This window comes from Mycobacterium sp. HM-7 (genome assembly GCF_053852335.1).
On sequence record NZ_CM132657.1, the window covers coordinates 5,837,415 to 6,064,834 of the forward strand.

At 66.4% G+C, this 227,420-nt stretch carries 216 protein-coding genes and 1 pseudogene (1 of these 217 only partly in view); 112 read left to right on the forward strand and 105 right to left on the reverse strand.

Annotated elements, in window-relative coordinates; all coding sequences use genetic code 11:
* Positions 1-128: 128 nt before the first annotated feature.
* The 4 genes from ACWW1C_RS28050 to ACWW1C_RS28065 all read left to right on the forward strand — a co-directional run bounded on the left by ACWW1C_RS28050 (position 129) and on the right by ACWW1C_RS28065 (position 3,711).
* A complete protein-coding gene (locus ACWW1C_RS28050) occupies positions 129-1,511 on the forward strand; it encodes an EspA/EspE family type VII secretion system effector (RefSeq protein ID WP_455981295.1) in 1,383 nt (460 codons plus the stop codon).
* On the forward strand, positions 1,501-1,827 hold the full coding sequence (locus ACWW1C_RS28055; RefSeq protein WP_455981296.1) for a type VII secretion target: 327 nt from the start codon (positions 1,501-1,503) through the stop codon (positions 1,825-1,827). Before ACWW1C_RS28050 ends, ACWW1C_RS28055 begins: the two co-directional genes overlap by 11 nt.
* Positions 1,824-2,318, forward strand: a complete 495-nt coding sequence (locus ACWW1C_RS28060; protein ID WP_455981297.1) for a hypothetical protein — start codon at positions 1,824-1,826, stop codon at positions 2,316-2,318. The genes ACWW1C_RS28055 and ACWW1C_RS28060 overlap by 4 nt, the downstream gene beginning before the upstream one ends.
* 232 nt (positions 2,319-2,550) lie before the next feature.
* The gene (locus ACWW1C_RS28065) at positions 2,551-3,711 is read left to right on the forward strand and encodes a hypothetical protein (protein ID WP_455981298.1); all 1,161 of its coding nucleotides are present in this window, start codon (positions 2,551-2,553) and stop codon (positions 3,709-3,711) included.
* 277 nt (positions 3,712-3,988) lie between these two features.
* Here ACWW1C_RS28065 and ACWW1C_RS28070 read toward each other — a convergent pair.
* The 3 genes and pseudogenes from ACWW1C_RS28070 to ACWW1C_RS28080 all read right to left on the reverse strand — a co-directional run.
* Positions 3,989-4,834: pseudogene (locus ACWW1C_RS28070) on the reverse strand (nitrilase-related carbon-nitrogen hydrolase); the annotation flags it as partial.
* Complete coding sequence (locus tag ACWW1C_RS28075; protein WP_455981299.1) at positions 4,824-6,260, reverse strand: amidase; 1,437 nt, start codon at positions 6,258-6,260, stop codon at positions 4,824-4,826. The gene ACWW1C_RS28075 and the pseudogene ACWW1C_RS28070, both read right to left, overlap by 11 nt.
* A complete protein-coding gene (locus tag ACWW1C_RS28080; protein ID WP_455981300.1) occupies positions 6,257-7,963 on the reverse strand; it encodes an amidohydrolase in 1,707 nt (568 codons plus the stop codon). Before ACWW1C_RS28080 ends, ACWW1C_RS28075 begins: the two co-directional genes overlap by 4 nt.
* A 79-nt stretch (positions 7,964-8,042) precedes the next feature.
* Here ACWW1C_RS28080 and ACWW1C_RS28085 point away from each other — a divergent pair, with 79 nt between their 5' ends.
* Entirely contained in the window at positions 8,043-8,747 is a 705-nt protein-coding gene (locus tag ACWW1C_RS28085; protein ID WP_455981301.1) for a response regulator transcription factor, read from the forward strand.
* 87 nt (positions 8,748-8,834) lie between these two features.
* On the opposite strand, the gene ACWW1C_RS28090 is transcribed toward ACWW1C_RS28085, so the two are convergent.
* From ACWW1C_RS28090 to gltB, 3 genes are all read right to left on the reverse strand, one after another.
* Entirely contained in the window at positions 8,835-10,163 is a 1,329-nt protein-coding gene (locus tag ACWW1C_RS28090; RefSeq protein WP_455981302.1) for a glycosyltransferase family 87 protein, read from the reverse strand.
* Between the two features lie 102 nt (positions 10,164-10,265).
* Positions 10,266-11,732: a glutamate synthase subunit beta gene (locus tag ACWW1C_RS28095; protein ID WP_455981303.1), complete on the reverse strand. Its 1,467-nt coding sequence runs from the start codon at positions 11,730-11,732 to the stop codon at positions 10,266-10,268.
* A complete protein-coding gene (gltB, locus tag ACWW1C_RS28100) occupies positions 11,725-16,332 on the reverse strand; it encodes a glutamate synthase large subunit (protein WP_455981304.1) in 4,608 nt (1,535 codons plus the stop codon). Before gltB ends, ACWW1C_RS28095 begins: the two co-directional genes overlap by 8 nt.
* A gap of 550 nt (positions 16,333-16,882) precedes the next feature.
* Between gltB and aqpZ the strand changes: the two genes are divergently transcribed.
* Positions 16,883-17,617: an aquaporin Z gene (aqpZ, locus tag ACWW1C_RS28105; RefSeq protein ID WP_455981305.1), complete on the forward strand. Its 735-nt coding sequence runs from the start codon at positions 16,883-16,885 to the stop codon at positions 17,615-17,617.
* On the opposite strand, the gene ACWW1C_RS28110 is transcribed toward aqpZ, so the two are convergent.
* The 3 genes from ACWW1C_RS28110 to ACWW1C_RS28120 form a co-directional block, all read right to left on the reverse strand.
* Positions 17,614-18,510: a DNA-3-methyladenine glycosylase family protein gene (locus ACWW1C_RS28110; protein WP_455981306.1), complete on the reverse strand. Its 897-nt coding sequence runs from the start codon at positions 18,508-18,510 to the stop codon at positions 17,614-17,616. The two genes, aqpZ and ACWW1C_RS28110, sit on opposite strands and share 4 nt — an antisense overlap.
* 9 nt (positions 18,511-18,519) lie before the next feature.
* Positions 18,520-18,885, reverse strand: coding sequence for a DUF427 domain-containing protein (locus ACWW1C_RS28115; RefSeq protein ID WP_455981307.1), 366 nt, complete (start codon positions 18,883-18,885; stop codon positions 18,520-18,522).
* 99 nt (positions 18,886-18,984) lie between these two features.
* A complete protein-coding gene (locus tag ACWW1C_RS28120; protein WP_455981308.1) occupies positions 18,985-19,455 on the reverse strand; it encodes a chitin-binding protein in 471 nt (156 codons plus the stop codon).
* A 261-nt stretch (positions 19,456-19,716) separates the two neighbouring features.
* On the opposite strand from ACWW1C_RS28120, the gene ACWW1C_RS28125 reads away from it, so the two are divergent.
* Entirely contained in the window at positions 19,717-20,187 is a 471-nt protein-coding gene (locus ACWW1C_RS28125) for an SRPBCC family protein (protein ID WP_455981309.1), read from the forward strand.
* A gap of 7 nt (positions 20,188-20,194) precedes the next feature.
* Here ACWW1C_RS28125 and ACWW1C_RS28130 read toward each other — a convergent pair whose 3' ends face one another.
* From ACWW1C_RS28130 to ACWW1C_RS28140, 3 genes are all read right to left on the reverse strand, one after another.
* Positions 20,195-21,016 (reverse strand): class I SAM-dependent methyltransferase, encoded by an 822-nt coding sequence (locus tag ACWW1C_RS28130; RefSeq protein ID WP_455981310.1) that lies wholly within the window; start codon positions 21,014-21,016, stop codon positions 20,195-20,197.
* Between the two features lie 63 nt (positions 21,017-21,079).
* Positions 21,080-22,132: an NAD-dependent epimerase/dehydratase family protein gene (locus tag ACWW1C_RS28135; protein ID WP_455981311.1), complete on the reverse strand. Its 1,053-nt coding sequence runs from the start codon at positions 22,130-22,132 to the stop codon at positions 21,080-21,082.
* Positions 22,096-22,608 (reverse strand): nuclear transport factor 2 family protein, encoded by a 513-nt coding sequence (locus ACWW1C_RS28140; RefSeq protein WP_455981312.1) that lies wholly within the window; start codon positions 22,606-22,608, stop codon positions 22,096-22,098. The genes ACWW1C_RS28135 and ACWW1C_RS28140 overlap by 37 nt, the downstream gene beginning before the upstream one ends.
* A 92-nt stretch (positions 22,609-22,700) precedes the next feature.
* On the opposite strand from ACWW1C_RS28140, the gene msrA reads away from it, so the two are divergent.
* Positions 22,701-23,204, forward strand: coding sequence for a peptide-methionine (S)-S-oxide reductase MsrA (msrA, locus tag ACWW1C_RS28145; RefSeq protein ID WP_455981313.1), 504 nt, complete (start codon positions 22,701-22,703; stop codon positions 23,202-23,204).
* A gap of 45 nt (positions 23,205-23,249) precedes the next feature.
* Here the strand turns inward: msrA and ACWW1C_RS28150 are convergent, their stop codons facing one another.
* Together ACWW1C_RS28150 and ACWW1C_RS28155 are read right to left on the reverse strand one after the other, a co-directional pair.
* Positions 23,250-24,068, reverse strand: coding sequence for an alpha/beta fold hydrolase (locus tag ACWW1C_RS28150; RefSeq protein ID WP_455981314.1), 819 nt, complete (start codon positions 24,066-24,068; stop codon positions 23,250-23,252).
* A gap of 9 nt (positions 24,069-24,077) precedes the next feature.
* Positions 24,078-25,421, reverse strand: a complete 1,344-nt coding sequence (locus ACWW1C_RS28155) for a cytochrome P450 (protein WP_455981315.1) — start codon at positions 25,419-25,421, stop codon at positions 24,078-24,080.
* A 101-nt stretch (positions 25,422-25,522) separates the two neighbouring features.
* Between ACWW1C_RS28155 and ACWW1C_RS28160 the strand changes: the two genes are divergently transcribed.
* Positions 25,523-26,149 (forward strand): TetR/AcrR family transcriptional regulator, encoded by a 627-nt coding sequence (locus ACWW1C_RS28160; RefSeq protein ID WP_455981316.1) that lies wholly within the window; start codon positions 25,523-25,525, stop codon positions 26,147-26,149.
* On the opposite strand, the gene ACWW1C_RS28165 is transcribed toward ACWW1C_RS28160, so the two are convergent.
* Positions 26,126-26,695, reverse strand: a complete 570-nt coding sequence (locus tag ACWW1C_RS28165; RefSeq protein ID WP_455981317.1) for a TetR/AcrR family transcriptional regulator — start codon at positions 26,693-26,695, stop codon at positions 26,126-26,128. The genes ACWW1C_RS28160 and ACWW1C_RS28165 overlap by 24 nt on opposite strands.
* Before the next feature lie 55 nt (positions 26,696-26,750).
* Here ACWW1C_RS28165 and ACWW1C_RS28170 point away from each other — a divergent pair, with 55 nt between their 5' ends.
* Positions 26,751-27,299 carry an isochorismatase family protein gene (locus ACWW1C_RS28170; protein WP_455981318.1) on the forward strand — a complete coding sequence of 183 codons (549 nt, stop codon included), beginning with the start codon at positions 26,751-26,753 and terminating at the stop codon, positions 27,297-27,299.
* On the opposite strand, the gene ACWW1C_RS28175 is transcribed toward ACWW1C_RS28170, so the two are convergent.
* The gene (locus ACWW1C_RS28175) at positions 27,296-28,096 is read right to left on the reverse strand and encodes an enoyl-CoA hydratase/isomerase family protein (RefSeq protein ID WP_455981319.1); all 801 of its coding nucleotides are present in this window, start codon (positions 28,094-28,096) and stop codon (positions 27,296-27,298) included. The two genes, ACWW1C_RS28170 and ACWW1C_RS28175, sit on opposite strands and share 4 nt — an antisense overlap.
* 55 nt (positions 28,097-28,151) lie before the next feature.
* On the opposite strand from ACWW1C_RS28175, the gene ACWW1C_RS28180 reads away from it, so the two are divergent.
* Genes ACWW1C_RS28180 through ACWW1C_RS28190 form a run of 3 tightly spaced genes read left to right on the forward strand, consistent with a single transcriptional unit; the run spans position 28,152 to position 30,215 of the window.
* Entirely contained in the window at positions 28,152-28,610 is a 459-nt protein-coding gene (locus ACWW1C_RS28180; protein WP_455981320.1) for a MarR family winged helix-turn-helix transcriptional regulator, read from the forward strand.
* Positions 28,607-29,416 (forward strand): ATP-binding cassette domain-containing protein, encoded by an 810-nt coding sequence (locus tag ACWW1C_RS28185; protein WP_455981321.1) that lies wholly within the window; start codon positions 28,607-28,609, stop codon positions 29,414-29,416. The genes ACWW1C_RS28180 and ACWW1C_RS28185 overlap by 4 nt, the downstream gene beginning before the upstream one ends.
* A gap of 58 nt (positions 29,417-29,474) precedes the next feature.
* Positions 29,475-30,215 carry an ABC transporter permease gene (locus tag ACWW1C_RS28190; RefSeq protein ID WP_455984471.1) on the forward strand — a complete coding sequence of 247 codons (741 nt, stop codon included), beginning with the start codon at positions 29,475-29,477 and terminating at the stop codon, positions 30,213-30,215.
* 14 nt (positions 30,216-30,229) lie between these two features.
* Here the strand turns inward: ACWW1C_RS28190 and ACWW1C_RS28195 are convergent, their stop codons facing one another.
* Together ACWW1C_RS28195 and ACWW1C_RS28200 are read right to left on the reverse strand one after the other, a co-directional pair.
* Positions 30,230-31,603, reverse strand: coding sequence for a cytochrome P450 (locus tag ACWW1C_RS28195; protein WP_455981322.1), 1,374 nt, complete (start codon positions 31,601-31,603; stop codon positions 30,230-30,232).
* Between the two features lie 3 nt (positions 31,604-31,606).
* Positions 31,607-32,458 (reverse strand): hypothetical protein, encoded by an 852-nt coding sequence (locus ACWW1C_RS28200; protein ID WP_455981323.1) that lies wholly within the window; start codon positions 32,456-32,458, stop codon positions 31,607-31,609.
* A gap of 100 nt (positions 32,459-32,558) precedes the next feature.
* Between ACWW1C_RS28200 and ACWW1C_RS28205 the strand changes: the two genes are divergently transcribed.
* Entirely contained in the window at positions 32,559-33,227 is a 669-nt protein-coding gene (locus ACWW1C_RS28205) for a TetR/AcrR family transcriptional regulator (RefSeq protein WP_455981324.1), read from the forward strand.
* Between the two features lie 111 nt (positions 33,228-33,338).
* Positions 33,339-34,412: a cellulase family glycosylhydrolase gene (locus tag ACWW1C_RS28210; RefSeq protein WP_455981325.1), complete on the forward strand. Its 1,074-nt coding sequence runs from the start codon at positions 33,339-33,341 to the stop codon at positions 34,410-34,412.
* 25 nt (positions 34,413-34,437) lie between these two features.
* Here the strand turns inward: ACWW1C_RS28210 and ACWW1C_RS28215 are convergent, their stop codons facing one another.
* Positions 34,438-35,703: a maltokinase N-terminal cap-like domain-containing protein gene (locus ACWW1C_RS28215; RefSeq protein WP_455981326.1), complete on the reverse strand. Its 1,266-nt coding sequence runs from the start codon at positions 35,701-35,703 to the stop codon at positions 34,438-34,440.
* Positions 35,703-37,439 carry a maltose alpha-D-glucosyltransferase gene (treS, locus tag ACWW1C_RS28220; protein ID WP_455981327.1) on the reverse strand — a complete coding sequence of 579 codons (1,737 nt, stop codon included), beginning with the start codon at positions 37,437-37,439 and terminating at the stop codon, positions 35,703-35,705. Before treS ends, ACWW1C_RS28215 begins: the two co-directional genes overlap by 1 nt.
* Positions 37,440-37,477: 38 nt before the next feature.
* Here treS and ACWW1C_RS28225 point away from each other — a divergent pair, with 38 nt between their 5' ends.
* The 7 genes from ACWW1C_RS28225 to ACWW1C_RS28255 all read left to right on the forward strand — a co-directional run bounded on the left by ACWW1C_RS28225 (position 37,478) and on the right by ACWW1C_RS28255 (position 45,250).
* On the forward strand, positions 37,478-38,278 hold the full coding sequence (locus ACWW1C_RS28225; protein WP_455981328.1) for a HugZ family pyridoxamine 5'-phosphate oxidase: 801 nt from the start codon (positions 37,478-37,480) through the stop codon (positions 38,276-38,278).
* 10 nt (positions 38,279-38,288) lie between these two features.
* On the forward strand, positions 38,289-38,858 hold the full coding sequence (locus ACWW1C_RS28230) for an orotate phosphoribosyltransferase (RefSeq protein WP_455981329.1): 570 nt from the start codon (positions 38,289-38,291) through the stop codon (positions 38,856-38,858).
* A 60-nt stretch (positions 38,859-38,918) separates the two neighbouring features.
* Positions 38,919-39,515 carry a hypothetical protein gene (locus ACWW1C_RS28235; RefSeq protein ID WP_455981330.1) on the forward strand — a complete coding sequence of 199 codons (597 nt, stop codon included), beginning with the start codon at positions 38,919-38,921 and terminating at the stop codon, positions 39,513-39,515.
* Entirely contained in the window at positions 39,515-39,919 is a 405-nt protein-coding gene (locus ACWW1C_RS28240) for a TIGR03668 family PPOX class F420-dependent oxidoreductase (protein ID WP_455981331.1), read from the forward strand. The genes ACWW1C_RS28235 and ACWW1C_RS28240 overlap by 1 nt, the downstream gene beginning before the upstream one ends.
* Positions 39,920-39,980: 61 nt before the next feature.
* On the forward strand, positions 39,981-42,029 hold the full coding sequence (locus ACWW1C_RS28245; RefSeq protein WP_455981332.1) for an elongation factor G: 2,049 nt from the start codon (positions 39,981-39,983) through the stop codon (positions 42,027-42,029).
* A gap of 120 nt (positions 42,030-42,149) precedes the next feature.
* A complete protein-coding gene (locus ACWW1C_RS28250; RefSeq protein WP_455981333.1) occupies positions 42,150-43,922 on the forward strand; it encodes a hypothetical protein in 1,773 nt (590 codons plus the stop codon).
* A 131-nt stretch (positions 43,923-44,053) separates the two neighbouring features.
* Positions 44,054-45,250 carry an integrase core domain-containing protein gene (locus ACWW1C_RS28255; RefSeq protein WP_455984156.1) on the forward strand — a complete coding sequence of 399 codons (1,197 nt, stop codon included), beginning with the start codon at positions 44,054-44,056 and terminating at the stop codon, positions 45,248-45,250.
* 91 nt (positions 45,251-45,341) lie between these two features.
* Here ACWW1C_RS28255 and car (ACWW1C_RS28260) read toward each other — a convergent pair whose 3' ends face one another.
* From car (ACWW1C_RS28260) to ACWW1C_RS28270, 3 genes are all read right to left on the reverse strand, one after another.
* Positions 45,342-48,860 (reverse strand): carboxylic acid reductase, encoded by a 3,519-nt coding sequence (car, locus tag ACWW1C_RS28260; protein WP_455981334.1) that lies wholly within the window; start codon positions 48,858-48,860, stop codon positions 45,342-45,344.
* Positions 48,861-49,031: 171 nt separating this feature from the next.
* The gene (car, locus tag ACWW1C_RS28265; RefSeq protein ID WP_455981335.1) at positions 49,032-52,580 is read right to left on the reverse strand and encodes a carboxylic acid reductase; all 3,549 of its coding nucleotides are present in this window, start codon (positions 52,578-52,580) and stop codon (positions 49,032-49,034) included.
* Positions 52,581-52,678: 98 nt separating this feature from the next.
* On the reverse strand, positions 52,679-53,602 hold the full coding sequence (locus tag ACWW1C_RS28270; RefSeq protein ID WP_455981336.1) for a DMT family transporter: 924 nt from the start codon (positions 53,600-53,602) through the stop codon (positions 52,679-52,681).
* A 288-nt stretch (positions 53,603-53,890) separates the two neighbouring features.
* Here ACWW1C_RS28270 and ACWW1C_RS28275 point away from each other — a divergent pair, with 288 nt between their 5' ends.
* On the forward strand, positions 53,891-54,625 hold the full coding sequence (locus ACWW1C_RS28275) for an SDR family oxidoreductase (protein WP_455981337.1): 735 nt from the start codon (positions 53,891-53,893) through the stop codon (positions 54,623-54,625).
* On the opposite strand, the gene ACWW1C_RS28280 is transcribed toward ACWW1C_RS28275, so the two are convergent.
* From ACWW1C_RS28280 to mrf, 3 genes are all read right to left on the reverse strand, one after another.
* A complete protein-coding gene (locus tag ACWW1C_RS28280; protein ID WP_455981338.1) occupies positions 54,626-55,675 on the reverse strand; it encodes a zinc-dependent alcohol dehydrogenase family protein in 1,050 nt (349 codons plus the stop codon). It abuts the gene before it with no gap.
* Between the two features lie 51 nt (positions 55,676-55,726).
* On the reverse strand, positions 55,727-56,839 hold the full coding sequence (locus tag ACWW1C_RS28285) for an esterase family protein (RefSeq protein ID WP_455984472.1): 1,113 nt from the start codon (positions 56,837-56,839) through the stop codon (positions 55,727-55,729).
* A gap of 184 nt (positions 56,840-57,023) precedes the next feature.
* Positions 57,024-58,211: a ribosome hibernation factor-recruiting GTPase MRF gene (gene mrf, locus ACWW1C_RS28290; RefSeq protein WP_455981339.1), complete on the reverse strand. Its 1,188-nt coding sequence runs from the start codon at positions 58,209-58,211 to the stop codon at positions 57,024-57,026.
* A 103-nt stretch (positions 58,212-58,314) separates the two neighbouring features.
* Here mrf and rpmB point away from each other — a divergent pair, with 103 nt between their 5' ends.
* Genes rpmB through rpsR (ACWW1C_RS28310) form a run of 4 tightly spaced genes read left to right on the forward strand, consistent with a single transcriptional unit; the run spans position 58,315 to position 59,275 of the window.
* Positions 58,315-58,551, forward strand: coding sequence for a 50S ribosomal protein L28 (rpmB, locus tag ACWW1C_RS28295; RefSeq protein WP_455981340.1), 237 nt, complete (start codon positions 58,315-58,317; stop codon positions 58,549-58,551).
* Positions 58,552-58,716 (forward strand): 50S ribosomal protein L33, encoded by a 165-nt coding sequence (gene rpmG / locus ACWW1C_RS28300; RefSeq protein ID WP_020099644.1) that lies wholly within the window; start codon positions 58,552-58,554, stop codon positions 58,714-58,716.
* Between the two features lie 2 nt (positions 58,717-58,718).
* The gene (gene rpsN / locus ACWW1C_RS28305) at positions 58,719-59,024 is read left to right on the forward strand and encodes a 30S ribosomal protein S14 (protein ID WP_455981341.1); all 306 of its coding nucleotides are present in this window, start codon (positions 58,719-58,721) and stop codon (positions 59,022-59,024) included.
* Positions 59,024-59,275, forward strand: coding sequence for a 30S ribosomal protein S18 (gene rpsR, locus ACWW1C_RS28310; RefSeq protein ID WP_455981342.1), 252 nt, complete (start codon positions 59,024-59,026; stop codon positions 59,273-59,275). The genes rpsN and rpsR (ACWW1C_RS28310) overlap by 1 nt, the downstream gene beginning before the upstream one ends.
* Here the strand turns inward: rpsR (ACWW1C_RS28310) and ACWW1C_RS28315 are convergent.
* Positions 59,268-60,104 carry a rhomboid family intramembrane serine protease gene (locus tag ACWW1C_RS28315; RefSeq protein WP_455981343.1) on the reverse strand — a complete coding sequence of 279 codons (837 nt, stop codon included), beginning with the start codon at positions 60,102-60,104 and terminating at the stop codon, positions 59,268-59,270. The two genes, rpsR (ACWW1C_RS28310) and ACWW1C_RS28315, sit on opposite strands and share 8 nt — an antisense overlap.
* Before the next feature lie 16 nt (positions 60,105-60,120).
* Positions 60,121-60,909, reverse strand: a complete 789-nt coding sequence (locus ACWW1C_RS28320) for an acyl-CoA thioesterase (protein ID WP_455981344.1) — start codon at positions 60,907-60,909, stop codon at positions 60,121-60,123.
* Positions 60,910-60,965: 56 nt separating this feature from the next.
* On the opposite strand from ACWW1C_RS28320, the gene ACWW1C_RS28325 reads away from it, so the two are divergent.
* The 3 genes from ACWW1C_RS28325 to lipE are packed head-to-tail and all read left to right on the forward strand — an operon-like array spanning position 60,966 to position 63,334.
* Positions 60,966-61,592, forward strand: coding sequence for a class I SAM-dependent methyltransferase (locus ACWW1C_RS28325; protein ID WP_455981345.1), 627 nt, complete (start codon positions 60,966-60,968; stop codon positions 61,590-61,592).
* 6 nt (positions 61,593-61,598) lie between these two features.
* Positions 61,599-62,081, forward strand: a complete 483-nt coding sequence (locus tag ACWW1C_RS28330; protein ID WP_455981346.1) for a peroxynitrite isomerase — start codon at positions 61,599-61,601, stop codon at positions 62,079-62,081.
* Complete coding sequence (gene lipE, locus ACWW1C_RS28335) at positions 62,078-63,334, forward strand: lipase LipE (protein WP_455981347.1); 1,257 nt, start codon at positions 62,078-62,080, stop codon at positions 63,332-63,334. Before ACWW1C_RS28330 ends, lipE begins: the two co-directional genes overlap by 4 nt.
* Before the next feature lies 1 nt (position 63,335).
* Here the strand turns inward: lipE and ACWW1C_RS28340 are convergent, their stop codons facing one another.
* Complete coding sequence (locus tag ACWW1C_RS28340; protein ID WP_455981348.1) at positions 63,336-63,755, reverse strand: SRPBCC family protein; 420 nt, start codon at positions 63,753-63,755, stop codon at positions 63,336-63,338.
* 61 nt (positions 63,756-63,816) lie between these two features.
* Between ACWW1C_RS28340 and ACWW1C_RS28345 the strand changes: the two genes are divergently transcribed.
* The gene (locus tag ACWW1C_RS28345; RefSeq protein ID WP_455984473.1) at positions 63,817-65,361 is read left to right on the forward strand and encodes an acyl-CoA carboxylase subunit beta; all 1,545 of its coding nucleotides are present in this window, start codon (positions 63,817-63,819) and stop codon (positions 65,359-65,361) included.
* A 72-nt stretch (positions 65,362-65,433) separates the two neighbouring features.
* On the opposite strand, the gene ACWW1C_RS28350 is transcribed toward ACWW1C_RS28345, so the two are convergent.
* Together ACWW1C_RS28350 and ACWW1C_RS28355 are read right to left on the reverse strand one after the other, a co-directional pair.
* Positions 65,434-66,534, reverse strand: a complete 1,101-nt coding sequence (locus tag ACWW1C_RS28350) for an NAD(P)/FAD-dependent oxidoreductase (RefSeq protein WP_455981349.1) — start codon at positions 66,532-66,534, stop codon at positions 65,434-65,436.
* A gap of 1 nt (position 66,535) precedes the next feature.
* On the reverse strand, positions 66,536-67,327 hold the full coding sequence (locus ACWW1C_RS28355) for an SDR family NAD(P)-dependent oxidoreductase (protein ID WP_455981350.1): 792 nt from the start codon (positions 67,325-67,327) through the stop codon (positions 66,536-66,538).
* Positions 67,328-67,390: 63 nt separating this feature from the next.
* On the opposite strand from ACWW1C_RS28355, the gene ACWW1C_RS28360 reads away from it, so the two are divergent.
* Positions 67,391-68,284 (forward strand): hypothetical protein, encoded by an 894-nt coding sequence (locus ACWW1C_RS28360; protein WP_455981351.1) that lies wholly within the window; start codon positions 67,391-67,393, stop codon positions 68,282-68,284.
* A gap of 3 nt (positions 68,285-68,287) precedes the next feature.
* On the opposite strand, the gene ACWW1C_RS28365 is transcribed toward ACWW1C_RS28360, so the two are convergent.
* A complete protein-coding gene (locus ACWW1C_RS28365; RefSeq protein ID WP_455981352.1) occupies positions 68,288-69,013 on the reverse strand; it encodes an Rv3717 family N-acetylmuramoyl-L-alanine amidase in 726 nt (241 codons plus the stop codon).
* A gap of 342 nt (positions 69,014-69,355) precedes the next feature.
* Between ACWW1C_RS28365 and ACWW1C_RS28370 the strand changes: the two genes are divergently transcribed.
* Positions 69,356-71,125, forward strand: a complete 1,770-nt coding sequence (locus ACWW1C_RS28370; protein ID WP_455984474.1) for a CocE/NonD family hydrolase — start codon at positions 69,356-69,358, stop codon at positions 71,123-71,125.
* On the opposite strand, the gene ACWW1C_RS28375 is transcribed toward ACWW1C_RS28370, so the two are convergent.
* Positions 71,122-72,285 (reverse strand): sulfotransferase family protein, encoded by a 1,164-nt coding sequence (locus tag ACWW1C_RS28375; RefSeq protein ID WP_455984475.1) that lies wholly within the window; start codon positions 72,283-72,285, stop codon positions 71,122-71,124. The two genes, ACWW1C_RS28370 and ACWW1C_RS28375, sit on opposite strands and share 4 nt — an antisense overlap.
* A gap of 108 nt (positions 72,286-72,393) precedes the next feature.
* On the opposite strand from ACWW1C_RS28375, the gene ACWW1C_RS28380 reads away from it, so the two are divergent.
* Positions 72,394-72,969 carry a TetR/AcrR family transcriptional regulator gene (locus tag ACWW1C_RS28380; RefSeq protein WP_455981353.1) on the forward strand — a complete coding sequence of 192 codons (576 nt, stop codon included), beginning with the start codon at positions 72,394-72,396 and terminating at the stop codon, positions 72,967-72,969.
* Positions 72,966-74,063: a DUF1214 domain-containing protein gene (locus tag ACWW1C_RS28385; protein ID WP_455981354.1), complete on the forward strand. Its 1,098-nt coding sequence runs from the start codon at positions 72,966-72,968 to the stop codon at positions 74,061-74,063. The genes ACWW1C_RS28380 and ACWW1C_RS28385 overlap by 4 nt, the downstream gene beginning before the upstream one ends.
* Before the next feature lie 86 nt (positions 74,064-74,149).
* On the opposite strand, the gene ACWW1C_RS28390 is transcribed toward ACWW1C_RS28385, so the two are convergent.
* Positions 74,150-75,346, reverse strand: a complete 1,197-nt coding sequence (locus ACWW1C_RS28390; RefSeq protein WP_455984156.1) for an integrase core domain-containing protein — start codon at positions 75,344-75,346, stop codon at positions 74,150-74,152.
* A gap of 113 nt (positions 75,347-75,459) precedes the next feature.
* The gene (gene hrpA, locus ACWW1C_RS28395) at positions 75,460-79,356 is read right to left on the reverse strand and encodes an ATP-dependent RNA helicase HrpA (protein WP_455981355.1); all 3,897 of its coding nucleotides are present in this window, start codon (positions 79,354-79,356) and stop codon (positions 75,460-75,462) included.
* Positions 79,357-79,452: 96 nt separating this feature from the next.
* Here hrpA and ACWW1C_RS28400 point away from each other — a divergent pair, with 96 nt between their 5' ends.
* The gene (locus ACWW1C_RS28400) at positions 79,453-80,286 is read left to right on the forward strand and encodes a helix-turn-helix domain-containing protein (protein WP_455981356.1); all 834 of its coding nucleotides are present in this window, start codon (positions 79,453-79,455) and stop codon (positions 80,284-80,286) included.
* A 74-nt stretch (positions 80,287-80,360) separates the two neighbouring features.
* Entirely contained in the window at positions 80,361-80,741 is a 381-nt protein-coding gene (locus ACWW1C_RS28405; protein ID WP_455981357.1) for a VOC family protein, read from the forward strand.
* Here ACWW1C_RS28405 and ACWW1C_RS28410 read toward each other — a convergent pair whose 3' ends face one another.
* On the reverse strand, positions 80,742-81,359 hold the full coding sequence (locus tag ACWW1C_RS28410; protein WP_455981358.1) for a TetR/AcrR family transcriptional regulator: 618 nt from the start codon (positions 81,357-81,359) through the stop codon (positions 80,742-80,744).
* Between the two features lie 83 nt (positions 81,360-81,442).
* On the opposite strand from ACWW1C_RS28410, the gene ACWW1C_RS28415 reads away from it, so the two are divergent.
* Complete coding sequence (locus ACWW1C_RS28415) at positions 81,443-82,672, forward strand: acyl-CoA dehydrogenase family protein (protein ID WP_455981359.1); 1,230 nt, start codon at positions 81,443-81,445, stop codon at positions 82,670-82,672.
* A 4-nt stretch (positions 82,673-82,676) separates the two neighbouring features.
* Here ACWW1C_RS28415 and ACWW1C_RS28420 read toward each other — a convergent pair whose 3' ends face one another.
* Entirely contained in the window at positions 82,677-83,165 is a 489-nt protein-coding gene (locus ACWW1C_RS28420; protein WP_455981360.1) for a MarR family winged helix-turn-helix transcriptional regulator, read from the reverse strand.
* 124 nt (positions 83,166-83,289) lie between these two features.
* On the opposite strand from ACWW1C_RS28420, the gene ACWW1C_RS28425 reads away from it, so the two are divergent.
* Entirely contained in the window at positions 83,290-83,742 is a 453-nt protein-coding gene (locus ACWW1C_RS28425; RefSeq protein WP_455981361.1) for a hypothetical protein, read from the forward strand.
* Between the two features lie 15 nt (positions 83,743-83,757).
* On the opposite strand, the gene ACWW1C_RS28430 is transcribed toward ACWW1C_RS28425, so the two are convergent.
* Complete coding sequence (locus tag ACWW1C_RS28430; RefSeq protein WP_455981362.1) at positions 83,758-84,651, reverse strand: mycobacterial-type methylenetetrahydrofolate reductase; 894 nt, start codon at positions 84,649-84,651, stop codon at positions 83,758-83,760.
* A gap of 155 nt (positions 84,652-84,806) precedes the next feature.
* Here ACWW1C_RS28430 and ACWW1C_RS28435 point away from each other — a divergent pair, with 155 nt between their 5' ends.
* The gene (locus ACWW1C_RS28435) at positions 84,807-85,583 is read left to right on the forward strand and encodes an alpha/beta hydrolase family protein (RefSeq protein WP_455981363.1); all 777 of its coding nucleotides are present in this window, start codon (positions 84,807-84,809) and stop codon (positions 85,581-85,583) included.
* Positions 85,584-85,599: 16 nt separating this feature from the next.
* Here ACWW1C_RS28435 and ACWW1C_RS28440 read toward each other — a convergent pair whose 3' ends face one another.
* Positions 85,600-87,270: an alpha-keto acid decarboxylase family protein gene (locus ACWW1C_RS28440; RefSeq protein WP_455981364.1), complete on the reverse strand. Its 1,671-nt coding sequence runs from the start codon at positions 87,268-87,270 to the stop codon at positions 85,600-85,602.
* Between the two features lie 147 nt (positions 87,271-87,417).
* Here ACWW1C_RS28440 and ACWW1C_RS28445 point away from each other — a divergent pair, with 147 nt between their 5' ends.
* The 3 genes from ACWW1C_RS28445 to ACWW1C_RS28455 all read left to right on the forward strand — a co-directional run bounded on the left by ACWW1C_RS28445 (position 87,418) and on the right by ACWW1C_RS28455 (position 90,255).
* A complete protein-coding gene (locus tag ACWW1C_RS28445; protein WP_455981365.1) occupies positions 87,418-88,029 on the forward strand; it encodes a TetR/AcrR family transcriptional regulator in 612 nt (203 codons plus the stop codon).
* Positions 88,030-88,110: 81 nt separating this feature from the next.
* Positions 88,111-89,667 (forward strand): FAD-dependent monooxygenase, encoded by a 1,557-nt coding sequence (locus ACWW1C_RS28450; protein WP_455981366.1) that lies wholly within the window; start codon positions 88,111-88,113, stop codon positions 89,665-89,667.
* A 66-nt stretch (positions 89,668-89,733) separates the two neighbouring features.
* The gene (locus ACWW1C_RS28455) at positions 89,734-90,255 is read left to right on the forward strand and encodes a hypothetical protein (protein WP_455981367.1); all 522 of its coding nucleotides are present in this window, start codon (positions 89,734-89,736) and stop codon (positions 90,253-90,255) included.
* Here ACWW1C_RS28455 and ACWW1C_RS28460 read toward each other — a convergent pair.
* The 4 genes from ACWW1C_RS28460 to ACWW1C_RS28475 are packed head-to-tail and all read right to left on the reverse strand — an operon-like array spanning position 90,245 to position 93,449.
* Positions 90,245-91,456, reverse strand: coding sequence for a DUF7373 family lipoprotein (locus ACWW1C_RS28460; RefSeq protein WP_455981368.1), 1,212 nt, complete (start codon positions 91,454-91,456; stop codon positions 90,245-90,247). The genes ACWW1C_RS28455 and ACWW1C_RS28460 overlap by 11 nt on opposite strands.
* 40 nt (positions 91,457-91,496) lie before the next feature.
* Complete coding sequence (locus ACWW1C_RS28465) at positions 91,497-92,117, reverse strand: class I SAM-dependent methyltransferase (RefSeq protein ID WP_455981369.1); 621 nt, start codon at positions 92,115-92,117, stop codon at positions 91,497-91,499.
* A 4-nt stretch (positions 92,118-92,121) separates the two neighbouring features.
* On the reverse strand, positions 92,122-92,880 hold the full coding sequence (locus ACWW1C_RS28470; RefSeq protein ID WP_455981370.1) for a helix-turn-helix domain-containing protein: 759 nt from the start codon (positions 92,878-92,880) through the stop codon (positions 92,122-92,124).
* Between the two features lie 8 nt (positions 92,881-92,888).
* Complete coding sequence (locus ACWW1C_RS28475; RefSeq protein ID WP_455981371.1) at positions 92,889-93,449, reverse strand: PadR family transcriptional regulator; 561 nt, start codon at positions 93,447-93,449, stop codon at positions 92,889-92,891.
* A 110-nt stretch (positions 93,450-93,559) separates the two neighbouring features.
* On the opposite strand from ACWW1C_RS28475, the gene ACWW1C_RS28480 reads away from it, so the two are divergent.
* Positions 93,560-93,985, forward strand: a complete 426-nt coding sequence (locus ACWW1C_RS28480) for a nuclear transport factor 2 family protein (RefSeq protein WP_455981372.1) — start codon at positions 93,560-93,562, stop codon at positions 93,983-93,985.
* Positions 93,982-95,019, forward strand: a complete 1,038-nt coding sequence (locus ACWW1C_RS28485) for an LLM class F420-dependent oxidoreductase (RefSeq protein ID WP_455981373.1) — start codon at positions 93,982-93,984, stop codon at positions 95,017-95,019. Before ACWW1C_RS28480 ends, ACWW1C_RS28485 begins: the two co-directional genes overlap by 4 nt.
* Before the next feature lie 140 nt (positions 95,020-95,159).
* Here ACWW1C_RS28485 and ACWW1C_RS28490 read toward each other — a convergent pair whose 3' ends face one another.
* The 13 genes from ACWW1C_RS28490 to ACWW1C_RS28550 all read right to left on the reverse strand — a co-directional run bounded on the left by ACWW1C_RS28490 (position 95,160) and on the right by ACWW1C_RS28550 (position 108,880).
* Complete coding sequence (locus ACWW1C_RS28490) at positions 95,160-95,669, reverse strand: CAP domain-containing protein (protein ID WP_455981374.1); 510 nt, start codon at positions 95,667-95,669, stop codon at positions 95,160-95,162.
* Positions 95,639-96,223, reverse strand: coding sequence for a hypothetical protein (locus ACWW1C_RS28495; protein WP_455981375.1), 585 nt, complete (start codon positions 96,221-96,223; stop codon positions 95,639-95,641). The genes ACWW1C_RS28490 and ACWW1C_RS28495 overlap by 31 nt, the downstream gene beginning before the upstream one ends.
* A gap of 37 nt (positions 96,224-96,260) precedes the next feature.
* Positions 96,261-96,836 (reverse strand): mammalian cell entry protein, encoded by a 576-nt coding sequence (locus ACWW1C_RS28500; protein WP_455981376.1) that lies wholly within the window; start codon positions 96,834-96,836, stop codon positions 96,261-96,263.
* Positions 96,806-98,302: an MCE family protein gene (locus ACWW1C_RS28505; RefSeq protein WP_455981377.1), complete on the reverse strand. Its 1,497-nt coding sequence runs from the start codon at positions 98,300-98,302 to the stop codon at positions 96,806-96,808. Before ACWW1C_RS28505 ends, ACWW1C_RS28500 begins: the two co-directional genes overlap by 31 nt.
* Position 98,303: 1 nt before the next feature.
* Entirely contained in the window at positions 98,304-99,425 is a 1,122-nt protein-coding gene (locus tag ACWW1C_RS28510) for an MCE family protein (RefSeq protein ID WP_455981378.1), read from the reverse strand.
* Entirely contained in the window at positions 99,422-100,777 is a 1,356-nt protein-coding gene (locus ACWW1C_RS28515; RefSeq protein WP_455981379.1) for an MCE family protein, read from the reverse strand. Before ACWW1C_RS28515 ends, ACWW1C_RS28510 begins: the two co-directional genes overlap by 4 nt.
* A gap of 2 nt (positions 100,778-100,779) precedes the next feature.
* The gene (locus ACWW1C_RS28520) at positions 100,780-102,141 is read right to left on the reverse strand and encodes an MCE family protein (protein WP_455981380.1); all 1,362 of its coding nucleotides are present in this window, start codon (positions 102,139-102,141) and stop codon (positions 100,780-100,782) included.
* Complete coding sequence (locus ACWW1C_RS28525; protein WP_455984476.1) at positions 102,138-103,100, reverse strand: MCE family protein; 963 nt, start codon at positions 103,098-103,100, stop codon at positions 102,138-102,140. The genes ACWW1C_RS28520 and ACWW1C_RS28525 overlap by 4 nt, the downstream gene beginning before the upstream one ends.
* A gap of 62 nt (positions 103,101-103,162) precedes the next feature.
* Positions 103,163-104,473, reverse strand: a complete 1,311-nt coding sequence (locus ACWW1C_RS28530) for an MCE family protein (protein ID WP_455981381.1) — start codon at positions 104,471-104,473, stop codon at positions 103,163-103,165.
* A 5-nt stretch (positions 104,474-104,478) separates the two neighbouring features.
* Positions 104,479-105,333, reverse strand: coding sequence for an ABC transporter permease (locus ACWW1C_RS28535; protein ID WP_455981382.1), 855 nt, complete (start codon positions 105,331-105,333; stop codon positions 104,479-104,481).
* The gene (locus ACWW1C_RS28540; protein ID WP_455984477.1) at positions 105,330-106,016 is read right to left on the reverse strand and encodes an MlaE family ABC transporter permease; all 687 of its coding nucleotides are present in this window, start codon (positions 106,014-106,016) and stop codon (positions 105,330-105,332) included. The genes ACWW1C_RS28535 and ACWW1C_RS28540 overlap by 4 nt, the downstream gene beginning before the upstream one ends.
* A 545-nt stretch (positions 106,017-106,561) precedes the next feature.
* Positions 106,562-106,786 carry a hypothetical protein gene (locus ACWW1C_RS28545; protein WP_455981383.1) on the reverse strand — a complete coding sequence of 75 codons (225 nt, stop codon included), beginning with the start codon at positions 106,784-106,786 and terminating at the stop codon, positions 106,562-106,564.
* Between the two features lie 93 nt (positions 106,787-106,879).
* Positions 106,880-108,880 carry a hypothetical protein gene (locus tag ACWW1C_RS28550; protein WP_455981384.1) on the reverse strand — a complete coding sequence of 667 codons (2,001 nt, stop codon included), beginning with the start codon at positions 108,878-108,880 and terminating at the stop codon, positions 106,880-106,882.
* 358 nt (positions 108,881-109,238) lie between these two features.
* On the opposite strand from ACWW1C_RS28550, the gene ACWW1C_RS28555 reads away from it, so the two are divergent.
* Together ACWW1C_RS28555 and ACWW1C_RS28560 are read left to right on the forward strand one after the other, a co-directional pair.
* The gene (locus ACWW1C_RS28555) at positions 109,239-111,305 is read left to right on the forward strand and encodes a PecA family PE domain-processing aspartic protease (protein WP_455981385.1); all 2,067 of its coding nucleotides are present in this window, start codon (positions 109,239-109,241) and stop codon (positions 111,303-111,305) included.
* A gap of 214 nt (positions 111,306-111,519) precedes the next feature.
* Positions 111,520-112,770, forward strand: coding sequence for a DUF445 domain-containing protein (locus ACWW1C_RS28560; RefSeq protein ID WP_455981386.1), 1,251 nt, complete (start codon positions 111,520-111,522; stop codon positions 112,768-112,770).
* Positions 112,771-112,776: 6 nt separating this feature from the next.
* Here ACWW1C_RS28560 and ACWW1C_RS28565 read toward each other — a convergent pair whose 3' ends face one another.
* Both ACWW1C_RS28565 and ACWW1C_RS28570 read right to left on the reverse strand, forming a co-directional pair.
* A complete protein-coding gene (locus tag ACWW1C_RS28565; RefSeq protein WP_455981387.1) occupies positions 112,777-113,922 on the reverse strand; it encodes a cellulase family glycosylhydrolase in 1,146 nt (381 codons plus the stop codon).
* 92 nt (positions 113,923-114,014) lie between these two features.
* On the reverse strand, positions 114,015-114,599 hold the full coding sequence (locus ACWW1C_RS28570) for a TetR/AcrR family transcriptional regulator (RefSeq protein ID WP_455981388.1): 585 nt from the start codon (positions 114,597-114,599) through the stop codon (positions 114,015-114,017).
* 94 nt (positions 114,600-114,693) lie between these two features.
* Between ACWW1C_RS28570 and ACWW1C_RS28575 the strand changes: the two genes are divergently transcribed.
* A complete protein-coding gene (locus tag ACWW1C_RS28575; protein WP_455981389.1) occupies positions 114,694-115,836 on the forward strand; it encodes an acyl-CoA dehydrogenase family protein in 1,143 nt (380 codons plus the stop codon).
* Positions 115,837-115,839: 3 nt separating this feature from the next.
* On the opposite strand, the gene ACWW1C_RS28580 is transcribed toward ACWW1C_RS28575, so the two are convergent.
* From ACWW1C_RS28580 to ACWW1C_RS28590, 3 genes are all read right to left on the reverse strand, one after another.
* The gene (locus ACWW1C_RS28580; RefSeq protein WP_455981390.1) at positions 115,840-116,493 is read right to left on the reverse strand and encodes a hypothetical protein; all 654 of its coding nucleotides are present in this window, start codon (positions 116,491-116,493) and stop codon (positions 115,840-115,842) included.
* 54 nt (positions 116,494-116,547) lie between these two features.
* Positions 116,548-117,549 carry an alpha/beta fold hydrolase gene (locus ACWW1C_RS28585; RefSeq protein ID WP_455984478.1) on the reverse strand — a complete coding sequence of 334 codons (1,002 nt, stop codon included), beginning with the start codon at positions 117,547-117,549 and terminating at the stop codon, positions 116,548-116,550.
* A 188-nt stretch (positions 117,550-117,737) separates the two neighbouring features.
* Positions 117,738-118,502, reverse strand: a complete 765-nt coding sequence (locus ACWW1C_RS28590) for an SDR family NAD(P)-dependent oxidoreductase (protein WP_455981391.1) — start codon at positions 118,500-118,502, stop codon at positions 117,738-117,740.
* A 25-nt stretch (positions 118,503-118,527) separates the two neighbouring features.
* Between ACWW1C_RS28590 and ACWW1C_RS28595 the strand changes: the two genes are divergently transcribed.
* From ACWW1C_RS28595 to ACWW1C_RS28605, 3 genes are all read left to right on the forward strand, one after another.
* The gene (locus tag ACWW1C_RS28595) at positions 118,528-119,130 is read left to right on the forward strand and encodes a TetR/AcrR family transcriptional regulator (RefSeq protein ID WP_455981392.1); all 603 of its coding nucleotides are present in this window, start codon (positions 118,528-118,530) and stop codon (positions 119,128-119,130) included.
* Positions 119,131-119,251: 121 nt separating this feature from the next.
* Positions 119,252-119,467 (forward strand): three-helix bundle dimerization domain-containing protein, encoded by a 216-nt coding sequence (locus tag ACWW1C_RS28600; protein ID WP_455981393.1) that lies wholly within the window; start codon positions 119,252-119,254, stop codon positions 119,465-119,467.
* A gap of 317 nt (positions 119,468-119,784) precedes the next feature.
* The gene (locus ACWW1C_RS28605) at positions 119,785-120,207 is read left to right on the forward strand and encodes a hypothetical protein (RefSeq protein WP_455981394.1); all 423 of its coding nucleotides are present in this window, start codon (positions 119,785-119,787) and stop codon (positions 120,205-120,207) included.
* A 412-nt stretch (positions 120,208-120,619) separates the two neighbouring features.
* Here ACWW1C_RS28605 and ACWW1C_RS28610 read toward each other — a convergent pair whose 3' ends face one another.
* Positions 120,620-121,417 (reverse strand): L,D-transpeptidase, encoded by a 798-nt coding sequence (locus ACWW1C_RS28610; protein WP_455981395.1) that lies wholly within the window; start codon positions 121,415-121,417, stop codon positions 120,620-120,622.
* A gap of 223 nt (positions 121,418-121,640) precedes the next feature.
* On the opposite strand from ACWW1C_RS28610, the gene ACWW1C_RS28615 reads away from it, so the two are divergent.
* The 6 genes from ACWW1C_RS28615 (at position 121,641) to ACWW1C_RS28640 (ending at position 129,041) form a co-directional block, all read left to right on the forward strand.
* Positions 121,641-123,113, forward strand: a complete 1,473-nt coding sequence (locus ACWW1C_RS28615; protein ID WP_455981396.1) for an APC family permease — start codon at positions 121,641-121,643, stop codon at positions 123,111-123,113.
* 41 nt (positions 123,114-123,154) lie between these two features.
* On the forward strand, positions 123,155-124,495 hold the full coding sequence (locus ACWW1C_RS28620; protein WP_455981397.1) for an FAD-binding oxidoreductase: 1,341 nt from the start codon (positions 123,155-123,157) through the stop codon (positions 124,493-124,495).
* Positions 124,496-124,701: 206 nt separating this feature from the next.
* Positions 124,702-126,153, forward strand: coding sequence for a WS/DGAT/MGAT family O-acyltransferase (locus ACWW1C_RS28625; protein WP_455981398.1), 1,452 nt, complete (start codon positions 124,702-124,704; stop codon positions 126,151-126,153).
* Positions 126,154-126,228: 75 nt separating this feature from the next.
* Entirely contained in the window at positions 126,229-127,002 is a 774-nt protein-coding gene (locus ACWW1C_RS28630) for a glucose 1-dehydrogenase (RefSeq protein ID WP_455981399.1), read from the forward strand.
* A 7-nt stretch (positions 127,003-127,009) separates the two neighbouring features.
* Positions 127,010-128,125 carry an alpha/beta hydrolase gene (locus ACWW1C_RS28635; RefSeq protein ID WP_455981400.1) on the forward strand — a complete coding sequence of 372 codons (1,116 nt, stop codon included), beginning with the start codon at positions 127,010-127,012 and terminating at the stop codon, positions 128,123-128,125.
* A 64-nt stretch (positions 128,126-128,189) separates the two neighbouring features.
* Complete coding sequence (locus ACWW1C_RS28640) at positions 128,190-129,041, forward strand: hypothetical protein (RefSeq protein ID WP_455981401.1); 852 nt, start codon at positions 128,190-128,192, stop codon at positions 129,039-129,041.
* On the opposite strand, the gene ACWW1C_RS28645 is transcribed toward ACWW1C_RS28640, so the two are convergent.
* The 9 genes from ACWW1C_RS28645 to ACWW1C_RS28685 all read right to left on the reverse strand — a co-directional run bounded on the left by ACWW1C_RS28645 (position 129,038) and on the right by ACWW1C_RS28685 (position 139,029).
* The gene (locus tag ACWW1C_RS28645) at positions 129,038-130,018 is read right to left on the reverse strand and encodes an amidohydrolase family protein (RefSeq protein ID WP_455981402.1); all 981 of its coding nucleotides are present in this window, start codon (positions 130,016-130,018) and stop codon (positions 129,038-129,040) included. The genes ACWW1C_RS28640 and ACWW1C_RS28645 overlap by 4 nt on opposite strands.
* Before the next feature lie 14 nt (positions 130,019-130,032).
* Positions 130,033-131,136, reverse strand: coding sequence for an MBL fold metallo-hydrolase (locus tag ACWW1C_RS28650; protein WP_455981403.1), 1,104 nt, complete (start codon positions 131,134-131,136; stop codon positions 130,033-130,035).
* Positions 131,137-131,187: 51 nt separating this feature from the next.
* Positions 131,188-132,204, reverse strand: a complete 1,017-nt coding sequence (locus ACWW1C_RS28655) for a glycoside hydrolase family 6 protein (RefSeq protein WP_455981404.1) — start codon at positions 132,202-132,204, stop codon at positions 131,188-131,190.
* A gap of 102 nt (positions 132,205-132,306) precedes the next feature.
* Positions 132,307-132,576, reverse strand: a complete 270-nt coding sequence (locus ACWW1C_RS28660; RefSeq protein ID WP_455981405.1) for a hypothetical protein — start codon at positions 132,574-132,576, stop codon at positions 132,307-132,309.
* An 82-nt stretch (positions 132,577-132,658) separates the two neighbouring features.
* Positions 132,659-133,084, reverse strand: coding sequence for a DUF4189 domain-containing protein (locus ACWW1C_RS28665; protein ID WP_455981406.1), 426 nt, complete (start codon positions 133,082-133,084; stop codon positions 132,659-132,661).
* 110 nt (positions 133,085-133,194) lie between these two features.
* A complete protein-coding gene (locus tag ACWW1C_RS28670) occupies positions 133,195-135,150 on the reverse strand; it encodes an acyl-CoA dehydrogenase family protein (RefSeq protein ID WP_455981407.1) in 1,956 nt (651 codons plus the stop codon).
* A 47-nt stretch (positions 135,151-135,197) separates the two neighbouring features.
* Positions 135,198-136,508 (reverse strand): cytochrome P450, encoded by a 1,311-nt coding sequence (locus ACWW1C_RS28675; RefSeq protein WP_455981408.1) that lies wholly within the window; start codon positions 136,506-136,508, stop codon positions 135,198-135,200.
* Positions 136,509-136,514: 6 nt separating this feature from the next.
* Positions 136,515-138,323, reverse strand: a complete 1,809-nt coding sequence (locus ACWW1C_RS28680; RefSeq protein ID WP_455981409.1) for a peroxidase family protein — start codon at positions 138,321-138,323, stop codon at positions 136,515-136,517.
* A gap of 55 nt (positions 138,324-138,378) precedes the next feature.
* A complete protein-coding gene (locus ACWW1C_RS28685; RefSeq protein ID WP_455981410.1) occupies positions 138,379-139,029 on the reverse strand; it encodes a hypothetical protein in 651 nt (216 codons plus the stop codon).
* A 180-nt stretch (positions 139,030-139,209) separates the two neighbouring features.
* Between ACWW1C_RS28685 and ACWW1C_RS28690 the strand changes: the two genes are divergently transcribed.
* From ACWW1C_RS28690 to ACWW1C_RS28715, 6 genes are all read left to right on the forward strand, one after another.
* Positions 139,210-139,848, forward strand: a complete 639-nt coding sequence (locus ACWW1C_RS28690) for a TetR/AcrR family transcriptional regulator (protein WP_455981411.1) — start codon at positions 139,210-139,212, stop codon at positions 139,846-139,848.
* 123 nt (positions 139,849-139,971) lie between these two features.
* On the forward strand, positions 139,972-140,181 hold the full coding sequence (locus tag ACWW1C_RS28695; RefSeq protein WP_455981412.1) for a hypothetical protein: 210 nt from the start codon (positions 139,972-139,974) through the stop codon (positions 140,179-140,181).
* A gap of 174 nt (positions 140,182-140,355) precedes the next feature.
* A complete protein-coding gene (locus ACWW1C_RS28700) occupies positions 140,356-141,201 on the forward strand; it encodes an ABC transporter permease (RefSeq protein WP_455981413.1) in 846 nt (281 codons plus the stop codon).
* 10 nt (positions 141,202-141,211) lie between these two features.
* Complete coding sequence (locus tag ACWW1C_RS28705; protein WP_455981414.1) at positions 141,212-141,964, forward strand: ABC transporter ATP-binding protein; 753 nt, start codon at positions 141,212-141,214, stop codon at positions 141,962-141,964.
* Positions 141,965-141,976: 12 nt separating this feature from the next.
* Entirely contained in the window at positions 141,977-143,002 is a 1,026-nt protein-coding gene (locus ACWW1C_RS28710) for an ABC transporter substrate-binding protein (protein ID WP_455981415.1), read from the forward strand.
* A 10-nt stretch (positions 143,003-143,012) separates the two neighbouring features.
* A complete protein-coding gene (locus ACWW1C_RS28715) occupies positions 143,013-144,110 on the forward strand; it encodes an LLM class flavin-dependent oxidoreductase (RefSeq protein WP_455981416.1) in 1,098 nt (365 codons plus the stop codon).
* Here ACWW1C_RS28715 and ACWW1C_RS28720 read toward each other — a convergent pair.
* Positions 144,107-144,994, reverse strand: coding sequence for an SCO6745 family protein (locus ACWW1C_RS28720; RefSeq protein ID WP_455981417.1), 888 nt, complete (start codon positions 144,992-144,994; stop codon positions 144,107-144,109). The two genes, ACWW1C_RS28715 and ACWW1C_RS28720, sit on opposite strands and share 4 nt — an antisense overlap.
* Positions 144,995-145,187: 193 nt before the next feature.
* Here ACWW1C_RS28720 and ACWW1C_RS28725 point away from each other — a divergent pair, with 193 nt between their 5' ends.
* The gene (locus tag ACWW1C_RS28725; RefSeq protein ID WP_455981418.1) at positions 145,188-146,210 is read left to right on the forward strand and encodes a fused (3R)-hydroxyacyl-ACP dehydratase subunits HadA/HadB; all 1,023 of its coding nucleotides are present in this window, start codon (positions 145,188-145,190) and stop codon (positions 146,208-146,210) included.
* Between the two features lie 15 nt (positions 146,211-146,225).
* Here the strand turns inward: ACWW1C_RS28725 and ACWW1C_RS28730 are convergent, their stop codons facing one another.
* Complete coding sequence (locus ACWW1C_RS28730; protein WP_455981419.1) at positions 146,226-146,687, reverse strand: nuclear transport factor 2 family protein; 462 nt, start codon at positions 146,685-146,687, stop codon at positions 146,226-146,228.
* Between the two features lie 161 nt (positions 146,688-146,848).
* Here ACWW1C_RS28730 and ACWW1C_RS28735 point away from each other — a divergent pair, with 161 nt between their 5' ends.
* Positions 146,849-147,949 (forward strand): oxygenase MpaB family protein, encoded by a 1,101-nt coding sequence (locus ACWW1C_RS28735; protein ID WP_455981420.1) that lies wholly within the window; start codon positions 146,849-146,851, stop codon positions 147,947-147,949.
* Positions 147,946-148,509 carry a peroxiredoxin-like family protein gene (locus tag ACWW1C_RS28740; RefSeq protein ID WP_455981421.1) on the forward strand — a complete coding sequence of 188 codons (564 nt, stop codon included), beginning with the start codon at positions 147,946-147,948 and terminating at the stop codon, positions 148,507-148,509. Before ACWW1C_RS28735 ends, ACWW1C_RS28740 begins: the two co-directional genes overlap by 4 nt.
* A gap of 1 nt (position 148,510) precedes the next feature.
* On the opposite strand, the gene ACWW1C_RS28745 is transcribed toward ACWW1C_RS28740, so the two are convergent.
* Positions 148,511-149,254, reverse strand: coding sequence for a TetR/AcrR family transcriptional regulator (locus ACWW1C_RS28745; RefSeq protein ID WP_455981422.1), 744 nt, complete (start codon positions 149,252-149,254; stop codon positions 148,511-148,513).
* 22 nt (positions 149,255-149,276) lie between these two features.
* On the opposite strand from ACWW1C_RS28745, the gene ACWW1C_RS28750 reads away from it, so the two are divergent.
* From ACWW1C_RS28750 to ACWW1C_RS28760, 3 genes are read left to right on the forward strand one after another with little or no spacing between them, the layout of a single operon-like run.
* Positions 149,277-149,507, forward strand: a complete 231-nt coding sequence (locus ACWW1C_RS28750) for a hypothetical protein (RefSeq protein ID WP_455981423.1) — start codon at positions 149,277-149,279, stop codon at positions 149,505-149,507.
* Between the two features lie 7 nt (positions 149,508-149,514).
* Positions 149,515-150,411, forward strand: a complete 897-nt coding sequence (locus ACWW1C_RS28755; RefSeq protein ID WP_455981424.1) for a hypothetical protein — start codon at positions 149,515-149,517, stop codon at positions 150,409-150,411.
* Between the two features lie 50 nt (positions 150,412-150,461).
* Positions 150,462-151,826 (forward strand): ABC1 kinase family protein, encoded by a 1,365-nt coding sequence (locus ACWW1C_RS28760; RefSeq protein WP_455981425.1) that lies wholly within the window; start codon positions 150,462-150,464, stop codon positions 151,824-151,826.
* Here the strand turns inward: ACWW1C_RS28760 and ACWW1C_RS28765 are convergent.
* The 3 genes from ACWW1C_RS28765 to ACWW1C_RS28775 all read right to left on the reverse strand — a co-directional run bounded on the left by ACWW1C_RS28765 (position 151,823) and on the right by ACWW1C_RS28775 (position 154,265).
* Positions 151,823-153,193, reverse strand: coding sequence for a flavin monoamine oxidase family protein (locus ACWW1C_RS28765; protein ID WP_455981426.1), 1,371 nt, complete (start codon positions 153,191-153,193; stop codon positions 151,823-151,825). The two genes, ACWW1C_RS28760 and ACWW1C_RS28765, sit on opposite strands and share 4 nt — an antisense overlap.
* Positions 153,194-153,303: 110 nt before the next feature.
* Complete coding sequence (locus tag ACWW1C_RS28770; RefSeq protein WP_455981427.1) at positions 153,304-153,555, reverse strand: hypothetical protein; 252 nt, start codon at positions 153,553-153,555, stop codon at positions 153,304-153,306.
* Positions 153,556-153,662: 107 nt separating this feature from the next.
* Entirely contained in the window at positions 153,663-154,265 is a 603-nt protein-coding gene (locus tag ACWW1C_RS28775; protein WP_455981428.1) for a TetR/AcrR family transcriptional regulator, read from the reverse strand.
* 97 nt (positions 154,266-154,362) lie between these two features.
* On the opposite strand from ACWW1C_RS28775, the gene ACWW1C_RS28780 reads away from it, so the two are divergent.
* Complete coding sequence (locus ACWW1C_RS28780) at positions 154,363-154,830, forward strand: SRPBCC family protein (protein WP_455981429.1); 468 nt, start codon at positions 154,363-154,365, stop codon at positions 154,828-154,830.
* Here ACWW1C_RS28780 and ACWW1C_RS28785 read toward each other — a convergent pair whose 3' ends face one another.
* On the reverse strand, positions 154,831-155,361 hold the full coding sequence (locus ACWW1C_RS28785; protein ID WP_455981430.1) for a DinB family protein: 531 nt from the start codon (positions 155,359-155,361) through the stop codon (positions 154,831-154,833).
* Between the two features lie 101 nt (positions 155,362-155,462).
* On the opposite strand from ACWW1C_RS28785, the gene ACWW1C_RS28790 reads away from it, so the two are divergent.
* From ACWW1C_RS28790 to ACWW1C_RS28820, 7 genes are all read left to right on the forward strand, one after another.
* Positions 155,463-156,845: an amino acid permease gene (locus tag ACWW1C_RS28790; RefSeq protein WP_455981431.1), complete on the forward strand. Its 1,383-nt coding sequence runs from the start codon at positions 155,463-155,465 to the stop codon at positions 156,843-156,845.
* A 10-nt stretch (positions 156,846-156,855) separates the two neighbouring features.
* Positions 156,856-158,358, forward strand: a complete 1,503-nt coding sequence (locus ACWW1C_RS28795; protein ID WP_455981432.1) for a serine hydrolase domain-containing protein — start codon at positions 156,856-156,858, stop codon at positions 158,356-158,358.
* Positions 158,359-158,399: 41 nt separating this feature from the next.
* Positions 158,400-159,041, forward strand: a complete 642-nt coding sequence (locus tag ACWW1C_RS28800) for a DUF1345 domain-containing protein (protein WP_455981433.1) — start codon at positions 158,400-158,402, stop codon at positions 159,039-159,041.
* Positions 159,042-159,098: 57 nt separating this feature from the next.
* Positions 159,099-160,190, forward strand: coding sequence for a type III PLP-dependent enzyme (locus tag ACWW1C_RS28805; protein WP_455981434.1), 1,092 nt, complete (start codon positions 159,099-159,101; stop codon positions 160,188-160,190).
* Entirely contained in the window at positions 160,171-161,406 is a 1,236-nt protein-coding gene (speD, locus tag ACWW1C_RS28810) for an adenosylmethionine decarboxylase (protein WP_455981435.1), read from the forward strand. The genes ACWW1C_RS28805 and speD overlap by 20 nt, the downstream gene beginning before the upstream one ends.
* An 11-nt stretch (positions 161,407-161,417) precedes the next feature.
* Entirely contained in the window at positions 161,418-161,900 is a 483-nt protein-coding gene (locus ACWW1C_RS28815; protein WP_455981436.1) for a M15 family metallopeptidase, read from the forward strand.
* A gap of 164 nt (positions 161,901-162,064) precedes the next feature.
* Positions 162,065-162,862, forward strand: a complete 798-nt coding sequence (locus tag ACWW1C_RS28820; protein ID WP_455981437.1) for a DUF1906 domain-containing protein — start codon at positions 162,065-162,067, stop codon at positions 162,860-162,862.
* A gap of 60 nt (positions 162,863-162,922) precedes the next feature.
* Here the strand turns inward: ACWW1C_RS28820 and ACWW1C_RS28825 are convergent, their stop codons facing one another.
* From ACWW1C_RS28825 to ACWW1C_RS28835, 3 genes are read right to left on the reverse strand one after another with little or no spacing between them, the layout of a single operon-like run.
* Positions 162,923-163,360, reverse strand: coding sequence for a hypothetical protein (locus ACWW1C_RS28825; RefSeq protein ID WP_455981438.1), 438 nt, complete (start codon positions 163,358-163,360; stop codon positions 162,923-162,925).
* Positions 163,361-163,418: 58 nt separating this feature from the next.
* The gene (locus ACWW1C_RS28830) at positions 163,419-164,576 is read right to left on the reverse strand and encodes a fatty acid desaturase family protein (protein ID WP_455981439.1); all 1,158 of its coding nucleotides are present in this window, start codon (positions 164,574-164,576) and stop codon (positions 163,419-163,421) included.
* Between the two features lie 24 nt (positions 164,577-164,600).
* On the reverse strand, positions 164,601-165,686 hold the full coding sequence (locus ACWW1C_RS28835) for a ferredoxin reductase (protein WP_455981440.1): 1,086 nt from the start codon (positions 165,684-165,686) through the stop codon (positions 164,601-164,603).
* An 84-nt stretch (positions 165,687-165,770) separates the two neighbouring features.
* Between ACWW1C_RS28835 and ACWW1C_RS28840 the strand changes: the two genes are divergently transcribed.
* Positions 165,771-166,976 (forward strand): PucR family transcriptional regulator, encoded by a 1,206-nt coding sequence (locus tag ACWW1C_RS28840; protein WP_455981441.1) that lies wholly within the window; start codon positions 165,771-165,773, stop codon positions 166,974-166,976.
* Between the two features lie 65 nt (positions 166,977-167,041).
* On the opposite strand, the gene ACWW1C_RS28845 is transcribed toward ACWW1C_RS28840, so the two are convergent.
* Positions 167,042-167,935 (reverse strand): helix-turn-helix transcriptional regulator, encoded by an 894-nt coding sequence (locus ACWW1C_RS28845; protein WP_455981442.1) that lies wholly within the window; start codon positions 167,933-167,935, stop codon positions 167,042-167,044.
* Positions 167,936-168,089: 154 nt separating this feature from the next.
* Here ACWW1C_RS28845 and ACWW1C_RS28850 point away from each other — a divergent pair, with 154 nt between their 5' ends.
* Positions 168,090-169,079: an aldo/keto reductase gene (locus ACWW1C_RS28850; protein WP_455981443.1), complete on the forward strand. Its 990-nt coding sequence runs from the start codon at positions 168,090-168,092 to the stop codon at positions 169,077-169,079.
* 45 nt (positions 169,080-169,124) lie between these two features.
* On the opposite strand, the gene abc-f is transcribed toward ACWW1C_RS28850, so the two are convergent.
* Entirely contained in the window at positions 169,125-170,771 is a 1,647-nt protein-coding gene (gene abc-f, locus ACWW1C_RS28855) for a ribosomal protection-like ABC-F family protein (RefSeq protein WP_455981444.1), read from the reverse strand.
* A gap of 150 nt (positions 170,772-170,921) precedes the next feature.
* Positions 170,922-171,287, reverse strand: coding sequence for a MerR family transcriptional regulator (locus ACWW1C_RS28860; RefSeq protein WP_455981445.1), 366 nt, complete (start codon positions 171,285-171,287; stop codon positions 170,922-170,924).
* A gap of 107 nt (positions 171,288-171,394) precedes the next feature.
* On the opposite strand from ACWW1C_RS28860, the gene ACWW1C_RS28865 reads away from it, so the two are divergent.
* Both ACWW1C_RS28865 and ACWW1C_RS28870 read left to right on the forward strand, forming a co-directional pair.
* Entirely contained in the window at positions 171,395-171,886 is a 492-nt protein-coding gene (locus ACWW1C_RS28865) for an Hsp20/alpha crystallin family protein (RefSeq protein WP_455984479.1), read from the forward strand.
* 301 nt (positions 171,887-172,187) lie between these two features.
* Entirely contained in the window at positions 172,188-172,514 is a 327-nt protein-coding gene (locus ACWW1C_RS28870) for a hypothetical protein (RefSeq protein ID WP_455981446.1), read from the forward strand.
* A gap of 521 nt (positions 172,515-173,035) precedes the next feature.
* Here ACWW1C_RS28870 and ACWW1C_RS28875 read toward each other — a convergent pair.
* A complete protein-coding gene (locus ACWW1C_RS28875; protein ID WP_455981447.1) occupies positions 173,036-173,665 on the reverse strand; it encodes a hypothetical protein in 630 nt (209 codons plus the stop codon).
* 238 nt (positions 173,666-173,903) lie between these two features.
* Between ACWW1C_RS28875 and ACWW1C_RS28880 the strand changes: the two genes are divergently transcribed.
* Complete coding sequence (locus tag ACWW1C_RS28880) at positions 173,904-174,416, forward strand: hypothetical protein (protein ID WP_455981448.1); 513 nt, start codon at positions 173,904-173,906, stop codon at positions 174,414-174,416.
* Here ACWW1C_RS28880 and ACWW1C_RS28885 read toward each other — a convergent pair.
* The gene (locus tag ACWW1C_RS28885) at positions 174,376-175,578 is read right to left on the reverse strand and encodes an ROK family protein (protein WP_455981449.1); all 1,203 of its coding nucleotides are present in this window, start codon (positions 175,576-175,578) and stop codon (positions 174,376-174,378) included. The genes ACWW1C_RS28880 and ACWW1C_RS28885 overlap by 41 nt on opposite strands.
* Before the next feature lie 247 nt (positions 175,579-175,825).
* On the opposite strand from ACWW1C_RS28885, the gene gap reads away from it, so the two are divergent.
* The 4 genes from gap to ACWW1C_RS28905 all read left to right on the forward strand — a co-directional run bounded on the left by gap (position 175,826) and on the right by ACWW1C_RS28905 (position 180,306).
* A complete protein-coding gene (gene gap / locus ACWW1C_RS28890) occupies positions 175,826-176,848 on the forward strand; it encodes a type I glyceraldehyde-3-phosphate dehydrogenase (RefSeq protein ID WP_455981450.1) in 1,023 nt (340 codons plus the stop codon).
* A gap of 86 nt (positions 176,849-176,934) precedes the next feature.
* Complete coding sequence (locus ACWW1C_RS28895) at positions 176,935-177,798, forward strand: arylamine N-acetyltransferase family protein (protein ID WP_455981451.1); 864 nt, start codon at positions 176,935-176,937, stop codon at positions 177,796-177,798.
* 149 nt (positions 177,799-177,947) lie between these two features.
* Entirely contained in the window at positions 177,948-179,300 is a 1,353-nt protein-coding gene (locus ACWW1C_RS28900) for a hypothetical protein (protein ID WP_455981452.1), read from the forward strand.
* A gap of 31 nt (positions 179,301-179,331) precedes the next feature.
* On the forward strand, positions 179,332-180,306 hold the full coding sequence (locus ACWW1C_RS28905; RefSeq protein ID WP_455981453.1) for an Abi-alpha family protein: 975 nt from the start codon (positions 179,332-179,334) through the stop codon (positions 180,304-180,306).
* Between the two features lie 60 nt (positions 180,307-180,366).
* Here the strand turns inward: ACWW1C_RS28905 and ACWW1C_RS28910 are convergent, their stop codons facing one another.
* The 4 genes from ACWW1C_RS28910 to ACWW1C_RS28925 all read right to left on the reverse strand — a co-directional run bounded on the left by ACWW1C_RS28910 (position 180,367) and on the right by ACWW1C_RS28925 (position 183,542).
* Positions 180,367-181,143 carry an SDR family oxidoreductase gene (locus ACWW1C_RS28910; protein WP_455981454.1) on the reverse strand — a complete coding sequence of 259 codons (777 nt, stop codon included), beginning with the start codon at positions 181,141-181,143 and terminating at the stop codon, positions 180,367-180,369.
* Entirely contained in the window at positions 181,140-181,922 is a 783-nt protein-coding gene (locus ACWW1C_RS28915; RefSeq protein WP_455981455.1) for a MerR family transcriptional regulator, read from the reverse strand. Before ACWW1C_RS28915 ends, ACWW1C_RS28910 begins: the two co-directional genes overlap by 4 nt.
* A gap of 94 nt (positions 181,923-182,016) precedes the next feature.
* On the reverse strand, positions 182,017-182,973 hold the full coding sequence (locus ACWW1C_RS28920; protein ID WP_455981456.1) for an MBL fold metallo-hydrolase: 957 nt from the start codon (positions 182,971-182,973) through the stop codon (positions 182,017-182,019).
* Positions 182,970-183,542, reverse strand: a complete 573-nt coding sequence (locus ACWW1C_RS28925; RefSeq protein ID WP_455981457.1) for a carboxymuconolactone decarboxylase family protein — start codon at positions 183,540-183,542, stop codon at positions 182,970-182,972. The genes ACWW1C_RS28920 and ACWW1C_RS28925 overlap by 4 nt, the downstream gene beginning before the upstream one ends.
* A gap of 160 nt (positions 183,543-183,702) precedes the next feature.
* Here ACWW1C_RS28925 and ACWW1C_RS28930 point away from each other — a divergent pair, with 160 nt between their 5' ends.
* Positions 183,703-184,254, forward strand: a complete 552-nt coding sequence (locus tag ACWW1C_RS28930; RefSeq protein ID WP_455984480.1) for a TetR/AcrR family transcriptional regulator — start codon at positions 183,703-183,705, stop codon at positions 184,252-184,254.
* A 24-nt stretch (positions 184,255-184,278) separates the two neighbouring features.
* Here the strand turns inward: ACWW1C_RS28930 and ACWW1C_RS28935 are convergent, their stop codons facing one another.
* A complete protein-coding gene (locus ACWW1C_RS28935; protein WP_455981458.1) occupies positions 184,279-185,556 on the reverse strand; it encodes an MCE family protein in 1,278 nt (425 codons plus the stop codon).
* A 236-nt stretch (positions 185,557-185,792) separates the two neighbouring features.
* On the opposite strand from ACWW1C_RS28935, the gene ACWW1C_RS28940 reads away from it, so the two are divergent.
* Positions 185,793-186,623, forward strand: a complete 831-nt coding sequence (locus ACWW1C_RS28940; RefSeq protein WP_455981459.1) for an ABC transporter permease — start codon at positions 185,793-185,795, stop codon at positions 186,621-186,623.
* On the opposite strand, the gene ACWW1C_RS28945 is transcribed toward ACWW1C_RS28940, so the two are convergent.
* Positions 186,584-187,471 carry an alpha/beta hydrolase gene (locus ACWW1C_RS28945; RefSeq protein ID WP_455981460.1) on the reverse strand — a complete coding sequence of 296 codons (888 nt, stop codon included), beginning with the start codon at positions 187,469-187,471 and terminating at the stop codon, positions 186,584-186,586. The two genes, ACWW1C_RS28940 and ACWW1C_RS28945, sit on opposite strands and share 40 nt — an antisense overlap.
* A 92-nt stretch (positions 187,472-187,563) precedes the next feature.
* Here ACWW1C_RS28945 and ACWW1C_RS28950 point away from each other — a divergent pair, with 92 nt between their 5' ends.
* Both ACWW1C_RS28950 and ACWW1C_RS28955 read left to right on the forward strand, forming a co-directional pair.
* Positions 187,564-188,166, forward strand: coding sequence for a TetR/AcrR family transcriptional regulator (locus ACWW1C_RS28950; protein WP_455981461.1), 603 nt, complete (start codon positions 187,564-187,566; stop codon positions 188,164-188,166).
* 127 nt (positions 188,167-188,293) lie between these two features.
* Positions 188,294-188,716 carry an MmyB family transcriptional regulator gene (locus tag ACWW1C_RS28955; RefSeq protein WP_455981462.1) on the forward strand — a complete coding sequence of 141 codons (423 nt, stop codon included), beginning with the start codon at positions 188,294-188,296 and terminating at the stop codon, positions 188,714-188,716.
* 265 nt (positions 188,717-188,981) lie between these two features.
* Here ACWW1C_RS28955 and ACWW1C_RS28960 read toward each other — a convergent pair whose 3' ends face one another.
* Entirely contained in the window at positions 188,982-189,554 is a 573-nt protein-coding gene (locus tag ACWW1C_RS28960; protein WP_455981463.1) for a TetR/AcrR family transcriptional regulator, read from the reverse strand.
* 167 nt (positions 189,555-189,721) lie between these two features.
* On the opposite strand from ACWW1C_RS28960, the gene ACWW1C_RS28965 reads away from it, so the two are divergent.
* From ACWW1C_RS28965 to ACWW1C_RS28985, 5 genes are all read left to right on the forward strand, one after another.
* Positions 189,722-190,534: an oxidoreductase gene (locus ACWW1C_RS28965; protein ID WP_455981464.1), complete on the forward strand. Its 813-nt coding sequence runs from the start codon at positions 189,722-189,724 to the stop codon at positions 190,532-190,534.
* Positions 190,535-190,586: 52 nt separating this feature from the next.
* A complete protein-coding gene (locus ACWW1C_RS28970) occupies positions 190,587-191,033 on the forward strand; it encodes an MmpS family transport accessory protein (RefSeq protein ID WP_455981465.1) in 447 nt (148 codons plus the stop codon).
* Complete coding sequence (locus tag ACWW1C_RS28975) at positions 191,030-193,957, forward strand: MMPL/RND family transporter (protein WP_455981466.1); 2,928 nt, start codon at positions 191,030-191,032, stop codon at positions 193,955-193,957. Before ACWW1C_RS28970 ends, ACWW1C_RS28975 begins: the two co-directional genes overlap by 4 nt.
* Before the next feature lie 3 nt (positions 193,958-193,960).
* The gene (locus tag ACWW1C_RS28980; protein WP_455981467.1) at positions 193,961-194,899 is read left to right on the forward strand and encodes an NAD(P)/FAD-dependent oxidoreductase; all 939 of its coding nucleotides are present in this window, start codon (positions 193,961-193,963) and stop codon (positions 194,897-194,899) included.
* A gap of 81 nt (positions 194,900-194,980) precedes the next feature.
* Entirely contained in the window at positions 194,981-195,826 is an 846-nt protein-coding gene (locus ACWW1C_RS28985; protein ID WP_455981468.1) for a class I SAM-dependent methyltransferase, read from the forward strand.
* A gap of 15 nt (positions 195,827-195,841) precedes the next feature.
* On the opposite strand, the gene dnaB is transcribed toward ACWW1C_RS28985, so the two are convergent.
* From dnaB to rpsF, 5 genes are all read right to left on the reverse strand, one after another.
* Entirely contained in the window at positions 195,842-197,632 is a 1,791-nt protein-coding gene (gene dnaB, locus ACWW1C_RS28990; protein WP_455981469.1) for a replicative DNA helicase, read from the reverse strand.
* A gap of 509 nt (positions 197,633-198,141) precedes the next feature.
* Positions 198,142-198,597: a 50S ribosomal protein L9 gene (gene rplI / locus ACWW1C_RS28995; protein WP_455981470.1), complete on the reverse strand. Its 456-nt coding sequence runs from the start codon at positions 198,595-198,597 to the stop codon at positions 198,142-198,144.
* A 16-nt stretch (positions 198,598-198,613) separates the two neighbouring features.
* Positions 198,614-198,868, reverse strand: coding sequence for a 30S ribosomal protein S18 (gene rpsR / locus ACWW1C_RS29000; protein WP_043391572.1), 255 nt, complete (start codon positions 198,866-198,868; stop codon positions 198,614-198,616).
* 47 nt (positions 198,869-198,915) lie between these two features.
* On the reverse strand, positions 198,916-199,428 hold the full coding sequence (locus ACWW1C_RS29005; RefSeq protein WP_455981471.1) for a single-stranded DNA-binding protein: 513 nt from the start codon (positions 199,426-199,428) through the stop codon (positions 198,916-198,918).
* 81 nt (positions 199,429-199,509) lie between these two features.
* A complete protein-coding gene (gene rpsF / locus ACWW1C_RS29010; protein ID WP_073695044.1) occupies positions 199,510-199,800 on the reverse strand; it encodes a 30S ribosomal protein S6 in 291 nt (96 codons plus the stop codon).
* Between the two features lie 192 nt (positions 199,801-199,992).
* Between rpsF and ACWW1C_RS29015 the strand changes: the two genes are divergently transcribed.
* From ACWW1C_RS29015 to ACWW1C_RS29025, 3 genes are all read left to right on the forward strand, one after another.
* Positions 199,993-200,616 (forward strand): hypothetical protein, encoded by a 624-nt coding sequence (locus ACWW1C_RS29015; RefSeq protein ID WP_455981472.1) that lies wholly within the window; start codon positions 199,993-199,995, stop codon positions 200,614-200,616.
* A gap of 293 nt (positions 200,617-200,909) precedes the next feature.
* Positions 200,910-201,419, forward strand: coding sequence for a hypothetical protein (locus ACWW1C_RS29020; RefSeq protein ID WP_455981473.1), 510 nt, complete (start codon positions 200,910-200,912; stop codon positions 201,417-201,419).
* A 29-nt stretch (positions 201,420-201,448) separates the two neighbouring features.
* Positions 201,449-202,039 (forward strand): hypothetical protein, encoded by a 591-nt coding sequence (locus ACWW1C_RS29025; protein ID WP_455981474.1) that lies wholly within the window; start codon positions 201,449-201,451, stop codon positions 202,037-202,039.
* 246 nt (positions 202,040-202,285) lie between these two features.
* On the opposite strand, the gene ACWW1C_RS29030 is transcribed toward ACWW1C_RS29025, so the two are convergent.
* From ACWW1C_RS29030 to ACWW1C_RS29045, 4 genes are all read right to left on the reverse strand, one after another.
* A complete protein-coding gene (locus ACWW1C_RS29030; protein ID WP_455981475.1) occupies positions 202,286-202,750 on the reverse strand; it encodes an SRPBCC family protein in 465 nt (154 codons plus the stop codon).
* Between the two features lie 40 nt (positions 202,751-202,790).
* Entirely contained in the window at positions 202,791-204,449 is a 1,659-nt protein-coding gene (locus ACWW1C_RS29035) for a glycosyltransferase family 87 protein (RefSeq protein WP_455981476.1), read from the reverse strand.
* Positions 204,446-206,818 carry a transglycosylase domain-containing protein gene (locus ACWW1C_RS29040; RefSeq protein WP_455981477.1) on the reverse strand — a complete coding sequence of 791 codons (2,373 nt, stop codon included), beginning with the start codon at positions 206,816-206,818 and terminating at the stop codon, positions 204,446-204,448. The genes ACWW1C_RS29035 and ACWW1C_RS29040 overlap by 4 nt, the downstream gene beginning before the upstream one ends.
* An 88-nt stretch (positions 206,819-206,906) precedes the next feature.
* A complete protein-coding gene (locus ACWW1C_RS29045; protein ID WP_455981478.1) occupies positions 206,907-207,338 on the reverse strand; it encodes a DUF5318 domain-containing protein in 432 nt (143 codons plus the stop codon).
* A 144-nt stretch (positions 207,339-207,482) separates the two neighbouring features.
* Between ACWW1C_RS29045 and ACWW1C_RS29050 the strand changes: the two genes are divergently transcribed.
* From ACWW1C_RS29050 to ACWW1C_RS29100, 11 genes are all read left to right on the forward strand, one after another.
* On the forward strand, positions 207,483-208,337 hold the full coding sequence (locus ACWW1C_RS29050) for a DUF1707 SHOCT-like domain-containing protein (protein ID WP_455981479.1): 855 nt from the start codon (positions 207,483-207,485) through the stop codon (positions 208,335-208,337).
* Between the two features lie 177 nt (positions 208,338-208,514).
* Positions 208,515-209,087: a PadR family transcriptional regulator gene (locus tag ACWW1C_RS29055; protein WP_020099852.1), complete on the forward strand. Its 573-nt coding sequence runs from the start codon at positions 208,515-208,517 to the stop codon at positions 209,085-209,087.
* A 53-nt stretch (positions 209,088-209,140) separates the two neighbouring features.
* Entirely contained in the window at positions 209,141-210,229 is a 1,089-nt protein-coding gene (locus tag ACWW1C_RS29060; RefSeq protein WP_455981480.1) for an inositol-3-phosphate synthase, read from the forward strand.
* A 187-nt stretch (positions 210,230-210,416) separates the two neighbouring features.
* Entirely contained in the window at positions 210,417-210,980 is a 564-nt protein-coding gene (gene ahpC / locus ACWW1C_RS29065) for an alkyl hydroperoxide reductase subunit C (RefSeq protein WP_455981481.1), read from the forward strand.
* A 120-nt stretch (positions 210,981-211,100) separates the two neighbouring features.
* Complete coding sequence (gene ahpF / locus ACWW1C_RS29070) at positions 211,101-212,672, forward strand: alkyl hydroperoxide reductase subunit F (RefSeq protein WP_455981482.1); 1,572 nt, start codon at positions 211,101-211,103, stop codon at positions 212,670-212,672.
* A 39-nt stretch (positions 212,673-212,711) separates the two neighbouring features.
* Positions 212,712-213,608 (forward strand): alpha/beta fold hydrolase, encoded by an 897-nt coding sequence (locus tag ACWW1C_RS29075; protein ID WP_455984481.1) that lies wholly within the window; start codon positions 212,712-212,714, stop codon positions 213,606-213,608.
* A 47-nt stretch (positions 213,609-213,655) separates the two neighbouring features.
* Positions 213,656-215,695, forward strand: coding sequence for a DUF4132 domain-containing protein (locus tag ACWW1C_RS29080; RefSeq protein ID WP_455984482.1), 2,040 nt, complete (start codon positions 213,656-213,658; stop codon positions 215,693-215,695).
* Positions 215,696-215,726: 31 nt separating this feature from the next.
* The gene (locus ACWW1C_RS29085) at positions 215,727-216,500 is read left to right on the forward strand and encodes an LLM class F420-dependent oxidoreductase (protein WP_455981483.1); all 774 of its coding nucleotides are present in this window, start codon (positions 215,727-215,729) and stop codon (positions 216,498-216,500) included.
* Between the two features lie 78 nt (positions 216,501-216,578).
* Positions 216,579-218,339, forward strand: coding sequence for an ABC transporter substrate-binding protein/permease (locus tag ACWW1C_RS29090; RefSeq protein ID WP_455981484.1), 1,761 nt, complete (start codon positions 216,579-216,581; stop codon positions 218,337-218,339).
* Entirely contained in the window at positions 218,336-219,073 is a 738-nt protein-coding gene (locus ACWW1C_RS29095; protein ID WP_455981485.1) for an amino acid ABC transporter ATP-binding protein, read from the forward strand. Before ACWW1C_RS29090 ends, ACWW1C_RS29095 begins: the two co-directional genes overlap by 4 nt.
* Positions 219,074-219,113: 40 nt before the next feature.
* Entirely contained in the window at positions 219,114-219,578 is a 465-nt protein-coding gene (locus tag ACWW1C_RS29100; protein ID WP_061006194.1) for a MarR family winged helix-turn-helix transcriptional regulator, read from the forward strand.
* On the opposite strand, the gene ggh is transcribed toward ACWW1C_RS29100, so the two are convergent.
* Positions 219,575-220,915: a glucosylglycerate hydrolase gene (gene ggh / locus ACWW1C_RS29105; protein WP_455981486.1), complete on the reverse strand. Its 1,341-nt coding sequence runs from the start codon at positions 220,913-220,915 to the stop codon at positions 219,575-219,577. The genes ACWW1C_RS29100 and ggh overlap by 4 nt on opposite strands.
* Before the next feature lie 54 nt (positions 220,916-220,969).
* Here ggh and ACWW1C_RS29110 point away from each other — a divergent pair, with 54 nt between their 5' ends.
* The gene (locus tag ACWW1C_RS29110; RefSeq protein WP_455981487.1) at positions 220,970-221,635 is read left to right on the forward strand and encodes an SDR family oxidoreductase; all 666 of its coding nucleotides are present in this window, start codon (positions 220,970-220,972) and stop codon (positions 221,633-221,635) included.
* A 92-nt stretch (positions 221,636-221,727) separates the two neighbouring features.
* Here the strand turns inward: ACWW1C_RS29110 and ACWW1C_RS29115 are convergent, their stop codons facing one another.
* Together ACWW1C_RS29115 and leuS are read right to left on the reverse strand one after the other, a co-directional pair.
* Positions 221,728-222,924, reverse strand: a complete 1,197-nt coding sequence (locus tag ACWW1C_RS29115; protein ID WP_455984156.1) for an integrase core domain-containing protein — start codon at positions 222,922-222,924, stop codon at positions 221,728-221,730.
* 120 nt (positions 222,925-223,044) lie between these two features.
* A complete protein-coding gene (gene leuS / locus ACWW1C_RS29120) occupies positions 223,045-225,927 on the reverse strand; it encodes a leucine--tRNA ligase (RefSeq protein ID WP_455981488.1) in 2,883 nt (960 codons plus the stop codon).
* Positions 225,928-226,122: 195 nt separating this feature from the next.
* Here leuS and ACWW1C_RS29125 point away from each other — a divergent pair, with 195 nt between their 5' ends.
* Complete coding sequence (locus ACWW1C_RS29125; RefSeq protein ID WP_455981489.1) at positions 226,123-227,154, forward strand: LpqN/LpqT family lipoprotein; 1,032 nt, start codon at positions 226,123-226,125, stop codon at positions 227,152-227,154.
* A gap of 49 nt (positions 227,155-227,203) precedes the next feature.
* Positions 227,204-227,420 carry the 5' portion of a hypothetical protein gene (locus ACWW1C_RS29130; RefSeq protein ID WP_455981490.1) on the forward strand. It continues 140 nt past the right edge of the window, so the window shows 217 of its 357 coding nt (coding positions 1-217); its start codon is at positions 227,204-227,206; its stop codon lies off the right edge, out of view.

Here is a 227,420-nt window from a genome sequence, read left to right on the forward strand (position 1 = left end):
CGAGTCGTTATCAACGCCATCCGTGGTCACACCCAGTGGACACATAAGTTCCGTCAGATGGACCGCTCATCGCAGTTACGCTGGACCTGGGGAAATGCCGAGGGGGGCGTGTGGGGCTTTTCGAAAAAGTGACCGAGATCGTCGAGGCACCGTTCAAGATCGCGAGCGGTGTCGTCAATGGCGTTATCGATACCACTCACTTGGTGGGTGACATCAGCCATGGCGACTACACCACCGCGGGACGCGACCTGGCCGCCGTGGGAGGCGACCTGGTCAAGGTGATGGCCGATGCCGCCGACCTTGCCGAGGCGCTGGGAACATTGGGCGGTTCGGTCACCTCCGTACCGAAGCCATTCAAGGCTGCCCAGCTGACCGATCCCGCCTCGAAAATCATCTGGGCAGCTATCAAGACCATCGAAGGCATGGAGAAGGCCACCGGGACCGGGACACCTTACGACGGCAGCGATTTCCGCAAGTCGAGCAAGCAGCTGAATTCGGTGATCATGACGCTCGACCACGCACAGCCCCAGGCGGACCAGTGGGACGGCACAGCCTCGCAGGTGTACGCGGCCACCAACGCCTCACATCGTCGGGTCGTATCCAGCGTGATGGACGCCGACGACAAGGTCGCCGGAATTCTCGACACCGAAGCCGGTCAGGTCACGCGCACGCGACAATCGCTGAGCGATGACAAAGAATTTCTGGATCAATATGACCGCGTGACCAAGTGGGCCAACTATGGCCCCGCTCCTGCCCGAGCCCTCAAGATCGCGATGGACACTGCGGTGGCTACCGCGACACTCGCTACCGCAGGCACCACGCTGACGATTCTCGTAAAGAACAGTCTGGAGAATGCCAACCGAATTCGGGGGCATCTCGATGACTACGGAAAAGCTCTGAAGGACAAGTCCGGCATGCCGTTGGGGGCGGAGCCGTTTCCCGTCCCAGACGAGAAACACACGCCGCCGCGACTCGATGAGAAGGAACAACCCAACGGTCCGAAAATGCCGGCCGAAGGCACTCCAGTAGCGAAGCCAAAGCGCACGAAGGCCGACCAGCCGTACACACCGCCCAGCCCGGAAGAGCCGATCCCAACTGGTCCCCCGGCGACGCCGTACGGCATGCCTGCTGGGCCGTCCGCTCTACCCGCTCCGGCTTCTCCCGCGCCGGCCCCATCCAGCCCACCCGCACAGCCCGCGGCGCCGACAACCGGACCCGCACCTGCGACACCGCTTGCGCCGGCAGCATTCGCGCCACGCCAACCAGCAGTAGCCGCACCTGCCGCCAGCGGCGCGCCGCGTCCTCCGCAGCCAACTGTCACGACTCCAGCCGCCGCGACTCCGCTCGGTCCGCATAGTGCGACGCCGCCGCAAATCAAGGCGCCGTCGGAAATCCGCGCTGCGCACCCGGGCCCTCGAGCACCTGTTCTCGCCCCTGAGGACGGCGCGAACGCATCCCGGCCAACCGCCGAAACCACACAGACGACGAACGGATCACCCGATGACAACTGACCAGGAAAAGAATCTCAAGGTTTTAACCGATCACCTTCTCAAGCTGGCGGAGAGGCAGCGGACCGCAGCGGTCGACATCGCCGGCGCGACGACCGCCGTTCAGAGCGCCGCAGGTCTGGTATCTGCGACTCACGGAATTGTCTGTGAAGCCACTCATTTGGCAGTTGCAGCGGCCTACACCGCGCGTGCTGCCGGAGGCAGGCAAATGCAGAAGACGTCCGAGGAACTCGACCTCAAACTCAACGATGCCTCCGTGTATTACGAGAAGGGTGACGACATCGGCAAGCAGATGATCACGCATGCGATGCCCCGGTGAACAGCGGCGACAATACCGGCGCCTGGGACGCTGATGAGGAAGAGGCCGACGCGCCCTTTCTCGACGCCCTCTACGGACGAGAATCAGCGGATCTCGACAATGAGGGCTCGCAAACCAGCGCGATGGTGTCGGAATCCGACGACGCCGACGAAGTGGAATCGCTGATCTTCACGGTGACGAATCCGAATGGCACCGTCTCAGTAACTGCGTTACCGAACGGCGCGCCGTACCGTGTGGAACTGTCCCCTCGGGCCGCGATCATGACTGAAAGTGAATTGGCCGAAGAGATTTCGGTGATCGCCCGACTCGCGCAACAGAATGCACTCGCCGGCCAGAATCTCATCATCTCGGCAATGCTGGCCAACGTCGGAGTCAACCGCGCCTACGCAACAAGCTACTTGCATCGGGAACTCGGCCTACCGACTGTCGAGGCCGCCCTCGCCGACAAGGCCGAGGTCTTCGCCACGCGCTACGAACACGAACAGGACTGAAGGCGTGTACATTTCGCCCGAGGCCCCACCTGCTCCGACTGTTCGACGACGCCGCTGGCCACTGATCGTCGCTGCTTTCGCCACCGTGTTGACAATGGTCTCCGGAGGCGGAATCTGGTGGTGGTTTCTCGGCGGCGCTGAGTCGTGGGCTCGATCGCAATGGACGCCGCCCAGACAGGCGCTGCTGCCGCCGCTACTGCGGCAACCCGTACCGGGATGGCGGACCGGCGTCGTGGACCTCGGGTTATCTGCTGACGCCCGGATCAACGCCGGCAAATCCTCATGGGAATACCCCATCATCAAGACCACCTCGAGTCGGACCTACCTGCTGGCCAGCACAGCAGGCCCGCCGCAACAGTGGTGGCTCGCGGGGATCGACGGCACCAGCGGGCGTCCCTTGTTTCCGGCGGTGCCCATGGGCACCAGACGGGAAGAACCGAGATGTTTTCCCAATGGAGCCGATGTGGTCTGTATATCGGACCCCATCGTCGAACCGTCCACCGCCTGGGTCATTGACGGACATAGTGGCGCCCTGATCTACACCGGACCGACCGAGCTTCGATTGCACTACGGAGCCCAGCCCAGCGTGGACCAGACGCCGAACTACTTGGTGGCGATGGAGAAGGGCCTCGGCGCATACGGGGTTGGCAGGCGCGCAGAAAAGACCTGGTACGTACCCGGTTTCGGTGACGGTCTTGGTTCGACCGCCGACGACATCGCTTTTGGCGGCAAAGGTCAAGGCAGCGTCCTGATGTTCTCCGTCAAAGATGGCCGGCAATGGTCGCCTCGGTTGCCCTCCGACGCAGTCTTCACCAACGCCGATTTTTTCGAGGGCGGCTTCGCCGGCGAGTTCGACTCCGGGTCCAGCCACAGATTCGTCCAGCTCTTTGATAGCAAGGGAAATCCGATCAATGACAGTCGAATCAAGGGGTGGTTGGCCGGTGTAGCGGGGAACCTGGTGAAAGTTCTGGACTCCGACATGCTCTCGATATATGACACCCACGGACGCAAGGTGCTGGAGATGCCCAGCGACAGCCCCCGCAACGCATACCTGATCGGCACCAGGCTGTGGATCAGCGACGACAAGACCAACACCTTGCATTACGTATACCGCGCTCACGACATATCTTCCGGTGCAATAGGAAAACCCTGCCCGCTGGATTTCTCCGACTACCTCGGCACCGACGGAGCCGTGATAGTGCGAGCACCTAGGGGCAGCGAGAAGGCGGCGTCCGGACAGCCACTGGCCCAGGCCTACAACCTCACCACTTGCGAACTGGCGTGGACGATTCCGCGACCGCCCGGTTCCCTCAGCACGGTCGAGAGGCTGGGCGACACATTGGTTCGGTTATCCGACGACGGCACCGAGCTGTTCTCCCTCGTCAACCGGTAGGCGCGATACCCGCGCCCGGGAAACAATGGGCCGGCGGCGCGTACGCCCCCCGCTCGATGAGCCGCGCGATGTTCGCCCGGTAGATTTCGTCGGCCTCGGCGTGCAGCCCGGGCTCTTGGTCGAGCCAGAGATTCTTCGGGTGGATCGGGTCGTCGTACATGTCGCGGAAGAGCTCGGTGCGCAGATCCTTGAGCCAGTTGGAGTTCAGGTTCATCACCCGGAACTGGCGCAGCGCCTCGATGTCGATCACGCCCGCGACGACCGAGTTGAAACCGGAGACGGTGTGGCCGAGCACGGCCCCGTTGTAGTCGACGATGTGCGAGTTGCCGCCCGCGATGTCGAACGGATGCGCCGAGTCCTGCGTCGCATAGACGGGACCGGTGTTCGGGCACACCATGTAAAGGCTGTTGAAGTGCGCATGTGCACGGTTCTGCAGCAGCCATGTGCCGCCGGGGTCGGGACCGGCCTGTGTCATGGGCACCGCCTCGCTCGGCCGGTACACCACCTCAGCGCCCTGAAATGCCAACGCCCGTAACGCTTCCGGATACTCGCCATCGCTGCAGCAGATGGTCCCGATCGTCCCGATGTCCGGTGTGCGCAGCACGGGATAGAACGCATCGAGCCCGTCGCCGAACAGTTCGACCCAGCGGTCGTACACGTCGTGCGGCGTGCAGGACCGTTCGCGGCACCAGACGTGATTCTTCGTCGCGCGGTGCACGACCTCACCTGCCGGCGAGATGATGACCATCGAGTTGAAGTACCGGTCCGGCATCACCTCGGGCCACCGCGCCTTGCATTGCGCGATGAGGTAGACGCCGTGTGCCCGGGCGAGGGCGCCGAGGCGCCCGGTCTCGGGACCCGGAATGTCGATGAACATGTCCCGCGTCGCCTGCACGTGCGGAATGTCGAAGGCTTCGTCGCCGAAGCCGGTCAGTGCGCCCTCCGCGAGGGCGACCAGCTTGACCGGCATGTTGATCGAAACCGTCGATACCGCAGCATGAATCGTCTCCTCGATGACGTCGAGGTTCGCCTGGATCTGCGCGCGTCGTTCGATGTTGCGGACGACAGTGGACAGCCCCACTGCCAGATAGGGCGCGATCGGCTTCGCACCATCAGCAGCCACCGGCGTTCACCCCCGGCATCCGGTCAGCCCACGGCATGGCCGATTCCAGTTGGGACGCAACGGCAATCAGCGCTCCTTCGTCGCACATGGGAGCGGCGAGCTGAACACCGATGGGCAGGCCGGACCTGGTCCGGCCGAGCGGCAGGCTGATGGCCGGCCCTCCGGTGACGTTGAACAGCGGGGTGAACGAACACACGCCGAACAGCTTGTGTGCCCATTGCTGCGGAGTCAGCGACGCATCGTTGGCGTTCAGCTCCCCCAACGGCTGCGGCGGCGCACTCAGGGTCGGCGTGAGCAGCAGGTCGTACCCGGCGAAGAAGGTCCCGACGGCGCGCGACACCTGATTGAAGACGGCAAGCGCTCCCCCGAGTTCCGTGGCGGTCACACGGCGCCCGTACTCCGCACAGGCCAGGGTTGTCGCCTCGAGGTTGTCCGGACCGGGCGTGGCGCCGAAAGCCCCAGCGAGGGCGCCGATTCCCTCGGCGAGCGACACGCTCCACACCGGAAGGTTGGCGTCGATGAACTGCTCCCAGTCGAACACCGGGGTGTCCGGGACGACATGGTGGCCCAGGCCTTCCAGGACCGCCCCAACCGCGGTAACCGCCGCGGCGACCTCCGCATCGACAGGTCCACCCGACCAGGACTCCGGATGTATCGCGATGCGCAGTCGCCCGGGATCCCGATCGAGCTCTTCGATGTACGGCCGCGCCGGATCTCGGATCACGTACTTGTCGCCGGCGGCCGGCCCACTCACCGCGTCCAGCAGTGCCGCGCAGTCACGCACCGAGCGCGTCAGCCCGAACTCGACGCCGAGTCCGGACAGCGGCTCGCTCTCGCCCGGCCCGGGCGAGACCCGGCCCCGACTCGGCTTCAAGCCGACCAATCCGTTGGCCGAAGCCGGAATTCGGATCGAGCCGCCGCCGTCGGTGGCATGCGCGATCGGTAGCGCGCGCGCCGCGACGAGCGCCGCCGACCCGCCACTGGAGCCGCCGGCACTACGCGTCGGATCCCACGGGTTGCAGGTCGACCCGTGCGCCACCGGCTCGGTATTTCCGTTGAACGCGAATTCCGGTGTGGTGGTGAGCGCCATGGTGGCCAGACCCGCCGCACGGAACCGTGTCATCAGCTCGGTGTCGTGCGGGAACACGACGCCCTCCCCCGCAAGCCTGCTGCCGAAACAGGTCGGCACCCCGGCAGCGTGGATCGCGAAATCCTTGAGCGCGAACGGAATCCCCGCGAACGGCCCCGCGGGGTCGTACTCGAGCGGCGACTCCCACGGTCCCGCGACAACGGCGTTGAGAGTCTCATCGACGGCCTCGAGCGCAGCGCGGGCCGCGTCGTGTACTTCAGCCGCCGGTACTTCGCCATCCCGGATGAGGGCAGCAAGTCCGGTTGCGTCGTATTCCACGTATTCGCTGAGTTTCATCCGAGCACACCGTCATCGTGAACGACGTTGCCCGCCAGCAGCGTCCGGTGGACACGCGTGTCCTTCAAGTCCTCGGTCTCGCAGGTGAGTGGATCGCGGTCGACGATGATCAGATCGGCGTGGTTGCCCGGCCGGATGGACCCGATTCCGTTCCAGGCCAGGACCTTTGCGGCAGCCGTCGTCCACATGGCCAGCGCTTCCGCACGGGTGATGACCTGATCTGGCCCGTCGTTCCGGAGCCGAGTGCCGGCAATCTCGTGCGTCTGGGCCAAGGCGATCTGCTCCCACGGGCTCTTTGGCCCCCAGTCCGAGCCGCCGCACACGTCGAGACCCGCATCGAGCATCCGCCGCAGCGGCACCATGTCGCGCCAGATGTGCCGGCCGATGCGCTCGTCGTACATCGCGCCCTTGCCCCACGCGAACCCGACGGACGTCGTGACCTGAAACCCGAGGGCCTTGTAACGGCGCACCTGATCGGGACTGATCGTGATCGCGTGCTGCAGAATCCACGCCTTGTCCCGGAAGTCGTACTCCCGCACCACCCGTTCGGCGATCTCGAGGAAGTCGTCATGCTCTCGGTAAGAGCCGACACAGATGTTGGCCCGGATGCCGTGCTGTGCGCAGAACCGGACGAACGACTCTTCCTTCTCCAGCGAGACGAAGCGATTTCCCTTGGTCGGCCGCCCGAACGGATCCGAATACGACTCGTGCATCGCGAAATGGCCTGCGAAGCACGGCCCGCCGGGACTGATGGTCATGCCGGTGATGCGGAACATGTCATCAGAGAGGTCCAACGACTGCGGCGCAAGGAAACTCAGCCGCTCCTCGAAATCCGCAAGCGACAACGGATCGAAGGGGTAAAAGATCGCCGACTCCACGTCGTGCGTCGCCTGCACCCGCATGGTGAGCAGCCCAGCCGCGCGGAGCTGCTGATAACCCTCCAGATGAACCGGTTCCATAGCGTGCCCCTCGTACAGGGTCGTCACACCGTCGGCGGAGAAGCGCGCCATTTCCTCGACGACACCGGGTATCGCGTGGGCCGGATTCAGCGGCGGGAGCTTGAGCAGAATCTGGCCCCAGAAGGGGTCGTATGTGTAGTAGTTGTTGACGGGTCCGCGCAGGATGCCGGTCAGCCGGCCGTCTTCGTCCTTGTCGATCTCGACATCGCACACCTGATCCGCGATGAAGTCCGTCAGACCGACGGCGCGCAGGCCGGCGCTGTTGAACGCCACGATGTTCGGCGTCCGCGGCGCCCACGCCTGGATGAGCAACGGATGCGCACTCGTCGCGCGGTCGAGGACATGGCGGTCAGGCAGGCGACGTTCGGCAAGATCACGCCACGATCGGCGGATGAAGTAATGGGCTTCGCCGACGGGCGTACAGAAGATCCACTCACCGGCCGGTGTCTCGGCGGCGCGGGCACGGATCCGTTCGACGATGTCCTCGTGGTCGACAGCGTCGCTCAGATCGACCAGGCCACCGCGCAATGCCCCGAAATGCATGACGTGCGGATGGGTATCGATCAGACCCGGCATGACCACCGCGTCACCGGCGTCCATGATCTGGACGTCGCCCTGAGCCAGCTCTGCGAAGGTTCCGACCTCGCGGATCACGCCGTCCTCGATGAGGACGGCTTCCGCGACGGGCACGGTCTCGTCGAACGTCAGAATCTTCGACGACCGGATCAGTGTTGTTCTGCTCACACGCGAAACTCTATGAGCGGCCTACGCTGGGGAGAATCATCCCAAAGGATGAAGTCGGACGGGTATCGAGGGGTGCGAGATGTCGGTGCTGGCGGCGGATTTCACCGATCAGCCGACCCAGCGCACCATCCAGTTCAAGCGCAACACCATGGGATTCCTGTCCCGATTCGTCCGTGTCTCAGGCATGGTCTTCTACTCGGTGGACCACGCCATGAACGCCGGCGACCACGTGTTCGACCGGATCCATCCCGAGGAGAACGGCCGCTACAACGGCTACTTCCACGAGCTCGACCCGTTCCATCCCCGCCGGTTCGCCGCGACCGGCGCCGACCTCGCGACTTCGAACGACCTTTCACAGCGGCTGGACCGCACCGACTACTACGCAGAGTTCTTCCGCCCCATGGGTTACCGGTACGAAGCCGAGCTGTACCTCCGCCATGCCGGCCGCATCGTGGCCGGGGTCTCGCTACTGAAGAGCGCGACGGACGGCGACTTCTCCAAGGAAGAGATCCAGTTCCTGCAGAAGTCCCACTCGTTCGTCGAACAGTCCTACTGCATGCTCGGTGACATGCCGAGTGCGCCGAATCCTTCTGCGGTTCCGGCACATTGGGGTCTATCGGCCCGCGAGCGGGACGTCGTCGAACTCCTGGCGCAGGGAGCGAGCAACGGCGACATCTCCCGCACACTGTTCATCAGTGTGCCGACGGTGAAGAGCCATCTGCAGCACATCTACCGGAAGTCGAATGTGCGCTCACGAACGGAGTTGGTCACCCGGCTCAAATAGCAGTTCGCCGGCCCCAGAAAACCCGGAACTGGCGAACAATGCTCTTCAACCGCATCACCAGATGCCGAGGCGCGGCCCTCGACCGCTCTACGCGCGCGCAACCGCCTCGTCGTCAAGGAATTCCGGCGGGTAGTCCCCGAGATCGTCGGCAGTCATGGCGGTCGCGTCCACACGCGGCTCCGACGTACTCAACCGCAACCAACCGACCGCACCGATCAGGAAGCACAGATACACCAGCGGATACCATCCGCTCATCAATTGGCCGACCCAGAAGGGCCGCAGGTCGAGGAAATTCCAGTACATGCCGCTGAAGTACATCGTGGTGTGGTTTCGGCCGGGTTTGTGCAGCGTCCACATGAATACCATCGCGAACAGGCCGGCAGCACGGTACATCCAGCCCCGAGCCCAAACACCCTGCGTCGTACAGGCTTTCCCGACAAGCCAGAAGATCGCCGGTGCAAACCAGACCCAGTGCGCCGCCCAGCTGAACGGCGAGACAGCACAACCGGTCAGGCCCACCACCACCAGCGCCAGGGCCTGTTCGGCGCGGCGTTGGGCCCAGAACGCCACCGCCAGTCCGGCGGCAAAGACCGAGAGGCTCAAGATGATCCACAACCACTCAGGCCGCGGAAGGGGTGCGTAGAAACGAGCGAGGAAGCCATTGATCGACTGGTTCGCCAGGTGATCGATATGTGCGATGTGTGTGGTATCGCCAAGATGACTCCAGAACCAGCCACTGTCCCTCGAAAGGAACGGCCAGGTGCCTACCACCGTCGCCACAAAAGTCCCGGTGGCAACGGCAAAAGCACGCCATTGCCGGGTGAGCAACAGGTACGGCAGGAACACCAGCGGAGTCAGCTTGATACCCGCCGCCAGGCCCAACCCGACACCTCGCCAACGGGAGTCCTTGGGCCGCAAAAGATCCAGCAGCACCATCGCCATGAGCACGACATTGATCTGCCCCCACCAGAGCGTGGCCTGCACCGGCTCGACATCCATGACCGTCACACCGAGTGCGGCGCTGACCGTCGCCAGTCTCCAGTCAGAACGAACGCCTGCCAATCGCATGATGCGCCAGGCCAACAGCGCCAAAAGCCCTACCGACAGGATCAGCAGCGACCACTTCGCGACTTCAAAACTGGCCCACGCGAAAGGTAAAAGAAGCACCGTCGCGAACGGCGGATAGACGAACCACGCCTCCTTCAACGCCGGCGTCTCGTACAACGGCTTACCGTCCAAAAGCCCATCTACGGCAGCGCGGTACGTCGACAGGTCGAAGTCGTTCTCCAGCAATCCGAAGAACTTCACGTCGAACGGCACCAGTTGGTTGTGCACCACCAGCGCCAGAACTGCGACAGCGACCGCACCCAGCACCACAAGACGCGGCAGCCGCGTCTGCACTCCCCCGCTGTTCACCGACCGATTTTACCGAGCGGCGCGCGCGGCGCCCGTCACCAATCTCGCAAAAACCGAGGCCCGGCGGTGCATCGCACCACCGGGCCTCGGTTGATTGTCAGATCATCGCTGAGGAGCAGCCGTCGGCTTGATCGGCTTCGGCAGCGCCGACTCGCCCATCAGGAAGCGGTCCACCCCGGCGGCCGCGGCGCGGCCCTCGGCGATGGCCCACACGATCAGCGACTGGCCGCGGCCCATGTCACCGGCGACGAAGACGCCGGGCACGGTGGTCTGGAAGTCGTTGTCCCGGGCCACGTTTCCGCGGTCGGTCAGCTCGACGCCCAGCTCGGTCAGCAGGCCTTCACGCTCCGGTCCGACGAAGCCCATGGCCAGGAAGACGATGTCCGCCGCTAGTTCGAAGTCCGAACCCTCGACCTTCTCGAACTTGCCGGCCTTCATGACGACCTCGTGCACCTTGAGTGCGGAGAGCTTGCCATCGGTGCCGACGAACTCCTCGGTGTTGACCGAGAAGACGCGCTCGCCACCCTCTTCGTGTGCCGAGGACACGCGGAACATCAGCGGGTAGGTCGGCCACGGGGTCGACTCGGCGCGCTCCTCCGGCGGACGCGGCATGATCTCGAACTGGTGGATGCTCTCGGCACCCTGCCGGTGGGCGGTGCCCAGGCAGTCGGCGCCGGTGTCACCGCCACCGATGATGACGACCCTCTTGCCCTTCGCCGTGATAGGCGGCTGGCCGTCGGCGTCGACGACGTCGTCGCCGAGCTGCACGCGGTTACCCCAGGGCAGGTACTCCATGGCCTGGTAGATGCCCTCGAGCTCACGCCCCGGGATCGGCAGGTCGCGCCATGCGGTCGCGCCGCCGGCCAGCACCACCGCGTCGAAGTCCTCCTGCAGCTGCTCGACGGTGATGTCAACGCCGACGTTGACGCCGGCGCGGAACTGCGTGCCCTCGGCCGCCATCTGCTCCAGACGACGGTCGATGTGCCGCTTCTCCATCTTGAATTCCGGGATGCCGTAGCGCAGCAGACCACCGATGCGGTCCGCCCGCTCGAACACGGTCACGTCGTGTCCGGCACGGGTCAGCTGCTGGGCGGCGGCCAGACCGGCCGGTCCGGAACCGACGACGGCGACCGTCTTGCCCGTCTTCACGTCCGGAACCATCGGCTTGACCCAGCCCTGGTCGAAGGCGTTGTCGATCAGCTCGACCTCGACCTGCTTGATGGTCACCGGGTCCTGGTTGATGCCCAGGACGCACGACGCCTCACACGGCGCCGGGCACAGCCGCCCGGTGAATTCCGGGAAGTTGTTGGTGGCGTGCAGGCGCTCGATGCCGTCGCGCCAGCGGTCCCGGTACACCAGGTCGTTCCACTCGGGGATCAGGTTCCCCAGCGGACAACCGTTGTGGCAGAAGGGGATACCGCAGTCCATGCAGCGCGAGGCCTGGACCTGCAGAGTCTCCTTCGAGAACTCCTCGTAGACCTCTTTCCAGTCCTTGAGGCGCAGGTCGACCGGCCGGCGGACCGGGGTCTGACGGTGGGTGTGCTTGAGGAAGCCGTTCGGATCAGCCACGAGCGGCCGCCATGATCGCGTCGCTGACGTTCTCGCCGGCGGCCTCGGCCCCCGCGATCGCCTCCAGTACCCGCTTGTAGTCGCGCGGCATCACCTTGATGAACTGCTCCTTCTGATTCTGCCAATCCGCCAGAATCCGCTGTCCCACAGCCGATTCGGTCCCATCGACGTGGGCGGTGATCATCTCGTGCAGCCACAGTTCATCAGTGGCGTCCAGCACATCGAGATCGACCATCTCGCCGTTGATGTTGCCCGGCAACGCGCCCTGCGGGTCGTAGACGTAAGCCATACCGCCAGACATACCCGCGGCGAAGTTACGGCCGGTCTCCCCGAGGATGACCACCTTGCCACCGGTCATGTACTCACAGCCGTGATCGCCGACGCCTTCGACGACCGCCTGCGCACCCGAGTTACGCACCGCGAACCGCTCGCCCACGACGCCGCGCAGGAAGGCCTGCCCGCTGGTGGCACCGAACAGGATCACGTTGCCGCCGATGATGTTCTCCTCGGCCACGTAACCGGCTGGCGCGTTCTTCGACGGACGCACCACGATGCGTCCACCCGAAAGACCCTTGCCGACATAGTCGTTGGCGTCGCCGTTCACGCGGAGGGTGATGCCCTTCGGCAGGAACGCACCGAAGCTGTTACCCGCCGAGCCGTCGAACGTGATGTCGATGGTGCCGTCCGGAAGGCCTTGGCCGCCATGGACCTTGGTGACCTCGTGGCCCAGCATGGTGCCGACGGTGCGGTTCACGTTGGTGATCTTCATGGCCAGGCTCACCGGCACCTTGGACTCGATGGCGTCCCGACACTCGGCGATCAGCTGCTGGTCGAGCGCCTTGTCCAGACCGTGGTCCTGGCTCGACGTGCAGTACAGATCCTGCTTCATGAAGGCCGACTCCGGTTCGTAAAGCACCGGGGTCAGGTCCAGCTTCTGTGCCCGCCAGTGCTCGACGGCCTTGCTGGTGTCCAGCGCGCCGACCTGGCCGACCATCTCGTTGATGGTGCGGAAGCCCAACTGCGCCATCAGTTCCCGGACCTCTTCGGCGATGAACAGGAAGAAGTTCTCGACGAATTCCGGCTTGCCGGTGAAGCGCTCGCGCAGCACCGGGTTCTGAGTGGCCACACCCACCGGGCAGGTGTCGAGGTGGCAGACGCGCATCATGATGCAGCCCGAAACCACCAGCGGCGCGGTGGCGAAGCCGTACTCCTCGGCGCCGAGCAGCGCGGCGATGACGACGTCGCGGCCCGTCTTGAGCTGGCCGTCCACCTGCACGACGATGCGGTCGCGCAGACCGTTGAGCAGCAGGGTCTGCTGTGTCTCGGCCAGGCCCAGCTCCCACGGCGCACCTGCGTGCTTCTGCGAGGTGAGCGGGGTCGCACCGGTGCCGCCGTCGTGCCCGGAGATGAGCACCACGTCGGCGTGCGCCTTGGAGACACCGGCGGCGACCGTGCCGACGCCGTTCTCCGACACCAGCTTCACGTGGATGCGGGCCTCGGGGTTGGCGTTCTTCAAGTCGTGGATCAGCTGCGCCAGATCCTCGATCGAGTAGATGTCATGGTGCGGCGGCGGCGAGATCAGGCCGACACCCGGGGTCGAGTGCCGTACCTCGGCCACCCACGGGTACACCTTGTGTCCCGGAAGCTGACCGCCCTCACCGGGCTTGGCGCCCTGGGCCATCTTGATCTGGATGTCGGTGCAGTTGGTCAGGTAGTGCGACGTGACACCGAAGCGGCCCGACGCGACCTGCTTGATGGAGCTGCGTCGCCAGTCGCCGTTGGCGTCCCGGTCGAACCGCTCGACGTTCTCGCCGCCCTCACCCGAGTTCGACCGTCCGCCAAGGCGGTTCATCGCGATGGCCAGGGTCTCGTGCACCTCGGCCGAGATGGAGCCGTAGCTCATCGCACCCGTGGAGAAGCGCTTGACGATCTCGCTGGCGGGCTCCACCTCGTCGATCGAAATGGGTTCGCGCACACCATCTTTGAACGTGAACAGGCCACGCAGGGAGGCCATGCGCTCGCTCTGGTCGTCGACCAGCTTGGTGTACTCCTTGAACACCGAGTACTGCCCGGTGCGCGTGGAGTGCTGCAGCTTGAACACCGTGTCCGGGTTGAACAGGTGGTACTCGCCCTCGCGGCGCCACTGGTACTCGCCACCGACCTCGAGCTCACGGTGCGCCCACTCGTCGGGCCGGTCCAGGTAGGCGAGGCTGTGCCGCGTCGCGACGTCGGCCGCGATGTCGTCGAGGTCGATGCCACCGGTCGGACAGGAGATGCCGGTGAAGTACTCGTCGAGCACGCGCTGGTTGATGCCGACGGCCTGGAACAGCTGGGCGCCGGTGTAGGAGGCCAGCGTCGAGATGCCCATCTTGGACATCACCTTCAGCACGCCCTTGCCGGCGGCCTTGACGTAGTTGGCCTTGGCCTTGTCGCTCGTCATACCGGTGATGACGCCGCGGTCGACCATGTCTTCGATGGTCTCGAAGGCCATGTACGGGTTGATGGCGGCGGCGCCGACACCCACCAGCATGGCCATGTGGTGCACCTCACGGGCGTCACCGGACTCGACCACCAGGCCGACCTGGGTACGGGTGCGTTCCCGGACGAGGTGGTGGTGGACGGCCGCCGTCGACAGCAGCGACGGGATCGGCGCCAGCCATTCGTTGGACTCCCGGTCCGACAGCACGATGATGCGGGCACCGTTGCGGATGGCCTGCGACACCTTGGTGCGAACATCCTCCAGGGCGCGACGCAGACCGTCTCCACCGTCGGCGACGGGGTACAGGCAGCTGACGACCGCGGCGCGCATGCCGTGCTTGCGGCCCCGGATCTCGTGGTCGGGGTCGACACAGATGAGCTTGGACAGGTCGCCGTTGCGCAGGATCGGCTGCGGTACGACGATCTGCCGGCACGAGTTCTCGTCCGGGTTCAGCAGGTCGCCCTCGGGGCCGATGACGCCCGAGAGGCTGGTCACGACCTCTTCCCGGATGGCGTCCAGCGGCGGGTTGGTGACCTGCGCGAAGAGCTGCTGGAAGTAGTCGTAGAGCATCCGCGGCCGCTGCGACAGCACAGCGATCGGGGTGTCGGTACCCATGGAGCCCAGCGCCTCGGCGCCGGTGCGCGCCATCGGCACGATCAGCTGGGTGACCTCTTCGTTCGTGTAGCCGAACGCCTGCTGACGCAGGACCACGCGGTGGTGCGGCATCTTGACGTAGTCGCCCGGAGGCAGGTCGTCGATGTGGAACAGACCGTTGTCGAGCCACTCCTGGTAGGGGTGCTCGGCGGCCAGCTTGTCCTTGATCTCCTCGTCGTCGACGATCCGGCCCTCGGCCATGTCCACGAGGAACATGCGGCCGGGCTGCAGGCGCATCTTCTTGACGACGGTCGACGGGTCCAGGTCCAGGACGCCGGCCTCGGAGGCCATGACCACCAGGCCGTCATCGGTGACCCAGATGCGCGACGGACGCAGGCCGTTGCGGTCCAGAACCGCGCCGACGATGGTGCCGTCGGTGAAGCACACCGACGCCGGGCCGTCCCACGGCTCCATGAGCGACGAGTGGTACTGGTAGAACGCCCGCCGGGCGGGGTCCATGGTCTCGCTGCGTTCCCACGCCTCGGGGATCATCATCAGCACCGCGTGGTGCAGCGGACGTCCACCCAGGTGCAGGAGTTCGAGCGCCTCGTCGAACCGTGCGGTGTCCGAGGCGCCCGGCGTACAGACCGGGAAAATCTTGTTCAGGTCGTTGTGGAACCCGAACACGTCGGTGTGGATGAGCGCCTCACGGGCCCGCATCCAGTTCTCGTTGCCGTTGACGGTGTTGATCTCACCGTTGTGGGCGACCCGGCGGAACGGGTGCGCCAGCGGCCACGACGGGAACGTGTTGGTCGAGAACCGCGAGTGCACGATGCCCAGCGCGCTCTTCATGCGCTCGTCCTGGAGGTCCAGGTAGAACGCCTTGAGCTGCGGGGTGGTGAGCATGCCCTTGTAGACGATGGTCTTGCCGGACAGGCTCGGGAAGTACACGGTCTCGCGACCGGGGCCGTCCTGGCCCGGGCCCTTGGTGCCCAGCTCGTGCTCGGCGCGCTTACGGATCACGTAGGCGCGGCGCTCGAGCTGCATGCCGTCGGCGCCGGCGATGAAGATCTGACGCAACGTCGGCATGGCGTCACGCGCCAGGGCGCCCAGCGACGACTCGTCGAACGGCACGTCGCGCCAGCCCAGGACCTGCAGGCCCTCGGCTTCGACGATCTTCTCGACGGCCTCGCACGCCAGCTTGGCGTCGCGGGCCGACTGCGGCAGGAAGGCGATGCCCGTGGCATAGCTGCCCTCGACGGGCAGCTCGAAGCCTTCTTCCGCGCAGACCGCGCGGAGGAACTCGTCGGGAACCTGCAGCAGGATGCCTGCGCCGTCGCCGGTGTTCGGCTCGGCACCTGCGGCACCGCGGTGCTCCAGGTTCAACAGTGCCGTGATCGCCTTGTCGACGATGTCACGGCTCCGACGTCCGTGGATGTCCGCGACCATGGCGACGCCGCAGGCGTCGTGCTCATGCGCGGGGTTGTACAGCCCGACCTTGCTGGGTCCGCCGTGCTGCAGCGCCATTCCCACCTAACCCTTCACCATCTTCTTTACGAAGCATCGCTTGACCGCCGCTTTGTAGCGGCGCCAGCGGACTGAGCGACGGTATGCCAGCGTGCAGCACTGAACGACGGGCCGTCCCGCTCGCCTCGATTGAGACAAAACGATATGACAAACCCGGCCTGACATGCCAACTTAGGCAGACCTAATGAGGTTGCTGCGACTGTGTTCCAGAGCACTCAAAAGCTACCGGTCGGTAGCGCCAATTCTATTGGAGCCCTTGCGGTTTCGCCAATCAATTCCAGCCACACCCGCGCAGGGCCCACCCGCACCACCGGTCGCAACCGCCGGTTTGGATTTGCTGTAAATCACATTTTCGCAGGCTGTTACCGAATATTTATTTGCTGTAAAGATTGCTCAGATTCTTAGATTCGGGGCCCGCCGCCGGGCAACCTGCGGTCACCTTTGGGCGGCTGTTCAGCAACGAGTGGCGGCGCGGGCACCTACCGGTGGGACGCTCGAACTGCTGTTTGCTGACCCGGCTTTTTCGACTGGAATTGGAGGGTTCGACCAAATGAGTGCTCCCACGATGACACAGAAGTTGGCGGCGGAGGCCGTCGGCACCTTCTGGCTGGTGCTCGGTGGCTGCGGCGCCGCAGTGTTCGCCGCCAACCCGAGCGAACACACCTCAATCGGCATCGGATTCCTCGGTGTCGCAATCGCTTTCGGCCTCACGGTGCTCACGGGCGTCTATGCCTTCGGCAGCATCTCCGGTGGCCATTTCAATCCGGCGGTCACGCTCGGCGCGGCTCTGGCCCGCCGGATCGAGTGGAAGGCGCTGCCGGTGTACTGGATCGCCCAGGTCATCGGTGGGCTCATCGCCGGCGGGGTCATCTACTGGATCGGCAGCGGCCAGCAGGGGTGGTCGGCAACCGGAAACATGGCGGCGAACGGTTTCGGTGACCACTCACCGGAACATTTCGGCCTGGCGTCGGTGCTCATCACCGAAATCGTCCTGACCGCGATGTTCTTGTTCGTGATCCTTGGCTCCACCGACGCCAGGGCGCCCAAGGGGTTCGCCGGATTGTCCATCGGTCTGTCCCTGACCCTGATCCATTTGATCTCGATCCCGATCTCCAACACCTCGGTCAACCCCGCCCGCTCGACCGCCGTGGCGTTCTTCAACGGCAACGGCGCACCGACGCAACTGTGGGTGTTCTGGTTGGCACCATTGGTCGGGGCCGCGGTCGCGGGCGTCGCCTACCCGCTGTTGTTCGGCAAGGACGACCCGGTCGAGGTCGAGGACTAAATTTCTTTGAGGCTGGGAATCGCTTGGCGCGCACCGAATCTCGGATTGCGCGCCAGGCCGCTGACCTCCAGCAGCCGCACGGCCCGATGGCGGTGCGGCCGCAGGGGTTCCAATAGTTCGACCATCTCGTCGTCGTCGATCGGGTGGCCCAGCAGCGTCCAGCCGACCATCTTGGCCAGGTGGTAGTCGCCGACCGAGAGGGCGTCGGCGTCGCCGAACGCCTTCTGCACCGTCTCGGCGGCCGTCCACAGCCCGACGCCCGGCAACGACATCAGGGCTGCTGTGGCCGTCTCGGCCGTCAACCGCTCCAGCGCGTCGGCCCGCTGGGCACAGCCGACCAGGGTGCGGGCCCGGCCGGGGTCCACGTTGGCCCGGTGAAATTCCCAGGACGGGATGCGGCGCCATGCCTCGGCGGTCGGCGGCAGACGCATGCCTGCCGGCGCCGGGCCGGGCGGGGGCGCGCCATAACGCATGGTCAGCTTGCGGAACGCAGTCCACGCATCCATGCCTTGCACCCGTTGCTCGAGGATCGCCGGGATCAGTACCTCCAGTACCCGGCCGGTGCGGCACAGCCGCAGATGCGGGACGCGCCGCCAGGCTTCGGCAATGGTCGGTTCGGCGGGCGCGAATCCCGTGACGTCGTCCTCGGCCCCGACCAGCCCGGGTAACCGGTCCAGAAATTCGGCTGCGCCGTCGCCCCACGCCTCGCACTCGACGGTCTTGAGTTCCGGCGAACTGAGCCGCGCCGTCACCCCGCCGGTGCGCATCAGGCTGGTGCGCCAGATGACGCCGTCTACGGTCCGGAAGGTCGGGTCGGTCCCGCCGCGGCGCAGCGGCGACAACGTCAGGCCGAGGCCGGCCGGGCCGTCCAGGACCAGGCTGGCGGTGGGCACTGATTCAGGTTAGGCGGGATGCACCACGATGTCGGCCTTGTCCGGATAGAACGCCACCCGGCCGGCGATTTCCGCGACCGCAGGGTAGGGCTGTTCGTAGGTCCAGATGACGTCCTCGACGTCACCGACGTGGTAGTACCCGGCATCACCCTTGTACGGGCAGTAGCTGGTGGTCGTGCTTCGGGTGAGCGCCGCCCGGTCGACAGCTGCAAGCGGAACATATTGCACCGCTGGATAATTCGACTCCTGCAGGGTGAGCGCGTCAGTGGTGTCGGCAACCACCCGACCGTTGACCGTGACGGTGACGCGTCCGGCGGTCGGCGTGATCGTGATGGGGTGGGCTGCATTGGGCTGCAGCACGGGACGCTCGGTCATGTTCAGTGCAACGCCTTCCTCGGCAGTCCCGATTCCCGATATGACGCTGGGCCTGTCGGCAACGACAGGCCCAGTCATCAGACGGCAACTATTGACGGATTACAGCGCAATCCAGATGCCGAAGAACCAGAAACCCCACGCCATGAAGCCTGGATCCCACACCGGGTACACGGTGTAGCCCCAGTAGTCGAACGGCGGAGGCGGCGGGCCCCACGGCGGCGGCGCCACCCAGATGATCTGCGGCCGCGGCGGCGGTCCCCAGCCCCACGGCCCCGGGCCATGGCCCCACGGCGGCGGGCCGCCGCGCCAGTGCCAGTCACCCGGTCCCGGGTCACCCGGCCGCGGATGCCAGTTCCCCTGGTCCCCGGGATGCCAATTGCCTTGGTCACCCGGGTGCCAGTCATCGTGATTACCCGGGTCACCCGGCGGTGGCCCACCAGGCCCAGGCCCGCCGGGCCCACCCGGATTTCCGGGCGGACCACCCGGATTTCCGGGCGGACCACCGGGGTTCCCGGGCGGACTGCCGCCACCCGGGCCGTGCCCGTTACCCGGACCGTTGCATACCTGCATCGGCGGGCACGGTGCAGGCTTCGCCTGCGCGATATTGACTCCTAATCCCATAATTGCCGCGCTCACACCACTGGTGAGCGCGGTGGCTACCACGAACGATTTTTTGCTCATATCAACCCAACTCCTTCGTTGGAAGGTGCCGTCACGCGGTATATCGCCGGGATACCCCGAAACGGTTACCTGAAAAATCGAGCATTCTTGTTGCGTCGCCGACAATTACCGCTTGCCTTACCTGCGGACGGTCTGTCTACGATCAGCCCCATGACCGCACAGGGACCCGCCACCGTCACCGCTGCCATCGAGATCGCCGCCAGCCCGTCGGCGGTGTACGCGTTGCTGACCGATCTGCCCACCTTGGCCTCGCTCGCCGAGGAGGCCCACACCATGGAATGGCGGAAGGGTTCGTCGGCGGCACCGGGTTCGGTGTTCAAGGGACACAACCGCAACGGATCGAAGACCTGGACCACCAGCTGCACCATCACCGAAGCGGAGCCGGGCAAGACGTTCGGGTTCGCGGTGAAGTCCTCGATCGTGCCCATCGCACACTGGCGCTACGACATCACCGAGACGCCGAACGGCTGCCGGGTCGCCGAGTCCACCTGGGACAACCGGCCGGGCCTGCTGAAGATGTTCGCCGCCTCGCTCACCGGCGTCGCCGACCGCGATGCGGCCAACGCCGAGAACATCCGGCTGACGCTCGAGCGCCTGAAGGCTCGCGCCGAAGCCGCCTGACCAACGGTCAGCCCCACGAATACCGTTGGTACTGCGACATATAACGCATGCCGGGCACGGCGCGCATGACGGCGGCCATCACCCGGAGCCCCGTCGGCAGCAAGTCGTAGCCATCGGTGTCGAACGCCGATATCCACGACAGCAGCCGCAATCGCGGCACCGCTGACAGGACGTCGTCCGGGCCGTCGATGGCCCACTGCAACGTCGCACCCGAACGGCGGACGACCCCGTTGGTCCATTGCAGCTTCACGCCCAGCCGGCTGAAGGCATCGAATTGCAGTTCCCCGGAAGGGAAGCGCTCGACGATGCGGCGCAGCAGGGCCTGCCCATCAGCCTCGCTCAGGTACATCGTGAGACCCTCGGCGATCATCAGCACCGGGCGGTTCGTGGGGATGTCGGCGAGCCACGCCGGGTCCGTCACCGATGCGGACACGATGTGGCAGTGCTCGCGGGCCGGGTAGAGCCGGCGGCGCAGCTCGGCGACCTCCGGATAGTCGATGTCGTACCAGTCGACGCCGGGTCCCGGGTCCAGCCGGTAGTACCGGCTGTCCAGTCCGCAACCCAGGTGCAGCACAACGGCATCCGGGTGCACGGCCAGGAACTGCCGGGCCGTCTTGTCGAAATAGGCGGACCGCAGAGTCACTCCCGGTGAGTTGGCCGCCGTGATCGTGGTCTGCGACCAGTCGTAGTCGATGCGGGCGACGATGTCTCGGGCGTAGGTGTCGTGCAGCACCGACTTCGGCAGGTCGGCATCGAGCGCCTTGCCGTACAGCGTGGCCAGCATCGTCTGTGGCGCCCCGCTCAGGTCCACCTGCAATTTGTCCGTCATGGCTTCGACGCTAACCGCGACCGGCGCCGCCGCGCCATGACTTAACGCCGTACGGCGCGTTGTTCAGCCGCCTGATTTCTGAGCTTGCCGGGCCTTTCGCAAGCCCACCCAGAACCGCGCCGCGTCGCGCACCGCGTCTTCCACCGGCCTTGGCTCCCAACCTAATTCGGTCCTGGCCTTGGTGCAGTCGACGGGCGCCTCGGCGCGCATCAGCCGCAGCGAAGCCAGCGACATGTGTTCGTCGGTGCCTTTGAGCCGGCCCTTGATCGTGCCCATGGTGGCGAGCGCGTACGTCACCGGCAGCGACAGCGACTTGGCCGGAGCCGGTACGCCCGCGGCGGCCGCGGCGATCCGCGCCACCTCAGCATTGCTGATCATCTTGTCCGAGATCAGGTATCGCTCGCCGGGCCGGCCCTTGTCTGCCGCCAAGATCAGCGCGCGGGCGGCGTCATTGACATCGACCGCTTCCAGTTCGACGCCACGCATCACGAACGGCAGCTTCCCGAATGCCGCGCCGGCGATGATGGCACCGTGCGGGGTGCGGCCCCAGTCCGTGCCGCCGTACGTGGTCGAGACGCACATCGCGACGGCCGGCAGCCCGCGCGCACGGGCGTATTCGAGCACCAGCTTCTCGGCCTGCACGCGCGAACGCACGTACGGCGGCAACGTGCGCTCGTCGGCGACGTCGTCCTCGGTGGAGACGAAGCCGCGCCTGCGTCCCACCGTGGCGTAACTGCTGGTGAAGACGAATTTCTTGAGGCCCGAGGCGATTTCGGGTTCGACCGCGACGTTCAGCACGTTGCGGGTGCCCTCGACGTTGGTGCGGAACAACGGCGCGGGGTCCTGCAACCAGCCGCGGGTGTCGACGACGCAGTAGTAGACGACGTCGGCTCCGGTCATCGCGGCACGCAGGGTGTCGTCGTCCCAGATGTCGCCTTCGTACCGGGTGACCTCGAGGTCGTCGATGCCGATGGTGTTGGCACCGGCCCGCACCATGACCCGGACGTCTTCCCCGGCTGCCACCAGTTGCCGGGTGACGTGCGAGCCGAGGTAGCCGTTGGCCCCGATGACGAGCGACGTCACCGGCGTCCCCGGCCGCCGAACTGGCGCATCCATTCCTCGGCGACCTCGGGAAGCGTGCCGAGCGCTTCGGCCTTCTTGCACCACGCCATGGTGGTCTCGAGGAACTTCATGGGGTTGTAGATGTCTTCCTGCTTGCTCCACAGGCCGTCGCCCGCGTAGGTCATGATCGAGATGTTGGTGGCGCCCATGATGGTGCCGTCACCGGGATCGCGCATGGGGTTGTCGAGCTCGCAGATGACGCGGCCGGTCGCCTCGTCGTACACCTTCCACAGCGACGGGAACGACGTCATGTAACTGCCGGGGAAGTTCTCCATGGTGTTCCAGATCCAGGGCCGCACTTCCTCGCGCCCGTGCATGGTGCCCATGGCGTGCTCGATGTACAGCACATCCTCGGTGTAATGGTCGGTCCACGGATCCCAGTCGCGCGTCTGGGCGGCGCGGTCCACGGTCTGCTCGAAGACGTCGAATGCCGCGATGAGTTCCTCGCGGCTGAAGGTGTTGCCCGTCACAGGAAAACTAGAACACGTTCTAGTGGCGTTTGTCGAGCACTTGCGCAGTCGCCGGGAGTTCGGTTCTCTGGAGTCAAAGCGAGGAGGCGTACATGACCGAGACTGCGACCGCGATTCTGGCGGGCGGCTGCTTCTGGGGGATGCAGGACCTGATCCGAAAGCAGCCGGGCGTGCTGACCACGCGGGTCGGCTACACCGGTGGGACCAACGATCACCCCACCTACCGCAACCACCCCGGTCACGCCGAGGCCGTCGAAATCGTCTACGACCCCAGCCAAACCGACTTCCGGACGCTCCTCGAGTTCTTCTTCCAGATCCACGACCCGTCGACGGTCAACCGGCAAGGCAACGACGTCGGCACCAGCTACCGCTCGGCGATCTTCTACACCGACGACGAGCAGAAGCGCGTCGCCGAGGACACCATCGCCGACGTCGACGCCTCGGGCCTGTGGCCCGGCAAGGTCGTCACCGAGGTGACGCCGGCAGTGCCGTTCTGGGAGGCCGAGCCCGAGCATCAGGACTATCTGGAGCGCATCCCCAACGGCTACACCTGCCACTTCCCGCGGCCGGGCTGGAAACTGCCCAAACGCCAGTGACGTGTGCACGATTTTCCGCGGCAGCCGCGGATTTTCGTGCACAGATCACGCAGTGGCGGCGCGTTCGGTGACCAGACGGGCGATCAGCTCGGGGTGGGTGTCGGGTAGCCAGTGGTTGGCGCCCTCGACGATCTCGAACTTGTACGGCGCGTGGACGAACTGCTCGGTGAGCAGGGCGCCCTTGCGGCCCAGCGCGATGTCGCCGTCGCTCCAGATGTACGTGGTGGGACGAGTCACCGGGGTGAACGCCGATTTCGGGTTCACGAACGGCATGGCGCGGTACCAGTTGAGCGCGGGGGTCAGCGCCCCGCTGTCGAAGACCTCAGCCCGCGTGACAGCCAGCGCATCGTCCGTCATGCCGCTGCGCGGCATGGCCAGTTGCGCGAATCGTTCTCCGAGCCAAGGTAACTGGAAGATCACCATGTAGTAGGAGTGCAGCGCCTGCGTCCCGACGGCCATCGCCTTCAGGAAGGCGCCGGTGTGGGGCACCGACACCGCGGTGAGCGTGCGCACCAGTTCCGGTTTCGTCGCCGTCAGTGCCCACGCGATGGCGGCACCCCAGTCGTGGCCGACCACGTGCACCGGTCCGCCAGCCAGTTCGATCAGCGCGGCGACGTCGTCGGTCAGTTTGGGGATCGTGTACTGCCGACGGCCCTTCGGCCGGGCGCCGGGCGAATAACCGCGCTGATTCGGAGCAAGAGTGCGGAAACCATTGGCATGCAACAGCTCCGACACCGCTGTCCACGACCCGGCAGTCTGCGGGAAACCGTGCAACAACACCACGACGTCGCCGTCGATAGGACCGGAGTCGACCACATCGAAGGTCAGTCCGGCATTGCGGTACTGCGTAATTCGTTCGGTCACAGCATGAACCTACAGCGGGGTGACCCGGCGGCGCAGCGTCACTCGGCCACCGTCTTTCGGGGTGTATGCCACGCCGCGCGAGAAGACCCGCTCCCCCGGCGCACTGTTGGCCTGAATGGCGAAGTGGCGCAGCACTGTCCGAAGGACGACGTCCATCTCGACCTGCGCGAACACCGCTCCGACACAGCGCCGGGTACCCCCACCGAACGGCAGGAACGCCAGCGGCGGCCGGCGCCCGACGAAGCGCTCCGGGTCGAACCGCTCCGGATCGGCGAATTCCTTTGCGTCCTCGTGCATGTGGTCGATGGCGACGATGACCGAGAAGCCGCGGGGTATCACCCATTCCCCGAGCTGGAACGACGGCGCGTACACGTGCCGGCCGGCGAAGTCGATGATGGTGCGGATGCGCTGCACTTCAAGGAGGACGGCCTGCCGATATTCGTCGGTCTCACCCGTGGCGACCTCCGCTTCGAGCCGCCGCAGCACCTCGGGATGCCGGGAGATCCGCTCGAAGACCCACGCCATGGTGGCCGCCGTGGTTTCATGGCCCGCCGCCAGCAGCGTCAGCAGTTCATCGGCAATGTCGCTGCGGGACATCGCCGTTCCGTCTTCGTAGGTGCTGCGCAGCAGCAGCGCGAGGACGTCGTCGCGGCTTTCGAGATCAGGGTCGGCGGCGACCGCGTCGATCAACCGGCCGACCACTTCGTCGTACTGCCGCCGGTACTCGGCGAGCCGACCCCACGGTGTGAGGCGGCCGTAGGTCCGCGCCGGCATGGGTAGCACCGCCAGGCGCGACCCCAGGGTCACCCACGGCGGGATGATCCGTCGCAGTTCGTCGAGGTGGTGACCGTCGGCGCCGAACACCGCGCGCAGGATGGCGTTGAGGGTGATGTGCATCATCGGTTCGAGCGTGGGGAACGATTTCCCCTCCGGCCATGCTGCCGCCGCGCGCAGCGTCTCCTCTTCGAAGATGCGCTCGTAGTTCTTGATGCTCTTGCCGTGGAACGGCGGCGTCAGCAGTTTGCGGCGCAGCCGGTGCTCGGGGCCGTCGAGCGCGAACACCGATCCGCTGCCCAGCACGCGCGACAGGTTGGGCTGGATGTTGCCGACGTCGGCCGGGTTCGCCGCGAACAACTGCTTGGCCAGCTGCGGGTCGGTCACCATGACCGCGCGTCCGAAAACCGTTGCGTCACAGGTGAATACCGGCCCGAGTCGCGGCACCATGCGGTTGACGAACCGGCGCCGATTGGTCGCGAACGCGACGCCTTGGAGAATCTTGGGGATTCCGGTCGCCGGCGGCAGGTGGATCGCCGGGGCACACTCGGTGAGTTCAGCGGTGACAGTTTCGGTCATGGCACGCTCCAAGCCACTGATTACGCGGTACCACGGTGTACCACGAGGTTATGAGGTACGGTACCGGCTGGTACCACAGCTAGGCAAGGGTTCTGGGAGAGATGGCAGACGGCGAGGTCAACTCGGCACAATCAGCAGCGCAGCCCTTCCGCGGGCGGCTGCTCGACGGGCTCGCCACCTCGCTGGCCACCCGCGGATATCGCGACACCACCGTCGCCGACATCGTCCGCAACGCCAAAACCTCCAAGCGCACCTTCTACGACCAGTTCGCCAGCAAGGAACAGTGCTTCATCGAGTTGCTGCGCACCAACAACGAGGACCTCATCGCCCGGATCCGCGCCGCCATCGATCCCGACGCCGACTGGGAGCGACAGGTGCGCAGCGCGGTCGACGCGTACGTCGCGCACATCGCCTCGCGGCCCGCGATCACCCTGAGCTGGATCCGGGAGGCCCCGGCCCTCGGTGACGCCGCCCTGCCGCTGAATCGCCATGCGATGGAACAACTCACCGACATGGTCGTCGACCTCAGCAGCGGCGCGGGATTTCTGCGCGCCGGCCTGTCCCCGGTCAGCCGGCCGGTGGCCCTGATTCTGCTCGGCGGTCTTCGCGAGCTGACCGCACTGCTCGTGGAGGACGGCCGCGACGTCGCCGAGCTCACCGAGCCGGCCCTCACCGCCGCGCTCGCGATCCTGGGCGTCAGATCGTCAGCGCAGCATCAGCCGAGCTGACTTCTCCAGTCTCTCGGCGATCTCGTCGTAGGACGTGAACCCCATCCCCGCCCGGACCAGCGCGCCCGAGTACAGCATCTCCAGCGATTCGATGACGTCGTTGTCCACATCGGGGCCGAGCGCCGCCGCCAGCCGGGAGCGGATATCCACGGCGATGCGCTGTCGGAGTACCTCGACATCCGGATCGCGCCCGAGCAGTGCGTTGGTCACCGCCCCGGCGAACTCCGGCTCGTCGATCACCAGTAGCGCGATGTGCCGCAGCACTTCGGTGACCCGGGTGGCAGGATCGTCGGAGTCGTGGGCCGCGGGCGGCGAGGAAGCCAACCGGCGCCAGAACACCTCCGCGACGAGGTGCTCCTTCGACGAGAAGTAGGTGTAGGCCGTCGCCGCGCCGACACCGGCGTCGGCCGCGACCCGGCGGACCGTCAGGCCCGCGAAGCCCTCGCGGCGCAGCAGATCGAGGGCGGCACGACTCAGCCGGTCGACCGTATCGGCCTGTTTGGCCGTCAACCGGCGCCGGGTGGGCTCAAGCGCCTGTTCGGACACGTGTCCGGACGCTACGGCAACAGGCGAGGCGCAGCAACCGGTCTACCGTGGACACATGCGGGCGTTGATCGTCGTCGACGTGCAGAACGACTTCTGTGAGGGCGGTTCCCTCGCGGTGTCCGGGGGCGGCGAAGTGGCCCGCGCGATCACCGGCCTCCTGGCCCGCCGGGAGTATGGGCACGTCGTGGCCACCGCCGATCATCACATCGACCCGGGTGCGCATTTCTCCGACCAGCCCGACTATCTGACGTCGTGGCCGCCGCACTGCGTCGCCGGGACGCCGGGTGAGCAGTTCCACCCCGAGTTGGATCTCTCTGCCATCGAAGCGGTGTTCCGCAAAGGCCGGTACTCCGCGGCGTACAGCGGATTCGAAGGCGCCGACGGCACCGGCACCGGCCTTACGGACTGGCTGCGCACCCGCGGTGTCGACGAGGTGGACGTGGTCGGCATCGCCACCGACTACTGCGTCAAGGCAACAGCGGCCGACGCCGCCAAGGCCGGGTTCCGCACCCGGGTGCTGCTGGCCTATACCGCCGGCGTGTCGGCCGAGGGTACCGCCAATGCCGTTGCCGCCCTGAAGGATTCCGACGTTTCGGTAATCTAGCGCGTCGGATCCACCGGCTTACCCGACCACCTCGGCGGGCGGCCGTCCTGCAGCGCCCTGACCCCTTCCTTGGCGTCGTCGTGCGCCATCAGCGCACGGTGAATCTCGGTCTCCCGCTGCCCCACCTCGTCGCGCGACAGTTCAAAGGAGTCCCAGAGCAGTCGCTTGCTGGCCGCCACCGACATCGGCGCGGTGTTGTCCGCGATGTCATGTGCCACCTCCAGCGCCGCCGGCAGCACCTCATCAGCGGGCAGTACCCGACTCGCGATACCCAGCTCCACCGCGCGGCGACCGTCGAAAGTTGCTCCCGTCAAGAGGATTTCAGCGGCCCGCGCGGTACCGACCAACCGCGGCAGCGCCCAGTGCGAATACGCGTCCCCGACCACGCCACGGCGCACCTGCACGACGCCGTATCGTGCGTCGGCGGCGAAAATCCGGATATCGCACTGCAGTGTCAGCGTCAGCCCCAACCCGATCGCGTGTCCGTTGACCGCCGCGATCACCGGTTTGCTCAACGACCATGCCGGAACAGGGATGCCCGCGGCACTGAACTCCGGGCCCGGCGCCGCGAACGTCTGGTCACCCGCGGCCAGGTCAGCGCCAGCGCAGAATGCCGGTGGCGCGCCGGTCAGCACGACGGCGCGGACGTCGTCGGCTTCGTCGCACCGGGTGTAGGCGTCGGCGAGTTCCTCCCGCATGCCGTCGCCAAAAGCGTTGCGCCGCTCGGGCCGGTTCAGCGTCAACGTCACCACACCGCCGTCGAACGCGGTCAGCAGCGTGCGGTAGTCGGGAAACACCGCCCGAGTAAACCACGGCTCCGCAATAGCTCTGCAACAGAGGTATTATCGAAACGTGCCCGCTCGCTCAGGCCTCACCGCCGAACTCACCACCGACCTGTTCCACACCGTCGGCCGATTCCGCCGGCAGTTGCGCCGGACTGCCGGGGGGAGCTTCGCGGGCGTCACGCAATCACAGGCCGAGCTGCTCAGACTGGTCGGGCGCCGCCCCGGCATCTCCGTGCGCGAAGCCGCCGAGGAACTCGGCCTGGCCGCCAACACCGCGTCGACCCTGGTGTCCAAGCTGACCGCAGACCAACTGCTCGTCCGCAGCGTCGACCCCGACGATCGCCGCATCGGCCGCCTGCGGCTCACCGAACCCGCCCAACAACTCGCCGATCAGACGAGAGCTTCCCGCCGGGCCGCCCTCGACGTCGTACTCAAGCAGCTCGATGACGAGCAAATCCGCGATCTGACAAAGGGTTTGAACGTCCTGGCCGAGATGACCCGGATGCTCCAGGAGAACCAGCCATGAGTAACCCCGCCATCGAATGCGACCACGTCACCCACCGGTACGGCGACTTCACCGCGGTCGACGACCTCAGCCTCACCGTCGACGTGGGCGAGACCATGGGATTGCTGGGCCCGAACGGCGCCGGGAAGACCACCCTGGTGCGACTGCTCACCACCCTGACCCCCGTCCAGCACGGGCAGGTGCGCATCTTCGGCCTCGACTCGGGGCGTCGCACCATGGACATCCGGCAGAACCTCGGGTATGTGCCACAACAGCTTTCGATCGAGTCCGCGCTCACGGGCCGCCAGAACGTCGACCTGTTCGCCCGCCTGTACGACGTGCCGCGGCGTGAACGGCGGGCACGGGTCGACGACGCACTCGAGGCCATGCAGCTGCTCGACGTCGCCGACCGTCCCGCCAAGACGTACTCCGGCGGCATGGTCCGCCGCCTCGAGCTGGCCCAGGCCCTGGTGAACCGGCCGTCGCTGTTGATCCTCGACGAGCCCACTGTCGGCCTCGATCCCATTGCCCGCGACAGTGTTTGGACCCAGGTGGCATACATGCAGCAGGAGTTCGGCATGACGGTCCTGCTGACCACCCACTACATGGAGGAGGCCGATGCCCTGTGTGACCGAGTCGCCCTCATGCACCGCGGCACCCTGCAGACCGTCGGCTCCCCCACGGATCTGAAGGCCGCACGCGGCCCGTCGGCCACGCTCGAGGATGTCTTTCGGCACTACGCGGGGTCCGACCTGTCCGACGATGACGACCGTCAGTCTCTGCAGGACGTCCGCGCCGGAAGGAGGACGGCCCGCCGTGTCAGTTGACGTCGAACTGGTCGCCGCGCCCCGCGGCGCCAAACGCATCGGCGGCCTCGCCCGCCGGATGGGCGCGTTCGCGCTCGTCGAACTGCAGAAGCTGCGCCACGACCGCACCGAGCTGATCACCCGGACGATTCAGCCCGCGTTGTGGCTGTTGATCTTCGGCCAGACCTTCTCGCGGCTGCACGTGATCAACACCGGCAACGTGCCGTATCTGTCGTTCCTGGCGCCCGGCATCATCGCCCAGTCGGCGCTTTTCATCTCGATCTTCTACGGCATCCAGATCGTCTGGGACCGGGACGCCGGCATCCTCGCCAAACTGATGGTCACGCCGTCGCCGGCGTCGGCGCTGATCACGGGCAAGGCCTTCGCCGCGGGCGTCCGGTCGATCGCCCAGGTCATCGGTGTCCTCGTGATCGCCCTGCTGATGGGCATCCACCTGAGTTTCAACCCGCTGCACGTCCTGGCCGCCATGGCGGTGGTGATGCTCGGGTCGGCGTTCTTCTCCTGTCTGTCAATGACTTTGGCGGGTCTGGTCCGAAACCGCGACCGCTTGATGGGCATCGGCCAGGCCATCACCATGCCCCTGTTCTTCGCTTCCAACGCGCTGTACCCGGTGGACATCATGCCGGGCTGGCTGCACGCGCTCTCGACTGTGAATCCGCTGTCGTACGAGGTGAACGCGCTGCGCTCACTGTTGCTGGGCACCCCGGGCAACACCCTGCTCGATGTCGCGGTTCTCGCGGTCGCGGCAGTGCTCGGCATCGCCGCGGCATCGGCCCTACTGCGCCGCCTGGTGCGCTGACCGGCGGTGAGGCATCACCGTGGCACGACTGTCATCGGCACCCCGCCCTTGAGCCCCATCGACATCCGGTACTGGCGCCGTAACCGGTATCCCGGTTCGAGGGTCAGCCGGTACCGCCGATAGGCCGTCGCGATTGTCAGCACCCCTTCGATGTAGGCCATGTTCTTGCCCAGACACATTCGCTGCCCGCGGCCGAAGGGGACAAATGCGCGCACATCGTTGTTGGCGGTGTCCTTGAACCGGTCCGGGTTGAATCGGTGCGGCTCCGACCAGAATCTGGGGTCATGCTGCATTGCCAGCGAGGAGTACAAAACTGTTGTGCCACTTTCGATGTGGCATCCACCGATCTCATCGTCGACTACCGCGGTCTTGGGATTGATCACGAGCCCGCCCTGCATACGTTGCGCTTCATCGAAGCAGGCGCGCACGAACGGCAGCTTGCTCATGTCGTCGACCGTCACGCGACCGGAACCGAGCGCATCGACCTCGGCGATCACGCGCTCCTCGAGCTCTGGATGCTGAGCCAGGAGCGCGAACGTCCACGCCAGCGCTGCCGCCGTCGTCTCGTGACCACCGACGATCATGCCCATCATCTCGGCGGCGATCTTTTCGTTCTCCAGCGGCGTGCCGTCGTCATAGGTGGCGTTCACCAACAGGCTGAGGATGTCGGCGCGTCCCGTGGGGTGCCGCCGGCGCGTCTCGATCACATGGTCGGCGGCAGCCAATCCGGCGTTGAGCATCTCCGCAGCCTTGCGTTGGAACGGCCGCGGCACCCAACCCGGCAGTGCGGACATCGCCACGCGCACTGTGGTGGCGAGCATGACCGGAATGGCAATGCCGCTGGACAATCCCAGTAGTCGCGGTGATAGATACTCGTCGAACATCGCGTTGAACAGTGCCGCCAAGGCCAGTTCACGGGTCTTTTCTTCGATGTCGACGACACCGGCATGGTCTGCCGCGTCGGCCCAGCCACCGACTTGCTCGCTGATCGATTCGGTGAAGAGGTCACCGAGCGCAGCGAGGTTCTTGTGGGTGAAACTCGGGCGATACAACGACCGGCCCCGCTGCCATTCGGCGTCGTCCGCGAAGGCGAAGAAGTTGTGGCCCAGTTCCGGCGGCACCATCTGCGCGGCGACCATATCCGAACGTCGATATTCATCAGCGTGTTTGACCAGAATGTGGTCAATGTGATCCGGATGGCTGATGTACACGACCTTGGCGAACGGCGCGGGAACGGTGACGACGTCACCGAATTGCTTGGTCAGTTCCAGCGGGTAGAACCACGGGTCGCGAAGCAGGCGCGCGAGAGACGTGTACTTTCCGATCCCTACCGGACCCGGCGGCGCAACATTGCGTCCAGATGCCTTCGGCGGCAACACAACCGACATATCTCAGACCCCGCTCACCGACAAGGCGGGGTGGCGACCGCCTACGCGTTCATCGCGAAGCCGGCTCAGTTCCGGTATTTGCAGGAGCGCATACGTGGCACCGATTGAAGTCGCGATCACCATGGCCGCGGCGGCCCACACGACCGGCGCCGGCGCGGAGGACTGCACTGCCTGGTAGGCAGGCCAGCTGACCCCGACGATGTATCCGATGGTGGTCGCCGGGATGAACAGCACCAGCCACCAAATCCGGGCGCCCGTAAGGTATTTCGCGGCAAAGTAGATCACCACGCCGTACACCGGCAAGAGCGTGGTGTTCTGCACGATCGAGTACAGGGGAATGCCGAGGACCCGCGTCGGATTATCGCCGTAGTAAGCGATGATCCCGAAGTGGTGCCAAGCCATTTCGAGCACCACCTCGGGTATCCCCACGTACACCGCGGACAGCACGAAGATGTCCCGCAGGGACCTGCCGTTCTGCAGATACCGATACGCCAGGTAGCCGCCGAACGCCACATAGGTCGATGCGCCAACCAGAATGAACGCCGGCATGCGGTGCCCCATGACCGTGTAGCCGAACCATGGGATGTCGTTGGCATAGACGATCGCGCCGACGAAATCGCCGAGCGGTTCGATATTCGCTGCGATGGCGCCGGCGATCACCAGCACCAACGGTAGGACCTCACGCCGCCGCGCAAGGCGCCAGCATGCCCAGCCCAACGCAGCGGCGAAGCCTCCGTACGCGGCGAAGTGACTGAGCCATGCCATCGCCTGATTGGCGTGCAGCACCGGCGCGACCGGCACTCCGCCCTCACCCGGTGGCAACACTCCGGCCAGTTTGACTACATCGGTTGTCATCATGAACATGTCCCTAGAGTCACTCAATGAGGGACATTAGTCAACACCCAGCCGAGCGCGTCCGAGAACCGACGGCATGCGCCGTGACATCATCGGTCGCATGCGCGCTGACGAGTCATCCGGCGGACCGGAGGCGCTGATCGCCCTGGCCTTGTCAGGTGACACCCACGCCGCCGAGCCCGAACTGACGGCGTCGGACGTAAAGATCCTCGACGCCACGATGTACGTGTTGGGGACGCACGGGGAGCAGGCACTGACCGTCGATCTGGTCGCGAAGCGTGCACAGATGTCCCGGAAAACGGTGTTCCGGCGCTTCGGAAGCAAACAGAACCTGCTGAACGCCGCCAATCGGCGTGGCGTCGCCACGGTCCTGCGTGACGTGGCGCAAAAGGCCCGAGCGGCAACCAATGCGCTGGAATGCGCAACGGCTGTGGGCGCCAGCCTGATCACCCATTCGACGAAAATGCCTGCGGTGCTTCGCTTCGTCCAGGTGGAACCCGAGACCGTCATCAACCTCTGGCGCGACGGCGACCGCCCGGGGCAGACGCTGGGACGAGTTTTCCTCTCGCACCTGTTGCAGGATCAGCATCTCGAAGACCCGCTATCCGCACGCAATGCCGATTTCGTCGCCGATGCGGTGATACGTCTGGTCATGTCGCTGGTCCTGGTACCGGACGCCGGATATCTTGCCGCCTTCGGCGGGCACGAGCGCTACCTCGAAGCCATCATCGGCCCACTCGTCGAACGCGGTTGGGTCGCATCGACATGACCATCGACGCCGGATCGCTCAGTCCTCCTGGCAACGGCCTGACTAGCTGTTAGGTTCAACCCATTCGGCGGGGGTCGAGACCAACAGCAGTGCCACAGATTGGAGTAAACGTTGCGCAACGTCACCAAGATCGCTGCGGCCCTCGTCACCGTCGCGGCGGTGTCCGCCGCCGCCACCGAAACCCTGGCCAACAGTCCGGCCACGATTCCGTTCATCCCCACGGGCATCAGCCAGTCGGCCAGCAGCGTCGGCTTCGCTGATTCCGACGTCTACGGCATGAACGCCGACGACATCAACCACACCTTCGACCTGATGTCGGCGACCGGTGTGCGCACCGTCCGCATCATCATTCCGTGGGCCGGCATCGAGGGCACCCAGGGCAGCTTCAACTGGGGCCAGGTAGACACCGTCGTCGGTGCGGCCAACGCCCGCCACATGTCGGTGGTCGGCGCGATCGTCGCGACGCCGGCCTGGGCCGTGGCGCCGGGCGCCATCCCGATCAGCAGCCCGCCCGCCTCCCCCGCGGTGTACGGCGACTTCGCCGGCGCGGTGGCAGCCCACTACAAGGGCCGCGTGGACGCCTACGAAATCTGGAACGAGCCCAACGCCGTGATGTCCTGGACCTCCGGCCCGCAGGGTCCGGAGCCCGCCGTCTACGCGGAGATGCTCAAGGCCTCGTACCCGAAGATCAAGGCCGCCGATCGTGGCGCCGTGGTCATCGGCGGTGTGGTCGGCGCGGTCGTGTCCTTCGGTTCGCTGACCCTGGACCCGGTGACGTTCGTACAGCGGATGTACGCCGCCGGTGCGGCCGGCTCGCTGGACGCGGTGTCGTTCCACCCGTACCACTACAACCTGAAGTTCTCGGCCGGCGCCGGCGTGCCCAATTCGCCGCTGAGCCAGACCGACGGCATCCATGCCGCCATGGCCGCCAACGGTGACGGCGGCAAGAAGATCTGGGCCACCGAGTACGGCGAGCCCAACTCGGCCGTCGACGAGGCCACCCAGGCCGACTACATCCGGGACTTCCTGGCCAAGTGGCGCACCCTGCCGTACGCCGGGCCGTCGTACATCTACACCACGCGCGACCGCGTCACCGGCAGCTCGAACCCCGAGGAATCCATCGGCGTCTACCACTCCGACTGGACCCCGAAGCCCGCTCAGGGCGTCGTCAAGTCGATGGCCTGACGATCATCGTCAGCGGTTAGTGCACCTAACCGCTGACGATGTTCGCGATCGCTCCCAGCGGCAGGTCGAGCCAGTGCGGCCGGTGCCGGGCCTCGTACCCGGCTTCGTAGACCGCCTTGTCGAGCTCGTAGGCGGCGAGTAGTTCGGCATCGGGCTCGGTACCGCCGGCCTCGGCATAGCCCGTGCAGAACGCCGCCCGGTTCCGGTCGGCCCATTCGCGGGCGCGGGCCGCGAGCTGCTTGCGGCGCTGTTCGTTGCCGCCACCCTCGGTCAGCCGCTGGAACGCCGCGTACTGATAGGACCGCAGGATGCCGGCGACGTCGCGTAGCGGGGAGTCCGGCGCTCGCCGGTGATCCAGCGACTGCCCGGGCTCGCCTTCGAAGTCGATCAGCAGCCACGTCTCGGGGGTGCGCAGCACCTGGCCCAGATGCAGATCGCCGTGTATCCGCTGCACCGTGATCGGCTGTCCCTCGAGCGCGCGGTAGCGACTCTCGATGGCCGCGGCGTACTCACCGACCTGCGGCACCGACGCGGTCACCGCTGCCAGCCGCTCCAGCATCGTGTCGACCGGAAACAGCGCCGTGGCGGCGCCGAGCTCCGCGGCCAGCGTGGCGTGCACGGCCGCGACGGCCTGCCCCAGCCGTTCGGACTCGCCGGCGAAGTCGCCGCCCACCTCGTTGGCGTACAGGTCACCCTCGGCGTACAGGTCACGGGTGCTGGCCACCGCCATGTCCCAGCCCTCGGCGGCGTTGTTGGCGAAGCGCGCCAGCATGCCCAACGCGGTCTCGGGGCCACCATCCAACGACATCGAACCCAGCAGCGGAGCCACGTGCGGGCTGCCGGCCCGGCTCAGCACCCGGGTGAGCTCGATGTCGGGATTCACGCCGGGCAGGACGCGCCGGAACAGCTTGAGGATCGCAGCCTCGTCGAACACGACACTGGTATTGCTCTGTTCGGCGCCCATCACCCGCGCCGTCTCCCCCGCGGGCAGCTCGGCGTCGGGTTCCGCGGCAAAAGAGACCGGACCAATCGTCGCCGAGTCGGCGATCATGGCGAGAAGCAGGTTCGCGACCTCGGGGTCGCCCAGCGCATCCCCGACCTCGCCATCGCCTTGACGTAGCACCAGCTGATACCGCTCACCCGGGCCGTCGTCATAGCTCACATCGAGCAGCACCAGATCGATGTCGTCGCGCAGCGCCACCACCAGCGCCGGTTCGGCGTCGGTCAGCTTGCGGTTGCGACCGGCGTACCAGCGTTGCTGGGTCAGGTATTCGATCAATTCTGAATCCATCACGGCTCCTCACCGACAGGCGCACGCAACGAGAACCAGTAGAAACCATGCCCGGGCAGCGTCAACAGGTACGGCAGCTCCCCGATGCGGGGGAACTCAACCCGGCCGGTCAGCTCAACCGGGGTGTAGCCGTTCCAATGCTGCAGGTTCAGTTCGATCGGTTGGGGAAAACGGGAGAGATTGTTGACGCAGAGCACAGTGTCCACTTCGCCGTCCCCCTCGAGCTCGCGCACGTACGTCAGGGCCGACGGGTTGGACCCGCCGAGTTCCCGGAAGGAGCCGACCGCGAACGCGTCGTGCCGGCGTCGGACCGCGAGCATGGTGCGGGTCCAGTTGAGCAGGGAATTCGTGGTGTCGCGCTGGGCCTCGACGTTCACCGCTTGATAGCCGTACACGGGATCCTGGCTCGGTGGCACATACAGCCGGCCCGGGTTCGCGGTCGAGAAACCCGCGTTGCGATCGGCCGACCATTGCATCGGGGTCCGCACACCGTCGCGGTCGCCGAGCCAGATGATGTCACCCATCCCGATTTCGTCGCCGTAGTACAGGACCGGCGACCCGGGCAGCGACAACAGCAGGGCGGTGAACAGCTCGGTCTGGTTGCGGTCGTTCTCCAGCAGCGGGGCCAGCCGCCGGCGGATGCCGACGTTGGCCTTCATCCGCGGGTCCTTGGCGTACTCGGAATACATGTAGTCGCGCTCTTCGTCGGTGACCATCTCCAACGTGAGCTCGTCGTGGTTGCGCAGGAAGATGCCCCACTGCGCGAGGTCCGGTATCTCCGGGGTCTGCGCCAGAATCTCCGAGATCGGGAACCGGGATTCCCGGCGGACCGCCATGAAGATCCGTGGCATCAGCGGGAAATGGAACGCCATGTGGCATTCGTCGCCGCCGGTCTCCGGATCACCGAAATACGCGACGACATCCGCCGGCCACTGATTGGCCTCCGCCAGCAGGACCCGGCCCGGGAATTCATCGTCGATCACCTTGCGGCAGCGCTTGAGGAAGGCATGTGTCTCGGGCAGGTTCTCGCAGTTGGTGCCCTCGCGCTCGAACAGGTACGGCACCGCGTCCAGCCGGAATCCGTCGATGCCCAGGTCGAGCCAGAAGCGCAGCACGTCGATCATCGCTTCCTGCACGGCCGGGTTGTCGTAGTTCAGGTCAGGCTGGTGGGAGAAGAAGCGGTGCCAGTAGAACTGTTTGCGCACCGCGTCGAAGGTCCAGTTGGACTCCTCGGTGTCGACGAAGATGACGCGCGCGTCCTGGTACTTCTCGCTGGTGTCGCTCCAGACGTAGTAGTCGCCGTAGGGCCCCGTCGGGTCGCGGCGGGACTCCTGGAACCACGCGTGGGCATCCGAGGTGTGGTTCATCACCAGGTCGGTGATGACGCGGATGCCCCGCCGGTGCGCCGCGTCCAGCAAGGCGACGAAGTCCTCGACGGTGCCGAATTCCGGCAGCACCTTGTAGAAGTCGCGGATGTCGTAGCCGCCGTCGCGCAGCGGCGAGTCATAGAAGGGTGGCAACCAAATGCAGTCGACACCAAGCCATTTCAAGTAGTCGAGTCGCTCAGTGAGACCCCGGAGGTCACCTGAGCCGTCAGCGTCTGAGTCGTAGAAGGCGCGGACCAACACCTCATAGAAAACCGCGCGCTTGAACCAGGTGCGGTCCTCAGGGAGGACCCGCGCATGTCCGAAGTCCGCGGCGCTTGGATGTTCCACGCCACCGTTGGAGGCGTCCATCGATCACTAACGTACCCGCGACTGAGTAGGGTGCAAACGTGGCGACGCGCGATCATGGTGACCCAGGTGATGCCCCGACGATCCCGCCGCCGCTGGCTGAAATCGTCAACGCGACCCGGCCGTCGGCCGCTGAAGAGGCCCGCACCATCGCGGCCTCGACCAACACCGGAACTCTCGCGACCTTGACCGCGGACGGTGATCCGTGGGCGTCGATGGTGACGTACGGCCTGCTGGGCGGTTCGCCGGTGCTGTGCGTCTCGAATCTGGCCGAGCACGGCCGCAACCTCGCCGGCGATCAGCGGGCCAGCATCTCGATCATCGCGGCCAGCACCGACAAGGACCCCTTGGCCGGTGGCCGGGTGACGCTGGCAGGACGGGTGTCACGACCGGAAGGCCCCGAGCGCGACGCCGCCCGGGATGCCCACGTGGCTGCGGTCCCCGCCGCGAAGTACTACATCGACTACACCGACTTCGCCCTGTGGGTGCTGCATGTCGACCGGGTCCGGTGGGTCGGCGGTTACGGCCGCATGGACTCGACAACGGGCGCGGATTATGCAGCGGCTCAGCCGGATCCGGTGACGCCGTCGGCCGCCGGGGCCATCGCACATCTGAACGCCGACCACGCCGACTCGCTGGCGGCCATGGCCCAGGTCCTGGGCGGTTACCCGGACACCGAGTCGGCGACGTGCACCGGCGCCGACCGCTACGGCCTGGATCTCCGGGTCGACACCGCCCGCGGCATGGCCTACACCCGGGTCGGATACCCGCAGCCCCTCCAGTCCATCGACGAATTACGTTCCGCGACAGTCGAATTGGCTCGACTGTCCCGCCAGGTTTAGGATTCGCACCATGTCTGATCGCCCCGCAAGCTGGGAAGCCGCATTCGACCTGATCCGCACCCGCGGCTACGAGCGCCGTGAGGAGCCGTTCCGGCTGGCGAGCGGGCAGCTCAGCCACGACTACATCGACGGCAAGTTCGCCATCGACAACGGCGTGAGTATGACGATCGTGAGCAAAGCCGTGGCCGAACTGGCCGCGTTGCGCGGCATCGAGTTCGACGCCGTCGGTGGCCTGACCATGGGCGCCGACCCGCTGGCGCACGGCGTCGCGATGGTCACCGGCAAGCGGTGGTTCTCCGTCCGCAAGGAGCAGAAGGCGCGCGGCCGCGAGCAGTGGATCGAGGGCACCCGCATCGAGCCGGGCATCCGCGTCCTCCTGGTCGACGACGTGATCAGCACCGGCGGCTCGACGGAGATCGCCTACGAGCGGGTTGCGTCGCTCGGCGCCGTCGTCACCGGTGTCATCCCGATGGTCGACCGCGGCGACATCGCCACCGAGCGTTTCGCCAAGCGCGGCGTGCCGTTTGCCGCGCTGGTCAGCTACCGCGATCTCGGCATCGAACCGGTCAAGGACGTCTAAAGCGCGGACACGCGCGCCGATACCGAGCAATTGGCGCGAGCCACCCCTAGCATCTGGGAGGTGGCTGACAGCGACGACGCAGAGCGCGATCCATCGCCGGGCGGCGTGCTGGAATCATCCGCCGAGGCGGCCGGCGACGACCCGGACACCGATCCGTTCCGCGCCGTCGACCCGGGCCCCCACGGCACCGGACCATTTGCCGGCCCGACGACCGGCTCGTTCGTCATCCCCGAACCGGAGCCGACGGGCGACACCTTCGACGCGTTCAACACCGACACCTGGCGATTCCGTGAGACGCCACCGCCTTGGTACCGCAGGAAAGATGCCCGCCTGCTGCTGATCGTGGTGGCGGTCGCGGTGGTCGCCCTCGTCGTCTCACTGGTGGTGCTGGCCACCCGCAGGGACTCCGGGTCCGAGCAGGCGCCCGTGGAACCCGCACCCACGACGACCACCACCACGACGACGACGCCCGTGCCGACGTCCACGTCGACCCCCAGCCCGCTGCCGCCTCCCCCACCGCCGGCCGAACCGCCGCCCGTCGAGCACGCACCGGCCGCGCCCGCCCCGGCCGGGCCTCCCACCCCGACGGCCCGAGGCCCGGAGATCAACGTGACCCGGATGCCCATGAGCGTCGCCCCGACTCCTCGGCATCGCTGATGTCCGACCCCGCCGCCGCCCTGTTCTCCGCCGCCCCGGTCGCGGTATTGGCCACCGTGTCCGGCGAAGGTCAGCCGCATGTGGTCCCCGTCGTCTTCGCCGTCAGTGGGGACCGGCTCTATACGGCGGTGGACGCCAAGCGGAAGTCGACGCAGCATCTGCGACGGCTGGACAACATCGCGGCCAATCCGCGCGTGAGCCTGCTGGCCGAGGAGTACAACGACGACTGGTCGCATCTGTGGTGGGCCCGCGCCGACGGCATCGCCACCGTGCACCCCAGCGGCGACGAGATGGCGATCGGCTACTCGCTGCTGCGGGCCAAGTACCACCAGTACGACCGGGTGGCGCTGGACGGCCCGGTGATCCGGGTCGCGATCAGCCGATGGAGTTCCTGGCACGCCTGAGTCTTGTGCCGACAGTCGCGACAGGAGCATGGTGGACGTGAGTCGTCGATAGGGGCACGCCATGGCCGACAAGTCGAATAGCTCATCCGGCGCCGCGCCCAGTGCGGACAGTCCGGCCTCGATCCGAAATGTGGTTCTGGTCGGGCCATCTGGGTCCGGCAAGACCACCCTCGTCGAGGCGCTGCTGCTCCATGCCGGCGTGCTCACGCGAGCGGGGACGGTGCTGGACGGCACCACGGTCTGCGATCACGAACCCGCCGAAGTCGAGCAGCAACGGTCGGTCGGGTTGGCCCTGGCCTCGCTGCAGCACGGACCGGTGAAGGTGAATCTGCTCGACACTCCGGGCTACGCCGATTTCGTCGGTGAACTGCGGGCCGGGCTCCGGGCCGCCGATTGCGCGTTGTTCGTGATGGCCGCCAACGACGTGGTCGACGCTGCCACCAAGGCGTTGTGGCGGGAATGCGCTGACGTCGGGATGCCCCGTGCCGTGGTGGTGACCAAGCTGGACCACGCCCGCGCAACATTCGCCGGCGCGGTGCAGTCGGCGCAGGAGTCATTCGGGGACAAGGTGATTCCGCTGTATCTGCCCGACGGGGACGGGCTCGTCTCGCTGCTCGCAGACGACGCCACCCTCATCGAGGCCATCATCGAAGAGTCCGAGGACGAAACGTTGATGGAGCGCTACCTGGGCGGCGAACAGATCGACAACGCGGTGCTGGTTGCCGACCTCGAGCGCGCGGTGGCCCGCGGCTCCTTCTTCCCGGTGATCCCGGTGTGCAGCACCACGGGTACCGGGGCCGCCGAACTGCTCGACGTCATCACCCGCGGATTCCCCTCTCCCCCAGAGCATGTGCCGCCGCAGGTGTTCACCCCGGCCGGGATGGCGCAGCCCGCGCCCGCCTGTGATCCCGCGGCCCCGCTGCTGGCAGAGGTGGTGAAGACGACGTCGGACCCGTACGTCGGCAAGGTCAGTCTGGTCCGGGTGTTTTCCGGCACCATCAGGCCCGACACGACGGTTCACGTGTCGGGCCATTTCAATTCGTTCGCCGAACCCGGCGCGGGATGCGCCGAGCACGAGGACCACGATGACGACGAGCGCGTCGGGGCACTGTCGTTTCCGTTGGGCCGCAAGCAACGCCCGGCCGCGGAGGTGATCGCCGGGGACATCTGTGCCATCGCGCGGCTGACCTGCGCCGAGACCGGGGATACCTTGTCGGACAAGGCTTCCCCGCTGGTGTGCCGGCCGTGGACCATGCCGGCGCCGCTGCTCCCCATGGCGATCGTGCCGCACGCCAAGACGGACGAGGACAAGCTGTCGGTGGGGCTGGCCCGGCTGTCCGCCGAGGATCCGACGCTGCGCGTCGAGCAGAACCCGCAGACCCACCAGATTGTGTTGTGGTGCATGGGCGAAGCCCACTCCGCGGTGGTTCTCGATGCGCTGTCGCGGCGGTTCGGGGTCGCGGTCGACACCACCGAACTGCGCGTGCCCCTTCGAGAGACGTTCGGCGGCAACGCGAAAGGACACGGCCGGCACGTCAAGCAGTCCGGTGGGCACGGGCAGTTCGCGGTGTGTGACATCACGGTCGAGCCGCTTCCGGAAGGAGCCGGTTTCGAGTTCGTCGACAAGGTCGTGGGCGGCGCGGTGCCGCGGCAGTTCATCCCGAGCGTGGAGAAAGGCGTTCGCGCCCAGATGGATCGGGGCATCTGCGGCTATCCGATGGTCGACATCCGGGTGACGCTGCTGGACGGCAAAGCCCACAGCGTGGACTCGTCGGACTATGCCTTCCAGCTCGCGGGCGGGCTGGCGCTGCGCGAGGCCGCCGCCGCCGCATCGGTGAATCTCCTCGAACCCATCGACAGCGTGCACATCGTGGTGCCCGATGAAATGGTCGGCGCGGTGATGAGCGATCTGTCGGGGCGGCGCGGCCGCGTGCTGGGCACCGATACCGCCGGCGATTCGTGCACCGGCATCGACGCCGAGATTCCGGAGATCGAACTGACCCGGTATCCGATCGAGCTGCGGTCGTTGTCCCACGGAGCCGGGTCGTTCAGCCGCTCCTTCGCCCGGTATGAACCGATGCCGGAGGCGGTGGCAGCGCGCGTGCGCTGACCCCGGCACAGTGATCCAGGGATTTGGCAAACCTGATCGTGACTGACATCACCTGATGTCATAGTGTCGTCAGATTCGTGCGCGTTACAGCGGGCACCGGGGATGTCAAAGGGGACACCTGTGGGGACACAGTCGGGGATCAGTCGGGACAAATCCAGCCGGTACCGCCTGGCGGTGCTGGCCGCCGCCATGGGTATCGCGGCGGCGACCAGTCAGAACGTCGCCTGGGCCGAAACCGGGGCGCCCGATTCGCCGGGCGCCTCGACCAGCCAGGCCGGACCACCGAAGCCCGGACCCACCAAGCCCAAGCCGGCGAGCACAGACAAGAAGGACAAGAAGAAGCCCGGTAAGAAAGCCGGCAAGTCCGACACCGCGCCGGGCGCGGCCACCGATACCGACACCGACAGCCCCGCCACAGATCCCAAGTCAGGCGCGGATCCAGATGCCAAGCCGGACCCCACGCCCGCGGCAAAGCCCGATCCCAAGCCGGCCGCCAAACCGGCGAAGAAGGGCTCGGATTCGGTCAAGCCCACCGCCGACGGCAAGAAGGCACCGAAGCTCAAGCCCGCCACGGCGAGCACTCCCGCCAAGGACGCGACGGTCAGCTCGCCCGCGGCGACCGCCCCCACCGCACCGTCTGCGGCCGCCGGCAGCAGCGCCTCCGTGCCGGCCACGACACCCGCACTGACCACCCGGCCGGCGGCCCTGTCCGCCACCAACAACACCGTCGGCACCCTGACGACGCCGACGCCACCGCAGCCGCTGAACCCGATCGCGAAGATCATCCAGCTGCCCGGACGCCTCATCAACACCGTCCTGCAGGTGCTGGACCTGACGGTCTCGCAGAGTGGCCCGAAGAGCCCGTTCAACTGGTCCCCGATTTCCGAGGCGCTGTTCGCCGGATTCCGGCGCATCGAGGACATGCTCGGCCTGAGCAAGACACCGACCGCAGCGCCCGTCGTGCCGGAGCTGACCTACACCGGACCCACCAGCGGCGACACCCCGACGGTGGAGCAGTTCCTGAACGCCTCGGCCAACGCCTACGTGCTCGGCGCCCAGCCGGGTGACCTGAAGCCGTTCACCGTCAACGGCTTTCAGATGCAGACCTTCAACCCGCTGTCCGGTGCCGTCGGCAAGGCGTGGGTGACGCCCGAGGGTCAGGTCATCATCGCCTACCAAGGGACGACGGGCGGCACCAATCTGCTGTTCCATCCGCTGATCGCGCTGTCGCAGATCTTCACGGACATGCAGATCATCTTCACGCACACCACACCACAGGCGTTCTGGGATTCGTTGGCCTTCGAGCGGAAGGTCGAAGCCGCGGCTCTCGAGCAGGGCTACACGACCGATGACATCTTCGTCACCGGTCACTCGCTGGGTGGGTGGGAGGCCCAGTTCGTCGCGCAGAAGACGGGCCTCGGCGGCATCGGCTTCGAAGGTCCGGGCCTGAATACTTCGGTGCCCGGCAACAACAGCGCGGCGCAGAACTTCGTCAACATCGAGACCTACGGCGACACCGCGGCGTACTTCTCCACCGATCTGCCGGGGCTGCAGCCGTTCATGCCGGCCTACGACCCGACCGGCGGCAGCAAGCCGCACTACGGCAACATCGTGATGATCGGTGACCCGGACGCGGTGAACCCGCTGCTCAACGCATCCGCGCTGTGGGGCCCGAACCCGATCAACGACATCGTCTTCGCCGTCGACATCCTCGGCAATTTCTTCGAGCACCACCTGCCCGGCATGCAGGCCTACAACCTCGGCGTCGCACCGGATCCCGGCGTGGTGCCCTGGCTGGGTTCCTACACCGGAGCGATCAACGACTGGGGCGCCCTGGACATCTTCGAGTTGCAGCAGGCCGCATCCGACGCCGGCGTCCTGATCGCCCCGTAGCCGTCCGCCCTTGAGCGATTTGTGCACGATTTTCCGCGGTAGCCGCGGTGTCTTGTTTCGGGACATCGCTGACACATGTATGTCTCGGGACATCGCTGACACCTGAGTGAGGTGTGGACCCATCGTGGTTCATGGCCCAGAAGGTGACGGCGATGGATATTCGTGCTGCGACGGCGTTGGCCGGGCAGGTCGAGAATGTGGCGGCGTTCTGCCGGGATCAGCAGATCAGTCGACAGACGTTCTATAAGTGGCGCAAGCGGTTCGGGCAGCTAGGGCTGACCGGACTCGAAGAGCTATCACGACGGCCGGTGTCGTGTCCCGGGCAGACCGCGGCCGCGGTCGAGGAGCTGGTGCTGCGCCGCCGCAAGGAGCTATTGGAAGCCGGCCGCGACCACGGCGCACACTCGATCCACTGGGCGCTACGGCGTGAGGGCCATGTTGGTGTGCCCGCACCGGCCACGATCTGGCGGATCTTGACGCGCCACGGTGCGATCACCCCGCAGCCGCGTAAACGGCCCAAGTCAGCGACCAAACGGTTTGTCTTCGATCGCCCGAACGGTTGCTGGCAATCAGACTGGACCGAATGGGCACTGGCGGACGGCACGGCGGTGGCCATTGCGGGCTGTCTGGATGATCATTCCCGCTACCTGGTCGGGTTGGCCGCCGCAGCCGGGCCGGGCACCGGCGAGTTGGTGTGGTCGGTGATGCTGGCCGGTATCAGCGAGTGCGGGATTCCGTCAATATCGTTGTCGGACAACGGCCTGATGTACACCGGGCGGCGGCTCGGGTTTGAAACGACGTTCGAGGCGAACCTGCGGGCCCTGGGAGTGAAAACGATCAACTCGACCCCCTATCACCCGCAGACGTGCGGCAAGATCGAGCGGTTCTGGCAGACCCTCAAAAAGTGGCTCCACGCGCACCCCACCCCGGACACTGTCGCTGACCTCGACGATCTGCTCGCGGTGTTCCGACACTGCTACAACCACCAACGACCACATCGAGCGCTCGGCGGAGCCACTCCGGCAGAGGTTTTCGCGGCCACCGAACGCGCCCGCCCCGCAGACCGGCCCTTGCCGGCCCCGGTGTTTGTCACCACCGGCACCGTTAACGACACGACCGGTCGGGTGTTCGTGCCGCCCTACGTCATCAACGTCGGCCGGTATTGGGCTGGGCACCAATGCGACTGCATCCGCGACGGCGACCACATCGCCATCTTCAGCGGCACCACCTTGATCCGCGAACTCACCGCCGACCCAACCCGCCGCTATCAGCCCGGCGACAAAACCACGCGAACATACCGCACCCGCGCACCCAAACCCGCACACTGACTGTCAGCGATGTCCCGAGACATAAGTGTCAGCGATGTCCCGAGACACCACACCGCGGTAGCCGCGGAAAATCGTGCACAAATCCCTGGGGTCAGAGCAGGCCGAGCAGCTGCAGGTCGGTGATGTACTTGACGATCACCGGCGCAGTGACGTGCGGAATGTCCTTGTCCGGACCGAGCTTTGCCTCCTGCACCGCCTCGCGGAACACCACGACCGGCGCAATGGAGCCGTTGTGCGGGTGCTCCGGCTTCTGGTAGTTGTGCAGCAGCGGCAGCAGTGAGGCCTGGCGCTGCCGGTCCGGCAGGGCCCGCAGCGTCGTCTCGAAGCGGGCCAGCCATTCCGCGTAATCATCAACGCGGGCAATCGAATACCCGGCTTCGGTGAGCCAGTCGACGAACTCGTCCATACCCAGGCCGTCGGAATGCGGGTTCATCACGTGGTAGGTGACGAACTCGCCGGCGGGCCGCACGCCCAGCGTGTCGATGGCCTCGGCGATGAACTCGACGGGCAGGCCGTCGTAGTGCGCGGCTTGCCGCTTGCCCTCGGCGTCACGCTCGTAGAACGAGTATGGGGCGATACCGGTGGCCACCAGCGAGAACATCATGCGGGTGAACATGTCGGGCAGGTTGAGCTGCCCGGCGTAGCTGGTGTCGGCCAGGATCATGTCGCAGCGGAACACCGAAACCGGCAGGCCGCAAAGATCATTGGCCTCACGCAGCAGCACCTCACCGGCCCACTTACTGTTGCCGTAACCGTTGGCATAGCCGTCGTGCACGGCACGCACCGGGCTCATCACCCGCACGTCGGCCTCTTCGGTGAACGTGCCGGGTGCCAGCTGGTCACCGACACCGATGGTCGAGACGTAGATGTACGGCTTCTGCCGGGTGGTCAGCGCGATGCGAATCAGCTCGGCGGTGCCCAGGGCATTGGGACCGAACAGTTCGCTGTACGGCAGCACGTGGTTCACCAGGGCGGCGGGGTCGACGATGACGTCGACCTCGTCGGCCAGTCGCTGCCAAATCTCCTGCGGCAGACCGAGGTTCTCGTCGCCCTTGTCGCCGGCGATCACTTCGAGGTGGTCCGCGGCGAGCGCCTGGTAGTGCGCCAGCAGCTTCGGATCACCGGAGTCGAAGGTCGCATCGAGCCGGGCGCGGGCCTCGTCGTCGGACTTGGCGCGCACCAGGGCGATCACCTTGCCGTCGACCAGGTCCATCCGCTCCAGCCACTCCAGCGCCAGGTAGCGGCCCAGGAATCCGGTTGCGCCGGTGAGCAATACGGTACGAGTCTCCGCAGCGGGCCCGGGCAGTGACGGCGCCGCAGCCAATGTCGCGGCGTCGATGAACTTGTCCAGGGTCAGGTCCGCGGCACGCACCTCGACGGCGTTCTTGCCATGAACCGAGCTGAAGCTGGGCCGCTTGGCGCCACCGCTGCGCTCGTTCTCGATGTAGGCGGCCAGCGCGGCCAGATCGTTGGCGGGGCTCACGATGATGCCGACCTGCACCTCGACGCCGAAGATCTCCTCGAGCAGATTGCCGAAGGTCAACGCGGACAACGAGTCTCCACCGAGGTCGGTGAAGTGGGCGTCGGCCGACACCTCGCCGGACGCGCCGAGCAGCGCACCGGCCGCGCGGATGACGGTCGGCAGGGCCGGACCGTCCGCACCGTGCTGGCGCAGCGCACGGAGTTCATCGGCCTGCCCCGCAGCAAGACTCACGTACAGGTCTTCCAGCGCCGGGCCGTAATGCGCCTTGAGCTTCGGCCAGGCCAGCTTGCGGATGCCGGTCAGCAGCCCGTTCTCCAGCGAGAACGGTTCGGTCTCCACGATGAAGTCGCGGGGGATCTCGTAGGACTGCAGTTCGGCTGCCTTGGCGACCTCCTGCAGTGAATCGCTGATCCGCTGCTTCAGTTCGGCGGAGTCCCAACGGGCCAAGGCGTCTTCGGTCGGGACGACCACTGCCAGCAGGTACGGCTGGGCGCTGTTGCCGTAGACGTAGATCTGCCGGACCAGCGGGCTGTTGTTGCTGAACGCCGCCTCCAGCTTGGCCAGCGTGACGAATTCGCCCTGCGCCAGCTTGAGCACGTTGTTGCGGCGGTCGACGTACTGGATCTGATCCGGGCCGATCTCGGCGACCACGTCGCCGGTGCGGTAGAAACCGTCCTCGTCGAAGACGCTCGCGGTGACCTCGGGCCGCTTGTAGTAGCCCGGGAACAGGTACTGGGTCTTCACCAGCAGCTCACCGCGCGGGTACGGCTGGTCGGTCAGGTAGTAGCCCAGGTCGGGCACGTCGACCAGCTTGTAGTCCAGCGTCGGCGGACGCTGGATGACGCCGTCGAAGAAGACCATGCCCGCCTCGGTGGAGCCGTAGCCCTCCAGCACGTGGATACCGAGGAACTTCTCGACCCAGGCCTTGAGTTCGTCGGTGATGGGCGCCGAACCCGTCATCGCCTTGATGTATCGGCCACCGATCAGGTTCTGCCGCATGTCGGCCATCACCTGCTGCTCGATGTCGTCGCGCTCGGCCTCGCCTGCGCCGACCGGGACCAGCTTGTCGACGCGGCTCTGGAACTCCAGGTACAGCATCTCCCAGACGCGGGGCACGAGATTCAGCTCGGTGGGCCGCGCCAGCGCGAAATCCTCGAGGAGAGTGGACAAGTCACTCTTGGCGGCGAAGTAGACGATGCCGCCGTTGGCCAGGCTGGAGTACAAGATGCCGCGGCCCATGACGTGGCTCATCGGCATGAACGCCAGGTTGATCGAGGCCTCGCTCGGTCCGAACCACGCCGTGCTGGCCCGCCGCCAGAAGCTCGTCATGTTGCTCTCGGGGTACATCGCGCCCTTGGGGGCGCCGGTCGAACCCGAGGTGTAGATCAAGAGGGACAGCGGGTCGGCCTCGTCGGAGACCGGGGCGGGGGCGGACGGGAGGTCGCGGCCACGACCGAGTACGTCGGCGAAGGTCTCGACCGTGACGTTCAGACCGGCCAGCGCTTCCCGCGCCTGGTCGATGGCCTCACGCTCGTCGTCGACCTCGGCGTGGTGGTCGAAGACCACGAACCGGGCCGGGGCGGGGCCACCGACCGCGAGCTCGACGGCGTCGGCGACGTAGCCCGCGCTCACGGCGATCAGCACCGGTTCGGTCTCGGCGACGATCGGCAGTAGCGACGAAGCCGCGGAGCTGGTCTGCAGCGGCACCGACACGGCACCGATCTGGCCGAGCGCGGTGTCGATGACGGTGTAGTCGGTGCTGGTGAAGCCGAGAATGGCGACGCGGTCGCCGGCCTTGACGCCGTCCGCGTGCAGGGCGGCGGCGACGGCGCGGACGCGCTCCCACAGTTCGCCGTACGTGATGGTGTCGTACTTCGGCAGCAACCGCGCCACGGTGCGGCCGTTCTCGGTGACGAACTCGACGGCGCGCTGCCCGAGGGCGGTCCGGTCGGCGTAGCCCTCGAGGACGGTCTTCACGATCTCGGGCAGTCGCATGCCGGGCTTCTCAACGGACTGCGCCACCGACAGCAGCGGTACAGCCGCGGCGAACTGCGGATCATTGGCGGACAATTCGGCGATCCGGCGGGCGAGCCCGTCGACGCTGCTCTCGGCATGGTCAATCGACATGAATAAACCTCACGAAAAATCGAAATCTCGAATGGGTACGCCCCGTTGCATCCCCACTAATTGAATGACGCTGGCGCGGTCGCCGTTGTTCCGGCGATTTCCTGCCAGTTCCCTGTGATTTGTGCACGTTTTTCCGCGGTGGCCGCGGAAAAACGTGCACAAGTCACCAAGTCAGAGCAGGCCGAGCAACTGCAGATCGGTGATGTACTTCACGATCACCGGCGCGCCGATGTGCGGAATGTCCTTGTCCGCACCGATTTTGGCGTTCTGGACCGCGGCCCGGAACCGCTCCACCGGTGCGATGGACCCTGCCACCGGATAGCTCGGCTGCTGGTAGTTGTGCAGCAGCGGCAGCAGTGAGGCCTGGCGCTGCCGGTCCGGCAGCCCGCGCAGGCCGGTCTCGAACCGGGTCAGCCAGTCGGCGTAATCATCAACGCGGGCAATGGAATACCCCGCCTCGATCAGCCAGTCGACGAACTCGTCCATGCCGATGCCGTCGTCGTACGGGTTCATCACGTGGTACGTCTCGAACGTCGAGTCGGACTCACCGGCGGCCACCTGCACCGCCAGCGTCGAGATGGACTCGGAGACGAATTCGACCGGCAGCCCGTCGTAGTGGGCACGCTGCCGCTTGCCGTCGGAATCCAACTCGTAGAACGAGTACGGCGCGATGCCGGTGGCCACCAACGAGAACATCATGCGGGTGAACATGTCGGGCAGGTTCAGCTGCCCCGCGTACGACGTGTCAGCCAGGATCATGTCGCAGCGGAACACCGAAACCGGCAGGCCACAAAGATCATTCGCTTCACGAAGCAGGACCTCGCCGGCCCACTTGCTGTTGCCGTAACCGTTGGCATAACTGTCGTCGACCGAGCGCACCGCGCTCATCACGCGCACATCAGCGGCCTCGACGAACTCGCCGGGCGCCACCCCGCCGCCGACCGCGATGGTCGAGACGTAGGCGAACGGCTTGATCCGCGTGGTCAGGGCGATCCGGATCAGTTCGGCGGTGCCCAGCGCGTTCGGGCCGAACAGCTCGCTGTAGGGGAGCACGTGGTTCACCAGCGCGGCCGGATCGACGATGAAGTCGACGGTGTCGGCCAACCGCTGCCAAACCTCCTGCGGCAGGCCGAGGTTCGCCTCACCCTTGTCGCCGGCGATGACCTCGAGATGGTCGGACAGGGACCGGTAGTGCGCCAACAGCTTCGGATCGCCGCTGTCGAACGTCGCGTCGAGGCGGGCACGGGCGTCGGCGTCGGACTTGCCGCGGACCAGGCAGATGACCTTCCCATCAACCAGGTCCATCCGTTCCAGCCACTCCAACGCCAGGTAGCGACCGAGGAATCCGGTTGCGCCCGTGAGCAATACGGTCCGAACCTCGGACACCGGGCCCGGCAGCGACGGCGCTGCGGCCAGCGTCGCGGCGTCGATGAACTTGTCCAGCGTCAGGTCTGCGGCGCGCGCCTCGGTGGCGCCGCGGCCGTGCACCGTGGAGAACGTCGGCCGCTTGCTGCCCGGCGCGCGTTCCCCTTCGATGTAGGTCGCAACCCCGGCCAGGTCGGTGGCCGGGCTGACGATCACGCCGACCGGCACCTCGACCTCGAAGATCTCCTCCAGCAGATTGCCGAAGGTCAACGCCGACAACGAATCTCCACCCAGGTCGGTGAAATGGGCGTCACCCGCGACATCGGAGCCGGCCGCGCCGAGCGTGGCACTCACCGCACGCAGCACGGTCTCCAGCACCGGCGCGTCGGACGCACGTAGGGCGCGCAGCGCTCGAAGTTCCATGGCCTGGCCCTCGGCCAGTTCCGCGTACAGCTGCTCCAATTCGGCGCCGTACCGGGCCTTCAGCTTCGGCCAGGCCAGCTTGCGCACCCCGGTCAGCAGTCCGTTCTCCAGCGAGAACGGTTCGGTCTCGATGATGAAGTCGCGCGGAATCTCGTACGACTGCAGCCCGGATTCGCGGGCCACCGCCTGCAGCGCGTCGGCAAGTTCGGGACGCAGCGCCTCCGGACCGCCGGCGCCACTGAGGGCCTCGACGGTAGGCACGATCACGGCGAGCAGATAGGAGCGAGAACTGTTGCCGTACACGTAAATCTGACGGATCAGCGGGCTGGTGCCGAAGGCGGCCTCCAGCTTGGACACCGTCACGAACTCGCCCTGCGCCAGCTTCAGCACGTTGTTGCGGCGATCGAGGTACTGCAGGTGATCGGGACCGAGCTCGGCGACGATGTCACCGGTGCGGTAGAAACCGTCCTCGTCAAAGACGTCAGCGGTGACGTCGGGTCGCTTGTAATAGCCGGGGATCAAATCCGTTGACTTCAACAGCAATTCACCACGCGGGTGCGGGCGGTCGGTCGACAGGTAGCCGAGCTCGGGTACGTCTACGAGCTTGTAGTCGAGCACCGGCGGGCGGCTCAGGTGGCCGCTGATCATGACGCCGCCGGCTTCAGTCGAACCGTAGGCCTCCATCAGCTCCAGCCCGAGGAACTTCTGCACCCAGGCCTTGAGCTCCGGCGAGATCGGAGCCGATCCCGTCATCGCGACGAGCTGCCGCCCGCCGATCAGGCTGGCGCTCCGTTCGTCGAGCACCTGCTGTTCGGCGACGCCGTCGAGCGCCCTGCGGTCGACCTCGCTCTGTACCTCCTGGTGGATCATCTCCCACACCCGGGGCACGAAGGTCATCTGCGTCGGCCGGACCAGAGCGATGTCCTCCAAGAGGGTGGACAGGTCGCTCTTGGCCGCGAAGTAGACGGTGCCACCGTGCGCAAGGGTGCGGTAGACGGTGCCGCGGCCCATCATGTGGCTCATCGGCAGGAAGCTCAGGACGATCGACGGCAGCGCAGGCTGCTGGTGCGTCAGGCCGGTGCGCCACGCGTTGGTGACCAGCCGCTCGGGGTACATGGCGCCCTTGGGGGTTCCGGTGCTGCCGGAGGTGTAGATCAGCACCAGCAGCGGGTCCGGCTCGGCGGGGACAGCCGGTTCGACGGCCGGCAGTGCGGCACCGCGGGCGACCAGGTCCGCAAGAGTCTCGACCACGACACCGCGCTCGGCCAGACGCGCAGTGGCCCGTTCGACGGCCTCGCGCTCGTCGTCGACCTGGGCGTGGTGGTCGAACACCACCACACGCGTCAGCGCGGCGCCGGCACCCAGCACCAGGTCGACAGCGTCGTCGAGGAACTTCACGTCCGCGAACAGCGCGCGCGGTTCGGTCTCGTCGAGGATCGGACGCAGCTGCTCGGCGGGTGCGCTGGTCTGCAGCGGGACGGCGACGACGCCGGCACGCGCGAGGGCGGTGTCGATGATCGTGAATTCGGCGCTCGTGAAGCCGAGCATCGCGACCCTGTCGCCGGCGGCGACGATCGGCTGACCGCCGCCGGGGGCGTTGCCGTCTGTGCCGGTCAGCAGGACGTTGTCGAGGGCCTGGATCTGGTGCCACGCCTCGCCGTAGGTGATGGTGTCGTACCGCGGCAGGAGCCGGGCGACGGTCCGGCCGGCGGCGTCGGTGACGTATTCGACGGCACGCTGACCGAGAGCGGGGCGGTCCGCGTAGGCGGCCATGACCGTGTGAATGATTTCGGGGAGCCGGATGCCGGGCTCGTCGAGGGCGGCGCCGACCCCAGGAAGGGGCCGCGCGGCGGCAAGTTGGGGATCGGCAGCGCAGAGGTCAGCGATGCGCTGCGTCAGCTCGTCGGTAAGTACGGTTTCTTCGTTCGACATAACAACCTCATCAATTGGTTCACCAGCGTCACCAATTACAACGTTAGCAAAACTAACGATATGCCCGTAGTTGCTGTGTGACAAACCACACCGATCGGTCAGCGCTCGGAGGTCGGTTGCACCTGTGGCGGCGCAAGCGGCACCGCCACCTTGGTACCTGCCTGCGTTTCGTACGCGCCTTCGTCCCGGCCGAGGGCGATGGTCGCCGCCGCCATGGCGGCGATGGACGCCACGAGCGCCACGGCCTCCACCCCGGTCGTGTCGAACCCCTCGCCGAGCACCAGCGCAGCGAGGACGACGGCCACCACCGGCTCCAGCACCAGCATGGTGGGTACCGACGTCTGGAGCGCGCCGGCGTGGAACGCCGACTGCTGCAGCACGGTCGCCACCGCGCCCAGGATGACGAGCAGGTACGGCGCGGGCGTCGTCAGCAGACCCAGCCAGCCGCGGTCCTGCAGGATCGCCATGAAGATCTTCGTCACCACCGCGACGACACCGAACAGCACGCCGACACCGACCGCCAGCAAGACCGCGCGCTGCCAACCGCTGCACCGCACGGCTACCAGGACACAGCCGATGATCACCACGGCACACACCGCGGCGACGAGCACGATAACCCCTGGTGAAGCCAGGTGCTCGTCACGTTCAGGCCGGGCCAGCACGACGAATCCCGCCAGCCCGATGGTCAGCAGTCCCGCCCACAGCCACTCACCGCGGGTCACCCGGCGGTGCGCCTGATGCGCACTCAGCGGCAGCGCGAACAGCAGCGCCGAGACCAGCAGCGGCTGCACCAACAGCAGAGATCCGTTCGCCAACGCGAGCGCCTGGAAGACGTAGCCCGCGACGGCAGCGCCGGTGCCGGCCCACCACAGGCGCCGGCTCAGCAGCGTCGACAGCATGACGACGCTGACGCCGTGTTCCTGCGGAACGTCGACGGTCGCGCGCTGGCGCACCACGATGCCGACGGCCGCGCACACGGCGGCACAGAGGGCGAACAGCACCACCAGCCCGTGTTGGATCAACGGAGGCGTCCGATCAGCGTGGCCGCGCACGGCGCCACAGGCCTCACCGGAAACATCACGCCCAAAGGGTAGTCGAGCGGGACTATCTGTCCCACTTTCGAGCCGCGCGGCCAACCGACGTGAGCGGCGGTGCCCTCCGTCGAGCGTGAGTCTCGGCGCGACCCGGGTCGGCGTGTCGCCTCGTCAGGCCGCACGCTCGGCAACAGCACCGCCGGCGACGTGCCGGTCAGACTTACTAAAACCTTAGATCTCTCTTATTTTTCTTAAGTTTGAGGTACGGTCGGTGCCATGCACACCAGGATCGCTCTCGTCACCGGCGCTTCCCGCGGCATCGGAGCCGCCGTGGCCCAGCAGCTGGCCGGGCCGGACACCCACGTCTTGGTCAACTACCGCGAGAAGGCCAAGCGCGCCAACACCGTCGTCGACAGCATCCGGGCCGCCGGCGGGCAGGCTTCCGCGATCGGCGCCGACGTGTCCGACGCCGCCGCGGCCAAAGCCATGATGGACCGGATCGACAGCCGGTTCGGGCGGCTGGACACGCTGGTGCTCAACGCCTCCGGCGGCCTGGAGTTCGGCGCCGCACCCGACTACGCGATGCGCCTGAACCGCGACGCCCAGCTACGGCTCGTCGACCTGGCGCTGCCACTGATGCCCGCCGGTGCGCAGATCGTGTTCGTCACCAGCCACGAAGCCCACTGCTACCCGCACCTGCCGGTGCCCGACGCGTACGCCCCGATCGCCGCCAGCAAGCGCGCCGGCGAAGACGCGCTGCGGGCCCTGCGGCCCGAATTCGACCGGTGCCGAATCGGATTCACCATCGTCTCGGGCGACATGATCGAAGGCACGATCATCGCCCGACTGTACGAACGCCGCGATCCCGAAGCGGTCGGAGCGCGCCGCAGCCAAGGACCGCTGCCGACCATCGAGCAGTTCGCCTCCGCCATCACCATCGCCGCCACCGGCCGCGACCTGCGTGACACCGTGTACGTCGGCGGCGAGGACCACCTGGTCCGGCCGGCGTGATCAGGGCTCGAGCAGCACTTTGATGGCCGTGCGCTGATCCATCGCCGTGTAGGCGTCCGCCACCTCAGCGAGCGGCAGTGCCAGGTCGAAGACCCGGCCCGGCTCGATGGCCCCGGACAGCACGTCGGGCAGCAACTCGTCGAGGTATGGGCGAACGGTGGCCATCCCGCCCGCGACGTGGATGTTGGTGTTGAACAGCTGCCGCATCGGCAGTTCGGGGGCACCGGCCGGTACCCCGACGAATCCCAGATGGCCGCCGGGGCGAACCGCCCCGAGTGCCTGGCGCATCGAATCCTTCGTGCCGACGCACTCCAGCACAGAGTCGGCCCCGACACCGCCGAGGAGTTCCTCGATGGCCGCGATCCCCTCATCACCGCGTTCGGCGACGATGTCCGTGGCGCCGAAGGCCCGGGCCAGATTCTGCCGGTCTTCGTGCCGCGACATCGCGATGATCCGTTCCGCGCCAAGACGTTTCGAGGCCAGCACCCCACACAGCCCGACGGCACCGTCGCCGACGACCACCACGGTGGCGCCCGGGTGCACGTCCGCGGACCGGGCGGCGTGGTGCCCGGTTGACATGACGTCGGCAAGAGTCAACAGATGCGGGAAGAGTTCTGCGTCAGGTGACTCCGGCACCTTGAACAGCGTGCCGTCGGCGAAGGGCACCCGGAGATACTCCCCTTGCGCCCCGTCGAGCGGCTCGCCGGTTCTGGTGGTGCCGCCCCAGACCCCGAAGTTCACGCACGAGGTGGTGATCCCGTTGCGACAGTGCACGCAGGTGCCGTCACTGTCGGTGAACGGCGAGATGACGAAATCCCCGACGCGCACGTCTTTGACGTCGGCGCCGACGGCTTCCACGATCCCGATGAATTCATGCCCGATGGGGTGCGGTGCGTGCGTCGGCGCGACCCCGCGGTAGGGCCACAGGTCCGAGCCGCACACACAACTGCGCACCACCCGCACCACGGCGTCGCCCGCCGACTGAATCTGCGGATCGGGCCGCTCCTCGAATCGAATGTCGCCCGGTCCGTGGATGATCGTGGTCTGCACAGCTGTTCCGCCTTTCAGGAGTCGAACGAGGGCTCCTGAAGTCTTGCCCATCTAGCCCGTCGGCGCGAGGACCAACCCACCCGTGACGGGCGCCGCCGCAGCGGGCGCCGGAGCCACCGCAGCCGGAACCGCAGCGGGAACGGCAGCGGGCGCCGCCGCCGGAACGGCAGCGGGGACCGCGGCGGCCACTGGAGCGGGTGCCGCGACCGGAGCCGCAACCGGAGCCACGGCAGGAGCAGGCGCCGGCGCAGGAGCCGGCGGCGGCACCGGAGCGCCCACACCGAGCACCCGCAGCAGGTCAGGCTTCATGGCCTGCAGCTGCTGGCCCCAGTAGCCCCAGCTGTGGGTACCGTCTTGCGGGAAGTTGAAGACCGCGTTGCGGCCACCGGCCTGCTGGTAGCGCTTCTGGAAGTCCCGGTTGGAGCTGATCGTGAGGTTCTCCAGGAACTGGGCGCTGTAGAGGATGCCCATGTCACCCGGCGTATCAAGGTCGGACGGCATGCCGTTGCCGCAGTACACCCAGACGGCGGTGTTGTTCGCCACCAGCTGCTGGACGTTGACGGTCGGGTCGTTGCGCCGCCAGGCCGGATCGCTGGCGATGCCCCACATCTGAGTCGGGTTGTACCCGCCGGCGTCCTTCATGGCGAAGCCGATCAGCGTGGGCCAGAGGCCTTGCGAAGGGTTGAGGAAGCCCGACAGCGAGCCCGCGAAGATGAACTGCGACGGGTGCCAGATCGCGAGCGTCAGCGCGGAACCACCCGACATCGACAGGCCGACGACGGCGTTGCCGGTGGGCTGCACGCCCCGGTTCGCGGCCAGCCAGGCCGGCAGCTCCTGGGTCAGGAACGTCTCCCATTTGTAGGTGACGACGCCGCCCGAGTTGGTGGCCGGCTGGTACCAGTCGCTGTAGAAGCTGGACTGTCCGCCGACGGGCATCACCATCGAGACGCCGGACTGGTAGTACCACTCGAACGCGGCGGTGTTGATGTCCCAGCCGCTGGCGTCGTCCTGGGCGCGCAATCCGTCGAGCAGGTAGACCGCGTGCGGTCCGCCGCCCTGGAACTCGATCTTGATGTCGCGTCCCATCGCGGGTGACGGAATGTTCAGCACCTCAACCGCTTTCGCGGCCGCATGCGCCTGCGGAGCGACCGCGGGAATCGCCATTCCGGGGACCGTCAGGGCAGCCACCGCCGCCGCCGCGAGCCGCCGTAGTTTCGCGCCGTAATTCTTGCCAACCAGAGTCGCCAACACGAGTGAAAACTAACGCCGGACCGCGCCGGGCCGTCCGACCAACGCGCGGCGTGATCGCCTCGTTACCAAGGCGTTTGGCTATCGAGTCCAGAACGCATCACGCCGTGCCGTGATCAGTGCCGTCGCTGACGACCGTCACATCGTCGCGGCTGCACGGTTCCTGGTGCCAGTCGCCGAACGGATCCGGGTAGCCGAACCACGTGCCGCGCGCCGCGAATTCCTCGTCGGTGAGCAGGGCATCGTTCAGGGCAGCGGTCACGTCCTCGGGACGCGCGCCGCACACCAGGATCGTCATCGCGGTGTGTCGGTCACCGAATTCGTTGTCCCACATCAGGTCTGCCATGGCGCGCCGCTCACGGTCCAGGTAGGCCGCGTCACTGACGGTCATCGCGGCGATCCACCGGCCGGCGTTACTGACGCGCAGGCCGCCGCCGGCCGATTCCAGCCACATGACATGGTCGGCCCGATTCGCCAGCCACATCCGGCCACGGGTCCGGATCACCCCGTCCAAGAGGTGGTCGATGGCGTCGTGCAGCCGCTCCGGGTGGAACGGCCGCCGCGCGTTGAACTCGACGAGCTGAACGGGCCCTTCCGGTTTCAGGCTGGGCTGCCCGGCGAGCAGCGGTCCGTGCGGCTCGTCGCCGCGACCCCGCCGAGCGTCGGGCCCCAAGGTGCGCAGCGCGTCGTCGACCATGGCGGGCTCGGTGACGAGGTGCGCCCGCGGCGCCAGTCGGCGGCACACCGCCAGCAGCACGGGCTCGGCGTGGGTCACCACGAGGACGTCGGCGAAGTCGGCCTGCCCCACCGCCACCTGCGCGACTGTCCGGCCGTCGCGCAGTTCGTCGTCGCCCAGCGCGTCGGTGAGCCAGTCGGCCGCTTCGATGCACGTCACCACGCCCGCGATCGCCACGTCGCGGGCCGCCGGCCCGTCGATGTACCCCGGACCGACGTGGACCCGAACGTGGTTGACGGCCCAGCAGATCGGCTCGGGCTCCATCCACGGCTCCAGGTGCACGACGATGCGGTGGACGTCGTCACGGCGGTGCAACAGACGCAGATAGATCAGCAGGTCGTTGCGGACGGTGCAGGACACGCAGCCGTGGGCCAGTTCCAGCGCCGCCTCGGTCTCGCTGACGATGCCGTGCGGCGCCGTGACGGTACGACGACGCACGACGTGACCGTCGAACTGATGCTCCACGAGCACCGTGCCCGGCGCCTTCAGTAGTTCCTCGGTCACGTATCCGGTCGGTCCCTGACCAGCTACGACGATCACCGGCGTCCTCATCGTCACCCCTTATCGACAATCATTTTCAATTCCGTCGAGGTCACGCTACAGTGGCGGCCGGCACTTGTCGAAAACGATTTTCAATAACGATAGGGCGAAGGACATGTCAGCGCACTGCCAGGTCACCGGGCGCAAGCCCGGCTTCGGCAACACGGTTTCGCACTCGAATCGGCGCACCTCGCGCCGGTGGAACCCCAACATCCAGAGCAAGACGTACTACCTGCCCTCGGAAGGCCGGAGCATCCGGCTCCAGGTCAGCGCGAAGGGCATCAAAGTGATCGACCGGGACGGCATCGAGGCCGTCGTGGCGCGACTGCGCCGGGACGGAGTTCGAATCTAGATGTCCCGCACCGATATCCGTCCCGTGGTGAAGCTGAAATCCACCGCGGGCACCGGCTACACGTACGTCACCCGCAAGAACCGGCGCAACGATCCCGATCGCATGGTGCTGCGCAAGTACGACCCGATCATCCGCAAGCACGTCGACTTCCGAGAGGAGCGCTGAGCATGGCCAAGAAATCCAAGATCGCCAAGAACGAGCAGCGCCGGCTGATCGTCGCCCGCCATTCCGAGCGCCGCGCCGAGCTCAAGGCCGTCATCAAATCCCCGTCGAGCACCGCCGACGAACAGGCCGCCGCGATGCGGGAACTGGCCCGCCAGCCGCGCGATGCCAGCGCGGTGCGGGTGCGCAACCGCGACGCCGTAGACGGCCGTCCGCGCGGTCATCTGCGCAAATTCGGCCTGTCCCGGGTCCGGGTGCGTGAACTGGCCCACGACGGACAGCTGCCCGGCATCCGGAAAGCGAGCTGGTGATGGCTCAGCGCAAACCCACCCGACGCCCCGCCGCAGAGAACAAGCGGCCGGTCAAGAACATGCTGACCAAGCTCGGCGTCGACCACCTCGACTACAAGGACACGAACAACCTGCGGTTGTTCATCTCCGAGCGCGGCAAGATCCGGTCCCGGCGCGTGACGGGCCTGACGGTCCAGCAGCAGCGACAGGTCGCCACCGCGATCAAGAACGCCCGCGAGATGGCGCTGCTCCCCTACCCCGGGATCAGCTGAACATCGTCAGCAGGGACTGGGTGCGCCACATCGTCAGCCCGGCGAACAGCACAAGCAGCACGGCGGTCACCGAGATCAGGGCCAGGAGTCGTTGCCGCGCAGGCACATACGCGAAGACCGCCGCCACCACCGTGCCGGTGATCAACCCGCCGACGTGCCCCTGCCAGCTGATGGCCTGTGAGCTGACCGCGGGCAGTACGAACGTGATCACCAGGTTGATGACGATCAGGCCGACGATGCCGCGGACGTCGAGCTGCAGCCGACGGAACAACACGAACGTCGCGCCGAAGAGGCCGAAGATCGCGCCCGAGGCACCTGCCGTCGCCGAGTTCAGCGGCGACAGCAGGTACACCAGCACCGAGCCGCCCAGTCCGCTGAGGCCGTACAGCACGCCGAAACGCAGGCGGCCCAGCCACTGCTCCAGCTGCGGACCGACGGCCCACAGCGCCCACATGTTGAACACGATGTGCGCCAGGCCGTAGTGCAGGAAGGCCGACGATGCCAGGCGGTAGTACTGACCGTCGGCCACCGCAGGCGGCCACAGCACCAAGTCTTGCTGGAGCTGCACCGAGGTGTGCTGCAGCACGAACATCACGATGTTGACCGCGATCAGGGTGTAGGTCACCAGCGAGCCCTTGGAAATCCGGCCGCCGAAGTGGGTCCGGGCCTGCCGCACCGACCGCTTGCCCTCGTTGACGCATTCCGGGCACTGCTGGCCGACGGCCGCGGCGGTCATGCAGTCCGGGCAGATGGGGCGGCCACACCGGCTGCAGCTCACGTACGTCGGGCGGCTGGGATGCCGATAGCAGGTCGGCGGCGGGACGGTCATTGAGTGATCTTCCGGGCTACAGCCGCCACAGGGCTTCCTGGCTGGTGCTGGCGATCAGCACCCCACCAGTGTCGTACAGGGCTCCGGTGACCAGCCCGCGGGAGTCCGTGTTGTTCAGCCGGGTGACCTCGTACCGGTGCCAGTCGTGCGGCACGAAGGGCCGGTGGAACCACACGGCGTGATCCAGGCTGGCGGCGAACCCCTGGTGCAAATCCGTGCCGTCGGGCCGCGCGACGGGTACCGGCCCGAAGTCGGACATGAAGGTCAGCGTGCAGGCGCGGATCAGCAGGTCGTCCTCGATGTCATCCTTCGTGCGAATCCAGAACGGGGGCACGGCGAACGCGCCGACGTCTTCGGGCCGCACCCTGATGTCGAAGAAGTCGGCAGCGGTGAGGCTCGTCGGCTTGGGTACCGAGGCGTCGAACTCGAGGCCCCGGACTTCGGGCCGTTGCCAGTCGGCACCCGGCTCCGGTACATGGAACGACGCGATCATCTCCAGGATCGTCTTGCCGTTCTGCTTCGCGGTGACGCGCCGCGTGTCGAAGGACCGGCCGTCCCTGGTTCGTTCCACGTGAAACTCCACGTCGACGCCGTACTGGCCGCCTCGGACGAAGTAGAGATGCAGCGACTGCGGCAGCTTGTCGCGCTCGACGGTGTGGCCGGCCGCACCGAGCGCCTGCGCGGCGATCAGTCCGCCGAACAGCGACCGTCCCGGCCCCTCGGTCGGTTGCGGTGCGATGAAGGTGTCCCCGTCACGCGCGAAGTCCAGGAGCTGGGCAATCCAGCTGGGCGCAGTAGAACTCATAAGGCCGCAGCGTATCCATCTGCTTCCGATCAGCGCCGCCGCCTAGGCTGAAGGTCATGGTCCAACGCCGGGGATTCAATGACACCGTCACCCGATTCTGGGGCTTCGCCGCTCCCGCTTACGACGCCCAGGTACTCCAGCGCGTCGTCTACCAACCCGCCCAGGACGAGGTGCTGGCTCAGCTACGTGCCCATGGCGCCCTGACCGTCGCCGACATCGGCTGCGGCACCGGCATTTTCGCCGACCGGATCGAACGCGAGCTGAATGCCGTCGTGACCGGGGTGGACATGTCCGAGGGCATGCTGGCCCAGGCCAGGGCCCGCTCGTCGAAGGTCACCTGGCTCACCGCACCCGCCGAGCAACTGCCGTTCAACGACGGTGCGCTGGACGCGGTGGTGACGACGTCGGCGTTCCACTGGTTCGACCAGCCCGCCGCCCTGCGCGAGTTCCACCGGGTCCTCAAGCCCGGCGGTATCGCGGCCGTCACGACCATCAGCCCGCGGCAGGTGCTGCCGCTGCACGCGCTGTCGTCGCACATCCTCAACCCCGCCCACAATCCGTCGCCCGCGGAGATGAAAGAACTCTTCGAAGGCGCCGGTTTCACGGTCTCCGAGCAGCACCGGGTGAAGCGCCCGGTGTGGTCGCTCATCGTGTCCGACCTGCTGACCGTCGGAACGAAGTAGCCGGCCATGCCCGATCTGCATCCCGACGTCGCGGTCCTGGCCCCGCTGCTGGGGACCTGGGCCGGCACCGGCTCCGGCGAATACCCGACCATCACCTCGTTCGATTACCTCGAAGAGGTCACGTTCGGCCACGTCGGCAAGCCGTTCCTCGCGTACAGCCAGAAGACCCGGGCCGCCGATGACGGGAGGCCGCTGCACGCCGAAACCGGGTACCTACGGGTGCCCGCTCCCGGCAGGATCGAATGGGTGCTGGCACACCCCACCGGCATCACCGAAGTCCTGCAGGGCACCCTCAGCACGGACGGCGAGTTCGTGCTGGATGTGGCCACCACCGACATCGGCCGCACCGACTCCGCGAAAGAGGTTGACGCCCTTCGTCGTTGGTACCGGCTCGACGGAGACACCTTGAGTTACAACGTCCGCATGGCCGCCGTGGGCGTCCCGCTGCGCCACCACCTCGCGGCCGTTCTGCATCGGAAGGACGCATGACAGCACCACAGACAACACCTCAGACCGGCCGCATTCGCGTCCCCGCCGACCTGGACTCGGTCACGGCCACCGGGGCGGAAGACCACACCGGCATCGATTCCCGAGCGGTGGAACGGATTTGGCAGGCCACCCGGCACTGGTACGCAGCCGGCATGCACCCGGCCATCCAGGTCTGCCTGCGCCAGAACGGCCGGGTGGTGCTCAACCGGGCGATCGGTCACGGCTGGGGCAACGGACCCGACGATCCGGTGGACGCCGAACAGATCCCCGTCGGCGTCGACACGCCGTTCTGCGTGTATTCGGCCGCCAAGGCGATCAGCACGACGGTCGTGCACATGCTCGTCGAGCGCGGCGAACTCGATCTGGACGCCCGGGTCTGCGACTACCTGCCGACGTACACCAGCCATGGCAAGGACCGCACCACCGTGCGGCACGTCGTCACCCACAGCGCCGGGGTTCCGCTGGCCACGGGCCCGCGGCCGGATCTCAAGCGCATGAACGACAGTGCGTACGCCCGCGAGATGCTGGGGAACCTCCGGCCGATCTACCGGCCGGGCCTCATGCACATGTACCACGGCCTCACCTGGGGCCCGCTGATCCGCGAAATCGTCTCGGCCGCCACCGGTCGCAACATCAGGGACATCCTGGCCACCGAAATCCTCGAACCGCTGGGCTTCCGCTGGACCAATTACGGCGTTGCACCGGAAGATGTTCCGCTCGTCGCGCCGAGCCACGTCACCGGCAAGCCACTACCGGCGCCGATGGCGGCGGCGTTCAAGAAAGCGGTCGGCGGCACCCCGAACCAGATCATTCCGTTCAGCAACACGCCGGATTTCCTGACCAGCGTGGTGCCGTCGTCGAGCACCGTGTCGAATGCCGTGGAGCTGTCGCGCTTCGCCGAGATGCTGTGCCGTGGAGGCGAACTCGACGGCGTTCGGGTGTTGCGGCCGGAAACGCTGCGGGCCGCGACCGCGCCGTGCCGGCGCCTGCGGCCGGACATCGCCGTGGGACTCCAGCCGATGCGCTGGGGCACCGGATACATGTTGGGCTCCAAGCGATTCGGGCCGTTCGGCCGCAATGCGCCCGACGCTTTCGGCCACACCGGACTGACCAACATCGCGGTGTGGGCCGATCCGGCCCGGGGCCTTGCCGCTGCCGTCGTCAGCAGCGGCAAGCCCGGTGGTCATCCCGAGGCCAACCGGTACCCGGCGTTGCTCGACGCGATCGCCAGGGAGATCCCGGCTACCTCGTAGTTCAGGCCTTGGCTGCGGCCTTCGCGAACAGGCGCAGCAGCACCTGGTTGATGGCCACCAACCCCAGCTTCACCGGCGGGAAGGACGCCGTCGAGCTCAGCGAGTAGTCGATGCGGGTGCCCGAGCCCTCGGGGGTCAGCCGCACCTCACCCGCATAGCCCGGGAACGGCACGCCGGAGCGGGCCTTGTAGCCGAACACGTTGGGGGCGTCGAACGTCACGACCTCTTCGACGATCGCCGGCGCCGGGCCGGGGGCCGAGATACGCCGGACCGCGCCGAGGCCGTTCGGCGCGGGGGTGCCCGGCTGATCGATGGTCACGCTGATGCCGGGACCCCAGTTGGCCATGCCTTCGTGGTCGATCAGGGTCGCCCAGACAACGTCGATCGGGCGGGCCACGGTGGTGGTTGCGGTCGTTTGCATGGACCGATCATGCCGCACCCCCAATCAGGCCGCCTGGCAGGCTGTCCCCATGCCCGGCCCAATGCCCGAAGTACCGTTCCGCGACGACCACACCGAGCTGCTGCGCCGGCGCGCACTCACCGAGGACGCCGCCCGGCCGGACGCCGTCCAACGGCGGCATGACGCCGGCGGACGCACGGCCCGCGAGAACATCCTCGACCTGGTCGATACCGGCAGTTTCGTCGAATACGGCCGGCTCGCGATCGCCGCGCAGCGGGCCCGCCGGGACCTCGACGACCTGATCGCGCGCACCCCGGCCGACGGCCTGGTCGCCGGCACCGCCCACGTCGACGGCCACCCGTGCGCGGTGCTGTCCTACGACTACACCGTGTTGGCCGGCACGCAGGGCGCCCTCGGGCACCTCAAGAAGGATCGGCTGTTCGAGCTGATCGACAGAATGAAGCTGCCCACGGTGTTCTTCGCCGAGGGCGGCGGTGGGCGGCCCGGCGACACCGACCATCCGACGGTCTCGTCACTGGACGTCCGGGCCTTCGCGCTGTGGGCCGGACTGTCCGGGGTGGTGCCGCGGATCGCGGTGGTCAAGGGCCGCTGCTTCGCGGGTAACGCGGTGATCGCCGGCTGTTCGGATCTGATCGTCGCGACCGAGGACACGTCGATCGGCATGGGCGGCCCGGCGATGATCGCCGGCGGCGGGCTCGGCGACATCGCACCGGACGACGTCGGCCCGATCTCGGTGCAGGCGCCGAACGGCGTCGTCGACGTGGCGGTACCCGACGAGGCGGCGGCGGTCTCGACAACCCGGCAATTGCTCGGCTACTTCCGTGGGCCCACCGCACCCGGGACCGCGCCGGACCAAACCGCTTTGCGGACAGTCGTTCCCGAGCGCGCCCGCCGCGCCTACCAGGTCGCGCCGATCATCGAGACCCTCGCCGACGAAGGCTCTGTCACCTTTCTGCGGCAGAAGTTCGCACCCGAATTGGTGACCGCATTGGCCCGTATCGACGGCAGACCGGTTGGCGTGCTGGCCAACAACACCATGGTCATGGCAGGTGCCATCACCGCGGCGGCGTCCGACAAAGCGGCCCGTTTCCTGCAGCTCTGCGACGCGTTCGGTATTCCCGTCGTGTCACTAGTCGACTGTCCGGGCTTCATGGTGGGCCCGGCCGCCGAGGCCGAAGCACTGGTCCGGCGCGGGTCGCGGCTGCTGGTCGCGGGGGCGGCGCTGCGGGTCCCGCTGATCGCGGTGATCCTGCGCCGCGGTTATGGCCTTGGGGCACAGGCGATGTGCGGCGGCAGCCTGCACGAGCCGCTGCTGACGGTGGCCTGGCCGGGCGCCCACCTCGGACCGATGGGGCTGGAGGGCGCGGTGCGGCTCGGGCTGCGCAAGGAACTCGAAGCCATCACCGACGACGACGCCCGCGAGCAGGCGGTACGCGATGCCACCGCGGCCGCGCAGGCCAACGCCGCCGCGCTCAACTCGGCCTCGATGTTCGAGATCGACGACGTCATCGACCCCGCCGAGACCCGGTCGCTGATCGCCGCGACGCTGGCGACGGCCGAGCCCGCAGGCCTGACCCCGCGGCGAAGTTTCGTCGACACCTGGTGAGTTTCGTTGACCCTGAACTGAGGGCGCGAAAGTGCGAGTAGTGGGCGCCCTGGTTACAGGATCAACTGCCGATCAGTCGCGCACGCCGCGGTACAGCTGCCGGCGCACGACGAACCGTTGCAACACCCGGTCGACGGTCCACGCCGGGAACCGGACCGCCTGCCCCCACGGGGTGAACACCTCCAGCCCGTCGGGCTGCGGGCCGAGCACCGAACCCCACCGCACGCCCGGTGGCCGATAGCGGTGCAACTTCCGAGAGTTCGACCGGGCCAGGATGTTTCGGGCCACCAGCGCACCACCGCCGTTGCGCGCCGACGTCCGCAGCGGATCGGTGGCCGCGACATCGCCGACCGCGAAGACATCCGGATATCCGGGCACCGTCAGCTCCGGGGTGACGCGGACGAAGCCGTCGTCGTCGAGAATCTGCGGCGGCAGCCACGCGGTATTGGGTCGCACCCGTCCGACCGCCCACAGCACGGCATCGGCTTCCCCGTCCGGTTGCCCGGTGGTGAATTGGATTGGCCCGGCGGTGATTTCATCGCGGTCCGGGGGCAGGACCGCGCGATGCCCGAGGTGCAGCCGGACACCCAGATCCGCCAACCGCTGCGCGACACGCACCTGGGTTCCGGAGTGATAGCCCGGAAGTATCTGCGCGCCAGGGAAATACAGGTCGACGACTTTGTCCGGCCAGCTACGCGCCAGGTTCCCGGCACTGCTCACCGCGGTGGCACCGCCGCCCACCACGGCGATGCGCTGCGCCCGCGCCAGTCGTTCATGGGTGTCGTGCAGGTCTGCCGCGACGTCGTCGGCTGTCTGCAGTGTCGGCAGACGCCAGAAGCCGTTGGTGGTTCCGGTGGAGATCACCAGCACGTCGAACGGCTCGATGGTCTCGGTGCCGTCGGCTGCCACGACCGTGACCGTGCGGGCATCCAGGTCGGCACCGGTCAGGGCGGCGTGCACGATCCGCACCGAATCCAGGCCGCGGAACCGCCGGAAACCGATGAAGTAGTCGCGTGCCCAGGCGTCCGGCCGCGCGACGCGCATGCCGAGTTCCTGCCCACTGACCAGGCCGTCTTTGACCGAGATGCCGACGACGTCGGCGTGCGGGGCCAGGCGGACGGCGGCGAGGATGCCGCTGTCCCCCAGCCCGGCGATGACGATCCGCTTGCGCACGTCAGGGCAGGATCGAGTCGACGTAACCGCCGTCGGCGCGCACCGCGGCTCCGGTGGTCGCCGACGATTGCTCCGAGCTGAGGTAGACCACCATGTTGGCGATCTCTTCGGGTTCGATCAGCCTGCGCAGCAACGATTGTGGCCGGTATTTGATCATGAACTCGCGCTGCGCCTCGTCCCACGGGAGGCTCTTGTCGACCAGCTCATAGACGAAGTCCTCGACACCGCCGGTGTGCGTCGGGCCCGCGATCACCGAGTTCACCGTCACTCCGGTACCGGCCGCGTCTTTGGCGAATCCGCGGGTCACCGCCAGCAGTGCGGTCTTGGACATGCCGTAGTGGATCATCTCTTCCGGGATGACGATCGCCGAGTCGCTGGCGATCTGGATCATGCGTCCCCAGCCGCGGTCCGTCATCCCGGGCAGGTAGGTGCGGATGAGCCGCGCCGCGGACAGCACGTTCACCTCGAAGTATCTGCGCCACTCGTCGTCCGTGATCTCCCGCGCCGGGGTCGACCCGAAGATGCCGAGGTTGTTGACGAGGATGTCGACATCCGGAAGTTGTTGTGTGAGTTGAGCTACGCCGTCGTCGGTGGTGACGTCCGCGGCGACGCCGACGACGTTCGTGAGTCCCTTGCCTGCGAGTTCGGCGACAGTCGCCTCGACTCGTTCGGTGCTACGTCCGTTCACCGCGACGCGGGCTCCGCTGCCGGCCAGCCCTTCGGCGATGGCCAGCCCGATGCCCTGCGTGGAACCGGTTACCAGGGCGGTTTTGCCGGTCAGATCAATGTGCACAATCAGCCTCCAATGAATGCTCCGGTCACACAACGCTAGCGACCCCGCTGAATAATCCGGGGCATGACCGAACTATTGGTGCTGCACATCGCCAAGCGCGAGATCGTGGCCGTGTCCCTCGACGGTTCGCGGGTCCGGACGCTGGTCGCCGATGTCGATGAGACGCCCGACGGGATCGTCGTCGACCAGGCGCGGGGTCACATCTACTGGACCAACATGGGCACCCCTGACGAGGGTTCGGGCCGCGGGGCGCATTCGACGTTCTTCACCCGCAACGGGTCCATCGAACGGGTCAATCTGGACGGTTCGGGCCGGCGGACCATCGTGCCACGGGGTGCGTTCACCACCGGCAAGCAGCTGACGGCTGATTTCGACGCCGGACTGCTGTACTGGTGCGACCGCGAAGGCAGGCGGGTGCTGCGTTGCCGGCTGGACGGTTCCGAACTGGAGACGCTGGTGGCGGCGGGTACCGATGCGCAGGATCCGCGCAATCACTGCGTGGGCATCGCCGTCGACCCGGTGAACCGCCTGGTCTACTGGACCCAGAAAGGTGCACCCGACGCGGGTCAGGGCCGAATCTTCCGGTGTGGCACCGAGATTCCGGCAGGGCAGACGGCCGCTGACCGCGACGACGTCGAGCTGCTGTGGCGGGACCTGCCCGAGCCCATCGACCTGGATCTGGACGGCTCGGGGCACCTGGTCTGGACCGACCGCGGCGCCGAACCGGACGGCAACACGCTCAATCGCGGTCAGGTTCAGCCTGCGGCCGGGGCCTACGCCATCGTGTCCCGCGGCTATCAGGAGGCGATCGGTCTGACCACCGCCGACTGCACGACCTACTACGTGAGCGAGCTGCGCTCCGGCGGTATCCGCGTGGTGAATCTCGCCGACGGAACCGACCGCGAGCTGACCCGATTGGGCCCCGGTATCACCGGGATCGCGCTGGCCGAGCTCTGATCGCTAGCCGGCCTGGATGAACGCGGCGATGCCCTGGCAGATGGCGTTCGCGTAGGTCTGCCATCCCTGCATGGTGGCCATCGCCGCGCCCTCCTGGGGGTTCTTCATATTGCCGCACTCGACGAGGATCGACGGGTACTGCGCGAGGTTCAGGCCGGTCAGGTCGGCGCGGCCGTACAGCCCGTTGCTGCCGATGTAGGTCGCCGGTGTCAGCCCCGCTGCCACCATCTTGTCCCGCATGATCTGGGCGAATCGCACGGACGGCCCGGCCTGCACCTGGTTCAGCGGCGGCGCCGAGTAGTTGACGTGGAAACCGTGGCCGCCGGCGGGGCCGCCGTCGGCGTGGACCGAGACGACCGCATTGGGCCGCAGCGCATTCGCCATCTCCGCACGCTGATCGACACATGGCCCCAGGGCGTTGTCGTTGTTGCGGGACAGGTGGACCTGGACACCGGCGTTCGCCAGTTGCTGCTGCATCAGCAGCACCACGTTCCAGGTGAACGAATGTTCGGGGAACCCGGCCGTCGTCGACGTTCCGCTGGTCTGGCAGTCCTTGGTGCCGCCGCGGCCGGTGGGCACCTGCTTGGAGATCGACGAGTCGTTGGCCCCGTTGTGCCCCGGATCGAGGAACACGACGGCACCGGCGAGACCAGCCGCTTTGGCCACGGGCGCGGTGAGCGACGACGCGATGGCAGGCATACCGACCAGAACCGGCGCCGCGGCAGCCATTCTCAACATGCGTCGGCGCGAGATGCAGCCGACGCCCTTACCTGCGTCGTCTCTTTCACACGGACTACTGGTCACTGATTGGATGCTACGGACCGACCCTGGGAACGCCGCCGAGCGCCCTGACACGGTTCCGTCACGAAGCAATAACTTCTTTCGGGTTCGGCGTACGGTCGAGGTGTGGAGACGAATGTCGAGACACCAGGGGTGGGCGCACGGATCAAGGCCATGGCCGGTTGGGCCGCCACACGTACCCGGAAGACCAGCCCATCACCACTGTTGCCACCGTGGGACGCGCCACCCGCGCGGTACGGCGTCGGTGTCCAGCACAACGTGGCGGTGCCGATGAGCGACGGCATTTCACTGCGGGTGGATATCCACTACCCGACCGACCCGGCGACGGGCGAGCCCGCTTCCGGCCCGTTCCCCGTGCTGCTCTCGATGACGCCGTATGGCAAGAAGGCACCCCCTCCCGCTGCCCAGATCGGTGGTGGCGCAACGCCGTATCTGATCCGTCGCGGCTACATCGAGGTGATGGCCGACGTGCGGGGCACCGGCGTGTCGGGCGGCTCTTTCGAGATGCTCGGACCCGAGCAGGTGCAGGACGGCGTCGATCTGGTGAATTGGACTGCGTCCCTGCCTAATTCGAATGGCCGCGTCGGCATGTTCGGCATCTCGTATCTGGCCATCAACCAACTCATGACGGCGGCCGCCGTAGGCCCCGGCTCGCCGCTGAAGGCGATCTTCCCGGCGATGGCCGCCAACGATTTCTACCGCGACGTCGTCACCATGGGCGGCGTCCCGCACATGCGTACGGTCCGCGCCTACGGCGCCACGTATTCGCTGCTGAATGTGGTCAACCCGGTGCTGGAGTTCGCGCATCGCGGCGATCACGAAAGGCCCAGGGCCGGTGGCATTTCCGCAGTGCGCCAGCGGGGCCGCGATCAGCGCAGCTACTTCAAGAGCCTCATCAAGGACGCGATCGCCGGCGGCGACACCGCGTTCGACGGAGCCTTCTGGGACACCATGCGGCCGGCGGATGTGCTGCCGAAGATCGTCGAGAACGGTGTCGCGGTGTTCTTGGTGGCGGGATGGCACGACGCGTTCCAACGCGGCGCGCCGCTGAACTACGCCGCGCTGCAGAACACCTTCGCCGGCCGTCCCGCCGGCGCGGCCATGACTGCCGACCAGGCCGTGTCCGACAAGTTCCAGCTGATGGCCGGCCCGTGGTACCACGTCTCGGATCTCGACGGGCAGCACCTGCAGGCCTTGCAGCTGCGCTGGTTCGACCACTGGCTCAAAGACGACGACACCGCGGCCGTCACCGGTGCGCCGGTGCGCTTCCAGGCGATCGGTAGTTCAAAGTGGTTCCGCACCAACGCTTATCCGTTCCCCGAGGCCACTCCGACCCGGCTGTACCTCGGCTTGGGCGGCGGTCTGCATGCCACGCCGTCGGTTGACGAGTCCACGGCCACATTGCAATACCTCTCGCGCGGGCCGGTTTCCGGGCGCAGCCTGGAGCAGTGGAGTCTCGGCATGGGCAGCTTCATGGTGTCGCAGGCCGGACGTAGTGTCAGGTACGACCAGGACAACAGCCGGCTGCAGCGCGACGCGCTGACGTACACCAGCGACGCGTTCGACACCGAACAGCTGCTGGCCGGGCCGGTCGGGCTGACGATCTTCGCCACCGCCGACCGCACCGAAACCCTGTGGGTGGCGCACCTCGATGATCTCTCGCCCGACGGCATCAGCCGGCCGCTGACGCAAGGGGCGCTCCTCGGTTCGCACCGCGCTCTCGACCCCGACACCAGCTGGGTGCTGCCCGACGGGGCGGTGCTGCGACCGCAGCACATCAGCACCAAGCCGGCGGCCGAGCCCGTCGTCCCCGGTGAGTTGACGCGCTATGACATCGAGGTGTTCCCCACCGCCGCGATCATCGCGCCCGGTCACCGTTTGCGGCTCACCGTCACGACCTACGACTTCCCGCACCTGGTGCCGACCCGTCCGCAGCGGGCCGCGCTCACGGGCGGCGCCTACCGGATTTCCCAAGGGGGCGCCCACGCGTCGCACCTCGTGGTGCCCCTGGCCGACCCGGCCACGATGGAGCAGCTCTAGCTGAGGAAGCGCTGAGTGTAGGGCGCGAAGCGGGCCTTCAGGTCATCCGGGTCGAGGCCGAACATCCCGCACGACGTCTCGACGCGGCCCAACCGGCCGCGTTGATGGCCGGCCAGGTAGCTCGCCATCGCGTTGCGCTCCGCATCTGAAAGTTCTTCCTCCGCAAGGGCGAAGACGCTCTCCGCGGTGCCGAGATCGTCGGCCATGAAGTCGTCGAAGCGGATGTCGATGGACCGATTCCGCCCGATGACCTCCCGATCCCGGACCAGTCCGGCGAGCATGTGCTCGAGCCGCTGCACCCAGTACGCCGCGATGTGTTCGACAGGAACCGGGCTGCGGTGCATACGCGCGGAGTAGGTGATCATCGCGATCATCGACAGCACCACCGGCACCGGGTCGCGGTGCGTGAAAACGCCGACCACACCGGGTAACTCGGCATTGAGTACCCGCAGTTGTTCGAGATGCTGCGGCGACTTGAGCAGCCAGCGCCGGCCACCACGCAGGAACTGCAGGGCCTTGAGCTGGGTCACCATGTGCCGGTAGTGCGGCGCCTGGTCGTGGGATTCGTAGTAGTCGCGCCAGGCGGGGACATCCGCCAAGGTCTCGAAATACATCGTGGAAAAATCGTTGGCCAGCAACTGGATTTCCTCGTGCACGTGGTCCGTGGTCATCTCGTGCATCAGCGGGAAATGCGGCATGACGATGTTCATCACGTTGATCGCGACGTCCATCCGCGTGTGCCGCGGATCCGGCTCGATCCCCGCTTCGGACGCCAGCGGGAACGGCTCCATCGACTCCCAGTACGGCAGGGTCCGGAAGGTGCCGGCGGCGGCCAGGAGGTTGTGCAGGTGCGTGGTCCCTGTGCGCGGCAATCCGACGATCGCGACCGGGGGCAACAGCTCGATGTCGTGAATCTCGGGATGCCTCTTCAACAAATCGGTCAGCAGCAACCGATTCTTCAAGAGCTGCAGCAATTGGCCGTAGAAGTTGACCACGCCAGGGCCGTTGAAGCCGTCGATCTGCCCGAGTGCACCGAGCAGGACATCGAGTCGCTCGCGGTAGTCGGTCGGGCCGAAGTCGTCGAGGCCGGTGTCGGCACTCGCTCTGGCGTGGAGCGCGGCCGCATCGAGCGGACATTCCGCCGCCATCATCGTCATCATGTCGCGGAACTGCTGCGCCTCGGCCGTGAAGGTGGGATTGGCCAGGTCATCGAGCCGGACAACATCTGTGGTGTCAGTCACAAGACTTATGTTACTATGAGTTTCGTAATGACGAAAGCACTTGGACGACCCCGTGATTCACGCATCGACAATGCGGTGCTCGCCGCGACCGCCCAACTGCTCGGCGAAGTCGGCTACTCGGCGTTGTCGGTGGATGCCATTGCCAAGCAGGCCGGCACCAGTAAGCCGACGATCTACCGACGCTGGCCCAGCAAGGCTCATCTGGTCCACGAGGCCGTCTTCCCCGCCGGCATCGCCACGGAACTGCCGGACACCGGGTCCCTGGCCGGGGACGTCCGCGCGATGGTCCGGGGCACCGTGGCGGTGCTCAGCACGCCGGCAGCGCGCGCCGCACTGCCCGGGTTGCTCGGCGAGATGACCGCCGACGCCAGCCTGCACAGCGCCCTCCTGGACCGCTTCGCCGACGCACTCGGCCCCGGGTTGCATGCCCGCCTGGCTGCCGCCACCGCACGCGGCGAACTCCGCGCCGACGTCACCGCCACAGACCTGACCGAGGTCATCACCGGTATCGCGCTACTCGCTGCCCTCACCCGGAGCACCGCCCCCGATGACGACTGGATAGACCGCAACACCACACTGATCCTGAAAGGTATTGGCGCATGACCGAATCCGCTGCCGCATGGCGGGAACTGCTCGACACCCTCCGCGAACTCGACACCTCCTTCCTGGAGGGCCCGCGCGCCGTCACCGACGACCGCCAGATCGCCGACGGCTACCGCATGCTCGCGACCGGACTCGGCGTCGCCCTCGACTGCTACCTGTTTCCCGAGCCCGGCCGGCCACAGTTCGTCACCGTCAACACACCCACCCGGCACGACCGCCGCTGGGGCGGCGACAACACCGACGCCTACTACCACATGTGCCCGGTCGACCCGGAACGCAAATACCGGATCAGCGGCAACAAGGGCGACAGCGTCTACCTGTCCCTGACGGCGTACAACGAGCCATCTCCCGGCGCGTGGTCCAACCGCGTCGTCGCGATAATCCGGGACACCGACATCGAATTCGACGCCGACGGCAACTTCTCCTTCGAGCTCGGACCGCTGCCCGAAGCGGCTGTGTTCCTGACCCGCGACTACCAGGCCGATCCGACGACGGGGCGTCCGGTCACGTGGCACATCGAGGCGCTCGATGCCCCGGATCCGTTCCGGCACAGTGACTCCGCGACCGCCGCCTCATTCCGCTCCGCTGCCACCTGGATCCGGACACTGTTCGCGATCATGCCGATGCCGGTCGGCACCCGGCCCGACGAAAGCTCACTCGGCCACTCGATTGCCCACGTAGCCAACGAATTCGCCGCCCCATACCAAGTCCCGGACGCCAACTTCGGCTGGTCGGCCCGGGACGCGTGCTACTCCTACGGCAGCTTCGTGCTGGCCGACGACGAGGCGCTCGTCATCACCCACCGGCCACCGCCATGCCGCTTCTGGAACCTGGTGGTGTGGAACCAGTTCATGGCCACCCCCGGTGCCGGTGACGCCCGCAGTTCACTCAACGGGTACAGCGCCGTCCCCAACTCCGACGGAACCGTGACCGTGGTGCTGTCCAAAGAGCCTGCTGCCCATCCGAATTCACTGTCCACCCTGGACTACCCGCAGGGCATCCTGGCCTTCCGCTGGTTCCTCACCGACGAGGTGCCCGACCGCCCCGAGGTCCAGCTGGTCAAGGTCGCCGACGCCCCGACCGCACCGTCCTGAGTGATTTGTGCACGGTTTTCCGCGGTGAGCGCGGTGTGGTGTCTCGGGACATCGCTGACACTTATGTCTCGGGACATCGCTGACAGTCAGTGTGCGGGTTTGGGTGCGCGGGTGCGGTATGTTCGCGTGGTTTTGTCGCCGGGCTGATAGCGGCGGGTTGGGTCGGCGGTGAGTTCGCGGATCAAGGTGGTGCCGCTGAAGATGGCGATGTGGTCGCCGTCGCGGATGCAGTCGCATTGGTGCCCAGCCCAATACCGGCCGACGTTGATGACGTAGGGCGGCACGAACACCCGACCGGTCGTGTCGTTAACGGTGCCGGTGGTGACAAACACCGGGGCCGGCAAGGGCCGGTCTGCGGGGCGGGCGCGTTCGGTGGCCGCGAAAACCTCTGCCGGAGTGGCTCCGCCGAGCGCTCGATGTGGTCGTTGGTGGTTGTAGCAGTGTCGGAACACCGCGAGCAGATCGTCGAGGTCAGCGACAGTGTCCGGGGTGGGGTGCGCGTGGAGCCACTTTTTGAGGGTCTGCCAGAACCGCTCGATCTTGCCGCACGTCTGCGGGTGATAGGGGGTCGAGTTGATCGTTTTCACTCCCAGGGCCCGCAGGTTCGCCTCGAACGTCGTTTCAAACCCGAGCCGCCGCCCGGTGTACATCAGGCCGTTGTCCGACAACGATATTGACGGAATCCCGCACTCGCTGATACCGGCCAGCATCACCGACCACACCAACTCGCCGGTGCCCGGCCCGGCTGCGGCGGCCAACCCGACCAGGTAGCGGGAATGATCATCCAGACAGCCCGCAATGGCCACCGCCGTGCCGTCCGCCAGTGCCCATTCGGTCCAGTCTGATTGCCAGCAACCGTTCGGGCGATCGAAGACAAACCGTTTGGTCGCTGACTTGGGCCGTTTACGCGGCTGCGGGGTGATCGCACCGTGGCGCGTCAAGATCCGCCAGATCGTGGCCGGTGCGGGCACACCAACATGGCCCTCACGCCGTAGCGCCCAGTGGATCGAGTGTGCGCCGTGGTCGCGGCCGGCTTCCAATAGCTCCTTGCGGCGGCGCAGCACCAGCTCCTCGACCGCGGCCGCGGTCTGCCCGGGACACGACACCGGCCGTCGTGATAGCTCTTCGAGTCCGGTCAGCCCTAGCTGCCCGAACCGCTTGCGCCACTTATAGAACGTCTGTCGACTGATCTGCTGATCCCGGCAGAACGCCGCCACATTCTCGACCTGCCCGGCCAACGCCGTCGCAGCACGAATATCCATCGCCGTCACCTTCTGGGCCATGAACCACGATGGGTCCACACCTCACTCAGGTGTCAGCGATGTCCCGAGACATACATGTGTCAGCGATGTCCCGAAACAAGACACCGCGGTGAGCGCGGAAAATCGTGCACAAATCACGGGATGACCGCTTGTATTGCCTTATAGATCCGCTGCTCGCTGACCGGCCGTGGGGTGCCCAACTGCTGGGCCCACAGGCTGACGCGCAGTTCTTCGATCTGCCGCGCGATGTCGCGCACATCCTCCCCTTGGCAGCGCAGCGGCGAAAGCGCCTGCCGTAGTTCGTCGTACGCGTCCTGGACGGCGTAAATCCGGTCCATGCGCTCGCGGTCCGCGGCCGGCGCCTGCGGCAAGCGCTCCAGCCGTCGGCCGATAGCCGTCAGGTAGCGGGTCAGGTCGGCGAGGTGAGTGACGCCGGTCGCCGCGACAAACCCCACCGGCAACAGCCGGGCCAACTGCGCGCGAATATCGGCGACCGCGTCGGCCTGGAGGGCAGATGGCTTGTCGGGCAACGCAACCTGCGCCGCGTGCGCGGCGGTCAACACGCGCTCGACGCGGCCGACGACGTCGAGCGTCGTCGGGACCAACTTGGCTGCCACGGTGTCGCGCAGCACCCCGAATTCCGCGGCGGTCCACACCGGATTGGGCGCCAACACCCGTACCGCGGCGTCAGCGCAGTCCTCGAGCAGGGCCGCGAGACTGCCATCCGGATTGCTCGAAAGTGCCAGGCGCGTGCGGGGGTTGAGCCCGCGCTCAGCCGCCTTGACGGGCGAGGGCGCGGCGAGCCGCAGCAACCGTCGTAGCCCTGGGCCCATGGCCGCCGCCTGTTCCGCCACCGTCGGGAACACCCGGATATCGACCGCGGCACCGGTATCCACGAATGCCGGGAACCCGCGCACGGTGTGACCGCCGGCCGAACTCTCCACGCTGCGGGGCAGCTCGTCGAGGTCGTCCGGCCACGCCCGCAGGCCCGTCCGCTGCAGATCACCCGCGACGGCGCCGGCAACCGCCTGTCGGACCGACCCGGCCAGGCGATCGTGGAGCGCGTCCAGGTTCTTACTCCGCGCCACCTCGGTCCCGTCTTTCTCGACCGCGAAGGTGACCCGCAGGTGGTCCGGAATCTTACTCAGGTCGAATGCGTCGATCGGCACCAGAACGCCACTGCGCCTGCGTAGTTCACGCTGCAGCTCCGTCAGCAACGAGCCGTCGCCGGGATCGAGGTCCGGCAGCACCGCCCGCGCGGTGTCCGGCGCGGGCACGAAGTTGCGCCGCAGGTCCTTGGGCAGCGACTTGATCAACGCCGTGACCAGCTCTTCGCGCAGCGCCGGCACCTGCCACGCGAAGCCATCGCCGCCGAGCCGGGCCAGCACCTCGACCGGAACATGCACCGTCACACCGTCATCGGCAGCGCCGGGCTCGAATCGGTAGCTCAGCGGCAGCGCCAAGTCGCCCGTCTGCCAGGTGTCGGGCTGATCGGCATCGGTGTCCGTGCGCAACAGGTCGTCGCGTGTCATGGTCAGCAGGTCCGGCGTAAGGTGCCGCTGTTTCTTCCACCATGCATCGAAATGCCGTGCCGACACCGCACTCTCGGGCACGCGCTGGTCGTAGAAGGCGTAGACCTCGTCGTCGCCCGCCAGCAGATCACGCCGGCGGGCGCGCTCTTCCAGCTCCTCGAGTTCGGCCCGCAGCCGGGTGTTGTCCCGGAAGAAGTGGTGGCGGGTCTGCCAGTCCCCCTCGACCAAGGCGTGCCGGATGAACAGCTCGCGCGCGACCACCGGGTCCACCTGTGCGTAGCCCACTCGACGGCGCGGCACCAGCGGCAGGCCGTACAACGTCACGCGTTCGAAGGCCATGACGGCGCCCCGGCGCGCGTCCCAGTGTGGCTCACTGAAGGTGCGCTGCAACAGATCTCCGGCGACCCGCTCGACGGTCTCGGGCTCGATGCGGGCGGCGATGCGGCCGAACAGCCGACTGGTCTCCACCAGATCCGCCACGACGATCCAGCGCGGCGGCTTCTTCGTCAGTACCGAACCCGGCGCCAGCACGAAACGGGAGTTGCGGGCGCCCTGGTAATCCCGCGTCTCCCCTTCGCGCAGCCCGATGTGCGACAGCAGACCCGCGGTCAGCGCGGTGTGGATACGCAATGCGTCGGCGTCGTCTCCCGACTCCCGGATGCCCAGGTCGCCGGCGATGCTGCGCAGTTGGCCGACCAGGTCCTGCCATTCCCGGATCCGCAGATAGTGCAGGAACTCGTCACGGCACATCCGGCGGAATGCACTGCCCGACAGCTGGTTCCGTTGCTCGCGCAGATAGTTCCACAGGTTCAGATAGGAAATGAAGTCCGAATGCTCGTCAGCGAACCGGGCGTGCTTCTGCCGCGCGGCCTCTTCCCGGTCGGACGGCCGTTCCCGCGGGTCCGGGATCGACAGCGCGGCAGCCAGGATCAGCACCTCGCGGACGCACCCTTCGGTGTCGGCCTGCAGGATCATCCGGCCGACCCGCGGGTCCAGCGGCAGCCGAGCCAGCCGGCGTCCCACGTCGGTGATGGCGCCCTTGGCATCGAAAGCGCCCAATTCCTGGAGCAATTGGATGCCATCACGGATGCTTCGCGCATCCGGCGGGTCGAGGAACGGGAACGCCTCGATGTCCCCCAGCCCCAACGCCGCCATCTGCAGGATGACCGCGCCCAGGTTGGTACGCAGGATCTCCGGGTCGGTGTAGCGGGGCCGGCTCTCGAAGTCAGCTTCCGAGTACAACCGGATGCAGACGCCTGGCGCGGTACGCCCCGACCGGCCGGACCGCTGCGCCGCGGATGCCTGCGAGATGGATTCGATCGGCAGCCGCTGCACCTTGGTCCGCCGGCTGTACCGCGAGATGCGCGCCGTGCCCGGGTCGACGACGTACCGGATGCCCGGCACCGTCAGGGACGTCTCGGCGACGTTGGTGGCCAACACGATCCGGCGCGGACCGCCCGGCTTGGCGTTGAAGACCTTCTGCTGGTCCGCGGTGGGCAGCCGGGCGTACAGCGGCAATATCTCCGTCGGGAACACGTCGCCGGAGAGCGCGTCACGCAAAGCCTCTGCGGTGTCCCGGATCTCACGCTCGCCGGACAGGAACACCAGCACGTCGCCGGCCGGCTCGGATTCCAGTTCCCGTACCGCGTCGACGATCGCCTCGGTCTGGTCCCTGGTCTCGGTGCGGACGATCTCGTGGTCGGGATCGTCGGGGTCGTCGCTCTCGTCTGCCGCGACGGGGACTTCCAATGGCCGGTAACGGATTTCAACCGGGTACGTGCGTCCCGACACCTCGACGATCGGCGCGTCGAAGAAGTGCTTGGCGAACCGGTCCGGCTCGATCGTCGCCGACGTCACGATCACCTTGAGATCGGGGCGCCGCGGCAGCAGTTCGCGCAGATACCCGAGCAGGAAGTCGATGTTGAGGCTGCGTTCGTGGGCCTCGTCGAGGATCAGCGTGTCGTACCGAAGCAGCCGCCGGTCCCTCTGAATCTCGGCGAGCAGAATGCCGTCGGTCATCAGCTTGACGAGGGTCGAGTCGCTGGCCTGGTCGGTGAACCGCACGGTGTATCCGATGGCGCCGCCCAATGCGGTGCCGGTTTCGTCGGCGATCCGCTGCGCCACCGTCCGGGCAGCCAACCGGCGTGGCTGGGTGTGGCCGATGGTGCCACGAATGCCGCGGCCGAGTTCCAGGCAGATCTTGGGCAGCTGCGTGGTCTTGCCCGATCCGGTTTCGCCGGCGACGATCACCACCTGGTTATCGGTGATGGCCTTGGCGATCTCGGCCCGCCGATCGGTGACCGGCAGATCGGGGTAGGTGATGGTGGGCACGGCCGCGAGGCGACCGGCGATCACGCCTTCCGCGGCCGCGATCTGCTCGGCGATCTTCTCGGGGCTGTCGCCCCGCAGGTTCTTCAGCCGACGGTCCAGCCGCGCGGCGTCGCGGATGGTCAGACCATCCAGACGATCACGCAGTTCGCGCTGCTGTTGGTCGGACACTGGTCCCAGGATAGGCGGTCACCTGCGCCGCAGTCGGTGTCGGTGCCGAGCGTCGTACCCCAGCCGCGAGCCGACCCGGGTGGCACTGTGGTGGCTGTGGACCTGCACACCTCTCGCGGAGACGGCTGGGAGCTTGCCTGGCGCGCGCCGCGGTCGGCCGCTGCCCGGTACTACGCCGGTTTCGCCGAAAAGCTGGCCCAGCCTCGTCAGAGCGTGGAGTGGGCGACGCCGGCCGCTCGATTGGTGATGGTCTTCGACACAACCATGGGGGTGACGACGCCGGCACTGGGCGCTGCCGTTCAGGTCGGGACTTTCGTGGCCGGTCCGCGCTCCACACCGGTGTTCGTCGATCAGCAGGGCTCGTTCCGCGGCGTGGAGATCGGTCTCACGGTGAAGGGCGCTGCGAGCTTCCTCGGGACCGACTTGGGTGATCTCGGTGCGCGAGTCGCGCCCCTCGCGGACGTGATCGGCCGGCGAGCCTCCGAGATCCATGACCGTCTGGCGATGACACCCGAATGGGGCGACGTCTTCGACATCATCGACGGATACCTGCAGCCGAGCGACGCTGCACCGTTGGACCCGCGGCTCTACTGGGCGTGGGACACGATCGAGCATGCTCATGGTCGGCTTCGCATCGATTCGATCGCCGAGGAGCTCGGGTGGAGCCGGCGCCACTTTGCGGCGCGGTTCCGCCGCGCATTCGGCGTGACACCCAAGGTCGCGGCCCGGCTCTTTCGTTTCGATTGCGCCACAAGGCTTCTCCGCAACGGGCTGGCACCGGGCCGGGTCGCCGCTGACTGCGGCTACTTCGATCAGGCGCACATGCACCGCGATTTCGCGAGCTTCGCCCGATGCGCGCCGGGTGTGGCGTCGGCCGCCTACGGAACTGGCGGTAGGCTCGGTTCCGCCTGGCCGCCGGCCGGCACGTAGGTAACTTTTTTCCAATTCGACCGGGTGCCGGTTTCGTAGCCTCTGACGCAGGCGATGCAGAAAGGGGCAGTCCGATGACTGGCGAAGTGACCCATATCGAGATTGGCGCGGCGGACGCGAAGAAGGCTCAGGTGTTTTTCGGCGCGCTCTTGGGGTGGGCCTTCGAGAGCTTCGGCAGCGGGGACCAGGCCGTCATCCAGACGCCCACCGTCCGTGGCGGTTTGCACAGCGGTGCGGCGCCGAGCAGCCTGACGGCGTACTTCGCGGTCGACGACATCGACACCGCGGTTACCAGGGTGCGCAAGCTCGGCGGGTGTGCCACAGACCCCTCACCAGAAGAACCGGGCTTCGGCCGCTTCGCCAACTGCACCGACGATCAGGGGGTGCCGTTCGGTTTGCACCAGCCTGCGGCGCTGACCGGCAGCCACGCACACGCCATCACCACACAACCTTGATCACCCAGTGGTAGAACCGGATTCGAGCAACCCGGTCTCCGCGAGCGCGACCCAGTCGGCGAGGTGGGGGTCATTCAGGGCGTTCCGACGATCGAAGGCATAGGTGAGCGCCACCCCGCGCATGCTGGTGTTGAGTGTTTCGCGAATCCGGGCGTAGTCGGGATGCTGGTTCAGCGGTTCGCCGAACATGGCATCGGTCACCGTGCGGACCTGCCGGTAGAGGACACGTTCCTGTTGTTCGAGGCCGGCGCGTAGTTCGGCGTTATACCTTGCGGCAAGCCATAATTCGGTCGCCGCCCAGAAGTAGTCCTGCTGGTAGGTCGACCACATCGCCATGACGGCGGCCCGAATCCGCGTCCGGGGATCGGCCGGCCACGCGGTCCGCGTGCTCAGTTCGTTGAACCGTGCTTCGGCGAGGTGCTGTACCGCGGCGACCAGCAGGGCATCACGCGATGGGAATTGGTGTAGCAGGCTTCCCCGACTGACTTCGGCCATCTGCTGGATGCGCAGCGTCGACGTGCCGGCGTACCCGTGCTCGACGAGGGCCCGGACCGCGGCGTCCAGGATGCGCTCCTGCACCGCAATGCCACGGCGTTGTGCGCGTCGAGGTTGCGTCATCTCCGAATCATAAACTAGTCAGGGTTGACTAGTTTACTCGGATTTGCCTACGCTCTGCCGCAACAACTCGCAGGAGGATGCGCATGGACACCGAATCCATCACCCGGACCGCCGACCGCATGTGGCACGACGTGTTCCTGCCCGACGACGTGCAGCACGTCCGCGCACTGGCCCGCGACGCCGTCGCGACGCACCTGGCGCCGGTGGCGCGCGAGATCGCGCAGCGCGAGGAGTCCGTCGACTCGTTCCCGTGGAGCGCATTCAAAGGCCTTGCCGGCGCCGGTTGTTTCGCCGTGCCGTTCGAGCAGCCGTTCGGCGCGGGCCTGCAGCACCCCATGCTGGCAACCTGCATCGTCACCGAGGAAATCGCCTACGAGAGTTCGAGTTTGGCCGGCGTGTACGACGGTCAGTGCATCCTCAATGCCCGGGCGCTGTCCTTCGCCCGTGACCACATCCGCGAGCAGGTACTCCCTGGCCTCATCAGCGGCGACGCCGTGTTCGCCTTCGCCACCACCGAACCCGACGCGTCGAGCGATCTCACCCCGACCGCGTTGAAGACCGTCGCCACCCGAACCCCGAACGGATTCACGGTCAACGGCCGGAAGCGCTGGATCACCAATGCCGTTGTCGCCGATTGGGTTTGCATTCTGTGCCGCGACGGCGACACCGACAACGCCACCATGCTCCTCATCGGCATGCACAGCCCCGGCGTCCACGTCGGCACACCGGATCTGAAGATGGGCCACCGCGGCCAGATCACCGCCGACATCGTTTTCGACAACGTCGCGGTACCCGAAGACCACGCACTCGGCGTACCCGGCCGCGGCCTGGCCACGGCACTGGCGTCCCTGGCCGCCGGGCGTCTCGGCATCGCCGCGGCCGGTGTCGGCGTCGCGCAGATCGCCCTCGACCTGGCCGTCGCCCGGCTGCGGAGCCGAGAACTGTTCGGCCGCAAGCTCGGTGAGATGCAGTACTGGCAGTACAAGTTGGCGGAGCGGGCCACTGAGCTCGAAGCCGCCCGCTCGATGTACCAGAAGGCAGCCGTCCGACTCGACCGCGGCGATCGGTCCGGTGAGCCAGAAGCGTCGATGGCCAAGTCCTACGCCACGCGCCTGGCCAACGACCTCGCCCGCGACGCCCTCCAAATCCATGGTGGCTACGGGTTCGCCCGGCGGGTCTCGGCGACCGGCGAAAGCTACCGGCTCGAGGAGATCTACCGCGACGCCAAGATCCTGGAGATCTTCGAAGGGGCCAACGAAGTTCTGCAGTGGGTCATCGCCCGCCGCCTGATCGGCCGCGACATCACCGGGTGATGAGTCACTCCACCGCCGCGCGGGCGAGGCGGCATTCGAGGCCCTGCACGACGCGCAGCACGGTTTCCCGCTCCTGATCGCTCAGGCCACCGACGGTCATTTCCTCGATCTGATTCCAGACGCCCTCGATCTGCTGCTGCAGACCTCGACTCGCCGGCGTCGCCTCGACCAGATGGGCCCGTTTGTCCTCAGGGCTCGGTAACCGGCGCACGAAACCGGCATGCTCCAAACGCTGGACCATGCGTGTCATGGTGGGGGCATCGGAGCTGGTCAGCTGAACCAGATCGGTCTGACGCAGCGGGCCGAGATCCCAGAGATACATCATCACCAGTTCCTGGCCGGGATACAGGCCGAGCGGCCGCAGCAGCGTCGCGACGACCGTTCTCGTCACCCGCGTCAGCTGGAAGACCGCATGGCTGACGGGCCCGCTGCGGGCCGCCGTCGGCAGGGTCGTCGGCTCGCCTACGACCGGTCCAGATTTTTCCTCCGCCATGCCAGCGCCTCAGTTCCGATTAGTTGTCCAACCATGATAACTCACGCTTAGACAGGCATAGCGGCAGTTGGAATAGCTTTCTCAAGATACTTGTTCGAGCAAGTATCAAGAGAAAGGTGGCGTCATGAACACCACAACCGGCCACAGCCGCCAGCACCAGGTAGCCCGGGCGGTGACGGCGACTGCCCTCGGACTGTCAGCGCTGTCCATCGCATTGGCCGCGCCGGCGGCGGCAAAAGGTCCCCACCCGGGCCCGGTGATCGACCGCCCCGAACCGACCAGTTCCGTCAGCGCGCAGACCAATGACGGCCGCACGTCGACCGCTCCGACAAACCCCGCTGGGCGGATGGCCCCCGGCGCCATCCCGCGGTCTCAACCGGCGGTTTCAATCAGCGCGCAGCAATACAGCGCAAGCCCCGCCGATACAACGTCACATCAGGTCCGTAAGACGTCGGACTCCACCGACGATCCAGGCGACACCGCCCGCCGCGCCGAGGTCCGCATGCCGACCATGCCGGGCGGACTGACGGCCGCCGACGCCGGCCGCCTGTTCGGCGGTATGGCCGGAGCCTCGTAGTCGAGACGCGGGAAGCTAGCCCTTGTCGGGCGCCCAGTAGGCCAGCATTTCGGCGAAGGTCTCGAACGCCGGCTTGGACACTCCGTATGCGGCTTCGAGGTGGATGCTGATCGGGAAGCCGAGCTCGCCGACGCCGTCGATGACGCGCTTGTACAGGTCGAGCATCAGCGCCCGCTTGGCCGCAGGCTCCTCGCCCGCCAGCCGTGCGACGAACTCCTGCTCGGCGGCGACCAGAGGATTGCCCGGATCCTGGATGAGCCAATCGATCAGACCGACCTTCGACTCCATCTTCGGGACGAACCCGAACGACAGCAGAATCTCGGGGCGGTGCTCGGTGGTCGCGGCGAACTCCTTCAAGAAGCCCACGATCGTGTCCGAATACAGCAACTGGGTCATACCGTAGGTGGCGCCCTGATTGATCTTGAAGTTGAAGCGACCCTGCTCGCCGTCGCGCGTCGGAATCAGGATGACGCCGCGGTTCGGCACCTGATCGCGGTAGATCGTCAATGCATCGGTCGGGGCCACACCCGCGCCCTCGCCGTCGCTCATGGTGCGCGGGACGCCGACGAAAGCGATGCCGTCGAAGTCCGCCTCCTGCAGCACACTCAGTCGCTTCGAGAGCGCATCCTCGTCGAGGAACGACGTCACCTGGGTGCACAGTCCACGGATTCCGGGCAGCTCGGGCTTCATCAACTGCCAGAAGTCGAGGACGTCCATCTTCGGCTTCATCTCGATGGGCCGATCGCCGTCTTCCTCGATCATCCCGGGGATCATCACGTGCCGGATACGGCCCTCGAGGCCGACTGCCGCGGCGTTGAGCAGCACCTTGTGCGCCTCGTCGACCGCAAACTGGGGACCGCGCTCAATATTGGGCGGGACCAGTTCGAAGGCGATGGTGTTCAGGGTCACGACTCTGCTCCGGATCTCAGGACTACATACGGGGCGCAGGCGTCACTGACCGCTACGACCCGCAGGTCGTGTTTCCCGTGAAACCTCCACCCTACCGATGGCCTCCAGCAAAGAATCGGCCACGTCCGGCTTGCCAGCCGTGATAAACCCGTCCCGTGGCTGAACGCGTCAAGTTCCAGAGTTCCACCGGCCCCATGCTCGCCGGGATCATCGACCTTCCCGAAGGCACCCCGCGCGGCTGGGGCGTCTTCTCGCACGGCTTCACGCTCGGCAAGGACTCCCCCGCTGCGGCGCGCATCTGCAAACAGCTGGCCGCCGACGGCATCGGGATGCTCCGCTTCGACGCCATCGGGCTGGGCGACTCGGACGGCCACTGGGGCGATGGGTCCTTCACCCACAAGACCAATGACGTCATCGAGGCGTGCAAGTTCATGACCGAGCGCGGCACGCCGTCGGCATTGTTGGTGGGTCACTCGTTCGGCGGTGCGTCGGTCCTGGCCGCGGCACGGCAGGCGCCCGGGGTCCGCGCCGTCGTGACGGTCGGTGCGCCCATCGATCCGTCGCACGTCGAGAACCAGTACGACGACATCCTCGACTGCGTGCTCGCGAACGGCAGCGCGCAGTGGATGGTCGGTGGGCGCGAGTTGACCCTCAAGCGCGACTTCGTCGAGGACGTCCGCGCAGCCAAGCTGCACGCCAAGATCAAGGAACTGCACCTGCCGCTGCTGATCCTGCACTCCCCCACCGACAACACCGTGGGCATCGAGAACGCCAGCGAGATCTTCCGGACTGCCCGCCACCCACGCAGCTTCGTGTCACTGGAGGGCACCGAACACCTGCTCACCGGACCGGGGCAGGCCAAACGCGCGGGACGGATCATCGGCGCCTGGGCCGACGCCTACCTGGGTCCGGACAAGGCGCGTCCGCGGTAACGGGACAACCCGCGCTTCAGTTGCCGGCCGCCTTGTTGGCCTTCGCAATGGCCGCGGCGAGTTCCTCCAACAGCGGCGGCACGTCCAGTTCGGTCACCACGGCTTCGATGAAGACCAGGTCGTCCGGGTGGGCTGCCGCGTCGGCCAGTGCCGCGTCCAACTCGCCGCACGTTGTCGCCCGGTGGGACAACGGGTTTCGGATGCCGAGGGCCGCCGGGATGTCGCGCCACTGCCAGCCCACGATGTCGTTGTACGGCGCGGCGGGACCGTGTATCGCGCGTTCGACGGTGTAGCCGTCGTTGTTCACCAGGATCACCACCGCGGGTACCCCCTCGCGGCCGAACTGGCCGAGTTCCTGGATGGTGAGCTGCGCGGCTCCGTCGCCGATCAGCAACACCGGACGACGGTCCCGCTCCGCCAGCCCCGCACCGAGGGCGGCGGGCAGCGTGTAGCCGATCGATGCCCACAGCGGCTGGCCGATGAATGCCACCCCGCTGGGCAGCCGGTGCCGGGCCATGCCGTAGTACGACGTTCCCTGCTCGGCAAGGACCACGTTGCCCGGGGTGAGGGCGCCACAGACCTTGTCCCACAGCGCTTTCTGGGTGAGCGGCTGGTCCGGTTCGAGCGCCGGGTCAGGGGTCTCGGGAACAGGCTGGGGCACCGCGGGTGACGTGGTGGGCCGAGCCTTGAGAATGCCGGTGATCGCCTCGAGCGCCGCCGACATGTCCAGTGGCGCAAAGACTTCGCCGGCCACCGTGCTCTGGTTGGGTCCGATGTCGATGGTCCGGGCGGGATCGATCTGCTGCGTGAACGAGGCACTGACCATGTCCGTGAACTGCACCCCGGCGGTCACCAGCACCGGTGCCTCCTCGATGGCCCGGCGAACCGACTCCTGGCTGGAGGTGCCGGCGTAGATGCCGAGGAACTCCGGCGCGGATTCGTCGACCAGGCTCTTGCCCCACATCAGCGTGGCATACGGCACGACGTCGGCCGCCAGCAGTGCCTCCAGCTGTGGGACGGCTTCCAGTCGGTGCACCAGCAGGTCGGCCAGCACCGTCAGCTGGTGCTCGCCGATGAGGCGCGCGGCGGCCGCGGTGAACAGCGACAGGGCCCGCGGACTCGTGCCACTCGTGTACCGCGGCAGGGGCCCGTTCGGCGGTTCGACCGGGAACCGGGCGACGTCGGTGGCCAGCATCAGGTAGCCGGGCAGCTTGCGCTCGTGCACCTCGGACAGGACTCGGTCGATCTCGCGGGTGGCCGTGGCCGGCACGAGCTTGGCTTGTGCGCAGGTGATTTCGCGGGCGATCCGCAGGAAGTGGTCGAAGTCGCCGTCGCCGAGTGAGTGGTGGATAACCCGCCGGGAACCCTGGACGTCGATCGAGGGTGTGCCGACGATGTGCACCACCGGGACATGCTCGGCGTAACTGCCCGCGATCGCGTTGGCCGCCGACAGCTCCCCGACCCCGAATGTGGTGATCAGCGCCGCCATACCGCGCAGTCGGCCGTAGCCGTCGGCGGCGTACCCGGCATTGAGTTCGTTGGCGCTGCCGACCCACCGGACTTTCCGGTGTGCGATCACATGGTCGAGCAGTTCCAGGTTGAAATCACCTGGCACACCGAATATCTCGGTGACGCCGAGTTCGGCGAGCCGGTCCAGCAGGTAATCACCGACGGTGTAATCAGGCATACCGGCCCCCTCGATCGCTGGTATGGCGATGGTATCGGCGATGGCCGCCGATGTCGGCCCGACAAGGCATCGAGAGATCACTGACAGAGCGGACTACGCGATCTACAGTTGCGGAACCAGCTGGTTCCACTCAAGCAAGGAGCACCCATGCCGGCCAGTCGAACGCCCAAGCGTGCCGCCGGGCGCTGGAATCCGACTCTTGAGGGCACCATTCTCGACGCGACGCTGGCAGCAGTCACGGAACTGGGCTACGACCGGATGACGATGGACGATGTCGCCGCCCGTGCCGGCGTCGGCAAGGCGGCTATCTACCGGCGCTGGTCGTCGAAAGGTGAGGTAGTCGCGCAAGCCATCGCGCACTGGCGTCGGTCACTCGGCCCGGCACCGGCTCCCGATACCGGCACGTTGCGCGGCGACCTGGACGCGCTGGTAGCAGCGGTTCCGGACTACAACGCCGCAGATATCGACATGTTTCGCGTGGTAATCGGCGTGGCGACGGCGGCGATGCACGACCCTGTCCTGTCGGCGGCTATCGACGATCTGGTGCTCAGCGTGCCACGCCAAGTGCTGCGTTCAATCCTGGACCACGCCGCAGCCCGCGGTGAGATATCAGCCACGAACGATCTGACGCTGCTGCCGGACGCCGTCCTCGGTCTCAACATTCTGCGAATGATCTCCGGGCGTCCCGTCGACCGTATCTACGTGCGCCGAGTGCTCGACGACGTGGTGTTGCCTCTGGCAGCCGCTTCGCCCGCCTGACAATCAAGGGCTTGCGCGCCACAGCGAATCGTGCCACGGTTGAATGGAACTTATTAGTTCCATTCAACCCCGGGAGGTCGGATGACGACCCAACACACGCCCGTACTGATCGTCGGCGCCGGGGCGGCTGGGTTGGCCACCGCCGCATTGCTGGCCAAACACGGTGCCGAATCTCTAGTCGTCGAGAAGCGCCGGGAAGTCTTCCGATATCCGAAAGCGCGGAACCTGAGTTTCCGCACTTTGGAGGTATTGCGTGGACTCGGCCTGACCGACGAGGTCCACGCCGTCGGCGCCGCCACCCCGGACATGGTGGTCAAACCGGCGCTGAACAGCACCGAGGAGTTGCCTGCCATCGATATCGCCGCCATCTTCGCCGGACTTGAAGGACTGAGCCCGGAACCCGTCATTCAGTACTGCCCACAGAGTCGGCTGGAACCAATTCTCCTGCGCTACATCAGGAGTCATCGCAACGAGGTACGGTACGGAACCGAGTTGGCAGCAGTCGACCAAGACGCATCCGGCGTCAGCTCGGTGTTGCGCGACATCGACTCCGGGGAAACGACCTCGATCCGAAGTGACTACCTCGTCGCCGCCGACGGTGTGCACAGCCACCTTCGCGATGTCCTCGGGATCAGCGCATCAGGGCGCGGCGCACTGCCCATCTACGTGGTGTTCATCTACTTCCGCGGCCCCTGGCAACGGTTCGTCCCCCACCTCGGTGACGGCGCAAGTGTCCAGGTCAAGAACACTGATGTCGACGGCATCTTCGTACCAGCGGACGCCGACCTGTGCGTCTTCATCACCACCTACTTCCCAGACCGCGGGCAGACGGCTGGCGAGTTCACCGAACAGCGCTGCCGGCATCTGATTCTGTCGGCGGTCGGAGAGCCGATCGAGATCGAGATCATCGACATCGCACCCTGGCAGCCATACCAACGGGTTGCTGATTCCTTCGCGTGCGGGCGCGCTTTCTTGGTCGGCGATGCCGCCCACGCGATGCCGCCCTTCCGGGCCGGCGGGGCGAATGTCGCAGTCCAAAGCGCCGACAACCTAGCCTGGAAACTGGCTGCGGTGCTACACGACCAGGCCGGTCCCGAACTGCTCACCACCTATCACGACGAGCGTCATCCCGTCGGGGCCTTCAGCAGCCGACAATCCTTGACCGGGCCGGTGCTCAAACTCCTCGGCATCGACGCTGAGCTAGACGCCGACGAGGAAGAGCCGATGTTTGCGCTGCTGGCGGGCCATCAATACCGGTCCGCTGCCGTCATCTCCGACACCGCACCCACCGGTGCACCACTAGATCTGGTCACCGACTTGCGGGGCCAGCCTGGCACGCGGGCACCGCACGTGTGGCTGCAAGAAGGGCAGGTCTCCACCCTCGATCTCGTCGGTACCGGATTCACGCTGCTGACGGCTGAGAACCGTGGTACGTGGGCTTCGGCTGCTTCAGAACACATTGCTGTGCAGACCATCTCGGATGAAGATAGGGAGGCATGGCTCTGCTCCACCGGCCTGCGCCCATCAGGTGCACTGCTCGTCAGACCAGACTCATTCGTAGCGTGGCGAGCCGAATCCCTCCCGCCTGATCCCGCGGCCGAGCTGTCCCGAGCGTTACACACCATCATGGCTTCCTGAACGCCGCGGCAGCGAACACGTTGAACATCAACGTGATTGCCGCCCCGAAGCACTACCATGACCGCCATGACCGTTCGCCCACGCCGGATCGTGTGGCAGGTCGCGGCAATGTCGCTGCTCGCGGCCTGTGGTTCGAATACGTCCGCGACGCCGTCGTCGAACACATCGAGCGCGCCGTCGCCCACGACAACGGCAGCCCAGCTCCCCTCACCGGTGCCGATCGTGCCCATGAAACCGAATGCGCGGCAGGCCAAGTGGGTGGACCTGCAGGTCGGCGACTGCCTGAGCACACCGCCGCCCACCGACCCGAGCGTGGTCGAGGTGACCCTGGTCGACTGTGCCGCACCGCATATCGCCGAGGTCTTCCTCCGCGCCAGCGTGGCCGTCAACGACGCCGTCGCCGGTGTCGCCGATCAGCGGTGCGCGGCAGGTCTGGCGCAGTACACCGGCCAGAACAGCCGGTACACCTCGACCTACCTGATCGACTCGAACATGGACCGCACCGGACACACGCCGCTGCCCAGCACCGTCATCTGCCTGCTGCAGTCGGCCACCGGCGGCTCGCTGGACGGCTCCGCTAAGGCTTAGCCGTCAACAGGATGTATTGGGCGGCAACCTGTTCGTGCACATCCTTCAATTCCGCGCCACGCGCCTCGATGGTGTAGTTACCGGCCGGCGCGACGCAGTAGAACTGCTTCGGATTGGCCAACAAGATGCAGCGGCTGAGCGTCAGCGCCGGCACCGGATCGGCAGTCTCGGTGCCGTCGACCGACACCTCTTTGCCGAAGGTGTTCGCCACGTTCACCGCTGACGACGGATCCTTCGCCTGGTACACGCTGGTCTTTCCCCGGGCGAACCCTGTTACGCCGTTGTCCTGGAACACCTTGGCCGAGGAGACCGGATTGCTCTGGAAGTGCAAGGCCCCGGTACCGGAGTAGACGGCGTTCTGGGAGTTGCGCGGCGAGTCGGTCAGCAACGTCAACGCCAGCAACCCCGTGGGATCGACCGGCACCGACGCCAGCTCGGCTGCCGGTTTGAACGGTTCGAGCGCAGCGGCCTGCGCACCGATCGCCTTGGCGATCAGTGCCAAGGCCGGATCGGGGCCGGTCGTCGCTTGGGCCAGTTGAATCAGGACATACGGGCCGCGCGCGGTGAACGACCGGGCGGTGGTCAACTTCGTGCCGCGGGAATCGACGTCGTAGGTCGACGCCAACGCGTCCGGATGATCAGGAACGGCAACTGTTTTCGGCTCCGCGCCGCGGATCTTGAGCTGAAGGGCCGCCGCGTTCATCTCGCCGGCCGCGGCACTGGCATCGGCGGGCGAGGCGAAGCGCAGCACGCCATTGATCAAAACGGACTTGCTCGCCGATTCCCGGGCCGAGGCAAATCCGTCGATGAAGTTGTGGCGACCGGCTGCGGAGGCGATGCTCTCGGGCCCGAACTGTGCCAGCACACCCGGCTCGTCGATCACGAAATATGTTGACAGATAAGGCTCGGTGAGCGTGCCGTCGACCTGCCAGGGTCCCACCACGTAGCCGGCCAACTGTTGTGCCTCGACCCTTGCCCCGGCCGCCGGGGCACCGGCGGTGCCGAAGGGTTCATGCGCCTTGGTCGGGTAGGCCCCCGGTTTCAACTGCGCCGGGGCCACGATCACCGGCGGAGGTGGTGTGGTGGAGGTCGCGGTCTTCGCGGATGACGTGGCCGGGCTCGACTGCGTCGACCCGCCACCACAGCCCGCGGCCAGCACCGCTACCGCGACCACCGCCCCACAGCTGACCAGACCCCGCATATGTCCCTCCCCTGCCGACTGCAGACCAACCTACCCAGTGTCAGGTCTTCGCGGCACTGAACCGCATCACATGCCCAAACACCTTGGTATTCGTATCGATACGGAGCCCATTGCGCTGCCCTTCGGCAACCAGCTCGTCGGGGTTCAACAATCGGAACGGTGACCGGTCCACTCGGTGCACCGCTGTCGCCACCGGTGTCCGCGTCAGGTCGTAGCCGACGAACACACCCCCGGGCTTCAGCACGCGGGCGATCTCGGCGACCGCGGCTTCCCATTCGATGACGTGGTGCATCATCAGGCAACTGACCACCGAGTCGAACGCGCCGTCGTCGAACGGCAGGCTGGTCGCATCGGCGCTCTGCACGACGACGTCCGGGTTGTCCTTCAGCCGCCTCGTCGCGGCATCGACCATCACCGGATCGAGATCGGTGGCAGTGATCTGCAGCCCGGGACGCGCCGAAGACAGCCCTTCCGCGATTGCCCCACCGCCTGAACCGATTTCGAGCAGCTGTTCGCCCAGCCGGTCGGTGGGCAGGATGTCGAGGACGGCACGGGTCGTGGTTCTCCACATGGCGCCGCAGCAGAACGCCCGCTCGACTCTGGACATCACCGGCATCGCGGTCTCCTCCTCGTAGTGTCCTTCGAGTATGGAGCCGCCCACGGCGTCACGGCTTGGATGGATCCGTCGAATCCCGCAGGGCCCGTGCGATCGCCGACGGTGCCGCTCCGGTCATCTCACGGCACACCCGGTTGGCGTGGGAACCGTCGGCGAATCCGGCCAGATGCGCGGCGTCGGTGACGTGCTCACCGTCGGCGAGATGCTTCAGGCCGGAGAGCAGTCTGGCCCAGCGGGTGGCCGCCGAGAAGGACACGCCGGTCTGCTGCCGGCACAGCCGGCCGAGGTAGTCGGGCGACACCGCGACCTCGTGGGCGATGGACGCCAGGTCCACGGATTCGGTTGTCCCGCTGTAGATCAGATCCATCGCCTGCCTCAGCTGCGGATGCAGCCCCGGTTGCTCTCGCGGGTCGCCACACAGGCGGTCGATCAGCACCGCGGCGGCCAGTTCGGGGTCGGCGTCGAGCGCGTCCGCCACTGCCCGGACGAGCGCCTGATGGTCGGCCGGAATCCAGATGCCGTCGCCGGATTCACTCAGGCTCAGCGCGTGCAGCGCCGCCCCGGGCCACGTGTGCGGCGCCAGATAGAGCGCCAATGTCAGATCGTCGGGCTCGGACCGTACCGCGTGGCCGGCGCCGCTGGCGATGACGACGACGCGTCCGCTGCGGGCGGCATCGCTGTCCGTTCGGACGGTCAACGGGCCGGTCATCCCGACGCCGACCTGCACCGCGGGGTGGTGGTGTATGTCCAGGTCGCCGAAGGTGCCGACGACCATCATCTGCGCCGGACCCAGCTCCCAAACGGGCATACCCGATGTTAACGCCGAGATTGTCGCCGCTCGATGACCTCCAGCGTCTCTTGCGCCCACCGCAGGTTCTCCTGCTCGAACGAGATGCCGCGCAGCAATGTCAGATAGGGCCCCACCCGTTCCGCCTCGGCGAAGAACACCGCTTCGGTGCGCCCGGCGAGCAAGCGGTCACGGATCCGTTCGTAGCGTTCGAGTTTGGCGGCGACCCCGGCGATTCGATCTCGCAGACCGGCGCAGACCGCCGCGGCGTTACCGCTGTCGACCGCGGCCACCTGCACCAGCAGGTCGTCCCGCATGGCCAGCGGCTTGGGTGCGGCCTCGGTGAATTCGCGTACCGCGGCGCGACCCGCGTCGGTCAGCGTGAACATCCGCTTGTTGGGCCGCCGCTCCTGTTCGACGACGCGAGCCTCGATCAACCCGTCGGCCGCGAGACGGTCGAGTTCGCGGTACAGCTGCTGCGGGGTGGCCATCCAGAAGTTGGCGATGGACGCGTCGAAGCCCTTGGCCAGGTCATATCCCGAGGCCTCGCTGTCGATCAGGGCCGCCAGGACGACGTCACGCAGAGCCATGGCCGCGAGTCTAGTAGTCAACAAAGTGATTAGTCACATATAGACATGCCAGGCTGGTCCAGCTAGCGTCACCGATACCTAATCAACAAATTGACTATGCGAGGTTTGCGATGCAGGCATTCCGCAAGGCCGTCGAGGCCCACGACCCGGCGGCGATGGTGTCGTGTCTGGCCGACGATGTGGTGTTCACCAGCCCCGTGGCCTTCAAGCCGTACCCCGGGAAACCGATCACCTCCGCGATCCTTCGTGGCGTGATGAGGGTTTTCGAGGACTTCCGCTACGTCCGTGAGATCAACGACCCCGAAACCGACAGCCATGCACTGGTTTTCGAGGCCACCGTGGGTGGCAAGACGGTCAACGGGTGCGACTTCATCCACGTCAACGACGAAGGCCTGATCGACGATTTCATGGTCATGATCCGGCCGCTGTCCGGTGCCATGGCGCTCTCCGAAGCGATGGGCGCCCAGTTCCCCCAGATCCAAGCCGAGGCCGCTGAAGAGATCGCGGCTCTGGCAGCGAAGGAGCAGTCAGCGTGAAGATCGGACTCGGCATCAACTACGCGGGCGGCTTCAAGGAAGTCGTTTCCGAGGTCGCCGACCTCGAAAAAGCCGGCCTGGATGTCGTTTTCGTCCCCGAGGCATATTCGTTCGACGCCATCAGCGCGCTCGGGTATCTGGCCGCGGCGACCGAGCGGGTGCAACTGGCCTCCGGCATTCTGCAGCTCTACACGCGCACCCCGACCCTGACGGCCATGACCGCCGCCGGTCTCGACTACGTGTCCGACGGTCGCTACATCTTGGGCCTCGGCGCGTCCGGCCCGCAGGTGATCGAAGGCTTCCACGGCGTCCCGTATGACAACCCGATCGGCCGCACTCGCGAGGTCGTCGAGATCTGCCGTCAGGTGTGGCGTCGTGAGCGACTCCAGTACCAGGGCAAGCACTACACCATCCCGCTGCCGGAGGGCCAGGGCACCGGCCTCGGCAAATCACTCAAGCTGATCAACCACCCTGTGCGCGAACGCATCCCGGTACTGCTCGCGGCCCTCGGCCCGAAGAACGTCGAGCTGGCAGCCGAGATCGCCGAGGGCTGGCAGCCCATCTTCTACCTGCCGGAGAAGGCCAAGGACGTCTGGGGCGATGCCCTCGATGCCGGACACGCCAAGCGGGATGCCGCACTGGGACCCATGGACATCTACGCCGGCCCGGCGCTCGCCATCGGCGACAACGTCGAGGGGATGCGCGAGTTCATCAAGCCGCACATCGCGCTGTACATCGGCGGCATGGGCGCGAAGGGCAAGAACTTCTATCACAACGTGGCCACCAAGTACGGCTACGGCGCCGAGGCCGACCGGATTCAGGAGTTGTACCTGGCCGGCGACAAGGACGGTGCGGCGAAGGTCGTTCCCGACGAACTGGTTCGCGATATTTCGCTGATCGGCAGCCGGGAGTTCGTGAAGGAACGCGTGGCCGCGTTCCGCGAGTCCGGCGTGACGGTGCTCAATGTGGTGCCGATGGGCGCGACCACTGCCGACCGCGTCAAGCTGATCGAAGAGCTGCGCGAGCTGGTGTAACTCCGCAGCGGGGTGATCGGCCCGCGTGTCGTCTCTCCCCGCGACATGTGCGGCCGGACCCGTCAACGCGCGCTGACAATGTCAGCCTCGGCTGACAGCTCCGGGCGCGACATGATGTGCAGAGAGTTCCGGCCGGCTGATCAGGTGGACGCGCCCGGCTGCCCGTACACCGCGACGACGACCGAGCGGTCGGGGCTGTTCTCCGACCACACGCCCATGACGGTGTTGGCGCAGTTGGCCATGATCGCGTAGGTCGGCGGGTCGTAGTACCACTGGTTCAGCACATCGAGGTTGTTGATGGCGATCGACTGGTTGATCGCCACCGTCTGAAACACCTTGCCCCGGAAACCCGCTGCCTGGGCCCGCGTCTGCGGCGTCGATCCATCCGAACCCAGGTCCCCGTCCATCTGCCGGTTGCCCAGCACGTCGTTGGCGTGCCACTGCGCGGCAAGCCGCAGCTGCGGGCTGACCGCGACGTCGTTGGTGCATCCGGCCTGATGCTGAATGGTGTAGACGTTGGCGATCACGCTGTTGTTCAGGCGGGTGTTGTCGGCGTGGGCCGACGGCACTACCCATCCGAGTCCGGCCGACGCGGCGAACGCCATCAGCAGCCCCCGCGTCACACCGGATCGAACTGCGAGATCAGCCATCGATCGTGCACCTTGTCGAGAGTCACCCGCACCGTCGAGGTCGAGCCGGTGGGCGCGTCCGTACCGATTGTCGTGGTCTGGTTCACGAAAACCAATACCACGGCGTGGTTTTCGGTGGCCGACACCGAAGCGACATCAGGCACCGTCGCCACTGCCGAAATGTGCTTCTGCTTGGCCCCGGGCGCCACGACGGTGTCCACCAACTTGGTGTACTCACCGCGGAAACTGCCGGTGAGCCGGTCGGCGGCCGACTTGAGCTCGGTGTCAACCGTTTCCGGCCGGTAGGACAGCATGGCGACAGTGCCGTCGCTGGCCGCCCGCACCGACTCGGTGGCCGCGGCCTGCGCTAGCCGCACCGAATCATCCCGCCATTTGAAGTACCCCGCGGCGACTGCGAGGAGCATCGCAGCGACCCCCAGCGCCACACCCGTCCACCGCGCCCACGGCTTGCGTGAATCACGCTGCACCACCACGGGTTCGACCTCGACGACCGCTGTCTCGACGGCCTCGTCCTCGTCGAGGGCGACGGGGCGTTCTTCGACTTCCACTGTCATGATCTGTCCTTCATGTTGCCTTGACCGTCCGATCTGCTCATGACACGAACTGCACGTCGGAAATCCGGGCGCCCGCGCCGTCTTTCGCGACACTGATCCGCATGCGCCAGTTTCGTGGTGGACCCGCCGGCGCCTCGGCCAGCGACGTCCGCACCGACACCGCGAGAAGCACCTGCGCCCCATCACCGGTCACCGACTCGAGTCCGCCTTCGGTGACGGTGCCCTCGGATTTCGATCGGGCCTGCTTCACCACCGCGACGAACGGCTCGGACCGGTGTTGGAAGTCCTCGCGGAACGCGCCGGTCGAGGAATCGAGTATCCGCCGGATATCGGTGTCCGCCTCGGTATAGCTGATGGTGGTCAGGTTCAGTGCCGCCTGGCGCGCGGTCTGCACGTACAGGCTCCGAAGCGCCTGCCCCTGTTCGGCCTGGTGTGCACGAAAACCCAGCCAGCCTGCCAGGGCACCGCCGGCGACGACCAGCGCCAGTCCGGCCGCGACCACCGGCGAGATGCGCGACAACCGTTGCCTGAGCATTGGTTTCGGTGCCGCTACGGCACGTTCGTCGCCCTCGCCGGCGGTGTCTAGCCGCTCGGAGTCAGCATGCTCTGCCATGTCTTGCCTTTCGTGGTGGCGGCCAGGTCGGAGTCGGTGTACGGCTTGCCGTCGGGACCCACGTAGCCGCCGGTCGCGGGGTCGTAGGGCACCAAGGCCACCGGAGGCGCCGGGGGCGCGGGTCCGGGTGCCGCACCAGGGCGCTGTCGCGGATCGGTGCCCGGCGCGTACTGCGGGACGCCCTGACCCGTCAGCGTGGCGTTGGGGTCGCCTTTCCAGACGTATCCGTCGTTGAGTGGCACGTACTGCTCATTGCTTTCGCATAGTTCCACGGTCGGTGAGCGTTTGGCCGGGTTGTTCTCGCACGGAATGTTGCGTACACCACGAACATTCAGATCGGAATCCTGCGGAACTCGGCAGTACAGTTCACCGGCGGGCCGCTCGGGATAATCCACCTCGGAGGGTATCCGCTGCTGTTTGATCGGCAGGAAGCCGGTGTTGCACGGTGGCGGTAGGTTCATGTTCAGTTTGAAGTCCAGATAGATCCCCCGATACGGGGTCTTGAGATCCGAGTCGGCGACCGCGATCGCCGACATCAACGCGGTGCCCTGTGGGAACAGCACCAGCAGTTGTTCGATGTCGTGCCGATAGACGACCGCGATTTCACCCAGGCTCACCATGTTGGCCAGCAGCACCGGCAATGCGGGGGCAAACCTGTCGAACAGCGCACGGCCCTCGTTCATGGTGGGCTGTCCGAGTTTCAACAGCTCGGCGAATGCCGCGTCCTGGGCCTTGAACTGGCCCGTGATGGACGCGAGCCGCTGCGCCCACGTCGCGATCGAATCCGCAGTCTGCACTTGGGAGTTCAGCACCGCGGGGCTCTGATCGATCAGCTGCGCGATCGGGTCGACGGTCTTGCCGGCCTCGATGGCCAACGACGTGGATCCGTTGACGATCCGGGACAATTCGGGCCCGAGTCCGCTCACCGCTTTGTCTGCTTCGTCGACGACGGTGCGCAGATTGTCCTGCGGGATGGCTACGAGCGCCCGATTGGTGGCATCGAGCAGGTTGCCGATGTCCGGTGGAATCCGCACCTTGGCCACCGGGATGGTCGCGCCGCCGCGCAGGGTCGGCGCAGTATCGGATTGTGGCGCGGTATCGGATTGTGCTGCCGCAGGAACCAATTCGATGAACTGTTCACCGACAGCCGAGCGGCTGTGGACCGCGGCCGATACGTCAGCGGGCACCTTGATCGACGAGTCGAGGTTCAGCTCGGCACGGACGCCGCCCGGGGTGACGTCGACCGCGCTGACCCGCCCGATCTCGGTACCGCGGTAGGTGACCACCGAGGTCGGGTACAGCCCGCCGGATTCGGGTAGCTCGACGGTCACGGTGTAGCGGCCGTACCCGAGCAGGGTCGGCACGTGCACGAAGCCGAATGCCATGACGCTGCACGCGATCACGGTGACGGCGCCGAGGATCGCCAGCTGGATCCAGACCGTGCGGGACAAACGCAGACGCCGCACGTCAGTACCCCCCGAAATGGTAGGGGGCGATCAGTGGGTTGCCCGCGGTGTACGGGCTCGGCATCTGACCGATCGTGCGACCCCATTGCATCTCCAGCTCGGTGAGGTTGCCCTCCCACCGGGTTCCGGTGAACAGACTGCTGTCGAGCCGGCTCAGCGTCAGGTCGATCACCATCGTGATATTGGCGAAGTCGCCCCGAAACCAGTTGCCGAGATTGCTTTTCACCCAGGGGTAGGTCGAAAGGAAGTCCAGGCCTTTGGTCAGTGCCGGCCCGGAATCGGCCAGCGACCGCAGCACGGGAACCATGCTCCGCAGGTTCGCGACGAGGCTCTCCTTGGTCTGCTTGACCGTCGACGACGCGACGGCGCTGAACCGTCCGACGGCATCGATCGCATCGGCCAGCTTCGCCCGCTGTTCGGCCAGCACGGCCAGGGCCTGCGGGATGGTGGTCAGTGCCTTGTCGACGATGCGCTGGTTTGCCGCGACCTGCCCGACGAGAGAGTTCAAATGCTCTGTGGCGGAGATGATGTCGTCGGTCTGGGCGTTGAGCCGGGAGACGAACGTGTCGAGCTGGGTCAGCAGACTGCGCATGTCGTTCTCGCGCCCGGCCAACGCCTTCGCGAAGGTCTGATTGATCTCCTGCAGCTGGGCCAGCCCGCCACCGTTGAGCAGGATCGACGCCGACGCGAGGGCCTGTTCGGTGGTGGGATACGTTGCGGCCCTGGACAGCGGGATCACCGCGCCGCCCGTCAACTGTCCCTGCGGCGCTTCGGTTGTCGGCGGGCTGAGCTCGATGTGCATCGACCCCAGCAGACTCGTCTGCCCGACCTTGGCGGTGCTGTTGGCCGGCAGGTGGACGTCGCCGTTGATCCGCATCGTGACCAGCGCATGCCAGTCCTGCACCTCGATCTTCGTGACGTTGCCGACGTTGACGTCGCCGACGCGTACCCGGGTGTTCTGCTGAATCACCACGACGTCGGGCAGCTGCACCTGAATCGTGAACGAGCCCGGGCCGTCGCCGACCGTGCCGGGCAGGGTCAGCGAATTCAGGCCCCGCCATTGGCATCCCGGCAGCGCCAGCACGCTGACGAAGATGAGCGTCGCGGTCACGAGACGCTTCATGGCTGCGTCCCTTGCTGCGAAGTCCCTTGCTGCGGAGTCCCTTGCTGCGGAACCATGAGCCCGGCCAGTCCCTGGCCCGGATCGGTCGGGGTCGCCGCGGGTGCTTCCGCCGACAGCGGGCCCGGCGCCGGAGAGTCCTGCGCCGGCGCGCTGCCGCCCGGCCGCAGTCGCGGCTCGCTGTAGGTGACCTCGTTCGGCCGGGCCGTGGCGCCGACGAACGGGTTGCCACCGATCGGCAGGAAGTTGTACTGCCGGTTCTTGATGATCGGAGCGAGGTACTGCACGCACAACTTGGCAGACTGCTCGAAGCCTTGCCGCGCCGCGGACTGGATTGCGCCGCAGAGGAATTGCACGGTGTCTGCGAAGTTGACCGGCGCCAAAATGCCGGTGATCGCGCTCTGCGCGGGGTCGTAGATGTTGGTGAAGTTCTGGAACACCGTCGGCGTGATGTGCAGTACCTGTTTGAGGTCCGTGCGGCTGTCGTTGAGCGCTGTGGTGATCGCGTTGAGATGGTCGAACGTCGTACCGAGGCCTTCGCGATTCTCGGCGATGAAGCCACGCAGATCCTTGACCGCGGTGTCCAAGTTGCGCGTCGCGTCGGCGATGTTGTTCGGCGTGCTCGACAGGGCGGTGGTGATGGACGCCATGTTGGTGTTGAACGACGCGAGCAGGTCGCTGCTCGACGACAGCGCAGACACGAGCACCTGCAGGTTTCGGACGGTACTGAAGATGTCGGTGCTGTGGTCGCCCAGCGCCGACATCGCGCGGGACAGCTTGATCACCGTGTCGCGCGCGGTGTCGCCCTGCCCGCGCAGGTTGTCCGCGGCACTGTTGATGAATTCGCCCACGGCACTGGGGCCGCCGGGACTGGCGGGCTGCAGCGAGTCGGTCAGTTTCTCGAGTTGCCGGCGGAAGTCGTCCCACTCCACCGGCACCACGGTGCGGTCCAGGCCGATGGTGGAGCCCGCGGCCAGCTTGGGGCCGGTCGTGTAGGCGGGCACCAACTGGATTGCTCGCGCACTGACCAGTGACGGCGACAAGACGGCGGCACGGACGTCGGCGGGCAGCGCGTATTGCGAGTCCACGGAGAAGGTCACCTTGGCGGCGTGCGGCTGCGGTTCGATCTTCTCGACCGTCCCGACGGTGACGCCGAGAATCCTGATGTCGTCGCCGGTGTACAGACCGTTGGTGTTCGCGAAGTACGCGACGTAGGTGCTCCGTGCGGCGGCGATCCACCAGGATCGGGCCAGCCCGGTGACCGCCACGGTCAGGGTGATCGCGAGGCTCGCCGCGATGACGATCCGCCAAATCCTCCGGTGGCCAGAATCTTTCGTGCCGAGATCGAATGCCATGGTCACCTCCCTCCCACAGGCGAAACGGGATCGGACACCACGCCCGGCGAACCGCTGGGTGAGTTGTTCGGCGGCGGCAGCGGCGTCGGATGCGGGACCGTGGGTGGCGGCACCTCGCCAGGAGCGGGGGCCAGCGCCGGCGGACCGGGCGCCGGACCACCAGGCGGCGGTGCGGGCAGTGGCTCGCGATAGGGATAGCGCGGGTCTCCGGGATTGCCGGTGATCGCATCGGGCAGCGTGAGGTTCGGCGGTCCGCCCTGGCCCGTCCGGGGGTACGGCGACGGTAGCGGCGGGGTACCGGGTTGCCCGGCACCGGGCTCGGTCAGCTGCGATGGCAGCAGGACATTCGGGTCCAGTCCCAGATCGGAGAACGCCGCGTCGACGAACGGCTGATCGAACTGCCCGGGGAAGAGGTTGACCAGGGACGCTTTGAAGAACGGGCCGGCGCCCAGCACTTCGCCGAACGACATGGCGTACCGGCGCAGCAGGTACAGCGTGCGCTGCAGCTCCTTTTTCCGGTTGTCGAGGATGCCCAGTACGCCGTTGAGCTTGTCGACGGCCGGTTTGAGTTGCGTCCGGTTGTCGTTGACCAGGCCCGAAAGCTGCACAGTCGCGGCGCTGACATTGGCCATCAGCGTTTCGACCGAATTGCGTTGCGACAGAATCTCGCCCAGCAGCGCATCGGTGTTGACCACCAACTGTGCGATCTGGTCGCTGCGTTTGGCGAGCACCGAGGTCACCTTGTTCGCATCGGCGAGCAGTTGCCGCAGCTTGGCGTCACGGGTGCCGAGAGTGTCGGAGAATCGCGCCACGCTCTCCAGCGCCAGCTTCAGGTCGGGCGGGGTGTTCTGGAATGTCTGCGCCAGCGTCTTGAGCGACGACGACAGCTGCGTGGTGTCCAGTCCGCTGATGGTGGTCGTCAGGTCACCCAGCGCCGCCGGCAGATCGTACGGTGACGTGGTGCGCTCAATCGGGATGGGACCGGCCAGGTTTCGGTCACCACGCGGTGTCAGCTCCAACACCTTGGTACCCAGCACAGTCTCGGTCTTGATCGCCGCTTCGGTGCGGTCGCCCAGTTCGACGCCGTCACGCACCGTGAAATCCACCCGAACCTTGGCGCCCTCCAGATGAATTCCCGAGACCCGGCCGACGCCCAACCCCGACACTCGCACGTCGCTGCCAGTCTTGATGCCGCCGGCATCGGCGAAGTACGCCTGGTAGTCGGATGTCCCCTTGACGAACGGGATCTTGTCGTAGCTGAATGCGGCAACGACGATCGCGACGATCAGCGCGATACCGGTCGCGCCGACCGCCAACCGGTTACGGTCGGCCAGCGGCTTGACGTTCAACCTGATGCGCGTCATTTCGGCGTGCACCGCCCCGAGTCCTGGCCGGCCACTTTGACGTACACCGGTTGGCCGTCTTTGCCATTGAGCTTGAGCAGGGCGTCGCAGAGATAGAAGCCGAAGTAGTCGCCGTAGAGTCCGTTGCGCGAGAGGATCTGGTACGCGTCGGGCAGCGTCCGCACCAGTTCGTCGACGTAGTCGTGATCCGCCATGATCTGTCCGGCGAACCGATCCGTCTGCTGCACGGTCTGTTTGATCGGTTCGCGAGCCACGGCGAGCAGGTCGGCGACCGACCGCGCCGCGGTGTTGATGTTCGCCACCCCGGTGGCGATGTCGGCTTTGCGGTCGGCCAGCCCCTGTACGAGTTGCGACAGCTTGTCCAACCCGTCGGCGAACTGCGTGTCACGGGCCGCGAACGTCCCCAGCACGGTGTTCAGGTTGGTGATGACCTCACCGATGAGCTGATCGCGACCCGCCAGCGTCGTCGTGAGTGCGGAGGTCTGGGCCAGCACCGACGAGATGGTGCCGCCCTGGCCCTGGAACACCCGAAGCAGCTCACCGCTCAACGCGTTGACCTGGTCTGGATCGAGCGCGCGGAACAGTGGCCGGAAGCCGCCGATGAGCGCGTCGACGTCGAGGGCGGGTGAGGTCCTGGACAACGGGATCGTCTGGCCCGGAAGGAGTTTGCGGACCGACCCGGGACCTTCCTCGAGCGCCAGGTAGCGGTCGCCGATCAGGTTCTCGTAGCGGATCGTCGCCGTCGTGCCTTCCGTCAGGGTCAGCTGCCGGTCGACGGCGAAGTCGATGGTGACGGTGCCGTCCTTGTGCAGGGCCAGGCTTTTGACCTTTCCGACCTCGACGCCGGCGATGCGAACGAAGTTCCCACCCTTCAACCCCGACACGTTGGTGAACACCGCCTGGTAGGAAGCCCGCGAATCGAACCGGAACTGTCCGAACACCGTCAGCAGCCCGAACATGAAGAGCAGGCTGACCACGGTGAAAATCACGACGCGGGTGGCGGTCCCGCGGATCCGGCTTCTCACGGTGTCCCCGGAGCGGGTTGGGGCTCACCCATCTCGACCCCCGGCAGCCCGGGAGCCGGACCACCCGGGTATCGGATTCGCGGCGGTTCCGGTTGCGGCTTGGTCACCGGGAAGTAGTTGGCGAACCCGGGGAAACCGATGCCCGGGTTGGGCCGCATGTCCAGTCCGTCACCGAAACCGGTGTCGGTGACCAGATATTTGACCGGAAAGTTCTTGCTGACGTCGGGCAGCGACCCGCAACTCGGTTTGCCACCGGGTCCGCCGCTGGCGTTGACGACGGGCAGGTTGTCGGGGAAGCGATAGGGATCGGCGCCGGCCAGCAGCGCAGCGTCCATGATCACCGATTTCCCGTTGCCGCCCATGGCATATCGGCCGCCGTGTTCGAGGAACCACTGCGCACCCTGGAACAGGCAGGTATACGTCGGCGAATACGTGTCGAGCAGCGCGGTGGTCGGTCTCAACACCTCCATCGCCCGCACCAGGGCGGCCTGGTTGGTTCCGATGGTGTCGATGCCCGCCTGGGAGAAGCCGACGGCAGACAACAACAGGCCATCGAGTTCCTTCGACTGACCGGAGATGGTGGTTGCGGTGGTCGAGAACGAGTCCAGGCTGGACACGATGTCGGGTGCCGCGGTCGAATACGCCTGCGCCGTCTGGTCGAACAACTGCCAGTCCGTCCGCACGGTGTCCATGCGCGGATTCACTTCCAGCAGAACGCGGTTCGCATCGCTGATGGCCTGCCCGATGACGTCACCCTTGCCGCGCAACGATTCGGCCACCGCCGACAGCACCGAGTTGAGCTTCGTCGGGTCGATCACCTGGACCACCGACTGCAGGTTCTCGAACACGGTGTTGACCTCGACCGTCACATTGCGCGACTGCAGCACCGCGCCCGACCGGAGGTGGCCGCCACCCGGACCGGTCGAGGGCACATCGAGTTCGACGTACTTGGCGCCGAACGCGGTGCTGGATCTGATCTGCGCTTCGACGTTGGCGGGCAACTGCGCGAAGGGCCCGGGATACATCCGCAGTTTCAGCGTCGACAGGACGTGTCCCGCGGTGTCGGTGCGGCTGCCGATCGATTCCACTTCGCCGATCTGCACACCCCGGAGTTTCACCTTCGCGCCGTCTTCCATCACCAGACCGGCACGGTCGGACACCAGGGTCAGGGGCACGGATCCCCGCAGCGATCCGGAAAAGAACAGCCACGTCATCGCGGTCATGGCGACGACAGCCAGCACCAGCACCGGCGCCCACCAGATCGGGTCGATCTGCTCACGCCGAATTCCGTTCGCTCCCTTCGCCATCGGGTTCAGCCGGCCAGGTGGAAGTTGCCGGACTGGCCGTAGACGGACAGCGTGATGGTGAGCAGGATGAACACGCCGGCAGTGATCGACGTGCGCACCGCGCGGCCGACGGCCTCACCGACGCCGGCCGGTCCGCCGGACGCGGTGAAGCCGTAGTAGGTGTGCACCGCCATCACCGCCGCGGCCATGGCCAACGCCTCGAAGAACGACCAGGCGAGGTCGTTGGGATGCAGGAACGTCGTGAAGTAGTGGTCGTACACGCCCCGCGACTGACCGTAGATCATTGTCGTCCCGAACCGGGTGGCCAGAAAGGACATCAACACCGCGACGGTATAGATCGGGACGACGGCCACCACACCGGCGACGATCCGGGTCGCCGCGAGGTACGTGACGACGCGGATACCCATCACTTCCAGCGCGTCGATCTCCTCGTTGATGCGCATCGCACCGAGTTGTGCGGTCGCCCCGGCGCCGATGGTGGCGGCGAGTGCCACCCCGGCGGTGGCCGGGGCGATGAAGCGCACGTTGAGGAAGGCCCCCAGAAAGCCCGTCAGGGCTTCGATGCCGACGTTGGACAGGGTGTTGTAGCCCTGGACCGCGATGAGGGCGCCAGTGGACAGCGTGAGGAACCCGACGATGACGACGGTGCCGCCGATGACCGCGAGCGCGCCGGTGCCCATGCCCATGACCGCGATCAGCCGCAGCACCTCGCCCGGATAGCGCCGGACGGCATCCGCGGTCGCGGCCAGCGCGCTGCCGTAGAAGGCCGTCTGCTCCCCCAATCGGCGGGTCGCCGCAACCGCCTGGTCCGCCAGTTCGCTGAGCTGCGACGGGCGTTCGACATCCACATCGGTTGTCATGGCGCCACTTTCACGCCGAACGCCGTCGCCAGGATGTTGATCAGGAACAGCGCCATGAACGAGAACACGACGGTCTCGTTCACCGCGTTGCCGACGGCCGTCGGGCCGCCGCCCACCGAAAGTCCCTTGTAGCAGGCGATCAGTCCGGCCGACAGTCCGAACAACAGCGCCTTGACCAGGGAGACGATCACCTGCGGCAGACCGGTCAACAGGGTCATGCCCGCGATGAACGCCCCGGGGGTCACGTGCTGGATGTAGACGACGAAGAAGTAGCTGCCGGCCAGGCCGACGACGGCCACCATGGAATAGAGCATCGCCGCGACGAACGTCGCGGCGATGACGCGCGGCACGACCAGTGCCGGAATCGGGTTGACACCAATGACTTTCATGGCGTCGATTTCTTCTCTGATGGTCCGTGCGCCGAGATCGGCACACATCGCCGTCGAGCCGGCACCGGCCACGACGATCGCGGTGACCACCGGCCCCACCTGCGTCACCGAGGCCAGCGCCGCACCGGCACCGGACAGGTCACCGGCGCCGACCTCGATCAGCACGATGTTGAGCGTGAAGACGATCAGCACCGTGTACGGAATCGACAGCACGACGGTGGGTACGACGGAGACCCGCGCAACGAACCAGATCTGCTCGACCAGTTCCCGCCAGGCATACGGCGGACGCAGCATCGCGGCGAACGTCTCGCCGGTCAGGACGATGAAATCGCCGACCGCCACAGCAGGTCGCGCCCAGGCCGCGGAGGTGCGCGGAGACGACTGAAGCGTTTGCGCCACAAGCTGCCTCCCAGTGCTGTTCCGTCATCGAGCTTGGCCCGGACGTTAGGAAGGCGCGAGTTTGCTGTCAACGCAACAGAATTGGGTACAGCAACGTCAATTACCGAAGATGCAGGTCGACTCAACGCAATTGCTTCGGTTCACCCAGATTGAATCGCGATGAGCCGAAACCTACCGGCAAGTGCCCTGGTTACGGCGTCACGATGTTGAACCAGAGCTGGAAGGTGTCGAGCAGTCGCGTGTCGCCATTATCTGCACTTCGTATTTCTCCCCACGGGTCTGGCTACGTCGTCCCGCGGTCGCTACCCTTCAAATTTACGAACGTGAATCAATTTCTACGAAGGAGAAGGAAGACCGCGGATGGCATCTGGATATTTACTTATCAATGAATAAAAGAAGGCCGCTCCGCCAATAGCGAAGCGGCCATCGTCAGACCCGATCTAGTGCATCCATTTGCCTGGTTTGTCCCAGTGCCCCGGAGGCGGGACGAACGGCAGCTGACCGATCTGACCTGGTGGAATACCGAATAGCTGGCCGACCTGGCCCGGCGACGGAGTGGGTACCCACCACCAGGTATTGTCAGCGTTCGCCTGACCCGTGCCGAACCCGATGGCAGCAAAACTCAAGGCGCCTGCGGTAACAATTGCGAGTTTCTTGATAGACATGTCCAGCTCCTTATCAGCCCATCAGATGTCACACATTCCAGTGTGCCACCGTGTGCTGACGACCGCTAATAGGGAATGCTGGCAAATATGCGTTCAATCGTCGCGTGAGGCACCCTGCGCTGACGGCTCCGCCGCAGCGGCGTTCCTCGCCGGCTTCGACTTCGGCACCGCACCGCGCGGCGACTTTCCCTTCGGACTGTCGTCGGCTGCCGTGCCGGCCGCCGGCTTGCCGCCGCCGGCCGGGTGCTGCCCGGCCTTCTTACCCTTACCGCGCTTCGGCGTATCCGCCTGTTTCGGCGTGTCGGTCTCCGACTGATCCGTCTTCGACCCCGCCGGGTCCTTCTGACTCGTAGGCTTCTTGTCGTCGGGCTCCGCCTTGGCAGCGTCCTTCACCTCAGGTGTCTTCGCCTCGGGCGTCTTCACGTCAGGCTCGGCGCTCGCGGGATTCTTGGGCTCCGTGGACTTCTCGTCCACCGGCTTCACCTCGGGCTCCTTCGCGGGCTCCTTGGCCGGTTCCTTCACAGCACCCTGCCCGTCGACGCCCTTGACGCCAGTCTCCTTGACCGGGGCATCCTTCACGCCCGCTGTGGGCTCCTGTTTCGTCGCGGCAGTCGCCTTCGGCGAATTCAGCTCCGCCGCAGCTTCTTTCATCGTGGCCACCGCCTTCAGCGCGGCCGTCGGGTTCACCGCGGCGACCGATGCCGGCGGCCGGATGATGTCGCCGATCTTCTGGATGACATTCGAGATACCCGCGACCACGGCCTTGGTCACGTCGACCGCCGTGTTGGCCACCCATTTCACGCCTTGCACCACCGCGTTGGTCACCCATTTGACCGTGTTGACCACGGCCTGCGTCACCGCCTTGGTGACGTCGACGAACGCATTCCACGCCGCATCAGCGACTTTCACGACGGCTTGCCCGATCTTGACGACGGTGTCCACGACCGCTCCGATGGCCAGCCGCACCGCGGCCAGGATCCGGGCCGCGATGCCCTCGACACCGCCAACACCGTTGAGCCGCAGGATTTCCTGTGCGATGACGAACGCCGCTTCCTTGGGGATCCAGTCCGCGTAGAAGACGCCGAACTTGCCACTGCCGGGTTGGTCGTCGCGCGTGGTGTAGATGAACAGCGGTCCACCGAAGGACATCGACTGCCAGCTGTCGATGAGGTTCTGGATGAATTCGGCTTGCGTGTGCTCGCTGACGTTGTTGGTGGGCACCCCGTACTCGGTGATCCAGATTTTGAGGGCGCCGTCGCCGTTGGCCACCATCAGGTCGTAGATCTTCTGGATCTGCGTGAGCGGCGAGAGCGGTACGCCCTCACCGTCAGAGAACTTCAGCGTCTCCTGATACGGATGGAAGGCCAGCGCGTCGAAGTAGCCCTTGGCGCCGGCGGCGTACATCCCGTTGACGTAGTCCACGGGGTTCATCGTGACGCCGCCGAAGGTGAAGACACTGCCCAGGCCTGCCGCGATGACCGTCGCGGTCGGGTCGGCCGCTTTGATCGCCGGATAGGCGGCCTTCAGCAGCTCGGTGTAGCTCGACGGCGAGATCGGGTCGTAGAAGCAGACGCAGTTGACTTCGTTCCAGACTTCGTAGGCCGAGATGGTCTTCCCGTAGCGGGTCGCGACCTGGGTCATGAAGTTGGCGTAGGCGACCGGATCGGGTGTCTTGGCGCCGGGGAAGTTCCCGTCGGTGCCGGCCCAGACCGGGGTGCTGTTGACCATTGCGAGGACGCCCATGTTGCGGGCCTTCGCCGCATTCATGATGTCGTCGATCGGCGCCCAGTTGTACTGGTTGGGCAGCGGCTGCGTGTACACCCACGGGATGTAGACCCGGACGTCCTGGACGCCCATGGCCTGCAGCATGTCCAGCGTCGTGTCGATATCCTGTTGCGACATGCCGTACAGGCTGGAGTCGGCCATACCGATGGTCGACGGCGCCGAGACGATTTCGGCGGTCGGCGTCACCGCGGTGTGGGTCACCGGCTGTACCAGCTGCGCGGCATATGCGCAGACCACGGCCAGCGGAATCAGCACGGTCAGCACCCGTTGCACTGCCCTGCAGCCGAGTCGGCCGATCCATCCAGCCACCGAGGCCCCCTTTGAAAGTGCGGTCACCGCAAGGCGCAATCACCGCGCCAGGCAAATTTACGTCCGGGGATGGTAACCCGTGGGTGATTTGCCGGAGTCGCCTCACCCACCGCACGTCAAAGGCGTGAGGCGGTGCCACCTACCGGCGTCGGATCGTCATTGTTCGCCGCGCTGCGGTTATTGACGACGCTGGCACAATTCTTTGCCAGAAGCGCTGCGGTAGTCGTTCACAACTGTTAATTTTCTGTCTGTACTGCGGCACGACACCCGTCTGCCAGACTGCAGGGCGGTAATGCCGCAACAGCGGTTGGCGTGCCGGGGTCCGATGGCCGTGCGGCGTGACTATGGAGGACCCGAAATGGCTGGTGCACACCGTCGCCCACAACGCCGGAAGTTGGCGGTATCGACGTGGCTGGGCACCGGAGTGGCCGCCGTCGGCGTCAGCGCCGCACTGCTCGGTAGTGCGGCAGTAGCGAGTGCGGCCCCGTCGACCGACTCGGAGTCGGCGTCGTCTTCTGCGCCGGCGCAGCCCAAGAAGGCGCCTGCGCAGAAGAACACCAAGAACAAGAAAAAGGACACCGCCGCTTCCGCGGATGCGTCGGACACCAAGGCGACGCCGGACACCAAGTCAGACACCAAGGCGGACACCAAGCCCACAGCGGCAACCGACGCTTCCGCCGACGCCTCCACCGGCACCGACAACGACGCGAAGCCCACGCGCAATCGCCGCGCGAAGGCCGACAGCACCGGGCGGTCGGCGAGCGCACCGAACGCCGGGACCGTTGCGAAGCTGCCGTCGGCCGCCGCCCAGGCGGTGACCAACAACCCGTCGACGAAGAATCCACTGAAAGCCGCCGCCGCGGTCAAGCCGGCCACGGACACCGCGGCCCAAGACACGCCGAGCTCGCCGTCGTCCGCAACGCCGGCCGCCGCATCGGCGCCGGCACCGGCAGCGGCCGGCACCCCCCAGGTCGCCGTCGCCGCAGCCGAGACATCCACGGCCGCAATCACTTCGATTCCGAACACCACAGTGAAGACGTTGAGCAGCGTCGCCGCGCCGACCGCTCCCGCCAGCATCTCCGGACTACTGTCGGTGCTGGCCGCCGTCGGTCAGGCAGTCGGGGCCGCCACCCTGGCCACGGAGGAATCCCTGGCTGGTGCCGTGGTCGGGACGACCAAAACCGTGAGCAAGCTGCTGGGCATCACGCCCGCACCGGCCACGACCACCGAAAAGACCAGTGCCGCAGCAACTCTCACTCCGGCGCCCACCGAGACGTGGCAGCCGGGCCAGACCGTCACCGCGGACGAGTACATCAACACGGCGCAGGCGGAGATCGCGCAGGCGCGCACCCTCCTCGGCACCAGTTGGGTCAACGGGTACTCCCGGTACGAGCTGCGGATGGCGGCCACCTATCTCACGACGTACCAGGCGAACCAGCAAAACCTCATGGACGCCTACGCGGCGGACCCCACCAATGCGACAGCCCTGAAAGCGCTCAAGGCCAACGAGGCGCTGATCGGCAAGGCTGTCACCGCGCTGAAGACGGCGCGTTACTGGGCGGCGAATCGCGACATCAAGGCCGTCATCGTCGACGCCACCACGAACGCCCGCATCTACGCCTCGGTCCCGCTGTCCATGTACGCGGGCGTGGAACCGATCGTCACCATCTCGGTGAACGGCGGGCCGAGCATCAAGGTGCTGGTGGACACCGGATCGTCCGGGCTGGTGGTCAATGCCAAGAACGTCGGCCAGACCGGCCTGGGCAATGCGGTCGGTAGTGGTACCGGCGCCTACAGCGGCGGGCTGACCTACAACTACAACACCTACAACACGACCGTGAACTTCGGCAGCGGCATCGTCACCGCGCCCGTCTCGGTCGACGTCATCACCGACCCGGCGCAGCAGGCCGCGTTCGCCACGTTCCTGCAGAACAACGGCGTCGCGGGTGTCCTCGGTGTCGGTACCAACGCCGTCGGCCCCGGCCCCGGCCTGGTCACCACCGGCTTGCCGGGCGCCCTGAAGAACGGCATCTACATCGACGAAGCCGGCCGGACGCTGACCTTCGGCCCCAACCCGCTGCCGGCGCGCGTCACCACGTCGGGTTCGCCGAACGTGATCGGTTCCGTCAGCATCAACAACGGGTCGAAGACGCCGATCAACCTGCTGATCGATTCCGGCGGCGTCACGGGCACCCTGCCGTCGACCATCATGGGTAGCACCGTGCCCGTCGGCACCGTCATCTCGGTGTACGACAGCAACGGCACGCTGCTCTACACGTACACGACCACGTCGTCGTACACACCGGTGGTGACTTCCGACGCCTACAACGCCGAATTGATGAACACCGGCGCAATGCCGTTCCTGCACAACCGGATCTACATCGACTACTCCACCGCAAACGGATCGACCGTCTTCGACCTGTAGCCGCCACCCGAAATCTTCCGCTGTCTCGCCGCGCTCCACGGCGGGACATCGGGCGGCTGCGGCATGAAATTTCCGCGTGCAATACCCAATCATCAGGCGGTTCGAGCGGGGTTAACAAAATACGCGATCCCGCGTTGCGGATCTGACGTGCCCGTTAGTCTTCTCGCACGTGGTCGCCGGTTAACGTAGTCCAGCTATTCACTGGACGCGACTGATGGGAGACAGCCAGGTGGAGAACCTCATGGCGAATGCGTTCGCCTACCCCTGGTGGGTCTACATCACCATCCCGTTGGGCGCCGCGTTCGTCGGCTGGGTCACCAAGATCATGGCCCTGAAGATGATGTTCTACCCCGTCGAGTTCAAGGGCATTCCGCCGTACCTCGGCTGGCAGGGCCAGATCCCGAAGCGTGCGCCGAAAATGGCTGCGGTAGCAGTGGATTCACTGACGTCGGAGATCCTCAAACCCGAGGAGATGTTCGACAAGATCGATCCCAACGAACTGGTCAAAGAGCTCGCCGAACCACTGCGGCAGACCTCGGCGGGAATGGTCGACACCATCATGATGTCGTTCCAGCCGCAGGTCTGGCGCGCCACCCCGGACCAGCTCAAAGACGTCGTCGTCAAGAACGTCGAGAAACGCATCCCGACGGCCATGGCCGCGATGTTCGACAAGCTGCGCGGCCAGGTCGACCAGATCTTCGACATCAAACACATGGTCGTCACCAACCTGGTGCGCGACAAGGTCACGCTCAACACGGTCTTCCAGGACATCGGCAAGCCGGCGTTCAAGTTCCTCATCATGTCCGGCCTGCTCTTCGGCTTCCTGATCGGCCTGGTGCAGGCCGTGGTGTTCGGTATCACCAACTGGCACTGGTCGCTGCCACTGTTCGGCCTGCTGACCGGTGGCCTCACCGACTACGTTGCGCTGCAGATGATCTTCCGTCCGCTGGAGCGCAAGAACGTCTTCCTCGGCATCACGTGGCAGGGCGTCTTCCAACGCGAGCGCAAGCAGGTCGTCGAGGGTTACGCGGCGCTCATGGCCCGCGAGATCTTCACGCCCCAGGCCATCATGGAGAGCATGCTCAACGGCCCGTCGTCGGACCGATTCTTCGACATGATCTCCACCGAGATCAGCGCGACCATCGACAAGCAGATGGGTTTCACCGGCAAGATCATCAAGTCCGTCGGCGGCCGTCAGTACGTGGACATGAAGAAGCAGATCACCGATTCGATCATCGAGAAGCTGCCCGAAACCTCCACTTACATCGAGGGATACATGCGGGACCGCCTCGATCTGGAGAACGTCATGGTCACGAAGATGATGCTGCTGGACTCATTGTCGTTCGAGAACCTGCTGCGCCCGGCGTTCAAGGATGACGAATGGATCGTCGTCGTGCTCGGTGCCGCCCTCGGTTTCCTCTTCGGTGAGCTGCAGGCGCAGCTGATCCTGCTGCTCGCGCACTGACGCCGGCTAGGTCTGACCCGGCGTTCCCGTCAACTTGCGGACGGTGAGCACCTCACTGTCCCGGAAGGCCCGCCCGTTGGGGTAGAGCAGATCACTGAACCAGACCTTCGGCTCCGTGGGGTTCGGGTGGTCCCAGGAATCCCAGGGGAAATACGTCTGGGTTTTGCCGGCCACGAGCCCCCAGCTGTACGCACCCACGTTGCGCTGCTTGGCAACTGGCAGAATGCCTTCGACCGTACTGCCCTGGTTGCGGGCGAGGTACTCCGTGCAGATGATGGGCCGGCCGAGCGGGGCAAGCTCATCGATCCGGGCCGAGAAGCCGGCCGGCTCGGCGTAGCTGTGGAACGAGATGATGTCCGAGTTGTCCAGCTGGATCGACGCGATGGCGCTGCGCCGGGCTGGATCGGCCCAACTTCCTTGCCACACACCACTTGTCAGCGGCTGTGTGGGGTCGACGGAACGCGCCCACGCGAACACCTGCGGGAGCAGGTCGGCGACGAGTTTCATCTTGTCGCCCCGCTCGACCTTGCGATAGACCGCGGCCGGGTTGTCGGGCTCATTCCACAGATCCCAGCCGAGCACGCGATTGTCGTTGCGGAACAGACTCAGCACTCCGGTGACGTACTTCTGCAGCACGCCCCGGTAGTTCGGGTCGGCGATCCGGTCCGCGCCCGGGCTCTGCACCCAGCCCGAGTTGTGCACACCCGGCGTCGGGGCTCGCTGCACACCGAGCTTGGGATGCGGGTCCCAGCACGAGTCGAAGAAGACGAACAGCGGTTTGATGCCGTGGCTCGATGCGATGCTGACGAACTGGGTCAGGCGCTGTGAGAAGCCCTGCGGGTCCTGCGCCCACAGCAGGTCATGCAGGAACACGCGGACGGTGTTGAACCCGAACCAGCGCGCGGCGCCCAGTTCGGCGCTGATCCGGCCGGGGTCGTAGGTGCCGTTCTGGAACATCTCGAGCTGATTGACCGCGGTGGAGGTGATGTAGTTTCCCCCGACCAACCAGCCCTGCCCCTGGTACCAACTGTTGGCCCGTTCGGGTGTCCAGCGCGCCCCGGCCGCAGACACCGGGGCGGGTCCGGAGAGCCCGGCCATGGCGGAACCCGCTGCCAGTAGCAGCGGCACCTTGAGAGCGGTTCTGCGGTCCACCGCACGAGGCTACTGATCTTGATGGGGAGATTGGGACGTCCTTATCGAGTTGCAACAAACACGATGTCGGGGGGAGACGTCAGGCCACCGGCTCAGGCGTTGATGCCGGCCGTGAGAATCGCCGCGAGCTCGCGATATGCACTGGCGTCGTCGAGTCCGGTACTCTCGCGGACCCGGCGCTGCTGGATGCGCACCATCATGGTCGACGCCAGGTCAGCGGCGAAAGCCGCATGGACGTCACGGAATTCGCCACTGTCGACTCCGTCGGCGATCATCTCCTGGACCCGGCGCGCCGCGATCTGGGTGTTCTTCTCGTAGACGCTGCGGGCGGGGACGAAGGCGTCCAGGTCCACCATGAACTGGTCCGACGCGGCATCGAGCACCGTCCCCACCGCCGACAGATAGGCGGTGATCCGGGCGCGTGCGCCATCGACCCCGGCTACGAGGCGCTCCACCTCGTCGGTCGCCTGGCGAAAGAACTGGACGGTCGCGGCGCGGACCAACTGCTCCTTGCTGCCGGCCAGGGTGTACAGCGTCGACTTCGAGCACCGCAACCGCCCGGCGATGTCGTCGAGTGTGAGGTGCGCGAATCCCTCGTCGAGGAACAACGTGATCAGGGCGTCGAACAGCTCGGTGCGCCGGCGGGTGCCGAACGCCGGGGACGTGCGCGTGCTCACATGCGCATAGTACTGCGGACCCTTTACTCAGTACTACCCAAACAGTACTGTGTCAGGTAACTTAGTACTGTCCGACGTATTAGTGGAGTATCCGGTGCCTGTTGATCGCCTCTTGCCCAACGACGAAGCCCACGCGCTCATCGAACTCACCCGCGATATCGCGGACAAGGTGTTGGACCCCATCGTCGACCAGCACGAGAAGGACGAGACGTACCCCGACGGGGTCTTCCCCACGCTGGGCGAAGCCGGGCTGCTGAGCCTGCCGTACCCCGAAGAGTGGGGCGGCGGCGGCCAGCCGTACGAGGTCTACCTCCAGGTGCTCGAAGAGCTCGCCGCCCGGTGGGCCTCGGTGGCCATCGCGGTCAGCGTGCACAGCCTGTCGTGCCATCCACTGATGACGTTCGGCACCGACGAGCAGCGGCAGCGCTGGCTACCGGAGATGCTCAGCGGCAACCTGGTCGGTGCCTATAGCCTGTCCGAACCGCAGGCCGGTTCCGACGCCGCAGCCCTGGCCTGCAAGGCCGTTGCGTCCGACGACGGCTACCGCATCACCGGTTCGAAGGCGTGGATCACGCACGGCGGACTCGCCGACTTCTACACCCTATTCGCGCGCACCGGCGAAGGGTCACAAGGCATCTCGTGTTTCCTGGTGTCGAAGGACACTCCGGGGCTGTCCTTCGGCCGGCCCGAGGAGAAGATGGGCCTGCACGCCGTGCCCACCACGTCGGCACACTACGACGGCGCATTCCTGCCCGCAGAGCGTCTCATCGGCGCCGAAGGCCAGGGCCTGCCGATCGCCTTCAGCGCACTCGACGCCGGACGCCTCGGTGTCGCGGCGGTCGCCGTCGGCCTCGCCCAATCGGCGCTGGATCAAGCGGTCGCCTATGCCCAGGAGCGAACGACGTTCGGCCGCAAGATCATCGACCACCAGGGGCTCGGCTTCCTGCTCGCCGACATGGCGGCCGCCGTCGACTCGGCGCGGGCCACCTACCTGGACGCCGCCCGCCGACGCGACGCCGGGCTGCCGTACTCGCGCAACGCCTCGGTCGCCAAGCTGGTCGCCACCGACGCCGCCATGAAGGTCACCACCGACGCGGTCCAGGTGTTCGGCGGCGCCGGCTACACCCGCGACTACCGTGTCGAGCGTTTCATGCGCGAAGCCAAGATCATGCAGATTTTCGAGGGCACCAACCAGATTCAGCGGCTGGTGATCAGCCGGAGCCTGGCGAGCCGGTAGGCGTCAGGCTTCAGCGGCAGCGTTCTTCCGCTTGATCTTGCCTGCCGCACGAATCACCAAGGCCGCCAGGACAATGAGCAGGAACGGTCCGTAGAACAGCGGGTAGGTGATACCGCGGCGCCAGTACGCGACGAAGAAGGTCAACCAGATCACATAATTGCCGGTGACATGGAGCCGGTGCCAGGTCGCGTACCGCATCCGGTTGGCAATCCGGTCGAACGAGGTGATCGCCATCGCGATGAGGAACCCGTACGCAATCGTGTCGAGGACGTACACACCTCCCGGCGTGCGCTCCACGCCGGCTTTGAAGCGTGCACTGCTCAGGACCACCGACGCGATGATGAATCCGGCGTGGACCAGATGCGAACCGGCGAAGGCGACGCCGAGATAGCGCCGATTGCGACGCACCCACTTGGTGAAGTCGTTGGGCCACAATCGATAAGCCGACGAAGCGGTGAACGCCAGGAGGAACAACACTGCCGACGTCCGTGCGGTGATCCGAATGCCTTCGTTCGCACCGGCCACGCCGCCCACGATCACCGCGACCGCGGTGGTACCGATTGCGATCGCGATAACCAGCGCCCAGGTCAACCGCCATCCGGTCAGCTGTGCGCTCAGGTTAGGGTCGGTCCTGTTCGGAGCGTCGATGATCGACATCGGTAACGTGGCCTTTCCTCAAAATAGGTTGCGGGACAATTTGTTCGGTCGTGGTCAGCGCGACGGCATCCGGCTGACGTCAACCACCGCGTTCGCGAATTGCGCGGGCGCCTCCTGCGGCACGTTGTGGCCGATCCCGTCGAGGACACGGTGCTCATACGCCCCGGCGTACATCGAGCGGTATCCCGCGCCATCCTTGGCCGCACCATCGAAGTCACTGGCGATCGTGATGGTGGGGACATGGACCAGAGGTTTGGCCTGCAGGCGTTGTTCGTCTGCGTCGTAACGACTTTCGCCCGCCGCGAGGCTCAGACGCCACCGATAGTTGTGGATCACGATGGGAACGTGGTCGGGGTTGTCGAACGCACCGGCGCTCAGTCCATATGCCGCATCGGTGAAGTGCCACAGTGGCGAGGCCTGCGACCAGATCAGCCGATTGAACGCCTTGGTGTTCGTCCGATAGCCGAGTTCTCCGCGCGGCGTCGCGAAGTAGTACTGATACCACCAACCCAGCTCCGCGTTGGGATCCAACGGCTGCAGGTTGGCCGCCAGATTGACCAGGATGTACCCACTCACCGCAACCAGTCCCGCTACCCGCTGCGGCCACAGTGCCGCAACAGCATTGGCCGTGCGTCCGCCCCAGTCGAAGCCGCCCAGGATCGCCCGCGGGATGTTCAGCGCATCCATCAGAGCCACGACGTCGGCGGCCAGCGCGGCCTGCTGCCCATTCCGGACCGTCGTGTCGGCCAGGAACCGCGTCGATCCGAAACCGCGGAGATACGGCACGATCACACGGAAACCCTGATCAGCCAGGATTGCGGACACGTCGGCGTAGCTATGGATGTCATACGGCCAGCCATGCTGCAGGAGGACCGGCTGACCGTCCGCCGGTCCCGCTTCGACGTAACCGACATTGAGATCGCCGGCGCGAACCTGCTTCACGGCACTCAGGTTGTGCTCCGGAGCGGGCGGCGGTGTCGCCTTCTGCACCGCCGGCGGTCCTGACGACGATCCACACGCTGCCAACGACGCGGCACCGACCGCTGCCGTCGCCATCAAGCCGAACTGCCTTCTGCTGAAGCCGTTCACGGTTCGTCGTTCCTTCCAGAGCGGGTCAGTGCCGAGCCCACGATTCACCACCGCGGCGTACCGCACCCATCTCACCCGCGGTTACTCATCGTGTCCAACGATCGATTTCGATGGTGGCATCTATTTGACAGATAAGCACCGGTCACGACGCTGCGTCAGACCGCGGCCCATCCTCCGTCCACGCTGAGGATGGCGCCGTGAATGTTGGCCGCATCGTCACTGGCCAGGAACGCCACCGAGGCAGCCACCTCGTCCGGCGTGCTCATCCGCCGAGACGGCAGGCGGTCGAGCACCGGTTGGATGTGGTCGGCGAACTCCTCTTGCCGTTCGGTCGCGATCGGACCCGGCGCCACGGCATTCACCCGAACGCCGAAGGGCCCGTATTCGTCGGCCCACGAGGTGGTGAGCGAATGGATCGCCGCCTTGTTGGAGTTATAGATCGCCGAACCGCTCGCTCCGCGTAACCCGGTGATCGAGCCGATGTTCACAACGGCGCCGCCGCCGTTGCGCACCATCGCGGGCGCGATCACCCCGGTGAGCAGGAACGGCGCAAACACGTTGACCTCGAACGCCTCTCGCAGTACCTCGGGCGCGATGTCGGCGGTCGGCGCCGGCATCAGCAGCGTGGCGGCGTTGTTCACCAGGATGTCGAGCCGCCCGCCTACTGCGTCTGTGGCACGTTCGGCAAGGTCGCGGATCGCATCGTCGCCGCCCGCCAGGTCTGCTGCGACGAAAGAGGCCTCGCCACCGGCGGCCCGGATTACGGCCACCAGCGCGGCGCCACGCTCCGCGTTTCGCCCACTCACCACAACATGTGCACCTTCGTCGGCGAGCCTGCGGGCAATGGCAGTGCCGAGACCTCCGGTAGAACCCGTGACAAGGGCTGTGCGGCCGGACAATCGCGTATCTTCTGGACTCATGAGTCCACATGGTTCGCCGAACAAAATGGACCTGCAAGTCCAGAAACTGACGGCCAAGGGACAGGCCACCCGAACCCGGATCATCGACGGTGCCGCGGCGGAGATCCGCGAGCGCGGCGTCGCACTCACCACCATCGAAGATGTGATGGCGCGGACGCGGACCTCGAAGAGCCAGATTTTCCATTACTTTCCGCGCGGGAAAGAGCAGCTGCTGCTCGCTGTCGCGACGCTCGAATCACAGCGGGTGCTCGACGATCAGCAGCCTCATCTCAGCGCACTCACCTCGTGGGCGGCCTGGCAGCGCTGGCGGGACGTCGTGGTCGAGCGATACCGCCGACAAGGCCAGAACTGCCCGATCGCGGTGTTGATGTCCGAGATCGGCCGTACCAGCACCGGCGCGCAGGCCGTCACCACCGAACTGATCGCCTCCTGGCGCAGCGCCATCGCCGACGGCATCGTGGCGATGCAGGAGCAGGACAAGATCGCCCGCACGGTCGATCCCGAGCGCGCCGCGGCCGCGCTGTTGGCCGGTGTCCAGGGCGGAGTCGGGATCATGTTGGCCACCGGCGACCTCACGTATCTCGAGGCCGCCCTGGACGAGGGCATCAGGGCACTGCGTCAGCGCTAGCCGTCAGGAGACCACAGTCGACGTTTCCGCCGGCTCACACGACGCCAGTAATTGTTAGTTCGCCTACACGTCACCCCATCTGCGTTGACAGCTGTCAACGGGCCCGAGAAGGATCGACGGCATGTCCGCCAAGTCCGAAGCGCAGGTATTCACCGAGATCGAGACCCGACTCACGGCCAAGTTTGCGGACCTGCCCGCGGCGCGCGTGACGACCGTCATCGACGGCGCTCGGCAGCAGTTCGCCGACAGCACGGTTCGGGACTTCGTTCCGCTCCTCGTGGAACGGCGCGCCGAGCACGAATTGGCACGACTACTGGCCGGGGACTCCACCCGCTAGCCCGGCCCGCTCGACCTTCGCCGAATTTGCCCGCCTTACAACGGGTTCCAGCACCGTACTGTTATCCGCCGAGACCTCTCTGTGAGGACTCTGAGACTATTGAAACGGTACGGTCACGGTCGCGGCTCAGTCCCATGTCGAGCACGCATCCGATTGAAAACATGTCTTGAACCCGCCTCCCGCGGTGCCCTACGGTTCAGCTGCGCAAATTTTCGGCGCTGTAATTTAAGGGCACGTTCAAGGAGACGCCGGTGATGATCAGCTTTGGTCGAATCGCTGTGAAAATAGTTGCCAGCGCCGGTGTGTGCGCTGCGGCCGTGGCCGTGAGCCCGACCGCAGCGGCAGTCCCACTGAAGACTGGCGGATACGCGTGCGACGCGGGCGGCGTAGCACCTGCAGCCGGGGCGCCTGTCGCTGCGGCTGCTGCCGCGCCCTGTGCCGCGCCCGCTGTCGAGTCCTCGGGCATCGTGGGCCCCCTGGCGGCCGCTCCGGTGGTCCCGGCGGCAGTCCCGCCGGTTCCCGCGGTGGTCCCGCCCGTCCCGGCAGCGGTACCGCCCGTAGTGCCTCCCATCCCCGCCGGTTTGCCGATCGGGGCGCCCATCCCGATCGCCGCCGCCCCTGCCGCCATCCCGATGGACATGGGTGGCATCACAGACGGCAAGGAGGCGCGGACCCTGCGGCCCGTGGACGCCGGCGGCCCGACCCCCAATCTGCCGACCCAGCCGGGCCCGCAGAACTAGATCCGCCAGCCGCACAACAGCTTTCACCGAAGCACCCGAGCCCTCGTGGCTCGGGTGCTTCGTGCTTGTGTTGCGTTGGCCCGCGCCCGTCGACCCCGCACTGAGGGTCTATTTGTGCGAGTAACCACCGCCCTGGACTCAGAGTCAACGGTGCACTCACGTTGACTCTGCACTGACGGCGCACTTGCGCGAGTGGCGACCGCCCTGGACTCAGAGTCAACGGTGCACTCACGTTGACTCTGCACTGACGGCGCACTTGTGCGAGTAACGGCCGCCGTGGATGCAGAGTCAACTGTCCGCGGACCCACTACCCCGCTGACTCTGAGCTGAAGGCGCACCCGTACGAGCAAAAACCGCCCCTGGCCGCCGGACGAACACGGCCAAGGACGGCGAATTGCGCTGTGGCGCAGTGCTATGGCTCGACGATGACCGGGTCGCCGACGTTGACGGTGTTGTAGTACCACTCGGCACCCGCGGGCGCCAAACCGATACAACCGTGGCTGACGTTCTCGAAGCCCATCGACTCGACGGCCCACGGCGCCGAATGCACGAACAGTCCGCGTTGACTGATCCGGACTGCGAACTCGACCTCCGTCATGTATCCGTCCGGATGATCGACGGGAATGCCTACACTGCTCGAATCCATAAGCACATTGCGGTCTTTCGCCAACACGGTGTACTTGCCAAGCGGCGTCGCATACTCCGGACGGCCCAGGGTCGCGAGCAGTACGCCCGACTCGCCCAGATGGGGCAGATGATGCGGCGCCGGCATGTCCGGCGGTGTCTGGCCGTCGATCGTGACGGTGAAGGTGTGGTCGGCGACGTGAGCGGTGCCGATGACCGCCGGCCCCGTGGTGAGTGCCATCGGCTGGCCGCCGACCGTCAGCTTGATGGTGCTGTGCGCAGGCCAGAATCCATCCGGAACCCATTGCACCACTTTGTTATCCAGCCATTCGAACTTGCCCGTCATCGCCGGCGTGGACGTCACGTCCAAGGCCAACTCGACGGCCGCACGGTTGGTGATCGGCCGCTTGAAGGTCACCACGATCGGGTGTGCGACGCCGACCGGCACGCCTTGCGTCGGCTGCGTCGACTCGATGATCGAGCCCAACGGCAGGCGAATGCCTGCCGTCTCGATACCGAGCGCGCCGCCAGTGGTGGTCGTGGCCACCACGACCACGGCAAGGACACCGTGTACAAACACCCGCATATATCCGACCCCTTCGTGCGCTGGCCGCATGGTTGAACACGGTCATGGTATGGGCTCGTGAATGCCGAAATCCGTACGGCGCGTCAATATTTCGGTCAAAGATTAGTCACGGATTGGACACCCAACATCACGGCCGAGACGAACATGGCCAATCTTCGATATCCATCGTTGACGTGCGCGACAATTATGCGTATAGGGGGCAACTGAAGGGCTGGGCCAGGCCATGACGACAGACCGCGTTGCGCTTCCGGCATCGGCCGACGTGGAATGTATCGACTGCGGCTACACCCCCGAACTGAAGCGAACCCTCGGCGGCTTCCAGGTCTTCGCCATCTCATTCGCCTTCATCTCGGTGGCCGTGGGCATTTTCGGGACCTACGACGACCTCCTGCAGACTTCCGGTCCCGTCGGCATCTGGCTCTGGGTCGTGGCCGCGGTCGGGCAGACGCTCGTAGCGCTCGTGGTAGCGCAGTTCGCGTCGCGCATCGCACTGAGCGGCTCGTCGTATCAGTGGGCGTCACGGCTCGCCAACCCGAAAGTGGGGTGGCTGTTCGGCTGGCTGACGTTCTGGTACCTCGCCATCGCCGTGGTGGCCGTCGACAACGCCCTGGCCAGTCAGGCACTCATGCCGCTGCTGGGCATGGCGGACAGCGAGGACACGGCCCGACTGATCACCGTCGCGGTCCTGATCGCCCAGGCGATTCTCGTGATCGCCTCCACCCGCCTGCTCGGCCTCGTCACATCCGGCGCGGTGGGACTGGAGATCGGCATCGTCGTGCTGCTGGTCCTCGCGCTGGGGATCGTCATGGCCGTGACGGGCAGCGGCGATGTCGGCAATCTGACGACGCGCGGCATCGCTGCGGGCGCCGGCGACTATTACGCGATCGGCGGCGGGCTGATGGCCGGAATGATCATGGGCCTGACCACGCTGGTCGGTTTCGACTCTGCCGCCAACCTGGCCGAGGAGGCAAAGGATCCGTTCAAGAGTGTGCCGCGCGCCATCGTGGCGTCGGTGGTCGCCGCCGGAGTGGCGGGTCTGGTGTTTCTGATCGCCCTCACGATGGGGATAAAGGACGTCGCCGCGGTGAGCCACAGCGGTTCACCGGTCGCCCTGATCATCCGCGAACAGCTCGGGCCGGTCACTGAGCGAATCCTATTGGCCGGCATTGTCTTTGCCATGTTCGGTGCCGGGATGGTGGTGATGGCGGCGTGCTCGCGGCAGGTGTTCGCCATGTCCCGCGACGGCCGTTTCCCGCTGCACCAGATGATGCGCCGTGTCGACCCTCGCACCCAGACACCGGTGCCCGCCACCATTTTGATTCTGGTCGTCGGCGTCGTGCTGATGGCGACCTTGCGCGGGTCCGCGCTCATCCAGTTGATCATCGCATCGACCATCCTGCCGGCGCTGATCTACGGCGCCATCGTCGTGCTGTACCTCGCGGTTCGGAAACGGTTGGAGCACAAGGAAGGTGGCTTCAGCCTGGGCCGCTTCGAAGTCCCGGTCGCCGCGGTGGCATTGATCTGGGTGGCGTTCGCCCTCTTCGTTCTCGTGACCCCCGATTCCGCGCGGGTGCCGAGTGCCATCGTGCTCGGCCTCATCGCCGCCGGCATCGGATACTTCGTCAAGATGCTGGTCTTCGACCGTGGAGTACTCGACCACGAGCCAGGCATCGACGAATTCGCCGCGGACCGATGAATCCCCTTCTGAGCCGGCCCGGAACCCTCACAGGACGGGTCGTGTGCCCGGATGACGCCGACTACCCCGCGGCCTGTGCCGGATTCAACCTGTTGTGCACAAACCAGCCCGCTGCCATCGTATTCGCCAGGGATACAACCGATGTCGTCAATGCACTGACCTGGTCCCGCCAGCATGCCCTACCGGTGCGGGCCCGCAGCGGGCGGCACTGCCTCGAAGGCTGGTCCACCGTGGACGACGGTGTCGTCATCGACGTCAGTCATCTGAAGTCCGCGGCGATCGACGCCGCCGCACGCACCGCGACGGTTGGTGCCGGTCTCAACCAGTCCGAAGCGGTAGCGACGCTGGGCCGGGCCGGCTTCGCTGCACCCACCGGCACCGAGGGCTCCGTCGGACTGGTAGGCGCGACACTCGGCGGTGGCTTCGGCCTCCTCACGCGTGCCTACGGCATGGCGTGTGACAACCTCCTCGCGGCCGAGATCGTGGTCGCATCCGCCGGCGGCGGCGCCGAGGTGATGGTCGCCGACGCGCACACCAACACGGACCTGTTGTGGGCGCTGCGCGGCGCCGGCAACGGCAATTTCGGCATCGCCACGTCGATGACGTACTCGATTCATCCACTCGCACAATGCACCTATATCGTCGCGCGTTGGCCCGGCCTAAACGACCTCCCCGCGGTTTTCGATACCTGGCAACGCTGTGCGCCGTTCTCGGATCATCGCCTCACGAGCCAATTGGAGATCCGTCGCGACGAAATTTCGATGGTCGGTGTCCTTGCCTCCGGTTCGGAGCGCGACGCACTCGAGATGCTGGCGCCGATGCTGTCCGTCGGCGCGCCCCGTGTCGAATGCACTGACGCCAATTGGCACGACATATTCGCCGGCTTCCAGATACCGGTGGACGACGAGCCCGCGAACTGGAAGTTCCTCTCGCAGTTCATGTCTGATCCTTTTCCAGCGGAAGCGATACAACTCGTCGGCGACTACATGGCGACAGCGCCGACCCCCGCCTGCAATTACTTCACCAACGCATTACGCGGCGCAGTCCCGGTGAGCGAACCCACCGGAGGCGCGGCCTTCGCCCACCGAGATTCCCTCTTCTATGCCGAACCGGGCGCGGGCTGGGGCGTCCGCGGCGGCGCACCCGCCGCGGACGATCCGTTGACCGACCGCTGCCTCAACTGGATCGCCGAGTTCGGAGAAGCATTGCAGCCGTTCATGAATGGTGCGTATACCAACGTCCCCAATGCCGGTATGCCCGACTGGGAGCGCGCCTATTGGGGTGCCAATGTCGACCGATTGCGCGCCGTCAAAGCGAAATACGATCCCGATAATATATTCCAGTTCGAACAATGCATCAGAACTGTGCCGAGCGTCGAGTAGAGCGATAGTTCTACACCTTTTCGTCAGTCGCAGAATAAGTGAAACAGTTAACCGAGTTCACTTGGTAGAGAGACCCAAACCGTGGCGAACCGCCTGCTAGGCGGCGAATTTCAATCTCGCTGACTGGGAAGTAGCAATTGCGAAACCCGCAACCGCGGATACGTTATTGCCGCCACAAATCCGTGGTCCACGAGGGGAGTATTGCGGTGAAGCGCTTGTCCGGCATGGATGCCATGTTCTTGTCCATGGAGGGCACCGAATGGCCACAACACACCCTGGGGTTGATGATTCTCGATCCCAGTGACGCGCCGGGGTTCGATTTCGAGCATCTGCGTGATCACCTCGACCGCCGGCTGCCCTACCTACCGTCGTTTCGGCGCCGCATCCAAGAGGTGCCGCTGGGCCTGGACCGGCCGGTGTGGGTCGACGATCCCGCGTTCAAGCTCGACTACCACATTCACCGTGCGGCACTGCCCGCTCCCGGTGGCGAGAAAGAACTCGCCGATGTCGTCGGCGAGATCCTGGCCCGTCAGCTCAACCGCAACCAGCCCCTCTGGGAGAGCTGGTTCGTCGAGGGCCTCGAGGGCGGCCGCGTCGCCTTCATCGCCAAGACGCACCACTCCATCGTCGACGGCGTGTCCGGCGCCGGTCTGTCCTCGGTGCTCTGCGACGTGACGCCGGACGCCAACGGCCCGATCGTCGAGCTGCCCGACGAAGGCGAGCAGCCCCGTCACTCGAGCCTCGAACTGTTCGCCAAGGGCACGCTGTCCGCCGCGGCCACGCCGCCGAAAGTCGTTCAGTACCTTGGGCAGACCGTCCGCAACGCCGTGACCACCATCAGCCATCTACGGCGCGACGACCCACCGCCACGACCGATGAGCGCCCCCAAGACCAGCTTCAACGGCGCGCTCAGCTCACACCGCAGCTTCGCCTACGCGACGCTGCCGATGGCGCACATCAAGCACGTCAAGAACGGTCTCGGCGTCAAGGTCAACGACGTGATCCTGAGCGTCGTGGCGGGCGCGCTGCGTACCTACCTGATCAAGCGCGACGCACTACCCGAGACGCCGGTACTGGCGACCGTGCCCATGTCCACCCGCGACGCGGGCGACGAGACCCCCGGTAACCACGTGCACACCATGATCGCCTCCATGTGCACCGATGTGGATGATCCGGTCGAGCGGCTGTCCGCCATCCACAACGGCATGAACAGCGCCAAGGCGCTGGCCGAGGATCTGCAGGCGGGCCAGACCATCGGCCTGACCGACTTCGCGCCGCCGGTGCTGCTGAACCTGATGTTCAAGGGCTTCCGCGCCGCCAAACTCGAGGACAAGCTGCCGTTGGCCAGCAACCTCATCGTCTCGAATGTCCCCGGTCCGCCGATCCCGCTGTACATGGCGGGCGCCAAGATCGAGCACATCGTGCCGGTCGGTCCGCTGACCGTCGGCATGGGCATCAACGTCACCGTCTTCAGTTACGGCGGCAACGTCGACGTCGGCATCCAGGCTGACCCGGACCTGGTCGAGGACCCGTGGGAGATCCTCGAAGGCGTCAAGGCCGAGCTCGGCCGGCTGCTCGCCGCTTCCGGCTGGGTAGAGGCGGGCGCGAAGAAGGATGCAGTCCCACCGGGTGGGAGTTCGCCCGACACCGGCGAGTAGATGTGCTTGCCTTCACACGAGGGCGGACGCGATAGCGATCCCGTGCCCTGAGGACGTCGAAAGGAAGTTGCTGCGATGGCAGATTCGGATAGCTTGTCGGACGTGGTGGCGATCGTCACCGGTGGCTCACGCGGCCTCGGCGCGTCGATGGCGCGGCACATCGTCGCCGGCGGCGGCAAGGTCGTCATCGCTGACGTGCTCGACGACGAGGGCAACCAGTTGGCAGCCGAGCTCGGAGACGCGGCACGCTACGCGCATCTCGACGTAACCGATCGCGCCCAGTGGGACGCGGCCGTCGCGCTGACGGTCGCCGAGTTCGGCAAGATCACCGGCCTGGTGAACAACGCCGGCATCTCCACCGGCCAGTTCATCGAGCACGAGCCGCTGGAGCACTTCCGTACCGTGCTCGACGTCAACCTGGTCGGCGTCTTCAACGGCCTGCAGGCCGTGATCGCGCCGATGCGTGCGGCCGGTGGCGGCTCCATCGTCAACATCTCGTCGGCGGCCGGCCTCATGGGCCTCGCCCTGACGGCGGGATACGGCGCCTCGAAGTGGGCGGTACGTGGCCTGAGCAAGATCGCCGCCGTCGAGCTGGGCACCGACGGCATCCGCGTCAACTCCGTGCATCCCGGCATGACCTACACGCCGATGACGGCGCAGGTCGGCATCCAGCAAGGTGAGGGCAACTACCCCAACACCCCGATGGGTCGCGTCGGCGAGGCCGACGAAATCGCCGGTGCGGTGACCTACCTGCTCTCACGTGCCGCCTCGTACGTCACCGGTGCCGAGATCGCGGTCGACGGCGGCTGGACCACGGGTCCCACCGTGAAATACGTGATGGGGCAATAGCGCAACGGTGTCTGCCCCACTGAGCAACGATGGGTTGCCCGAGCCGCCCACGGTGAACCGTCCCGAGTGCATGGGCGTCAACGAGCGCATGGCGGTGGCACCTCATATCGCCATCGATGAAGCCGTGCTCGCCGTCATGCGCCTGCGCCGGCCGAAGCTGCCCGCTGAAGCCGCGCCCGAACGCCTGGCCGCCGAACTCGACATGGCCGCGGCCATGTTCAAGAAGCGCGGCTGGATCTCCAAACCGTCGAAGTACCACCGCACTCCGCCAAAACTGAACAACGCCGACGTCCTGCACCGGGGCACTCACAACGGGCCGCTCGGCCACGAGACGATGTCCTTCGCTTCGGAGTTCGACGCTCGGCCTTTCGAGTCGGGCGCGGGGCGCCGGCCCGGCACCGACCGCAACGGCACCGTCACCGTCCGACTGCTGCGCCGCCCCGACTCCCCCGCGCCGTGGGTCGTCATCCTGCACGGGTTCGGCATGGGGTCATCGCGCTTCGACTTGAACGTGCTGTGGGCCAACCATCTGCACCACAAGCTCGGATACAATGTGGCACTACCGATTTCGCCACTGCATGGGCCTCGGCGGGAGCCGGCCGACGGACAGTTGCTGTCACTGGACCTGACCTCGATGCTGCACGGCATCACGCAGGCGGTGTGGGATGTCCGCCGGTTGGTGAGCTGGATTCGCAGCACCACCGACGCGCCGGTGGGCCTCTACGGCGTTTCGCTCGGCGGCTACCTGTCCACCGTGCTGGCCGGACTCGAACGGTTCGACGCGGTGGCCGCGGCACTACCGTTCGCCGATCCGCTGGCACTGCTGACCCACCACGGTCCGCCTGAGGAATACCGGGACGTCATTGCGTCCGACGACGCCCGGACCGTCTTCCAGGTCGTGTCGCCGCTGGCGCTGCCGACGGTCGTCGCACCGCGGGACCGGACGCTGTTCATCGCCAAGGCGGACCGGCTGATTCCGGTGGAACAGTCTGAGGCCCTGGCTGATTCGTGGCAGGCCGAACATGTGCGCTGGGTCAACGTCGGGCACGTCGGATTCACCTGGACCCGCGCGGCACGCGGAATCCTCGGCCGCCGGTTCCGGGAGTCACTGGGCACCGCCTAGGCCGGTATCCCGGTCAGCGGCACACCTCACGTCACGGCGGTTGACGCGGCGGCGATGATTGAATATGGCGAACTCCGGATCGTTCCCGTCCTGGGACTCGTTCCCGAACTGGGACCCGTTCAAGCCGCTGGACACCTTGTCGTCGCTGTGGTCGTCGGCCGCGAGCAGCGCACTGACCGGTGGTCCGGCCGGCGCCTACAAGACCCTGTTCGACACGCTGCGCAAGCAGGTGGTCGGCCGACGCCTGACCGTCAAGCTCGAGTCCGGCGAGATGACGCTGACGGTCACCGCGATCGAGGCCGACCTCGACGTGCGGAGCCTGTCGGTCGGGCAGCTCAATGACATCTCCCTCTCGGCATCCGACATCGTTTGGAACGGTTGGCAATTCGACAATGCCACCGCCGTTCTGCACAACGTGCACATCAAACCGAGCAACACACCGGTGCTCGTCGCGGCACCGCTGGACCTGACCGTCGAGATGTCCACCACGGCCCTCGACAAGATGATCGACCGCGCGTGGTCGTCGCCCGGTCGTGCGGCACCCAGGCTGATCGGCCGGATCGACGCCGGGGTCGTCGCTGAAATCCGTTGGGCCAAAAGACCTGACATCGGCCATCTCGAGGTCGAGGCGACCATCGACGGGTCGACGCTGTTGGTCAAGCCACGACTGATCGCGCTGCGCAAGTCCCGGTGGCACCTACCGAAACGATTGCCCGCCTATCGAATCCAGTTGCCAAAGCTTCCCCGCGAACTCGCGCCGACATCCGTCAGCTTCAGCCCGGACGTGCTGCAGTTGACCGGGCGGATGCCAGAATGGCGCGCCGAGGTGCCGCGCCGGCGCATCGAAGAGGCCATCAATCAGCTCAACCAGATGGGCAGGTCACTCAACCTGAGCTGGCTGGGCCGCGCTCTCTAGCTGCCGATCTTCGGGATGCGATCCCCGAAGAGCCGCAACGCATTCTGATAGCCGACCTGGCGCCGGTCGGGCTCGTCCATCGGATATGACGCCAGAAAGTTCGCGCCGTCGACGTTGTCGTCCATCGGATAGTCCACCGAGAACATCACGCGGTCGGCTCCCATCACCGACAACGTGCACGCCATGGCCGGTGGGGAGAAGTTGCCGCTCGTGGTGAAGTAGAAGTTCTCCCGCAGATACTCCGACGGCAGCTTCTGCAGATGGCCACCCGACCCGCCCAGCCCGTAGTACCGATCGGTGCGAAATGCGGTGAACGGCAGCATCTCTCCGAGATGACCGAGGATCATCTGGAGATTCGGGTGGCGATCGAACAACCCCGAGTAGATCAGCCGCAACGCGTGCGTGCCCGCCTCGACGGCGAACCCCCAGGACGCCAGATGCAGGCCCTGGTCGACGTAGGGTGCGAACCAGGCGTCCATCACCGCCGGGTGCGGTGTGGTCGGGTGCAGATAGATCGGCACGCCAAGGTTCTCGGCAGCCGCGAACAGCGGTTCGTAGGCCGGGTCGTCGAGGTACCGCCCGTGAGTGTGGCCGTTGATGAGCGCACCGACCAATCCGAGATCGTCGACAGCCCTGTGCAATTCGGCCACGGCGGCGTCAGGGTCCTGGGTCGCGAGAGTGGCGAAGCCGCCGAACCGGTCAGGGTATTGCCGCACCGTCTCTGCGAGATCGTCGTTTGCGCGGCGCGCGTAGTCGACGGCGACCGCAGGGTCGTCGTACTCCTGCACGCCGGGGTCGAAGAGGGACAGAATCTGGAAGTCGATGCCGGCGGCGTCCATCTGCGCCAGCCGAAGGGGCCCGCGGTCGTAGAGCCGGTCGAAGCCGGTGCGGTTGTTGGACGCCAGCCACGTCGCGACCACGTTGCCATCGCTCGCCGGGTGCCACGCGTAATGCTCTTCCAGCGCGATCAGGTGCATAGGCCGAGGATAAGTCAGAGAGCGAAGACCTGGCCGTCGCGCGCGACGGTGATCTTGCCCGGGTAGCGGCGGCCGATCGCCTCCCGCCACTTCGCGTCGGGCAGGTCGGTGGGCGAATAGTGGCTCAACACAACATGCTTGGCGCCCGCCGCCGCGGCGACTTCACCGACCTGCTCGGCGGACGTATGGGACCGCACCAGATATCCCGGCGGGAACCTGGCGTTGCTGCCGCCGTCGGCGAGGCTGAACTGGGCCTCGTGCACGAGGATGTCGGTCCCCTGCGCGAGGGCGATCAGGTTGTCAGACTTGGTCGTGTCGCCCGAGAACGTCACCGAAACACCAGACTTCAGCAGGTCGAAGCGAAAAGCGAAGGCCGGGTACACATCGTAGTGGCTCACCAGGGTCGCGGTGACGCGGACGTTGTTGTCCGTCATCACCGGGAAGGGATCGGTGCGCGGCGCCCGATTCAGATAGTCGGAGCCGGGCGGCACGACAACTTCGTTCACGTCGACCAGGCTCTGGATGTCGTCGGTGCCCATGTCCCGGATGAAGATGTTGCTCGTGTAGGCGAAGGCCTGGTGCAGCGCCTGCGTCATGGCCGCGATCCCCGGGGTGGGGTTGGCCGGTTCGACGGTCGGCGGGTTCGGATTGCCGACCTCGCTCGACGGCAGACCACCGGCCGGGCCGGGTCCGTACACCGTCACCGCGCCTTTACCGGGTGCCGCGGTGTAGCCGCCGGACAGGAAGAAGCTGTAATAGTCGACGATGTGGTCGGTGTGCAGGTGTGTGATGAACAGGCTGCGCAGCTGGTCGAATCTCAGACCCGCGTTCGTGAAGGCGTTCAAAGAGCCCAAGCCGCAGTCGATCTGATAGACGTCGTCACCGATCTTGAGTGCTGACGAGATGCCCGTCCGGTTCGGCACCGGCGGCGGGCCCGCCTGGACCCCAAGGGTGATCAGCGCGTTCTGCGGCAGCTCAGCGCCCCGCGGCTCGGCTGAACTGTCGGCCGACGTCGCCAGCGCGGCGCCACCGAGCAGGGCCGTTACCGAGGCGGCAATCGCCGTCCGCCGGGAGATCGCGTCAACGCCGTCGGCACAGTCAGGGCCACACCCATGCATGACGGCAACGTATCGCCCTTTGCGCCGAAACCACGGCCTCGGCGCGCGGAATCAGTGCGCCGCGTTACGGGCCAGGTCGATGGCGAACGACTTCACGAAGGTGCCCGCGCCCGGTTCCCCCCGGCCGCATGACCCGTCCGACTCGCCGACCCGCTTGACCCACAGGTAGGCATCAGCGTGCGCACCGGCGGTATCGGTGGTGGGCGCGACGCCCAGCGCCCGGCCGTCGGGGTTGCACCAGTACATCGGGTCGCCCTCGGCCGGCCCGGCACCGTTGCGCGAGGTGTCGATGACGTAGTGCGCACCGTTGGTGAGGCCGGAGATCGCCTCGCCGTATCCGATCTCCTCACCGGTGGTGAAGTAGTTGGTGGTGTTGAGGCTGAAGCCGCGCGCCTTGGCGACACCGACATCGTTCAGTCGCGAGGCCATCGTCTCGGCGCTCACCCAGCGCGAGTGTCCGGCGTCGATGTAGACCGCCGCGGCAGGGTCGCGGGTGAGCGTGTCGACGGCGTAGCGGATCAGATCGAAGCGCTCCTGCCGCTGGCCGGCGGACAGGCAGTCCGCCATCGCGAGTGCATCGGGCTCGACGATGATCGCCGCCGGCGAGCCACCGAGGCCGGCCGCGACGCTGTCGATCCACGCGCGGTAGCTGTCGCCCGATCCGAATCCGCCCGCCGCGTAACTGCCGCAATCGCGGTGCGGGATCCCGTACAGCACCAGTACGGGCGTGGCGCCCGCGGCGTTGGCCGCGCCGGTCAGCCCGGCGACAGTGCCACCGACCGTGGAGGCGGGGAACGCCTGGTCCAGCCAGTAGGCCTGCGGTGTGTTGGCGATGGCGGTGAGCTCAGGGCTGGGCGGGTCGGCCTGTGCGGCGGCGGCCCGGGCCTTCGAGATCGGATCGGAGTAGAAGGGCCGGCCGGCCAGCGGGTTGCCGTCATCGACGAGGCGGATCGCCGGGCTTTCGGCCCGCGGTGCCGGATCAAGCGGCAGGCTCACACTCGCGACGGCGGCCACAGCCAGGAAGGGAGCAGTCCAGCGGGCAACGACGCCAACAGCTGAGGAGATCACCTCAGAAAAATAGTTCGACTTGGTTAATAAACGCCAATCGGGGGCCAAAGTTGGTGTGCGAGTGACCAATGTGGCTATTGGCCGCGGGCGCCGCTCGACCGACTACCGGTGCCCACCGCCGCCGCCAGGGTGCACGGGGTTGATGACGCCGACGCCGGGATACAGGTACCACTCGTCGTCACCGAACGGGAACTCGTCATCGCTCGCGATGACCGACGGCGACGCGGCCGGCACCGACGTGGGACCGCTGATTTCACTGCCCTGACAGACGGTCACCGATGGGTCGCAGATGTCGGCCTGCGCCGCCGGTGCGGCAAGAATCCCCGCCGTCACGCCCGCTGCCGCGAACAGAGTCGCCTTCTTCCGATCCATGGCGGTCCCTTTCGCCGTCCGCAATCCGTATTGGACGAAGCTACCGCCACTCGCGAGAATTCGTGGGTTCCCCGCCACCTGGTCAGTGTTCGGTACCCAGCGAGCAGAACGACAGGATGACGGTGCCCCCGAAAGACGTCGACAACCGGGCTTTCGTCTCGGCATCCTTCTGCGTCTGGGCCACGCCCGTGCCCCACATGAGGCTGTGGTTGAACGGGTTCGGACTCGTCGCGAGTGCTGCGCACTCGTTGTCGCCCCACACCACGATCCGGCAGTCGGTGCCGCCCTTGTTCAGGCAGTAACCCACCGCGTCGTACTTGGCCTGGTTCGCATCGAGCAGGCTCTGCGTGTAGCCCCACTGGCCTGTCGCCGGTGAGAACGCGATCGCCAGGTACCTGTTGACTCCGGCACTTGCCGGGCTCGCCGCGCCGAGCGCGCCGGCGATAGCGCCGGCGGCGACGAGGGCAGCGGCGGCGGCTGAGCGGCGACGGACGGATGCAACGGTCATGGCGTTCTCCTTGGCTGGTCGGCGCCCTCGTGGGCTCCGTTCATTACCTAGGAGTGCGCAGCCACCGCCACGGCGACACTTTTTTCGGAACGGCTTTTCCCGCTCGCCGCTCAGATGTCCGGAATGCGCTCCGGGTGCAGCATCTCGGCGTAGCGCAGTTCCTCGGGGATCCCGAACCCGTCGACCAGCACCTCGGCGTACGGCCGAAGCTTGCGGCAGCGATCGTTGATCCCGGCGGTGACGGCCTTGGCCCGATCCATCGACAAGAAGCGGTGCTCGATGTACCACGCCTTGTCCTCTTCGATCACCGAGAGCGCATACAGGTCGCACAGGAGGCCGAAGAGCTCGCGGGCTTCAGGGTCGGCGCAGTCGTCGATGCCGGCGGCGAAGGACTCGAACACGATGCGGTCGATGTGCGCCGACGCCGCATGCAGCACGTGGTCCTGCACCGAGTTGAACGCCTCGAACGGGCTCATCTCCTTGGAGTTGGCCTGCAGACGCCGGGCCACCGTCGACAGCAGGTAGTCGGCCCGGTCCTCGAACATCTTGGCCTGGGTGCCGCGGTTGAAGAGGCTGCCCTCTTCCTCGTTGTCCTGACGAGTGTCGAGCAGGTTCTGCAGAATCGTCTCGGTGCCGGTGCTCCTGCGCACCCGCTCACGGGCCGTGCTGGTGGCGAACCGCACCCATTCGAACGGACTCATGCCCTTGATGTCGTCGGCGTACTCGGTGAGCAGGTGCTTGGCCACCAACTGCGTCAAGACGTGATTGTCGCCTTCGAAGGTCGTGAACACATCGGTGTCGGCCTTGAGCGCGATGAGCCGGTTCTCCGCGAGATAACCCGCACCGCCGCAGGCTTCGCGACATTCCTGGATGGCCTTGGTGGCATGCCACGTGGCGGCGGCCTTGAGTCCCGCGGCCCGCGCTTCCAGTTCCCGCTGCACCTCACCGTCGGGTTCCTCGACGTCCTGCAGATCATGCAGGTCGGACACCAACTCGTTCTGCGCGAACTGCAGCGCATAGGACTTCGCGATCAATGGCAGCAGCCGACGCTGATGCACCAGGTAGTCCATGATCAGGACTTCCTCGTCAGTTTGTGTCTTGCCCCCCGGTTGCTTCGCTCCTGCCCCTGACGGCGCCTCGAACTGCCTGCGCTGCAACGCATACCGGACGGCGATGTCCAGTGCGACGCGCGCGGCGGCCGCGGCGCTGCCGCCGACCGTCACGCGGCCACGGATCAGCGTGCCCAGCATGGTGAAGAACCGCCGGTTGGGGTTGTCGATCGGGGACGAGTACGTCCCGTCCTCGGCGACGTCGCCGTAGCGGTTGAGCAGGTTATCCCGCGGGATCCGCACGTGGTCGAACTGGATGCGACCGTTGTCGACGCCGGGCAGTCCGCCCTTGTAATGGCAGTCCGAGGTGCGGATGCCGGGCAGGTCGTTGCCGTACTCATCGCGTATCGGCACCACGAAGCAGTGCACGCCATGGTTCTCGCCCTTGGTGATGAGCTGCGCGAAAACCGCTGATACCTGGGCTGATTCAGCGGCGCCGCCGATGTAGTCCTTCCGCGACGTCGGCGTCGGTGAGTCGATGACGAATTCCCCGGTCGCCGGGTCGTACGTCGCCGTCGTCTCCAGGGACTGGACGTCGCTGCCATGCCCGGTCTCCGTCATGCCGAAGCAGCCGACGAGGTCCAGGTCGATGGCCTTGCGCACGTACGCTTCGTGGTGGCGTTCCGTGCCCAGGTTGTCGATGGCGCCGCCGAACAGACCCCACTGCACCCCGGCCTTGACCATCAACGACAGGTCGCTCATGGCCAGCGTCTCGATGCGGGCGATCGTGGCGCCCGCATCGCCGTTGCCGCCGTGGCCCTTCGCGAAGGCATCCTCGGCGGCGCCGCGCGAGGCCATGTACTTCATCTGCTCGGTGACCTTGGCGCGGGCCACCGCGGTGTCCGGGGTGTAGTGCGGCTTGAACAGGTCTACGGAAAGCTCTTGCCGAATAAGGTCTTTCACGTCGCGCCAACGTCCATCGAGGGCGTAGCGGAGATGTTCGGCGGTCGTGGTCACAAGGGTCCCCTCCATCGCACGGTCGCGTTGACGACCGAATGGTCCATCTAGCGTTCGATGCTGATGCCGTACAGATCGATGCTGTGCGGCAGCGACTTCTGCGAGTTCAGCGTAGCTCCGCGCAGCACTGGAGTGGATCCGTTCAACACGTGCGCCAGGAAGGCCTGCCCCAGGAACACCGACAGGCCGGCGCCCGGGCAGCCCTGTGGGCCGTGGCTGAAGAAGTTGTACGACCAGTCGCTCCCGGCGTCCCCGCTGACCCATTCACCTGGTGAAAAACGGTCGGCGTAAGGGATCCGGTCGCGGTTCCGGTGGTTGAACACGTTGTAGATGAGGACCTGCTTGCCTTCGGGCAGCACCGCCCCACTGGGGAACTCGATATCCCGGGTCGCGACGCGGCCGAACAACCCCGTCGTCGGCCACAGCCGCATGGTGTCGAGCAGGCACCCGCCGAGGTACTTCAGGGACGCGATACCCTGCCCCGAATTGATGTCGGCCGTCGCCACTTCCGCACGAACCTCACTCAGGTTCTCGGCGTGGGTGGCCAGCACTGCGAGGGTCCGGAAAGCGTTGGCCGCCAAGGTGTCCCCCATCGCGAAGAACCAGTGGATCACCTGGCTCGCGGGGCTCGCGGTCTCCGGCGGGGCGGTTTCCGCGATGAGCGCGGCCAGGCTGCCCGGCTCGGGGTCGGTCAGGTAGGACTCGATGTGGGAGACGAATTCCGGATAGCCGGGCGCAGGCTCGCCGGGCATCCCGTTGCCCGCGGACATCAGCGCGCCGAGCTGGGAGGTGAGCCGGTTGTCGTCGCCGGCCTTGTCGCCGAACACCACACACCGCGTCAGCCGCTGGAATGCCGCGTTCCACTCCGACCATTTCAGCTCGCCAGAACCGAGGCCCGCCACGGTCCGCGCGACCTTCTCGACGAATGCCTGCGCCAACCGGTGCACCGGGTGGCCGGTGTCCAGCACCGCTTCGGCGAACCGGCGGCGGTCCTCCCACGGCTGCCCGCGCGAGATGGTGAGTGCGTCCGGCTGGAACGCCGCCATGCCCTCCCGCTTGGGCTTCGGGTCGGACGCGAACGGGTCGGGCGACCCACCCAATACGAACTCGAGGTCGTCGGGGTGGTGCACCAGCAGCGCCTCGTCGGCGACGACCCGCACGTAGAACGGACCGGGCCCGTAGCTGCGCACCATGCCCTCGACGAGCTGATAGCCCAGGTAGTCCGAGCTGAGCCCAGATGCGATGCGGCTGGGCAACTCTCGCTTGTTGAAAAGTCCCAGAAGGACGTTCGGCACACCGATCTGGGCGGTGAACCGAACACCTTCGACGATGGATGCGTGCGGGAAATCCTCGGCCATCGTTCGTCAGCCCCAGGGCAGGTAGGCGCGGACGGAGTCGGCCAGCTGCACCACCGGGTTCTTCTTCCCCGGCACGGGTGCGCCCAGCTTCGGCCACGGCGCGAACACCCGCTCGACGTCGCCGATCACCGGATCCAGCTCTGGGTAGTGCCGCAGCATGACGTCCTTCATGGTGTTGTTGTTCACCCAGTCGAAGCCGACCTGGGTGTACACCTCGGGCTTGAAGTCGCTGGTGAAGAAGCGGTCACTCTTGAGCCGGCGCGACGCCATGAGGATGAAGATGCGGAATGCGGTGTCCGAGAAGCCGAACCCCTTCGGCGGCTGCTCGGCCTGCATCCCGATCTGCAGGTCGACGGCGTCGACGTCGCCGTTGTAGACCTCGTTGATCTCCCGCGCCCACTGCTTGTTCGGGGTGATGTCATTGATGGTCTTGCGCCGCGGCATCCGCAGCGCTTCGCGGAAGTCGTTGTAGCGCGGCACACCTCGCTCGCGGTCGCGCACGATGTCCAGGGTGGCGAGGTCGGTGACCTGCCCGTCGACACGAGTGAGGTTCCGCAGCGCGTTCGGGTAGTTGTGCAGACACACGGCGCCGGCGCTGGCCAGGCCGAACGAATACCACATGTCGCCCATCTGGATCTTGTCCATGAAGTCGCGCGTGTAGCTGCCCTGCAACTGCGTGAAGTCTGCCTTGACCAGATGCTCCCCGGACTCCAGGGAGAAGAAGTTCCAATCATCCGGGATCAGCGGGTGCATCCGGTAGACGGAGACGAACTCCTCGGTCAGCGAGAAGGGCGCGGCGTGGTGATCGGTCGGCGAGCCGATGATGCCCGAGATCGCCTCATTGTCGCTGATCCGGCCGAACCTCTCCTGGAACGTCTCACCCAGTGCCCCATACCAGTTCGCGTTCATACCGATCTGCAGCGCCGGGTGGCGCAGCACGCACGGCGTCCACTCCACGGTGTGGATCTTGGCGATCAGTGCCGATATGACAAGCACGCCGATCTCGAAGAGGCGCTGGTCATCAAAGCTCGGGTAAGCCTTCTTCAGCGCATCGCAGACGGCGTTGTGCTCGCGCGCGAACATCGTGTGCAGCAGCCCCGTGCCGACCCAGTAGTTCTCTTTCATGCCGGTCAGGTCGATACCCGGAATGTCGCTCTCGGGCAGGCGTCCACTCGGGTCGACCTTGACCTTGCCGTCGACGAAGGTACGAACCTCCGACTGGCGTTCCTTGCCACTGCCGTAGACCTGGGAACCATCCCACCAGTGCGTCTCCGCGTTCGCGAAAACCGGTGCCGGACAACCGTCCGCGATCTCGCCACGCAGCGGGATGGTGCACCGGATCTTCATCGGGTTCTCGGGGAACTGGTCACCGGCGCTCAGCGGGATGTCGATGGTCTTGTCGGGCACCCCATCGCCGTGGAAAAACCAGTTGTGGTTCTCGAACTGCAGCCACGCAGCGGCGAGTGCGTTGATGATGCCCGCGGGCTTGAAATCATCGCGGGCCATCAGCTTTCGGCTGATGACGCGTGGGTCCGGCTTCAGGAGTCGCTTGACGTCGGTGACGGTCATCGACAGCGGCACATTGCGGCCGAAGCCGGTGCCCTTGGCGCCCATGTGCGGATCTTCGAGGTCGTTCCACGTGCCGTCCGGCTGGCGGGCACGGCGCACCTCGTCGTTGGGCTGGCCCAGGTCGTCCGATGGCCGCATGCCGTACGCCTCGTACAGGTTGTGCTCACGCAGCTCATCGCGAGTCTTCGCCAGCGCGTTCAACTGCAGGAGGAGAGAGGGATATTCGTGCCACTGGGACGGAATCATGTTGTCGCCGTTTCTTTTTCGAAGTTTGCGGTGGTTTCGGGTGATCTGAGGTCCGTCAGCGAGGTGTGCGCAGCGCGAAATATCCAATCTTGCTGAACCGGTCGGAGCCGGTGTTGAACAAAATCTTGCCGAGGTACACGCCGGGTACCAGCTCCACCAACTCGTCGCGGATGCTGCGGATCACCAGGCGCGGATTGGATTCCACATTGGCGTAATCGATGACCATCACCTGGCGGTCGGGGTCGTCCTTGCCGGCTTCGACGTACGTGGCGAAATCGAAAGCGAGTTTGCCCGATTCGGCGTCACGCATCGAGTACAGCGGCCACAACAATTTGCCGACCAGTCCGGTGCTACGGGTCAGCCGGTTGTCGCCGGTGCCGCTGTCCGCGTCGAAGCGTTTGCCCTGCCAGGGCATCCACAGAGCCGTGACGGCCCGGGTCACCGTATCCAGCGCCGGGTTCGTCGTCGTCATGACGAGGATGCCCTCCGTCGGGCCATCCAGCTCGACCGGCGGCGTACCCAGCCGGAAAAGGTCATTGAGCTGAGCTTCGGCGGAGTCGGCGTCGTTGTCGGCCAACGCGGACAGCTCGACGATCCAGCTCCACGCCGAGTCGACCGCTCCCGATTGCCCCTCCGCCACCGATTTTCGCAACCACGCCAACCTGTCATCCGCAGCAGACTCCGCGGTGGCTTCTTGTTCGCTCATCGGCACCATTTCCGTTGAATTTCGAGCACCCGCGGAGCATGATAGTGATCTACGCCACTCTTTGCGGGCATTTCAAGACGATCGTCCAAACTTCGCCGCCGACGGCAGAAGTGCCTGATCAATGAATATATTTAGAGTTTCCCGCCAGTTCACTGACACCTCATCCGCCACTGGAGCCCCGTGGATACCGCTTCGAGCCGCATTGCAGGCCGACTCTCGGGCGCGCGCGGAAAAAAGTTCGCTGCACGGCGCCAGGCGCTGGCCGCCCAGGCCACCAGCGGGCTTGCTGAACTCGGCTTCGCGCGGGCCAGCATGCGCGAGCTCGCCCAGCATTGCGAGATATCGCTCGGCGTCTTGCACTACTACTTCGACGACAAAGACGACCTCGTCATGTGTTGCGTGCGGCAGTACAAGGACCACTTCGTCGACCGCTACAACGCGATCGTCATCGACGGCAGTTCCGGGCCGGAGCTCAAGAGCCGCATCAGTGGCGCGCTGAGCAACTCACTGCGCGAGTCGGCCGTGATGCACCGCCTCTGGTACGACCTGCGCACCCAAGCACTCTTCGACGATCGCTTCGCCGTGAGCATCAACGAGATCGACGACAGCCTTGCCGGGCTCGCGTGGAAGGCGGTCATCGCCTACGCCGAACTCACCGAGTCCGCAGTCACCGTCTCGCCGGCCATCGTCTATGCGACGGCAGACGGGCTCTTCCACCGCGCGCTGCGCGACCTGATCACCGGAAACACCGACGCCCCGCAGCGACTGGCGCACGAAATCGAGTCGGCGCTGGACGATTTCGTGGGCAAAGTCGAATAGCCGCCGAATAGCATCCCTGCCGGCATCGTCCCGCAGTCGACCTCGAGTGCATACCGTGGTCGGAGATCAAGATCAGCCCTGGGCGCGATGTCGGCCGACCCGGCCGTTCGTAGCGTCGAATGCATGACACACGCACACGTTCCGACTCCCGCGGAGATGCTGCGGGATTGGCTGCGCCACAGCGCCCAGCAGTTCGCCGACGCGGTCACCGGGGCCGGCACCTGGATTCAGAGCCGCACCCATTGGCCCGAGCATCGGGCCGACTACTACCCGCCGCGGCGCGAGGCGTCGTTCGAGGAGGCGGCCATGGCACGCGAAATGTATCGGCTCTGAATCCAGGCGCCGACGCCACGCAGTAGAAAGCTGTCGCGGCAGCTCGGCGACGGCAACGCGCCCGTTCCCGTGGAATCAGGGCGACGGTAATTCTTCACGGCCCGCGGTCGGGCTCCTACGTTCGGTGTCAAGGCGCATGCGCCTTGACCGATTGCAGCCGACGTGAGGAGCGTGATGATCACCCGCGAGGTCCCGGCGGCCCCTGTCGCCCCGGTGGCCCCCGGTACCGAACCTGCTGCGGTACAGGCGGTTTCCTGGCTCCACCGTGTCCATGCCCGGCGCTGGGAAATCCTCCGCTGGCTGTCACCGCTGGCGGTACTCCTGCTGTGGCAGGCCGGCAGCGCGTGGGGCCTCATCGATCCAGAGATCCTTCCGGCGCCCCAGACCATCGCGGAGGCCGGCATCGAGCTGATCGGAAACGGTCAGCTCGCCGAAGCACTGCGCATTTCCGGCGTCCGCGCAGCTGAAGGCCTCCTCCTCGGCGGAGTCATCGGCGCGGCCCTCGGCGCCCTCGTGGGCTTCTCGAAGTGGGCCGACGCCACGGTCGATCCGACGATGCAGATGATCCGGGCGCTGCCCCACCTCGGCTTGATCCCGCTGTTCATCGTCTGGTTCGGCATCGGCGAGCTGCCCAAGGTGCTGATGGTCGCGTTGGGTGCGGCGTTCCCGCTCTATCTCAATACGTCATCGGCGATCCGCCAGGTCGACCCCAAGCTGTTCGAAACCGCCGCAGTACTGGGCTTTTCACCACTGCAACGGCTGCGGACCGTCGTCATCCCCAGTGCCGCACCCCAGGTCCTCGTCGGGCTGCGGCAATCGCTGGCCATCTCATGGCTCACCCTCATCGTCGCTGAACAGATCAACGCCGACTCGGGCGTCGGCTACCTCATCAACAATGCGCGCGACTTCCTCCGCATCGACGTCATCATCTTCGGTCTCGTCGTGTACGCACTGCTCGGCATCGTCACCGATGCAGTGGTGCGGGTGCTGGAGCGTCGTGCCCTGCGTTATCGATCCTGAAAGGCAGACCATGACAACGCTTTACGAAGCAGCCACTGAGGCGGCTGCCGTGGCCGAGCCGCCCGCGGGAGAGTTGCGCTCGGTGTCCAAGTGGTACGGCGGCAATCGGGTGCTCGACGACGTCACCCTCCGGGTGAATCGAGGCGAGATCGTCGCGCTGGTCGGGCGCAGTGGTTCGGGCAAATCTACGATACTGCGCGTACTTTCGGGCCTCGCCGGTGATTTCCAGGGCCGGCGGGAAGTCCAGGGCGCGCCGGCCGTCGCGTTCCAGGAGCCACGGCTGTTCCCGTGGCGCTCCGTTCGGGACAACGTCCGCTACGGCCTGACCCGCACCAAATTGTCCCGCGCCGAAGCACTTTCCCGAGCCGACCAGGCCCTCGCAGAGGTAGGCCTGGCCGACAAGGCGCAGGCCTGGCCGCTGACCCTGTCAGGCGGGCAGGCGCAACGGGTCTCCCTGGCCCGCGCGCTGGTGGCAGAACCGCAACTACTGCTGCTCGACGAGCCATTCGGCGCTCTCGACGCCCTGACCCGGCTCTCGATGCACCGCCTCCTGCTGAACCTCTGGCGCCAGCACAACTTCGGGGTACTCCTGGTCACGCACGACGTGGACGAAGCCATCGCACTGGCCGACACCATCGTCGTGCTCGAGCACGGGCGGGTGGCGCACACGCTGCCGATCGAGAACCCGCGCCAACCGCACGGCCTGCGCGACCGAAACACCGACGACTACCGCGCCGAGCTGCTCGCGCAGCTCGGCGTCTGACAGGAGAAGACTGTGACGCGTTCACGGCTAGCACGACTGGTATCCATTCTGGCCGCCGGCGCACTGCTCACCGCCTGCGTTTCCAGCCGCGATACCAAGAGTGAAGTGGCTGTGCCCCAGACAGTTCCGACAGCGGACCTGAGTGGCCTGACATTGCAGGTGGGCGATCAGAAGGGTGGCACCGAGTCGTTGCTCCGCGCGGCCGGGGAACTCGACAACGTGCCCTACAAGGTGCAGTTCTCGACGTTCACCTCCGGGCCACCCCAGGTGGAAGCGGCCACCGCGGGCAAGATCGACTTCGCTGTCACCGGGAACACGCCGCCCATCTTCGGCGCCGCGGCGGGTGCGAAAATCCGCGTCGTATCGGCCTATTCGAACAGTGCCGCCGGCGACCAAATCCTCACCCTCACCGGTTCAGCGGTTCATTCCGTGGCCGACCTTCGCGGGAAGAAGGTCGTCGTCGGCAAGGGAAGCTCGGCACACGGTCATCTCCTGCTCCAGCTGCAGAGGGCCGGCCTGACGGTCAAGGACATCCAGCTGGTGTTCCTACAGCCGGCCGACGCCTTCACCGCCCTGAGTCAGGGGCAGGCCGACGCCTGGGCCATCTGGGATCCGTACACGGCCCTGGCCCAGAACCAGCTCAAGGTGCGTACGGTGGTCACCGCCGAAAATGTCACCAACGGCTACGGATTCGGCATCGCCTCGGTGGCCGCGCTGCAGGACGCCAAACGCAACAGCGCACTGGCCGACTTCGTGCAACGGATTGCCCGCGCCTCCAGCTGGGCCAAGGACCACCCTGACCTGTGGTACCAAAAGTACGCTGCCGCAATCGGAATCGATCCGCAGGTGGCCCGCGCCGCGCAGTCACGAAGCCTGCGACTGGCCATCCCCATCAACGATGCCGTGATCGCATCGGAGCAACAACTCGCCGACGCGTTCGCGCAGGCGGGACAGATCGAGCACAAACCCACCTTCTCGCAATTCGTCGACAACCGGTTCGGCGATCAACTGTCGCAGTTCTGGACCGCCGCAAAATAGGAGGATTGTCTTGTCCGCCAAGTTCTTCTGGTTTCTGCCGACCAACGGTGACAGCCGCTCGATCGTCGGCGCGTCACACGCCTCGTCGCACCACACGGTTCCGGCGGGTTACCGCAAGCCCAGCCTGCGCTATCTCAGTGAAGTGGCCCGTGCGGCCGACCATCTCGGGTTCGAAGGGGTCCTGACGCCGACCGGAACCTGGTGTGAGGACGCCTGGTTGACGTCAGCCGCCCTGCTGGAGCAGACCGAAAGGCTCAAGTTCCTGGTCGCTTTCCGTCCCGGCTTGGTGCCGCCCACCTTGGCCGCCCAGCAGGCGGCGACTTTCCAGCGATTCTCAGAGGGCCGCCTGCTGCTCAACATCGTGAGTGGCGGCGACGATGTCGAGCAGCGCCGGTTCGGCGACTGGCTCAGCCACGACCAGCGCTATGAACGCACCGGTGAATTCCTCGAGATAGTGCGCGACGTGTGGCGCGGCGGGCCCGTCGACTACCGCGGGAGGCACTACTCCGTCACCGATGCCCGGGTGTCCGAGCCGCCGAACCCGTTGCCGCAGTTGTATTTCGGTGGCTCGTCGCCGGCGGCGCTACCCATCGCGGCAGAGCACGTCGACGTCTACCTGACGTGGGGCGAACCACCGGCCGCAGCGGCAGCCAAGATCGCGCAAGTGCGTGAACTGGCCAAGGCTCGCGGGCGCAGCCTGCGGTTCGGCATCCGGCTGCACACCATCACCCGCGACACCTCTGAAGCCGCCTGGGCCGTCGCCAACTCCCTGCTGTCCGAGTTGACGCCCGAACAGATCGCCAAAGCCACCGCACTGCATGCCAATTCCGAATCCGAAGGACAACGACGGATGACGGCGCTGCACGGCGGACGGCTCGATCACCTGGAGGTCTATCCGAACCTCTGGGCCGGTGTCGGTCTGGTGCGGGGCGGCGCCGGGACCGCGCTGGTCGGCAGCCATGAGGAGGTGGCGTCGCTGATCTCCGAGTACCACGACCTCGGATTCGACGAGTTCATCCTCTCCGGCTACCCGCACCTCGAAGAGGCCTACTGGTTCGCCGAAGGTGTGCTCCCGCTGCTGCGCAAGCGCGGCGCCCTGGCCGCCTAGCCGAGGTTCGCACCGGGATCGTCAAGGTCGCTGTGCTGCAACGCCATCGGTGTGATCGCCGGTAAATCGCCGCCGGCGACCACCTGTCGAGCAATCGGGGTGAGCGCCCGGAACAGGGTCTCGACCTCATCGTCGCTCAGCACGTCGAGCGTCGGCAACGCGGCCGCGTCGGTGCGGTACTCGACGTCGTCCTTGAGCTCGCCTCCCGCGTCCGTCAACGAGCCGTCGTCCGTCACCAAGCCCCGTGCCGCCAGCCGCGCCGTCACCGCAGCCCACTCGGCGTCGTCGTAGTCGCGGGTGGTCACGACCTTGTCCTTCGTGGTCCGTCCCGCCGCGACATGCAGCACGTTGCTTTCGCGGCCGGTGATGCCGGCGGCCACGAGGGCCGCAACGTGGGCGTCACCTCGTTGTTCACGCAACAGTGTCGCCGCATGCCAGAGCGCGGCCACCGGCTCGTCAGGCCACGGCACCGCCGACAGCGCGGCGAACAGGGGACGACCGTCGACGGCTGCTCCGCGTGCGACCCGCCCGAGCAGATCGGCGGCGGTGCGCAGGTTGTCGTCTGCCGTGAGGCCGTACCGGCGCAGTGCAGCGACGGCGCCCGCTTCCCTGGCCGCGAGCGCCTGCTGGGGCGTCGCGATGTCCCACGCGCCGGCCAGCGACTTCGCGACGCGATGGGCGGCGAAGTTGTAGAAGATCGCCTCGACGACCTGCGGAGGCACCGGGCCCAGTGGCGCTGACCTCGTGACGAAGTAGCCGCTCCAGAAGCTGCGGTAGCCGAGGTCGACGGCGGCGGCCCGCGACTCGGGCGCGAAATAGGTGATCGCGTGCACAGGTTCGTAGCGCTCGAACAACCGGCGGGCCAAAGTGGGTGTGCGGGCCATACCGCCAGTCAAGCACGGCCCTGATTTCGCCCGCGAACAGCCACGGGCGTCCCGGCAATCGCGTGGTTTTGGGCACATTTCTGGCTGCTCAGCGCAGGTAGACGGCGCATCGACGTGTGTTGTCGCCACCTCGCCACGTAGTGTGCTTTGGTCGGCCTCAGCGAACACGTCGATAGAAAAGTTGGGCACAGTCATGACGACAGCAGCAGAAGCGTCGCCGCTCGAAGCGCGGATCGGCCACCACTACCAGATGGACGGTACCTACCTGGTCGGCCGCGAGAAGCTGCGTGAGTACGCCCGCGCGGTGCAGGACTACCACCCCGCGCACTGGGACGTCGCTGCCGCCAACGCGCTCGGCTACGCCGACGTCATCGCGCCGATCACGTTCACCTCGACCCCCGGCATGAAGTGCAACCGGCGGATGTTCGAGTCGATCGTCGTCGGCTACGACACCTATCTGCAGACCGAAGAGGTCTTCGAGCAGCACCGCCCCATCGTCGCGGGTGACGAACTGGTCATCGACGTCGAGCTGACGGCGGTGCGTCGGACCGCGGGCCGGGACTTCATCACTGTGACCAACACCTTCACCGACACCAAGGGCGAGCGGGTCCACACCCTGCACACCACCGTCGTCGGCGTGACGGCCGAGGACATCGACGCTGACATCAAGTCGGCTGCTCAAAAGGCCATGATGCACGACATGAACATCCTGGACATCGGCTCCGAGGAGTATCGCAAGACGGTGCGCCCCGACGGCGACATCCGGATTGCCGGGGACGCGGCCCGCACGCCGGGGACGCCGTCGTTCGACGACGTGGCCGTCGGCGACGAATTGCCGGTCCACCCGATGCGACTGTCCATCGGCGACCTGGTCAACTATGCCGGCGTGGCCGGCGACGCCAACCCGATTCACTGGGACAAGACCCTCGCGCAGCTGGCAGGCCTGCCCGACGTGATCGCCCACGGCATGCTCACCATGGGGATGGGCGCCGGATTCGCCTCCTCTTGGTCGGGCGACCCCGGTGCGGTCACCCGCTACACGGTGCGGCTGTCCGCGCCCGCTGTCGTGCCGGCCGCCGAGGGCTGCGCCATCGAGTTCAGCGGCAAGGTCAAGTCGCTGGACCCGGGGACCCGCACTGGCGTCGTCATCGTCGGCGCGAAGTCGGGTGGCAAGAAGATCTTCGGTCTCGCCACCATGGACGTCCGCTTCCGCTGAGTTTCGGGAAGCGCCCTACTGGGCGAACAGCACCGCGGGATTGCCTGACATCGCCGACCACCGGCTGATGCGGTTGACGATGCGCCAGCCTTCGGGCCGGCGGGCCCAGGTGTCGGTGTATTCACCGTTGGTGTCGAAGTTCTCGGCTGCCAGTGGTCCGAGGCCCTGATGGCGGGCCTGGACGTAGGCGCGAGTGACGGCCGTCCCGTCGTCACCGACTTCGACCTGGACCGATCCGATGAGATGCTGTGTGCCGCCACAGTTTTCGAGATATCGGCGGAACGTGTCCACCAGTGCCGGCAGGCCTGACTGCGGCCCCTGATCGCCGTAGTCGAACGTCACGTCATCGGCGAAAACCCGCGAGACCTCCGACCACCGCTTGCCGTCGACCAGGCGCGCGAAGGCACCCAGGCCCGACCGCAACTCCTCGGCGTCCACCAACTTCTGCACTGCGTTACGCACCGCCACGTCCGACATTCGGCTCTCCATCCTGTTCGCTCTCCGCATCGTATGGCCGGGTCCGAGTCTCGCGCGCTCGCGTTTCCCGCCCCGCGGGCACGGCCCCTTGTCCACTCATCCCATCTGGAGTAACGTCGCCATTGGAATAACGTTGCTATTTCAATGAGCACGGAGGAACCATGAAGTCCGTCCGCCTACAGGACGTCGCGATGCCCAAGGCAGAGCGCCAGAGGATCGACCGCCGATACGACTTCCTACTGAAGCTGCACGGCAAGAACGGGAAGAAAGCCCTGGCCATAGCGGAGGCCCCCCGGGCCGACAACGGCTACTTCGGGCCCGAGTCGATCAGCTGGAAGGTCTACGAGAATGTGATGGTCGCCGGAATGGGCGCGCTCTCAGGCCTTTTCATCTCGGTGCTGGACCCCGACGGGGCATACGGCGTCGGGCACCACACCACGTACTACTACGACACGATCGGCCGGATTCGCCGCAGCCTCCACTTCTTCGCCGGCGCCGTCGCGGGCGATACCGCCAGCGCCGAAAAAGTGGGAATCGACCTGTTCCGCAAGCACTCTCACATCACCGGCGAAGTGCCCGCGACCGGCGAACTGTTTCAAGCCAATCACGTCGAGACGCTCAAGTTCACCTACGTCGTGGGCTGGCCCCATCTGTGGCGCGCGTACAAGGCCTTCGGCGACCCGAACGCGACTGACGAAGACGAGCGCCAGTTCTACCGCGAGCAGGTCAAGGTCTGTCAGCTGATGGGGATGCCGGCGAGCGAACTGCCGGACACCCCCGAAGATGTCGAAGCCTGGGTACAACGGGCCGAGCAGGAACTCATGGCCTTCACCCGGCCGGCGCAGGAACTCACCGACTTCATGACCCATCCCCCGGTGACGCCGCTGAACCCCAACCTGGTTCTCGGAACGCTGATGCGGGTCGCGATCTGGGCCGCCATCCCGCTTCTGACGCCGTACGTGCGCCAGATCTGCGGCCTCGAGGACTATCGGATACGGCCGCGGCTGGGCTCACTCCTGGTCAAGGCGACCGTCAAGGCATTGGAGAATCCGGTCTTCGACCGCCTCTTCATCCCGTACTTCGGCCCGGAGATGTGGGGCTACCTGCACAACGTCATCCGGCACGCCGACAGCGCCGGCTTCGTGGAGATGACGCACGATCCCGGCCTCGCCCTGCAACAGGGCAAACGCGGCACGATGTGCCCGTTCGCACCGACGGTTCCGGCCGACCGCGCGAATGATGCTGTAGGAGTGGGCAGATGAGCCGGGTCGACGTCATCAGCAACGAGCGCGTGTTCGATGACCGGCACCACCTGCACGAATTACAGGACTTCTGGCGCGACGGGCCAGTGGCACTGGTGTTCCTGCCGCAGTTCGGCAGCGCCTTCGGCCTGGCACAGGCCAGAGAGTTGACCGCGCGGTCCGACGAGGTCGAAGCGCTTGGCGCCCGGGTGATCTTGATCGGCATCGGCACGTCGATCCAGGGGTTCACCTTCCGCCAACGGACCGGCTTCCGCGCTCCCGTCATGGTCACGCAAGACCACACCCTCTATCGCACAATGGGATTGGCCACGCGACGCCGATGGTTGAACCCGATCCGGAATGCGACCGCCTTCATCAACTTGGTCCGATCCGGAAACTACCCGTATCAGCGCACCGGCGATCCGCGCCGGCTCGGTGGCGTGTTCGTCGTCGACCGCGGCGGACGACGCGTCACCTGGGAGCATCGAGCTCGGTACGCGGCCGACCTGGCCGCTGCGGCCGACGTTGTCGCAGCGCTTCGCTCGGTCGCGGCGCAGCGGGTGGCCGCGGGGACGGGCTGACCTACGCCGGCTTGCCGGAGGCCAACGCGTCGAACCACAACCGCATGTTGGCCACCATCAGCGCCGCGCCTCGCTCTGCGTCGATCGTCCCCAGCGCCTGGGCCATGGCGATGCCGGCGCCGGTCGCCACCGCCACTTCGATGGCGTCGTCCATCAGCGGGTGGTCGGCCGGAACCCCATCTGGCACTGCATCTTCGAGCAACACGCGCGTCGATTCCTTGAACCGCTCCAGCGCCTCGCGGGCCTTGGCGAGCTGCTCGGGGTCATGGAAGGTACTGGTGACGTACTCAGCAGTCAGCACGACAAGGTTCGGCTCCGCGCCGATTCGGGCCCACCAGCTCGCGAGGGCCGCCAGCCTGTCGTCAGTGGAGACACCGGCAGCCACGAGCGGCCCCAGCAGTTGATTGAGTTCGGCCATGGAGCGATTCCGGATCACCTCGAGGCAGAGCGCTTCTTTGCCCTCGAAGTTGCTGTAGACCGCACCGATGGTGCGTCCCGCCTCCGCCGCGATGGCAGCCAGGGTCGTGGCGTGGTACCCGTTGGCGTAGAACAGTTGCTCGGCGGCATCCAGCAATTCCTGCCGCGTCTGCGCTTGGCTCTCCGCCCGAGTCAGCACCTTCCGAGCAGCCACCACGTCCTCCACATCCTCCACCCGACGGGTCTCGATGTTACCGCTATCCAGATAACGAGCCAGCTTAGGGGCACTTTTGTGAACCGACCGCGCGCCTTCGAATAGTAACGCCATCCGAATGTGGTAGTTATTTAAGATGGACAAGGCCGAGGCCCCGGGTGCCGACAACCCGCTGCTCGATGAGCTCGGACAACCGCGGGCAGTACTCGACAAGCTCACCCCCGAGGAATCAGCCCTGCTGCTCGGCCTGCTGAGGAAAGCCAAGGTAGCCCATCAGCGCAGCCTGAACGAGTCACTCGACGATGGGCTCAAGGTCCTGCCCCGGCTGATCCGCCCCGCCGCCCGCAAGATCCTGTTCGGAAGGTGACCCGCCGATGGCCGACATCCTGACCCGCGCCCAGCTGTCACTGCTGGCCGCGCTACTGCAGACCGATGCCGCGAATCTGTCCAGCCTCGAACGGCTGGGCGCCGACGACCTCAAGGCCCTGCGCAACGCGATGTCCGACGCACTGTTCGACGAACAGGCCGAGGTCTTCGCCCGCGTGGGCAAGCTGGCACCGCTGGTCCCAAATGCCTTGGTGGTCAACGTCGCTCAGCGGGCCGTGCCGCCGGAAGTCGCGGGGCGCGTGGGCGGCGCGGTGGGGCTGGCGCATGGCGACCGCGCCATCGGGGTGCTGTCCGGGCTGAAACCGGTCTACCTCGCCGACGCGGCGCCGTACGTCGACCCTCGGGTCATCCCGCACTTCGCGCCGCGGTTACCCGCCAAGCTGCTCATCCCGGCGGCCAAGGAGCTGCTGCGGCGACGTGACTATCTGACGGCGTCGCGCTTCGTCGAATACGCCACCGACGAACTCATCGTGGCGTTCGAGCGGGCCATCGACGACGACGAAGGCATCATCCTGACCGGCGTCCTGGTGTCGGACACGAAGGTGATGAACGACATCATGCGGGCCGCCGGCACGGACCGGTCCCTGCGGATGGCGCGGGCCGCCATCACGGGCAAGCCGGAAGTGCTGGCGGCGCTGCTGTCGCTACTAAACCGGATCGACCCCGAGCTCGCGCGGCCTGCGGTCACCGCACTGCTGGGCCACTCCGACACCGACGTCGTGGCGTACGTGCTCGAAGTGGCCGGTAGAGAAGGCGTCGTCATCGAGGTGCTCGAGGTCTCCGCCGTGCTGGACGGCGAGGCCCGCGCCCGCCTGGCGAGCCTGGAGGCCTGGCAACACCTCACCCGCGAAGCCGAGTCCTGGGAGCACGAGACACCCGCATGATCAGGCCGGTACGTTGATGGCGTCGTTGCACCGATTCCGTGGGAGGCAGCGTGGCACGCCGACTGCCTGAAGGGCGTCTTGCGCGGGGTGGCAAGTTGGGCGCCCTGGCCGCGAAGCAGGCTGTGCGCGGCGGCCGAACCCGGCTGTCGATGGTCGGCCGGTCGGAACGTGCCAAGGAGCTGCTGGCCGAGCGCGCGACCATCCAGATGGCCGAGAACCTGGTGACGGTGCTGGGGTCCATGAAGGGCGCGGCTATGAAGCTCGGCCAGATGTTGTCGGTGATCGAACTCGACCTGGTGCCCGAATCGCACCGGGAGCAGTTCCGGGAAAAGCTTGCCGCACTGCGGGATCAGGCGCCGCAGGCACCGTTCAGCGCGATGCGCGAGGTCATCGAAGCCGACCTGGGCCCCCTTTCGGGCGTCTTCTCCGATTTCGACGAATTCCCCACGGCCGCAGCATCAATCGGCCAGGTGTACCGCGCCCGGCTGCGTGACGGTCGCGACGTCGCCGTCAAGGTTCAGTACCCGGGCGTGGATCGGGCGATCCAGGCCGACATGCGCAATCTCGCGCTGCTGATGAAGCTTTGGCGGCTGTGGCCGTCGGCGAACACCGCGATGCTCGACGAGATCACCCGGAACTTCGAAAGCGAGCTGGACTACCTGCGGGAAGCCGACACCCAGCACTTGGTGGCCGAGCAGTACCGCGACCACCCGTTCATCATCGTCCCGGACAGCGTCGCCGAGTTCTGCACGCCGCGGGTTCTGGTCACCGAATACCTTGATGCCAAAGGCTTCGATCACATGCGGTCGCTGCCCGCGGCCGACCGCAATCACATCGGGGAACTGGTCTACCGCTTCTATATCGGGTCGCTGTTCACCAACCACGAATTCTGCGGTGATCCCCACCCGGGCAACATCATGCTGGCCGCCGATGGCCGAGTCGGCTTCGTCGACTTCGGCTTGTACAACCGCATGGATCCGGCCAACGTGGCGTTCGAGCTGGACTGCTTCCACGCCGCGATCGAAGGCCGCGCCGACGACCTCTACCGCCTGATGCTCGACCGCGGCATAGTCGACACGGAATCCGGTGTGACAGAGCAGGATTGCCTCGAATACATCTGGGCCGCGAGCGAATGGCACATGATCGACGAAGACCTCACCATCACACCGGAACTGGCCACCGGCGCCGTCGTATCGGCCATCGATCCGCGTCAGACCGAATTCGCCGGGATGAAGCGCCAGATGCTGCCACCCGAACACGTCTTCTCCCGGCGCGCAGACTTCCTCACCTTCGGCACCCTGGGCCATCTGCAGAGCACCAACAACTGGTACCGGATCGGCCAGGAATGGTTCTTCGACCGCCCGGCAGAGACCGAGATCGGCCGCGAGATCGCGCGCTGGCGGACGAACCGTTAGCCGGCGGCGACCACGCTGTCCGCGGCCAGCACCTCGGTGGCCGCGCGTTCCCCGGAGCGCACCGCACCGTCGATCCAGCCGCACATGATGGCCGAACTTTCCGCGCCGGCCCAATGGATCCGCCCACACGGGGTCCGCAGCGCGTGGCCGAATTCGGTGAGCACGCCGGGCGGTGCGTGGCTGATCATGCCGCCGCCGGAGTAGCGCTCGACCGTCCAGTTCTGCTCGTGGTAGCTCACCGGGGACGCGGCCTTCGCCCCGAACCGGTCGACCAGTTCCCTGACGACGGCGGCCTTGCGTTCCGCCGGATCGAGCAGCCCGAGCTTGCGCGCGGCCGGGCCTTCGGTGATGACGCACATGATGCCTGGGGTGCCGGTGTCCGTGCAGGCATCGATGGTCAGCGTGGCCGGACTGCCCGGTGCGGCCGACTGTCCGCACAGGCCGTCCGCGCGCCAGAACGCCGTCTCGTAGACGATGGAGATCTTGTAGACGGCGCCGCCGGGCATGCGTCGGTGCAGGAACGTCCGGTCGACGGGAAGCATTGGCTCATAGTCGATTTGGGTGGCGACGGCCAGTGGCACGGCGACGATCGCCTGCCGAGCGCGAACCGTCAGCCGCTCGGACCGCACCGTGACACCGTCGTCGTCCTGCGCGATGAGGTCCACCGGGCTCGAAAGATGCAGCGCGTCACCGAGTTCGGCGGCCATCGGTCCGTAGACGGCGCCCATGCCGCCGCGCACCCGGGCGTCCTGGGCGCCGCCGGAGTTGGAGATGACGAATACCGGTCCGCCGCCCGAGCCCATCTGGTGCAGCGCCCACAACAAGGACGTCTCCGAAGCGGCTGAGGTGTAGATACCGGCCATGGCCATGTCGAGCATCTCGCGTGCCTGGTGCGAGCGGATGTTGCGATGCAGCCACTCCCCCAAGGTGATTCGGTCCCACTCGGCGGCCTTCTTGGCCTCCCACGGGGCGTCGAACGGGATCGTCTTGCACATCTGCCCGATCTCGAGGAGGCCCGCGCCGAGGTTCGCGATGGCCCACGGGCTCATCGCCCACGGAATCGTGCCCGAGTATCGGTGCATCTTGCCGTCGACGACCATCATCGCGTCGCCGTCGACGTACTCCTTGTATTCGGTCACGCCGTACTGAGACATCAGGGCCTTGATGCGGTCCTGACCCGGCCCGACCCAGGCACCGCCGCGGTCAATCCAGGTTCCGTCCGGAAGCACCTCGGTGAAAGTACGGCCCCCGACCCGATCCCGCGCCTCGAGCAGGGCCACCGAACGGCCGGCCTGTTTCAGCCGCAGCGCCGCGGTCAAGCCCGCGAAACCCGCTCCTACGACACAAAAGTCGACATCGGCCGCCATGAGAGTCGCCCCTTCGTTCGGACGTCAGGCGTAGCTCAAGGTACGCCTGACAACCCGCACGAAAGCGGAATTGGCGAATTAATTGACGGCACCGCCAACCCTCGTCAGGGCTACATGGCCCCCGGCGTGCCGGGCGGGCTCATCGAACCGTCGACGTTGGGCACCATGGCTGGGGCGGGGATGCCACCTTCTGCGGCGTTGTCGCCCGGGATGCCGTCGTCCGCCGGAGTGTCCCAGTCTGCCGCATTACAGTGCGGTTCCCACGGCAAGCAGGCCGGAAATGGCCCTACTGCGAGAACGCTGCTCGCAGGCCCGCCCACACTTAGCAGCGACGCGGCCGCGATACCGACTCCCGCGATCACCAAGCCACCCGTCCTCGACGCCATAGCAACCCCCAGTTCGCATCGCCAGATGCATCTGAAGCTACGCCGGCAAAGCGCACAGGGTCCAGCAATCGGCGAATCCCCGACTACGCACCCGGGAGTTGGCCGACGACGCCCAGCGCGAGGTCCTTGGCGCACACCAGCTCGGTGTCGTCGGCAAACAGTTCCCGCCGGGTATTACCGCCGTTGAGAAACGCGTCGATCTTGAACGCGTCGACAGCTGGGTTCGGCGAGCCCGCGGCGGTCAGCTCGGTTTCCAAGAACGTCAGCCAGCCGCGCTTGAGCTTCCTGACCTCGTCCGCGACCGGGCCGTCGCGGCGGCCGTATTCGGCCGTGGTCGCGGCGATGAAGCATCCGCCGCGGAACACGCCGGCGAGCAGGTAGTCGGTCCAGGTGTCGATGAATGCGCGCAGTCGCGGCGCTCCGGGGGCAACCTCGTACACCTTGGCGAGCACGGTTTCGCGGTAGATGTGCCGCGCCTCGGCCACCGCGGCGACCTGGATTGCCTCACGATTACCGAACACCGTGAGGATGCCACTTTTGCTGACCCCGGTAGCCGTGGCCAGCGCACCCACCGTGATCGAGTCGAGCCCGTGCGTTGTCGCGATCATCGCCGCCTCGTGGGCGACCTTGCGCCGCGTCGCGTCACCGCGGACGCGCCGCCCATCCGACTGGTCGTCGATTCCCACCCCCGCATTTTATACGTGCGACTGGACGTAAATCTCTGTGATCGCTAGGCTCCGAAACACGTCCGATCGGACGTTTAACTTCGCGATTGGGGCCCTCATGACTTCGAATCCGCAACCGGTGCTCGAGGAAAGCATCGACATCGCCGCCGCGCCCGACGAGGTCTGGACGTTGGTCAGCGACGTGCGCCGCATGGCCGAGTGGAGCCCACAGGTCGAATCAACCCGCTTGCGAGGCGGTGCCGAGCAGGTCGCCGACGGTGTCGAGTTCACCAACCTCAACAGCAACGGCACCTTCCAGTGGACGACGCATGGCACCGTGGTGCGGTTGGACAGCGGTCGCGAGATCGCGTTCCGGATCAAGGAGAACTGGGCCATCTGGTCCCTGCGCCTGGAGCCCACAGCGGGCGGGACGAAGCTCACCCAGCGGCGCGAGAACCCCGACGGCAGTCCTGCTGAGACGGTCCAGGTGATCGACGCCTACCTGGGCGGGCAGGACGTCTTCACCCAATCCATGCGCGACGGGATCCGGCAAACCCTGCAGGCGATCAAGGCCGCGGCGGAATAGTCAGCGACTGACGTCGTAGGAGTGGTGGACGACGTCGTGCAGGTGATACAGCGAGATGGTCGCGACGGTGAATTCGCTTCCGTTACTGCGTAATCCGCGGCGCCCCCAGGAGTCGGCCGGCACGCCCGCGTAGGTCGCGGCGACGATGTTCGCCGCGTCGAACAGTTCTGTCGCGACCACCGCGGGATCCTGCGACGCGTAGTCATCGGCGATCGCCGTCTCATCCTGGTCCCAGTTGGGAAACCGCGGATCGTCTTCCGTGAGCATCAGCTGCAGACGGTGCGCGAAGATGCGGTGCACGTCGCGGACGTGGGACCCGTATTCCAGCGTCGACCACACGCCGGGCTCAGGCCGAGTTCGGACGCCCGGGGACGCGAGTCGATGCACCCAGTCGGCGGCATCGTCGCGGATCCGCACGGCGACATCGGTGGGCTGGAGGGACGACGCGTCGAAGCCGCAATCCGGGCAGGCGCGCGACAGCACCCACGTCCAGTCCTTCGTATCGGGTTCGATCGGCTCCGGAGTCGTCACGGCACCAGTGTGGCACCCACGCCGGTGCGGTGATTCAGATCGGTAACCCAACGGGCCGGGATAGCCTCTACGGACTCATCCGGCGAATGGAAGGCAATCCGATGGCTCCCAGCACCCGTCCCGCTGAGGGGCCCCGGGCCGAAACCGCCTCCACAACCGACGCGCCGATGCACCGCGATCTGAAAAACCGTCATCTACAGATGATCTCGCTCGGCTCCGCGATCGGGACCGGCCTGTTCCTCATCTCGGGCACCTCAGTGCAGACCGCCGGGCCGATCGTTCTCCTCGGGTATGCCGTCGCCGGCATCGTCCTCTACGGAGTGATGCGGATGCTCGGCGAGATGGCTGTCGCCCATCCGGTCGCGGGGTCATGGTCGGCGTACGCGCGCGAATATCTGGGTAAACCAGCGGGATTCATCGCGGGCTGGAACTGGTGGTACGTCTGCGTCGTCGTCTGCATGGTGGAGTTGACGGCAGCTTCCGAGTTCATGGCCTTCTGGTTCCCGGGCCTGCCACGCTGGATCACCACCGCCGTATGCCTCGTGCTCATCACCGCCGCGAACACGATCAACGTCAAGGCGTTCGGCGAGTTCGAGTTCTACTTCACCCTGATCAAGGTGACAGCCGTAATCGCCATGATCGTGCTCGGCATCGCGATCATCTTCGGCGCCGGCGACTACAACGTGCACGGCCTGGAAAACCTCTGGGCGCATGGCGGTTTCGCCCCGAAGGGGCTCGGCGCCTTCATGATCTCGCTGGTCGCGATCACGTTCTCCTTCGGCGGCATCGAGTCGCTCGGCACGGCCGCCGGCGAGGTCGAGGAACCTGCCCGCAACATCCCCCGCGCCATCAACCAGGTCCTGTTGCGAATCCTCATCTTCTACGTGGGTGCCATCGGCGTCATGTTGATCATCTGGCCCTGGGATCAGGTGGGCACCGAGGGCAGCCCGTTCGTGCTCATGCTCGTCGGCCTGGGAATCGGCGGCGCCGCAACGTTGCTCAACGTCGTCGTGCTGACCGCCGCGCTGTCGGTCGCGAACGTCATGACCTACAGCAACGCGCGCATCCTGTACGACCTCGCCGCCAGCGGCCAGGCCCCACGGTTCCTCGCCCACACCAACGCCCGCGGCGTGCCCGTCCGTGCCCTGCTGCTCAACTCCGGATTCGTCGCCGTGGCGGTGCTGCTGAACATCGTGCTCCCCGGCAAGGCCCTCGCGGTCCTCATTCCCGTCGTCGTCGGCGCCGAGCTGATCACCTGGAGCATCATCTCGCTGAGCCACCTGCGATTCCGGGCGCGCGAAGGAGCCGGCGTCTTCAAGACACCGCTGTCGCCGATCACGAACTACCTGTGCCTCGGGTATTTCGCACTGATCTATGTCCTGATGACGCTGGACCCGTCGTCGCACTCCGGAGCCATCGCATTGCCGCTGTGGTTCTGCGGACTGCTCATCGTCGGGTTCCTGCTGAACAGGGTCAGGCGCTAGCGTCGAAGCGATGAAGGTGCTGCGCGCTGCCCGGGTTTCGGCGCTCGTGCTTGTCCTCACGGCGTGCGGGCAACCGGCACCGCCTGCCGTCACCTCGCCCGCCGCCTCCCCGGCTGCCTCGCCCGCAGCCGCCCCGGCGCCCAGCGCCGTCCCGATCCCCACCGTTGTCCCGGCCGGTCCATTCGCTGCGGTGTCCCGCCTGGTCAACGAGGCCATTGCGGCACATCGATTGCCCGGCGCGGTGATTCAGGTCGGGCACGCCGGGAAGGTTGCCTTCCGGCAGGCCTACGGCGCGCGCCGGCTGGGTGACGAGCCCGGGCTGGACGGGTCTGCGGCGCCGGCCGAGCCGATGACCGACGACACCATCTTCGATCTCGCGTCGTTGTCGAAGAGCCTCGGGACAACCGTCGCGTTCCTGCAGTTGTACGAAAAGGGCCTGGTGCGGGTCGACGAGCCCATCGAGACCTACTTTCCGGAGTTCAATCCCACCAACGACCCACGGCGCGCCCAGGTGACAGTGCGCATGATGCTCACCCACACATCCGGGACGGGCGGCGACCTCAGCCACCAAGGCCCCTGGGGACTGACGAGTGCCGACAAGGCCGAGGGCATCCGTCGCGCGCTCACGGCGCCATTGGAGTTCGGTCCAGGCGAGGGATTCCACTACTCCGACCTCAACTTCATCATCCTGGGCGCGCTGATCGAGAAGATCACCGGCGACTCATTGGACAACTACGTGCAGGACAATGTGTTTGCGCCCCTGGGGCTTTCCGATACCCGGTACCTGCCCGCCGCCAAGGCCTGCGGTCCCCACCACGTTCGCGGTACGGCAATCGTTTTCGACGGCAGTCCGTCCGGCCCGTGCCCGCCGGGTACCTGGAGCACCGACCTACTGCGGCGCGTCGCACCGACGGCGCACGACGATGACACCCCGGGACTCAACCCCGACTTCGACCAGTTGATCCGCGGTACCGTGCATGACCCGACGGCCAGGCGCATGGGCGGCACCGGCGGCAGTGCGGGGGTGTTCTCGACGGTCGACGACATCGGCCGGTACGCGCAGGCCCTGCTCGACCGGCTCGCCGGCCGTCCGAGTCCGTTCCCGTTGGCGCCGGAGACGGCGGAACTGATGGCGACGCCGCAACAGCCGGGACACAACGCCAAGCAGGTGCCCGCGGCGGACGCTGCCAGTCGGAGGGCCATCGAAAATCACCCCAACACAACGGATCCCCTGCTGGCCCCGAACTATCCGGCCATCGCGGGGCAATCGCTGCGAAGTTTCGGCTGGGACATCGACACCGAACACTCCCGGCCGCGCGGCATGGTCTTCCCCGTCGGTAGCTTCGGCCATACCGGCTTCACCGGCGTCAGCCTCTGGATCGACCCTGAGTCGGACACCTATGTCGCGGTGCTGGCGAACGTGATCCACCAACGCGGCGGCCCGCCCATCGCCAGGTTGAGCGGCGACATCGCGACCGAGGCGGCGCGTGCGTTACGGCTCTACGGGAACTGAGGCCGGCAGAACCCCGCCGAAATCAGGTTCACCGCAGGAGAATGCATGAGGTGACATCACTCTCCGGCGCGAACAGATTCTGGATCAGCTTGACCGCGGGCCTCGGTGTCGGCCTCGCCACCGGGATGCTGTCGCAGCGTTGGCCCGTTGGTCTGCTGGCGGTGGTCATCGTCACCGCCGCCTGCCATGTCTTGTGGGCGCTCGCAGTGCTGTGGCGGATGGATCCCGAGCGGACGAAGGCCCATGCAAGTGAGGCCGACGTCGACGACGAGATCGGCGACCTCGTCTTGTTCCTGATCCTGACCGCCAGCCTGACCTCCATCGGCATCCTCCTGCTGTCCGCCAATGATGCGGACAAGGCGTCGTACGCAGGCATGGCGTTGGTCGCGATCCTCGCCACCTGGGCGCTGCTCCACACCATGTACATGGCCCGCTACGCCCGCATCTACTATGACGACGACGACGCGGGTGGCATCGACTTCAACAACCCCGGTGTCGATCCGCAATACAGCGACTTTTACTACTTCTCGTACAACTTGGGGATGACCTACCAGGTCTCCGACACCGATGTCACCAGCGCGCACATGCGGGCCGAGGTGCTCCGGCACTGCCTCTTCAGCTACATCTACGGCACCGTGATCATCGCCTGCACGATCAACCTCGTCATCAACCTCGTCGGCTGATCCCTTCGCTCACCGATCGACGCGCGGCGGATGAATCCGTTCAGTAGTGTCCCGCCTGTGCCCGGTAGGCCCTACCTGACGATCGACCTCGCGACGGTGCGCAGCAACGTTGCTGAATTGCGCGGTGCGCTGCCCGCCGCCGAGGTCCGGTACGCCGTCAAGGCCAACCCGGCCGAGCCCGTGCTCCGGCTTCTGGCAGACCTCGATTGCACGTTCGACGTCGCGTCCGTCGGCGAGATCGACCTGTGTGCGGCGGCCGGCATCGACGGCGCCCTGATGACATTCGGGAACCCGCTAAAGAAGCCCACCGAGATCGCCTACGCGTTCGCGCGGGGCGTGCGCCGGTTCACCTTCGATACCGCGGACGGCCTGTCGGCTACCGCCGAGAACGCGCCGGGATCGAGCGTCGAATGCCGCATCGCGCCGGCGTTTCCGTCGTCGGTGACGCCGTTCGGGCACAAGTTCGGGTGCTCGCCCGAGGATGCGGTCGGGTTGTTGACCGAGGCGTCGCGGCTCGGGCTGCGGGCGGACGGCGTGGCCTTCCACGTGGGCTCGCAGCAGCTCAACCCGGCAGCGTGGGAGATCGGCATCCGTTGTTCGCGTGTCATTTTCGACGCTGTGCCCGGCCTGGCGACGCTCAACCTGGGCGGCGGCATCCCGATCTCGTACGATGCGCGGGTACCCGACGTCAGGCTGGTGGGCGGCGCCATCGGCGACGCGCTGGGGCGTCACTTCCCGGCGGTCCCCCAGGTCGTCATCGAACCGGGCCGGGCGATCGTCGGCTCGGCGGGCACGCTCTCCTGCGAGGTCGTGTCGGTGCGGACCGGCACCGACGGACGTCGCTGGGTGTACCTGGACATCGGGCGCTACGGCGGCCTCGCCGAAACCGAGAACGAATACATCCGGTACCGGCTGCGCACCAGCCGCGATGGTGATCCCGTCGACGACGCGGTGGTTGCCGGCCCGACATGCGACGGCGATGACGTGTTGTATCAGCGGTATCCGCTGCCGCTGTCGCTGCGCCCGGGCGATGCGGTCGAGATCGAGTCGGCCGGTGCCTATACGACGAGTTACTCGTCGTCGTTCAATGGATTCGAACCGCTTGCAACGCAATTCGTGGAGGTCACTGATGCAGTCACAACCGGGTAGCAGCTTCGCGGGCTGTCACGTGCTGGCCGAATTCACCGGTATCGATCCTGACCTGGCCAACGATCGCGTGCGGCTGCGGCACCTCTTGCGCAGCGCCGTCGAGCGCGCCGGAGCCACCGTCTGCGACATGGTGGACAAGCGGTTCGAGCCGCACGGTGTGACGGTGCTGGCGTTGCTCGCGGAATCGCACGCGTCGATCCACAGCTATCCCGAGCGCGGCGCGATGTTCGTCGACGTCTTCACCTGCGGGGAGTCGGCCGACGCCGAGGAGGCGGTGCGGCTGCTGCGGCAGGCCGTAGATGCGGCAGATGCCCACGTCCACACAGTGTTTCGCGGAGCCGGCAAGCAGATCGTCGAGCCGATTGCACCCGGCATCAGCCGCACCTGGGAACTCACGGATGTGCTGTGCGACGTCCACACCGACTTTCAGCATCTGGTGATCGGCCGCACCGAGCAGGGCATCTCGCTGTTCAGCGACTCGGACCGGCAGAGCACCGAATTCAGTCAGCTCGTCTACCACGAAGCCTTGATGGTGCCGGCGATGCTGCTGACCGAGACAATCGATCGGGTGCTGATCATCGGCTCCGGTGAGGGCGTGGCCAGCCAGATGGCCGTCGCTGCCGGGGCCACGCACGTCGACCACGTCGACATCGACCGCGAGGCCGTCCGGCTCTGCGCCGAACACCTGCCCTACGGTTACACGCCCGCTGAATTGGCAAGGGCGGAAGCCGGACTCGGCGCCGTCACGGTGCACTACACCGACGGATACGAGTTCGTCGCCAACCACACCGGGCCCCGGTACGACGTCGTCGTCATCGATCTGCCGGACGAACGCACCGAACCCGCCCAGCACAACCGCCTCTACGGCGCGGACTTCATGAAACTGTGCGGCGATATCGGCGCCATCGTCGTCGGCCAGGCGGGCTGCCCCACGCTCTGGCGCAACGAGACGCTGGTGCGGTCCTGGGAACGTTTCGGCGAAACCTTCGGCACCGTGGTCTATTTCGGCAGTGACGAGCACGAGTGGGCGTTCCTGTCGGGTACCAGCGGGGTTCTCGAGGATCCGCTCGCGACGATGACGGCGCGACTGAAAACGCTGCCGTACCGATGTCAGACGATCGACGCCGCGGCGCTGGCAGCTGCGACGACACCACCGATGTCTTTGCGGGAGAACGGGGTCGGCTTGGGCGCGGGCTCCAGCGGGCACGCCGACTAGAGTCGGTTCCCATGCGACTCGTCGGTACCGTCTTGGCCTTGGCAGGTGCGCTCGCGTTCCTCGGGCCGACGACAACAGCATCCGCCGATGCGGCGAGCCCCTTCGATGTATCCGACCCCGCGGTCGGCCGGCTTGATCCCGCATTATTGGCAGCGGTTCAGCACGCGACCACCGCGGCAGCCGCCGAGGGGATTCCCATGACGATCACCTCCGGTTGGCGCTCGCCGGAGTTCCAGCAGCAACTGCTCGACGACGCGATCCAGACCTACGGCAGTTACAACGCTGCGCGGCAATACGTTCAGACGCCACAACAGTCCAAGCATGTCAGCGGCCAGGCCGTCGACATCGGCGGCAAGAGCGCCGACACCTGGCTGATCGCCAACGGCGCGCGGTTCGGCCTGTGCCAGATCTATGCCAACGAGCTCTGGCACTTCGAGTTGGCTGTCGACGCCCAGGGGAACTGCCCGCCGTTGCTGCCCAACGCTGCCAGTTGATCGGTTGAGTCGGGCGAGCGCTTTTCCCGCGAGGTTCGCAGCCATCGGCCCTCCCGAGAACGGCAGCTGGCACGGACGACCACGGCGGCGGTGGAGGTCACGATATGACGTCGACCCCGCATCGGCTACAACTTTCACATCTGTCGCATTGTTAACATCGCCAAATGCAGGACTTCCCGGAGACCACCGGCCTTCGGCGCCCGTTCTCGCGTCGTGATGCGCTGCGCTACGCCGGCGCGGCATCGGCATTGGCCGGCCTCGGCGCGGCAGGTCTGGGCCTGCCGACGGCTGCGGCCGCCGCGCCCACGCTGATCGACTTCGCCATGAAGCAGATTCCGGCGCAAGACATTCGGGCCGCCGGGCACGCCGGTGTCGTCAACTACGTCTCGACATCGCGTCCCGGCTCGACAATGGGCGCGAAACCGATCACGTTGCCCTATGCCCGGTCACTGGCCGCGGCGGGACTGGCGATCGTCAGCAACTACCAATACGGCAAGCCGGGCGGGACGGCGCCGTCGGACTTCACCCGCGGATACGCCGGCGGCGTCGCCGACGCCCGCACCGCTTGGCAGCTGCACAGCGCGGCAGGGGGCGGCCAGAGCGCGCCCATCTTCTTCTCCGTCGACGACGACATCAACCGCGAAACGTGGAACAACGTTGCACTGCCATGGTTCCGGGGCATCAACTCGGTGATCGGCGCGCAGCGCACCGGCGTCTACGGCGGCATAAACACCTGCCAGTGGGCCGCGGCCGACGGGGTGATCGGCCGCTCCACCACGCCCGGCCATGTGTGGGCCTGGCAGACCCGATCCTGGTCCGGCGGCAAGATCTACCCCGCCGCGGTGATGTACCAACGCATCGTGAGCACGGCGTCCAATCCAGGCCCGGTGGTCGGCGGACTCGAGGTCGACGTCAGTGATGCCCTGGCCGCTGACGTCGGACAGTGGAACCTGCACCCGTGAGGGCGTAGGCGCGGCACGCTCGCCGGAGCCGGTAGCCCGCGGTCGGGGGCTTCGAGCGGCTTACGCCGTAATCCGCATTTCAGCATCCGGGTGCGAGCTGAGGGTGACGACGACCGGCCCGCTTCCGGTGGCGAATGTCGTGCCGGCGTAGCCGATGAACCCGTAGTGGCCGTCGATTGTCGAGATCGACGTGATGGCCCCGCGGCCTGAGGCGCCGGTATCGAGGTTCCTCCACGTGGCGGTCACCGTGAGCGAGCACGATCCGTCGTAAACGCCTGCGTCGTAACGGATCGAGACGCCGACACCCCGTCCTACTTGGTCGCCGACCTGCACGGGCGTCGCCTGCGCATCGGCGCTGACCGTGCCACCGCAGGTCGGGGACGCCACGACGGGAACCGCATCGAGTTGCGCGAAGGCATCGGCGTGCGCCGCCGCCACCGGCAGGCACGGCGCGGCGAGCGCGACGGCGAGCGCTGCGACGGTCCGCAATGAAGTCATGCCGGGGTTATCGCCGAGGACCCCTGCGGCGTTAGCGATTGTCGCGCCCGCGGGGCGATTACGCGGCCTTGACCGATGGCCGCGCGGCCGCGGCGGCGGGCTTCGACTTGCCGAAGACTTTGCGGCCGAAGCCATTCGGCAGGGAGAGACGGAACACCTTCCGCCATGCCGACGCGACCTGCCGGGGCATGGACCCGGTGGTATAGGTGAGTCCGTACCGGTCGAACAGGTCCTGCACCTTGGGTGCGATCTCCTGGTAGCGATTGCTGGGCAGGTCGGGGAACAGGTGGTGCTCGATCTGGAACGACAGGTTGCCGGTCATGAAGTGCAGCAGCCGACCTCCGGAGATGTTGGCCGAACCGAGCATCTGGCGCAGGTACCACTGGCCGCGGGTCTCGCCGTCGATCGAGGTCTTCTCGAAGGTCTGGACACCGTCGGGGAAGTGGCCGCACATGATCACCGAGTGCGTCCACCAGTTACGAACCAGGTTGGCGGTGAAGTTCGCCGTCAGCGTCGTGACGGCGGAGGGCCCGGACAGCAGCGGGTGCAGGATGTAGTCGCGGGTGACGTGCCGGCGAACCTTGGCCAGTACCTTCTTGCCGTTGCGACGCAGCTCTTCCTTGTCGCCGCGGCCTTTGAAGTGCTTGCCGAGTTCCAGGTCGTAGGCGGCGATGCCGTACTGGAAGATGCAGGCGTTCAGGAAGTTCCACACAGGCTGGCCGAGGTAGAACGGCGTCCAGCGCTGGTTTTCGTCCACCCGCATGATGCCGTAGCCCAGGTCGTTGTCCTTGCCCCGCACGTTGGTGTACGTGTGGTGCAACTCATTGTGGGAGTGCTTCCACATGTCCGACGGCGAAGCGCTGTCCCATTCCCATGTGGTCGAGTGGATGCTGGGGTCCCGCATCCAGTCCCACTGGCCGTGCAGCACGTTGTGGCCGATCTCCATGTTCTCGATGATCTTCGAGACGGACAGCCCGAGCGTGCCGACAATCCAGGCCGGCGGAAACAGTGAGAAGAGCAGGACCGCGCGGCTGCCGAGTTCCAGCTTGCGCTGGCCGTTGATGACCTTGCGGATGTAGGCCGCATCGCGCTCGCCGCGGTCGGCAATGACCTCGGCGCGGATGGCGTCGAGTTCGCGGCCGATGTTCTCGATGTCCTGATCGCTGAGATGTGCGGTCGGATCGGTTGGTTCGCTGACGATGTGCAGAGTTTCCATGTCGGATTCCTTGTTCTCAGGTTCTCAGAGGTCGACTTCGCAGGCGCCCGCGGCGGCGGAGACGCACGTTTGAATGAGGACGCCGTCGGCGGCGCTGGTGATGTCGCCGGAACGCAGATCGCGCACGGCGCCCTGACGAAGGGGCGCGACGCAGCCGAAGCAGATGCCCATCCGGCAGCCCGAGGGCATCAGCACGCCGGCGGCTTCACCGGCGTCGAGCAGAGTCTGTGCGCCGTCGGCGTCGACGGTTGTTCCGGTCTTGGCGAAGGTGACGGTGCCGCCCGCACCGGGAGTGACGACCGTCGGCCGGAACCGTTCGGTGTGCAGTCGGCCCTCGATACCGTCTGCGCTCCAACGTCGTTCGAGGGCATCGAGCATGCCGGCCGGGCCACAGGCCCAGGTCTGCCGCTCGGCGAGGTCGTCGACGAGGTGCTCGAGCTGTGCGACGTCGAGCATGCCGTCGGTGTCGGTGTGCTTCTCCACCAACCGGATTCGGCCGGCGTCGGCCAGCGACCGTAGTTCGGCGCCGAAGATGACGTCGTCGGCCGTGGGGGCGGAATGCACGACGACGACGTCGACATCCGGGTCCGCCAGGTTGCGCAGCATCCCCATGACCGGGGTGATGCCGCTGCCCGCCGTGAGGAAGAGGACTTTGCGCGGCGGCTCGGCGCCCAGGGTGAATTCCCCTGCGGCCTGGTCGAGTTGGACGATGGTGCCGACAGTCGCGCGCCGGACGAGGTGATTGCTCACGACGCCGTCCGGAATGGCTTTCACCGTGACGGCGATGCAGCCGTCACGTCGACCGGTCTCGGAGGTCAGCGAGTAGGCCCGCCACTGGCGGACGCCGTCGACATCGACGCCGATGCGGACATACTGGCCTGGCGTATGGGTGCGCCAACCGCGTCCGGTCTTGATCACGATGGTGGCGGCATCGCGGGTTTCGGGCTGGATCGCGACGATGCGGCCGCGCAGGCCCGTGCCCGAATGCAGCGGGTTGATCACCTGGAGGTAGTCGGACGGGACCAGTGGGGTGGTCATCCGTTCGGCGAACTTGATGACCCGCCCCCGCAGCGCCCCGGCAACGGTGGGGCGCGATGCCGTTGTTGTCATAGCTCAATGATTGATGACCAAACGGGGTAAATTCTTGACCGGGATAGGTGAACTACCACCTAGAAAATGTTCGATAGGAACAAAATGCCAGATCCTGCCCCGAGATACACCGGTTTGGAGCTCGGCGAGGACGTCATCACGGCGCTGCAGTCCGTGCTGGCGCGTACAGCCGAACGCACCGTTGCCGCCGTCACGGTGGAGGTGCCGAGCTACACCGACGCGTTCAGCGGGCCGATGGGCCAGAACATCGAGACCGCGGTGCAGATGGCGCTCGGCGGGTTCTTGCGGCTCGCCACCCGCGCGCAGGATGCGGACGTCGGAACACAGTTGGCACCCGCCCTCGACGGCGCCTACGAGCTGGGCCGCGGCGAGGCGCGCAGTGGCCGCACCATCGACGCACTGCTCGCGGCTTACCGCGTCGGCGCCCGGGTCGCCTGGCGTGAGCTGGCGTCGACGGCCGTCAACGCGGGGCTGACCGCCGAGACGATGGCACGCTTCGCCGAGCTGGTGTTCGCGTTCATCGACGAACTCTCGGCATCGAGCGTGACCGGCCACGCCGACGAGCTGGCCACCACCGGCCGCGTCCGAGAGCGTTACCTGGCGCGCCTCGGTCACAGCCTCCTCGCGGGCGAGCCGCTCGAAATCCTCGAAGCCAGCGCCGAGCAGGCCGATTGGGCGACGCCGACGTCACTCACCGCGGTGCTGCTGCCCGCGTCGCAGATACACGGCCTCGCAGTCAATTTCGGTCCGTCGACGCTGCAGCTGAACGAAGACCTTCCCGGTGTCGATCCCACCGAGGCGCTCACGGCACTACTCATTCCTGACATGGACGGTCCCAACCGCCGCCGGCTGCGACGTGCGTTGGCCGGCCGCCGGGCGTGGGTCGGACCCGCCCGGCCGTGGACTCAGGTGCGGTCGTCCTACCGCAGGGCCCTTCGGGCACGAGACATACTGTCCGACAACGACGTTGACGTCCTGGATACCGACGAGCACCTCGTCGAACTGGTCATCGGCGCCGATCGTGAAGCCGCCGACGATCTGCGCCGTCGGGTTCTCGCACCTCTGGCCGAGCTGCGCCCCAATACCGCTGCGGCGCTTACCGAAACGCTGCGGTCCTGGCTTCTGCATCAAGGTCGGCGGGATGCCGTGGCCGCGGACCTCGTCGTCCACGCGCAGACGGTGCGCTACCGGATGACCCAGTTGAGGGAGCTCTACGGCGAGCGGCTCACCGATCCACGGACCATCCTCGAACTCACGGTGGCGCTGGGGATCGGTTCGAATCCGGCCTAGCCGTGCCCCGGCGCCGGGATATCTGAGACTCGGTTGCCTACGCGATAAGTACGACAGAAGGTTCCTCAGCTGCCTGCGTTGGCCTGTTCGGTGCGGAGGTTGTCCTGGCTGGCGGCCCACGAGGCGAGCAGACGCAGGCTGTCTGCCGCAGGGGTGTTGGGCGGCGCGGTGTAGACGTTCAGCTGCAGTCCCGGTTCGGCCGGCAGCTCGAGCGATTCGAAATCGAGGTCGAGCTGCCCGACAGCGGGGTGCCGCAGTCGTTTACGGCCGTATCGGTGAAACCGCACGTCTTGGGACGCCCACCGCTGCCGGAACAGCTCACTGTGCGTCGACAATTCACCGATCAACGTGATCAGTTCCGGGTCGTGTGGATTGCGGCCGACCTCCAGCCGCAGCATCGCCGCGGCGTCGCGGGCGATCTGGTCGTAGTCGACGAAAAACTCTTCCGCCGCTTCAGCGTTCAGGTAGACGAATCGGGTGGTGTTCACCGGCCGCCGGGGTTCGGCCAGCACCGGGGCGTAGAGCGCGCGGGCGAGCTGGTTCATCGCGAGCACGTCCGAGCGACCGTTGCGGATCCAGGCCGGAGCGTCGGCGATCGAATCGAGGACCTGCTGCAACGCCGGCCTAATAGTCGCGGGCACTTTGGGTTTGCGGCGGCCGCCGCGGCTGCCCGACTCGCGGGCCAGCGCGAACAGGTGACCGCGTTCGGCCTCGTCGAGCTTGAGCGCCGACGCGACGGCGTCGAGCACGTGTTCCGACGCGCCGGCCAGGTTACCGCGCTCCATGCGCACGTAGTAGTCGACCGACACCCCGGCCAGCATCGCCACCTCCTCGCGGCGCAGGCCCTTGACCCGGCGGTTTCCGCCGTAAGCGGGCAACCCCGCCTGATCGGGCGTGATCCGCGCGCGACGCGAACTCAAGAACTCCCGGATCTCGCGGCTTAGGTCAACTGCGCCCATCAGCCCACGGTAGAGGCACCCGGAGCCGCCTGGGAGGAACTCCCAGTACCTGGAACGGGCGTCACTCCCAGATCCGCTCGGCCCGGCCTAGCGTGGCTCCATGAGCGTTCCCAACATCGCCATCGAAAGCCCGAACGCCTGAGGAGGATTCAACATGCATACCCGCACACTCGGTCAAGGCCTGCAGGTCTCGGCGGTCGGTCTCGGCGCCATGGGCATGTCGATGGGCTACGGACCCAATCCCGGCGACCGCGACGACATGATCGGCGTGCTCCGCTACGCCGTCGAGCAGGCCGGCGTGACCTTCATCGACACCGCGGAGGTCTACGGGCCCTACGTCAACGAGGAATTGGTCGGCGAGGCGTTGGCGCCGCTGCGCGACGAGGTCGTGATCGCCACCAAGTTCGGATGGGACATCGTCGACGGCAAGATGGCCGGTACCGATTCGCGGCCCGAACAGATCCGCCGCGTCGCCGACGCCTCGCTGCGACGGCTGCAGACGGACGTGATCGACCTGTTCTATCAGCACCGGGTCGACCCCAACGTGCCGATCGAGGACGTCGCCGGCACAGTCGGGGAACTCGTGGCTGCCGGCAAGGTACGGCATTTCGGTTTGTCCGAGGCCGGCGCAGCGACGATTCGCCGCGCCCACGCCGTGCATCCCGTCACGGCGGTGCAAAGCGAGTACTCCCTCTGGACCCGCGACCCGGAGCCTCAGGTCCTGCCCACCTGCGCCGAACTGGGCATCGGATTCGTCCCGTTCAGCCCGCTCGGTAAAGGATTCCTGACCGGCACCGTGACAACTGGTTCCCAGTTCGGCGACGGTGACATCCGGGCCACCCTCCCTCGCTTCGAGGCCGAAAACATCACGGCCAATGAGGCTTTGGTGGCACAGGTCCGCGTCCTCGCCGAAGCGAAGGACGCCACACCCGGCCAGATCGCACTCGCCTGGCTGCTGGCCCAGCAGCCGTGGATCGTGCCGATCCCCGGCACCCGTCGGCGAAACCGCATCGACGAGAACGTCGGCTCCACTCAGGTGGCGCTATCCGCCGACGAGGTCGCCGACCTCGACGGGCTCGCCGCGCGGATCGGCGTGCGCGGCGACCGCTACAACGCCGTTCATATGGCGCGGGTCGGCCTGTGACCATCTGAAGAGCGGATGCGGTGCGCCGCGTCGGCATCCCCGCGGCTACAGCTCTGCGACATGCCCGTCCCGCACGAGCCATGACCGGTCCAGCCGAACGTTCTGCAGCATCCGGCGGTCGTGGGTCACCAACAACAGTGCCCCGTCGTAGGTCTCGAGCGCCTGCTCGAGTTGCTCGATGGCCGGCAGGTCGAGATGGTTGGTCGGCTCATCGAGCACCAACACATTCGTCCCGCGGGCCTGGAGCAGCGCCAGACCTGCGCGGGTTCGCTCACCGGGTGACAACTCGTCGACCGTGCGTTCCACATGGTCGGCACGTAACCCGAACTTCGCGAGCAGCGTCCGCACGTCTGCGGTCGTCCACGACGGCACGTACTGCTCGAAGCGATCGATGAGTGGGCTGTCGCCGGTGAAATCCGCACGGGCCTGGTCGATTTCACCGATGGCAACATTGGCGCCCAGACTCACACGGCCCTCGTCGGGCTGTTGCCGACCGAGCAGGAGACGCAGGAGCGTCGACTTTCCCGCTCCGTTGGGGCCGGTGATACCGATCCGTTCGCCGGCATTGACCTGTAATGACACCGGGCCCAGGACGAAATCACCTTGTCGCACAACGGCATTCTCAAGTGTCGCGACAACTGCACTCGACCGCGGTGCCGCACCGATGGTGAACTGCAGCGTCCACTCCTTTCGCGGCTCCTCGACTTCTTCGAGGCGGGCGATCCGGCTCTCCATCTGTCGCACCTTTTGCGCCTGCTTCTCGCTGGACTCGGTTTGTGCGGAGCGCCGGTTCTTGTCGTTGTCGGGTGCCTTGCGCATCGCGTTGCGCACACCCTGACTCGACCATTCCCGCTGCGTGCGTGCGCGCGCCACGAGATCAGCCTTCTTATCGGCGAACTCGTCGTACTGCTCGCGGCGGTGCCGGCGGGCGACCTCGCGCTCTTCCAGATAACTGTCGTAACCGCCGCCGTAGAGGGTGGTCCTGTTCTGCGCCAGATCGAGTTCGACGACACGGGTTACGGTGCGGGCCAGAAACTCTCGATCATGGCTGACGAGCACCACACCTCCGCGAAGGTTCCCGACGATCTCTTCCAGCCGGGCAAGTCCGTCGAGATCGAGATCGTTGGTCGGCTCATCGAGCAGGACGATGTCGAAACGGGACAGCATCAGTGCCGCCAGCCCCACCCGCGCTGCCTGGCCACCCGACAACGCGGTCATCAGAGTCGATTCCGGCCGCACGGCGTCGGAATCGAGACCCAGGTCGGCCAATACCGCCGGCAGCCGTTCGTCGAGGTCCGCCGCGCCTGTCGCGAGCCAGTGATCCAGCGCAGCGGCGTAGGCGTCGGCGTCCGCCGCCGGATCTGCCAGCGCCTCAGCCGCTGCGTCCATGGCCTGTGTCGCCGCAGCGCATCCCGTGCGGCGCGCGACGTACGCGGCGGCCGTCTCCCCCGGCACCCGCTCGTGCTCCTGCGGCAGCCAACCGACGAATGCGTCGGCCGGCGCCAGGCTGACCACCCCGTCGAGCGGTGCGAGTTCCCCCGCCAGGATCCGCAGCAGCGTGCTCTTGCCCGCACCGTTCGAGCCGACGACGCCGATCACATCGCCGGGCGCCACCGTCACGTTGAGCCGTTCGAAGAGGGTGCGGTGGGCGAATCCGCCGGCGAGATCGGTCGTGACGAGCGTGGCGGTCATGGGCCAATCGTCGCATCCACCCTGGGGCGCGAAGAATTCCGATGTCTGAAGGCCGTCGCCCAGACTGACGCTCTGCGCGGCGACGCGCCGGCGATCGAGGCCCCCGGTTCCGTGCAACGTCCGGCGTAGCCAGACCGGCATCCGACCCGTTTACTCCGGCGAATTGTCGTCGCCGGCGGCGTCGCGGAGGGCGGCGTTGGCGTCTTCGAGGTCGAGGATGCGTCCGATGCCGGCAAGGTTCACCCCAGCGGCGAGCAAGGTGACGATGCGTTCGATGCGCGTGAGGTCATCAGCGCTGTAGCGGCGGGTGCCGCCGTCGGTACGCGCTGGCGTCAGCAGGCCGCGGCGCTCCCACGCCCGCAGCGATTGCGTTGGCGCGCCCGATAATTCAGCGGCCACCGTGATCCCGTACACCCCGTGGCCGGATGCGGGAATCCGGTTGGTGGGCCCAAGTCCGTGCGGATCGGGAAGGTTGCTCGAGTTGCTCACAAAATTTCCTGGTCTTGGTACTTGCATCAAATATCGGTCCGGTGCTATATAAAAATCTATACCAGTTGGAACAGATAACCAACAGGTAGACGCACAGAGTGGAGATGAGAAAGGAAGCACTGGAGGTGGCAACCATGCTGATGCGTACCGACCCGTTCCGGGAGCTCGACCGGTTCACCCAGGAGATCCTGGGGACCGCCGCGAGGCCGGCGGGGATGCCGATGGATGCCTGGCGTGACGGTGACGAGTTCATCGTCGAGTTCGACCTACCGGGGATCAGCCCCGATTCGCTGGACCTGGACATCGAGAACAACGTGGTGACCGTGCGCGCCGAGCGCGCACCCCTCGATCCGGGCCGGGAGATGCTCGCCGCCGAGCGGCCCCGCGGAGTGTTCTCCCGCCAGCTGGTCCTGGGCAACAACCTCGACACCGCCCGCATCACCGCCGACTACCACGACGGGGTTCTGCGGCTGGTGATTCCGGTGGCGGAGAAGGCCAAACCCCGCAAGATCGCCGTCGCTCGCCCCGACGGAGCCAAGGCGATCACCGAAGACAACAAGGTGATCACCGAGGACGGTGATCCGGTGGCCAAACCCGAATCAGCGAGAGAGCCCGCCGGGGTCTAGAACCCGCTACGGACACCCTGCGGTGATGACGGGCCTGGCCACCACGCGCGCCGGGGCGCATTCCCCGGCGACGGCCGACCTCCATGGTCCCCGAACGCGCAGGCCGCCGCCGCGCCCACCGGAGTGTGGTGACTGATGGTCGAGACGCGCGTGGCACGGGCATCACTGGCGCCTTGTCCAGCGCCGTGGTGCCTGGCCAGGCCCGTCACCACCGCAGGGTGTCCACCCCGTAAACCCTCTGGCACACAGACCAATACAGACATGATTGGCCGGTCAAGCCGACGCAGGAAAGGAGGTAGCCATGACTCAGAGCATCATGATGGCGGCGCCGGTTCTGCCGGGCACCAGCGAATCCGTCCAACTGTTGGTCGCACCGGTGGTCACCAACGACCCATCGCCGGTCCTCGCGCTGTTCACCGAAGTCGACGCCATACTCTGCGAAGCTGCCGCCGCCCTGCGCCGGCGACCGGCACCACCAGCGATCGGGTGCGCTCTCCGGGAGCCCCGGTGCGCTGGTCGGTCGTGGCATATGCACACGCCGCGTCCGCGGAATGCCCCCGCGGAGCGGGTCGACCCGATGCAACGCAGCCCTCCGCGGCGCCACGCCCCGACCTCACCGCACTGTTGACGACGAGCCAACGGAAAGCGAGGTGATGGCCCCACCGCATCAGCGGCCGGGCCGACCTGCCGGCAGGGCCACACACCGGACGCCAATCCCATCCCAACGTGGGATGGGAGCGTCAAAGCCCAACCTAGGCAACATATCCCGTGGCGGGCGGCCCGCCACCATCACCGTCACCGTCGTTCGGCCGGATCGTCGTCGAGTCACTCCTTCGGCAGCAAGGGCACGTTCATGCCAGCAGTTGAGAAGCCAAGCGCCCCATCGCAAGACACCGACGCAACTGGTCTCGTCGCGGCGCAGAGAGCCCGCACCGCCAAAGCTGCCCAAATAGCCGCGGAGGCACGAAAGGCGCTCGCCGACAACGAGGAATCCGGTCCGATCCCCACCATCTCCGACATAGTGCAAATCACACTGGGCATCCAGGACCAGCCCACTGCACCGGCGAACCCAAACACGCCCGGCCGAGACTCCGAGAAGACTCCGCCGCCGCCCCGAGACGACAAGACGTAGCGGTATGTTGCCCCGAGTCAGCCGACGCGCGGAACGACCAGGTTCGCGAGTTCGATGTCGTCTGCGCGATCCCGATCTGTCCAGTCGCCCTTGATATTTGCGACCTTCAAGCTGATCACCAGTCCGTCTTTTACCGCCACCATGCTTTCGCCCGGACCGAACCAGTAGGCCTCGAAATCGAGGGCATCAACTCGGTTGTCGGGGCTGATCACGTGGAAATGGTTGATGGGGGCGGTGGGGTCGGTTGGCCGCGGGTGAATCGACACTTCGATTTCTCGGGTGTCGCCCGTGTAGTAGCAAGCGCCCGCGCCGACCGGCACCGGCGGGTGGCCGTCGTAGGTGAACTGTCTGAGGGCGTCGTCCCCCACGTATTTGGCGGCGACGACCGGCGTGAGCAGGTCGCACGGTTCGCGAGTGAGGACGGTGCCTGCTTGTGCCGTCGGGTGACTGGGCGGCGTGGTGCTCGCGATGCTGGTTGTCGCAATCGGCCTCGCGGTCGACATCGTGGTCGACGTGGGAGACGCGGTGACTGTGACGGTCGTCGGGCCGGCCGTCATCGTCTGCCGCGGACCGGTCGAGCATCCAGCTACCACGAAGGTCGCTGCTGCCGTCGCGAGCAGCGTGAGCTTCGATATCGAAAGGGCCATGGCTGTCCTTCGCCGAGCGATCATGTCGGGATCAAGGTTGCGGTGGCCGCCTTGGCAGATTCTTGGGACGTAGCCGCGCCGGGGGTTGATGGCCGCCGTCGGGCATATCTTGCGCAAGCAGAGCGTTATCAATGTTTGTCTCAATTGTCACATGGGTACCGTTGATAACAGCACCCCCACATGGGTGCGACTGTCGACAGAAAGTCCATACGAAGAAAGAGCCGAATGGGTTATCGCTATGAACACTGTCTTGTACTTCAGCGCCACCGGCGTTGCATATGAAACCCGCGCCTACACGCCGGCGGACATCACTCAACTAATTCAGAATCAGCGGCTTCAGTGCCTGACCAGCGCTGATCGCCAGTTCGACTTCTGGTTCGCCCCCTCATCACGTCGGTGCCAGCGTCGGGTCAACCGAACCGCAACCGAACTATTGCTTGCGACAACGACTTTCACGGCGCGAACCGTACCGCTGCTGCGTGGCTCCATTGTGCTGGCCAGCCACGACGCCGAAGGCGATCTGGACGGGCTGAGCTGGGTGCAGTTGGATCGCCTGACCCGCCTGAATCGCACGGTCACCGAACGCGACCGACGCATTCTCAACCGGCGCATAGCCCGGGAAGAGCGGCGTCAGCGTCGCGAACTGACCGCCAGTACGCGCCGGCTTCCCGCCTCGTCGACGGCGGCCATCGGCCACGGTGCGGGCGGCGTCAGGACACCCGAGCGCCGGACTCCAGCGATGCATCGATGACGTTGGGGCTCAAGATGTGATCGAGCACCGTCGTGGCACAGCCAATGATGCCTGAGCGCTCTCGGTGTGCGGACGGGACAATCTGCAGGGTCCTGGTCGACAACGTGCTGGCATTCCCGTACAGCGTTTCTCGGAGCCCCGCCACAAAGACGTCGTAGGCGCCGACCATGTCACCGGCCACAACAAGGACGGCCGGATTGATCAGGTTGACCGCAGCGGCGAGCACCTCACCAACGTGGCGCCCGCTCTCACGAATCATGCTGCGCGCCTTGGCATCGCCACCGAGAGCTAGCGCCACCACATCACGCAGATGACTGACGGGGTAACCATCGTCTTGCAATACCCGCACGATGGCCCAGCCACCGGCGATCGCCTCGACACAACCGGTGTCACCACAGCGGCACGGAATACCTTCCGCCGCTGCGATCTTGCTGTGGCCGAAGTCTCCGGCGGCTTGCACGGCGCCCCGCTGGAGTCGACCGCCCATGATGATTCCGGCACCCAGCCCGGTGGATGCTTTCACCACCAGCATGTCGGCGACGTCGGTGAGGCTTGCGCGACGCTCCGCCAGCGCAATGACGTTGGCGTCGTTGTCCGTAACCACCGGAGCGTCGGAGAGTCCTCGAAAGTACGGGGCCAGTGGCACGCCGTCCCAGCCGCTCATGTTCGGCGAATCCAAACTCGCTCCGCGCTGCTGGTCGACCGTGCCCGGCAGGCTGAGTCCGATCCCGAAAATGCGGTCACCTCGGCGCCCGGAGTCGTCGAGCAACGCGTCGAGGTGCTTGACCAGGTCCGGCATCAGATCATCTGGCCCCATGCCGGGTTCCTGATTGATATCGGTGGTGGCGAGGATGTCGCCGACGAGATTGCACAACGCCAGCTGGGTGCGACTGCGCCCGATCGCCACTGCGAGAACGATTCCGGCATCAACATTGAACATGAGTTGGCTCGCCGGACGGCCGCCCGTCGACGCGGCGTGATCAGGTTCGACCACCAGGCCGTGGGCTTGCAGCGCGGCGATCCGCGCAGTCACCGCGGTGCGGGACAGCCCGGTGATCCGGCCGATCTCGCTGCGGGTGATGGCACGGTGGTCCCTGATCACGGCGAACACTTCGCCGACCGTGGGTGACACCGACGTGCCGCTTTGCACCATGGCTCCCATTCAAGCAAGACGAGATGGGCGCGAGCAAACCTAAGATACGCCCTAATACGTTTTTGAAATACATAAGTGCCTTGCAAAAAGTCATAACTGGTGTAGGGTCCGTACTGAAACGATCAAGTCCCGGCAGACCGCGGCGGACCAGGTCCGCCGCGTCAGGCCGGGGAGGTATCGATCGCGCATCGAATACGGCTGCGCGACAAATAGATTCACTTGGTGAAGCACCACCCGAGATCTAAGGAGATCAGCAGTGACCATTCGGATCGGCGTCAACGGTTTCGGGCGCATCGGGCGTAACTTCTTCCGGGCCTTGGACGCTCAGAAGGCCGCGGGCATCAACACCGATCTGGAGATCGTGGCGGTCAACGACCTCACCGACAACGCGTCACTGGCGCATCTGCTGAAGTTCGATTCGATCCTGGGCCGGCTGCCCCATGACGTCAGGCTCGACGGCGAAGACACCATCGTCGTCGGCGATGCGAAGATCACCGCGCTGTCGGTGAAAGCGGGTCCGGCGGCGTTGCCGTGGGGTGAGCTCGGGGTGGACATCGTGGTGGAGTCCACGGGCATCTTCACCGACGCGGCGAAGGCGAAGGGGCATCTGGATGCCGGGGCCAGGAAGGTGATCATCTCCGCGCCGGCCACCGGTGAGGACATCACCATCGTGATGGGTGTCAACGACGACAAGTACGACGGCAGTCAGAACATCATCTCGAACGCCTCGTGCACCACGAACTGCCTGGGCCCGATCGCCAAGGTGCTCAACGACGAGTTCGGCATCGTGCGGGGCCTGATGACCACGATCCACGCCTACACCCAGGATCAGAACCTGCAGGACGGGCCGCACAAGGATCTGCGCCGCGCCCGTGCCGCCGCGATCAACATCGTGCCGACCTCCACCGGGGCGGCCAAGGCCATCGGTCTGGTGTTGCCCGAGCTCAAGGGCAAGTTGGACGGGTACGCGCTGCGGGTGCCGGTGCCCACCGGGTCGGTGACCGACCTGACCGCCGAGCTGGGCAAGTCCGCGTCGGCGGCGCAGATCAACGCCGCGATGCAGGCCGCCGCCGAGGGGCCGCTCAAGGGGATTCTGAAGTATTACGACGCGCCGATCGTGTCGTCCGATATCGTCACCGACCCGCACAGTTCGCTGTTCGATTCCGGGCTGACCAAGGTCATCGACAACCAGGCCAAGGTCGTCTCCTGGTACGACAACGAATGGGGCTACTCCAACCGAATCGCCGATCTGGCTGCGCTGGTCGGCAAGTCGCTGTAGCGGACGCGGTACGTGACGTGCTGCGCGATGAATCGCCGTTCGCGCAGCACGATTGAGCTCAGCGAACCCCTGGCTATCGTGGGGCTGTGACCACTTGGCATGGCGACGAACTCGATCTTGACGCCTATCTGACGCGGATCGGTTTCGATGGCGAGCTGCTCCCGACAGTCCAGACCTTGGCGGCGCTACACCGGGCCCACACCACGTCGATTCCGTTCGAGAATCTTGAGCCCATGCTCGGTCGGCCGATCGTCCTCGATCTGGATGCCCTGCAGAACAAGCTGATTCGACAGAACCGCGGTGGCTACTGTTATGAGCACGTGACGGTGTTCGCGGCGGCGCTCGAGCGACTGGGTTTCCGGTTCACCGCGCTCGCCGGACGCGTCACCCTCGGTGCGGACGCCAAGCGCCCGCGCACCCACGCATTGATCGTCGTCGAATTCGACGACGATCGGCGCTGGCTGTGCGACGTCGGATTCGGCCGCGGACCGCTCGAACCCATCGAGCTGATCGCGGGCAACGAGGTCGATCAGGACGGATGGCAGTTGCGACTGTCCAGCACGCCGCTCGGCGCCACGACCGAAGTACTGCACCCAGACCAGTGGACGCTATGGCAACGCTCGAGTGTGGATGGCGAGGTGCAATGGCTCGACCGGCACGTCTTCACACTCGACCCGCAGTACCCGATCGACTACGCGGTCGGCAATCACTACGTGTCGACCTCGCCGCGATCTCCGTTCACCACCCGGCCGTTCGTGCAGCGATTCGCCGCCGACGTCCAGCATGTTCTCGACGGAACCACCTGGACCACAACCAATCCCGACGGATCGTGCGTCGCCCGTCACGTAGAGATCCGAGATGTGCCGGGCTTGCTGGCCGACACCTTCGGTATCGAGCTGTCCAACGATGACGGCGCGGCCCTCGTCGATTGGATGCGCACACACCTCTAGGGCTGCCGGCCCATGAGGCCGACTGTGACTTGTCTCTAACGCGCATGCCTGATCAAGTCGCAACTCTGGCGTCGGTTCAACCGCTAATGTGCACTCGCACAGGTGACCAGCCATCCACTCGGCGAATCACCGTTGCAAGACGAAAGGCGGTGAGGACGACGTTCGGCGAATTCTGGAGTTGGTTCGTCAATCGCGACTGGACGCTGAGCCAGATCCACACCCCGATGGAGTGGTTCGCATTCCTGAGCATTCCATTGTTCACCGCCGTGATCGGCTGGCTCATCAACTGGACCGGCCTGATCATGTTGTTCTACCCGGTGAACTTTCACGGGTTCAGAATCCCCGGGATGGCCGAGCTGGCACGGTTGTTGCCGCACAAACTGCAGGAGATCCCCGGCATCCTGCAGGGCGGGGTCGGCTGGCAGGGCATCGTGCCGGCGCGCGCGGCCAAGATGGGCTCGATCGCGTCCGACAAGGCCATCGCCAAACTCGGTACGCCCGCGGAGTTCTATCAGCAGCTCGAGCCGGACAAGATCGCCGAGCACATCGTCAGGCTCTTCCAGCCCGAGATCGCGAGCCTCGTCGACGAGGTGATGATCGCCAACGACCCGCAGTTCTGGCGCGACCTGCCCACCGTCGGCAAACGCGCAATCGTGGCGCGGGTCCAGTCGCAATTGCCGGAAGTCGTGCAGTCGATCACCACCGAGATCGGCATCCACATCGACCAGTTGCTCGACCCCAAGATCATGGTTATCGAGCACTTTCGCAAGAACCCCGACCTGGTCATCCGCGTTTTCAAGGACATCGGCCAGCGCGAGCTGAACCTGATGGTCAACTTCGGCTTCATCTTCGGGTTCCTGTTGGGCATTCCGGTCGCGTTCATCGATCACTGGTTCCACACCTGGTGGATGCTGCCGACGCTCGGCGTCATCGTCGGCTGGATCACCAACGCTCTCGGTATGTGGCTCATCTTCGAACCGACCGAGCCGACCCGCTATTTCGGCATCAAGTTCCAGGGTTTGTTCCTGCGGCGACAAGAGCAGGCCGCCGAGGTGTATGCCGGGATCATCGCCGACGATGTCATCACACTGGAACGCATCGGCGACTTCCTGATCGACGGCCCGAGCGGCGACCGCACCCGCCAGATGATGGGCGCCGCGCTGGGCCCGGCGATCGACCGGGCAGCCGGTCCGATCCGCGGTGCCGCGCGGGTAGCGCTCGGAGCCCAGGCTTACGACTCGATCAAGGCAGGCTTCGCCGCCGAGGCCGTCGGCCGGACGCTGACACCGTTCCGGGACGAGGAGTTCTCAAAGGCGCAATCCGGGAAAATCCGCACGCTGATCGCCCAACGCACCAAAGAACTTGCGCCCACTGACTTCGTGGAGATGTTGCGGTCGGCCATCAGGGAAGATGAGTGGATGCTCTACGCACACGGCGCAATCATGGGCGCGGCCGGTGGCTTCCTCCACTACGCGATCTTCTTGGGACTCGGTGTGGCATGAGGGCCCAGCGAGGAGCGAAGGCGGATCGCGCATGAGTGACGACCAACGTCGGAGTCCCCGACGACGCACCGCTCGGTGGGGACCACTCAGCGCCACGTTTTCTCCCCCACCGGAGCCGACCTCGTCGCTGCTACCCACGAGCGCCGAGATCGGCGAAGCACTGCCCGGGCTGGTCCGCCTGGCCGCGACGGCCTGGGTGCGCACCGCGGAATGGACCCTGGTTGCGGGACTCAAAACAGGTCGTCGCGCCCTCGAGATAGTCGCCGACCCGGCATCCGCGGCCGACTCCGCACGCGAGCTGATGTCCGGCGTCGCCCAGGCCGGCGCGGTTTTCGGCGACCTGGCCAAGGCAGTCTCCAACGGCGTCTCAGTGTCGGAGGCCATCGTCCAGGTCAGTGCCTCGCTCAGTGACACCGCGACGACGCACGATGTGTCGCATCACCAGCAGGAGGAGGAAGAGCGCCAGCGCCAGATGGAGCAGTCGTTGCGCTCCCAGGGGCAGGCGCTGCTGACTCGCTCACGCGATGTGTGGAACACCGAGCGCGGCCACCCGGCGTACGCCCGCATCCTCGAGGAGATGGCCCCCGACGAGGCACGCATCCTGCTGCTACTCCTGCGCGGCGGACCGCAGCCGGCGGTCGACATCCGCACAGGGGGCCCCATCGGCATGGTGTCCTCGAGATTGGTGGCTCCGGGCCTCAACATGATCGGCCCGCGGGCGGGGCTCCGCTATCTGGACAACGTTCCCGCCTACCTCAACAACCTGTTCCGGCTGGGACTGATCTGGTTCTCGCAAGAGCAACTACGCGACCCGCTGGAATACCAGGTCGTCGAGGCACAACCCGACGTGCTGGCCGCCATGCACTCGGTGCGTGCGCACAAGGTCGTCCGGCGTTCGATCCACCTCACGCCATTCGGTATGGACTTCTGCCGGGCCTGCCTGGTTGCCGAGAACGAAGACGTGACGACTTTGCCCGAGCATCAGGCGCCGCACGATATCGAGTGAGCGGCGCCGAGGCGGCTTGCGCCGTCGCGTCTGCGGAGGTGAGTTGGCCGGACGGCGGGCCTAAACCGTCGGCACCGTGCCGCCGTCAACGACGACATCGGCGCCGACGACGGCGGACGCTGCGTCAGACACCAGGAAGCCGATGACCTCTGCCACCTCCTCGGGTTGTGCCGGCCGGCCCAGCGGGATCCCTCCGAGCGCGGCCATCAGCGATTCCAGCGCCGCGTCACGGCTCCCGGCTGCGGCCAGGGCGATCCGGTCGATGAGTGCGTCCGCCGCGGTCGTTTGGATGAACCCCGGCGATACCGTGTTGACGCGAATACCCTTGGGCGCCAGCTGATTCGCCAGGCCTTTGCTGTAGGCGCGCAATGCAGCCTTCGCCGCGGCGTACCCGAGTGTGCCGTCATAGAGCGGCATCCGGCTCTGGATCGATCCGATATGAACAACGGCACCCGCGCCTGCGTCGAGCATCATCGGCAGCAGTGCGCGGTCCAAGCGGACCGCGGCCAGCAGATTGAGGTTGAGTTCGTCAGCCCAGTGGTCATCGGTGAGCGTTGCGTAACCGCCCGACGGCGCAGCAGACCCGCCTGCCACGTGGACGAGGATCTGCACGCCGCCACTTTCGCGAATATGGGCCTCCACCGCAGCGGCCCCCGCGCCCGAAGCGAGGTCCGCGGCGATGAAATCGTCTGCCTCCAGCTCGTCGCCGGCAACGGGCCGGTGCCGAGCCACCGCCGTCACGTGCGCACCAGCTGACCGTAGCCGCCGAACGATCGCCGCCCCGGCGCCTTTGGTGCCACCAGTCACCACCGCACGACGGCCCGTCAGCGCGCTCATGCGTCCGCCCTGAAGACCGGCCAGCACAATGTGGTCGTCCATTGGGCGGGATCGCTTGTGTCCCAGGAGAACCGGTCGTAATACTCGCGCAGTGGGCCTTCGATACTGATCTCGTGGTGCGTCGCGTATTCGCCGAGTGCGCTGTAGTCGAGGTCGACATCGTCGTGCGGTCCGTGGTGGCGGATGACAACCAATTCTGCGGCTGGAATCGTCGCCGGTCGGACCCGGCCGACTGCCCGCACTTCTCCATCCACCGGGATGAACACCGTCGCCTCGCCGTGGTCGAGGGCGAAGATGTCGAAACCGAACAACGCGCCCGGCACACCGGTGGGGTTCAGCCGCTGGTCTGCGGCCACCATTGCGCGCAACTCGTCCACGGCGCCCTGCCACCAGAACACGAGATCGTCGCGCGGGACGGTCGCCGAGATCGCGGCTGCCGCCGTCTCACCGACGCTGCGGTGCTCGATGCGCGAGCCCGAGTCCGGGTGGTCCAGGATTGCCCGCAACGATTCGACTGCGCTTTGCGTTGCGGCAAGCTGATTTTCGAGGCGTTCCAGATGCCTGCTGATGAGGAGCTTGCGGTCAGACGAATCAGACGCCAGCACCGCGCGGACATCGGCGACAGGCATGCCGAGTTCACGCAGGCGGCGCACCACCTGTGCACGTGCCACCTGCTCAGGTGAGTAGTACCGATAGCTCGTCACCGGATCGACCCGCTCGGGTTCGAGCAGGCCCACTTCGTGGTAGTGCCGCAGCGTCTTGACAGACAACTGCGTCATGCGGGAGAAGTCTCCGATAGACAGTGCCGGGGTCACCCACCCAGTCTGATGTCTCCCCTGACGGGAGAGTCAAGACCACGCGATGGCGTCACCGTCAGTGTGCGAGTTGCGCGGCGATGGACTCGATGGCCTGCGTCAGATCCAGGTACGGGATGTCGGGGTCACGTTCGTGATAGACGGCGGTGACGATGATCGGCAGTGTCGCAGCGGCTTCCGGATAGTTGTGGACGTCGATGCGGGCGACCGCCTCAGCCACCGGCACACCTTGGTCGTAGAGGAGCGTCGCGTCGGTGTGCAGGTTGGACCAGAACCTGATTCCGCGATCGATGGCCGCGTTGATCTCGGGGCCGATCAGGACGGGGCCATGCCCGGCGACGACTTTTCGAGCTCCGAAGGCGCGGATCCGCTCGAGCGCTTTGATCCAATTCGGGATCGAACCCGACCAGGTGACCGCGACGGGGTTGTGCGTCAACAGATCTCCCGCGTACAGCACACCCAGCTCGGGGAGGTAGGCAATGGCGTCACCGACAGTGTGTGCCGGCCCGAGCTCGTGGAGCTCGACGTCGACTTTGCCTACTCTCAACGCCTTTTCGCCGTTGAAAGCGGTGTCGGCGGCCCGAACCCGTACTTCGGAGAAGTTGAAGGGCTGCCCGAGCGGCGCGAGGGCCTGCAGAGCGCCGCCCGGCTTGGTATCGGTGTTGAGCAGTTTCGTGGTGAGGTCGGCGTGCTCCTGAGTCATCAGTGCACTGGCGGCCTCGGTGGTGATGATCTCGGTATCAGCAGGGAACACCTGATTGCCGAAAAAGTGGTCACCGTCGGTGTGGGTGTTGAAGACGTACCGCACTGGCGCAGATTCGGTCAGTTCACCCATGTGTGCGCACATGGCGCGCGCATGTTGCACGTCATAGAGGGTGTCGATGACCAGCGCTTCACCGGCGCTCACCACCAAGCCGGCGTTGGCCAACCCGAGGGCTTCGTTGCCGGAGAGGAAGACATGGGCTCCCCCGCCGAGATCGAATAGGCCTTCCTCGAAAGGGATTTCGTCGGTCATCGTCCGTCCTTCGCTCGTTCGTCGTGCAGTTTGGCGGTGGCGTCGGCCAGAATGCTCGTGGCATCATGTGCGACTTCCTCGGGAACGATGCCGAGGGTCTTGATGAACATCGCGGTCATCACGTAGTGGCCGACCAGCAGCGTCACCTCGGCAATTTCGTTGTCGGAGAAGAACTCCTGCATGGCATCCGTGCCTGCCTCGCCGCCCTTGATCTGTGCGAGCAGGTCGTCAACGAACGCGAGGAGTACATCGACGCGCCGGTCTCCGAAGGAGGTGGCTCCCGACAGGACGGCGTCGATCATCGAATCCGGAATGCCGGCGGCCCGCGCTTCGGGCACGTGGTGATGGATCTCGTACGGAGCGTTCGTCTCCGCGCCGACACGCAAGATCACCAACTCCCGCGTCTCGGCCGGCAGTGCGCCCGTACGGAACGAAAGACCCAGTGCCAGATACGGCTTGGCACTGGACCTGGTCATGACCAGGCCCCTCGACAGGTTGGCCGGAAACAGGTCGTAGACCTCGCGTTGTCCGGGATCGAGATCCTCCAGGTTTGGCAGTCGAACAGCCACGAATCCCTCGCCTTCGCTTAAAGGAGTCTTACTCGGCGCGCCATAAGATACGGTGCGTTCCCTATCGAAGGTAGCTGGGCCGGTTAAGATACGCAACGTGCCTAATCGAGAAGCGGAGGGGCCGCCCGAGCCGGCGTCACGACGTCGCGACGACGCACTGATGTCCGCCATCCGCGACGCCACCTGGGCCGAGTTGACGGATAACGGGTATGCCGGTGTCACGTTCGAAGGCGTCGCCCGCCGCGCGAAGACCGGCAAGCCAGTTCTGTACCGCCGCTATCGTTCTCGCGCACAGATGGTCACCGACGCGCTACCAACGCTTCGCACCCCACCCCTCGAAATGGCGTCGTCCGAGAACCTTCGCGACGACATCCTCACCATGGTCAATTCCCTGATCAAACAGTGGCAAGAGATCGGACTCGACACCTACCGCAACCTCATCGCCGAAGCTGACGAAGCCACCCTCGAGACATTCCAGACGAAGGTCGCCGCGCACACGGATCACACGATTCGCCGTGCGCTGGACGCCGCCCGAGATCGCGGCGAGATAGGGCCGGCCCGCATTCCCGACCGCGTCGCAACGAGCATTCTGGCCCTCGTCCGCAACGAATTGTTGTTTTCGCACAGCACTATTGACCCCGACGCTCTCGTGGAACTGGTCGACCTCATCTACCTGCCGGCGGTCGACTCGGCCTCGCGCGACCAGTCGTAAGACAGGCCGACGGCGACACTTGGATCAGGGGTTGATGGTGTTCTCCCCGTCTCGACGTCCCCAGACGTATTCGGACGCGAACGGCGACCCGAGACCGAAGTGGTTGTACGGCGCGATCGACGCGCCGGTGTCCATCACCATGTACGGCATTGGCCAGATGTCCTTGGTGACCGTCCAGCAACCCGGGCGACCCATCGGACCGCCGGAGGCGTTGATCCGGGGCAGGTTGTCCGGGTAGACGTAGGCGTTTCCGGTGCCGACCAGCTCCATGTGCATGGCCAGCGAGAAACCGTTACCGCCAAGGCCTTTGGCCGCGGCCGGCGCACCGGAGGCGAAGCCCCGGAACAGGCAGTCAAGCTCAGGGCTGTACTTGTCCAGCAGCCGGGCCGTCGGCAGCAAGTCCTCGGCACCCCGGGTCAGGTACGGGCCGCCACGCTCGAGGATGTCACCACCGGTGTTGCCGAACCCGACGGCCGACATCAGGGCCTGGTCGACGTTTCCGCGCTGGTCATTGAGCGTGTGCTCGGTGGCCACGACGTTCCGCAGGCCGTCCCACAAGTCCGGCGACGCCGTGGCATACACCTCGGACAGGTCGGCGATGGCGTCGACGTCGTGACGGAAGGTCGGCATCCGCTGGTTCAGGTCCGTCAGGATGACGTTGCCGTTGACCAGCGACTGACCGAACTTGTCACCCAATCCGTCCAGGGCCTGGGCGGCCGCGGTCAACGTCTGGTTCAGCTTGATCGGGTCGACCTGCTCGGAGATCGCGGTGATGGTCTCGAACAGCGTGTTGAACTCGGTGGTGACGCCACTGGCGTTGAGCACGTCGCCGCTCTTGACACGCTGCGGAGACGGGTTCGCCGGCGAGGTGAACGAGATGTACTTATTGCCAAAAGCTGTGGTGGCCAACAGTTTAACATCCACATTGCGCGGCAGCAGACTCAGATACTGCGGATCGACGCGGAGGACGAGTCTTGCGTGAGCGCGGCCGTCGCCACCGCTCTGGGCCTCGGCTGCCTGCAGCCGGCCGATCGGCACCCCGTTGTAGGTGACCTTGGAACCGGGATCCATCGACAAACCGGATCGGTTGTACACCACATACACCACGGCCTTGGTGTCGAAATAGCCTCGGAACTGGGACCAAGTCAGCGCCAGCACCAGCACGGCGAACAGCACCAACCCCACCGCCGCCGCCGGGTACGGCGGGCTCCGGTCAGGGTTCAACGGGGCGTGGACCTGTCCCTCGGCGATCGGCGGCGGTGGCAACCCATCGACGTGTTCCGTCGAATTGGGATCCGCCATCGCACCTCCTTGCTGACTCCTGGCGCCAAGCGCCTTGTCATTAAACGCTGCATCGGGTGATTGCCGAAACTCGTTCGCCCACATGGTGTTCGGGCTCACATGGTCCCGGCCGACGTGTCAGCCGTCACGCAGGCTGTGGCCGACGGTCCGCGCTGGGTGTCTCAGCAGTCTTCGGGAGGTTCCGCGCGAGTAAAGGTGGCTGTCTGAAGCCCCGAGAGTAATGAACCGCCACACTGATGGGCGTGAGCACCACCGGCCCTCTGCTGTCCCCGGCGCTGATCGTCGTGTGCGTGGCCATGGCCCTCGCGGCTGCCGCGGTGAACTGGCTGGCACTGAAGGGTTCACCGTGGGCGGCGCCTGTCGCCGCGCTGCGCGCCACCGTTCAGTTGGCCGCCGTGGCAACCGTTCTGGCCGCAGCGCTACAGCGAGTGTGGTCCTCGGTGCTGGTGCTCGCCGTCATGTTCGCCGTCGCCTCGGCTACCGCCATGCGGCGCAGCCAAGCCCGTCGTGGTGCGGCCTGGATGACCGTTGCCCTTGGCGCCGGCATGGCCGCGGTGATTCCATTGCTGCTGGTCACCGGTGTCGTGCCCATGCAGGGCGTCGCGCTGGTTCCAGTGTTCGGCATCGTGCTCGGTGGCACGATGACCGCATCTTCGGTGGCGGCTCGCCGTGCACTCGATGCGCTGGATCAGCGTCGGGGGGAGGTCGAGGCGGCACTCAGTTTGGGTCTCTCGGAACGGTTTTCGACGATGATGGTGATTCAACGGCCGTTGTCCGATGCGCTGCTGCCCAATCTGGATCAGGCCCGCACAGCCGGATTGGTCACCCTGCCCGGCGCGTTCGTGGGTGTCTTGTTGGCGACGGGCTCCGCAGCGCAGGCAGGAGCGGTGCAGGTTCTGGTCCTGATTTCACTGCTCTTGGCGCAGGTGTGTGGTGTTGCCGTGGTGGGCGAGCTCGTCGCCCGCGGGGTGATAGTTCGGCCCGCCGCCACGGCGACGCGGTCCTCGTTCGCGAGCCGCCTTCGTGCCTACCGACGTCCGGACGCCGCGCCCACCAAGCGCTCATAGGGGCGGCAGGTTCTGAGGTAACTGAGGAATGAGGCCTGCAGGCCAGTGACGTGTGTTTCGTGCAGGATTTCGCTGGTGACTGTTTCGCCGCGTGCGGTGAGGCGGTGAAGGACCGTGGCCGTGTTCTTCGCGAGGCGTTGGTAGACGGCCAGGTCTCCGACAAGCTCGCGGTCGTTGATGGTCAGGTGGAGTTTGGCGGCACGCCTGCTGTCACCCAGCTTGTCGATCTGGGCGAAGATCTGACTGTCTTCGCCGATGACGCCAGGGCTGCCCGCTCCGACGCTCTCAAAGAGGGTGGTGTCGGTGAGCCACGTGTAGAGGCTGAACAATCCGCCATAGGAGTAGCCGAAAAGGCCGTGACCATGTGTCGCGGTGCCATAGTCGCGTTCGATCTGCGGGTGGAGTTCCGTCGTCAAGAAACTCAGGAAGACATCGGCGCGAGCGTCGCGTAACTCGGCGAGGTAGGCGTCGGCTTGCTCGCGCGTCCTGGCGCCCACTTCAATTCCCATCTCCACGGCATCGACGAGCTCCTTGGCGACGGGCTCGCCGGGTGGCACAAAGTCCCTGTTGCGCAGCCGATCCCAGTCCTGCGCTTCCTCGCCCGCATAGCCGACGCTGACTTGGATGTACGGCTGGATCCGTTGCATAGGGTCCATCTGCGTCACGATCAGCGGAGCCGTCAGGCCCACGGCAAAGTTCCCGTCGAGCACATACACGACCGGCGCTCGCATCGCGGCAGGGTCATAGCCCGGTGGCGTGGTAACCCAGACGCCGTAGTCATGCCCACTGCCGGAACGCATCTCGAAGTACTCGGTGTCGGCGAGGCAGCCTTGCCACATGGAGCTCATCCAGATCCTTTACAACTTGGCGGCCCCCAGGCGCGGAACCCTGAATTGTCTTATCCATTGGATAACTTCTATCCAATGGATAAGCTGTACGAGTGGCCTTGTCAAGCGCGGAACGCGGTGGTGGCGCGCGCGAGCGTCTTCTGGCTCGGCTGCTCGACGCCTTCCAGGACGATCTTCCGTCGCCGGGGATGTCGCTGCGTGAAGTGGCCCTCCGGGCCGAGACCAGCCACGCCCTCCTGCGGTACCACTTCGGGTCACTCTCGGGGGTCTTGGCGGCCATGCTCACGGTGCAGCGATCTCGTGACAACGAGGCGCTCTTCAAGATCGCCAGGCAAGGCACCTTTGACGACCTCGTTGTGGCGATCTGGCGGGCGTACTCGCGCCCGGGGCAGCGGTCGCGCGTCCGCGGCTTCTTCCATGTCGTAGGACTCGCCGCATACAGCCCCGGGGACTTTCGTGAGTTCATCGACTCGCTCGACGACCTCACCACGATGCTGGCCTCGCTCGCGGAACGGGAGGGGCATGACACCAACGAAGCGCTGAGCCTGGCCACCGTCGTCATTGCCGCTATTCGCGGCCTGCTCTTGCACCAAGTTCTCAATCCGGCAGCCGAATCAAAGGACGAGATCGCCCTGATCCTGCGCATGCGCGAAAGCCGTTGCGCTCCATCGCGACCCACTCGGACGGAGCTTTGAGCGCATTGCCGCGTTCGGCCGTCGCTTGAACTCGAAAGTGGTTGCGTGGCTTTGCCCGACGAAGCTCATTCCTCGGGCGGGGTCGGCGCCCGCCGAGGCATAGGAGCTACCCGGCGTAGGATAGGAGATGAGCGCGCAGCTACCAGGGGACGGAGCCGTGCGCTTCACACCCGGCCGCAACCTTCTCCGCGCGTTATTCCTCGACCCAGCCGAGCGTCGACTCCACCTCGACTGGGACGCCACCGCAGCCGGTGTCGTCGGCGCTCTGCGGCAAGCCGCTGTCGGTGAAAGCCGTGACCCTCGCCTCGATGAACTCGTCGACGAACTCTGCACGAGCAGTGCGTCCTTCGCAGAGCTTTGGACCAGAGCCGACGTGGGCTATCGTCCGGCAGGCACCAGCCACCTAAACCACCCTGTGATTGGCGAATTGTTGTTCCGCCGCAACCGATTTGTCATTCCGGACTCCGACGGCCAAATTCTGCAGATCTACCATCCGGAGCCAGGCAGCGCCACCAGCGAAAAGCTGGCACTGCTCAAAATTGCCCGGTGATCTCACGCTCGTACCCGAGGTCCGTCCGACCGAAGCCGAGTACGGCACCACTGTCGGCGGCAGGGGGCTTGTCGGGTGCAGGGATGCCCTATGCGTTTACACAAAGGTGTTACGGGACCAATTGATCTGTGTGGCAACGGAATTGGGTATCACCGCCAGGTTACGGTGCCTGGCGGGTTCGAATCTGACGCGTCACATGTAGAGGCGAGCGGCTTATCGCCGCGGGCGGCGCTGCTGCGCCGGTCCTCGTCGCGTTCCTGTTGCGCTAGGGAGCCGCGCAAACGCCTCGTTCGAAGGTCCGGGCGATCAACTGTGCGACGGCGTGCCGCGGCAGGGCGCCGGCCATGGCTTGCTCATTGCCTCGCACGATCAATCCGTAGAGGGCGTGGCGGATCCAAGTCGGATTGAGGTCCGGGTCGAGCACCCCTTCCTGTTGTCCACGTGCGATGAGGTTGATCACCGGCTCTTCGTTCGGGGATTGGTCCTGTGGGATATCCCGGAGAATCGCCGGGTCGCCGAAGAGGAAGACCAGTCGTTCCCCGATTGAGACGGCCGCAGTGACGAAGCGCCGGATCGCCTCGAGTGCCGGCCCGTCGTCGGTGGCGGCCTCGTCCACCGCCTCAGAGAGCACTCGGATCGAATCCAGCGTCGCCTCGTAGATAAGCGTCTCGCGGTCCGCGAAGTAACGGTGCAGCGTGGTGCGGCCGACGCCGGCCGCTGCGGCGATCTCCGGCATGGTGGCCGTCCGATTCGCGGCCAGTACGGAAGCCGTAGCCGCGAGGATCGCCGCCCGGGTGCGCGCTTGCACGCCCGTCAGGCGCTTTGTCGAAACAGCCACCGTGTGATCCTAATCGCCCGGGAATAGAACGCTAGCGTTCCACTATTGAACGTGTATGTTCGTCTCAAAGCGTCTCCACCCGGGTCGGCACCAGCAGGGTTGACCGAACCCAGCCCAGGCGTCATCGAACTGAGCAACCCCAGCCACGAAGTTAGGAAACGATTCACATGGCAAGTTCACGACCGGTCGCACTGGTCACTGGCGCCAGCTCGGGCCTTGGCAAGTTCGCGGCCCGCGGCCTGATTCACGCAGGGTTTGAGGTAGTGGGTACCAGCCGCAATACCGCGGGGCAGGAAGGCGGCCAAGGGTTGACGTTCGTCGACCTCGACGTCACATGTGACGAGTCCGTCGGTGCAGCGGTGGATGCGGTGATCGCGCGGTTCGGGCGCATCGACGTGCTGGTCAACAACGCCGGTATGGGCCTTGCCGGGGCAAGCGAGGAGAACTCGATCTCCCAGACGCAGAAACTCTTTGACATCAATGTGTTTGGCGTCATTCGGATGACGAACGCCGTCCTCCCGTACATGCGCAAGCAGGGCAGCGGACGCATCATCAACATCTCGTCGATCTTCGGGTTGATGCCCGCGCCATACATGGCGGCGTACAGCGCGACCAAGTACGCCCTTGAGGGTTATTCCGAGTCCGTGGACCACGAGGTTCGAGAACACAACATCCGAGTACTTCTCGTCGAGCCCGGTGGCACCAGAACCAGTTTCGACGACAACACCGCAAAACCGGACAACGCGCTGACGGCATACGTACGGCAACGGGAGCGCTCCAACCAGGCAGTGGCCGAACAGGTCAACAACGGCGACGATCCCGCCGTCGTGGCGAAGGTCATCGTGGCCGCCGCGACGGACTCCACCCCAAAAGTGCGCTATCCCGCAGGCTCAGCCCGCCAACTCAGCGCGCTGCGTCGCTTCGCTCCCCGCCGCATCTTCGACAAGCAGTTGCGCCAGTCCCTCCGCGTCCAGGACTGACGGCGCCCTAACCGTCGGACTGGAAAAGGTTGTCGCACATGAAAGGGTTCCCATGCTGACATCACCGATACGACGCGCTGCCGCCCGCCACTGGGCGGTGCTCGTGGCGACGATCGTGGTGGCGCTGGTCGTCAGCGGCGTCTACCGCTTGCACGGCATCTTCGGCTCGCAGGACCAAACGTCAAGGCCCTCAGCCGATTCGCCCGAAAACACCGGATTCAACCCCAAACTGGTCCGCCTGCAGATCCTCGGAGACCCCGGCGCGCGGGCAACCATCAACTTCCTCGACGAGAACGCTCAACCCCAGCGCGTCGACGACGCACCGCTGCCGTGGTCGCACGACTTGGTCACCGAGGATACGACGCTGTTCGCCGACCTACGCGCCCAGGGAAATTCGAGCGGCATCACCTGCCGCATCACTGTCAACGGCGCTGTCAAGGATGAAAGGTCTTCACACGACGTGAACGGATACATCGCCTGTCTGGACAAAACGGCGTGAGCCAGCACGGGACAGCGGGATCCGGCCTTTCCCGGTCAGCGCGTGTCATCCGCACACTCGCCCTACCGATCATTGTCATCTGGATCGCGGTCGCCGGCGTCACGAACATACTGGTGCCCCAACTCGAGATCGTCGGTACCGAGCGTTCGGTGGCCTTGAACGCGCCTGATTCTCCGTCGGTCATGGACATGAAGCACATCGGGAAGAAGTTCGGCGAGTTCAATTCCGACAGTGCGGCCGTCATCGTGCTCGAGGGCGATCAGCCGCTGGGCCAAGAGGCGCACACGTACTACGACGGCCTCGTCGCGAAGTTGCGAGCAGATACCGAACACGTCCAGCACGTCCAGGACTTCTGGGGCGATTCGGTCACCGCGGGCGGCGCCCAGAGCAAGGACGGCAAGGCCGCGCTCGTACAGGTCTACCTCCAAGGCAACCAGGGCGAGGCGCGATCCAATCATTCCGTCGACAGCATCCGCAAGATCGTGGCCGACACGCCGCCACCCCCGGGGATCAAGGCGTACGTCACCGGCGCCGCCCCGTTGATCACCGATAACTTCGAGATCGGCAACGAAGGCACCCACATCATCACTGCCGTCACGTTTCTCGTCATCGCGGTGATGCTGCTCATCGTCTACCGCTCGTGGATCACCATGTTGATCGTTCTCCTCGTGGTCGCAGTCGAACTCGCCGCAACGCGGGGTGTGGTCGCGGTGCTCGGCAACGCCGGCCTGTTCGACCTGTCCACCTACGCGGTGAATCTTCTGACAGGCATGGCCATCGCCGCGGGCACCGACTACGCCATCTTCCTCGTCGGGCGGTATCAGGAAGCGCGCGGCAAGGGCCTCGATCACGAGGCGGCTTACCACGACATGTTCCGTGGCACCGTCCATGTCATCGTCGGCTCAGGCCTCACCATCGTCGGAGCAGTGGCGTGCCTGCACTTCACCCGGCTCCCGTATTTCAGCAGCATCGGCATCCCCACGGCGACAGGCCTTGTCGTGACGTTGGCCGCGGCCCTGACACTCGGACCGGCAGTGGTGACCATCGCCACCCGGTTCGGCTACCTCGACCCCAAACGTGTGCTTCGCACCACGGGCTGGCGCCGCGTCGGCACGACCATCGTGCGGTGGCCGGGAGCCGTGCTCGTCGCCTCGTTGGCGGTGGCCGCGGTCGGCCTACTCGCGCTGCCGGGGGCACAGATCAGCTACGACGGCCGGCCGTACATGCCCGATAGCGCCCCGGCCAACATCGGATATACCGCCGCCGAACGCCACTTCTCGGAGGCGCGGCTCAATCCCGAGTTGCTGATGATCGAATCCGACCACGACATGCGCAACCCGGCGGACATGCTGACTCTGGAACGCGTCGCCAAAGCGGTGTTGCACACCCCAGGGGTCGCACTGGTGCAATCGATCACGCGCCCCCTCGGTACGCCGATCAAGCACAGCTCCATTCCATTTCAGATCAGCGCCCAGAGCGCGGGGCAGATCATGAACCTGAGCTACCAGGAGGACCGTGCACGCGACCTCCTGACCCAGATTGCTCAGACGGACAAGGCGATCGACATCTTGCAACGTCAGCTCTCCTTGCAGCAGCAAGCTACCGACGCCACCGACGAACAGGTACGGGCATTCCACGACACCGTCGACACCATCAACGCGGTCCGGGACAACCTCGCCAACTTCGACGACTTCTTCCGGCCGCTGCGCAACTACTTCTACTGGGAGCCACACTGCGACAACATCCCGACGTGTGCGGCCATGCGATCGGTGTTCGACTCACTCGACGGCATCTCCGAACTCAGTGACCAATTCGGCAAGATCACCGCGAGCCTCGACAAACTCAACGCGCTGCAACCGCAGGTGCAGTCGCTGATCCCACCGCAGCTCGACATCCAGAAGACCAATCGCGCACTGCTGCAGTCGAATTACGCCACCATCAGTGGCACCCTGGCGCAGGGCCGAGAGGCACTGCAGAACGCCACCTCGCTCGGCAAGGCCTTCGACGACGCCAAGAACGACGATTCGTTCTACCTCCCACCGGACGCGTTCGACAACGCCGATTTCAAACGCGCCCTCGAGCTGTTCATGTCACCCGACGGCAAAGCCGCCCGAATGACGATCACGCACGAGGGCAAACCCGCTAGCCCCGAAGGCATCTCGCACATCGACGCCATCCGAAACTCGGCCTTCGATGCGATCAAGGCGACCCCGCTGTCGGACGCGAGGATCTACATCGCCGGCACGGCATCGTCCTACAAAGATATCCAGGAGGCATCGCTGTACGACCTGATGCTCGTCACGTTGGCGGCAGTCGCATTGATCCTGCTGGTGATGATCTTCGTCACCCGCAGCTTCGTGGCGGCCATCGTGATCGTCGGTACCGTCGTACTGTCCCTGGGAGCCGCGCTCGGACTTTCAGTCCTGGTGTGGCAGTACATCTTCGGAGTCGAGCTGTTCTGGCTCGTACCCGCCCTGGCCATCATCATCCTGCTCGCGGTCGGGGCAGACTACAACCTGCTGCTGATCTCGCGCTTCAAAGAGGAAGTAGGTGCCGGACTGAATACCGGCATCATCCGGGCGATGGGTGGCACCGGCGGAGTCGTGACCGCCGCGGGGCTGGTGTTCGCCTTCACCCTCGGCTCGTTCATCGTCAGTGACCTGGTCATGATCCAGCAGATTGGCACCACGATCTGCCTCGGCCTCATCTTCGACACGTTGATCGTGCGATCGCTCATGACGCCGTCGATCGCGGCGCTACTGGGCCGCTGGTTCTGGTGGCCGCTGAACGTGCGCACCAGGCCGGCCAGTCAGATGCTGCAGCCGTTCGGTTCGCGGATCTCCGTCCGAAAACTGTTGGGAACAGATTCCGCGGACACGCACAAAGCCGATGCCGTCAACGCTCCAAACAATCAGGAGGATTAGGTCATGAGCACAACATGGGACGCCATAGTCGTCGGCGGCGGAGCCGCAGGCTTGAGCGCGGGTCTGGTACTGGGCCGGGCGCGGCGGCGAACGCTGCTGGTCGACGCGGGTCAGCAGAACAACCTCGCCGCCCACGGCATCGGCGGGTTGTTGGGTCACGACGGCCGCCCACCGGGCGAACTGTACGAGGCCGGGCGGCGGGAGATTGCCGCCTATCCGTCCGTCGAAGTGCGGACCGGTGAGGTGGTGGCGGGTGAGCGTGCCGGCGAGGTGTTCGAACTGCAACTGTCCGACGGTCGGCGTGAACGCACCCGTCGTGTGCTCCTGGCGGCCGGCATGGAGTACCGGCCACCTGCGCTGCCCGGGCTCGCGCAGTTGTGGGGGCGGTCGGTGTTCCACTGCCCCTTCTGCCACGGCTGGGAGGTTCGCGATCAACCGCTGGCGGTATTGGCCAATGGCAAGCGGGCAGTGCAATCGTCGGTATTGCTCAAAGGATGGAGCGACGACATTGTGCTCCTGACTGGAGGACCCGCGGAACTCGATGGTGACGCCCGATCCCTGTTGGCCGCGGCAGGCGTCGCGGTCGATGACCGGCCCATTGCTGAACTCGCCTCAACCAGTGGCGAATTGGAAGCCATCGTGTTCACGGACGGAACCCGGCTGGCACGCAGCGGTCTGCTCGTCGCGACGACACTGCATCAGCGGTCACAGTTGGCGCAGCAGCTCGGGGTCGGATTCGGTGAGCCGACGCCGGCGGTGGTGAATCCCATCGCAATCGATGCGCTCTGCCGGACAACAGTTCCCGGAATCTTCGCCGCCGGCGACAACGCCAATGCGCAAATGCCGCAGGTAGCCTCGGCGATCGCGACAGGTTCGCTCGCGGCCACGTCGATTGTGCAGAGTCTGTTGGCCGAGGACGCCGGCCTACCAACACCGGAATGAACGGGATGTGGCACCAATTTCGTTGGAATCAAAGGACTCTGGACAATGACTCCAACAAACAATGCCGCAAGGAATCGACCGATGGACATCACACAACCGAACGACGAGCAGACCGATCACTGGACCTCAACTGCGGCAGGCGCCTGGGTCGACGCGCAGGACCTGTTGGACCAGATGATGAAGGGATTGGAGGACCTGCTCGTCGACGGTGTGGTTGCCGGACCGGGGCGGCGGGTACTCGATGTCGGCTGCGGTACCGGCGGCACCACACTCGCCGCCGCCCGCAGGCTCGGCGCTGAGGGCCGGTGCATCGGCGCCGACGTGTCCGAGCCGATGATCGCCGCCGCCCGCAACAGGGCCGAAAGGGAAGGCATACCAGCGAGTTTCGTCCTCGCCGACGTGCAGACACATCCGTTCGAACGCGAAGGCGTCGACACGATCATCTCGCGATTCGGTGTCATGTTCTTCAACGACCCGATCCAGGCCTTCGCAAACCTGCGGCGCGCCACAACCGACAGCGGGTCGCTCCACGTCATCGCCTGGCGCAGCGCCGCGCAGAATCCGTTCATGACGACCGGCCTGCGCGAGGCGGCCCCGCTGCTGCCGAACCTTCCCGTCCCCGCGGCAGACGGCCCCGGACAGTTCTCCTTCGCCGACCCGCAACGGGTCACCGCGATCCTCGACGCGGGTGGTTGGGCCGACGTCGACCTCCAGCCGATCGACGTCGAGTGCACCCTGCCCGAACCGGAGTTGATCCGCTTCATTACGCAGCTGGGTCCTGTCGGTCTGGCCCTTCAAGGCAAGGACGAGCGGACCCGCGCCCACGTCATCGCCGCCGTCCGTCCCGCCTTCGATCCCTTTGTGCACGGAACCGAGGTTCGGTTCACCGCCGCGTGCTGGATGATCAGCGCGCAGGCGGCGGGATAGCAATAATCACCCCCGCTACCGCGCCATATTCGTAAACCGCGAGAAGTGAAGCTGGTGTGCCACAGTGATATTCGCGGTCGGGCCGTTACGGTGCTTACCCAGGATGATGTCGGCTTCACCACCGCGCGGGTCGTCTCGGTCGATGGAGTCCGGGCGGTGCAGCAGCATGACCATGTCGGCGTCCTGCTCCAGCGATCCCGATTCACGAAGGTCCGACACCTGCGGGCGCTTGTCGGTGCGCTGTTCGGGACCACGGTTCAGCTGGCTGATCGCGACCACGGGCACCTCGAGTTCCTTCGCCATCAGCTTCAGCGACCGCGAGAACTCCGAGACTTCCTGCTGCCGCGACTCGAACTTCTTACCCGAGGTCATCAGCTGCATGTAGTCGACGACGATGAGGCGCAGGTTGGCCTTCTGGTGCAGACGACGGGCCTTGGCCCGGATCTCCATCATGGTGAGGTTCGGTGAGTCGTCGATGTACAGCGGCGCCTCGGAGATCTCGCTCATGCGGCGAGCCAACTTGGTCCAGTCGTCGTCGCTCATGCGGCCCGAACGCATATCGCCCAGTTTGATCTTCGCTTCGGCCGAGAGCAGTCGCATGACGATCTCGGTCTTGCTCATTTCGAGCGAGAAGATGACGCTCGCCTGCTGGTGCTTGATCGAGCAGGACCGCATGAAGTCCAGGCCGATCGTCGAGTTGTGCGTCGGCACCATGGAGCGCCCGGCCAGGTACAGGTGGGCCGGGTTGTCGACCTCGACGCAGCGCACCGGCACCGAATCCACCCGGCGCACATCAGAAATCGTCACGGGGCGGGTCAGCACGGCCAGCCCGCCGGCGGTCAATGCCGGCTCGAGCCGGTCAGCGCCGGGCCGCAGGGTCGCGGTGGTGACGATGCCGCGGCCGGTCGGCCACTGGTGCGATGCGTCGGCCACGATGGTGGTGCCGTCCGACAGATCGATCTCGTAGCAGGGCCGCTCTTCCATCACCGGGGTCGCGGCGACGACGCGCGTGGGCCGTCCGTTGGCGTCGATCAGCTCGTCACCGACCGAGACGTCGCCCATGGTGGTCCAGCCGCCGGGGGTGGGCAGCGGAGTGTCGAGCGCCAGCGCCTTACCCACACCGGGGCGCGCGGCCACGATGATCATCTGGCCCGGGTGCAGGCCGTTGGTGATCTCGTCGAGCTCGGTGAAGCCGGTCGGGATGCCACGCGAGATACCGCCATTGGAAGCGATGGCGTCGATCTCGTCCATGGTGGGCTGCAGCAGCTCCTCCAGGACGGTGAAATCCTCGCTGCTGCGAGTCTGGGTGACGTCGTACATCTCGGCCTGTGCCCGGTCCACCAAGTCGGCCACATCGGCACCCTCGGCGCCCGCATAGCCGTACTGGACGACGCGCGTGCCGGCCTCGACGAGGCGGCGCAGCGTGGCCTTCTCGGCGACGATGCCGGCGTAGAAGCCGGCATTGGCGGCAGTCGGCACCGTGGAGATCAGGGTGTGCAGATACGGCGCACCACCGATGCGCTTGAGCAGACCGCGGCGGTCGAGCTCCGCGGCGACGGTGACGGCGTCAGCGGGCTCCCCGCGGCCGTACAGATCGAGGATGGCGTCGTAGACGTTCTGGTGCGCCGGACGGTAGAAGTCGCCCGGACGGAGGCGCTCCAGGACATCGGCGACCGCGTCCTTGGACAGCAGCATGCCCCCCAGCACCGACTGCTCGGCAGCCATGTCCTGCGGCGGTTGCCGGCCGAAATCCTCGCTGGGCGGTTCCTCCATGCCGGACCGACCCAGGTCGTCAGCGACAGCCACGAAGCGCTCCTCCTCCCCCGAAAATCAACATCAAACAAACGTTCGAAACGAGCTACTTGTGACCGTACTTCACCCCGCCGACAGGCCGGGCTCGCAAGCCGCTCCACCTGTCGTGCGACGCACCACGCTAGACGTTGCTGGCGCGCTCCGGAACCACCCCTGTTGATAACCCTGGGGATGAAATGTGGAAAGACGTGGACAACGATGTTGACGGGTTGGGGAGAACTTGTGGAATACCCGCGGGTAAATTCCCAATCCTGCAGGTCAACAGCCTATATATCGCCTGTGAGCCTGTGTATGGGAATTCATGCGGCGTGTCGTGCCGGGTAGCCATCTCGGGCGTGTTGTGTTGCGCGGACATGGCGTAAATGGGCCGCGTAGGTTAACAGCCGGCGTAGATCGTTGTTTGCAGATTGGCGGAGAATGTTCGCCCGTTGTCAACAGAAAACGCCCGGGCGAAGTCAAAGATTGACTCCACCCGGGCGTTCTGCTGCTTGAGCTACTGCGTCCTATCCGGCGACGACAGCCAGCGACACCGGCACGTTGACCGACGGGTGCAGACGCACCGCGATCTTGTGGGTGCCGACCGACTTGATGTGCGCCTTGGGCAGCTCGACGGTGCGCTTGTCCAGGTTCGGCCCACCGGCCTTCTTGATCGCGGCGACAACGTCGCCCGCGGTCACCGAACCGAACAGCTTGCCGCTGTCGGCACCGGCCTTGACAGCCAGCGACACGGGGCCGAGGGCCTCGATCGCCTGCTTCAGCTCGTTGGCGTGGTCCAGGTCGCGAACCGTCTTGGCGTCACGCGCCCGACGGATCTCGGTCGCCTGACGCTCGGCACCACGGCTGGCCACGATGGCCAGGCCGCGGGGCAGCAGGTAGTTGCGGCCGTAGCCGTCACGAACCTCAACGGTGTCGCCGGCCGAACCCAGGTGGTCGACCTCGGTGGTCAGAATGAGCTTCATATTTTCTCAGTCCTCCCTATCGAGTCGACGAGCTGAACGGGAGCAACGCAACCTCACGGGCGTTCTTCACGGCGATGGCGATGTCGCGCTGGTGCTGCACGCAGTTGCCGGTGACGCGACGCGCACGGATCTTGCCGCGCTCGCTGATGTAGGTCCGGAGCAGTCCGGTGTCCTTGTAATCGATGATCTGCGCCTTCTTGGAGCAGAACACGCACTTGCGGGTCTTGACCGGCTTTTCCGGCGCCGGACGCCGCTTGGTGGCCTTGGCCATGTGTTTCTCTTTCTGGGTCTAGCTGGTTGCCCAGCCAATTACGTGGATCAGAAGGGCGGCTCGTCGTCGGCGCCGCCGAACGAACCCGATGCCGGGGCGCTGCCCCACGGGTCGTCGGCCGGAGCGCCGCCACCAGCGGCCGGACGGGAGTTCCCGCCACCACCGCCGCCGAAGCCGCCACCGCCGCCGCCACTGCGGTTGGCCTTGTTCACCTTCGCCGTCGCGTACCGCAGGGACGGGCCGATCTCGTCGACCTCGACCTCCATTACGGTGCGCTTCTCGCCCTCACGGGTCTCGAACGAGCGCTGCTTCAGCCGGCCGGTCACGATGACACGCGACCCCCGGGTCAGGCTCTCGGCGACGTTCTCGGCCGCCTCGCGCCAGATGTTGCAGCGGAGGAACAGCGCCTCCCCGTCCTTCCACTCATTGCTCTGCCGGTCGAACATCCGCGGCGTCGAAGCCACGGTGAAGTTCGCAACAGCAGCACCGGACGGCGTGAAGCGCAGTTCCGGGTCAGCGGTCAGGTTTCCGATAACGGTGATGGTGGTGTCACCAGCCACGAGATCCTCCTGGGACGGATTGGGTGAATTAGGCGCGAGCCTACGCAAGGCCCGCGACAAATCCGCAGAGCTTCGGTGCTTCTAGTGCTTGTCGGTCCGCAGGACCTTGGTACGCAACACCGACTCGTTCAGGTTCAGCTGACGGTCGAGCTCGCTGACCGTGGCCGGTTCGGCCTTCAGGTCGACAACCGCGTAGATGCCTTCACCGTGCTTGGCGATCTCGTAAGCCAGCCGGCGACGGCCCCAGATGTCCACCTTTTCGACGCTGCCGCCGTCTTTGCGGACGACGTTCAGGAACGTCTCCAGCGACGGAGCTACGGTGCGCTCGTCAAGTGTGGGGTCGAGAATGACCATGATTTCGTATGGACGCATGTGGAACCCATCACCTCCTATGGTCGTGTCGGCCACGGCGTGTTCCGTGGCAGGAGGGTCGCCTGCGTCGGCAACCGGGTCAGGTTACCCGAAGAGGCCCTGAGCTGCGAAATCGGCGCTCGGAAGAGGCGTCCTGACGGCGGCGTCAAGATCACTAGTCTGGGTGTAGATCGTTGTCGGCGAGGGGGACGCATGACGTATTCGCAGGGGCCCTATGGCCAGGGATTTCCGGGGCAGCAGCCCGGGTACCCGCAGCAGCCGGGGTATCCGCAGGCCTATCCGGCCCAGCCCGCCTACCAGCAGGGATACCCGCAGCCGGGTGGTTATCCGCCCGCACCCGTGCCGCCGCCGTCGACCGGCGGGGTCGGTGGAGTCATCGCGGGCGTGCTGTCGATCATGGGCGGACTGCTGCATGGCTGCCTCGGTGCCGTGACCTTGGTGGAGTCCCTCACGAAGAAACCGGACCCCTTCACCACCCGCTCTTCGTCGCACCTCGGCGACTGGTTCCTTTCGATGTCGGTCATCGGCGGCCTGCTGATCCTGGCCGGCGGTTTCATGCTGCTGTCGCGCAAGCCGGCCAGTCGCTGGCTCATCGCCGTCGGATGTGTGCCCATCTTCGTGTTCGGACTCGGAGCCTTCCTGGCGGCAAATGCGGACGGGGCCGGCGTCGTCGGGGTGATCGCCCTCCCGATCGTGATCTTTTCCGTGGCGACCGTCGTACTGACCTTCCTGCCCTCGACCAACCGATGGATACGCGCCAGGCGGAATCTCATTGCGCCGCAGCCATATCCGTATTACCCGCCGTACCAGGGCTGAGTTCGGGCCACCCCCGCGCGGATTGTTGACCGCGAATCCGCGCACACGGCTACCCGGACTTCGTCGGCGTCAGTTCGCAGTCAATGCAAAAGTCGTCACCACCGATAGGCTGGTTCACAGCTTGTTGTCAGCGAGGGGGACGCATGACCTACCCACAGGGGCCGTACGGCCAAGGGTTTCCGGGGCAGCCCGGGTACCCACAGCAGCCGGGGTATCCGCAGAGTTATCCAGCCCAGCCGGGCTACCCGCAGGGATACCCCCAGCCGGGTGGTTATCCGGGCGGGTATCCGCCCATGCCACCTGCGTCGCCCAGCGGCGGTACGGCAATCACTGCGGGCGCGTTGGCAGCTCTGGGCGCGTTGGCGGGACTCGGCAGCGGGATTCTCGCGCTCATCGGCATTGCTGCGATCAAAAGTGATGCTGGGCTCTCGAACGGCTCCGACATCGGTGGCGATATCTACGCGTTGCTGATCGTCGGGAGCCTGGCCAGCATCGTCTTCGGCGCAGTGCTCCTCGCCGGTTCCGTGATGCTGTTTCAACACAAGATGCTCGGGCGCTGGCTCATCGTTGGCGGGTGCGCGCTTGCCATCGTGAGCAACGTGATCGGCTTCGCGGTACGCAGCAGTGCGACAGCCGGCTACCCGGGCTATGGCGGCTTGGGTGTGCTGCCGCTCTTGGGCATGGTCTTCCCGATCACCACGATCGTGTTGGTCATGCTGCCCTCGACAACCGCCTGGATTGAGGCCAAGCGCAATGCCGTTGCGCCGCAATATTTTCCGCAGTACCCGCCATACCAGGGCTGAGTGGACCGACCTGGCGGCAGAGGGGGAACATGACGTATCCGCAGTACCCGCAGCCAGGCGCCTACCCAGGTCCGCCGGCGGCACCGGCCCAGCCCAGCGGCGGCACCGCGATCACCGCCGGAGTGCTGGCGGCGCTGGGCGGATTGCTCAGCCTCGGCATCACCGCTGTCTCGCTGTTCTTCCTGATCGCCCTCGTATCGATCGGCAGCAACTTCGACCGATCTGATGTCGAATTCCTCGACAGCATCCTCGGCATCCTTGCCATCGGGCTGGTCGCCGTGGTGATCATCAGCCTCGTGCTCGGCACGCTGCTGAGCATCTTGCTCATCACCGGTGCGGTGCTGCTCTTTCGACGCAAGATGCTCGGCCGGTGGCTCGTGGTCAGTGGATGTGCGGTGGCCATCGTGAGCGAGGTGATGACGTACGTCTTCACCAGCGCCGTGACGTCGGGCGACTGGAACTCACCCGAAAGTGCCGTCAGCGCTTTTGTCGGCCTGGCATTCCCGATCACCACGATGGTCCTGGTGCTGCTGCCGTCAACCACCGCGTGGATCAAGGCGGAGCAGAGCCGGGGTGTGCCGCAGTATTTTCCGCAGTACCCGCCGACGTATCAGAGTTGAGTCGGAGGTTGTCATTGACGTTGCACCAGCGGCGTCGATCACTCGAACTATTTCATCCTCACCGCGGGGTCAACGCGTCGCCGCTGTTGACTCTGTGCCGGCGGCGCACGCCACTCGAACTTTTCCGCCGTGTGTTCAGAGTCAGCGGTCACAACCGCAACTGCTGATACTGACCCTGTAACCAGGGCTCCAGCTACTCGGACTTTTTCGCCCTCAGCCCAGGGTCAACGCCGTGAAGACGAGAACCTAGGCCTCGGCCGTTTTCTTGATCGCGGCCAGCGTCAGCGGGATGCCTTCCTTCGCGTGCTTCGTGCGGAGTGCGATCTGCGCATCGGCGTCGTCGTGCCAACGCCCATGGAAGCCCGCGATGCCGGCCGGCAAGAACTCCCACGACTGCGTGAGCCGAGTGCCGTCGTCGACGGGATCGAGGGTGAAGCCCCAGCGCACCCAGCCGCCGTTGACCTCCCAGACGAACTCGCGGCCGGGCTCGGCGACCACGACCTGGCTGCGGGTCTCCCAAGTCCGGTCGCCCGCTTCGTTGCGGCCCTTGAACCAGGCACCGGCGACAGGGCCGGCGTCCTCGTCCTCCCACCAGCACTCTTTGCACTGCGGGCTCCACTGGCCCATGTTGGTCACGTCGGAGACCAGGGCATAGAGGGTCTCAGGATCGGAATCGACGACGATGGAATCGGAGAAGGTCAGGTCGGTCACGCCTCGACCCTGCCACCGCGCGGCACGGAACGCAGCCCATTTATGCCGTGGGCGCGAGCTCGGGTTCCGGGTCAGGATCGGGTTCGGCGACGGCGATCGGGCGCGGGCGTAACCGGGCCGGCAACCAGCGCGGCGGATTGTCGTCGGCTTCGTCGAAGACGCCGCCGGACGGATCGTCAATGGGCGAGCCCCGGCCTCCGGATCGCACCAGATCCAGCTCCGGCCGGTAGATCGCACGAATCACCAATGCGCACAGTCCGATCACCGCGATGTCCCGCAGAAGGACGGTCGTCGTGAAGAACTGTTCGGGCAATCCGAGCTTGGGGTCGTCGTACAGATACAGCATCCGCGGAATCCAGATCAGCGCGTCGATGGTCATCCACGCCAACAGGATTCGACGATGCGGCAGCGCGAGCGCGGCCAGCGGCACCAGCCACAGCGAGTACTGCGGGCTCCACACCTTGTTGGTCAACAGGAACGCCGCCACCACCAGGAAAGCCAGCTGCGCCAGCCGTGGGCGTTGCGGCGCCGTCCACGCGACGTAAGCGATTGCCGCACAACACAAGACGAAGAGCACCGCGCTGACGGAGTTGAGTACCGTCGGCGGCTCCCAGAACCCGAGGTTGGTGTCGAAGCCGCCCCAGCCGGTGAAGGACTTCACCACGTTGTACAGCGAGTCCATGTCATCGCCGCGACGGGTGTTGAGCCGGAAGAACTCCGACCACCCGCGCGGGTACATCACCATGATCGGCAGGTTCACCGCGATCCAGGTGATCAGCGCGGTGATCGCGGTCTTGGCCACCGGCCGCCACCTGCCGGTCCGCACCGCCAGCATCGCCAGCGGGATGAGCAGCAAGAGGGGATACAGCTTCAGGGCCACCCCGACCCCGATGAACACCCCGGCCACCACCGGTTTCCGGCGTGACCAGGCCAGCATGGCGCCGGCCGCGCACCCCGTCGCGAGCGCGTCGAAGTTGGTGAACGCCTGGAAGATCAGGATCGGCGACCCAGCCACGACCGCGGCGTCCCACGGCCGCCGCCCGGACATCCGCATGGTGGCCCACACGGTGGCCATCCAGGCCAGCGCAAGCCCGAACGCCGAGATGTTGAAGAACATGATCACCTCGGCGACCACCGGCATCCGGACCAGCTTCGACAACGCCGTGTACGTCTTGGCCACGGACATGGACGCGTACTGGTACATGCCCGTCAGCACCGGATACTCCATGTAGCGAATCGCGCGGGTCCCGTCGTACTGCACGCGCGGCTTGTGGGCGCTGTCGGTCTCGATCCAGCTCGACTTGTACGGGAACTTGCCGAGGTTCAGCAGCTCCGCGGTATAGAGCGGCACGGTGTCCGAGTAGCAGAACTCGTAGTACGCGCGCTGGTTCTGCCAGTTGGCGACGCGCTGATCGGCGGTGCCGCTCCCGGTCGTCACCAGGCACGGCGCCTTCGTCGTGTAGCCCAGCCCGAGGAACACCAGCGCGATCAGCAACATCACGCGGAACGGCGTCAGGAACGGCGCTCGGCCGATCATCGCGTGCCGGCCCACCGGCCCACCCACGACGCCGGACAGCGCCGCGCCCAAGGCGTCGGTGCGGCTGGGCAGGTCGCGGTCGTCGGCGCTGCGCAGGTCCTGGGCGAGCCGGGCCGGCGAGACCGTCGGGGCGCCGGGCTCGTCTGGTTCGTCGACCGTCACGGCGGCGGCGGGGGGCCAGGCTGGTTCGGGTCACCGCCACCAGGCGGCGGCACCTCCTGATGCGGGGGAACCTGCATCGTGGTCGGCGGTCCGAACGGGATCGTGATGCCCGGGGCGACGACGAGCGTCGGCTGGACCACCGTCTCGGTCGGCGCGCCCGGCGGGGGCGCCTGGGGGTCATCAGGGGCCGGCGGCTTGATCACCGGTGCCTGCGGCACGCCCGCGTACCCGCCGATGGCGGTGGGCTTGGGGAACGACTCGTTGTCGGTGCCCTTCAGCGCGCCGTCCATCGTCGACTTCCAGATGTCCGACGGCAGGCCCGAGCCGTACACCGGCCCGCCGCCCTTGTTCACCAGTGGCTGCGTCCCGGCCGTCGTACCGACCCACACCGCGGTGGACAGCGACGGCGTGTAGCCGACCATCCACGCGTCGCGGTTGGCGCCGGTGTCACCGAGCTGCACGGTGCCCGTCTTCGCCGCCGACGCCCGGCCGCCGGCCAGGTTGTGGCCGCGCGAATAGCCGGCGATGGGCTGCATCGCAGAGGTCACGTTGTCGGCGACGGCCTTCGGAATCCGCTGCTCACCCGAGTTGTCCTGGGACGAGGCGTCGAACAGCACCTGACCGTCGCCGTTGACGACCTTCTGCACGAAGTGCGGCTTGTGGTACTCACCGGACGCCGCGAGCGTCGCATACGCCGAGGCCATGTCCAGGGCACGGCTCTGGTACTGACCCAGCACGACACCGTTGTTGGGCGGTCCGCCCTTGCCGTCCTCGGACAGCGTGTGCTCGACGCCGGGGAAGCTGTCGGCGATACCGGCCTTGTGCGCGGCGTCGGCGACGTCCTGCGCGCCGTGCTTGAGCTTGAGCATCAACCGGTAGTAACTGGTGTTCAGCGACCGCTTCAGCGCCTCGGCGATGCTGCAGGTGCCGCACCCCTCGCCCTCGACGTTGGTGATGTTGATGCCGTTGACCGTCACCGGCGAGCTGTCGACCTGGTACCCCAGGCCGATGCCCTGCTCCAGCGCCGCCACCAACGCGAAGACCTTGAACGACGAGCCCGTCGGCAGACCGGCCTGCGCGAAATCGAAGCCGTTGGCGTCGGAGCCGCCGTAGTAGGCCTTGATGCCGCCGGTATGCGGATCGACCGACACCACCGCCGCGCGCATGTCGTCGGCCTGGCCGTCCAGGTACTTCGACACCCCGTCCTCGGCGGCCGATTGCGCCTTGGGATCGATGGTCGTGGTGACCTGCAGCCCCTCGGTGTTCAGCGCCTGCTCGTTGATGTTGAAGATGCTCTGCAGCTCCTTCATCACCTGCCGCTGGATCAGTCCGTTGGGCCCCTCGGTCTGGTTCGCCTGCCGCGCCTGCTCCGGCGGCACCGTGGCCGGGAACTTCTGCTGCGCGCGGTCCTCCTTGGACAGCGCACCCATGGTCACCATGCCGTCGAGCACCCAGTTCCAGCGCTCGGCGGCGCCCTCCGGGTCGACGGCCGGGTCCAGGGTCGACGGCCGCTGGATCAGGGCCGCGAGCAACGCGCCCTCGGCGACGTCGAGCTGCTCGACCGGCTTGCCGAAGTAGGCCTTCGACGCCGCGCCGATGCCATAGGTACCGCGGCCGAAATAGATGATGTTCAGGTACGCCTGCAGCACTTCGTCTTTCGACCACTGCCGCGACATCTTGGTGGCGATCACCAGTTCCTTGGCCTTGCGGACCAAACCGCCCATGCCGGAACGGGCGTCACCGACCAATGCGTTCTTGACGTACTGCTGCGTGATGGTCGACCCACCCTGCAGGTCGCCGCCGAAGATGTTGTTCTTGAACGCGCGCGCGAAGCCGGAGAACGAGAAGCCCGGGTTGGTGTAGAAATCCCGGTCCTCGGCGGCCATCACCGCGTTGCGGACATGCACCGGGATCTGGTCGATGTTGACGTCGACCCGGTTCCCCTCCGGTGGGACGAACTTCGCGAGCTCACTGCCGTCACTGGCCAGGATGGTCGACACCTGGTTGGTGCGGATGTCGCCCGGCTTGGGGATGTCGACGATGAGGTACGCCATCCCGAACGTGACGATCGGCAGCACCAGCAACACCACGGCGCCGGCGTAACAGAGCCGCCGGAACACCTTCCAGTTCCACTTGAACTGCGGCAACTGGGGGCCGCCGGACTTTCCACCACCGGTCCGCGGCGGCGGTGGGGGCGGCGACGTCGGCGGCGGCGGGTTCATGCCAGCGCTCGGACTCATCGGGGGCTGGCTCGGGCGCTTGGTGCCATCGAGCGCGGCCTTCACCGCGTCGATCGGATCCCGCAGCCGCGGGTCGTCGGCCTTGGCGACCGGCGGCAGGATCATGGTCCGCCGGTCGTCCGGCGGCACGGGTCCGGGGCGACCTTGCGGTGCGCCGGCCGGCCCTCTGGTCGCGCCGCTGTCCGACCGGCTGTGTCGCCCAGCCCCGCTCGCTCCGTCACTCACTGGCGGTGCGCGCTTTCGAGCGCGCCGCCCGGGTGCCACGAGGCTTCGCCGCCTTCGGAGGACTCGGCGTCCCTAATACATATGACTTGACCAAATGATTCCAACTGCAAGTGCGGCATACCTCCACCACGTGAACCGCGAATTCGTCGAATTTGGCGGCCAGCATGACGAGCTCCTCGGTGCTGCGGGCCGAACCCGACACCGCCCCGAGGTGATCGCCGAAGACCCATGACACCAATGTCAGTGGTTCTTTTCGGCAGATGGGGCACATCACCGAACTGGACCGGCCATGAAATTTTGCTGCGCGCAGCAGGTACGGGTTGGCGTCACACACCTCGGTGACGCCGGTGCGGCCCGAGTAGACCTCGGCCAGCAGCGACCTGCGCCGGAGCGCATAGTCGACCACCTGCCGCTGCAATCGCACGTTGACCAGAGTACGTCGGGCACCGCGGCGCCGACGCGTGATGGCGCGCTTGTGGCCGGGTTGTGGCCGCCCCGAGAGGTGCAGCGGCGAACGGCGTGTGGCCGGGCTCACGTGGGCCCGCCACCTGACCTTTACGCTTTCCCGGTGGCCACCGCAGCGACCCGCGCGAAAGACAGCGACCGCAACGACACCTGCCAGATTCTGGACATGGCATTGGCCGACGGCCAATTGTCCGCGGAGGAACACCGGCAGCGCGTCGCAGCGGCCACCAAAGCCGTGACTCTCGGGGAGCTGCGCTCGCTGGTGACCGATCTGCAGACCGCGAATTCACAGGTCAAGCTGCCTACCTTGAAGACCGGCGCGGGACGTGCGGTGCGGACGACGGGCTGGGGTGTCCTGGCCGCCGGCGCTGCGGTGATGCTCGTCGTCGGCCTCGCGATCGGCTGGGGCGTCTACGCCGCGCCCGGCCAGTCGCCATTGACCGCGGCCGAAGACCCGGGCGCCAAGCCCGACGGTGTCGCTCCCCTGGTCCTCACCCCACCGCGCCAACTGCAGTCGCTCGGCGGGCTGACCGGGTTGTTCACCCAGATGACGAAGAAGTTCGGCGACACCACGGGGTATGAGCTGAGCATCTACTCGGACTACGCGATCCTCGAGCGTCCCGACCCGGCCGAACCGCGCCGGGTGCTCCGGTACGACTATCGCGGCGGCTGGGACGATCCCGACACCACGTCGGTGAGCAGCGACGAGCGTGTCGTCGACCTCGGCAAATTCGACGTCCAGAAGATCGCCGCCATCCTGCACGGCGCACCGGAGACCCTCGGCATCAAGCGCAACGAGATCAACACCGTCTACATCGACATCAAGGCCGGCAAGGACATCACCGCGCCGCAGGACACCGTCGCGATCTCGATCTACGTCTCCGGGAAGTTCAACAACAGCGGCTACATCGAGCTGGACCCCGAGGGCAACACGAAGCGGATCAACTACCCCGGCTGATCGCTCCGTGTTCGGCCGGCGTTGACGGCCGCATCGATTGCCGTTCATGTCCGTATGGGGTTCGATTGGCCCCGTATATATCGGCGCGATACTATTGCGCGAGGTGTTGAAGCGTCCTAGCGCTCAATATCTAGTGGCGTCAATTTACATGGTCGATTCGAGCTGGGAGGTGACACTGTGCTGGAGCTGGCCATCCTGGGGCTTCTGCTGGAGTCCCCCATGCACGGCTACGAGCTGCGCAAACGGCTGACCGGACTGCTCGGCGCGTTCCGGGCGTTCTCGTACGGCTCGTTGTACCCGGCGTTGCGTCGCATGCAGGCCGACGGCCTGATCGTCGAAGACGCGGCGCCGCTCGGTTCGACGAAGGTGCGTCGCGCCCGTCGCGTCTACCAACTCACCGACGCCGGCAAGCAACGGTTCACCGAACTCGTCGCGGACACCGGCCCCCAGAACTACACCGATGACGGATTCGGTGTGCACTTGGCGTTCTTCAACCGCACGCCCGCCGAAGCCAGGATGCGAATCCTGGAAGGGCGGCGCCGTCAGGTCGAGGAGCGTCGCGAAGGTCTGCGCGAGGCGATCGCACGGGCCAGCAGTTCACTCGACCGCTACACCCGCCAGCTGCATCAGCTCGGGCTCGAGTCCAGTGAACGCGAAGTGAAATGGCTCAACGAGCTGATTGCTGCCGAACGCGTGGCAACTGCCGGACCGACGGCACCGCCGTCACAAGGCCACGCCGACCAAACCTGAGCGCACGCGCCCCCGGCGAATGCACTGAAAGAGTAGGAAAAGGAGACCGTCACATGTCCGAGTCGAACGAGGTTCGCGTCGCAATCGTCGGCGTAGGCAACTGCGCGGCATCGCTCGTGCAGGGCGTGCAGTACTACCAGGACGCCGACGAGAACTCGACCGTCCCGGGCCTGATGCACGTCAAGTTCGGCCAGTACCACGTGCGCGACGTGAAGTTCGTCGCCGCGTTCGACGTGGACGCCAAGAAGGTCGGCTTCGACCTCTCCGAGGCCATCGGTGCTTCCGAGAACAACACCATCAAGATCGCCGACGTGCCGCCGACCGACATCATCGTGCAGCGCGGCCCGACCCTCGACGGCATCGGCAAGTACTACGCCGAGACCATCGAGGTGTCCGACGCCGAGCCGGTCGACGTGGTCAAGGCACTCAAGGACGCCCGCGTCGACGTCCTGGTCTCCTACCTGCCCGTCGGCTCCGAAGAGGCCGACAAGTTCTACGCCCAGTGCGCCATCGACGCCAAGGTCGCGTTCGTCAACGCGCTGCCGGTGTTCATCGCGTCCGACCCCGTGTGGGCCAAGAAGTTCGAGGACGCCGGCGTGCCGATCGTCGGTGACGACATCAAGAGCCAGGTCGGCGCCACCATCACCCACCGCGTGATGGCCAAGCTGTTCGAGGACCGCGGCGTGACCCTGGACCGCACCTACCAGCTGAACGTCGGCGGCAACATGGACTTCAAGAACATGCTCGAGCGCGAGCGCCTGGAGTCCAAGAAGGTCTCCAAGACCCAGGCCGTCACCTCGAACCTGACCGGCTCGCTGGCCGACAAGGTCTACGACAAGAACGTGCACATCGGCCCGTCGGACTATGTCGCATGGCTCGACGACCGCAAGTGGGCCTACGTCCGCCTCGAGGGCCGCGCCTTCGGTGACGTGCCGCTGAACCTGGAGTACAAGCTCGAGGTGTGGGACTCCCCCAACTCGGCCGGCATCATCATCGACGCCGTACGCGCCGCCAAGATCGCCAAGGACCGCGGCCTCGGTGGCCCGATCCTGCCGGCCTCGGCCTACCTCATGAAGAGCCCGCCGGAGCAGGTCGCCGACGACCTCGCCCGGACGCAGCTGGAAGCCTTCATCGCGGGCTAGTTTTTCGACGTCAGAGTGGGCGGCCAGGTGAAACCTGGTCGCCCACTTGGCGTTTGAGGGGTCGCTGCCATGGCGGCCGGTGTTGTGAGACTGGCCACAACCTCAGTTTAAATTGGATTGAGTCCAGAAACTGGGACTAAGCTTGGGACTCGTAAAGACATCCGATAAACCCGAAGCGAGGTTCCCCGTGGCCCTGATCAACAAGCAGATCAAGCCGTTCTCCGCGACCGCATACAAGAACGGCACCTTCATCCCCGTGTCCGAGGCCGACATCGCGGGCAAGTGGGCCATCTTCTTCTTCTACCCGGCCGACTTCACCTTCGTCTGCCCGACCGAGCTCGGCGACCTTGCCGACCACTACGACGAGCTGCAGCGCCTCGGCGTCGAGGTGTTCTCGGTGTCCACCGACACGCACTTCACCCACAAGGCGTGGCACGACTCGTCCGACACCATCGGCAAGATCCAGTACGCCATGATCGGCGACCCGACCCTGCAGATCAGCACCAACTTCGAGGTGCTCCGCGAGGACCAGGGCCTCGCCGACCGCGGCACCTTCCTGGTCGACCCCGACGGCGTCGTCCAGTTCACCGAGGTCACCGCCGAGGGCATCGGCCGCAACGCCGCCGAGCTGGTTCGCAAGGTCAAGGCCGCTCAGTACGTGCGCAACCACCCGGGCGAGGTCTGCCCGGCCAAGTGGGAAGAGGGCGAAGAGACCCTCGCCCCGTCGCTGGAACTCGTCGGCAAGATCTAGTTCTCCACGTCTGGTGAGTGGTACGGGCCGGGCTCGTACCACTCACCGGAACTGATCCATACCAACATCTTTCGGGCCGCAAGCGCCCTGCCATTCCTATCCTCGATGGAGTTGATCCGCATGCTCGACACCTCACTCGCCGGCCAACTGAAGTCCCTCCTGGAGCGCCTGACCGCGCCCATCGAGCTGGTGTCCTCCCTCGATGACAGCCCCAAGTCCACCGAGCTCGCCGCGCTGCTCACCGAGATCGCCGCGATGTCGGACAAGATCACCTACGCCCGCGCCGACGACGACGCCCGCCGGCCGTCGTTCGCCATCCGCCGCAGCGGCACCGATGTCGAGGTCCGCTTCGCGGGCATCCCCCTCGGCCACGAGTTCTCCTCGTTGGCCCTGGCCCTCCTGCAGGTCGGTGGCTACCCGTCGAAGGAAGCCCCCGAGCTGCTCGAGCAGGTACGGAACCTGGACGCCGACCTGCACTTCGAGACGTACTTCTCGCTGTCCTGCCAGAACTGCCCCGACGTGGTGCAGGCACTGAACCTGATGGCGATCCTGAACCCGCGCATCAGCCACGTCGCGATCGACGGCGCGCTCTTCAAGGACGAGGTCGAACAGCGCAAGGTGCTCGCCGTCCCCACCGTCTTCCTCAACGGTGAGGTGTTCGACTCCGGCCGGATGACCCTCGAACAGATCATCGGCAAGGTCGACACCGGCGCCGCGCAGCGCACCGCCGAAGCGATCGCCGAGAAGGACCCCTTCGACGTGCTGGTGGTCGGCGGCGGACCCGCAGGCGCCGCGGCCGCAATCTACGCCGCCCGCAAGGGGATTCGCACGGGCGTGGTCGCCGAACGGTTCGGTGGTCAGGTGCTCGACACCATGGCGATCGAGAACTACATCTCCGTCCCGCACACCGAAGGGCCGAAGTACGCCGCGGCGCTGGAAGCCCACGTCGGCGACTACGACGTCGACGTCATGAATACCCAGCGCGGCGCGAAGCTGCTGCCCGCACTCGACGACGGCGGGCTCATCGAGATCTCGCTGGAGAGCGGCGCCTCGCTGACCGCCCGCAACGTCATCCTGGCCACCGGTGCCCGGTGGCGCTCCATGGACGTGCCCGGCGAGGCCGAGTACCGCAACAAGGGCGTCACCTACTGCCCGCACTGCGACGGGCCGCTGTTCAAGGGCAAGCGCGTCGCCGTCGTCGGCGGCGGCAACTCCGGCGTGGAGGCCGCGATCGACCTCGCCGGCGTCGTCTCCCACGTGACGCTGATCGAGTTCGATTCGGTGCTGCGCGCCGACGAGGTGCTGCAGCGCAAGCTCCGCAGCCTGCCCAACGTCGACATCCTGCTGAGCACGCTGACCACCGAGGTCCTCGGCGACGGCGACCAGGTCACCGGCCTGACCTACCAGGACCGCACCACCGGCGACTCGCACAAGCTCGAGTTGCAGGGCGTCTTCGTCCAGATCGGCCTCCTGCCCAACACCGAGTGGCTCGAGGGCAGCGTCGAACTGTCCAAGCGCGGCGAGATCGTCATCGACGAGCGCGGCCAGACCTCGGTCCCCGGCGTGTTCGCCGCCGGCGACTGCACGACGGTGCCGTTCAAGCAGATCGTCATCGCCGCCGGAGCCGGTGCGACAGCGGCACTCTCGGCGTTCGATCATCTGATCCGGACCACCGCCCCGGTCGGCAGCTGAGCGCTCCGCGGCCCGGGCGTAGTGTCCGAAGACGTGGCTCTGGAGATTTCTGACGACGACCTGCTGACGCTCGACGAGTTCGGGCTGCTGCCCGAGAACGCCGAGCAGATCGGCGCGACCGGTCCGCTGCCGACCGTGTCCCGGATCGACGACGGGCCGGTCAGCCTGCTGAAGTGGGGCATCGCGGCGCCCGAGGTGGTGTTCCTGCACGGCGGCGGGCAGAACGCGCACACCTGGGACACCGTCATCCTCGGTCTCGGGGTGCCCGCGTTGGCGATCGACCTGCCCGGGCACGGCCGGTCGGGCTGGCGCGAAGACGGCGACTACGGGCCCAAGCTGAACGCCGAAACGCTGCGGCCGGTGCTGCGCGCACACGCGCCCGACGCCCGACTGGTCGTCGGGATGTCGCTGGGCGGGCTGACGGCGCTGCGTATCGCTGCCACCGAACCCGCCCTGGTGCCCGAACTGGTGCTGGTCGACGTCACCCCGTCCGCGCCGGAACGCCATGAGCAGATGACGCAGGCACAGCTGGGCGCGGTGGCGTTGGTGAAGGGCGACCGCAGCTTCCCGAGTTTTCAGGCGATGCTCGACGTCACCGTGGCGGCGTCGCCGCACCGCAGCCGGAACTCATTGCGCCGCGGCGTCTTTCACAACGCCAAGCAACTCGACGACGGCACGTGGACCTGGCGGTACGACGCCATTCGGATCGGCGACGGTTTTGTCGGGCTGTGGGACGACGTCCCCGCCATCACCATGCCGACCACGCTGGTCCGCGGCGCCAAGTCGTACTTCGTCCACGACGACGATGCCGCCGCCTTCGCCGCCGGTGCGCCCGGCTTCCAGCGGACCCATGTGGTCGCCGATTCCGGGCACTCGGTGCAGGGTGACCAGCCGGCTGCGCTCGTCGAGATCCTGCGGGGCGTCCTCGGCGGCTGAAATCGCCGTACTGACCGGCCCTGCCGCGACCCTACGATCGAAATGTGATGCCAGATTCAGCGCTGCCACCGCAGTCGCAACCGTGGCGGGCGATCGACGCGGAACCGCTGCGTCCGGCAGTCAATGCACTACTCACCGCGATCCACGAGATCTCCGCCAGCCACGATCTGCTGTCGTGGGTGGCTTGTCCGCATTACGGTGACGCCGACGTCGATGCCGTGCTCGACATGCTCAGCTCCGATGGACCGCCGACCCAACAGAATCCGTGGGTGTTCAACCTCGAGCTGATCGCGCAGCCATTGGCAGAGTTCACGGCCGCGCCGGGCGTCGACGCAGCAGTACTGATCACGGTGTTCGGCTACATCAGACACGATTTGCACTCGGTGCTGAAGCTGATGGACGTCATCCACGCCAAGACCGGCGGCCCCGACCTGACAGCCCTTGCCGCGCTATTGAATCCGCTGGACTGGCCCGACAAGGCTCTCGCGTTCGCCTACGCAAGGGGGACCCTCGGCCGCGATTGGCCGGACTCCGACGTACTACCGCTGTTGACCGCCAATGCCGTTCACCTGGTTGATCGGGCTGTGAGCGGTGACGCCCACGATGACTTGCCCCCACTCTGCTTCACCACGTTGGCCGCGCTGCCGGCGATCCCCGTCGATGCTGCCGAGGCGCTCTACGCCGTAGCGCTCGGCCCCAAAGTCACCCACCGCAAGGCGGCACAAGCTGCGCTGGCGAAGGCGCCTGATCGTCGGGCTCGCATCTATACCGCGCTGGCTGACAAGCGACAGAAAGTACGCTTGGCCGCAGCACAGTGGTTGACGACCACCGGCCACGCCGAGGACCGCGACCGGCTCGAAGTCTGCCTGCGCGCCGAGTCCAGCGAAGCAGTGCGCGGCGCACTGCTGGATGCGCTGGACGCAATCGGCCACTCCGCCGCGAACTACCTCACCCCCGAGCACCTCATCGCCGAAGCGGCGTCCGACACCAGCGCAAGCCCGGCCGAATTGTCGTGGCTGTTGTGGGAACAGCTGCCGTCTGTCCGCTGGGCCGCCGACGGCAAGCCAGTTCCCGACTCGGTGATCCAGTGGCTGGTGAAGCAGGCCTGCAGGTCGAACACCCCAGTTCCCGACGCCGGTCTGCGTCAACATGTCGGCTCGTTGGATGCCGACGACCGGGTCGGGTTGGGCGACTTCCTGTTGGAAGGCTGGACCATGGCCGATGAGTTCGCTTTCAGTTCCAGCGGCACCGAGCAGCAGACCGTGTCAGCCATCAAATCCAAAGGTGTCCTGGCGCTCGTCGCGGCCTGTGCCAGCCCGAATGCCGCGACGGTGGCCGCACGGACCATCCATTACTTCGACACGATGCGCATGGCGCAGTGCCGCGCACTGATGACGATGCTGGCGCACCTCGATGGTGACGAAGCCGCCCGGGTGCTGGCCTCGATGCCGGCACACACCAAATCGGCCCGACTGTTGGAGGAGGCCACGACGCTCCTCGGCGAGCTTCCGGCCCGCTACGGATGGTCTCCGGAAGAGGCAGCGGACCGCGCTGTTTCCGATGCCGGCTTCGATGCGGACGGCCGCATCCAACTGACGTTCGGCGACCAGCCGTTCTTCGGCTGGCTGCAACCCGACCTCGGAGTGACCGTCACCGACTCCACCGGCGCCGGCTGCACTCCTGCACAACTCGGCGCCGACCCCGTCGCGGGACCCATCGCGCGACGCCGCCTGACCCAAACAAGGAAGCAACTCAAGCTGATCGTCGCCGAGCAGGCCGACCGGTTGCGCAAGGCCATGCACGACGGCCGCGCCTGGGCGGTCGCCGACTGGCAGCGGTTTGTGCTGGGCCATCCCATCATGGGCAGGTTGGCTCGGCGGGTGGTGTGGGCGGTCGATACGGCTACCGGCCCCGTGCCTTTCCTGGTGTCCGCCGATGGCGCATCTGTCGATGTCGACGGGAGTCCCGTGCCGCTACCGGAAGCAACGACCCTGCGAGTGGCTCGCGCCGCCGACATTCCGACAGCCCAGCACAGCCGATGGCGGTCAGCCCTCGCCGGACAGACGCTTGACCAGTTCACAAGGTGAGGAGCGGCGCTGACCGGTTAGCGTGGAACGCATGACCCGTATCGGTGTTCAACTCCAGCCCCAGCACTCCCCCAACTACGGCCTGATGCGCGACGCGGTCCGTCGCAGCGAGGACCTCGGCGTCGACGTCGCCTTCAACTGGGACCACTTCTTCCCGTTGTACGGCGACCCGGACGGCGCACACTACGAATGCTGGACGATGTTGGGCGCCTGGGCCGAGCAGACCTCGCGCATCGAGATCGGCGCGCTGGTCACCTGTAACTCGTACCGCAACCCGGAACTGCTGGCCGACATGGCGCGGACGGTCGACAACATCTCCGACGGGCGGCTGATCCTGGGCATCGGATCCGGCTGGAAAGAGAAGGACTACGACGAGTACGGCTACGAATTCGGCACGGCCGGAAGCAGACTCGACGACCTGGCGGCCGCCATGCCGCGCATCATCTCGCGGCTGGGCAAGCTGAACCCGCAGCCGGTGCGCGAGATCCCGATCCTGATCGGCGGACAGGGTGAACGCAAGACGCTCAAGCTGGTCGCGCAGTACGCGCAGATGTGGCACAGCTTCACCACGGCGTCGAGCTATCCGGAGAAGGCCGCGGTGCTGGACCGGCATTGCGCCGACGTCGGCCGCGACCCGAATACCATCGTCCGGTCGGCCGGCGTCGACAACAGCGGCGACGGCCTGATCGCCAACGCCGAAGCACTTACCGCGCTGGGTGTTTCGTTGCTGACGGTCGGCGTCAACGGGCCCGACTACGATCTGGGCGACGCCGAGACGCTGTGCCGGTGGCGCGACAGCCAGTAGGTGAGGCCACCCGGCCGGATGAATTCCCGGCGAGCTGAAGCCACGGCATTCGGCCGGGTACCGGCTAGGTTGACCTGCGTGACCTCTTTCCTGCGTGCGACGGTAGCGATACTGGTGGCACTCCTGGTCGGCTCGCTGAGCGTGGGCGTCCCGGCCCGCGCCACCACCGACCAGTGCGCACCGCCCGGCGAGCAGAGCGCCAGCGCCCTGCCCACCAACCTGTCCTCGGCCGCCAAAGGCGACGGCACCGACAAGTACACGACGCCTGGTACCCAACCACTTTCGGCGGTGCGGCCGGAGACCTTGGGGCTGGGCACTCCCGGCGTGCTGACCGTCGGGACGCTGTCCGACGCCCCGCCGAGCATCTGTATCAACTCCAGCGGCCAGTTCACCGGGTTCGACAACGAGCTGCTGCGCGCCATCGCCGAGAAGCTCGGCCTGCGCGTCAACTTCGTCGGCACCGATTTCGCGGGGCTGCTGGCGCAGGTCGCGTCCCGCCGGTTCGACGTCGGGTCGTCGTCGATCACCACCACCGACGCCCGGCGCCGCACCGTCGGATTCACCAATGGCTATGACTTCGGCTACTTTTCGCTCGTCGTGCCGACCGGATCCGCCATCAACGGGTTCGGTGCGCTGAAGGCGGGGCAGCGCATCGGCGTCGTGCAGGGCACCGTGCAAGAGGCCTACGTCGTCGACACCCTGCACCTGGAACCGGTGAAATTCCCGGACTACGCCACGGTGTACGCCAACATCAAAACCCGCCAGATCGACGCCTGGGTGGCGCCGTCACAGCAGGCCTCCGGCACGGTGCAACCGGGCGACCCGGCGCGGATCGTCGAAAACACCTTCAGCTTGGACAATTTCGTGGCATACGCGGTCGCGAAGGAGAACAGGCCGCTGATCGACGCGCTCAACGCCGGCCTCGACGCGGTGATCGCCGACGGCACCTGGGCGCGGCTGTACTCCGATTGGGTGCCACGGGCACTGCCGCCGGGCTGGAAGCCCGGATCGAAGGCCGCGCCCGTACCGCAACTGCCCGACTTCAACGCCATCGCCGCGTCACATGCGTCGGCCGCGCCGTCCGCCGGTCCCGCGCCGAAATCCACACTGGCCCAACTGAAAGACGCGTTCGGAGACTGGCGACTGTACCGGCAGGCCATTCCCGACCTGTTCAAGACGGGGCTGCCGAACACCCTCATCCTGACCATCAGCGCCAGCGTCATCGGCCTGATCATCGGCATGGCGCTCGCCATCGCCGGCATCTCCCGGTCCCGCTGGCTGCGCTGGCCGGCGCGGGTGTACACCGACATCTTCCGCGGCCTGCCCGAGGTGGTGATCATCCTGGTGATCGGGCTGGGCATCGGCCCGGTGGTGGGCTCGCTGACCGGAAACAACCCCTACCCCTTGGGAATTGCCGCGCTGGGGCTGATGGCGGGCGCCTACATCGGCGAGATTCTGCGCTCGGGTATCCAGAGTGTGGACGCCGGCCAACTCGAGGCCTCGCGCGCACTGGGCTTCGGTTATCCGGCGTCGATGCGCCTGGTCGTGGTGCCGCAGGGTGTGCGACGGGTGCTGCCGGCGCTGATGAACCAGTTCATCTCGCTGCTGAAGGCATCGTCGTTGGTGTACTTCCTCGGGTTGATCGCCAGTCAACGGGAGCTGTTCCAGGTCGGCCGTGACCTCAACGCCCAGACCGGCAACCTGTCTCCCCTTGTTGCCGCCGGGCTGTTCTATCTGGCCCTGACCGTTCCGCTGACCCATCTGGTCAACTACATCGACCGGCGACTGAGCAAGGGCAAGCCCGTCGCAGCCGAGATCCCGACCCAGGAGATCATATGACCACGCCGCAGGCAGTTTCCTTGGCCGCCAACGATATTCACCTGTCGTTCGATGCCAACACGGTGTTGCGCGGCGTCGACCTCGATGTCCCGGCGGGCACCACGACGGCAGTCATCGGCCCGTCGGGCTCGGGCAAGTCGACCTTGTTGCGCACCCTGAACCGGTTGTACGAACCGGACCGCGGCGACATCCTGCTCGACGGGCGGTCGGTCCTGACGGACAACCCCGATCAGCTGCGCCAGCGGATCGGGATGGTGTTCCAGCATTTCAACCTCTTCCCGCACCGGACAGTGCTGGAGAACGTCACCCTGGGACCGCGCAAGCTCAAGCGCCTGGACGCCGACGCCGCGCGCGAACTCGGCCTGAAACTGCTCGAGCGGGTCGGGTTGAAACACAAGGCAGACGTGCGTCCCGCGACCCTCTCCGGTGGACAACAGCAACGTGTCGCGATTGCCCGCGCACTGGCCATGAACCCCCAGGTGATGTTCTTCGACGAGGCCACTTCGGCGCTGGATCCCGAATTGGTCAAGGGCATCCTGACGCTCATCAGCGAACTCGGGGCCGACGGCATGACGATGGTTGTCGTCACCCACGAGATGGGTTTCGCCCGGTCAGCGGCGGATTCGGTGGTGTTCATGGATGGCGGCCGCGTGATCGAGACGGGGACGCCGGAGCGGATCTTCGAATCCGCAGAGACTCAACGTTTACGTCAATTTCTGGCGCAGGTCGTCTAATACCGGCCAGTATCCGGCATACACGTTAGACTATCGAACTATGTCGTCGACGGAGCCGCAGGTGGCGGACCTTGCAGGAGACCTGCAACAGGTCCTCTCCAAGCTGTTCAACGTGATGCGCCGACGCGTCGAGATCCCGAAGGACGCCGAAGCCGGTGCCGATCTGACGTTGGCGCAGCTGTCCATCCTGCTGACCCTGCTGGACCGCGGACCCATCCGGATGACGGAGTTGGCCGCCCACGAGCGGGTCCGCACACCCACCACCACGGTGGCGATCCGCCGGTTGGAGAAGCTGGGACTGGTCAAGCGGTCCCGCGACCCCTCCGATCTGCGTGCCGTCCTGGTGAACGTCACGCCGCGCGGGCTGGTGCAGCACCGCGAAGCCCTCGAGGCCCGCCGTCAGGTGCTCATCGCGATGATGGCCAAGCTGACACCCGAAGACATCGACAACATCTCCAAGGCCCTTGCGCCGCTGGAGAAGCTGGCCACCAGCAACGACGACTAGCCCAGCCAGTCCAGCACGGCCGCGGCCGTCCATGACTGCTGCATGCTGCCGAGCGGTTCCCCGGTGAAGGGTTCGTAGTATTCGGCGAACGTGCCGTCGCTGGCCTGCCGCAGGCCCTCCCGCCGCAGGATCGACGCGCGCTCGGACCACCCACGGCGCGCGAAACACCAGGAGAACAACCACGTCATCACCGGCCACACCGGGCCGCGCCAGTATTCGCGCGGGCGGAAGTCGCGGGATACCGGTGACGTGGACGGGATCAGCGGGTACTTGAGGTCGGGGTGCGCGCAGAACCGCGGACCCTCCAGCAGCCGCAACAGTGCCCGTTCCCGGTCATGCGGCAGGCCGCCGCAGAGCAACGGCGCGAACTGCGCGACGGTCTCACTCGCAATCCACTTGCCGGTCCGCAGGTCGAAGTCGCGGGCCGCGCCGGTGCGTTCGTCGCCGGTCGCCACGACGCCCTGCCGGAACCGCTCGGCCCACGAATAGAGTTCGCGCACATCGGCATTCGGCCGCTTGTAGTCCTCGCCGATCTCGGCCAGGACCGTGCACGCCACCGACAGGATGGCCGAGACGAACACGTCCTCGACCTGGAAGCTCATGACCTTCGGCAGCAGCGCGTCGTCATACCGGACGGACTTCATCTCCTCCAGCAGCCACAGGTACCGGTCGTACTCGACGTCAGACGGCCGCTGGCTGGTGTCGGTGATGATCGCGTTGTCCTCGCGCTGGTACTCGGGCACCGCGCCCGGAACCACATTGGCGTAGGCACTGTCCCACCGCGGCGAGTTGTCCATGCCGGACTCCCAGCCGTGATACAGCGTCACCCGGCCGCGCTCCTGCGGGTCGCGCGCCTCGGCCAGCCAGCGGTGCCAGCGCACCAGGTCGTCCCACCGTCGGTCCAGGAACGCTTCGGCGACGACGCGGGTCGAGCGCCCGCGGGTGCGCGCATGGTCCAGAATCCGTTGCACCGCAATGGCATGCACGGGCGGCTGGGTGATCCCGGAAGTCTCCCGGTTGCGCGGCGCGTTCACGGCCAGGGCCGTGGTCTCCCACCGCGCCGGCCCCGGGAAGTAGCCGTCGACTCCGTTGGCGAACACGATGTGCGGGATCATGCCGTTCGCCCATTGCGCCGACAGCAGCGTGTCCAGCTCGACGACGGCACGCTCGACCGTCAGCGACGCCAGGCCGATCGACACGAACGCAGCATCCCAGCTCCACATGTGCGGGTACAGCAACGGTGCCGCCGTCGTCATGACACCCAGGTCATTACCGCGCAGCAGGTAGGCGGCGCGGGCGGAGAGCTGGGTGGGCGCGAAGCTGTGGTCGGGTGGCATCGCTGTCTATTGTGCGTCGCCGCCCCGGGATTCGCTGATCGGTAGGCTCACGCCATGCCGACCGCAATGATCACCGGCGCTTCCCGGGGCCTCGGAGTGGCCATCGCCGAAGCCCTCGCGCCGACCCACACCCTGTTCCTGGCGGGGCGGCCAACTGCCGAACTCGATGCCGTGGCCGAGCGACTGGGCGCGACCACGTGGCCCATGGACCTCACCGACTACGAGGGCGTCGAGGCGACGGTGGAGCCGATCGTCGAGCTCGACGTGCTGGTGCACAACGCCGGTGTCGCGTATCCGGGCCGTGTCGGCGAATCCTCCATCGAGGAGTGGCGGGCCACCATGGAAGTGAATGTGCTTGGCGCCGTTGGACTTACCCTGCCGCTGCTGCCGGCGTTGCGGGCAGCCCGGGGCCAGGTCATCTTCGTCAACTCCGGGGCCGGCCGCAGCCCGTCCCCCGGCCTGGCGTCGTATGCCGCCAGCAAGTTCGCGCTGCGGGCCTTCGCCGACGCCCTGCGCACCGACGAGCCGTCATTGCGGGTGACGACGGTGTACCCGGGCCGGATCGACACCGACATGCAGTGGAATCTCGTGGCCTACGAAGGCGGCGAATACAAACCCGAGCGCTTCCTCAAGCCCTCTACCGTCGCGCAGGTGATCGCGCAGGTGGTGGCCACCCCGGAGGACGCCCACCAGCACGAGGTGATCATCCGCCCCCGCTGATCCCCCGCGATTTGTGCACGATTTTCCGCGGTGGGCGCGGTGTGGTGTCTCGGGACATCGCTGACACTTATGTCTCGGGACATCGCTGACAGTCAGTGTGCGGGTTTGGGTGCGCGGGTGCGGTATGTTCGCGTGGTTTTGTCGCCGGGCTGATAGCGGCGGGTTGGGTCGGCGGTGAGTTCGCGGATCAAGGTGGTGCCGCTGAAGATGGCGATGTGGTCGCCGTCGCGGATGCAGTCGCATTGGTGCCCAGCCCAATACCGGCCGACGTTGATGACGTAGGGCGGCACGAACACCCGACCGGTCGTGTCGTTAACGGTGCCGGTGGTGACAAACACCGGGGCCGGCAAGGGCCGGTCTGCGGGGCGGGCGCGTTCGGTGGCCGCGAAAACCTCTGCCGGAGTGGCTCCGCCGAGCGCTCGATGTGGTCGTTGGTGGTTGTAGCAGTGTCGGAACACCGCGAGCAGATCGTCGAGGTCAGCGACAGTGTCCGGGGTGGGGTGCGCGTGGAGCCACTTTTTGAGGGTCTGCCAGAACCGCTCGATCTTGCCGCACGTCTGCGGGTGATAGGGGGTCGAGTTGATCGTTTTCACTCCCAGGGCCCGCAGGTTCGCCTCGAACGTCGTTTCAAACCCGAGCCGCCGCCCGGTGTACATCAGGCCGTTGTCCGACAACGATATTGACGGAATCCCGCACTCGCTGATACCGGCCAGCATCACCGACCACACCAACTCGCCGGTGCCCGGCCCGGCTGCGGCGGCCAACCCGACCAGGTAGCGGGAATGATCATCCAGACAGCCCGCAATGGCCACCGCCGTGCCGTCCGCCAGTGCCCATTCGGTCCAGTCTGATTGCCAGCAACCGTTCGGGCGATCGAAGACAAACCGTTTGGTCGCTGACTTGGGCCGTTTACGCGGCTGCGGGGTGATCGCACCGTGGCGCGTCAAGATCCGCCAGATCGTGGCCGGTGCGGGCACACCAACATGGCCCTCACGCCGTAGCGCCCAGTGGATCGAGTGTGCGCCGTGGTCGCGGCCGGCTTCCAATAGCTCCTTGCGGCGGCGCAGCACCAGCTCCTCGACCGCGGCCGCGGTCTGCCCGGGACACGACACCGGCCGTCGTGATAGCTCTTCGAGTCCGGTCAGCCCTAGCTGCCCGAACCGCTTGCGCCACTTATAGAACGTCTGTCGACTGATCTGCTGATCCCGGCAGAACGCCGCCACATTCTCGACCTGCCCGGCCAACGCCGTCGCAGCACGAATATCCATCGCCGTCACCTTCTGGGCCATGAACCACGATGGGTCCACACCTCACTCAGGTGTCAGCGATGTCCCGAGACATACATGTGTCAGCGATGTCCCGAAACAAGACACCGCGGTGGGCGCGGAACATCGTGCACAAATCCCGGGTCAGGCGACGATGTTGACCAAGCGGCCGGGAACCACGATGACCTTCTTGGGCGTGGCGCCGGCCAGGAACGCCTGCACCTTCTCGTCGGCGAGCGCGGCGGCTTCCAGCGTGGCCTTGTCGGCGTCGGCGGCGACGACGATCTTGCCGCGCACCTTTCCGTTGACCTGCACCGGGTACTCGACGGTGTCGTCGACCAGGTAGCGCTCGTCGGCGACCGGGAACGGGCCGTGTGCCAGCGACTTCTCGCTACCGAGGCGACGCCACAGCTCCTCGGCCAGGTGCGGGGCCAGCGGCGCGACCATCAGCACCAGCGGCTCGACCGCGGCACGGGCGGTGACGGCCTCCTTGGTGAGGTGGTTGGTGTACTCGATGAGCTTGGCGGCGGCGGTGTTGTTGCGCAGCGCGGCGTAGTCCTCGTTGACCCCGGCGATGGTCCGGTGCAGCTGCTTGAGCGTCTCGTCGGAGAGGGCGTCGTCGGAAACCCTTGGCTCACCGGTGGTTTCGTCGACAACGACGCGCCAGACACGCTGCAGGAACCGGTGCGCGCCGACGACATCCTTGGTGGCCCACGGCCGGGACGCCTCCAGGGGACCCATCGACATCTCGTAGACGCGCAGGGTGTCGGCGCCGTATTCCTCGCAGATCTCGTCGGGCGAGACGGAGTTCTTCAGGCTCTTGCCGATCTTGCCGAACTCCTGGTTGACCTCGATCTCACCGTCCGGACCGGTCCAGAAGAACTTGCCTTCGCGCGGGGCGACTTCGGCGGCCGGCACGTAGGTGCCGCGCGCGTCGGTGTACGCGAACGCCTGGATGTAGCCCTGGTTCACCAGCCGGCGGTACGGCTCGCGCGACGACACGTGCCCCAGGTCGAACAGCACCTTGTGCCAGAACCGCGAGTACAGCAGGTGCAGCACCGCGTGCTCGACGCCGCCGACGTACAGGTCGACGCCACCCGGATCCGAGGCGCCGTGGATCTCGGGCCGCGGGCCCATCCAGTAGGCCTCGTTCTCCTTGGCGCAGAACGTTTCCGAGTTGTGCGGGTCGGCATAGCGCAGCTCGTACCAGGAGCTGCCGGCCCACTGCGGCATGACGTTGGTGTCGCGGGTGTAGGGCTGCAGCCCGTCACCCAGATCCAGGTCGACGTGCACCCATTCGGTGGCCTTGTTCAGCGGCGGCGACGGCTCGCTGTCGGCGTTGTCCGGGTCGAACAACACCGGCGAGTAGTCGGGCACGTCCGGAAGTTCCACCGGCAGTGCCGAATCCGGCAGCGGGTGGGCCTGGCCGTCGGCGTCGTACACGATCGGGAACGGCTCGCCCCAGTACCGCTGGCGAGCGAAAAGCCAGTCGCGGAGCTTGAATTCGACGCGGGCCTGACCGCGGCCGGCCGCCACGAGCTTCTCGGTGACAGTGGCCTTGGCGTCGGCGACGTTCAGGCCGTCGAGGTAGTCGGAGTTGACCACCGCTCCGTCACCGGTGTAGGCGGCTTCCGAAAGATCGCCGCCCGCAATCACTTCCACGATGGGCAGGCCGAACGCGGTGGCGAACTCCCAGTCGCGCTGGTCGTGGCCGGGCACCGCCATGATGGCGCCGGTGCCGTAGCCGGCCAGCACGTAGTCGGCGATAAAGATCGGAACCTGTTGTCCGTTAACCGGATTCGTGGCGTAAGCGCCGGTGAACACGCCGGTCTTGGTCTTGTTCTCCTGGCGCTCCAGGTCGGACTTGGCCGCGATGGCGGCGCGGTACACCGCGACGGCCTCGGCCGGGGTGGCCTCGCCACCGGTCCAACGGGGATCGACGTCGGCCGGCCATGAGGTGGCCAGCAGCGAGTCCACCAACTCGTGCTCGGGAGCCAGCACCAGGTAGGTGGCGCCGAACAGGGTGTCCGGCCGGGTGGTGAAGACCTCGATGTCGGCCTCCCCCGCGGAGAACAGCACCGCGGCGCCAGTCGATTTACCGATCCAGTTGCGCTGCATGGCCTTGACCTTGTCGGGCCAGTCCAGCACGTCCAGGTCTTCGAGCAGCCGGTCCGAGTAGGCGGTGATGCGCATCATCCACTGCCGCAGGCGCTTGCGGAACACCGGGAAGTTGCCGCGCTCGCTGCGGCCGTCGGAGGTGACCTCTTCGTTGGCCAGCACGGTGCCCAGACCCGGGCACCAGTTCACCATCGAGTCCGAGCGGTAGACCAGGCGGTATGAGTCGACGACCACGGCACGCTCGGCGGCCGACAGCGCCGACCAGTCGCGACCGTCGTCGAGAGTGCGTGCGCCGGAATCGAATTCGGCGATCAGGTCGGCGACCGGCCGGGCCTTCTGCTGCGCCGCGTCGAACCAGGCGTTGTAGATCTGCAGGAAGATCCACTGCGTCCACTTGTAGAAGTCGGTGTCGGTGGTGGCGAAGCTGCGCCGCGAATCGTGGCCCAGGCCCAGCCGACCCAGCTGCCGCCGGAAGTTGACGATGTTGGCCTCGGTCCTGGTGCGCGGGTGTGTGCCCGTCTGCACCGCGTACTGCTCGGCGGGCAGGCCGAAGGCGTCGAAGCCCAGGGCGTGCAGGACGTTGCGGCCCGTCATGCGGAAGTAGCGGGCGTACACGTCGGTGGCGATGTATCCGAGCGGGTGCCCGACGTGCAGGCCCTCACCCGAGGGGTACGGGAACATGTCCTGCACGAACATCTTGTCTGCCGGCACCGGCGAGCCGTCGGTGGGCGCAAGGGAGCCGACGGGGTTGGGCACGTTGAAGGTCCCGCGGTCCGTCCACACCTGCTGCCAATCGGCCTCGATCGTGCCGGCCAGTTCGGCGGTGTAACGGTGCTGCGGGCTGTCGGCGTCTGCGGTCACGGCCGCCTCGGGACGCGCGTTGGCCTGCGCATTCGGGGAATCGCTCACGTGCACAGGGTAGTCAACACCCCCGGCGCGACCTGCATCACGCCAGCCGATCGCCGTTGGTCTCGGTTCCGTTGCAGTGCGGTCAGAGCACGGTTGCAGGTGCGCGCCGGATCTGGTGGGCACTGCGCACACCTACATACAGTCGGCTCCAGTGCAACGCATGAGACAGAAGTGAAGCGGAAGGACCGGCGCCACATGTTCGAGAACGCTCGCCACTGGCGACTTCTGGCAGGGGGTGTCGCCGCAGGCCTGGCGGGTGTCGTCGGCTTCGCAGGCAGCATCGCAAGCCCGATCTCGTCGGCCGATCCCCTGCCGCCCCAGCCCGTCATCCCGGCACCCGCGACGGTGACCCAGACCGTCACCGTGCAGGCCGCCCCGGCACCGGTGGCTGCCGCCCAGCCGGCCGGCCCCGCCTTCATCCCCGCAGGCCAGCCCGCCGGTGTGCCGCAACCGGCGACGCTGCCCCAGCCCGCGGTGGCGCAACCGGTCCCCGCGCCCGCACCGGCACCGGTCCTCGCGCCGGCCACCTCGGGCACCCTCGTCGACTACCTCCGCGCCCACAACGTCGCCATGCAGCGACAGACGGCCGCCGGCTTCACCGCGCTGAACATCGTCCTACCGGTGCCTCCCGGCTGGGCCGCGGTGCCCGATCCGAATGTGCCCGACGCGTTCGCCGTCATTGCCGACCGCGTCGGCGGCGACGGCCTCTACACCTCGAATGCCGCGCTGCAGGTCTACAAGCTGGTCGGCGACTTCGACCCGCGGGAAGCCATCAGCCACGGCTTCATCGACAGTCAGCAGCAGGTCGCGTGGCGGTCGACCGACGGTTCGATGGCCGATTTCTATGGCATGCCGTCGTCGATCATCGAAGGCACCTACCGCGAGAACAACATGACGCTGAACACCTCGCGGCGGCACATCATCGCGACCTCCGGTGCGGACCGGTACCTGGTGACACTGGCGGTGACGACGAGCGCGCAGGTGACCGTCGCTTCCGGCAACGCCACCGACGCCATCGTCAACGGGTTCAAGGTCAGCGCGCCGGGTGCACCGGCGGCAGCGCCCGCACCCGCCGTGGTACCCGCACCCGCCGCCGTACCGGCTCCGGCCGCACCGGCTCCTGCCCCGGCCCCCGCCGCACCGATGGTTCCGGCGCCCGCCGCCGTCCTCCCGCACGCCGCCGGGGCCGTGCCCCTCACCGCGTCCATCCCTGGTCTCGGCCGCTGACCGGTCACCGGTTTGGAGCGTCCCCCGGGGCGCCCCTATCCTGAGACGCATGCTGATCGCCGCCGTGCTGTGCCTGTGCGCGGCCGTGGTGACCGCGGGCGTCGGCACCTGGTCGCTGCGCCGCCCCCATTCGACGGACACCGTGCCGCGCGTGCTGCGCTCGGTGGCACCGATCCAACTCGCGACGGCCGTGATGCTGGCCGCCGGTGGTGCGGTCGCACTCGTCGCACCGCGCGGCACCGGGGTGATGGTGCTGATGGTCTGCG

Coding starts and splice junctions, on each gene's coding strand:
- ACWW1C_RS28415 (WP_455981359.1), top strand. CDS start 81,443: ATGGACACCGAATCCATCACCCGGACCGCCGACCGCATGTGGCACGAC.
- ACWW1C_RS29110 (WP_455981487.1), top strand. CDS start 220,970: ATGCCGACCGCAATGATCACCGGCGCTTCCCGGGGCCTCGGAGTGGCC.
- ACWW1C_RS28740 (WP_455981421.1), top strand. CDS start 147,946: ATGAGCCGGGTCGACGTCATCAGCAACGAGCGCGTGTTCGATGACCGG.
- ACWW1C_RS28535 (WP_455981382.1), bottom strand. CDS start 105,333: ATGACAACCGATGTGGATGTCGAACGCCCGTCGCAGCTCAGCGAACTG.
- car (WP_455981334.1), bottom strand. CDS start 48,860: ATGTCGATTGACCATGCCGAGAGCAGCGTCGACGGGCTCGCCCGCCGG.
- ACWW1C_RS28595 (WP_455981392.1), top strand. CDS start 118,528: ATGGACCTGCAAGTCCAGAAACTGACGGCCAAGGGACAGGCCACCCGA.
- ACWW1C_RS28170 (WP_455981318.1), top strand. CDS start 26,751: ATGCGGGCGTTGATCGTCGTCGACGTGCAGAACGACTTCTGTGAGGGC.
- treS (WP_455981327.1), bottom strand. CDS start 37,439: ATGGACGCCTCCAACGGTGGCGTGGAACATCCAAGCGCCGCGGACTTC.
- ACWW1C_RS28830 (WP_455981439.1), bottom strand. CDS start 164,576: ATGGAAACTCTGCACATCGTCAGCGAACCAACCGATCCGACCGCACAT.
- ACWW1C_RS28700 (WP_455981413.1), top strand. CDS start 140,356: ATGATCACCCGCGAGGTCCCGGCGGCCCCTGTCGCCCCGGTGGCCCCC.
- ACWW1C_RS28720 (WP_455981417.1), bottom strand. CDS start 144,994: ATGGCCCGCACACCCACTTTGGCCCGCCGGTTGTTCGAGCGCTACGAA.
- ACWW1C_RS28390 (WP_455984156.1), bottom strand. CDS start 75,346: ATGGCCCAGAAGGTGACGGCGATGGATATTCGTGCTGCGACGGCGTTG.
- ACWW1C_RS28870 (WP_455981446.1), top strand. CDS start 172,188: ATGACTCAGAGCATCATGATGGCGGCGCCGGTTCTGCCGGGCACCAGC.
- ACWW1C_RS28840 (WP_455981441.1), top strand. CDS start 165,771: ATGCCAGATCCTGCCCCGAGATACACCGGTTTGGAGCTCGGCGAGGAC.
- ACWW1C_RS29080 (WP_455984482.1), top strand. CDS start 213,656: ATGCCAGATTCAGCGCTGCCACCGCAGTCGCAACCGTGGCGGGCGATC.
- ACWW1C_RS28600 (WP_455981393.1), top strand. CDS start 119,252: ATGTCCGCCAAGTCCGAAGCGCAGGTATTCACCGAGATCGAGACCCGA.
- ACWW1C_RS28160 (WP_455981316.1), top strand. CDS start 25,523: ATGGCAGACGGCGAGGTCAACTCGGCACAATCAGCAGCGCAGCCCTTC.
- ACWW1C_RS28640 (WP_455981401.1), top strand. CDS start 128,190: ATGGCGAACTCCGGATCGTTCCCGTCCTGGGACTCGTTCCCGAACTGG.
- ACWW1C_RS28125 (WP_455981309.1), top strand. CDS start 19,717: ATGACCGCACAGGGACCCGCCACCGTCACCGCTGCCATCGAGATCGCC.
- ACWW1C_RS28480 (WP_455981372.1), top strand. CDS start 93,560: ATGCAGGCATTCCGCAAGGCCGTCGAGGCCCACGACCCGGCGGCGATG.
- ACWW1C_RS28675 (WP_455981408.1), bottom strand. CDS start 136,508: ATGGCCGAGGATTTCCCGCACGCATCCATCGTCGAAGGTGTTCGGTTC.
- ACWW1C_RS28330 (WP_455981346.1), top strand. CDS start 61,599: ATGCCCGATCTGCATCCCGACGTCGCGGTCCTGGCCCCGCTGCTGGGG.
- ACWW1C_RS28185 (WP_455981321.1), top strand. CDS start 28,607: ATGAGTAACCCCGCCATCGAATGCGACCACGTCACCCACCGGTACGGC.
- ACWW1C_RS28285 (WP_455984472.1), bottom strand. CDS start 56,839: ATGGCGATTCCCGCGGTCGCTCCGCAGGCGCATGCGGCCGCGAAAGCG.
- ACWW1C_RS28860 (WP_455981445.1), bottom strand. CDS start 171,287: ATGCAAGTACCAAGACCAGGAAATTTTGTGAGCAACTCGAGCAACCTT.
- ACWW1C_RS28510 (WP_455981378.1), bottom strand. CDS start 99,425: ATGAAGCGTCTCGTGACCGCGACGCTCATCTTCGTCAGCGTGCTGGCG.
- ACWW1C_RS28555 (WP_455981385.1), top strand. CDS start 109,239: ATGGCTGGTGCACACCGTCGCCCACAACGCCGGAAGTTGGCGGTATCG.
- ACWW1C_RS28420 (WP_455981360.1), bottom strand. CDS start 83,165: ATGGCGGAGGAAAAATCTGGACCGGTCGTAGGCGAGCCGACGACCCTG.
- ACWW1C_RS29020 (WP_455981473.1), top strand. CDS start 200,910: ATGCCACCTGCGTCGCCCAGCGGCGGTACGGCAATCACTGCGGGCGCG.
- ACWW1C_RS28930 (WP_455984480.1), top strand. CDS start 183,703: ATGTCCGCCATCCGCGACGCCACCTGGGCCGAGTTGACGGATAACGGG.
- ACWW1C_RS28275 (WP_455981337.1), top strand. CDS start 53,891: ATGCACACCAGGATCGCTCTCGTCACCGGCGCTTCCCGCGGCATCGGA.
- car (WP_455981335.1), bottom strand. CDS start 52,580: ATGTCGAACGAAGAAACCGTACTTACCGACGAGCTGACGCAGCGCATC.
- ACWW1C_RS28880 (WP_455981448.1), top strand. CDS start 173,904: ATGAACACTGTCTTGTACTTCAGCGCCACCGGCGTTGCATATGAAACC.
- ACWW1C_RS28190 (WP_455984471.1), top strand. CDS start 29,475: ATGGGCGCGTTCGCGCTCGTCGAACTGCAGAAGCTGCGCCACGACCGC.
- ACWW1C_RS28130 (WP_455981310.1), bottom strand. CDS start 21,016: ATGACGGACAAATTGCAGGTGGACCTGAGCGGGGCGCCACAGACGATG.
- ACWW1C_RS28795 (WP_455981432.1), top strand. CDS start 156,856: ATGAAGGTGCTGCGCGCTGCCCGGGTTTCGGCGCTCGTGCTTGTCCTC.
- ACWW1C_RS28405 (WP_455981357.1), top strand. CDS start 80,361: ATGACTGGCGAAGTGACCCATATCGAGATTGGCGCGGCGGACGCGAAG.
- ACWW1C_RS28495 (WP_455981375.1), bottom strand. CDS start 96,223: ATGACAGTGGAAGTCGAAGAACGCCCCGTCGCCCTCGACGAGGACGAG.
- ACWW1C_RS28425 (WP_455981361.1), top strand. CDS start 83,290: ATGAACACCACAACCGGCCACAGCCGCCAGCACCAGGTAGCCCGGGCG.
- ACWW1C_RS28200 (WP_455981323.1), bottom strand. CDS start 32,458: ATGACAACCGATGTAGTCAAACTGGCCGGAGTGTTGCCACCGGGTGAG.
- ACWW1C_RS28540 (WP_455984477.1), bottom strand. CDS start 106,016: ATGCTGCGTCCGCCGTATGCCTGGCGGGAACTGGTCGAGCAGATCTGG.
- ACWW1C_RS28725 (WP_455981418.1), top strand. CDS start 145,188: ATGACGACAGCAGCAGAAGCGTCGCCGCTCGAAGCGCGGATCGGCCAC.
- ACWW1C_RS28450 (WP_455981366.1), top strand. CDS start 88,111: ATGACGACCCAACACACGCCCGTACTGATCGTCGGCGCCGGGGCGGCT.
- ACWW1C_RS28685 (WP_455981410.1), bottom strand. CDS start 139,029: ATGAGCGAACAAGAAGCCACCGCGGAGTCTGCTGCGGATGACAGGTTG.
- ACWW1C_RS28965 (WP_455981464.1), top strand. CDS start 189,722: ATGGCAAGTTCACGACCGGTCGCACTGGTCACTGGCGCCAGCTCGGGC.
- abc-f (WP_455981444.1), bottom strand. CDS start 170,771: ATGACCGCCACGCTCGTCACGACCGATCTCGCCGGCGGATTCGCCCAC.
- ACWW1C_RS28515 (WP_455981379.1), bottom strand. CDS start 100,777: ATGGCATTCGATCTCGGCACGAAAGATTCTGGCCACCGGAGGATTTGG.
- ACWW1C_RS28120 (WP_455981308.1), bottom strand. CDS start 19,455: ATGCAGGTATGCAACGGTCCGGGTAACGGGCACGGCCCGGGTGGCGGC.
- ACWW1C_RS28815 (WP_455981436.1), top strand. CDS start 161,418: ATGCGACTCGTCGGTACCGTCTTGGCCTTGGCAGGTGCGCTCGCGTTC.
- rpmB (WP_455981340.1), top strand. CDS start 58,315: ATGTCAGCGCACTGCCAGGTCACCGGGCGCAAGCCCGGCTTCGGCAAC.
- ACWW1C_RS28800 (WP_455981433.1), top strand. CDS start 158,400: ATGCATGAGGTGACATCACTCTCCGGCGCGAACAGATTCTGGATCAGC.
- ACWW1C_RS28590 (WP_455981391.1), bottom strand. CDS start 118,502: ATGAGTCCAGAAGATACGCGATTGTCCGGCCGCACAGCCCTTGTCACG.
- ACWW1C_RS28545 (WP_455981383.1), bottom strand. CDS start 106,786: ATGTCTATCAAGAAACTCGCAATTGTTACCGCAGGCGCCTTGAGTTTT.
- ACWW1C_RS28745 (WP_455981422.1), bottom strand. CDS start 149,254: ATGGCGTTACTATTCGAAGGCGCGCGGTCGGTTCACAAAAGTGCCCCT.
- ACWW1C_RS28820 (WP_455981437.1), top strand. CDS start 162,065: ATGCAGGACTTCCCGGAGACCACCGGCCTTCGGCGCCCGTTCTCGCGT.
- ACWW1C_RS28445 (WP_455981365.1), top strand. CDS start 87,418: ATGCCGGCCAGTCGAACGCCCAAGCGTGCCGCCGGGCGCTGGAATCCG.
- aqpZ (WP_455981305.1), top strand. CDS start 16,883: ATGAGTGCTCCCACGATGACACAGAAGTTGGCGGCGGAGGCCGTCGGC.
- ACWW1C_RS28615 (WP_455981396.1), top strand. CDS start 121,641: ATGACGACAGACCGCGTTGCGCTTCCGGCATCGGCCGACGTGGAATGT.
- ACWW1C_RS28340 (WP_455981348.1), bottom strand. CDS start 63,755: ATGCAAACGACCGCAACCACCACCGTGGCCCGCCCGATCGACGTTGTC.
- ACWW1C_RS28935 (WP_455981458.1), bottom strand. CDS start 185,556: ATGGCGGATCCCAATTCGACGGAACACGTCGATGGGTTGCCACCGCCG.
- ACWW1C_RS28680 (WP_455981409.1), bottom strand. CDS start 138,323: ATGATTCCGTCCCAGTGGCACGAATATCCCTCTCTCCTCCTGCAGTTG.
- ACWW1C_RS28665 (WP_455981406.1), bottom strand. CDS start 133,084: ATGACCGTTGCATCCGTCCGTCGCCGCTCAGCCGCCGCCGCTGCCCTC.
- ACWW1C_RS28500 (WP_455981376.1), bottom strand. CDS start 96,836: ATGGCAGAGCATGCTGACTCCGAGCGGCTAGACACCGCCGGCGAGGGC.
- rpmG (WP_020099644.1), top strand. CDS start 58,552: ATGTCCCGCACCGATATCCGTCCCGTGGTGAAGCTGAAATCCACCGCG.
- lipE (WP_455981347.1), top strand. CDS start 62,078: ATGACAGCACCACAGACAACACCTCAGACCGGCCGCATTCGCGTCCCC.
- ACWW1C_RS28315 (WP_455981343.1), bottom strand. CDS start 60,104: ATGACCGTCCCGCCGCCGACCTGCTATCGGCATCCCAGCCGCCCGACG.
- ACWW1C_RS29115 (WP_455984156.1), bottom strand. CDS start 222,924: ATGGCCCAGAAGGTGACGGCGATGGATATTCGTGCTGCGACGGCGTTG.
- ACWW1C_RS28440 (WP_455981364.1), bottom strand. CDS start 87,270: ATGCCTGATTACACCGTCGGTGATTACCTGCTGGACCGGCTCGCCGAA.
- ACWW1C_RS28195 (WP_455981322.1), bottom strand. CDS start 31,603: ATGTCGGTTGTGTTGCCGCCGAAGGCATCTGGACGCAATGTTGCGCCG.
- ACWW1C_RS28790 (WP_455981431.1), top strand. CDS start 155,463: ATGGCTCCCAGCACCCGTCCCGCTGAGGGGCCCCGGGCCGAAACCGCC.
- ACWW1C_RS28085 (WP_455981301.1), top strand. CDS start 8,043: ATGTCGGTGCTGGCGGCGGATTTCACCGATCAGCCGACCCAGCGCACC.
- ACWW1C_RS28345 (WP_455984473.1), top strand. CDS start 63,817: ATGCCCGAAGTACCGTTCCGCGACGACCACACCGAGCTGCTGCGCCGG.
- ACWW1C_RS28850 (WP_455981443.1), top strand. CDS start 168,090: ATGCATACCCGCACACTCGGTCAAGGCCTGCAGGTCTCGGCGGTCGGT.
- ACWW1C_RS28945 (WP_455981460.1), bottom strand. CDS start 187,471: ATGAGCTCCATGTGGCAAGGCTGCCTCGCCGACACCGAGTACTTCGAG.
- ACWW1C_RS29085 (WP_455981483.1), top strand. CDS start 215,727: ATGACCCGTATCGGTGTTCAACTCCAGCCCCAGCACTCCCCCAACTAC.
- ACWW1C_RS28835 (WP_455981440.1), bottom strand. CDS start 165,686: ATGACAACAACGGCATCGCGCCCCACCGTTGCCGGGGCGCTGCGGGGG.
- gltB (WP_455981304.1), bottom strand. CDS start 16,332: ATGGCGCTGCAGCACGGCGGACCCAGCAAGGTCGGGCTGTACAACCCC.
- ACWW1C_RS28915 (WP_455981455.1), bottom strand. CDS start 181,922: ATGACGCAGTTGTCTGTCAAGACGCTGCGGCACTACCACGAAGTGGGC.
- rplI (WP_455981470.1), bottom strand. CDS start 198,597: ATGAAGCTCATTCTGACCACCGAGGTCGACCACCTGGGTTCGGCCGGC.
- ACWW1C_RS28490 (WP_455981374.1), bottom strand. CDS start 95,669: ATGGCTGATCTCGCAGTTCGATCCGGTGTGACGCGGGGGCTGCTGATG.
- ACWW1C_RS28115 (WP_455981307.1), bottom strand. CDS start 18,885: ATGACCGAGCGTCCCGTGCTGCAGCCCAATGCAGCCCACCCCATCACG.
- ACWW1C_RS28780 (WP_455981429.1), top strand. CDS start 154,363: ATGACTTCGAATCCGCAACCGGTGCTCGAGGAAAGCATCGACATCGCC.
- ACWW1C_RS28750 (WP_455981423.1), top strand. CDS start 149,277: ATGGACAAGGCCGAGGCCCCGGGTGCCGACAACCCGCTGCTCGATGAG.
- ACWW1C_RS29100 (WP_061006194.1), top strand. CDS start 219,114: ATGTCGTCGACGGAGCCGCAGGTGGCGGACCTTGCAGGAGACCTGCAA.
- ACWW1C_RS28360 (WP_455981351.1), top strand. CDS start 67,391: ATGACCGAACTATTGGTGCTGCACATCGCCAAGCGCGAGATCGTGGCC.
- ACWW1C_RS28695 (WP_455981412.1), top strand. CDS start 139,972: ATGACACACGCACACGTTCCGACTCCCGCGGAGATGCTGCGGGATTGG.
- ACWW1C_RS28530 (WP_455981381.1), bottom strand. CDS start 104,473: ATGGCGAAGGGAGCGAACGGAATTCGGCGTGAGCAGATCGACCCGATC.
- ACWW1C_RS28980 (WP_455981467.1), top strand. CDS start 193,961: ATGAGCACAACATGGGACGCCATAGTCGTCGGCGGCGGAGCCGCAGGC.
- ACWW1C_RS28155 (WP_455981315.1), bottom strand. CDS start 25,421: ATGACCGAAACTGTCACCGCTGAACTCACCGAGTGTGCCCCGGCGATC.
- ACWW1C_RS28215 (WP_455981326.1), bottom strand. CDS start 35,703: ATGGATTCAGAATTGATCGAATACCTGACCCAGCAACGCTGGTACGCC.
- ACWW1C_RS29125 (WP_455981489.1), top strand. CDS start 226,123: ATGTTCGAGAACGCTCGCCACTGGCGACTTCTGGCAGGGGGTGTCGCC.
- ACWW1C_RS28475 (WP_455981371.1), bottom strand. CDS start 93,449: ATGGCTCTGCGTGACGTCGTCCTGGCGGCCCTGATCGACAGCGAGGCC.
- ACWW1C_RS29015 (WP_455981472.1), top strand. CDS start 199,993: ATGACGTATTCGCAGGGGCCCTATGGCCAGGGATTTCCGGGGCAGCAG.
- ACWW1C_RS28705 (WP_455981414.1), top strand. CDS start 141,212: ATGACAACGCTTTACGAAGCAGCCACTGAGGCGGCTGCCGTGGCCGAG.
- ACWW1C_RS28610 (WP_455981395.1), bottom strand. CDS start 121,417: ATGCGGGTGTTTGTACACGGTGTCCTTGCCGTGGTCGTGGTGGCCACG.
- ACWW1C_RS28940 (WP_455981459.1), top strand. CDS start 185,793: ATGGGCGTGAGCACCACCGGCCCTCTGCTGTCCCCGGCGCTGATCGTC.
- ACWW1C_RS28645 (WP_455981402.1), bottom strand. CDS start 130,018: ATGCACCTGATCGCGCTGGAAGAGCATTACGCGTGGCACCCGGCGAGC.
- msrA (WP_455981313.1), top strand. CDS start 22,701: ATGACCGAGACTGCGACCGCGATTCTGGCGGGCGGCTGCTTCTGGGGG.
- ACWW1C_RS28650 (WP_455981403.1), bottom strand. CDS start 131,136: ATGCATGGGTGTGGCCCTGACTGTGCCGACGGCGTTGACGCGATCTCC.
- ACWW1C_RS28230 (WP_455981329.1), top strand. CDS start 38,289: ATGTCTGATCGCCCCGCAAGCTGGGAAGCCGCATTCGACCTGATCCGC.
- ACWW1C_RS28955 (WP_455981462.1), top strand. CDS start 188,294: ATGAGCGCGCAGCTACCAGGGGACGGAGCCGTGCGCTTCACACCCGGC.
- ACWW1C_RS28560 (WP_455981386.1), top strand. CDS start 111,520: ATGGGAGACAGCCAGGTGGAGAACCTCATGGCGAATGCGTTCGCCTAC.
- ACWW1C_RS28365 (WP_455981352.1), bottom strand. CDS start 69,013: ATGGCTGCCGCGGCGCCGGTTCTGGTCGGTATGCCTGCCATCGCGTCG.
- ACWW1C_RS28920 (WP_455981456.1), bottom strand. CDS start 182,973: ATGACCGACGAAATCCCTTTCGAGGAAGGCCTATTCGATCTCGGCGGG.
- rpsN (WP_455981341.1), top strand. CDS start 58,719: ATGGCCAAGAAATCCAAGATCGCCAAGAACGAGCAGCGCCGGCTGATC.
- ACWW1C_RS28735 (WP_455981420.1), top strand. CDS start 146,849: ATGAAGTCCGTCCGCCTACAGGACGTCGCGATGCCCAAGGCAGAGCGC.
- rpsR (WP_455981342.1), top strand. CDS start 59,024: ATGGCTCAGCGCAAACCCACCCGACGCCCCGCCGCAGAGAACAAGCGG.
- ACWW1C_RS28660 (WP_455981405.1), bottom strand. CDS start 132,576: ATGGATCGGAAGAAGGCGACTCTGTTCGCGGCAGCGGGCGTGACGGCG.
- ACWW1C_RS28410 (WP_455981358.1), bottom strand. CDS start 81,359: ATGACGCAACCTCGACGCGCACAACGCCGTGGCATTGCGGTGCAGGAG.
- ACWW1C_RS28885 (WP_455981449.1), bottom strand. CDS start 175,578: ATGGGAGCCATGGTGCAAAGCGGCACGTCGGTGTCACCCACGGTCGGC.
- ACWW1C_RS28470 (WP_455981370.1), bottom strand. CDS start 92,880: ATGCCCGTTTGGGAGCTGGGTCCGGCGCAGATGATGGTCGTCGGCACC.
- ACWW1C_RS28585 (WP_455984478.1), bottom strand. CDS start 117,549: ATGGCGACGGCAGCGGTCGGTGCCGCGTCGTTGGCAGCGTGTGGATCG.
- ACWW1C_RS28730 (WP_455981419.1), bottom strand. CDS start 146,687: ATGTCGGACGTGGCGGTGCGTAACGCAGTGCAGAAGTTGGTGGACGCC.
- ACWW1C_RS28910 (WP_455981454.1), bottom strand. CDS start 181,143: ATGAGCGCGCTGACGGGCCGTCGTGCGGTGGTGACTGGTGGCACCAAA.
- ACWW1C_RS28845 (WP_455981442.1), bottom strand. CDS start 167,935: ATGGGCGCAGTTGACCTAAGCCGCGAGATCCGGGAGTTCTTGAGTTCG.
- ACWW1C_RS28985 (WP_455981468.1), top strand. CDS start 194,981: ATGGACATCACACAACCGAACGACGAGCAGACCGATCACTGGACCTCA.
- ACWW1C_RS28765 (WP_455981426.1), bottom strand. CDS start 153,193: ATGGCGGCCGATGTCGACTTTTGTGTCGTAGGAGCGGGTTTCGCGGGC.
- ACWW1C_RS29025 (WP_455981474.1), top strand. CDS start 201,449: ATGACGTATCCGCAGTACCCGCAGCCAGGCGCCTACCCAGGTCCGCCG.
- ACWW1C_RS28375 (WP_455984475.1), bottom strand. CDS start 72,285: ATGATGACGATGATGGCGGCGGAATGTCCGCTCGATGCGGCCGCGCTC.
- ACWW1C_RS28320 (WP_455981344.1), bottom strand. CDS start 60,909: ATGAGTTCTACTGCGCCCAGCTGGATTGCCCAGCTCCTGGACTTCGCG.
- ACWW1C_RS28460 (WP_455981368.1), bottom strand. CDS start 91,456: ATGCGGGGTCTGGTCAGCTGTGGGGCGGTGGTCGCGGTAGCGGTGCTG.
- ACWW1C_RS28630 (WP_455981399.1), top strand. CDS start 126,229: ATGGCAGATTCGGATAGCTTGTCGGACGTGGTGGCGATCGTCACCGGT.
- ACWW1C_RS28240 (WP_455981331.1), top strand. CDS start 39,515: ATGTCCGACCCCGCCGCCGCCCTGTTCTCCGCCGCCCCGGTCGCGGTA.
- ACWW1C_RS28755 (WP_455981424.1), top strand. CDS start 149,515: ATGGCCGACATCCTGACCCGCGCCCAGCTGTCACTGCTGGCCGCGCTA.
- ahpF (WP_455981482.1), top strand. CDS start 211,101: ATGCTCGACACCTCACTCGCCGGCCAACTGAAGTCCCTCCTGGAGCGC.
- ACWW1C_RS28875 (WP_455981447.1), bottom strand. CDS start 173,665: ATGGCCCTTTCGATATCGAAGCTCACGCTGCTCGCGACGGCAGCAGCG.
- ACWW1C_RS28055 (WP_455981296.1), top strand. CDS start 1,501: ATGACAACTGACCAGGAAAAGAATCTCAAGGTTTTAACCGATCACCTT.
- ACWW1C_RS28325 (WP_455981345.1), top strand. CDS start 60,966: ATGGTCCAACGCCGGGGATTCAATGACACCGTCACCCGATTCTGGGGC.
- ACWW1C_RS28255 (WP_455984156.1), top strand. CDS start 44,054: ATGGCCCAGAAGGTGACGGCGATGGATATTCGTGCTGCGACGGCGTTG.
- ACWW1C_RS28825 (WP_455981438.1), bottom strand. CDS start 163,360: ATGACTTCATTGCGGACCGTCGCAGCGCTCGCCGTCGCGCTCGCCGCG.
- ACWW1C_RS28385 (WP_455981354.1), top strand. CDS start 72,966: ATGACCGAATCCGCTGCCGCATGGCGGGAACTGCTCGACACCCTCCGC.
- ACWW1C_RS29095 (WP_455981485.1), top strand. CDS start 218,336: ATGACCACGCCGCAGGCAGTTTCCTTGGCCGCCAACGATATTCACCTG.
- ACWW1C_RS28525 (WP_455984476.1), bottom strand. CDS start 103,100: ATGTTCGGGCTGCTGACGGTGTTCGGACAGTTCCGGTTCGATTCGCGG.
- ACWW1C_RS28135 (WP_455981311.1), bottom strand. CDS start 22,132: ATGGATGCGCCAGTTCGGCGGCCGGGGACGCCGGTGACGTCGCTCGTC.
- speD (WP_455981435.1), top strand. CDS start 160,171: ATGCAGTCACAACCGGGTAGCAGCTTCGCGGGCTGTCACGTGCTGGCC.
- ACWW1C_RS28455 (WP_455981367.1), top strand. CDS start 89,734: ATGACCGTTCGCCCACGCCGGATCGTGTGGCAGGTCGCGGCAATGTCG.
- ACWW1C_RS29060 (WP_455981480.1), top strand. CDS start 209,141: ATGTCCGAGTCGAACGAGGTTCGCGTCGCAATCGTCGGCGTAGGCAAC.
- ACWW1C_RS28905 (WP_455981453.1), top strand. CDS start 179,332: ATGAGTGACGACCAACGTCGGAGTCCCCGACGACGCACCGCTCGGTGG.
- ACWW1C_RS28580 (WP_455981390.1), bottom strand. CDS start 116,493: ATGTCGATCATCGACGCTCCGAACAGGACCGACCCTAACCTGAGCGCA.
- ACWW1C_RS28380 (WP_455981353.1), top strand. CDS start 72,394: ATGACGAAAGCACTTGGACGACCCCGTGATTCACGCATCGACAATGCG.
- mrf (WP_455981339.1), bottom strand. CDS start 58,211: ATGAGGACGCCGGTGATCGTCGTAGCTGGTCAGGGACCGACCGGATAC.
- ACWW1C_RS28865 (WP_455984479.1), top strand. CDS start 171,395: ATGCTGATGCGTACCGACCCGTTCCGGGAGCTCGACCGGTTCACCCAG.
- ACWW1C_RS28245 (WP_455981332.1), top strand. CDS start 39,981: ATGGCCGACAAGTCGAATAGCTCATCCGGCGCCGCGCCCAGTGCGGAC.
- ACWW1C_RS28370 (WP_455984474.1), top strand. CDS start 69,356: ATGAGCGACGGCATTTCACTGCGGGTGGATATCCACTACCCGACCGAC.
- rpsR (WP_043391572.1), bottom strand. CDS start 198,868: ATGGCCAAGGCCACCAAGCGGCGTCCGGCGCCGGAAAAGCCGGTCAAG.
- ACWW1C_RS28205 (WP_455981324.1), top strand. CDS start 32,559: ATGCGCGCTGACGAGTCATCCGGCGGACCGGAGGCGCTGATCGCCCTG.
- ggh (WP_455981486.1), bottom strand. CDS start 220,915: ATGCCACCCGACCACAGCTTCGCGCCCACCCAGCTCTCCGCCCGCGCC.
- rpsF (WP_073695044.1), bottom strand. CDS start 199,800: ATGCGTCCATACGAAATCATGGTCATTCTCGACCCCACACTTGACGAG.
- ACWW1C_RS28520 (WP_455981380.1), bottom strand. CDS start 102,141: ATGACGCGCATCAGGTTGAACGTCAAGCCGCTGGCCGACCGTAACCGG.
- ACWW1C_RS28075 (WP_455981299.1), bottom strand. CDS start 6,260: ATGAAACTCAGCGAATACGTGGAATACGACGCAACCGGACTTGCTGCC.
- ACWW1C_RS28970 (WP_455981465.1), top strand. CDS start 190,587: ATGCTGACATCACCGATACGACGCGCTGCCGCCCGCCACTGGGCGGTG.